This window comes from Streptomyces sp. NPDC001920 (assembly GCF_053594495.1).
The window spans coordinates 1-225,114 of the sequence record NZ_JBSFEP010000003.1 but is presented as its reverse complement, the minus strand read 5'-3'; the positions used below and the strand labels follow the sequence as shown (position 1 = coordinate 225,114).

General features: G+C 70.2%; 218 protein-coding genes, 4 tRNA genes, 1 rRNA gene, 5 pseudogenes and 1 riboswitch (1 of these 229 only partly in view). Of the genes and pseudogenes, 84 read left to right on the top strand and 144 right to left on the bottom strand.

The genetic code is table 11. The features are described 5' to 3' along the window. Positions 1-98, bottom strand: partial view of a glycosyltransferase gene (locus ACWCPI_RS06315; protein WP_451037000.1) — the 5' portion only. 1,051 nt of this gene lie to the left of the window's left edge; only the first 98 of its 1,149 coding nucleotides appear in the window; its start codon is at positions 96-98; its stop codon lies beyond the left edge, outside the window. Beyond that, positions 95-616, bottom strand: a complete 522-nt coding sequence (locus ACWCPI_RS06310; RefSeq protein ID WP_451036999.1) for a putative colanic acid biosynthesis acetyltransferase — start codon at positions 614-616, stop codon at positions 95-97. Before ACWCPI_RS06310 ends, ACWCPI_RS06315 begins: the two co-directional genes overlap by 4 nt. A gap of 109 nt (positions 617-725) precedes the next feature. On the opposite strand from ACWCPI_RS06310, the gene ACWCPI_RS06305 reads away from it, so the two are divergent. After that, positions 726-1,685 (top strand): GDP-L-fucose synthase family protein, encoded by a 960-nt coding sequence (locus tag ACWCPI_RS06305; protein ID WP_451036998.1) that lies wholly within the window; start codon positions 726-728, stop codon positions 1,683-1,685. Between the two features lie 3 nt (positions 1,686-1,688). Here ACWCPI_RS06305 and ACWCPI_RS06300 read toward each other — a convergent pair whose 3' ends face one another. Then, positions 1,689-3,164 carry a sugar transferase gene (locus ACWCPI_RS06300; protein WP_451036997.1) on the bottom strand — a complete coding sequence of 492 codons (1,476 nt, stop codon included), beginning with the start codon at positions 3,162-3,164 and terminating at the stop codon, positions 1,689-1,691. A 528-nt stretch (positions 3,165-3,692) separates the two neighbouring features. On the opposite strand from ACWCPI_RS06300, the gene ACWCPI_RS06295 reads away from it, so the two are divergent. Next, a complete protein-coding gene (locus ACWCPI_RS06295; protein WP_451036996.1) occupies positions 3,693-4,127 on the top strand; it encodes a hypothetical protein in 435 nt (144 codons plus the stop codon). A gap of 246 nt (positions 4,128-4,373) precedes the next feature. Here ACWCPI_RS06295 and tuf read toward each other — a convergent pair whose 3' ends face one another. From tuf to ACWCPI_RS06210, 17 genes are all read right to left on the bottom strand, one after another. Further along, on the bottom strand, positions 4,374-5,567 hold the full coding sequence (tuf, locus tag ACWCPI_RS06290) for an elongation factor Tu (RefSeq protein WP_388809663.1): 1,194 nt from the start codon (positions 5,565-5,567) through the stop codon (positions 4,374-4,376). 157 nt (positions 5,568-5,724) lie between these two features. Beyond that, positions 5,725-7,851: an elongation factor G gene (gene fusA, locus ACWCPI_RS06285; RefSeq protein ID WP_019754096.1), complete on the bottom strand. Its 2,127-nt coding sequence runs from the start codon at positions 7,849-7,851 to the stop codon at positions 5,725-5,727. A 39-nt stretch (positions 7,852-7,890) separates the two neighbouring features. Beyond that, a complete protein-coding gene (gene rpsG / locus ACWCPI_RS06280; protein ID WP_003998848.1) occupies positions 7,891-8,361 on the bottom strand; it encodes a 30S ribosomal protein S7 in 471 nt (156 codons plus the stop codon). 2 nt (positions 8,362-8,363) lie between these two features. Continuing rightward, positions 8,364-8,735 (bottom strand): 30S ribosomal protein S12, encoded by a 372-nt coding sequence (rpsL, locus tag ACWCPI_RS06275; RefSeq protein WP_003948652.1) that lies wholly within the window; start codon positions 8,733-8,735, stop codon positions 8,364-8,366. 456 nt (positions 8,736-9,191) lie between these two features. After that, on the bottom strand, positions 9,192-9,731 hold the full coding sequence (locus ACWCPI_RS06270) for a DUF1707 and DUF4190 domain-containing protein (RefSeq protein ID WP_451036995.1): 540 nt from the start codon (positions 9,729-9,731) through the stop codon (positions 9,192-9,194). A gap of 258 nt (positions 9,732-9,989) precedes the next feature. Next, the gene (locus ACWCPI_RS06265; RefSeq protein WP_451036994.1) at positions 9,990-13,889 is read right to left on the bottom strand and encodes a DNA-directed RNA polymerase subunit beta'; all 3,900 of its coding nucleotides are present in this window, start codon (positions 13,887-13,889) and stop codon (positions 9,990-9,992) included. Between the two features lie 98 nt (positions 13,890-13,987). Beyond that, complete coding sequence (rpoB, locus tag ACWCPI_RS06260) at positions 13,988-17,473, bottom strand: DNA-directed RNA polymerase subunit beta (protein ID WP_451036993.1); 3,486 nt, start codon at positions 17,471-17,473, stop codon at positions 13,988-13,990. Between the two features lie 243 nt (positions 17,474-17,716). Continuing rightward, positions 17,717-17,872: a hypothetical protein gene (locus ACWCPI_RS06255; RefSeq protein WP_388809679.1), complete on the bottom strand. Its 156-nt coding sequence runs from the start codon at positions 17,870-17,872 to the stop codon at positions 17,717-17,719. Positions 17,873-18,010: 138 nt separating this feature from the next. Continuing rightward, a complete protein-coding gene (gene rplL / locus ACWCPI_RS06250) occupies positions 18,011-18,400 on the bottom strand; it encodes a 50S ribosomal protein L7/L12 (protein ID WP_388810117.1) in 390 nt (129 codons plus the stop codon). Positions 18,401-18,507: 107 nt separating this feature from the next. Next, positions 18,508-19,038 carry a 50S ribosomal protein L10 gene (rplJ, locus tag ACWCPI_RS06245; protein WP_019753717.1) on the bottom strand — a complete coding sequence of 177 codons (531 nt, stop codon included), beginning with the start codon at positions 19,036-19,038 and terminating at the stop codon, positions 18,508-18,510. 300 nt (positions 19,039-19,338) lie between these two features. Next, positions 19,339-20,172, bottom strand: a complete 834-nt coding sequence (locus tag ACWCPI_RS06240; protein WP_451036992.1) for a hypothetical protein — start codon at positions 20,170-20,172, stop codon at positions 19,339-19,341. A 151-nt stretch (positions 20,173-20,323) separates the two neighbouring features. After that, positions 20,324-21,142 carry a hypothetical protein gene (locus ACWCPI_RS06235; RefSeq protein ID WP_451036991.1) on the bottom strand — a complete coding sequence of 273 codons (819 nt, stop codon included), beginning with the start codon at positions 21,140-21,142 and terminating at the stop codon, positions 20,324-20,326. A gap of 132 nt (positions 21,143-21,274) precedes the next feature. Then, positions 21,275-22,000, bottom strand: coding sequence for a 50S ribosomal protein L1 (gene rplA / locus ACWCPI_RS06230; protein ID WP_019756560.1), 726 nt, complete (start codon positions 21,998-22,000; stop codon positions 21,275-21,277). A gap of 77 nt (positions 22,001-22,077) precedes the next feature. Beyond that, positions 22,078-22,512, bottom strand: a complete 435-nt coding sequence (rplK, locus tag ACWCPI_RS06225) for a 50S ribosomal protein L11 (RefSeq protein WP_046419431.1) — start codon at positions 22,510-22,512, stop codon at positions 22,078-22,080. A 166-nt stretch (positions 22,513-22,678) separates the two neighbouring features. Beyond that, a complete protein-coding gene (gene nusG / locus ACWCPI_RS06220) occupies positions 22,679-23,536 on the bottom strand; it encodes a transcription termination/antitermination protein NusG (RefSeq protein WP_451036990.1) in 858 nt (285 codons plus the stop codon). Positions 23,537-23,616: 80 nt separating this feature from the next. Next, complete coding sequence (secE, locus tag ACWCPI_RS06215; protein WP_019756556.1) at positions 23,617-23,904, bottom strand: preprotein translocase subunit SecE; 288 nt, start codon at positions 23,902-23,904, stop codon at positions 23,617-23,619. 108 nt (positions 23,905-24,012) lie between these two features. After that, a tRNA-Trp gene (locus ACWCPI_RS06210) sits at positions 24,013-24,085 on the bottom strand. Positions 24,086-24,370: 285 nt separating this feature from the next. On the opposite strand from ACWCPI_RS06210, the gene ACWCPI_RS06205 reads away from it, so the two are divergent. The 3 genes and pseudogenes from ACWCPI_RS06205 to ACWCPI_RS06195 form a co-directional block, all read left to right on the top strand. Then, positions 24,371-25,597, top strand: a complete 1,227-nt coding sequence (locus tag ACWCPI_RS06205) for a pyridoxal phosphate-dependent aminotransferase (protein ID WP_451036989.1) — start codon at positions 24,371-24,373, stop codon at positions 25,595-25,597. Between the two features lie 122 nt (positions 25,598-25,719). Continuing rightward, positions 25,720-26,751 (top strand): adenosine deaminase, encoded by a 1,032-nt coding sequence (locus ACWCPI_RS06200; protein WP_451036988.1) that lies wholly within the window; start codon positions 25,720-25,722, stop codon positions 26,749-26,751. Positions 26,752-26,937: 186 nt separating this feature from the next. Continuing rightward, positions 26,938-27,350 (top strand): annotated as a pseudogene (locus ACWCPI_RS06195) (NAD(P)H-binding protein); the annotation flags it as partial. Between the two features lie 42 nt (positions 27,351-27,392). On the opposite strand, the gene ACWCPI_RS06190 reads toward ACWCPI_RS06195, so the two are convergent. The 9 genes from ACWCPI_RS06190 to ACWCPI_RS06150 form a co-directional block, all read right to left on the bottom strand. Further along, on the bottom strand, positions 27,393-28,448 hold the full coding sequence (locus tag ACWCPI_RS06190) for a UDP-N-acetylmuramate dehydrogenase (RefSeq protein ID WP_451036987.1): 1,056 nt from the start codon (positions 28,446-28,448) through the stop codon (positions 27,393-27,395). A gap of 84 nt (positions 28,449-28,532) precedes the next feature. Then, positions 28,533-28,913: a DUF3291 domain-containing protein gene (locus ACWCPI_RS06185; RefSeq protein ID WP_451036986.1), complete on the bottom strand. Its 381-nt coding sequence runs from the start codon at positions 28,911-28,913 to the stop codon at positions 28,533-28,535. A 30-nt stretch (positions 28,914-28,943) separates the two neighbouring features. Continuing rightward, complete coding sequence (locus tag ACWCPI_RS06180; protein ID WP_451036985.1) at positions 28,944-30,404, bottom strand: MFS transporter; 1,461 nt, start codon at positions 30,402-30,404, stop codon at positions 28,944-28,946. 112 nt (positions 30,405-30,516) lie between these two features. Then, the gene (locus ACWCPI_RS06175; RefSeq protein ID WP_451036984.1) at positions 30,517-31,080 is read right to left on the bottom strand and encodes a TetR/AcrR family transcriptional regulator; all 564 of its coding nucleotides are present in this window, start codon (positions 31,078-31,080) and stop codon (positions 30,517-30,519) included. A gap of 124 nt (positions 31,081-31,204) precedes the next feature. Continuing rightward, positions 31,205-31,633 (bottom strand): MaoC family dehydratase, encoded by a 429-nt coding sequence (locus ACWCPI_RS06170; protein WP_451036983.1) that lies wholly within the window; start codon positions 31,631-31,633, stop codon positions 31,205-31,207. A gap of 5 nt (positions 31,634-31,638) precedes the next feature. Further along, a complete protein-coding gene (locus tag ACWCPI_RS06165; RefSeq protein WP_451036982.1) occupies positions 31,639-32,103 on the bottom strand; it encodes an FAS1-like dehydratase domain-containing protein in 465 nt (154 codons plus the stop codon). Between the two features lie 190 nt (positions 32,104-32,293). Next, complete coding sequence (rpmG, locus tag ACWCPI_RS06160; protein ID WP_003948671.1) at positions 32,294-32,458, bottom strand: 50S ribosomal protein L33; 165 nt, start codon at positions 32,456-32,458, stop codon at positions 32,294-32,296. 89 nt (positions 32,459-32,547) lie between these two features. Continuing rightward, positions 32,548-32,620, bottom strand: a tRNA-Met gene (locus ACWCPI_RS06155). A gap of 46 nt (positions 32,621-32,666) precedes the next feature. After that, a tRNA-Thr gene (locus tag ACWCPI_RS06150) sits at positions 32,667-32,739 on the bottom strand. A 287-nt stretch (positions 32,740-33,026) separates the two neighbouring features. Here ACWCPI_RS06150 and ACWCPI_RS06145 point away from each other — a divergent pair. After that, entirely contained in the window at positions 33,027-34,292 is a 1,266-nt protein-coding gene (locus ACWCPI_RS06145) for an amidohydrolase family protein (protein ID WP_388809717.1), read from the top strand. A 96-nt stretch (positions 34,293-34,388) separates the two neighbouring features. Beyond that, positions 34,389-35,045: an SDR family oxidoreductase gene (locus ACWCPI_RS06140; RefSeq protein ID WP_451036981.1), complete on the top strand. Its 657-nt coding sequence runs from the start codon at positions 34,389-34,391 to the stop codon at positions 35,043-35,045. A 64-nt stretch (positions 35,046-35,109) separates the two neighbouring features. Here ACWCPI_RS06140 and ACWCPI_RS06135 read toward each other — a convergent pair whose 3' ends face one another. Both ACWCPI_RS06135 and ACWCPI_RS06130 read right to left on the bottom strand, forming a co-directional pair. Continuing rightward, positions 35,110-35,322, bottom strand: a complete 213-nt coding sequence (locus tag ACWCPI_RS06135; RefSeq protein ID WP_451036980.1) for a hypothetical protein — start codon at positions 35,320-35,322, stop codon at positions 35,110-35,112. A 90-nt stretch (positions 35,323-35,412) separates the two neighbouring features. Continuing rightward, a tRNA-Tyr gene (locus tag ACWCPI_RS06130) sits at positions 35,413-35,494 on the bottom strand. A 224-nt stretch (positions 35,495-35,718) separates the two neighbouring features. Here ACWCPI_RS06130 and ACWCPI_RS06125 point away from each other — a divergent pair. Continuing rightward, on the top strand, positions 35,719-36,207 hold the full coding sequence (locus ACWCPI_RS06125) for a YajQ family cyclic di-GMP-binding protein (protein WP_019756392.1): 489 nt from the start codon (positions 35,719-35,721) through the stop codon (positions 36,205-36,207). Between the two features lie 185 nt (positions 36,208-36,392). Here ACWCPI_RS06125 and ACWCPI_RS06120 read toward each other — a convergent pair whose 3' ends face one another. Continuing rightward, the gene (locus ACWCPI_RS06120) at positions 36,393-36,659 is read right to left on the bottom strand and encodes a GlsB/YeaQ/YmgE family stress response membrane protein (RefSeq protein WP_388809727.1); all 267 of its coding nucleotides are present in this window, start codon (positions 36,657-36,659) and stop codon (positions 36,393-36,395) included. Between the two features lie 137 nt (positions 36,660-36,796). Here ACWCPI_RS06120 and ACWCPI_RS06115 point away from each other — a divergent pair, with 137 nt between their 5' ends. Beyond that, positions 36,797-38,065, top strand: coding sequence for an APC family permease (locus ACWCPI_RS06115; RefSeq protein ID WP_451036979.1), 1,269 nt, complete (start codon positions 36,797-36,799; stop codon positions 38,063-38,065). 153 nt (positions 38,066-38,218) lie between these two features. Here ACWCPI_RS06115 and ACWCPI_RS06110 read toward each other — a convergent pair whose 3' ends face one another. From ACWCPI_RS06110 to ACWCPI_RS06050, 13 genes are all read right to left on the bottom strand, one after another. Then, complete coding sequence (locus ACWCPI_RS06110) at positions 38,219-38,785, bottom strand: SMI1/KNR4 family protein (RefSeq protein ID WP_451036978.1); 567 nt, start codon at positions 38,783-38,785, stop codon at positions 38,219-38,221. A 141-nt stretch (positions 38,786-38,926) separates the two neighbouring features. After that, entirely contained in the window at positions 38,927-39,322 is a 396-nt protein-coding gene (locus tag ACWCPI_RS06105) for a YccF domain-containing protein (protein WP_388809736.1), read from the bottom strand. Continuing rightward, positions 39,319-40,179, bottom strand: a complete 861-nt coding sequence (htpX, locus tag ACWCPI_RS06100; RefSeq protein ID WP_388809738.1) for a zinc metalloprotease HtpX — start codon at positions 40,177-40,179, stop codon at positions 39,319-39,321. Before htpX ends, ACWCPI_RS06105 begins: the two co-directional genes overlap by 4 nt. Before the next feature lie 239 nt (positions 40,180-40,418). Beyond that, positions 40,419-41,942, bottom strand: a complete 1,524-nt coding sequence (locus ACWCPI_RS06095; protein ID WP_451036977.1) for an NADH-quinone oxidoreductase subunit N — start codon at positions 41,940-41,942, stop codon at positions 40,419-40,421. Continuing rightward, positions 41,939-43,513: a complex I subunit 4 family protein gene (locus ACWCPI_RS06090; protein WP_451036976.1), complete on the bottom strand. Its 1,575-nt coding sequence runs from the start codon at positions 43,511-43,513 to the stop codon at positions 41,939-41,941. The genes ACWCPI_RS06095 and ACWCPI_RS06090 overlap by 4 nt, the downstream gene beginning before the upstream one ends. Positions 43,514-43,519: 6 nt before the next feature. After that, positions 43,520-45,514, bottom strand: coding sequence for an NADH-quinone oxidoreductase subunit 5 family protein (locus tag ACWCPI_RS06085; RefSeq protein WP_451036975.1), 1,995 nt, complete (start codon positions 45,512-45,514; stop codon positions 43,520-43,522). Further along, on the bottom strand, positions 45,511-45,900 hold the full coding sequence (nuoK, locus tag ACWCPI_RS06080) for an NADH-quinone oxidoreductase subunit NuoK (RefSeq protein ID WP_451036974.1): 390 nt from the start codon (positions 45,898-45,900) through the stop codon (positions 45,511-45,513). The genes ACWCPI_RS06085 and nuoK (ACWCPI_RS06080) overlap by 4 nt, the downstream gene beginning before the upstream one ends. Beyond that, positions 45,900-46,619 (bottom strand): NADH-quinone oxidoreductase subunit J family protein, encoded by a 720-nt coding sequence (locus tag ACWCPI_RS06075; protein WP_451036973.1) that lies wholly within the window; start codon positions 46,617-46,619, stop codon positions 45,900-45,902. The genes nuoK (ACWCPI_RS06080) and ACWCPI_RS06075 overlap by 1 nt, the downstream gene beginning before the upstream one ends. Next, entirely contained in the window at positions 46,616-47,284 is a 669-nt protein-coding gene (locus ACWCPI_RS06070) for a NuoI/complex I 23 kDa subunit family protein (RefSeq protein WP_388809752.1), read from the bottom strand. The genes ACWCPI_RS06075 and ACWCPI_RS06070 overlap by 4 nt, the downstream gene beginning before the upstream one ends. A gap of 2 nt (positions 47,285-47,286) precedes the next feature. Further along, complete coding sequence (locus ACWCPI_RS06065) at positions 47,287-48,255, bottom strand: complex I subunit 1/NuoH family protein (RefSeq protein WP_451036972.1); 969 nt, start codon at positions 48,253-48,255, stop codon at positions 47,287-47,289. After that, on the bottom strand, positions 48,252-49,880 hold the full coding sequence (locus ACWCPI_RS06060; protein ID WP_451036971.1) for an NADH-quinone oxidoreductase subunit C: 1,629 nt from the start codon (positions 49,878-49,880) through the stop codon (positions 48,252-48,254). The genes ACWCPI_RS06065 and ACWCPI_RS06060 overlap by 4 nt, the downstream gene beginning before the upstream one ends. Beyond that, complete coding sequence (locus tag ACWCPI_RS06055; RefSeq protein WP_451036970.1) at positions 49,877-50,530, bottom strand: NADH-quinone oxidoreductase subunit B; 654 nt, start codon at positions 50,528-50,530, stop codon at positions 49,877-49,879. The genes ACWCPI_RS06060 and ACWCPI_RS06055 overlap by 4 nt, the downstream gene beginning before the upstream one ends. Beyond that, positions 50,521-50,943 carry an NADH-quinone oxidoreductase subunit A gene (locus ACWCPI_RS06050; protein WP_388809763.1) on the bottom strand — a complete coding sequence of 141 codons (423 nt, stop codon included), beginning with the start codon at positions 50,941-50,943 and terminating at the stop codon, positions 50,521-50,523. Before ACWCPI_RS06050 ends, ACWCPI_RS06055 begins: the two co-directional genes overlap by 10 nt. 313 nt (positions 50,944-51,256) lie before the next feature. Between ACWCPI_RS06050 and ACWCPI_RS06045 the strand changes: the two genes are divergently transcribed. The 5 genes from ACWCPI_RS06045 (at position 51,257) to ACWCPI_RS06025 (ending at position 58,360) form a co-directional block, all read left to right on the top strand. After that, on the top strand, positions 51,257-52,465 hold the full coding sequence (locus tag ACWCPI_RS06045) for a sensor histidine kinase (RefSeq protein ID WP_451036969.1): 1,209 nt from the start codon (positions 51,257-51,259) through the stop codon (positions 52,463-52,465). A gap of 129 nt (positions 52,466-52,594) precedes the next feature. Further along, a complete protein-coding gene (locus ACWCPI_RS06040; RefSeq protein ID WP_451036968.1) occupies positions 52,595-53,962 on the top strand; it encodes a sensor histidine kinase in 1,368 nt (455 codons plus the stop codon). A 442-nt stretch (positions 53,963-54,404) separates the two neighbouring features. Then, the gene (locus ACWCPI_RS06035; protein ID WP_388809772.1) at positions 54,405-55,076 is read left to right on the top strand and encodes a LuxR C-terminal-related transcriptional regulator; all 672 of its coding nucleotides are present in this window, start codon (positions 54,405-54,407) and stop codon (positions 55,074-55,076) included. A gap of 283 nt (positions 55,077-55,359) precedes the next feature. Then, positions 55,360-57,288, top strand: a complete 1,929-nt coding sequence (locus ACWCPI_RS06030) for a 2-oxoacid:acceptor oxidoreductase subunit alpha (RefSeq protein ID WP_451036967.1) — start codon at positions 55,360-55,362, stop codon at positions 57,286-57,288. Continuing rightward, on the top strand, positions 57,281-58,360 hold the full coding sequence (locus ACWCPI_RS06025; RefSeq protein ID WP_451036966.1) for a 2-oxoacid:ferredoxin oxidoreductase subunit beta: 1,080 nt from the start codon (positions 57,281-57,283) through the stop codon (positions 58,358-58,360). Before ACWCPI_RS06030 ends, ACWCPI_RS06025 begins: the two co-directional genes overlap by 8 nt. A gap of 85 nt (positions 58,361-58,445) precedes the next feature. Here ACWCPI_RS06025 and ACWCPI_RS06020 read toward each other — a convergent pair whose 3' ends face one another. After that, positions 58,446-58,844 carry a winged helix-turn-helix transcriptional regulator gene (locus tag ACWCPI_RS06020; protein ID WP_451036965.1) on the bottom strand — a complete coding sequence of 133 codons (399 nt, stop codon included), beginning with the start codon at positions 58,842-58,844 and terminating at the stop codon, positions 58,446-58,448. Between the two features lie 89 nt (positions 58,845-58,933). Between ACWCPI_RS06020 and ACWCPI_RS06015 the strand changes: the two genes are divergently transcribed. The 4 genes from ACWCPI_RS06015 (at position 58,934) to ACWCPI_RS06000 (ending at position 62,588) form a co-directional block, all read left to right on the top strand. Beyond that, positions 58,934-59,788 carry an SDR family oxidoreductase gene (locus tag ACWCPI_RS06015; protein WP_451036964.1) on the top strand — a complete coding sequence of 285 codons (855 nt, stop codon included), beginning with the start codon at positions 58,934-58,936 and terminating at the stop codon, positions 59,786-59,788. 178 nt (positions 59,789-59,966) lie between these two features. After that, entirely contained in the window at positions 59,967-60,920 is a 954-nt protein-coding gene (gene rarD, locus ACWCPI_RS06010) for an EamA family transporter RarD (protein ID WP_451036963.1), read from the top strand. A 74-nt stretch (positions 60,921-60,994) separates the two neighbouring features. Beyond that, the gene (locus ACWCPI_RS06005; protein ID WP_451036962.1) at positions 60,995-61,471 is read left to right on the top strand and encodes a VOC family protein; all 477 of its coding nucleotides are present in this window, start codon (positions 60,995-60,997) and stop codon (positions 61,469-61,471) included. A gap of 172 nt (positions 61,472-61,643) precedes the next feature. Further along, positions 61,644-62,588 (top strand): M28 family metallopeptidase, encoded by a 945-nt coding sequence (locus ACWCPI_RS06000; RefSeq protein ID WP_451036961.1) that lies wholly within the window; start codon positions 61,644-61,646, stop codon positions 62,586-62,588. 130 nt (positions 62,589-62,718) lie between these two features. Here the strand turns inward: ACWCPI_RS06000 and ACWCPI_RS05995 are convergent, their stop codons facing one another. Next, on the bottom strand, positions 62,719-64,122 hold the full coding sequence (locus ACWCPI_RS05995; protein WP_451036960.1) for a tetratricopeptide repeat protein: 1,404 nt from the start codon (positions 64,120-64,122) through the stop codon (positions 62,719-62,721). A gap of 268 nt (positions 64,123-64,390) precedes the next feature. Between ACWCPI_RS05995 and ACWCPI_RS05990 the strand changes: the two genes are divergently transcribed. The 3 genes from ACWCPI_RS05990 (at position 64,391) to ACWCPI_RS05980 (ending at position 67,098) form a co-directional block, all read left to right on the top strand. Continuing rightward, positions 64,391-64,912 (top strand): DUF6668 family protein, encoded by a 522-nt coding sequence (locus tag ACWCPI_RS05990; protein ID WP_451036959.1) that lies wholly within the window; start codon positions 64,391-64,393, stop codon positions 64,910-64,912. Between the two features lie 236 nt (positions 64,913-65,148). Then, positions 65,149-66,444: an amidase gene (locus tag ACWCPI_RS05985; protein ID WP_451036958.1), complete on the top strand. Its 1,296-nt coding sequence runs from the start codon at positions 65,149-65,151 to the stop codon at positions 66,442-66,444. Positions 66,445-66,513: 69 nt separating this feature from the next. After that, a complete protein-coding gene (locus tag ACWCPI_RS05980) occupies positions 66,514-67,098 on the top strand; it encodes a flavodoxin family protein (protein ID WP_451036957.1) in 585 nt (194 codons plus the stop codon). Positions 67,099-67,215: 117 nt separating this feature from the next. Here ACWCPI_RS05980 and ACWCPI_RS05975 read toward each other — a convergent pair whose 3' ends face one another. The 4 genes from ACWCPI_RS05975 to ACWCPI_RS05960 form a co-directional block, all read right to left on the bottom strand. Continuing rightward, positions 67,216-68,112, bottom strand: coding sequence for an ABC transporter permease (locus tag ACWCPI_RS05975; protein ID WP_451036956.1), 897 nt, complete (start codon positions 68,110-68,112; stop codon positions 67,216-67,218). Beyond that, complete coding sequence (locus ACWCPI_RS05970) at positions 68,099-69,208, bottom strand: ATP-binding cassette domain-containing protein (protein ID WP_451036955.1); 1,110 nt, start codon at positions 69,206-69,208, stop codon at positions 68,099-68,101. The genes ACWCPI_RS05975 and ACWCPI_RS05970 overlap by 14 nt, the downstream gene beginning before the upstream one ends. 50 nt (positions 69,209-69,258) lie before the next feature. Beyond that, positions 69,259-70,524, bottom strand: coding sequence for a LolA family protein (locus tag ACWCPI_RS05965; protein ID WP_451036954.1), 1,266 nt, complete (start codon positions 70,522-70,524; stop codon positions 69,259-69,261). A 695-nt stretch (positions 70,525-71,219) separates the two neighbouring features. Further along, on the bottom strand, positions 71,220-72,230 hold the full coding sequence (locus ACWCPI_RS05960; protein WP_451036953.1) for a polyprenyl synthetase family protein: 1,011 nt from the start codon (positions 72,228-72,230) through the stop codon (positions 71,220-71,222). 924 nt (positions 72,231-73,154) lie between these two features. After that, positions 73,155-73,329, top strand: a riboswitch (cyclic di-AMP (ydaO/yuaA leader). A gap of 5 nt (positions 73,330-73,334) precedes the next feature. Between ACWCPI_RS05960 and ACWCPI_RS05955 the strand changes: the two genes are divergently transcribed. Continuing rightward, the gene (locus tag ACWCPI_RS05955) at positions 73,335-74,099 is read left to right on the top strand and encodes a transglycosylase SLT domain-containing protein (RefSeq protein ID WP_451036952.1); all 765 of its coding nucleotides are present in this window, start codon (positions 73,335-73,337) and stop codon (positions 74,097-74,099) included. 49 nt (positions 74,100-74,148) lie between these two features. Here ACWCPI_RS05955 and ACWCPI_RS05950 read toward each other — a convergent pair whose 3' ends face one another. Together ACWCPI_RS05950 and ACWCPI_RS05945 are read right to left on the bottom strand one after the other, a co-directional pair. Beyond that, entirely contained in the window at positions 74,149-74,979 is an 831-nt protein-coding gene (locus ACWCPI_RS05950; RefSeq protein ID WP_388809815.1) for an HAD family hydrolase, read from the bottom strand. Between the two features lie 236 nt (positions 74,980-75,215). Continuing rightward, entirely contained in the window at positions 75,216-75,479 is a 264-nt protein-coding gene (locus ACWCPI_RS05945; RefSeq protein ID WP_451036951.1) for a carboxymuconolactone decarboxylase family protein, read from the bottom strand. A gap of 235 nt (positions 75,480-75,714) precedes the next feature. On the opposite strand from ACWCPI_RS05945, the gene fahA reads away from it, so the two are divergent. Together fahA and ACWCPI_RS05935 are read left to right on the top strand one after the other, a co-directional pair. Further along, positions 75,715-76,935 (top strand): fumarylacetoacetase, encoded by a 1,221-nt coding sequence (fahA, locus tag ACWCPI_RS05940; protein WP_451036950.1) that lies wholly within the window; start codon positions 75,715-75,717, stop codon positions 76,933-76,935. A 407-nt stretch (positions 76,936-77,342) separates the two neighbouring features. Continuing rightward, positions 77,343-78,281, top strand: a complete 939-nt coding sequence (locus ACWCPI_RS05935) for a M56 family metallopeptidase (RefSeq protein ID WP_451036949.1) — start codon at positions 77,343-77,345, stop codon at positions 78,279-78,281. A gap of 258 nt (positions 78,282-78,539) precedes the next feature. Here ACWCPI_RS05935 and recQ read toward each other — a convergent pair whose 3' ends face one another. Then, on the bottom strand, positions 78,540-80,558 hold the full coding sequence (recQ, locus tag ACWCPI_RS05930) for a DNA helicase RecQ (protein ID WP_451036948.1): 2,019 nt from the start codon (positions 80,556-80,558) through the stop codon (positions 78,540-78,542). Between the two features lie 201 nt (positions 80,559-80,759). Here recQ and ACWCPI_RS05925 point away from each other — a divergent pair, with 201 nt between their 5' ends. Beyond that, positions 80,760-81,362, top strand: coding sequence for a Uma2 family endonuclease (locus tag ACWCPI_RS05925; RefSeq protein ID WP_451036947.1), 603 nt, complete (start codon positions 80,760-80,762; stop codon positions 81,360-81,362). Positions 81,363-81,437: 75 nt separating this feature from the next. On the opposite strand, the gene nuoN is transcribed toward ACWCPI_RS05925, so the two are convergent. The 14 genes from nuoN to ACWCPI_RS05855 are packed head-to-tail and all read right to left on the bottom strand — an operon-like array spanning position 81,438 to position 97,511. Continuing rightward, positions 81,438-83,087 carry an NADH-quinone oxidoreductase subunit NuoN gene (nuoN, locus tag ACWCPI_RS05920; protein WP_451036946.1) on the bottom strand — a complete coding sequence of 550 codons (1,650 nt, stop codon included), beginning with the start codon at positions 83,085-83,087 and terminating at the stop codon, positions 81,438-81,440. Further along, on the bottom strand, positions 83,084-84,655 hold the full coding sequence (locus ACWCPI_RS05915) for an NADH-quinone oxidoreductase subunit M (protein WP_451036945.1): 1,572 nt from the start codon (positions 84,653-84,655) through the stop codon (positions 83,084-83,086). The genes nuoN and ACWCPI_RS05915 overlap by 4 nt, the downstream gene beginning before the upstream one ends. A 5-nt stretch (positions 84,656-84,660) precedes the next feature. Continuing rightward, a complete protein-coding gene (gene nuoL, locus ACWCPI_RS05910) occupies positions 84,661-86,625 on the bottom strand; it encodes an NADH-quinone oxidoreductase subunit L (protein WP_451036944.1) in 1,965 nt (654 codons plus the stop codon). Between the two features lie 15 nt (positions 86,626-86,640). Further along, positions 86,641-86,940, bottom strand: coding sequence for an NADH-quinone oxidoreductase subunit NuoK (gene nuoK / locus ACWCPI_RS05905; protein WP_019756142.1), 300 nt, complete (start codon positions 86,938-86,940; stop codon positions 86,641-86,643). Next, positions 86,937-87,779 carry an NADH-quinone oxidoreductase subunit J gene (locus ACWCPI_RS05900; protein WP_451036943.1) on the bottom strand — a complete coding sequence of 281 codons (843 nt, stop codon included), beginning with the start codon at positions 87,777-87,779 and terminating at the stop codon, positions 86,937-86,939. The genes nuoK (ACWCPI_RS05905) and ACWCPI_RS05900 overlap by 4 nt, the downstream gene beginning before the upstream one ends. Continuing rightward, on the bottom strand, positions 87,776-88,417 hold the full coding sequence (nuoI, locus tag ACWCPI_RS05895; RefSeq protein ID WP_451036942.1) for an NADH-quinone oxidoreductase subunit NuoI: 642 nt from the start codon (positions 88,415-88,417) through the stop codon (positions 87,776-87,778). Before nuoI ends, ACWCPI_RS05900 begins: the two co-directional genes overlap by 4 nt. Next, on the bottom strand, positions 88,410-89,774 hold the full coding sequence (nuoH, locus tag ACWCPI_RS05890; protein WP_451036941.1) for an NADH-quinone oxidoreductase subunit NuoH: 1,365 nt from the start codon (positions 89,772-89,774) through the stop codon (positions 88,410-88,412). Before nuoH ends, nuoI begins: the two co-directional genes overlap by 8 nt. After that, complete coding sequence (locus ACWCPI_RS05885; RefSeq protein WP_451036940.1) at positions 89,771-92,275, bottom strand: NADH-quinone oxidoreductase subunit G; 2,505 nt, start codon at positions 92,273-92,275, stop codon at positions 89,771-89,773. The genes nuoH and ACWCPI_RS05885 overlap by 4 nt, the downstream gene beginning before the upstream one ends. Continuing rightward, a complete protein-coding gene (nuoF, locus tag ACWCPI_RS05880) occupies positions 92,272-93,621 on the bottom strand; it encodes an NADH-quinone oxidoreductase subunit NuoF (protein ID WP_388809849.1) in 1,350 nt (449 codons plus the stop codon). Before nuoF ends, ACWCPI_RS05885 begins: the two co-directional genes overlap by 4 nt. Beyond that, entirely contained in the window at positions 93,621-94,493 is an 873-nt protein-coding gene (nuoE, locus tag ACWCPI_RS05875) for an NADH-quinone oxidoreductase subunit NuoE (RefSeq protein WP_451036939.1), read from the bottom strand. Before nuoE ends, nuoF begins: the two co-directional genes overlap by 1 nt. After that, on the bottom strand, positions 94,490-95,827 hold the full coding sequence (locus ACWCPI_RS05870) for an NADH-quinone oxidoreductase subunit D (RefSeq protein WP_451036938.1): 1,338 nt from the start codon (positions 95,825-95,827) through the stop codon (positions 94,490-94,492). Before ACWCPI_RS05870 ends, nuoE begins: the two co-directional genes overlap by 4 nt. Beyond that, positions 95,824-96,585 carry an NADH-quinone oxidoreductase subunit C gene (locus ACWCPI_RS05865; RefSeq protein WP_451036937.1) on the bottom strand — a complete coding sequence of 254 codons (762 nt, stop codon included), beginning with the start codon at positions 96,583-96,585 and terminating at the stop codon, positions 95,824-95,826. The genes ACWCPI_RS05870 and ACWCPI_RS05865 overlap by 4 nt, the downstream gene beginning before the upstream one ends. Then, positions 96,582-97,136, bottom strand: a complete 555-nt coding sequence (locus ACWCPI_RS05860) for a NuoB/complex I 20 kDa subunit family protein (protein WP_007383964.1) — start codon at positions 97,134-97,136, stop codon at positions 96,582-96,584. The genes ACWCPI_RS05865 and ACWCPI_RS05860 overlap by 4 nt, the downstream gene beginning before the upstream one ends. Positions 97,137-97,151: 15 nt before the next feature. After that, positions 97,152-97,511, bottom strand: a complete 360-nt coding sequence (locus ACWCPI_RS05855) for an NADH-quinone oxidoreductase subunit A (protein ID WP_003974383.1) — start codon at positions 97,509-97,511, stop codon at positions 97,152-97,154. A gap of 712 nt (positions 97,512-98,223) precedes the next feature. On the opposite strand from ACWCPI_RS05855, the gene ACWCPI_RS05850 reads away from it, so the two are divergent. Further along, positions 98,224-99,051, top strand: a complete 828-nt coding sequence (locus ACWCPI_RS05850; RefSeq protein ID WP_451036936.1) for a C40 family peptidase — start codon at positions 98,224-98,226, stop codon at positions 99,049-99,051. A gap of 466 nt (positions 99,052-99,517) precedes the next feature. Further along, positions 99,518-100,144: a peptide deformylase gene (gene def, locus ACWCPI_RS05845; RefSeq protein ID WP_451036935.1), complete on the top strand. Its 627-nt coding sequence runs from the start codon at positions 99,518-99,520 to the stop codon at positions 100,142-100,144. Here def and ACWCPI_RS05840 read toward each other — a convergent pair whose 3' ends face one another. After that, a complete protein-coding gene (locus ACWCPI_RS05840) occupies positions 100,145-101,452 on the bottom strand; it encodes a geranylgeranyl reductase family protein (protein ID WP_451036934.1) in 1,308 nt (435 codons plus the stop codon). Positions 101,453-101,549: 97 nt separating this feature from the next. On the opposite strand from ACWCPI_RS05840, the gene ACWCPI_RS05835 reads away from it, so the two are divergent. Next, positions 101,550-102,056, top strand: coding sequence for a GNAT family N-acetyltransferase (locus ACWCPI_RS05835; RefSeq protein WP_451036933.1), 507 nt, complete (start codon positions 101,550-101,552; stop codon positions 102,054-102,056). Positions 102,057-102,219: 163 nt separating this feature from the next. Then, positions 102,220-102,531: a PASTA domain-containing protein gene (locus ACWCPI_RS05830; RefSeq protein WP_451037198.1), complete on the top strand. Its 312-nt coding sequence runs from the start codon at positions 102,220-102,222 to the stop codon at positions 102,529-102,531. Here the strand turns inward: ACWCPI_RS05830 and ACWCPI_RS05825 are convergent. The 4 genes from ACWCPI_RS05825 to ACWCPI_RS05810 form a co-directional block, all read right to left on the bottom strand. Continuing rightward, positions 102,518-103,213, bottom strand: a complete 696-nt coding sequence (locus tag ACWCPI_RS05825; protein ID WP_451036932.1) for a demethylmenaquinone methyltransferase — start codon at positions 103,211-103,213, stop codon at positions 102,518-102,520. The genes ACWCPI_RS05830 and ACWCPI_RS05825 overlap by 14 nt on opposite strands. 120 nt (positions 103,214-103,333) lie before the next feature. Next, complete coding sequence (locus tag ACWCPI_RS05820; protein ID WP_451036931.1) at positions 103,334-103,939, bottom strand: hypothetical protein; 606 nt, start codon at positions 103,937-103,939, stop codon at positions 103,334-103,336. Between the two features lie 7 nt (positions 103,940-103,946). Then, the gene (mqnC, locus tag ACWCPI_RS05815) at positions 103,947-105,161 is read right to left on the bottom strand and encodes a cyclic dehypoxanthinyl futalosine synthase (RefSeq protein ID WP_451036930.1); all 1,215 of its coding nucleotides are present in this window, start codon (positions 105,159-105,161) and stop codon (positions 103,947-103,949) included. A 71-nt stretch (positions 105,162-105,232) separates the two neighbouring features. Further along, positions 105,233-105,967, bottom strand: coding sequence for a prepilin peptidase (locus tag ACWCPI_RS05810; RefSeq protein WP_451036929.1), 735 nt, complete (start codon positions 105,965-105,967; stop codon positions 105,233-105,235). Between the two features lie 267 nt (positions 105,968-106,234). Between ACWCPI_RS05810 and ACWCPI_RS05805 the strand changes: the two genes are divergently transcribed. Continuing rightward, positions 106,235-107,767: a hypothetical protein gene (locus ACWCPI_RS05805; RefSeq protein WP_451036928.1), complete on the top strand. Its 1,533-nt coding sequence runs from the start codon at positions 106,235-106,237 to the stop codon at positions 107,765-107,767. 142 nt (positions 107,768-107,909) lie between these two features. Here the strand turns inward: ACWCPI_RS05805 and ACWCPI_RS05800 are convergent, their stop codons facing one another. Further along, positions 107,910-108,758 carry a menaquinone biosynthetic enzyme MqnA/MqnD family protein gene (locus ACWCPI_RS05800; protein WP_451036927.1) on the bottom strand — a complete coding sequence of 283 codons (849 nt, stop codon included), beginning with the start codon at positions 108,756-108,758 and terminating at the stop codon, positions 107,910-107,912. 323 nt (positions 108,759-109,081) lie between these two features. Between ACWCPI_RS05800 and ACWCPI_RS05795 the strand changes: the two genes are divergently transcribed. Beyond that, entirely contained in the window at positions 109,082-109,285 is a 204-nt protein-coding gene (locus tag ACWCPI_RS05795) for a cold-shock protein (protein WP_003992177.1), read from the top strand. 101 nt (positions 109,286-109,386) lie between these two features. Here ACWCPI_RS05795 and ACWCPI_RS05790 read toward each other — a convergent pair whose 3' ends face one another. Then, on the bottom strand, positions 109,387-109,935 hold the full coding sequence (locus ACWCPI_RS05790) for a helix-turn-helix domain-containing protein (RefSeq protein ID WP_451036926.1): 549 nt from the start codon (positions 109,933-109,935) through the stop codon (positions 109,387-109,389). An 81-nt stretch (positions 109,936-110,016) separates the two neighbouring features. Between ACWCPI_RS05790 and ACWCPI_RS05785 the strand changes: the two genes are divergently transcribed. From ACWCPI_RS05785 to ACWCPI_RS05770, 4 genes are read left to right on the top strand one after another with little or no spacing between them, the layout of a single operon-like run. Next, entirely contained in the window at positions 110,017-110,706 is a 690-nt protein-coding gene (locus tag ACWCPI_RS05785) for an AzlC family ABC transporter permease (protein WP_451036925.1), read from the top strand. Then, positions 110,703-111,017, top strand: coding sequence for an AzlD domain-containing protein (locus ACWCPI_RS05780; protein ID WP_451036924.1), 315 nt, complete (start codon positions 110,703-110,705; stop codon positions 111,015-111,017). Before ACWCPI_RS05785 ends, ACWCPI_RS05780 begins: the two co-directional genes overlap by 4 nt. A gap of 25 nt (positions 111,018-111,042) precedes the next feature. Next, complete coding sequence (locus ACWCPI_RS05775; RefSeq protein ID WP_451036923.1) at positions 111,043-111,288, top strand: hypothetical protein; 246 nt, start codon at positions 111,043-111,045, stop codon at positions 111,286-111,288. Between the two features lie 27 nt (positions 111,289-111,315). Further along, complete coding sequence (locus tag ACWCPI_RS05770) at positions 111,316-111,972, top strand: class I SAM-dependent methyltransferase (RefSeq protein WP_451036922.1); 657 nt, start codon at positions 111,316-111,318, stop codon at positions 111,970-111,972. 45 nt (positions 111,973-112,017) lie between these two features. On the opposite strand, the gene kstD is transcribed toward ACWCPI_RS05770, so the two are convergent. Continuing rightward, positions 112,018-113,784, bottom strand: coding sequence for a 3-oxosteroid 1-dehydrogenase (gene kstD, locus ACWCPI_RS05765; RefSeq protein ID WP_451036921.1), 1,767 nt, complete (start codon positions 113,782-113,784; stop codon positions 112,018-112,020). Positions 113,785-113,819: 35 nt separating this feature from the next. Beyond that, positions 113,820-114,392 carry a DUF6817 domain-containing protein gene (locus ACWCPI_RS05760; RefSeq protein ID WP_451036920.1) on the bottom strand — a complete coding sequence of 191 codons (573 nt, stop codon included), beginning with the start codon at positions 114,390-114,392 and terminating at the stop codon, positions 113,820-113,822. A 186-nt stretch (positions 114,393-114,578) separates the two neighbouring features. Here ACWCPI_RS05760 and ACWCPI_RS05755 point away from each other — a divergent pair, with 186 nt between their 5' ends. Continuing rightward, complete coding sequence (locus ACWCPI_RS05755) at positions 114,579-115,478, top strand: LysR family transcriptional regulator (RefSeq protein WP_451036919.1); 900 nt, start codon at positions 114,579-114,581, stop codon at positions 115,476-115,478. A gap of 29 nt (positions 115,479-115,507) precedes the next feature. On the opposite strand, the gene ACWCPI_RS05750 is transcribed toward ACWCPI_RS05755, so the two are convergent. The 5 genes and pseudogenes from ACWCPI_RS05750 to ACWCPI_RS05730 form a co-directional block, all read right to left on the bottom strand. After that, the gene (locus ACWCPI_RS05750) at positions 115,508-116,644 is read right to left on the bottom strand and encodes a sugar ABC transporter substrate-binding protein (RefSeq protein ID WP_451036918.1); all 1,137 of its coding nucleotides are present in this window, start codon (positions 116,642-116,644) and stop codon (positions 115,508-115,510) included. A gap of 256 nt (positions 116,645-116,900) precedes the next feature. Further along, entirely contained in the window at positions 116,901-117,851 is a 951-nt protein-coding gene (locus tag ACWCPI_RS05745) for a CU044_5270 family protein (RefSeq protein ID WP_451036917.1), read from the bottom strand. Between the two features lie 2 nt (positions 117,852-117,853). Beyond that, positions 117,854-118,478 (bottom strand): annotated as a pseudogene (locus ACWCPI_RS05740) (RNA polymerase sigma factor). A gap of 105 nt (positions 118,479-118,583) precedes the next feature. Beyond that, positions 118,584-120,524, bottom strand: coding sequence for an AMP-dependent synthetase/ligase (locus ACWCPI_RS05735; protein ID WP_451036916.1), 1,941 nt, complete (start codon positions 120,522-120,524; stop codon positions 118,584-118,586). A 212-nt stretch (positions 120,525-120,736) separates the two neighbouring features. Then, positions 120,737-122,044 carry an acetyl-CoA C-acetyltransferase gene (locus ACWCPI_RS05730; RefSeq protein ID WP_451036915.1) on the bottom strand — a complete coding sequence of 436 codons (1,308 nt, stop codon included), beginning with the start codon at positions 122,042-122,044 and terminating at the stop codon, positions 120,737-120,739. Between the two features lie 87 nt (positions 122,045-122,131). Between ACWCPI_RS05730 and ACWCPI_RS05725 the strand changes: the two genes are divergently transcribed. Both ACWCPI_RS05725 and ACWCPI_RS05720 read left to right on the top strand, forming a co-directional pair. Continuing rightward, on the top strand, positions 122,132-123,430 hold the full coding sequence (locus tag ACWCPI_RS05725; RefSeq protein WP_451036914.1) for a 3-oxoacyl-ACP reductase: 1,299 nt from the start codon (positions 122,132-122,134) through the stop codon (positions 123,428-123,430). Further along, positions 123,430-124,275 (top strand): MaoC family dehydratase, encoded by an 846-nt coding sequence (locus ACWCPI_RS05720; RefSeq protein WP_451036913.1) that lies wholly within the window; start codon positions 123,430-123,432, stop codon positions 124,273-124,275. The genes ACWCPI_RS05725 and ACWCPI_RS05720 overlap by 1 nt, the downstream gene beginning before the upstream one ends. On the opposite strand, the gene ACWCPI_RS05715 is transcribed toward ACWCPI_RS05720, so the two are convergent. From ACWCPI_RS05715 to ACWCPI_RS05660, 12 genes are all read right to left on the bottom strand, one after another. Then, positions 124,260-124,919 carry a TetR/AcrR family transcriptional regulator gene (locus tag ACWCPI_RS05715; RefSeq protein WP_451036912.1) on the bottom strand — a complete coding sequence of 220 codons (660 nt, stop codon included), beginning with the start codon at positions 124,917-124,919 and terminating at the stop codon, positions 124,260-124,262. The genes ACWCPI_RS05720 and ACWCPI_RS05715 overlap by 16 nt on opposite strands. Before the next feature lie 70 nt (positions 124,920-124,989). Then, on the bottom strand, positions 124,990-126,336 hold the full coding sequence (locus tag ACWCPI_RS05710; RefSeq protein WP_451036911.1) for an SPFH domain-containing protein: 1,347 nt from the start codon (positions 126,334-126,336) through the stop codon (positions 124,990-124,992). After that, on the bottom strand, positions 126,333-127,757 hold the full coding sequence (locus ACWCPI_RS05705) for an SPFH domain-containing protein (RefSeq protein WP_451037197.1): 1,425 nt from the start codon (positions 127,755-127,757) through the stop codon (positions 126,333-126,335). The genes ACWCPI_RS05710 and ACWCPI_RS05705 overlap by 4 nt, the downstream gene beginning before the upstream one ends. A gap of 570 nt (positions 127,758-128,327) precedes the next feature. Beyond that, complete coding sequence (locus tag ACWCPI_RS05700; RefSeq protein ID WP_451036910.1) at positions 128,328-128,621, bottom strand: DUF4229 domain-containing protein; 294 nt, start codon at positions 128,619-128,621, stop codon at positions 128,328-128,330. A gap of 75 nt (positions 128,622-128,696) precedes the next feature. Then, positions 128,697-129,221 carry an N-acetyltransferase family protein gene (locus ACWCPI_RS05695; RefSeq protein WP_451036909.1) on the bottom strand — a complete coding sequence of 175 codons (525 nt, stop codon included), beginning with the start codon at positions 129,219-129,221 and terminating at the stop codon, positions 128,697-128,699. Between the two features lie 41 nt (positions 129,222-129,262). Continuing rightward, a complete protein-coding gene (locus ACWCPI_RS05690) occupies positions 129,263-129,934 on the bottom strand; it encodes a UdgX family uracil-DNA binding protein (protein ID WP_451036908.1) in 672 nt (223 codons plus the stop codon). 50 nt (positions 129,935-129,984) lie between these two features. Then, the gene (mqnE, locus tag ACWCPI_RS05685; protein WP_451036907.1) at positions 129,985-131,148 is read right to left on the bottom strand and encodes an aminofutalosine synthase MqnE; all 1,164 of its coding nucleotides are present in this window, start codon (positions 131,146-131,148) and stop codon (positions 129,985-129,987) included. Positions 131,149-131,238: 90 nt separating this feature from the next. Continuing rightward, a complete protein-coding gene (locus tag ACWCPI_RS05680; protein ID WP_388809934.1) occupies positions 131,239-131,694 on the bottom strand; it encodes an Lrp/AsnC family transcriptional regulator in 456 nt (151 codons plus the stop codon). Between the two features lie 68 nt (positions 131,695-131,762). Then, positions 131,763-132,437 carry a UbiX family flavin prenyltransferase gene (locus ACWCPI_RS05675; RefSeq protein ID WP_451036906.1) on the bottom strand — a complete coding sequence of 225 codons (675 nt, stop codon included), beginning with the start codon at positions 132,435-132,437 and terminating at the stop codon, positions 131,763-131,765. A 31-nt stretch (positions 132,438-132,468) separates the two neighbouring features. Then, positions 132,469-133,032, bottom strand: coding sequence for a Uma2 family endonuclease (locus tag ACWCPI_RS05670; RefSeq protein ID WP_451036905.1), 564 nt, complete (start codon positions 133,030-133,032; stop codon positions 132,469-132,471). A gap of 44 nt (positions 133,033-133,076) precedes the next feature. After that, positions 133,077-133,979, bottom strand: a complete 903-nt coding sequence (gene mqnP / locus ACWCPI_RS05665; protein ID WP_451036904.1) for a menaquinone biosynthesis prenyltransferase MqnP — start codon at positions 133,977-133,979, stop codon at positions 133,077-133,079. Further along, positions 133,976-135,427: a menaquinone biosynthesis decarboxylase gene (locus tag ACWCPI_RS05660; RefSeq protein ID WP_451036903.1), complete on the bottom strand. Its 1,452-nt coding sequence runs from the start codon at positions 135,425-135,427 to the stop codon at positions 133,976-133,978. The genes mqnP and ACWCPI_RS05660 overlap by 4 nt, the downstream gene beginning before the upstream one ends. Before the next feature lie 88 nt (positions 135,428-135,515). Here ACWCPI_RS05660 and ACWCPI_RS05655 point away from each other — a divergent pair, with 88 nt between their 5' ends. Further along, entirely contained in the window at positions 135,516-135,839 is a 324-nt protein-coding gene (locus tag ACWCPI_RS05655; protein ID WP_451036902.1) for a PLD nuclease N-terminal domain-containing protein, read from the top strand. Between the two features lie 152 nt (positions 135,840-135,991). Here the strand turns inward: ACWCPI_RS05655 and ACWCPI_RS05650 are convergent, their stop codons facing one another. Beyond that, the gene (locus tag ACWCPI_RS05650) at positions 135,992-136,327 is read right to left on the bottom strand and encodes an ArsR/SmtB family transcription factor (protein ID WP_451036901.1); all 336 of its coding nucleotides are present in this window, start codon (positions 136,325-136,327) and stop codon (positions 135,992-135,994) included. Between the two features lie 133 nt (positions 136,328-136,460). Here ACWCPI_RS05650 and ACWCPI_RS05645 point away from each other — a divergent pair, with 133 nt between their 5' ends. Further along, positions 136,461-137,438, top strand: coding sequence for a quinone oxidoreductase family protein (locus tag ACWCPI_RS05645; protein WP_451036900.1), 978 nt, complete (start codon positions 136,461-136,463; stop codon positions 137,436-137,438). Between the two features lie 4 nt (positions 137,439-137,442). Here ACWCPI_RS05645 and ACWCPI_RS05640 read toward each other — a convergent pair whose 3' ends face one another. Beyond that, the gene (locus ACWCPI_RS05640) at positions 137,443-137,949 is read right to left on the bottom strand and encodes a hypothetical protein (RefSeq protein ID WP_451036899.1); all 507 of its coding nucleotides are present in this window, start codon (positions 137,947-137,949) and stop codon (positions 137,443-137,445) included. A 293-nt stretch (positions 137,950-138,242) separates the two neighbouring features. On the opposite strand from ACWCPI_RS05640, the gene ACWCPI_RS05635 reads away from it, so the two are divergent. Both ACWCPI_RS05635 and ACWCPI_RS05630 read left to right on the top strand, forming a co-directional pair. Continuing rightward, entirely contained in the window at positions 138,243-138,692 is a 450-nt protein-coding gene (locus ACWCPI_RS05635) for a nucleoside deaminase (RefSeq protein WP_451036898.1), read from the top strand. Beyond that, a complete protein-coding gene (locus ACWCPI_RS05630) occupies positions 138,685-139,662 on the top strand; it encodes an isopenicillin N synthase family dioxygenase (protein ID WP_451036897.1) in 978 nt (325 codons plus the stop codon). The genes ACWCPI_RS05635 and ACWCPI_RS05630 overlap by 8 nt, the downstream gene beginning before the upstream one ends. Positions 139,663-139,709: 47 nt before the next feature. Here ACWCPI_RS05630 and ACWCPI_RS05625 read toward each other — a convergent pair whose 3' ends face one another. The 8 genes from ACWCPI_RS05625 to hemL form a co-directional block, all read right to left on the bottom strand. Then, the gene (locus ACWCPI_RS05625; RefSeq protein WP_451036896.1) at positions 139,710-140,114 is read right to left on the bottom strand and encodes an SRPBCC domain-containing protein; all 405 of its coding nucleotides are present in this window, start codon (positions 140,112-140,114) and stop codon (positions 139,710-139,712) included. 88 nt (positions 140,115-140,202) lie between these two features. Next, a complete protein-coding gene (gene ccsB, locus ACWCPI_RS05620; protein WP_451036895.1) occupies positions 140,203-141,303 on the bottom strand; it encodes a c-type cytochrome biogenesis protein CcsB in 1,101 nt (366 codons plus the stop codon). Further along, positions 141,300-143,072: a cytochrome c biogenesis protein ResB gene (resB, locus tag ACWCPI_RS05615; RefSeq protein WP_451036894.1), complete on the bottom strand. Its 1,773-nt coding sequence runs from the start codon at positions 143,070-143,072 to the stop codon at positions 141,300-141,302. The genes ccsB and resB overlap by 4 nt, the downstream gene beginning before the upstream one ends. Positions 143,073-143,076: 4 nt before the next feature. Then, positions 143,077-143,844, bottom strand: coding sequence for a cytochrome c biogenesis CcdA family protein (locus ACWCPI_RS05610; protein ID WP_451036893.1), 768 nt, complete (start codon positions 143,842-143,844; stop codon positions 143,077-143,079). 1 nt (position 143,845) lies between these two features. Next, positions 143,846-144,451, bottom strand: a complete 606-nt coding sequence (locus ACWCPI_RS05605; RefSeq protein WP_451036892.1) for a TlpA family protein disulfide reductase — start codon at positions 144,449-144,451, stop codon at positions 143,846-143,848. A 66-nt stretch (positions 144,452-144,517) separates the two neighbouring features. Further along, positions 144,518-145,807, bottom strand: a complete 1,290-nt coding sequence (locus ACWCPI_RS05600; protein ID WP_451036891.1) for a hypothetical protein — start codon at positions 145,805-145,807, stop codon at positions 144,518-144,520. Positions 145,808-145,954: 147 nt separating this feature from the next. Then, positions 145,955-146,683: a histidine phosphatase family protein gene (locus tag ACWCPI_RS05595; protein WP_451036890.1), complete on the bottom strand. Its 729-nt coding sequence runs from the start codon at positions 146,681-146,683 to the stop codon at positions 145,955-145,957. Next, complete coding sequence (gene hemL / locus ACWCPI_RS05590) at positions 146,680-148,014, bottom strand: glutamate-1-semialdehyde 2,1-aminomutase (protein ID WP_451036889.1); 1,335 nt, start codon at positions 148,012-148,014, stop codon at positions 146,680-146,682. The genes ACWCPI_RS05595 and hemL overlap by 4 nt, the downstream gene beginning before the upstream one ends. A gap of 329 nt (positions 148,015-148,343) precedes the next feature. Between hemL and ACWCPI_RS05585 the strand changes: the two genes are divergently transcribed. After that, entirely contained in the window at positions 148,344-148,988 is a 645-nt protein-coding gene (locus tag ACWCPI_RS05585; protein WP_388809978.1) for a hypothetical protein, read from the top strand. Between the two features lie 76 nt (positions 148,989-149,064). Here the strand turns inward: ACWCPI_RS05585 and ACWCPI_RS05580 are convergent, their stop codons facing one another. Continuing rightward, a complete protein-coding gene (locus tag ACWCPI_RS05580; RefSeq protein ID WP_058081476.1) occupies positions 149,065-150,402 on the bottom strand; it encodes a tyrosine-type recombinase/integrase in 1,338 nt (445 codons plus the stop codon). A gap of 1 nt (position 150,403) precedes the next feature. Then, positions 150,404-150,700: a helix-turn-helix domain-containing protein gene (locus ACWCPI_RS05575; protein WP_390682967.1), complete on the bottom strand. Its 297-nt coding sequence runs from the start codon at positions 150,698-150,700 to the stop codon at positions 150,404-150,406. A 479-nt stretch (positions 150,701-151,179) separates the two neighbouring features. Here ACWCPI_RS05575 and ACWCPI_RS05570 point away from each other — a divergent pair, with 479 nt between their 5' ends. The 5 genes from ACWCPI_RS05570 (at position 151,180) to ACWCPI_RS05550 (ending at position 156,367) form a co-directional block, all read left to right on the top strand. Next, entirely contained in the window at positions 151,180-151,422 is a 243-nt protein-coding gene (locus tag ACWCPI_RS05570) for a helix-turn-helix transcriptional regulator (RefSeq protein ID WP_094056861.1), read from the top strand. A 137-nt stretch (positions 151,423-151,559) separates the two neighbouring features. After that, positions 151,560-152,810 (top strand): DUF3631 domain-containing protein, encoded by a 1,251-nt coding sequence (locus tag ACWCPI_RS05565; RefSeq protein WP_451036888.1) that lies wholly within the window; start codon positions 151,560-151,562, stop codon positions 152,808-152,810. 220 nt (positions 152,811-153,030) lie between these two features. Further along, positions 153,031-153,888 carry a DUF2637 domain-containing protein gene (locus ACWCPI_RS05560; RefSeq protein ID WP_058083974.1) on the top strand — a complete coding sequence of 286 codons (858 nt, stop codon included), beginning with the start codon at positions 153,031-153,033 and terminating at the stop codon, positions 153,886-153,888. Between the two features lie 119 nt (positions 153,889-154,007). Continuing rightward, positions 154,008-154,658: a MobC family plasmid mobilization relaxosome protein gene (locus tag ACWCPI_RS05555; protein ID WP_451036887.1), complete on the top strand. Its 651-nt coding sequence runs from the start codon at positions 154,008-154,010 to the stop codon at positions 154,656-154,658. Next, a complete protein-coding gene (locus ACWCPI_RS05550) occupies positions 154,655-156,367 on the top strand; it encodes a relaxase/mobilization nuclease domain-containing protein (RefSeq protein WP_451036886.1) in 1,713 nt (570 codons plus the stop codon). The genes ACWCPI_RS05555 and ACWCPI_RS05550 overlap by 4 nt, the downstream gene beginning before the upstream one ends. A gap of 92 nt (positions 156,368-156,459) precedes the next feature. Here ACWCPI_RS05550 and ACWCPI_RS05545 read toward each other — a convergent pair whose 3' ends face one another. Beyond that, the gene (locus tag ACWCPI_RS05545) at positions 156,460-157,014 is read right to left on the bottom strand and encodes a flavoprotein (protein ID WP_094056865.1); all 555 of its coding nucleotides are present in this window, start codon (positions 157,012-157,014) and stop codon (positions 156,460-156,462) included. Next, positions 157,011-158,282, bottom strand: coding sequence for a helix-turn-helix domain-containing protein (locus ACWCPI_RS05540; RefSeq protein ID WP_451036885.1), 1,272 nt, complete (start codon positions 158,280-158,282; stop codon positions 157,011-157,013). The genes ACWCPI_RS05545 and ACWCPI_RS05540 overlap by 4 nt, the downstream gene beginning before the upstream one ends. A 175-nt stretch (positions 158,283-158,457) precedes the next feature. Here ACWCPI_RS05540 and ACWCPI_RS05535 point away from each other — a divergent pair, with 175 nt between their 5' ends. The 11 genes from ACWCPI_RS05535 to ACWCPI_RS05485 all read left to right on the top strand — a co-directional run bounded on the left by ACWCPI_RS05535 (position 158,458) and on the right by ACWCPI_RS05485 (position 169,191). Continuing rightward, complete coding sequence (locus ACWCPI_RS05535) at positions 158,458-158,895, top strand: ATP-binding protein (RefSeq protein WP_094056867.1); 438 nt, start codon at positions 158,458-158,460, stop codon at positions 158,893-158,895. A 2-nt stretch (positions 158,896-158,897) separates the two neighbouring features. Beyond that, complete coding sequence (locus ACWCPI_RS05530) at positions 158,898-160,217, top strand: UDP-N-acetylglucosamine 1-carboxyvinyltransferase (protein ID WP_351222890.1); 1,320 nt, start codon at positions 158,898-158,900, stop codon at positions 160,215-160,217. After that, a complete protein-coding gene (locus ACWCPI_RS05525; RefSeq protein WP_451036884.1) occupies positions 160,214-161,449 on the top strand; it encodes a bifunctional metallophosphatase/5'-nucleotidase in 1,236 nt (411 codons plus the stop codon). Before ACWCPI_RS05530 ends, ACWCPI_RS05525 begins: the two co-directional genes overlap by 4 nt. After that, entirely contained in the window at positions 161,449-161,988 is a 540-nt protein-coding gene (dcd, locus tag ACWCPI_RS05520) for a dCTP deaminase (protein WP_381553419.1), read from the top strand. Before ACWCPI_RS05525 ends, dcd begins: the two co-directional genes overlap by 1 nt. Then, complete coding sequence (locus tag ACWCPI_RS05515) at positions 161,985-162,521, top strand: dCTP deaminase (RefSeq protein WP_451036883.1); 537 nt, start codon at positions 161,985-161,987, stop codon at positions 162,519-162,521. Before dcd ends, ACWCPI_RS05515 begins: the two co-directional genes overlap by 4 nt. 23 nt (positions 162,522-162,544) lie before the next feature. Then, entirely contained in the window at positions 162,545-163,633 is a 1,089-nt protein-coding gene (locus ACWCPI_RS05510) for a glycosyltransferase family 4 protein (protein WP_067057800.1), read from the top strand. Positions 163,634-163,727: 94 nt separating this feature from the next. After that, positions 163,728-164,771 carry a serine hydrolase domain-containing protein gene (locus ACWCPI_RS05505; protein ID WP_351222846.1) on the top strand — a complete coding sequence of 348 codons (1,044 nt, stop codon included), beginning with the start codon at positions 163,728-163,730 and terminating at the stop codon, positions 164,769-164,771. A 27-nt stretch (positions 164,772-164,798) separates the two neighbouring features. After that, a complete protein-coding gene (locus tag ACWCPI_RS05500) occupies positions 164,799-165,332 on the top strand; it encodes an NUDIX domain-containing protein (RefSeq protein ID WP_382075918.1) in 534 nt (177 codons plus the stop codon). A 790-nt stretch (positions 165,333-166,122) separates the two neighbouring features. Continuing rightward, the gene (locus ACWCPI_RS05495) at positions 166,123-167,097 is read left to right on the top strand and encodes an STAS domain-containing protein (RefSeq protein ID WP_451036882.1); all 975 of its coding nucleotides are present in this window, start codon (positions 166,123-166,125) and stop codon (positions 167,095-167,097) included. Positions 167,098-167,352: 255 nt separating this feature from the next. Next, complete coding sequence (locus ACWCPI_RS05490) at positions 167,353-167,865, top strand: DUF5994 family protein (protein ID WP_229865389.1); 513 nt, start codon at positions 167,353-167,355, stop codon at positions 167,863-167,865. Positions 167,866-167,997: 132 nt separating this feature from the next. Continuing rightward, complete coding sequence (locus ACWCPI_RS05485; RefSeq protein WP_387144423.1) at positions 167,998-169,191, top strand: PP2C family protein-serine/threonine phosphatase; 1,194 nt, start codon at positions 167,998-168,000, stop codon at positions 169,189-169,191. A 44-nt stretch (positions 169,192-169,235) separates the two neighbouring features. Here ACWCPI_RS05485 and ACWCPI_RS05480 read toward each other — a convergent pair whose 3' ends face one another. The 4 genes and pseudogenes from ACWCPI_RS05480 to ACWCPI_RS05465 all read right to left on the bottom strand — a co-directional run. Further along, positions 169,236-169,718 (bottom strand): DUF5994 family protein, encoded by a 483-nt coding sequence (locus tag ACWCPI_RS05480; RefSeq protein WP_369365184.1) that lies wholly within the window; start codon positions 169,716-169,718, stop codon positions 169,236-169,238. Positions 169,719-170,235: 517 nt separating this feature from the next. Continuing rightward, a pseudogene (locus ACWCPI_RS05475) lies at positions 170,236-170,515 on the bottom strand (ElyC/SanA/YdcF family protein); the annotation flags it as partial. Positions 170,516-170,751: 236 nt separating this feature from the next. Next, complete coding sequence (locus ACWCPI_RS05470) at positions 170,752-171,891, bottom strand: SGNH/GDSL hydrolase family protein (protein ID WP_451036881.1); 1,140 nt, start codon at positions 171,889-171,891, stop codon at positions 170,752-170,754. Positions 171,892-172,341: 450 nt separating this feature from the next. Beyond that, a pseudogene (locus ACWCPI_RS05465) lies at positions 172,342-172,693 on the bottom strand (sensor histidine kinase); the annotation flags it as partial. Positions 172,694-172,768: 75 nt separating this feature from the next. On the opposite strand from ACWCPI_RS05465, the gene ACWCPI_RS05460 reads away from it, so the two are divergent. Beyond that, positions 172,769-173,053 (top strand): hypothetical protein, encoded by a 285-nt coding sequence (locus ACWCPI_RS05460; RefSeq protein ID WP_451036880.1) that lies wholly within the window; start codon positions 172,769-172,771, stop codon positions 173,051-173,053. Between the two features lie 496 nt (positions 173,054-173,549). On the opposite strand, the gene ACWCPI_RS05455 is transcribed toward ACWCPI_RS05460, so the two are convergent. From ACWCPI_RS05455 to ACWCPI_RS05445, 3 genes are all read right to left on the bottom strand, one after another. Then, entirely contained in the window at positions 173,550-174,464 is a 915-nt protein-coding gene (locus tag ACWCPI_RS05455) for a prenyltransferase/squalene oxidase repeat-containing protein (protein ID WP_451036879.1), read from the bottom strand. 134 nt (positions 174,465-174,598) lie between these two features. Beyond that, a complete protein-coding gene (locus ACWCPI_RS05450) occupies positions 174,599-175,369 on the bottom strand; it encodes a hypothetical protein (RefSeq protein WP_451036878.1) in 771 nt (256 codons plus the stop codon). A 331-nt stretch (positions 175,370-175,700) separates the two neighbouring features. Continuing rightward, the gene (locus tag ACWCPI_RS05445) at positions 175,701-176,297 is read right to left on the bottom strand and encodes a hypothetical protein (protein WP_451036877.1); all 597 of its coding nucleotides are present in this window, start codon (positions 176,295-176,297) and stop codon (positions 175,701-175,703) included. 414 nt (positions 176,298-176,711) lie between these two features. On the opposite strand from ACWCPI_RS05445, the pseudogene ACWCPI_RS05440 reads away from it, so the two are divergent. The 5 genes and pseudogenes from ACWCPI_RS05440 to ACWCPI_RS05420 form a co-directional block, all read left to right on the top strand. Next, positions 176,712-177,303 (top strand): annotated as a pseudogene (locus tag ACWCPI_RS05440) (transposase); the annotation flags it as partial. A gap of 58 nt (positions 177,304-177,361) precedes the next feature. Further along, positions 177,362-177,700, top strand: a complete 339-nt coding sequence (locus ACWCPI_RS05435) for a recombinase family protein (protein WP_451036876.1) — start codon at positions 177,362-177,364, stop codon at positions 177,698-177,700. A gap of 336 nt (positions 177,701-178,036) precedes the next feature. Beyond that, positions 178,037-178,504, top strand: a complete 468-nt coding sequence (locus tag ACWCPI_RS05430; protein WP_451036875.1) for a polyprenyl synthetase family protein — start codon at positions 178,037-178,039, stop codon at positions 178,502-178,504. Between the two features lie 53 nt (positions 178,505-178,557). Then, entirely contained in the window at positions 178,558-179,145 is a 588-nt protein-coding gene (locus tag ACWCPI_RS05425; protein WP_451036874.1) for an ABATE domain-containing protein, read from the top strand. A gap of 69 nt (positions 179,146-179,214) precedes the next feature. Continuing rightward, positions 179,215-179,688, top strand: a complete 474-nt coding sequence (locus ACWCPI_RS05420; RefSeq protein ID WP_451036873.1) for a diadenosine tetraphosphate hydrolase — start codon at positions 179,215-179,217, stop codon at positions 179,686-179,688. Between the two features lie 309 nt (positions 179,689-179,997). On the opposite strand, the gene ACWCPI_RS05415 is transcribed toward ACWCPI_RS05420, so the two are convergent. The 5 genes from ACWCPI_RS05415 to ACWCPI_RS05395 all read right to left on the bottom strand — a co-directional run bounded on the left by ACWCPI_RS05415 (position 179,998) and on the right by ACWCPI_RS05395 (position 184,556). After that, positions 179,998-181,419: a HAMP domain-containing sensor histidine kinase gene (locus tag ACWCPI_RS05415; protein ID WP_451036872.1), complete on the bottom strand. Its 1,422-nt coding sequence runs from the start codon at positions 181,417-181,419 to the stop codon at positions 179,998-180,000. Then, complete coding sequence (locus tag ACWCPI_RS05410; protein WP_451036871.1) at positions 181,420-182,148, bottom strand: response regulator transcription factor; 729 nt, start codon at positions 182,146-182,148, stop codon at positions 181,420-181,422. A 74-nt stretch (positions 182,149-182,222) separates the two neighbouring features. Next, positions 182,223-182,807, bottom strand: coding sequence for an FMN reductase (locus tag ACWCPI_RS05405; RefSeq protein ID WP_451036870.1), 585 nt, complete (start codon positions 182,805-182,807; stop codon positions 182,223-182,225). Beyond that, positions 182,804-183,889, bottom strand: a complete 1,086-nt coding sequence (locus ACWCPI_RS05400; protein ID WP_451036869.1) for an LLM class flavin-dependent oxidoreductase — start codon at positions 183,887-183,889, stop codon at positions 182,804-182,806. Before ACWCPI_RS05400 ends, ACWCPI_RS05405 begins: the two co-directional genes overlap by 4 nt. A gap of 64 nt (positions 183,890-183,953) precedes the next feature. Further along, positions 183,954-184,556, bottom strand: coding sequence for a TIGR03086 family metal-binding protein (locus tag ACWCPI_RS05395; protein ID WP_451036868.1), 603 nt, complete (start codon positions 184,554-184,556; stop codon positions 183,954-183,956). Positions 184,557-184,635: 79 nt separating this feature from the next. On the opposite strand from ACWCPI_RS05395, the gene ACWCPI_RS05390 reads away from it, so the two are divergent. Continuing rightward, entirely contained in the window at positions 184,636-185,484 is an 849-nt protein-coding gene (locus tag ACWCPI_RS05390; protein ID WP_451036867.1) for an AraC family transcriptional regulator, read from the top strand. A gap of 102 nt (positions 185,485-185,586) precedes the next feature. Here ACWCPI_RS05390 and ACWCPI_RS05385 read toward each other — a convergent pair whose 3' ends face one another. Then, the gene (locus ACWCPI_RS05385; protein WP_451036866.1) at positions 185,587-186,477 is read right to left on the bottom strand and encodes an NADP-dependent oxidoreductase; all 891 of its coding nucleotides are present in this window, start codon (positions 186,475-186,477) and stop codon (positions 185,587-185,589) included. A gap of 132 nt (positions 186,478-186,609) precedes the next feature. Between ACWCPI_RS05385 and ACWCPI_RS05380 the strand changes: the two genes are divergently transcribed. After that, on the top strand, positions 186,610-187,017 hold the full coding sequence (locus ACWCPI_RS05380; protein WP_451036865.1) for a winged helix-turn-helix transcriptional regulator: 408 nt from the start codon (positions 186,610-186,612) through the stop codon (positions 187,015-187,017). Between the two features lie 26 nt (positions 187,018-187,043). On the opposite strand, the gene ACWCPI_RS05375 is transcribed toward ACWCPI_RS05380, so the two are convergent. Next, a complete protein-coding gene (locus tag ACWCPI_RS05375) occupies positions 187,044-187,505 on the bottom strand; it encodes a hypothetical protein (protein WP_451036864.1) in 462 nt (153 codons plus the stop codon). A 118-nt stretch (positions 187,506-187,623) separates the two neighbouring features. Between ACWCPI_RS05375 and ACWCPI_RS05370 the strand changes: the two genes are divergently transcribed. Next, positions 187,624-187,959, top strand: a complete 336-nt coding sequence (locus ACWCPI_RS05370; protein ID WP_451036863.1) for a YnfA family protein — start codon at positions 187,624-187,626, stop codon at positions 187,957-187,959. A gap of 16 nt (positions 187,960-187,975) precedes the next feature. Here ACWCPI_RS05370 and ACWCPI_RS05365 read toward each other — a convergent pair whose 3' ends face one another. Further along, on the bottom strand, positions 187,976-188,404 hold the full coding sequence (locus tag ACWCPI_RS05365; RefSeq protein ID WP_451036862.1) for an ester cyclase: 429 nt from the start codon (positions 188,402-188,404) through the stop codon (positions 187,976-187,978). Between the two features lie 104 nt (positions 188,405-188,508). On the opposite strand from ACWCPI_RS05365, the gene ACWCPI_RS05360 reads away from it, so the two are divergent. From ACWCPI_RS05360 to ACWCPI_RS05350, 3 genes are read left to right on the top strand one after another with little or no spacing between them, the layout of a single operon-like run. Then, positions 188,509-189,285: an SDR family NAD(P)-dependent oxidoreductase gene (locus ACWCPI_RS05360; RefSeq protein WP_451036861.1), complete on the top strand. Its 777-nt coding sequence runs from the start codon at positions 188,509-188,511 to the stop codon at positions 189,283-189,285. Beyond that, positions 189,285-189,410, top strand: a complete 126-nt coding sequence (locus tag ACWCPI_RS05355) for a hypothetical protein (protein ID WP_451036860.1) — start codon at positions 189,285-189,287, stop codon at positions 189,408-189,410. The genes ACWCPI_RS05360 and ACWCPI_RS05355 overlap by 1 nt, the downstream gene beginning before the upstream one ends. A gap of 11 nt (positions 189,411-189,421) precedes the next feature. After that, positions 189,422-189,721, top strand: coding sequence for a tyrosine-protein phosphatase (locus ACWCPI_RS05350; protein WP_451036859.1), 300 nt, complete (start codon positions 189,422-189,424; stop codon positions 189,719-189,721). Here the strand turns inward: ACWCPI_RS05350 and ACWCPI_RS05345 are convergent. Continuing rightward, positions 189,631-190,824, bottom strand: a complete 1,194-nt coding sequence (locus ACWCPI_RS05345) for an RtcB family protein (protein WP_451036858.1) — start codon at positions 190,822-190,824, stop codon at positions 189,631-189,633. The genes ACWCPI_RS05350 and ACWCPI_RS05345 overlap by 91 nt on opposite strands. A 216-nt stretch (positions 190,825-191,040) precedes the next feature. On the opposite strand from ACWCPI_RS05345, the gene ACWCPI_RS05340 reads away from it, so the two are divergent. From ACWCPI_RS05340 to ACWCPI_RS05330, 3 genes are all read left to right on the top strand, one after another. Continuing rightward, positions 191,041-191,886, top strand: a complete 846-nt coding sequence (locus ACWCPI_RS05340; RefSeq protein WP_451036857.1) for a DUF3558 domain-containing protein — start codon at positions 191,041-191,043, stop codon at positions 191,884-191,886. A 137-nt stretch (positions 191,887-192,023) separates the two neighbouring features. Beyond that, positions 192,024-192,905 (top strand): DUF3558 family protein, encoded by an 882-nt coding sequence (locus tag ACWCPI_RS05335; protein ID WP_451036856.1) that lies wholly within the window; start codon positions 192,024-192,026, stop codon positions 192,903-192,905. A gap of 191 nt (positions 192,906-193,096) precedes the next feature. Next, the gene (locus ACWCPI_RS05330; RefSeq protein WP_451036855.1) at positions 193,097-194,368 is read left to right on the top strand and encodes a DUF2637 domain-containing protein; all 1,272 of its coding nucleotides are present in this window, start codon (positions 193,097-193,099) and stop codon (positions 194,366-194,368) included. A 48-nt stretch (positions 194,369-194,416) separates the two neighbouring features. Here ACWCPI_RS05330 and lysS read toward each other — a convergent pair whose 3' ends face one another. After that, positions 194,417-196,159: a lysine--tRNA ligase gene (lysS, locus tag ACWCPI_RS05325; protein ID WP_451037196.1), complete on the bottom strand. Its 1,743-nt coding sequence runs from the start codon at positions 196,157-196,159 to the stop codon at positions 194,417-194,419. A gap of 205 nt (positions 196,160-196,364) precedes the next feature. Between lysS and argS the strand changes: the two genes are divergently transcribed. Continuing rightward, positions 196,365-198,122 (top strand): arginine--tRNA ligase, encoded by a 1,758-nt coding sequence (gene argS, locus ACWCPI_RS05320; protein WP_451036854.1) that lies wholly within the window; start codon positions 196,365-196,367, stop codon positions 198,120-198,122. Between the two features lie 87 nt (positions 198,123-198,209). Here argS and ACWCPI_RS05315 read toward each other — a convergent pair whose 3' ends face one another. Continuing rightward, on the bottom strand, positions 198,210-198,650 hold the full coding sequence (locus tag ACWCPI_RS05315) for a peptidoglycan-binding domain-containing protein (RefSeq protein WP_388810030.1): 441 nt from the start codon (positions 198,648-198,650) through the stop codon (positions 198,210-198,212). Between the two features lie 321 nt (positions 198,651-198,971). On the opposite strand from ACWCPI_RS05315, the gene ACWCPI_RS05310 reads away from it, so the two are divergent. The 3 genes from ACWCPI_RS05310 to ACWCPI_RS05300 are packed head-to-tail and all read left to right on the top strand — an operon-like array spanning position 198,972 to position 201,568. Beyond that, positions 198,972-199,766 carry a peptidoglycan-binding protein gene (locus ACWCPI_RS05310; RefSeq protein ID WP_451036853.1) on the top strand — a complete coding sequence of 265 codons (795 nt, stop codon included), beginning with the start codon at positions 198,972-198,974 and terminating at the stop codon, positions 199,764-199,766. Then, on the top strand, positions 199,763-200,734 hold the full coding sequence (locus ACWCPI_RS05305; RefSeq protein ID WP_451036852.1) for a helix-turn-helix domain-containing protein: 972 nt from the start codon (positions 199,763-199,765) through the stop codon (positions 200,732-200,734). The genes ACWCPI_RS05310 and ACWCPI_RS05305 overlap by 4 nt, the downstream gene beginning before the upstream one ends. A gap of 42 nt (positions 200,735-200,776) precedes the next feature. Continuing rightward, positions 200,777-201,568 carry a DUF4253 domain-containing protein gene (locus ACWCPI_RS05300; protein WP_451036851.1) on the top strand — a complete coding sequence of 264 codons (792 nt, stop codon included), beginning with the start codon at positions 200,777-200,779 and terminating at the stop codon, positions 201,566-201,568. 30 nt (positions 201,569-201,598) lie between these two features. Here the strand turns inward: ACWCPI_RS05300 and ACWCPI_RS05295 are convergent, their stop codons facing one another. Both ACWCPI_RS05295 and ACWCPI_RS05290 read right to left on the bottom strand, forming a co-directional pair. Next, complete coding sequence (locus ACWCPI_RS05295) at positions 201,599-202,432, bottom strand: arylamine N-acetyltransferase family protein (RefSeq protein ID WP_451036850.1); 834 nt, start codon at positions 202,430-202,432, stop codon at positions 201,599-201,601. 71 nt (positions 202,433-202,503) lie between these two features. Beyond that, positions 202,504-203,712 carry an aminotransferase-like domain-containing protein gene (locus ACWCPI_RS05290; protein ID WP_451036849.1) on the bottom strand — a complete coding sequence of 403 codons (1,209 nt, stop codon included), beginning with the start codon at positions 203,710-203,712 and terminating at the stop codon, positions 202,504-202,506. Between the two features lie 296 nt (positions 203,713-204,008). On the opposite strand from ACWCPI_RS05290, the gene ACWCPI_RS05285 reads away from it, so the two are divergent. Beyond that, entirely contained in the window at positions 204,009-204,194 is a 186-nt protein-coding gene (locus ACWCPI_RS05285) for a hypothetical protein (RefSeq protein ID WP_451036848.1), read from the top strand. 21 nt (positions 204,195-204,215) lie between these two features. On the opposite strand, the gene hemB is transcribed toward ACWCPI_RS05285, so the two are convergent. Next, positions 204,216-205,214, bottom strand: a complete 999-nt coding sequence (gene hemB / locus ACWCPI_RS05280) for a porphobilinogen synthase (protein ID WP_451036847.1) — start codon at positions 205,212-205,214, stop codon at positions 204,216-204,218. A gap of 212 nt (positions 205,215-205,426) precedes the next feature. Here hemB and ACWCPI_RS05275 point away from each other — a divergent pair, with 212 nt between their 5' ends. Beyond that, a complete protein-coding gene (locus tag ACWCPI_RS05275; RefSeq protein WP_451036846.1) occupies positions 205,427-206,818 on the top strand; it encodes an FAD-binding oxidoreductase in 1,392 nt (463 codons plus the stop codon). A 13-nt stretch (positions 206,819-206,831) separates the two neighbouring features. On the opposite strand, the gene ACWCPI_RS05270 is transcribed toward ACWCPI_RS05275, so the two are convergent. Continuing rightward, the gene (locus ACWCPI_RS05270) at positions 206,832-207,806 is read right to left on the bottom strand and encodes a LuxR C-terminal-related transcriptional regulator (RefSeq protein WP_451036845.1); all 975 of its coding nucleotides are present in this window, start codon (positions 207,804-207,806) and stop codon (positions 206,832-206,834) included. 176 nt (positions 207,807-207,982) lie between these two features. Between ACWCPI_RS05270 and ACWCPI_RS05265 the strand changes: the two genes are divergently transcribed. Further along, on the top strand, positions 207,983-208,174 hold the full coding sequence (locus tag ACWCPI_RS05265; protein ID WP_451036844.1) for a hypothetical protein: 192 nt from the start codon (positions 207,983-207,985) through the stop codon (positions 208,172-208,174). Positions 208,175-208,284: 110 nt separating this feature from the next. Here the strand turns inward: ACWCPI_RS05265 and ACWCPI_RS05260 are convergent, their stop codons facing one another. From ACWCPI_RS05260 to ACWCPI_RS05240, 5 genes are all read right to left on the bottom strand, one after another. Then, complete coding sequence (locus tag ACWCPI_RS05260) at positions 208,285-209,985, bottom strand: uroporphyrinogen-III synthase (protein ID WP_451036843.1); 1,701 nt, start codon at positions 209,983-209,985, stop codon at positions 208,285-208,287. Then, positions 209,982-210,977, bottom strand: coding sequence for a hydroxymethylbilane synthase (hemC, locus tag ACWCPI_RS05255; protein ID WP_451036842.1), 996 nt, complete (start codon positions 210,975-210,977; stop codon positions 209,982-209,984). The genes ACWCPI_RS05260 and hemC overlap by 4 nt, the downstream gene beginning before the upstream one ends. Continuing rightward, positions 210,974-212,719 (bottom strand): glutamyl-tRNA reductase, encoded by a 1,746-nt coding sequence (locus tag ACWCPI_RS05250; RefSeq protein WP_451036841.1) that lies wholly within the window; start codon positions 212,717-212,719, stop codon positions 210,974-210,976. Before ACWCPI_RS05250 ends, hemC begins: the two co-directional genes overlap by 4 nt. Further along, positions 212,716-213,477, bottom strand: a complete 762-nt coding sequence (locus ACWCPI_RS05245; RefSeq protein ID WP_019753576.1) for a redox-sensing transcriptional repressor Rex — start codon at positions 213,475-213,477, stop codon at positions 212,716-212,718. Before ACWCPI_RS05245 ends, ACWCPI_RS05250 begins: the two co-directional genes overlap by 4 nt. A 284-nt stretch (positions 213,478-213,761) precedes the next feature. Next, positions 213,762-214,049, bottom strand: coding sequence for a glutaredoxin family protein (locus ACWCPI_RS05240; RefSeq protein WP_451036840.1), 288 nt, complete (start codon positions 214,047-214,049; stop codon positions 213,762-213,764). A gap of 162 nt (positions 214,050-214,211) precedes the next feature. Between ACWCPI_RS05240 and ACWCPI_RS05235 the strand changes: the two genes are divergently transcribed. The 3 genes from ACWCPI_RS05235 (at position 214,212) to ACWCPI_RS05225 (ending at position 217,767) form a co-directional block, all read left to right on the top strand. Further along, positions 214,212-215,132, top strand: coding sequence for an HAD family hydrolase (locus ACWCPI_RS05235; protein WP_451036839.1), 921 nt, complete (start codon positions 214,212-214,214; stop codon positions 215,130-215,132). Between the two features lie 367 nt (positions 215,133-215,499). Beyond that, positions 215,500-216,273 carry an ECF subfamily RNA polymerase sigma factor, BldN family gene (locus tag ACWCPI_RS05230; RefSeq protein ID WP_388810066.1) on the top strand — a complete coding sequence of 258 codons (774 nt, stop codon included), beginning with the start codon at positions 215,500-215,502 and terminating at the stop codon, positions 216,271-216,273. Between the two features lie 249 nt (positions 216,274-216,522). Beyond that, positions 216,523-217,767 (top strand): DUF5667 domain-containing protein, encoded by a 1,245-nt coding sequence (locus ACWCPI_RS05225; protein ID WP_451036838.1) that lies wholly within the window; start codon positions 216,523-216,525, stop codon positions 217,765-217,767. A 138-nt stretch (positions 217,768-217,905) separates the two neighbouring features. Here ACWCPI_RS05225 and ACWCPI_RS05220 read toward each other — a convergent pair whose 3' ends face one another. The 9 genes from ACWCPI_RS05220 to rrf form a co-directional block, all read right to left on the bottom strand. Beyond that, complete coding sequence (locus ACWCPI_RS05220) at positions 217,906-218,967, bottom strand: lysophospholipid acyltransferase family protein (protein WP_451036837.1); 1,062 nt, start codon at positions 218,965-218,967, stop codon at positions 217,906-217,908. A 14-nt stretch (positions 218,968-218,981) separates the two neighbouring features. Further along, positions 218,982-220,043, bottom strand: a complete 1,062-nt coding sequence (locus tag ACWCPI_RS05215; protein WP_388810072.1) for an NAD-dependent epimerase/dehydratase family protein — start codon at positions 220,041-220,043, stop codon at positions 218,982-218,984. Positions 220,044-220,300: 257 nt separating this feature from the next. Next, complete coding sequence (locus tag ACWCPI_RS05210) at positions 220,301-220,399, bottom strand: 30S ribosomal protein bS22 (protein ID WP_003948845.1); 99 nt, start codon at positions 220,397-220,399, stop codon at positions 220,301-220,303. A 157-nt stretch (positions 220,400-220,556) separates the two neighbouring features. Continuing rightward, complete coding sequence (locus ACWCPI_RS05205) at positions 220,557-220,769, bottom strand: helix-turn-helix domain-containing protein (protein ID WP_004984898.1); 213 nt, start codon at positions 220,767-220,769, stop codon at positions 220,557-220,559. 129 nt (positions 220,770-220,898) lie between these two features. Then, positions 220,899-221,714, bottom strand: a complete 816-nt coding sequence (locus ACWCPI_RS05200; protein ID WP_451036836.1) for a phosphatase — start codon at positions 221,712-221,714, stop codon at positions 220,899-220,901. Positions 221,715-221,844: 130 nt separating this feature from the next. Next, positions 221,845-223,017 (bottom strand): acetoin utilization protein AcuC, encoded by a 1,173-nt coding sequence (locus ACWCPI_RS05195; RefSeq protein WP_451036835.1) that lies wholly within the window; start codon positions 223,015-223,017, stop codon positions 221,845-221,847. Further along, complete coding sequence (locus ACWCPI_RS05190; RefSeq protein ID WP_451036834.1) at positions 222,968-224,206, bottom strand: MFS transporter; 1,239 nt, start codon at positions 224,204-224,206, stop codon at positions 222,968-222,970. The genes ACWCPI_RS05195 and ACWCPI_RS05190 overlap by 50 nt, the downstream gene beginning before the upstream one ends. A gap of 60 nt (positions 224,207-224,266) precedes the next feature. Continuing rightward, positions 224,267-224,941, bottom strand: a complete 675-nt coding sequence (locus ACWCPI_RS05185; protein WP_451036833.1) for an HAD family hydrolase — start codon at positions 224,939-224,941, stop codon at positions 224,267-224,269. 78 nt (positions 224,942-225,019) lie between these two features. Beyond that, positions 225,020-225,114, bottom strand: a 5S ribosomal RNA gene (gene rrf, locus ACWCPI_RS05180); the annotation flags it as partial.

Sequence of the window (225,114 nt, the reverse complement as noted above, 5' to 3'; positions counted from 1 at the left end):
CGTGCGGCGCACTCTTCGAGCTGGCCGGTGGCCACACTCGTGGGGCCGCCGTAGGCACCGTCGTCGCTGAGCAGCGTCACCACGTGCAGGAGTCTCATGCCGCGACTCCCATGGTGACGACCGCCCCCGGTCCGACGTCATGACGGGCGACCGCCGAGGCACCCACAACCGCCCCGCGGCCGACGGTGACCCCGCGCAGCACCACCGCCCGGGCCGCGACCCACGCTCCCCGTTCCAGGCGGATGGGCGCGTTGTCGAACTCGAAGGCAGCGCTGCGACGTCGATGGCTGCCGGTGCACAACAACGCCTCCTGCGAGACGCACACGTCACTGTCGATCGTGATGCGTTCCAGGTTCAGCAGCCATGCGCCCTCGCCGATCCACACGTCGTCCCCGATCTCCAGCCGCCACGGCCAGTGCACACGCACCCGGTGACGGATCAGCACGCGCTCTCCGATCCGGGCACCGAACGCGCGCAGCAGGGCCGGTCGCCAGCGAGCGGGAAACCACCACCGGACGAAGAGCAGGTTGAGGACGGCGAACCAGGCCGCCTGAACGAGCAGGGGGCGTCCCTTGTCGTAGCCGGCTCCCGTGAAAGACCGGAGGGAACGGTCCATGGCGCTGGTCCTCCTGAGATCGCCGGCATGCGTTCCTGCCTGGTCGATTCTCCGCAGGGGACCCAAAGAGAGCGGGATATACGCCCTTATTTAGTGCAAACTACGCCACATGGAAGATCTCCTCCCCCCATCCGCCCGCGTATACGTCGCCGGCCACCGCGGCCTCGTCGGTTCGGCGATGGTCCGCCGCCTGACCGCCGACGGCCACGAGGTCCTCGCCCGGACCCGTTCCGAACTGGACCTCCGCGACTCGGCCGCCACCGCCGCCTTCCTGCGCGAGACCCGGCCGGACGCCGTGGTCCTCGCCGCGGCCAAGGTCGGCGGCATCATGGCCAACAGCACCTGTCCGGTGCAGTTCATCGAGGACAACCTGCGGATCCAGCTGAGCGTGATCTCCGCCGCGCACACCGCCGGGGTGCCGCGCCTGCTGTTCCTGGGATCGTCCTGCATCTACCCGAGGCTCGCGCCGCAGCCGATCCGGGAAGACGCCTTGCTCACAGGCCCGCTCGAACCGACCAACGAGCCGTACGCGCTCGCCAAGATCGCGGGCGTCGTCCAGGTGCGGTCCTACCGGCGGCAGTACGGAGCCTCGTACATCTGCGCGATGCCGAGCAATCTCTACGGCCCGGGCGACAACTTCGATCCGGAGTCCTCGCATGTCCTGCCTGCACTCATCCGCCGCTTCCACGAAGCCGAGCGGGACGGGCTGGACGAGGTGGTCCTGTGGGGAAGCGGCACTCCCCGCCGGGAGTTCCTGCACGTCGACGACCTCGCCGACGCCTGTGTGACGCTGCTGCGCCGCTACGACGACGACACCCCCGTCAACATCGGATGCGGGGACGATCTGACGATCCGTGAACTGGCCCACCTGGTCGCGGAGGTCGTCGGCTACCGGGGCCGGATCACCTTCGACACGACGAAGCCGGACGGTACGCCCCGCAAGGTACTCGACATCTCCCGTATGCGGGCGCTGGGTTGGGAGCCGAGGATCACGCTGCGAGACGGCATCGCCGCCACCTACGCGGCATGGGCGAGCACGCAGCGGCCCCACCCGGTGGTCGGCGTCTGAGCCTCAGTAGGCGCCACGTCCGTCCAGTACGGCGCGGACCGTGCGGGCCATGACCGCCATGTCCCAGGTCCACGACCAGTTGTCCACGTACCGCAGGTCGAGTGAGACGGTCTCGTGCCAGGACAGGTCCGACCGTCCGCTCACCTGCCACAGCCCCGTGAGACCGGGTTTGACGCTCAGCCGGCGCATCTCCACCCGGTCGTAGCGGGCGACCTCCTCGGGCAGCGGCGGGCGGGGCCCCACCAGCGACATGTGCCCGAGGAGCACGTTGACCAGCTGGGGGAGCTCGTCCAGCGAGTGGCGGCGCAGAAAGCGCCCGACAGAGGTGACCCGCGGGTCCTGGCGCAGTTTGAACATGGGCCCGTCGTTCTCGTTCGCCGGCGCCAGCTCCGTCTTCATCCGGTCCGCGTCCACGACCATGGTGCGGAACTTCCACATGGGGAAGTGCGTGTTGCCCCGTCCCACACGCGTCTGACGGTAGAGGACGGGTCCGGGCGAGTTCAGACGCACGGCGAGCGCCAGGACGAGAAACAGCGGAGCCAGCGCGATGAGCAGGACGAGGGCGCCCACCTGGTCCGTGACGGCTTTCACCAGCGTGGGAAGGCCACTGCGCGACGGCGGCGCGATGTGCAGGAGGGTGAGCCCGGCCGCCGAGCCGAGCCGGATCCTGTGCCGGGCGACCTCCACGACGCCCGGCAGCACCATCACCGGGCGACCCTGGTCGTGCATGGCCCACGACAACCGGCGCAGCCGGTCCCCGGACATGTGCCTGCCGGCCGCCACGAAGATCATGTCGGCGCCCAGCGCCTCGGCCGACTCCCCCACCGATACGGCGTCCTCGCCCAGCCCGGCCGGCTCGTCTGCCGGGAGCCGGGCACACACCCGCACACCTGACTGGGGATCACCTTCACCCACGACACACGCCCCGACCGTCACGTACCCGTGGTCGGTGCGCTCGGCGAGCTGCCCCACCACGGCGTCCACCGCGGTCGCCTCGCCGATGACGAGGACGCGCCGCAGTGCCCGGGCCCGTCGGCGTACGGCCAGCAGACGGAAGTGGATCGCCTTGCGGCAGGCCACGGTGGCCACCAGCGACGGGCACAGCGCGGCGAGAGCCGCCGGTGGTGCGCTGCCGAGACCGGACGCGGCGTGCAGAGCGGCCAGGACACCGAGCAGCACGAGCCAGTCCCGCACGACCGGGCCGACGGGAGCCCCCTCGTCCCAGCTCCAGGGCGTGTACCGCCGGCGGACGACACCCATGAGCACCCAGAGAGCGGTGATCACCAACGCCTGACGCACAGGACGGGCCTCGCCGATCGCGACGAACACCCCAGTCGCCGTCAGCGCCACCGCGACGGAGTCCGCGCAGATCGCGGCCTGTCCGTACCACCAGCCGGCCCTGGCCCCTGGGCGCCGGGTCGCCCCGGGCTGCGCGCGAGAGGCCGCGCACCCTGACGCCGCGCCGGTGAACTGCTGCATGGCTCTCCCTGTGACCCCGACGAGGAAGGACGCGGCCGCAACGGCGGTGCAGGGCCCACGCCTCACGAGATGCTTATATCAAGTTTCATGATGTTATGTCCTATTTTTTGAGACTCATCGCGGTGGCGCGGACGCGCGGTCGCCCTCGACGGCAGGCCCCTGACTTTGCACCTCTGGACCGGCAGACGGCGCGCCGAACCCCTCCCGCCCCGATGCCCCCCGGCCTCCTTTCATCCCACCTTCACATCATCTGATGGGTTTTCACCTGCCAGGTTCTCATTTGAGGACCGGATGGCCCACGAATGGAGAGGGGTGACGCGTGACGCCGGTCCGATCACGGAAGTGATGCTGCGCCCGGCGGTGGATGGATGTCACCACCCGAATTGCCACCGAGAAGGCAAGGGATTCAGCCAGGGCCAACTCAGGTGAAAACGAAGAGGAGGAGTACTCGTCATGCGAGTAACCACTCGAGCTAGTCGAACCAGGACCGGAACGAGACGGGCAGGGCTGGGAGCGAAGCTGATCGGCGTGGGTCTGACCACGGCGGTCGCCATCGGCATCTCCGCCGGCCCGGCAGCGGCGGCATCGGTCACCCCCGTCCTCGTGATGGGCAACCCGCCCCTGGCGTGTCCTGCCGGCTCGGTAGGTTTCCGGGTCGACCCGCCCGTGGACACCACCGTCCCGGTCACCGTCGACGGCGAAAGCGGCACGGTGATCGTCGACTTCAACGCCAACACCACCCAGGTGAGCTTCGACACCACAGGCGACATCGCCGTCCGCCAGGTCACCGTGAAGGGTGGACCGAACGCCAACCGGTACATCTACGACGCCAACTCCACCCCGACGAGCTTCCCCGACGGGATCGCGGCCGACACCGGGCTGACCGCGCCGCCCAACCCCGGGGGCAACATTCCCACGATCAGCCACGTCGACTTCTGCGTCATCAAGGGCAACGGCAGCTGAGCCCTGGGCCCAGGCCGTCGAGCCCGTCGGCGGGAGATGGATGACCGTACGACTTCGTGGACGCATGACGATCACCAGCGGACCGGCGTGGTCATGCTGGTGAACCCGTAGCACGAGTCCACCGCCCACCGCAGAACCGGCATCCGTCCGCCCCCGACACCGACAAAAAGAAGGGGCCCGTACGACCGAGGTCGTACGGGCCCCTTCCGGAGCTCTCGCTGGAGCTACCAGGTCAGATCAACAAGCTCACTTGTTGATCTTGGTGACCTGGCCGGCGCCCACGGTCCGGCCACCCTCACGGATGGCGAACTTCAGGCCCTCCTCCATGGCGACGGGCTGGATGAGCTCCACCTTCATCTCGGTGTTGTCACCCGGCATGACCATCTCGGTGCCCTCGGGGAGGGTCACGACGCCGGTCACGTCCGTCGTACGGAAGTAGAACTGCGGGCGGTAGTTGTTGAAGAACGGCGTGTGGCGGCCACCCTCGTCCTTGGACAGGATGTAGGCCTGCGCCTCGAACTCGGTGTGCGGGGTGACCGAGCCCGGCTTGATGATGACCTGGCCGCGCTCGACGTCCTCGCGCTTGATGCCGCGGAGCAGCAGACCGACGTTCTCACCGGCCTGGCCCTCGTCGAGCAGCTTGCGGAACATCTCGATACCGGTGACCGTGGTGGTGGTCTTCTCGGTCTTGATGCCGATGATGTCGACGGTCTCGTTGACCTTGAGGATACCGCGCTCGATACGACCGGTGACGACGGTGCCACGACCGGTGATCGTGAAGACGTCCTCGATCGGCATCAGGAACGGCTTGTCGACGTCGCGCTCGGGCTCCGGGATGGACTCGTCCACGGCCTTCATGAGCTCGAGGACGGAGTTGCCCCACTCCTTGTCGCCCTCGAGGGCCTTCAGGGCGGAGACCTTGACGACCGGAACGTCGTCGCCCGGGAACTCGTACTCGGAGAGCAGCTCACGAACCTCGAGCTCGACGAGCTCCAGGATCTCCTCGTCGTCCACCATGTCGGCCTTGTTCAGGGCGACGACGATGTACGGAACGCCGACCTGGCGGGCCAGGAGCACGTGCTCCTTGGTCTGCGGCATCGGGCCGTCGGTGGCGGCGACCACGAGGATGGCGCCGTCCATCTGGGCAGCACCGGTGATCATGTTCTTGATGTAGTCCGCGTGACCGGGGCAGTCGACGTGGGCGTAGTGACGGGTCTCCGTCTGGTACTCGACGTGCGCGATGGAGATGGTGATACCGCGCTGGCGCTCCTCGGGAGCCTTGTCGATCTGGTCGAACGCCGAGGCCTCGTTCAGGTCCGGGAACGCGTCGTGCAGCACCTTGGTAATGGCGGCCGTGAGGGTCGTCTTACCGTGGTCGATGTGACCGATGGTGCCGATGTTGACGTGCGGCTTAGTCCGCTCGAACTTCGCCTTCGCCACTGGGGTCCTCCTGTGGAGTGGTTCTGAACGCCTTGCTTCATCGGCGCCAGGTGATCTTTGCTGGAAAGCCCGGGCCCCGGGGCATTCCGACCGCTATTGCGGTGGAATGCCCCCTTGAGGCTCCGGAGTCAAGCCTAAAGCGTGTGAACGCGGAGCGTTACTCGCCCTTGGCCTTCGCGATGATCTCCTCGGCGACGTTCCGCGGAACCTCGGCGTAGGAGTCGAACTGCATGGAGTAGCTGGCGCGGCCGGACGTCTTGCTGCGCAGGTCGCCGACGTAGCCGAACATCTCCGAGAGGGGCACGAGGCCCTTCACGACGCGGGCACCGGCCCGCTCCTCCATGGCCTGGATCTGGCCACGGCGGGAGTTGATGTCGCCGATGACCTCACCCATGTAGTCCTCGGGCGTGGTGACCTCGACGGCCATCATCGGCTCAAGGAGAACGGGGCTGGCCTTGCGCGCGGCCTCCTTGAAGGCCTGCGAACCGGCGATCTTGAACGCGAGCTCGGAGGAGTCGACCTCGTGGTACGCACCGTCGAGCAGCGTGACGCGGACACCGGTCATCTCGTAACCGGCGAGGATGCCGAACTGCATGGCCTCCTGCGCACCGGCGTCGACCGAAGGGATGTACTCCTTCGGGATACGACCACCGGTCACCTTGTTCACGAACTCGTACGACGTGTCGCCGCTCTCGAGGGGCTCGATCGCGATCTGCACCTTGGCGAACTGGCCGGTACCACCAGTCTGCTTCTTGTGCGTGAAGTCGACACGCTCGACGGCCTTGCGGATCGTCTCACGGTAGGCGACCTGCGGCTTGCCGACGTTGGCCTCGACCTTGAACTCACGGCGCATACGGTCGACCAGCACCTCGAGGTGCAGCTCGCCCATACCACCGATGATGGTCTGGCCGGTCTCCTCGTCCGAGTGGACCTGGAAGGACGGGTCCTCCTCGGCCAGGCGCTGGATCGCGACGCCCAGCTTCTCCTGGTCGCCCTTCGACTTGGGCTCGATGGCGACCTGGATGACCGGCGCCGGGAAGTCCATGGACTCCAGGATCACCGGGTTCTTGTCGTCGGCCAGCGTCTCACCGGTCGTGGTCTGCTTCAGACCCATGACGGCGATGATGTCGCCGGCGCCCACCGACTGGATCTCCTCACGCTTGTTCGCGTGCATGCGGTAGATCTTGCCGATGCGCTCCTTCTTGCCCTTGACGGAGTTCAGCACCTGCGTGCCGGACTCCAGGCGGCCCGAGTAGACCCGGACGAAGGTGAGCTTGCCGAGGTGCGGGTCGCTCATGATCTTGAACGCCAGCGCCGACAGCGGCTCGTCGTCGGAGGGCTTGCGCTTCACGACCTCCTCGGGGTCGTTCACCGCGTGGCCCTCGATGGCCTCGATGTCGAGCGGGGAGGGCAGGTAGCGGACCACCGCGTCGAGCAGGGGCTGAACGCCCTTGTTCTTGAACGCGGTACCACAGAACACCGGGGTGACCGTGGTGTCGCTGGACTTGCCGGAGGCGATCGTGATGCGGCGGATGGCCGCGTACAGCTGCTCCTCGGAGGGCTCCTCGCCCTCCAGGTACAGCTCCATGATCTCCTCGTCGTTCTCCGCGACGGCCTCAAGGAGCTTGCCGCGCCACTCTTCAGCGGCCTCGGTGTGCGTGGCCGGGATGTCGACGACGTCGTACATCTCGCCCTTGGTGGCCTCGGCGGACCAGACGAGCGCCTTCATGCGGACCAGGTCCACGACGCCCTTGAAGTCGGCCTCGGCACCGATCGGGAGCTGCATGACGAGCGGCTGGGCACCCAGGCGGTCGCTGATCATGTCGACGCAGCGGTGGAACTCCGCGCCCGTGCGGTCCAGCTTGTTGACGAAGCAGATACGCGGAACGCGGTAACGGTCCGCCTGACGCCACACCGTCTCGGACTGCGGCTCAACGCCGGCGACGCCGTCGAACACCGTCACGGCACCGTCGAGCACGCGCAGGGAGCGCTCCACCTCGACGGTGAAGTCGACGTGGCCCGGGGTGTCGATGATGTTGATGGTGTGGTCGACGTCTTCCAGCGGCCAGTGACAGGTGGTGGCAGCAGAGGTGATCGTGATGCCACGCTCCTGCTCCTGCTCCATCCAGTCCATGGTGGCAGCGCCGTCGTGGACCTCACCGATCTTGTAAGACACACCGGTGTAGAACAGGATCCGCTCGGTGGTGGTCGTCTTGCCCGCGTCGATGTGGGCCATGATCCCGATGTTTCGGACCTTGGCCAGGTCAAGTGAAGTGGTAGCCATAAGGCTTCAGTCTTCTCTCGGTCTCGATGTGGGTAGCGACTACCAGCGGTAGTGCGCGAAGGCCTTGTTGGACTCGGCCATCTTGTGCGTGTCCTCGCGCTTCTTCACGGCCGCACCGAGGCCGTTGGAGGCGTCGAGGAGCTCGTTGAGGAGACGCTCGGTCATGGTCTTCTCGCGACGGGCGCGGGAGTAACCGACAAGCCAGCGCAGCGCCAGGGTGTTGGCACGGCCGGGCTTGACCTCGACCGGCACCTGGTAGGTCGCGCCACCGACACGGCGGGACTTGACCTCGAGGGTCGGCTTGATGTTCTCGAGAGCGCGCTTGAGGGTGATGACCGGGTCGTTGCCGGTCTTCTCGCGCAGGCCCTCCATGGCGCCGTAGACGATCCGCTCAGCGGTGGAGCGCTTGCCGTTCAGCAGCACCTTGTTGATGAGCGACGTGACCAGAGGAGAACCGTAGACCGGGTCGATGATGACCGGGCGCTTCGGGGCGGGGCCCTTACGAGGCATTCTTACTTCTCCTTCTTGGCGCCGTAGCGGGAACGGGCCTGCTTGCGGTTCTTGACACCCTGGGTGTCGAGGGAGCCACGGATGATCTTGTAGCGAACACCCGGCAGGTCCTTCACACGGCCGCCGCGCACGAGCACGATGGAGTGCTCCTGCAGGTTGTGTCCCTCACCCGGAATGTAAGCGGTGACCTCGATCCCGCTGGTCAGACGCACACGCGCGACCTTACGCAGGGCCGAGTTCGGCTTCTTCGGGGTGGTCGTGAACACACGCGTGCAGACGCCACGACGCTGAGGGGAACCCTCAAGTGCGGGCGTCTTGTTCTTCTCGACCTTGTCCTGCCGGCCCTTGCGGACCAGCTGCTGGATCGTAGGCACTACTTCTCCGGTTTCTGTGTGCCGATGGGTACAGCTAACCTGGAACTTTGCCGACCCACGCGGTCGGGTGTGTCGAATCCGGCGGACTCCCGCCGCGAGGCGAAAAGAGCACAGATTACGGTGGCCGCTCACAGCTCGTTATGCGGTTGAAGGCACGCACGAGAGCCAGGGCACACCCCAGGCACAAGGTCTGAGCGTACCTACCTCATTCGCTGCGGTCAAAACAAATGGGCCTCGCCCGCATCGCCATACGCCCGATGTCAAGACCGCACGACGATTTCGATCTTCAAATCCCCGATCAGAGCACGTCAGGCCGGGCTCGCCGCGAGCCGTCCCCCACCGGTCGGTGGCGATGCATGCGGAGCCGAGGACGAGGGCCGTGAGGAGGCGCTGCCGGGCCCCTGCGGGCGCGGCGGCCGGCACGCGCATGCGGTTCGGGGCGGGCGACGGCACGGCTCACGCGGACGCGGCGGCGGCCACGATCATCAGGGCGAACAGGACCGCCCAGCCCGCGGTCGACAGCCACCCCAGCACGAGGCCGGTCAGGGCGAGGGTGTCGCCGGCCTCTCCGGTACGGCGTATCTCGGAGCGCGCGGCATGGCCGAGAACCACCGCCGGAATGCCGGTCAGCCCGAAGGTCACCAGGCACAGCGCCCCGCAGAGCGCCGACCCGACGGCCTTGCCGTTCGTCCGCGGCCGGGGAGCCGCCAGGAACGTCCCCGGCACGGGGGTGACGGGCGCCTGCTGCGGTACGGGGCCCTGGGGCAGGTCGGCGACCAGCAGGGCCAGTTCGCCCACCGTACGGGCCGCGTAGGCCCGCGCGACCCGCTGCTCGAACTCCGGCTGCTCCAGCCGCCCTTCGCCGTACCCGGCCCTGAGCACGTCCACGGCACGCTCACGGTCGGCGTGTGAGGCGAGCATGGCGGGGGTGTACGGGCCGGACCACGGCTGCGGGGCACCGCTCCCGTGCCATGGCTGCCACGGCTGCTGCGTCATGGAGCACCTCCGTACCGGTCGGAGTCCCTCCATCATGCGCCGAACCGGCGTGCGTGGCATCGGGGTCCACCCCGAGAGAACCCGGAGATGTCCCCGGGTCACCGGGGAGCGGCAGGAAGGCGAAGGCGGCGCCCACCCGCACCGCGGCCTCCGTACCGCCGCTTCCGCACCGCGACGTCCGCACCGGTCGACCGAGCGGAACGCCGAAGGGCGGCCACCCCCACGGGTGGCCGCCCTTCGACTCAACCGGACGCTCGCTTACTGGTTGTACGGACCGTAGTCGTAGTCCTCCAGCGGAACGGCCTGGCCGGAGCCCGTGCCGAACGGCGAGTAGTCGATGTCGTCGTAGCCGACGGCCGAGTACATCGCGGCCTTGGCCTCCTCGGTCGGCTCGACCCGGATGTTGCGGTAGCGGGACAGACCCGTACCGGCCGGGATGAGCTTACCGATGATGACGTTCTCCTTGAGGCCGATCAGCGAGTCGGACTTGGCGTTGATCGCCGCGTCCGTGAGGACTCGCGTCGTCTCCTGGAAGGACGCCGCCGACAGCCAGGACTCCGTGGCCAGCGAGGCCTTGGTGATACCCATGAGCTGCGGACGACCGGAGGCCGGGTGACCGCCCTCCTGGACCACACGACGGTTCTCGGTCTCGAACTTCGAGCGCTCGACCAGCTCGCCGGGCAGCAGCTCGGCGTCGCCGGACTCGATGATCGTCACGCGGCGGAGCATCTGCCGGATGATGATCTCGATGTGCTTGTCGTGGATCGACACACCCTGCGAGTTGTACACCTTCTGGACCTCGCCGACCAGGTGGACCTGGACGGCACGCTGACCCAGGATGCGCAGCACGTCGTGCGGGTTGGTGGCACCCACGGTGAGCTTCTGGCCCACCTCGACGTGCTCGCCCTCGCTGACCAGGAGTCGGGCACGCTTCGAGATCGGGTACGCCGTCTCGTCGCTGCCGTCGTCCGGGGTGACGACGATCTTCTTGGTCTTCTCGGTCTCCTCGATCCGCACGCGGCCGGTGGCCTCGGAGATCGGGGCGACACCCTTCGGGGTACGGGCCTCGAAGAGCTCGACGACACGCGGCAGACCCTGGGTGATGTCGTCACCGGCCACACCACCGGTGTGGAAGGTACGCATCGTCAGCTGGGTACCGGGCTCACCGATGGACTGGGCGGCGATGATGCCGACCGCCTCACCGATGTCGACCAGCTTGCCGGTGGCCAGCGAACGGCCGTAGCACATCGCGCAGGTGCCGACGGCGGACTCGCAGGTCAGGACCGAGCGGGTCTTGACCGTCTCGACGCCCGCGGCGACCAGCTGGTCGATGAGGACGTCACCGAGGTCGACGCCCGCCGGGGCGAGCACCTTGCCGTCGACGACGATGTCCTCGGCGAGGCAGCGCGCGTACACGCTGGTCTCGGCGTTGTCCGCCTTGCGCAGGACGCCGTCGGCGCCGCGCTCGGCGATGGCCAGCTTGAGGCCGCGGTCGGTGCCGCAGTCCTCCTCGCGGATGATGACGTCCTGGGAGACGTCGACCAGACGACGGGTGAGGTAACCCGAGTCGGCGGTACGCAGGGCGGTGTCCGCCAGACCCTTACGGGCACCGTGCGTGGAGATGAAGTACTCCAGCACGGACAGGCCCTCACGGAACGACGCCTTGATCGGACGCGGGATCGTCTCGTTCTTCGCGTTCGACACCAGACCACGCATACCGGCGATCTGACGCATCTGCATCATGTTGCCTCGTGCACCCGAGTTCACCATCATGAAGATCGGGTTGGTCTTCGGGAAGTTGTCGTTCATCGCCTCGGCGACCTCGTTGGTCGCCTTGGTCCAGATCGCGATGAGCTCCTGCGTGCGCTCGTCCTTGGTGATCAGACCGCGCTCGTACTGCTTCTGGACCTTCTCGTCCTGCGCCTCGTAGCCGCGGACGATCTCCTTCTTCGCCTCGGGAACGACGACGTCGGAGATGGCGACGGTGACGCCGGAACGGGTGGCCCAGTAGAAGCCGGCCGCCTTCAGGTTGTCGAGCGTCGCCGCCACGATGACCTTCGGGTAGCGCTCGGCGAGGTCGTTGACGATCTCGGAGAGCTGCTTCTTGCCGACCTCGTAGTCGACGAACGGGTAGTCCTCGGGCAGCAGCTCGTTGAAGAGCGCACGGCCCAGCGTGGTCTTCAGACGGAAGCTGTCACCCTGCTGCCACTCCGGCTCGCCCTCCTCCTGCGCCGGCGGGGTCCAGCCGCGCGGCGGGATGGTGCCGACCGGGAAGCGGATGTCGATCTTCGACTGGAGCGAGAGCTCGCCCGCGTCGAAGGCCATGATCGCCTCGGCGACGGAGGAGAAGGAGCGGTCCTCACCCTTGATGTCCCGCATCTCACCGTCGGTGGTGAGGAAGAACAGACCGAGGACCATGTCCTGGGTCGGCATCGTCACCGGACGGCCGTCGGCGGGCTTGAGGATGTTGTTCGAGGACAGCATCAGGATGCGGGCCTCGGCCTGCGCCTCCGCGGACAGCGGCAGGTGCACGGCCATCTGGTCGCCGTCGAAGTCCGCGTTGAACGCGGTGCAGACGAGCGGGTGGATCTGGATGGCCTTGCCCTCGACCAGCTGCGGCTCGAAGGCCTGGATGCCGAGGCGGTGCAGGGTGGGAGCACGGTTCAGCAGAACCGGGTGCTCGGCGATGACCTCTTCGAGGACGTCGTACACGACCGTGCGGCCGCGCTCCACCATCCGCTTGGCGCTCTTGATGTTCTGCGCGTGGTTCAGGTCGACCAGGCGCTTCATCACGAACGGCTTGAAGAGCTCCAGCGCCATCGCCTTGGGCAGACCGCACTGGTGCAGCTTCAGCTGCGGACCGACGACGATCACGGAACGCGCGGAGTAGTCCACACGCTTACCGAGCAGGTTCTGACGGAATCGACCCTGCTTACCCTTCAGCATGTCGCTGAGGGACTTCAGCGGGCGGTTACCGGGACCGGTGACCGGGCGACCACGACGACCGTTGTCGAACAGCGCGTCGACGGCCTCCTGGAGCATGCGCTTCTCGTTGTTCACGATGATCTCGGGCGCACCGAGGTCGAGAAGGCGCTTCAGTCGGTTGTTCCGGTTGATCACACGGCGGTACAGGTCGTTCAGGTCGGAGGTCGCGAAGCGGCCACCGTCCAGCTGCACCATCGGACGCAGGTCCGGCGGGATGACCGGGACGCAGTCCAGAACCATGCCCTTGGGGCTGTTGCTGGTCTGCAGGAACGCGGAGACGACCTTCAGGCGCTTGAGCGCACGGGTCTTCTTCTGGCCCTTGCCGGTACGGATGATCTCGCGGAGCTTCTCGGCCTCCTCGTCGAGGTCGAAGGACTCCAGGCGCTTCTGCAGCGCCGCGGCACCCATCGAGCCGTCGAAGTACGTGCCGAAGCGGTCACGCAGCTCGCGGTAGAGGAGCTCGTCGCCCTCCAGGTCCTGGACCTTGAGGTTCTTGAACCGGGTCCACACCTCGTCCAGGCGGTCGATCTCGCGCTGCGCACGGTCACGCAGCTGCTTCATCTCACGCTCGGCACCCTCGCGCACCTTGCGGCGCACGTCGGCCTTGGCGCCCTCGGCCTCCAGCTCGGCCAGGTCGGTCTCGAGCTTCTTGGCGCGGGCCTCCAGGTCGGCGTCCCGGCGGTTCTCGATCTGCTGCCGCTCCACGGAGACGTGCGCCTCCAGGGAGGGCAGGTCGCGGGTACGGCGCTCCTCGTCGACGTACGTGATCATGTACGCCGCGAAGTAGATGACCTTCTCCAGGTCCTTCGGGGCGAGGTCGAGCAGGTAGCCCAGCCGCGACGGAACGCCCTTGAAGTACCAGATGTGCGTGACGGGCGCGGCCAGCTCGATGTGGCCCATCCGCTCACGGCGCACCTTGGCGCGCGTGACCTCGACGCCACAGCGCTCGCAGATGATGCCCTTGAAGCGGACGCGCTTGTACTTGCCGCAGTAGCACTCCCAGTCCCGGGTCGGACCGAAGATCTTCTCGCAGAAGAGTCCGTCCTTTTCGGGCTTGAGGGTGCGGTAGTTGATGGTCTCGGGCTTCTTGACCTCGCCGTGGCTCCACTGACGGATGTCGTCAGCGGTGGCCAGACCGATCCGGAGCTCATCGAAGAAGTTGACGTCGAGCACTATGCGTCAATCCCTCTCAGGGTTGTAAGTCTTGGGGTCTGAAACGGGGGCCTGGGGGTCGGCGGGGCCCTGTGGGTGAGGGCCCCGCCGGACTCCCGTCAGACCTCTTCGACGCTGCTCGGCTCGCGCCGGGACAGGTCGATGCCGAGCTCCTCCGCAGCGCGGAAGACGTCCTCGTCGGTGTCACGCATCTCGATGGACATACCGTCGCTGGACAGCACCTCCACGTTCAGGCAGAGCGACTGCATCTCCTTGATGAGCACCTTGAAGGACTCGGGGATGCCGGGCTCGGGGATGTTCTCGCCCTTGACGATGGCCTCGTAGACCTTCACGCGGCCGGTGACGTCGTCGGACTTGATGGTCAGCAGCTCCTGGAGGGCGTAAGCGGCGCCGTACGCCTCCAGCGCCCACACCTCCATCTCACCGAAGCGCTGGCCACCGAACTGGGCCTTACCACCCAGCGGCTGCTGGGTGATCATGCTGTACGGGCCGGTCGAACGCGCGTGCAGCTTGTCGTCGACCAGGTGGTGCAGCTTCAGGATGTACATGTAGCCGACCGAGATCGGGTCCGGGAACGGCTCACCGCTACGGCCGTCGAACAGCCGCGCCTTGCCGGACGGGAGCACCATGCGCTCGCCGTCGCGGTTCGGGATGGTGTGCTGCAGCAGACCCGCGAGCTCGTCCTCACGCGCACCGTCGAAGACCGGGGTGGCGACGTTGGTGCCGGGCTCGACACTGTCGGCGCCGATGGCCTGCAGGCGCTGGGCCCACTCGTCGGCGAGACCGGAGACGTCCCAGCCGCGGCTGGCGAGCCAGCCGAGGTGGATCTCCAGGACCTGTCCCGGGTTCATTCGGGACGGCACACCGAGCGGGTTGAGGATGATGTCGACCGGGGTGCCGTCCTCCAGGAACGGCATGTCCTCGATCGGCAGGATCTTGGAGATGACGCCCTTGTTGCCGTGACGGCCGGCGAGCTTGTCACCGTCGGTGATCTTGCGCTTCTGCGCGACGTACACGCGCACCAGCTGGTTCACACCGGGGGGAAGCTCGTCGCCCTCCTCGCGGTCGAAGACGCGGACGCCGATGACCTTGCCGGTCTCGCCGTGCGGCACCTTCAGCGAGGTGTCACGGACCTCACGGGCCTTCTCACCGAAGATCGCGCGCAGCAGGCGCTCCTCCGGCGTCAGCTCGGTCTCACCCTTCGGGGTCACCTTGCCGACGAGGATGTCGCCGGCGATGACCTCGGCACCGATGCGGATGATGCCGCGCTCGTCGAGGTCGGCGAGGACCTCCTCGGAGACGTTCGGGATGTCCCGGGTGATCTCCTCCGGGCCGAGCTTGGTGTCACGGGCGTCGACCTCGTGCTCCTCGATGTGGATCGAGGAGAGGACGTCGTCCTGCACGAGGCGCTGCGACAGGATGATCGCGTCCTCGTAGTTGTGACCCTCCCACGGCATGAACGCCACGAGCAGGTTCTTGCCCAGCGCCATCTCGCCGTTCTGGGTGGCCGGACCGTCGGCGAGGACCTGGCCCTCGATGATCCGGTCGCCCTCGTGGACGATGACCTTCTGGTTGACCGAGGTGCCCTGGTTGGAGCGGGCGAACTTGGCCAGGCGGTACGTGATGTACGTGCCGTCGTCGTTGGCGGTGGTGATGTAGTCCGCGGAGACCTCCTGGACCACACCGGCCTTCTCGGCCTTGACCACGTCACCGGCGTCGACGGCGGAGCGGTACTCCATGCCGGTGCCGACGAGCGGGGCCTCCGCCTTGATGAGCGGAACGGCCTGGCGCATCATGTTCGCGCCCATGAGGGCACGGTTGGCGTCGTCGTGCTCGAGGAACGGGATCATGGCGGTCGCGACCGACACCATCTGGCGCGGCGAGACGTCCATGTAGTCCACGTCCTCGCCGCCGACGTAGTCGACCTCGCCGCCACGACGGCGGACGAGCACGCGGGCCTCCTCGAAGCGGAGGTCGTCGGTCAGCGGGGCGTTGGCCTGCGCGATGACGAAGCGGTCCTCTTCGTCGGCGGTCAGGTAGTCGACCTCGTCGGTGACCTGGCCGTCGATGACCTTGCGGTACGGGGTCTCGACGAAACCGAACGCGTTGACCCGGCCGTACGAGGCGAGCGAACCGATCAGACCGATGTTCGGGCCTTCGGGCGTCTCGATCGGGCACATACGGCCGTAGTGCGACGGGTGCACGTCACGGACCTCGAAGCCGGCCCGCTCACGGGACAGACCACCCGGGCCGAGCGCGGACAGACGACGCTTGTGCGTCAGCCCGGACAGCGGGTTGTTCTGGTCCATGAACTGCGACAGCTGGCTGGTGCCGAAGAACTCCTTGATGGAGGCGACGACCGGCCGGATGTTGATCAGGGTCTGCGGCGTGATGGCCTCGACGTCCTGGGTCGTCATGCGCTCGCGGACGACGCGCTCCATACGAGCCAGACCGGTGCGGACCTGGTTCTGGATGAGCTCGCCGACGCTGCGCAGACGACGGTTGCCGAAGTGGTCGATGTCGTCGGTCTCGACGACGATGCTCTGACCGCTGTCGCCGACCGTCTCGGTCTCGCCCGCGTGCAGCTTCACCAGGTACTTGATCGTCGAGATGATGTCCTCGACGGTCAGGATGCCCGCGTCGAGCGGAGCGTCCGCGCCCAGCTTCTTGTTGACCTTGTAGCGACCGACCTTGGCGAGGTCGTAGCGCTTCGGGTTGAAGTAGAGGTTGTCGAGCAGCGTCTGCGCGGCCTCACGCGTGGGGGGCTCACCCGGACGCAGCTTGCGGTAGATGTCGAGCAGCGCGTCGTCCTGGCCCTGGGTGTGGTCCTTCTCCAGGGTGGCGCGCATCGACTCGTACTCGCCGAACTCCTCGAGGATCTGCTCGGTGGTCCAGCCGAGCGCCTTGAGCAGGACGGTGACGGACTGCTTGCGCTTGCGGTCGATACGGACACCGACCATGTCGCGCTTGTCGATCTCCATCTCCAGCCAGGCACCCCGGGACGGGATGATCTTGGCCGAGAAGATGTCCTTGTCGGACGTCTTGTCGATGGAGGAGTCGAAGTAGACACCGGGGGAACGGACCAGCTGCGACACCACGACACGCTCGGTGCCGTTGATGACGAAGGTGCCCTTGTTCGTCATGAGCGGGAAGTCGCCCATGAAGACCGTCTGGGACTTGATCTCACCGGTCTCGTTGTTGGTGAACTCCGCCGTCACGAAGAGCGGGGCGGCGTAGGTGAAGTCGCGCTCCTTGCACTCGTCGATCGAGTTCTTCGGCGGCTCGAAGCGGTGGTCGCGGAACGTCAGTGACATCGACCCGGAGAAGTCCTCGATCGGGGAGATCTCCTCGAAGATCTCCTCGAGGCCGGACTTGGTGGGGACGTCCTGACCGGACTCCAGAGCCTCCTCGACCCGACTCTGCCAGGCGGTGTTGCCGAGCAGCCAGTCAAAGCTCTCGGTCTGCAGCGCGAGCAGGTTCGGAACCTCGAGGGGCTCCTTGATCTTTGCAAAGGAGATGCGCAGCGGGGCGGTGCTGGCGCCGTTGTTCGTATTCGCGGTCGAGGCAGTGCGCGAGGCGGCCAAGAGGGGGTCCTTCCGAGGGCTCGGACTCACTACGCGCGTACCGGCCCCTCACCCACACAGAGACAGAAATCCCAGGTCAGGGATGCTCGATCATCGATGCTGAGGCGAGGGCAGACCCCTGGTGACGGGCAGGGGACAGCTAACAGGCAGCGCAAAGGGTCAGTGTAGCCACTTGGCACACTGATGTCCAGTCCCGGTTTTCAGAGACCCTCGTTGTTCTCAACGCCTGCGCCATGCCTGCCTTCAACGCACGTTGATACTGCCCTCTTCGTCGTCGATCCATGCCTCGGATTCGGATCCTTGTGACGACGCGTCCTGAGAATTGCGCGCTGCGTGCGGTTCGTCAAGGCCCCCATGCCCGAACCCCAGGCCGACCAGGGACACGACGAAGATCACCATACCCCCCGTCCCGGCGGGTGCAAGGCAACCGCGGCCGCGCCCCGGAAACGCCGAAGAGCGACCACCCGAATGGATGATCGCTCTTCGGTGCGTTCGCGTTACAGCCCTACGGGACTGTCACAGGCGTTCGCGAAGGTCTTACTTGACCTCGACGGAGGCACCGGCGCCCTCGAGGGCCTCCTTGGCCTTGTCCGCGGCCTCCTTGTTGACCTTCTCCAGGACCGGCTTCGGCGCACCGTCGACCAGGTCCTTGGCCTCCTTCAGGCCCAGGGAGGTGAGCTCACGCACGACCTTGATGACCTGGATCTTCTTGTCGCCGGCGCCGGCGAGGATGACGTCGAACTCGTCCTTCTCCTCAGCGGCCTCGGCACCACCGGCGGCACCGCCGGCAGCCGGGGCGGCGACGACGGCCGCGGCAGCGGCGGTGACGTCGAACTTCTCCTCGAACGCCTTCACGAACTCGGAAAGCTGGATGAGGGTCATGTTCTCGAACTCGGCGAGCAGTTCTTCCTGGGTGAGAGCCACGATGGCTTTCCTTCCACTAATTCGGCTGGTGCCGGATGTACATGAGTGGCGGGCGTACGTTGGCCCGCTACGACCGCTGCCTGGAGGCGGCGATCATGATGCGAGCCGAATTACTCGGCACCGCCCTGCTCGTCCTGCTTGGCACGGAGCGCGTCCACGGTGCGGACGAGCTTCGTCGGGAGCGCCTGGAGGAGCTGAGCAGTCTGCGTCTGCTTGCCCTTCAGAGCGCCCGCCAGCTTGGCGAGCAGAACCTCGCGGGACTCGAGGTCCGCAAGCTTCTTGATCTCGTCGGCGGACAGCGCCTTGCCGTCAAGGACACCGCCCTTGATGACGAGATTCGGGTTGTCCTTGGCGAAGTCACGGAGACCCTTCGCCGACTCCACCGGGTCACCGGTGACGAAGGCGACAGCCGTCGGACCGTTGAACAGGTCGTCCAGCGTCGAGATCCCGGCCTCGTTGGCCGCAATCTTGGTCAGCGTGTTCTTCACCACGGCGTACTGGGCGTTCTCACCGAGCGAACGACGCAGCGTCTTGAGCTGCGCCACGGTGAGACCGCGGTACTCGGTCAGCACGGCAGCGCTGGAGTTGCGGAACTGCTCCGTCAACTCCGCCACTGCGGCAGCCTTGTCGGGCCTCGCCATAGAGCCTCGGCCTCCTTCCGGGTGATTCTGACCGCGCGGACCCGAAGGAGGACTGGGGAAAACGAAACGCCCCGGCGCAGGCGCACGGGGCGGACTCGACCGGTCGGACGCACGGGATGTGCGCACTCCGGGAGCTCTTCCACTGTCACCTGCGCGGGTCGTCCGCATTTCAGCGGATCCTTCGGCCACCGCGCCCTCATGCGAGCGCACGGCAACGACCAGCGGTCTTTGGCTTCTGTAGGAGAGTACGGGACGCCGTCGCCGTCAGGCAAATCGGCCCTTACGGTGCCCAGCTCCTGCTCAGCTCCCGCTCTCCTGCAACGGCTTGCGCAGGTCGGCGGTGTCCGCGGCGCGGGGTGCCCGGACGGCCACCGGCCCGTCCTGGTCGAGGAAGGTGAAGGTGAGGTCGAGCGCACCCCGGCGGCCGGCGCCCTGGGTACGGAGCCGCTTGACGCGGTCGTCGCCGTCGACCCAGACGTCCAGGGTGAGCGCGTCCACGCCCAGCTTCTCGTACTGGTCGAGGCTGTTCTCGCGTCCCCTCCGGGCGGCCGCGTCCTCGACGCCGTCGAGGGAGGCCCGGAGCTCGTCGACGGCGGCCGTGCCCGCGTAGTGGGCGGTGTCGACGCCGTCGACCGTCTCGGTGCCGATCCGCTCCACGTCCTCCGCGGCGGCCAGGAAGGCGGCTTCCCGGGCCGGGTTCCGGCTCACCTGGTCACGCAGACCGGCGACGTCCATGCGCAGTCCGCCGGCCGTGGTGAACTCGGCGGCCGGCCCGTAGCTGATCCAGTGTCTGCCGCCCATCTCCTTCACCATGTCGTCGGTCGCGCTCGCGTACAGCACCCCGTCGACCAGGCGCAGTTCGGACTCGCCCCGGTCCTCGCCGCTCAGGTTGGCCGTTCTGAGGCGGGCGGCGGTCGGCTTCGTGCGTACGGACGCCTCGTCCGCGATCTTCCCGCGCTCCGGCATCCGGCCGGTCACCCGGTACCGCAGGAACGGGACGCGCTCGGTCCGCTCCGCGGCCCGCTCGACGGCCTGCGCGGCCGACGAGTCCCCGGACCGTCCGGCTTCGGCCCCCGCCCCGCAGCCGGCGAGGAGCAGCGCGGCCAGGACGGCCCCCGCCGTCCGACGCGGCACGGCCACAGGCAGGGCAACACATATGGAACGCCTCATCGATTCCCCCAAGGAAGCATGGCTGGTGCGTGGTCGGCGCACAGCAGGACCGGGAGCGTATCCGGCGGCGGCCGAGCCGTCCCGTGAATTGAGCGCTGCCCCGCGGCGGGCTGGCTCACCGGGTGCCGTCGAGCCCCCCGCGTATCTTCAGCAACTCCTTGAAGTCCGCGGTGTCCCCCGCCGGAGGCTTCTCGACCGGGGCCTTCACCCCGTAGTCGGCGTAGTAGGCGGTCTGGGTCAGTCCTCCGGTGGCCGTACGCCCCTTCTCGACCTTCTTGACCAGCAGGTTCCGGTCGTCGACCCATATCTCCACGGTCTGTGTCCCGGAGCCCTCCCCCTGCACGGTGCCGGAGTACCGCGTGGCGCGCACGCCCCGCACCGTCTCCTCACCGACCTTGCGTACGTCCGCGGAGGACAGCAGCAGCTTCACCGCCGTGTGGGGCGCGTTGCCGCGCATCTGGTTCGCCAGGTCCGCTCCGGCACCTCCCGCGAGATTCTTCAGGTCGTCGTAGACGTACCTGATCCAGTGCTTGCCGTCGGCCTTCTCGGCGAACGTCTCGCCCAGGCGCGCGTAGTAGGCGTCGGGGAGATAGCGGGCCTCCATCGACGTGGTGCCCAGCCGGCGCATCGTCTCGGCCGTCGTGCCGCCGGTGTATGTGATCTTCAAGGTGCCGGTGAGGCCGTCGCTCCAGGCGAGGGCGCCGTCGGCCTTCATGGACAGCGACGAGCCCATGGTGGTGGTGGACCTGACGCGGGCCGACTCGGCGCGGTCGGTGGAGCGCTCGACGGTGCGCAGGGCGGCTGTCACGGCGGCGTCGGGGGCGGAGCGGCTTTCCTCGGCAGGGCTGTCGGAGGACGTGCAGGCGGCGAGAGCCGTCAGCGCGGTGATCAGCGCGATCCAGAACGCCGACCGGCGCGCCCTCGTGCTCGTCATTCGTCCCCCCTGTGTGAATCCCGTGAATGCACGTTAACCCAGGGCACTGACAGACGGGCCGGAGAACGGCAACGGGCCCCGCACCCGGGAAAGGGGTGCGGGGCCCGTCTACGAGCCTGGTGAGCCGGTGGCTCAGACCGCGGCCGGGTCCTCCTCGACGAGGAGGTTGCGGGTGCGGTTCGGGTCGACCGGAATGCCGGGGCCCATCGTGGTGGTGATGGCGGCCTTCTTGATGTAGCGACCCTTGGCGGCGGACGGCTTCAGACGGAGGATCTCCTCCAGCGCGGCGCCGTAGTTCTCCACCAGCTTGCTGTCGTCGAACGACACCTTGCCGATGATGAAGTGCAGGTTCGAGTGCTTGTCGACGCGGAACTCGATCTTGCCGCCCTTGATGTCGGTGACGGCCTTGGCCACGTCGGGGGTGACGGTGCCGGTCTTCGGGTTCGGCATCAGACCACGCGGACCGAGCACACGGCCGAGGCGGCCGACCTTGCCCATGAGGTCCGGGGTGGCGACGACGGCGTCGAAGTCCAGGCGGCCCTTCGAGACCTCGTCGATCAGTTCGTCGGAGCCGACGATGTCGGCGCCCGCGGCCTCCGCGGCCGCAGCACGGTCACCGGTCGCGAAGACCAGGACCCGGGCGGTCTTACCGGTGCCGTGCGGAAGGTTCACGGTGCCACGGACCATCTGGTCGGCCTTACGCGGGTCGACACCCAGACGGAAGGCGACCTCGACGGTGCCGTCGAACTTGGTCGTGGACGTCTCCTTGGCGAGACGGACGGCCTCGAGCGGGGCGTAGAGCTTCTCCCGGTCGACCTTGGCGTCCGCAGCGCGGAGAGTCTTGCTGCGCTTGCTCACTACTGCTCCTGGGTTTTCTTAGGAGTTGTGGTCCGGGCCGAGCAGGCCCTGCCACCGACTGCTTGGGGAGGTTGGGGTCAGCCCTCGACCGTGACGCCCATGGAACGGGCGGTGCCGGCGATGATCTTCGCGGCGGCGTCCAGGTCGTTGGCGTTGAGGTCGGGCATCTTGGTGGTGGCGATCTCGCGGACCTGCGCCTCGGTGATCTTGGCGACCTTGGTCTTGTGCGGCTCGCCGGAGCCCTTCTCCACGCCCGCGGCCTTGAGGATCATCTTGGCGGCCGGCGGCGTCTTGGTCACGAAGGTGAAGGAGCGGTCCTCGTAGACCGTGATCTCCACCGGGATGACCCAACCGCGCTGCGACTCGGTCGCGGCGTTGTAGGCCTTGCAGAACTCCATGATGTTGACGCCGTGCTGACCCAGCGCGGGGCCGACCGGCGGGGCCGGGTTGGCGGCACCGGCCTGGATCTGGAGCTTGATGAGCCCCGTGACCTTCTTCTTCTTGGGAGGCATAGCTCTCCGGTTCCTCTCTTCGGGTCCTACCTGCGCCCAGATGGCTCTTCTGGATGCAGGCATACCGCACAACGATAACGGGTATAGATGCGCGGCCAAAAACCGAGCAGGTCAGACAAGCTGTGACAGCCGGTCTGACCTGTTCGGAGGCTCTTTCCTGAAGAAGCTAGTTCTTCTGGATCTGGTCGAAGCTCAGCTCGACCGGGGTCTCACGACCGAAGATCTCGACGAGACCCTTGACCTTCTTCGAGTCGGCGTTGATCTCGTTGATGGTCGCCTGCAGCGTCGCGAACGGGCCGTCGGTGACGGTGACCGAGTCGCCGACCTCGAAGTCCAGCACCTGGACCTCGACCTTGCGCTGCGGGGCGGGCTTGCCCTCGGCCTCGGCGGCCTCGCGGGCGGCCTTCTCCTCGGCCTCCGGGGCGAGCATCTTGACGATCTCGTCCAGGGTCAGCGGGTACGGGTCGTAGGCGTTGCCCACGAAGCCGGTGACGCCGGGGGTGTTGCGGACGACGCCCCAGGACTCGTTCGTCAGGTCCATGCGGACCAGGACGTAACCCGGCAGCTTGTTCTGCTTGATCGTCTTGCGGTCGCCGTTCTTGATCTGGACGACCTCTTCCTGCGGCACCTCGGCCTGGAAGATGTAGTCCTCGACGTTCAGCGAGACGGCGCGCTGCTCCAGGTTGGTCTTCACGCGGTTCTCGTAGCCGGCGTAGGTGTGGATGACGTACCACTCGCCGGGGAGGGTGCGCAGCTCCTCGCGGAGCGCCGCGACGGGGTCGACCGGCTCGGCCTCCTCCTCGGCGGCCTCGACGGCTTCGGCGTCGCCCTGCGAGGACTCGTCCTCGGGCTCGTCCTCCACGTGCAGCGCGGCTTCCTCGGCAGGCTCGCCCGCCTCGGCGTCGGCAGCCTCGACCTCGTCCAGGTCCTCGTCCGCGCCTTCGACGATGTCGAGCTCGTCTTCCACGGACTCGACACCCTGCCCGTGTGGCTCGATGGCGTCGTTCACGTTCTGGTCAGACACGGTGGCTGCTTCTTCCTGGATACATAGGGGTGGAACATGCGAAAGGGGCGCCGGTAACCACGGCGCCCTTCGCTCTTGGCTCAGCCAAAGACGTACTTGGCGGCGTTGTCGAGCCCATAGTCAATCACGGTCACCAGGCCGATCATGATGACGACGAAGATGATCACCACAGTGGTGTACGTCATCAGCTGGTTGCGCGTCGGCCAGACGACCTTGCGGAGTTCCGCGACGATCTGGCGGTAGAAGAGCGCGAGTCGCTTCAGCGGGCCCTTCTTGGCACGCTTGCCGCCCTTGCGGGTCTTCTTCTTGGACTCCGGCGCCTCGTCCTGGGCATCAGGCATGTCGATGGAGCCCACGGCGTCCGTCACTCGTCCTCACCTGATTCCGGGTCGTGGCCGTGCCGCGCCCGGTCTGAGCCGCACGGCGGTGCATTGCTGTACGTACATGCGCACACATCCTGGCGAAGGTGTGTGTAGCAGGGCCGGAGGGACTTGAACCCCCAACCGCCGGTTTTGGAGACCGGTGCTCTACCAATTGAGCTACGACCCTTTGGTGTGTCCCCCAACGTACCGCATCCAACCGGGTGCTCGCTGTGCACCGTGTGGCTGCGGGCTGCTGAAGGCCAACGAGGTGAGAGTGTACGTGGTCGCGAGCGCCTCGTCGAACAGATAGTGCCCGCTGAGGGCTTGGTCGGCGGAGGATCGCCCGGTGATCGGGCGAGCGGCGAGGCAAGATCGCGCAGGCCGCGGCCTGGATCCGGACGGATGTTCAGCTGATGTTCAGTCTGTGAAACCCCCGTGCCGGGCGCGTTTCCGGTCTGAAACCATGGACCCCATGAGCGCTGCAACCCCTCCCTCCGAGCGCCGGGTCTCCGCCCGAATCGGCGCGATCTCCGAGTCCGCCACCCTCGCCGTGGACGCCAAGGCGAAGGCCCTCAAGGCCGCCGGGCGTCCCGTGATCGGCTTCGGCGCCGGTGAGCCCGACTTCCCGACCCCGGACTACATCGTCGAGGCCGCCGTCGAGGCCTGCAAGAACCCGAAGTACCACCGCTACACCCCGGCCGGTGGTCTGCCCGAGCTGAAGTCCGCGATCGCCGCGAAGACGCTGCGTGACTCCGGCTACGAGCCCGACGTCTCGCAGATCCTGGTCACCAACGGCGGCAAGCAGGCCATCTACGAGGCCTTCGCCGCGATCCTCGACCCGGGCGACGAGGTCATCGTCCCGGCCCCCTACTGGACGACGTATCCGGAGTCGATCCGCCTCGCGGGCGGTGTCCCGGTCGAGGTCGTCGCCGACGAGACGACCGGCTACCGCGTCTCGGTGGAGCAGCTGGAGGCGGCCCGTACGGAGAAGACGAAGGTCGTCCTGTTCGTCTCCCCCTCGAACCCGACCGGCGCGGTCTACACCGAGGCCGAGACCGAGGCCATCGGCCGCTGGGCCGTCGAGCACGGCCTGTGGGTGCTGACCGACGAGATCTACGAGCACCTGGTCTACGGCGAGGCCGCCGCGGTCTCCCTGCCGGCCCTGTTCCCCGAGCTGCGGGACAAGTGCATCGTCGTCAACGGCGTGGCCAAGACGTACGCCATGACCGGCTGGCGGGTGGGCTGGGTCATCGGTCCGAAGGACGTGGTGAAGGCCGCGACCAACCTCCAGTCGCACGCGACGTCGAACGTCTCGAACGTGGCGCAGGTGGCCGCGATCGCCGCCGTGTCCGGTGATCTGGACGCGGTGGCGAAGATGCGGGAGGCCTTCGATCGCCGCCGCAAGACGATCGTCCGGATGCTCAACGAGATCGACGGCGTGGTCTGCCCGGAGCCCGAGGGCGCCTTCTACGCGTACCCGTCGGTGAAGGCCCTGCTGGGCAAGGAGATCCGCGGCAAGCGCCCGCAGAGCAGCGTCGAGCTGGCGGAGCTGATCCTGGAGGAGGCCGAGGTCGCGGTCGTCCCGGGTGAGGCGTTCGGCACGCCGGGCTACCTGCGGCTGTCGTACGCCCTCGGTGACGAGGACCTCGTCGAGGGTGTGAGCCGGATCCAGAAGCTGCTGGCCGAGGCGCGGGACTGACGGTTCCGTATCGGCCCGGGGCACATACCAGATCTGGTATGTGCCCCGTTTGTTTGTGCGAGCAAGACCACGAATGGGGAAACCGCTACCGGGACGGCGGACACGTGCGGCAGGATCCTGGAATGGAGCGCGTACGTGATGTCTCTGAGCTGCCGAAAGCCCATCTGCACCTGCATTTCACCGGCTCGATGCGGCCGACGACCCTGCTGGAACTGGCCGACAGGTACGGGGTGCGCCTGCCCGACGCGCTGACCGACGCCCTGACCGGTGGAGAGCCTCCGAAGCTGCGCGCGACGGACGAGCGGGGCTGGTTCCGCTTCCAGCGCCTGTACGACGCGGCGCGCTCGTGCATCAGACAGCCGGAGGACATCCAGCGGCTGGTCAGGGAGGCCGCGGAGGAGGACATCCGGGACGGCTCCGGCTGGCTGGAGATCCAGGTGGACCCGACGTCGTACGCGCCCCGCCTGGGCGGCCTGATCCCGGCGCTGGAGATCATTCTGGACGCGGTGGAGACGGCGTCGCGCGACACCGGCCTCGGGATGCGCGTCCTGGTCGCGGCGAACCGGATGAAGCACCCGCTGGACGCCCGCACGCTGGCACGGCTCGCGGTGCGCTACGCCGACCGGGGCGTGGTCGGCTTCGGGTTGTCGAACGACGAGCGCCGGGGCATGGCACGGGACTTCGACCGTGCCTTCCACATCGCCCGTGAGGGTGGACTGCTGTCGGCGCCGCACGGCGGCGAACTGACCGGCCCCTCCTCGGTGCGTGACTGCCTGGACGACCTGCACGCCGACCGGCTCGGCCACGGCGTGCGGGCGGCGGAGGACCCGCGACTGCTCAAGCGCCTCGCCGACAGGGGTGTGACCTGCGAGGTCTGTCCCGCCTCGAACGTCGCCCTCGGCGTCTACGACAAGCTTGAGGACGTCCCGCTGCGGACCCTGTACGACGCCGGCGTCCCGATGGCCCTCGGCGCCGACGACCCCCTGCTCTTCGGCTCCCGTCTCGCCGCCCAGTACGACATCGCCCGTCGGTATCACTCCTTCACGGACGCGGAGCTGGCGGAACTGGCCCGGCAGTCGGTGCGGGGCTCCGCGGCGCCGGAGGAGGTCCGAAGGAAGCTGTTGGCGGGGGTGGACGACTGGCTCGCCGCCTAGCGCGTCACGCGGCGAGCCCGGAGACCAGCGTCCGTGCCGGCCGGGCGGCGAACCCGGCCGCGTCGGGCCGCCCCTGCGCCGCTTCGTGGGCGACGGCGCGCTGGGCGCAGGCGCCGAGGAGCAGCGACGCGCCCGCGAAGGTGTCGGCGCTCCTCCAGGGAGTGCCGGCCCGGCTCGGCCGGGAGGCTGCTGAGCAGCGGGGCGAAGGCTCTGGACGCGGGGCACCAGGTCACGGCGGTGGTGCGGGATCCGGCGCGGTTCACCGTGGCCGACGAGCGGCTGGGGGTGTCCGTGCCCGCCTGAGCGACCCATTGGCCCTGCGCCCCGCGGTCGCGGGGAGGGACGCCGTGCTGTCCGGGCTCGGCGCCCGCGGCCGCCAGGACGCCGGGGTGGCGGCACGACTGACTCGTACGGTGCTGGGCGCTCTGGAGGCCGAGGAGGTGCGGCGCCCCGTCGTGGTGAGCGCGGCCCCGGTCGGTCGCCAGCCCGAGGGCGGCTTGGGCGGTTCCCCGCGCGGGGGCCGGTTCCTGGCGCGTGCCGATGTGGCGCACGCCATGCTGGGCGCGGTCGGCGACCCGGCCACCGTGAAGCAGGGGGTGGAGTGGCCTACTGAGGGGGAGTGCGCCGCGAGGTGGCGGCTCTCACAGGCTCACGCCGACCGTCACCGGCTCGTTGACCAGGGTGATTCCGAAGGCATCACGGACCCCCGCGACGACCTCGCGGGCGAGCGTGAGAAGGTCCTCGGTGGTCGCATCGCCACGGTTGGTGAGGGCCAGGGTGTGCTTGGTGGAGATGCGGGCGGGGCCGGTGCCGTACCCCTTGGTGAAGCCCGCCTTGTCGATGAGCCAGGCCGCGGAGGTCTTGGTGTGCCCCTCCCCCGCCGGGTACGCGGGCGCCTCCACGCCGTCGCCGAGACGCTCACGCACGCGCGCGCGGAACACCGCGAACTGCTCGTCGGTCAGGATCGGGTTGGTGAAGAACGATCCGGCCGACCAGGTGTCGTGGTCCTCGGGGTCCAGGACCATGCCCTTGCCGGTACGCAGCTTCAGCACGGTCTCGCGCGCGGCGGCCAGCGGCACGCGGTCGCCGGGCTCGACGCCGAGGGCGCGGGCGGTCTCGGCGTACTTGATCGGGGCGGAGAGGCCGGCGGCGTCCTCCAGCCGGAAGCGGACACGCAGGACGACGTAGCGCTCGGGATCGGCCTTGAAGCGGCTGTGGCGGTAGGAGAAGGCGCACTCGGCGTTCGGCAGGACGACGGTTTCGCCCGCCTCACGGTCGTACGCGATCACCTCGGTGATCGTCGAGGAGACCTCCTGGCCGTACGCCCCGACGTTCTGGATCGGCGTGGCACCCGCGGAGCCAGGGATTCCGGCGAGGCACTCGATACCGGCGAGCCCGGCCTCCACGGTCCGGGCGACGGCATCGGTCCACACCTCGCCGGCGGCCAGTTCGAGGCTGGTGCCGTCCAGCTCGAAGCCCTTGGTGGCGATCACCAGCGCGGTGCCGGCGAAGCCCTTGTCCCCGATGACCAGGTTGGATCCACCGCCGATCAGCAGCAGCGGGGTCCCACTGGCGTCCGCCTCGCGCACGACGTCGATCACCTCGGCGTCGGTGGTGGCGGTGACCAGGCGGGTGGCGGGGCCGCCCAGCCGGAAGGTGGTGAGGGGGGCGAGGGGGGCGTCGTGGAGTTCCTGCACGGGCTCAAGACTACGAGACGGCACTGACAGCCCCGGCACCCGTACAGGGCGCCGGGGCCGATGCGCACCACGCGCGCGTGCCCTTCACGCCAGGCGCCGGAACACCTGCGGCCAGTCGACCGGGAGGTCGTCGCTCGACGCCTGCCAGGTGGCGAACTTCGCGTCCCGCATCTGCGAGGACAGGCCCCGCGCCGCGGGGGCGTGGGCGCCCGAGCGGGCGAACTCCTTGAGCGCCGCGGGCGACTCCCAGGCCGACAGCGTCCAGAAGGTGCGCTTGAACGGCTCCGCCTTCAGGGATGCCCCGTACGCTCCGGGCGCCCGGCTCACCTGCCGCCACACGCCCGGCGTGCGGGCGAAGAAGAGCAGCGCTCCCCACAGCGTGCGCGTCTCGAAGCGGGAGGCGAAGACGTGCACCTCGGTGGCGGGCGGCGCGGGGTACGCAACGGTCCAGGGAAGTGTGGGCATGACTGCTCCTTGTGGTCCGAGGTGGGGTGGTCAGTGCGAGGCCGTCTCCAGCGCCGGACGCGGTGCCGCTTCGGCCGGGCCCGCAATTTCGTCGGCGCGCCGCCTGCCCGGGATCAGCAGGGCCGCGACTCCGGCGACGGCCACCACTGCGGCGCCGGTCACCAGGGCGGGCCGCAGACCGTCGACGAAGGTCTGTCGGGTCTCGTAGCCGCCCTGCGCGGAGAAGATGGACGCCATGACGGCGATACCGAGCGCCCCGCCGACTTCGCGCAGCGCGTTGTTGGCGCCGGAGGCGATGCCCTGCTCCGAGGCCCGGACGCTGGACATGACCAGGGCCGAGGCCGGAGCGAAGAACAGGGCCATGCCGACACCGCTGACGATCAGGGCGGGCAGCTGGGCGGCGTAGGAGGCGTCGACGGTCGCGACGGAGGCCATGTAGGCGAGCCCGGCCGCCTGGAGGAACAGGCCGGTCGCGACGACGGGACGGCCCCCTATGCGGTCGGAGAGGATGCCGGCGATCGGCGCGACGAGCATCGGCATACCGGTCCACGGCAGCATCCGCAGCCCCGCCTCGGTGGGCGTGTAGCCGAGTACGCCCTGCATGTACTGGCTGAGCAGGAAGATCGAGCCGAACATGCCGAGGAACATCAGCATGCTCGCCGCGTTGATCCCTGCGAACGCACGCGAGCGGAACAGGCGCATCGGCAGCATCGGGTTCTTGGCGCGGACGCTGTAGAGGACGAACCCGACGAGCAGCGCCCCTCCGGCGAACAGGCCGGTCAGGACCATGGGACCGGTCCAGCCGTCGGCGGGTCCACGCACCAGGCCGTACACGATCCCGAACAGGCCGCCGCTGGCGAGCAGGGTGCCGGGGACGTCGAGCGGGGCACCGGTGCCGTAGGACTCGGCGAGGCGCAGACGGGCGAGCGGCAGCAGGGCGAGGCCGAGCGGAACGTTCAGCCAGAAGATCCACTGCCAGGAGATGTGCTCGGTGAGGCTGCCGCCGATGAGCGGCCCCGACGCGATCGCGAGCCCGTTGACGGCACCCCAGATGCCGTACGCCATCCCGCGCTTGGCGGCGGGCACGGCCGCTGTCAGCAGGGTCAGCGTCAACGGCATCATGACGGCCGCGCCGGCGCCCTGGACCGCGCGGGCGGCGATCAGCGAGTCGATGCCCGGCGCGAGGGCCGCGGCGGCGGACGCGCCGGTGAAGACCGTGATGCCGGCGAGGAAGAGCCGTCGGCGGCCGAAGCGGTCGCCGAGCGCCGCGCCGAACATCAGCAGGACGGCGAAGGTGAGGGTGTAGGCGCTGACCGTCCACTCCAGGTCGTGCAGCCCTCCGCCCAGGTCCTCACGGATGGAGGGCAGCGCGGTGGTGACGACCAGGTTGTCGAGTGACGCCATGAACCCGGCGACGCTGGTGAGTGCGAGGGCCCAGCCGGCTCCGCCCAGGCGGGCGGTTGACGGATGGTGTTCGGTCTGGTGTGACATCGCTCCCCCAAGGGTGACGCGTTGCTGACTACTGAAGGTTCCGACTTGGATAGTTATCAGTCACTAACTTTCAGGGGCATGAAGAGACGTGGGCACCTCAGAACCCCCACCTCTAAGACCGCCCCTCGCGGCGCTCCGACGACTCCATCCCGGCCCAGACCCGGTGCCCGGAAGGAAACCCCATGGCCACCAGGCAGTTGATGAGCATGCCATAGGCCATGAACGTCGTCGTCTTGTCGACGTCGGCGCCCAGCGGCAGGTGAACGGTGTCCCACAGCCGCATCCAGCCGACTCGCACGGCCTCGCCGAACTCGTGGTCGCCCTCCTCGTCGGCGGCCGCCACGGCGAGGTACATCTGCATCTGCATCATCAGCCGCTCGGGCTGCTCCGAGACGACCTTCCGGTACGCGTCCCCCATGGCGTGCAGGGCCTCTTCGCCCTCCAGCCCCTCGGAGGCCTCGGCGAACATCCGGATGGTGTCCTCGACACAGCGCTCCGCCGCCGCGAGAAAGATCGCCTTCTTGCCCGGGAAGAGCCGGAAGAGGTACGGCTGCGAGACGCCGACACGCTTGGCGATCGCCTCGGTCGAGGTGCCGTGGTAACCCCCACGCGCGAACTCGGCCATCGCCGCACGAATGACGCTCTCACGCCTCTCTTCTGCGCTCATCCTGACCATGGGGACTAAGTTAGTACTCAATCACTAACTAAGTCAAGGTAGGGCCGGGCGCAAGCCGGCATCCACGCGTAAGGGGCGCCCCAATATGGAGAACGCCCCTTACCGCCCGGCACGCGCGCGTTGTTCACGCCAGTCGTACGACCGCCCGCGACATCCCGAGCACCTTCTGCCCGGCGCTCTTCACGGTCAGGTCCACACGGACCTTGTTGTCGTCGAGCAGGGCCGCGACCTTGCCGCTGACCTCGATCGTGGCGCCCTGCTCGTCGTTCGGGACGACGACGGGCTTGGTGAAGCGGACGCCGTACTCGACGACCGCGCCCGGGTCACCGGTCCAGTCGGTCACCACACGGATCGCCTCGGCCATGGTGAACATGCCGTGCGCGATGACGTCGGGCAGCCCGACCTCCTTGGCGAACTTCTCGTTCCAGTGGATCGGGTTGAAGTCACCGGAAGCCCCCGCGTACTGGACGAGCGTGGCGCGGGTCACGGGGAAGGTCCGGGTGGGCAGCTCGGTGCCCACCTCGACCTCGCCGTACGTGATCTTCGTCGTCATCGGTCTCAGGCCTCCCCTGCCGCGGAGTCGGCCGGACGAGCCACCAGCTTCGTCCAGGCGGTCACCACGTGCTCACCCGCCTCGTCGTGGACCTCGCCACGGATGTCCAGGATCTCGTTGCCCGCCATGGTCTTGATCGCCTCGATGGTCGAGGTGACGGTCAGCCGGTCACCGGCGCGCACCGGGCGTGTGTAGGCGAACTTCTGGTCGCCGTGCACCACGCGGCTGTAGTCCAGGCCGAGCTGCGGGTCCTGGACGACCTGTCCCGCGGCCTTGAAGGTGATCGCGAACACGAAGGTCGGCGGCGCGATCACATCCAAGTGGCCGAGCGCCTTGGCGGCCTCCGGGTCCGTGAACGCCGGGTTGGTGTCCCCCACCGCCTCCGCGAACTCACGGATCTTTTCCCGACCCACCTCATAGGGGTCGGTGGGCGGGTAGCTCCGCCCCACGAAGGACTGGTCGAGCGCCATGGCTCGGCACCTCCTGATGTCTGCTGTGGTTGACCTGCTGTGCGCACGGCCGATCCGCCCCGCCCATGCGTCGGGGCGATCACATCCTGCCGTCTTCATCCGCGACGGGCCGGAACCGACCGGTAACCAGGGCGGAAACGACGCGAGGCCGCCCCCAGACTGTGGGGACGGCCTCGCGTACGAGCCTGATTTATCGCGTCTCGCGGTGCGCGGTGTGCGCGTTGCAACGCGGGCAGTGCTTCTTCATCTCAAGACGGTCCGGGTTGTTACGCCGGTTCTTCTTGGTGATGTAGTTCCGCTCCTTGCACTCCACGCAGGCCAGCGTGATCTTCGGGCGGACGTCGGTGGCAGCCACGTGAGTGCTCCTTGACGAACGGATAGACTGAATTAACGCAAGAAAGAGTAGCCGATCGAAGGACCGACCCCGCAATCGGCTACTGTCAGTAGCGGTGACCGGACTTGAACCGGTGACACAGCGATTATGAGCCGCTTGCTCTACCGACTGAGCTACACCGCTGTGATGCGATCGGGCCCCGCCTCGCGGCGGGAACCTCTCACACCAGAGCCCCAAAACGGAATCGAACCGTTGACCTTCTCCTTACCATGGAGACGCTCTGCCGACTGAGCTATTGGGGCGAGCGATGAAGACATTACACGCTCGGCCGCCGTTCACCCAAATCCGTTTCGCAGCACCCTTCGGGGGTCCGATCGGATGACCGCACGGACGCCTCACAGGCCACAGCGGTGGCCGGGCAGCGGCTGCCGTTCGGCGGACCACACCGGTACGACTATTGCGCTCCTGCGCGCCGGCACCGTGTCCCCACCCTAGGCTCGTCTCACTCTGCGTGATCTTGCGTGCCCGGCGCAGTTCCCCGGCACCGTCCCCGCAGCCCCGCCGCGCCGCCCCGAGCCTCTGGAACGCGATGCCCGACAGCCAGCCCCAACCGCCCCACTCCTCGTCCTCGTCGGGCCCGTCCGGACCGGCCGACCCGGCCGGGCTGCTGCTGTGCGGGGCCCGCCTCACCGACGGCCGGACCGTGGACGTACGGCTGGGCGGCGGGCGCATCGAGGCGGTCGGCACGGCCGGGAGCCTGACGGGGGACGGCACGCGCGCGTGCGGCGCACGTGTGGACCTCGGCGGCTATCTGCTGCTGCCGGCCCCCGCCGAGGCGCACGCCCACGCCGACACCGCGCTCTCCGCCGATGTGGGCGGACCGGTCTCGTACGACGCCCAGGACGTCCAGCGCCGGGCCACCGAGGCGGCCCTGCTCCAGCTCGGGCACGGTGCGACCGCACTGCGGGCGCATGTACGCGTGGGCGACGTCCAGGGGCTGGGCGCGCTGACCGCCGTGCTTCAGGCCCGGCGTTCACTGCGCGGGCTCACCGAGCTGACGACGGTTGCGGTGCCCCGGCTGCTGACCGGCGTGGCCGGCGCCGAGGGGCTCGCGATGCTGCGGGACGCGGTGAAGATGGGTGCGTCGGTGGTCGGCGGCTGCCCGGACCTCGACCCGGATCCCACGGGGTACGTGGAAGCGGTCCTGGAAGTCGCCTCGGAGCACGGCTGCCCCGTCGACCTGCACACCGACGCCGCCGACCCGGCACGCCTCGCCCGCCTCGCCGCGATGGCCGGCGGGCTGCGCCCCGGCGTGACGCTCGGCCCGTGCGGCGGCCTGGGTCGCTTGCCGACCCAGGTGGCCTCCCGCACCGCGGACCAACTCGCGGCGGCCGGGGTGACGGTGGTCTGCCTGCCGCAGGGCGGCTGCGGGGGCGTGGAACGGCGCGGCACGGCACCCGTACGACTGCTGCGCTCCGCCGGGGTACGGGTCGCGGCCGGAAGCGGCGCTCTGAGGGACGTGTCCAACCCCGTGGGGCGCGGCGACCCGCTGGAGGCCGCCTACCTGCTGTCCTCCCGCCACGGGCTGCGCCCCGAGGACTCGTACGACGCCGTGAGCGCGTCGGCGCGTGCGGTGCTGGGCCTGCCCGAGGTCCGGGTGGAGGCGGGCTTCCCCGCGGAGTTGCTGGCGGTGCGCGGGGACCGGCTGGCAGGGGCGCTCTCGCTGGCGTACAGCCGCATCGTGGTGCACCGGGGGCGCGTGGTGGCGCGGACGAGCGCGGTGCGGGAGTACTGCAACTCGGCTGCGGCGGTGGAGTTGGGGTTGCCGCGGCAGGGGCGGGGAGAGTTGTCCTGAGGGTGGCGGCCGCCCCGTGGTCCACCGGCGTGGCGCGCATGGGGCCTGGCTGAACTCGTGCGGCGGACGCGGCCGTCCGGGCGTACGGTCGGAGACATGCGCATTGTCATCGCTGGTGGTCATGGTCAGATCGCGCTGCGGCTGGAGAGGCTGCTCGCCGGGCGCGGGGACGAGGTCGCGGGGATCATCCGCAAAGCCGAACAGGGCGACGACCTGCGGGAGGCCGGTGCCGAACCCGTCCTGCTGGACCTGGAGTCGGCCTCCGTCGAGGAGGTCGCGGAGTGTTTGCGGGGAGCGGACGCGGCGGTCTTCGCGGCCGGCGCGGGCCCGGGCAGCGGGTCGACCCGTAAGGACACGGTGGACCGAGGGGCTGCGGTCCTCTTCGCGGACGCGGCGGTCCGGGCGGGCGTACGCCGCTTCGTGGTGGTGTCGTCGATGGGTGCCGACCCGAAGCACGAGGGGGACGAGGTCTTCGACGTCTACCTGCGCGCCAAGGGTGAGGCCGATGCTTACGTTCGCGGCCTCGACGGCCTGGACTGGACGATCCTGCGCCCCGGCATGCTGACGAACGACGCCGGAACGGGCCTGGTGCGCCTGGAGGCCCACACCGGCCGCGGCCCGATCCCACGCGACGACGTGGCCGCCGTGCTGGCGGAGTTGCTCGACACCCCGGCGACGGCGGGCCTGACGCTCGAACTGGTCAGCGGCTCCGCTCCGGTCTCGGTGGCGGTGAAGTCGGTGGCGGGAAACTGACGTTGTACCCGCGGGGTTCCCCGCGGCGCAGGGGGCTCCGGCCGAACGAGGCTCGGTAGGCCCTTCAGAAGAGTGGGAGCTGGCCCGGGAAGTCCGGCACGGCGTATCCGTCCAACGCGGGCTGCGCGGCGCCCAGTTGCGCCTGGCGGCGGGATCCCGGACACGAGACGAGCTCGCCGGTCTCCCGAGCGCCGGGCGGGTCGTGCCTGGCGAACCGGCCGGCGACGACCGCGATCTCGCGACGGCACTCGGGACAGCTTCTGCGACGCATGGCCATGGGATCAGTGTGCCCCCGACCACTGACAGTGGAATGCGAAGACCCCCTCAGCTCTACGGATCCGTAGAGCTGAGGGGGTCTTCCTCAGCGTGGCGGCGCCAGGATTCGAACCTGGGAAGGCTGAGCCGGCAGATTTACAGTCTGCTCCCTTTGGCCGCTCGGGCACACCGCCGGGTTTGCTGCCCTTCGCACCATTTTTCGGTGGTGCTCCCTGGCAACGACGTAAACAATACCCGATGTGGAGGGGTGCTTCGCCACCCGATTGATCGCCTCCCGCGGGACGACGGGTGGCTAGGCTTGTCCGGATGCGGCCCGGGTCTGCCCCGGGCTCGGCGGCCACCCCCACGCCCGCCGATACGCACCTCACACGCACCCCGATACAAGGAGCCACAGGACATGGCCGACTCCAGTTTCGACATCGTCTCGAAGGTCGAGCGGCAGGAGGTCGACAACGCCCTCAACCAGGCCGCCAAGGAGATCTCGCAGCGCTACGACTTCAAGGGCGTGGGTGCCTCGATCTCGTGGTCCGGTGACAAGATCCTGATGGAGGCGAACTCCGAGGACCGGGTCAAGGCTGTCCTCGACGTCTTCCAGTCCAAGCTGATCAAGCGCGGGATCTCTCTGAAGGCCCTGGACGCGGGCGAGCCCCAGCTTTCGGGCAAGGAGTACAAGATCTTCGCGTCGATCGAGGAGGGCATCTCCCAGGAGAACGCGAAGAAGGTGGCGAAGATCATTCGCGACGAGGGCCCGAAGGGCGTGAAGGCCCAGGTGCAGGGCGATGAGCTGCGTGTCAGCTCCAAGAGCCGGGACGACCTACAGGCTGTGATCGCCCTGCTGAAGGGCAAGGACTTCGACTTCGCGCTGCAGTTCGTGAACTACCGGTGAACCGCTGAGCCGATGCCGGATCCGGCGCGCTGTTCAGTCGCGCCTCGCATGCGGCTGCGGCAGCGTACGAGGAAGGGTGGGCACCGTGCCGGTGCCCACCCTTCTCGTCTGTCGGCCGCGGGCCGTGCGCCGGGCCTCCGCGCCCGCCGGTGCTCCGGCCGCCGCCGAGGGCCTGTACGCCTCGCTCAGTCGCGTGAGTGGCCGAACAGGATGCGGTAGGCGATCAGGAGCACGAGGGAACCACCGATCGCGGCGGCCCAGGTGGCACCGTCGTAGAAGTCCTTCGAGACGGGGTGGTCCAGCCAGCGGGCCGAGATCCAGCCCCCGAGGAATGCGCCCGCGACGCCGATGACAGTGGTGCCGATGAGACCGCCGGGGTCACGACCCGGCAGCAGGAACTTGGCGATGGCCCCGGCCAGCAGTCCCAGGATGATCCAGCTGATGATCGTCATGCCGTGAACCTGCCCTTCCGCGCTGTGCCTGCACTTTCACGGCACTGTGATTGCGGGCGCGAGTTGTTCGTGCTCTGTTGATGAACAGGACGTCACGACGGAACACGGCGGTTGCGGCGATCAGTAGGGTTCGGGCCATGGTTCAGTCCCACTCCTCCTCTGAGCTGCGGCGCTCCCTGGGCCTGGGCGACGCCGTGGTCATCGGGCTCGGCTCGATGGTCGGGGCCGGTGTCTTCGCCGCCCTCGCCCCTGCCGCGCGTGCGGCCGGATCCGGTCTCCTGCTCGGGCTCGCCGTCGCGGCGGTGGTCGCGTACTGCAATGCCACGTCGTCGGCGCGGCTTGCCGCCCTGTACCCGGCCTCGGGCGGCACCTACGTCTACGGGCGCGAGCGGCTCGGGGAGTTCTGGGGGTATCTCGCGGGCTGGTCGTTCGTCGTCGGCAAGACGGCCTCGTGCGCGGCGATGGCACTCACCGTGGGCGCGTACCTGTGGCCGGAGCAGGCACACGCGGTGGCGGTCGCGGCCGTGGTGGCACTGACCGCGGTGAACTACGGCGGAGTCCAGAAGTCCGCCTGGCTGACGCGGGCGATCGTGGCCGTCGTCCTGGCTGTCCTCACCTGTGTCGTCGTCGTGTGTCTGGGGTCCGGGGAGTCCGACGCCGGACGCCTGGACATCGGGGCCTCGGGTGGTGTGGGCGGAGTGCTGCAGGCGGCAGGGCTGCTCTTCTTCGCCTTCGCCGGCTACGCCCGGATCGCGACCCTCGGCGAGGAGGTACGGGACCCCGCGCGGACCATCCCGCGGGCGATTCCGCTGGCCCTGGGCATCGCCCTGGTGGTGTACACGTGTGTCGCGGTGGCTGTCCTTTCGGTGCTGGGCGCGGAGGGCCTCGGGCACGCCGGCGCGCCGCTTGCCGACGCGGTGCGGGCGGCCGGGGTACCGGGGTTGTCGCCCGTGGTTCGGGTGGGCGCGGCCGTCGCGGCGCTGGGCTCCCTGCTCGCCCTGATCCTCGGCGTCTCGCGGACCACGCTGGCCATGTCACGCGACCGGCATCTGCCGCACGCCCTGGCAGCCGTGCATCCGCGCTTCCAGGTGCCGCACCGGGCTGAGCTTGCCGTGGGTGCGGTGGTCGCGGTCCTGGCCGCCACGGTGGACGTGCGCGGTGCGATCGGGTTCTCCTCCTTCGGGGTGCTGGCGTACTACGCGGTCGCCAACGCGTCGGCCTGGACCCTCGACGCTGCGCCCCGCGCACGGTTCGTGCCGACGCTGGGGCTTCTCGGCTGTCTGGTGCTGGCGTTCTCGCTGCCGGGGGCCGCCGTCGTGACCGGTGCGGCGGTGCTGGCTGCAGGTGTGGGCGTGTACGGCGTACGGCGGTGGGTGGCGAGGCGGCCGGGCGGCCGGGGGCGGTAGACCACCCGTCGGCGGTCGCGGGTCGGTGCGTGTCGGGATGCGGGGTGCGGGGTGCGGGGTGCGGGGTGCGGGGTCGCCAGGGGTGGTGTCCGCACTGCGCCCTCGGTGCAGTTCAGGTCCCGTCTGCCGGATGCGCTGTGGGTTCGCGGCTGGTCAGGAAGCCTGTACCGGTGCCGTCCGTATGCGGAGGTCGGCCCAGGGAGCCATCTCCATGCCCTCGCTCGTCTCCTCGTACCAGCCGGTGCCGTCGACCCAGGCACGCAGCCAGCCTTCCAGGCTCGGGGCGTCGACGTACCACGCCTGGTCGGCGTCATCGGCGTTCGGCTCGAAGAGCAGGACGGTGGTGTGAGGGCTTCGGCAGTCCACGCACGCGTACATCGCGCAGCCCCAGTGGGATATCGGCAGGACGCCCTCGGGCCAGGGCCAGTCGGGGTCCTTGCGGGCGCTCTCCCGGTTGGCGAGGTACTGGGTGACGGCGGCGGGCTCGCCGGCCGGAGGACTGTCGAGCAGCGGCAACAGGCCGTACTCCGGGCCGAACCCGCCGTCTCCTATGCGCAGGTAGAGGTCGGCGAGCAGCGGGGGCAGGCGGAAGCCGAGGGCGGCCTCGGCGCGGGCCACTGCGGCCGCGTCCACAGGCGCGGGAAGGGAAGTCCAGCCCCACGGGCGGGTGTTGCGGGCCTTGTCCGCCACCCTCGTCAGCAACTGCTCGATCTCGGTCATGCGTTCATGATGCAAGCCGCCACTGACAATCGGTCCTGCCTGTGGACAACCACCGGATTGTGGAAATCTCGTGGTCTTCGTCCCCGCCCCACCGGGGCCACCGCCTGGCTCCGCAGGGGCCACCGCCCTCGTACCGCGGCGCTACCAGCTCTGCGCGAACGGCCTGTCCGTGGACACGATTTCGCGGCCCAGCGGGAACAGCGACACCGGAATCAGCTTGAAGTTGGCGATGCCGAACGGGATGCCGATGATCGTGACGCAGAGGGCGAGGCCCGTGACGATATGGCCGATGGCCAGCCACCAGCCCGCGAGGACGAGCCACAGCACGTTGCCGACGCAGGACGGGGCTCCGGCGTCGCGGCGCTCGACCGTCGTGTATCCGAAGGGCCACAGGGCGTAGACGCCGATACGGAAGGCCGCGACGCCGAACGGGATACCGATGATGGTGATGCACAGGAGCACGCCCGCGAGCAGGTAGCCGAGGCACAGCCAGAAGCCGCTCAGGACGAGCCATATGACGTTCAGGATGGTCTTCACTGGGGGCCTGCCATCTTCTCCAGCCGGGCGATACGCTCCGCCATCGGCGGGTGGGTCGAGAACATCTTGGAAAACCCCTGACCCGGGCGGAAGGGGTTGGCGATCATCATGTGACTGGCTGTCTCGATGCGGGGTTCCGGGGGCAGCGGCAGCTGCTTGGTGCCTCGTTCGAGCTTGCGCAGGGCGCTGGCGAGGGCGAGGGGGTCCCCGGTGAGCTGGGCGCCGGACGCGTCGGCCTCGTACTCCCGCGAGCGGCTGATGGCCAGCTGGATGAGCGAGGCGGCGAGCGGGCCCAGGATCATGATCAACAGCATACCGAGGAGGCCGGGACCGTCGTCGTCATCGGACCGCCCGATCGGGATCAGCCAGGCGAAGTTGACCAGGAACATGATCACCGAGGCAAGGGCACCGGCGACCGACGAGATCAGGATGTCGCGGTTGTAGACGTGGCTCAACTCGTGGCCGATGACTCCGCGCAGTTCGCGTTCGTCGAGGAGGCGCAGGATCCCTTCGGTGCAGCACACGGCTGCGTTGCGCGGGTTGCGGCCCGTGGCGAAGGCGTTCGGCGCCTCCGTCGGAGAGATGTAGAGGCGGGGCATGGGCTGGCGGGCCTGGGTGGAGAGCTCGCGGACCATGCGATAGAGCCCTGGGGCCTCGAACTCGCTTACCGGGCGGGCGCGCATCGCGCGCAGCGCCAGTTTGTCGCTGTTCCAGTACGCGTACGCGTTCGTGGCCAGCGCGATCAGGACCGCGACGACGAGCCCCATACGGCCGAAGAAGCTGCCGATGACGATGATGAGGGCGGACAGTCCTCCGAGGAGTACTGCGGTCCTGAGCCCGTTGTGCCGGCGGTGCACGGTACGCCCTCCAAGTGGTGCGGCAGGGGAACCCTTTACTGGTCGATCTCCGACGCCACTGGTGCCGTGATGTCACGTCCAGTGGACCCTTCTGTACTGGTCAACGCCAGGCGAGGGCCCCGGGTTCCCTGGTGCGTACGGCTGCGGGCGTGAGCCGTACGGGTGAGGGCTCGGGCGCCGCCCTCCACGCGCGCGTGGAGGCCGGGTGCCCCACGCGCGCGCAGGGAATGCGCCAGAACTCAGAAGAGGCCGGTGTCGGCGAAACGCAGAATCAGCTGGGGGGCTCCGGACAGGGCGATGCCGACGGCGCCGGTGAGAGCCATCGTGGCCGTCACGGGCGCGGGGACGAGGTGCTTGACGGGCTCGCCCTCGGAGGCGCGGAACAGCAGGGCCGTCCACTGGAGGTAGTAGAACAGCGCGATCACGACGTTGACGGCCATGACCACGGCCAGCCAGCCGAGCCCCGCGTCTACGGCTGCGGAGAAGACGGTGACCTTGGCGAAGAGGCCGATGATGCCCGGCGGGAGTCCGGCGAGGCAGAGCAGGAAGAAGGCCAGGATGAGGGCGGACAGGGGGTTGCGGGCGTACAGGCCCCGGTAGTCGCTGATGCGGTTGAGGGTCTTCGTACGGCCCACGAGTGCGACCACCGCGAAGGCACCGAGGTTCACGGCGGCGTACATGAGGGCGTAGGCGACGGTGGAGCCGATCGAGCGCTCGGCGTCGTCGGAGTACGCGGCGGCGGCGATCGGCACCAGGAGGTAGCCGGCCTGGCCGACGGAGGACCAGGCGAGCAGCCGTACCGCGCTGTACGCGCGCGTGGCCTGCTGGCGCAGGGCGCCGACGTTGCCGACGGTCATGGTGAGGGCGGCCAGGGCCGCGAGGGCCGGCCCCCAGACGTCGGCGTACGACGGCAGCGCGATGACCGTGACGAGGATCAGGCCGGTGAAGCCGACCGCCTTGCCGACGACCGACAGGTAGGCGGCGACCGGCAGGGGCGCTCCCACGTATGTGTCCGGCACCCAGAAGTGGAAGGGCACGGCTGCCGTCTTGAAGGCGAAGCCGATCAGGGTGAGGACGACTCCGGTCTGGGCGAGGGTGTGGAGCTGTCCGTCGACGTTCTGGATCCGCTCGGCGATCTGGGTGAGGTAGAGGGTGCCCGTGGAGGCGTACACGAAGCTGATGCCCATGAGGCTGACCGCGGTCGCGGTGACCGAGGACAGGAAGAACTTCAGTGCCGCTTCGGAGGACTTACGGTCGCCGTGGCGCAGGCCGACGAGGGCGAAGGCGGGGAGCGAGGCGACTTCGAGGGCGACGATGAGGGTCGCCAGATCCCGTGAGGCCGGCAGGAGGGCGGCTCCGGCTGCGGAGGAGAGCAGCAGGAACCAGAACTCCCCTTCGGGAAGCTCCTTGTCGGCGTCCTTGAGGGCGGTGACCGACAGGAGGGCCGCGAGCAGGGCGCCACCGAGGACCAGGAACTGGATGACGAGAGTGAAGCGGTCGGCCGTGTAGCTGCAGACTCCGGGATCGCCGGTCAGGCAGAAGGTGGCGCGGTCGCCGTCCAGGAGGGGCAGCAGCAGGAGCGCGGAGGCGGCCAGGCCCACGACGGACATCCAGCCGAGCAGGGCCTTCTTGGCCTCCGCGACGAACAGGTCGGCGACGAGGACGACGAGTGCGACGACCGCCGCGACGGTGGGCGGCGCGATGGCGAGCCAGTCGACGGACTGGACCACGGACTCGGCGAGCGGCTGGGCCAGGACGCTCATCGGGGACCTCCTGCGAGGAGCTGCTGCACGGCCGGGTCGGTCAGGCCGAGGAGGGTCTTCGGCCACAGTCCGGCGACGACGGTGAGGGCGACGAGCGGCGTCCAGGCCGCGAACTCGTAGGTCTGCACGTCGGCGAGGTTCGGGCCGTCCTGCGGGACCGCGCCCATGCAGACGCGCCGGACCACGACGAGCATGTACGCGGCGGTCAGCAGGGTGCCGAAAGCGCCGATCGCCATGAAGGTCAGGAAGGCCGGACGGCTGAGGCCGTCGGCGGGCTCGAACGCCCCGAACAGCGCGAGCATCTCCCCCCAGAACCCGGCCAGACCCGGCAGCCCGAGCGAGGCGACCGCGGCGAAGGCGAGCAGGCCGCCGAGGCGAGGCGCCTTGCCGTACAGTGCGGCCCCGGTCTGTTCGGCGAGGGCGTCGAGGTCGGTCGTGCCCGTACGGTCCTTCAGCGCGCCGACCAGGAAGAAGAGCAGGCCGGTGATCAGGCCGTGGGCGATGTTGGCGAAGAGGGCGCCGTTCAGGCCGGTCGGGGTCATCGTGGCGATGCCGAGCAGCACGAAGCCCATGTGGCCGACGGACGAGTACGCGATGAGGCGCTTGAGGTCGCCCTTCGCGCCCTGCCGAGCGAGGGCGAGGCAGGCCAGGGATCCGTAGATGATCCCGACGACGGCGAAGGCGGCGAGGTAGGGGGCGAAATCGGCGAAGCCGTCGGGAGCGATCGGTAGGAGGATACGGACGAACCCGTACGTTCCCATCTTGAGCAGTACACCGGCCAGCAGTACCGACCCGACGGTCGGCGCGGCGGTGTGTGCATCCGGCAGCCAGCTGTGCAACGGCCACATCGGGGTCTTGACCGCGAGCCCCAGACCGATCGCCAGAACGGCGATGACCTGCACGGATGCGGCCAGCGAGCGGCCGTTGTCAGTGGCGAGTGCCACCATGTCGAACGTGCCCGCCTTGACGCCGATCAGGAGCAGGCCGAGCAGCATGACCACGGAGCCGAGCAGCGTGTAGAGGATGAATTTCCAGGCGGCCTCGGCCCGGCCCTCGCCGCCCCAGCGGGCGATGAGGAAGTACATCGGGATCAGGACCATCTCGAAGGCGAGGAAGAAGAGCAGCAGGTCGAGGACGGCGAAGGTGGCGAGGGTGCCGGACTCGAGGACGAGCAGCAGTGCGACGAAGGCCTTCGGGGTCGGGCCCGCGGGCATATTGAAGTAGGAGTAGAGCGCGCAGAGGAAGGTCAGCAGCGCGGTCAGGAGCAGGAGGGGGAGGGAGATGCCGTCGACGCCGAGGTGGAGGCGCACGTCGAGTGCGGGGATCCAGCTGATGTCCGTGCTGGCCTGCATCTTCGACGGCTGGTCGTGGTCGAAGCCGAGCGCGAGGACGATCGCCGCGGCGAGGACCGCGCCGGTGACGGTGACGCCGTGCCGGAGCACGGCCTGCTCGGGCGACTTCCCCTTCAGCCCTGGCGGGGCCGGCAGGAGGGCGGCGGCCGCGCCGAGGAGCGGGCCGACGACCACGAACGCCAGAAGGAACTGCATCACGGACTCGTTGATATCGATCACGCCTGCTCACGCTCCCGTGGCGACGAGGACGACGGCGACCGCCAGGACGACGGTGCCGGCGAGCAGCGCGCTCACATAGGTCTGCACATTGCCGGTCTGGGCCCGCCGTACGGCGATGCCGAGCCAGCGGGGTAGGGCGCCCGCGCCGCGTACGTAGGTGTCGACGACCTCGCGGTCGAGGAACCGGACGAGACTCGCGCCGCCCTGGACCGGGCGGACGAACAGCGCCCGGTACACGGCGTCGAGGTGGAAGCCGACAGCGGCGTGCCGGTGCAGCGGGCCGAGCAGCACGCGGCCCGGGTCCGCGGGGTCGGACGCGTAGGCCACTCCCCCGTACACGGGCGCGTGGCTGGCGATGGCCTCCGCCTCGACCTGGGCGGCGTCGCCCTCAGGATGGGCCGCGACCGCACCCAGCGGCACGCGGGCCGCGAGGGAGGTGGTGTGGCGCCAGGCCGCGTAGGTGGCGATGCCACCGATGAGGGCCACACCCGTACCGAGGACGGAGGTGGTGAGAGTCGGGGCGAGATCACGGCCGTCGAACCAGTCCGGCAGGACGCGGTAGGCGAGTGCGCCGATGGCGAGGGAGGGGACCGCGAGCACCCACAGCACCACGGTCATGGTCAGCGGCTGCCTGCCGTGGTCAGGGGCCTCGGCGCCCCGGCCGCGGAAGGCCAGCAGCCACAGGCGCGTCGCGTAGGCGGCGGTGAGCAGGGCGGTGACCACACCTGCGACCAGGACGGTCCAGCCCGCGGCACCCGGGACGTTCTCGGCGTGGCCGGTGGCGGCGTGCTCGGCGGCGCCCAGGACGGACTCCTTGGAGAAGAAGCCGCTGAACGGCGGGATCGCGGCCAGCGCGAGGAGGGCCACGGTCATCGTCCAGAAGGCGTCGGGGACGCGGTCACGCAGGTGGCTCATGCGGGACATGGCGGCCAGTGAGTTGGTGCCCGAGGCGTGGATGATCACGCCGGCCGCGAGGAACAGCAGGGCCTTGAAGGCACCGTGCGAGAGGAGGTGGAAGACGGCGGCACCGCGGTCGGCGACCGCGAGGGCGCCGGTCATGTAGCCGAGCTGACCGATCGTCGAGTAGGCGAGGACCCGCTTGATGTCGTCCTGGGCGAGTGCGGCGAGGCCGGAACCCGCCATCGTGACCGCGGCCATGACGGCGAGAACGATCATCGCGGCCTGGGATGCCTCGAAGACCGGAAGGAGACGAGCGATGAAGTAGACACCGGCGGCGACCATCGTCGCGGCGTGGATCAGCGCGGAGACGGGCGTCGGACCCGCCATGGCGTCGGGGAGCCAGGTGTGCAGTGGGAACTGCGCCGACTTGCCCGCGACACCCGCGAGGAGCAGCAGCGCGATCAGGGTCGGGTGGTCGAGTCCGCCGCTCGTGACGGCGCCGAGGATCTTCGTGATGCGGAAGGACCCGGCGTCGGTGGCCAGGGCGAAGAGTCCGATGAGGAAGGGGACGTCACCGAGTTTGGTCACCAGGAACGCCTTGATGGAGGCGGCCCGGGCCTCCGGGGTCTCCCAGTAGTGGCCGACCAGGAAGTACGAGCAGATGCCCATGATCTCCCAGCCGACGAGCAGCACCATGAGGTCGCCGGAGTAGACCACGAGCAGCATCGCGGAGGTGAACAAGGAGACGAGCGCGGCGTACGAGGAGTAGCGCGGGTCCTCGCGCAGGTAGCCCGTCGAGTAGATCTGCACGCAGGTGGCGACGACGCCGACGAGGACGGCGACGAGTGCGGCGAAGCCGTCGATGTGCAGGGCCAACTCGATCGGGACCGAGCCGGTGGGCGTGAGTTCGGTGGCGGCGTTGATCGCCTGGTCGCCGCCCTGGCGCACGGCGACCACCGCGGCGAGCATGAGGGCCGCGAGCGTCGGCAGGACGGCCAGCGGGCGCACGAAGCCGGGGGCAGTGCGGCCCATGAGCAGGCCGGCAGCGGCGCCCAGGAACGGCAGGAGGGGGACCAGTACGGCGAGGGTGGTCGTGGTCACGCGGTGGCCTCAGCCTTCTCGGCCTGCCCGGCTGTCAGGGCGTCGTGGTCGGCGCCGTCGGAGTCGTGGCCTTCGGCGGTGTCGCGGAGTTTGTCGATGTCCGAGGTACCGCGGTTGCGGTGAACGGCGAGGACGATCGCCAGGCCGATGCCGATCTCGGCGGCGGCGATGGTGATCGTGAAGAGGGTCAGCGCCTGGCCGGAGTGCAGGGTCTCCTCGGCGGCCTCGCTGAGCCAGACGTCGAAGGCGACCAGGTTGAGGTTGACGGCGTTGAGCATCAGCTCGACCGACATCAGGACCAGGATCGCGTTGCGGCGGGCGAGGACGCCGTACAGGCCGGTGCAGAACAGGAGGGCGGAGAGGACGGCGGGATAGGCGAGGTGCATCAGCGGGCGCCTTCCTGCTCGGCCGACCCAGTTCCCTCGGACGCTCCGTTTCGCCCGATCGAGTGATTCCGGGAATCCGGGACGGATGGGGAACTCCCGGTCACCGCCCGGGAGTTCACAGGGGGAGAGCTCGACTCCGCCTTCGCCTTGCGGGACAGGACGATCGCGCCGACCAGTGCGGCGAGGAGCAGGACGGAGAGGCCCTCGAAGGGGAGGACCCAGTTCTGGAAGAGGCTCTCGCCGGTGGCTTTCGTGGAGCCCGCGGCGGGACCGTCGAGGTCGATCCACGTTGTGCGGAAGGCGTCGACCACGACCCAGACGAGGGTGGCCGCGGACGCCAGGGCCACGGCGAGGGCGGCCCAGCGGTTGCCGGAGTCGGCGTCCGGCGAACGGCCGATCGGGGCCCTGGTGAGCATCAGACCGAACAGGAGGAGGACGACGACGGAACCGACGTAGATGAGGACCTGCACCCAGGCGATGAACTCGGCGGTGAGCAGGAGGTACTCCACGGCGAGGCCGCCGAGCGTGACCACCAGCCACAGGGCGGCGTGCACGAGCTGCCGGGTGGTGACGGTGACCAGCGCGGCGCCGAAGGTGACCAGGCCGACGAGAAGGAAGGCGATCTCCACCCCGGTCGGGGAGAGGAAGCCGTGGGTTTCGGTGGCGGCCCTGGTGGTCGGGCCCCCCGCGAGAAGGCCCGCGGTTGCGGCGAGGGTCATTCCCGGCCCTCCTGCCTCGGCTGGTCCGTCTGCTGCTGGGACTCCCCCGCCGGCCGGGTGGGCTGTTCGGCGGCGCGGGCCTGCTGCTCGGCGTGCGGCTCGGTCTCCGTGGGGGTGGCGGGTGCGGCGGCCGCATCCTGCCGCTGGGCCGCCAGCTTCTCGGCGGCCTTGCGGGCGGTGGCGATCTCCTTGGGCTCCTCCGCGCCGGGGTCGAGGGCGGGCGGGGCCGGGACGGTCCACATCCACTCGCGGAGCTTGTCGCGCTCGTGGGTGAGGTCGCGGATGTCGGTCTCGGCGTACTCGAACTCCGGAGACCAGAACAGGGCGTCGAAAGGACAGACCTCGATGCAGATACCGCAGTACATGCACAGGGAGAAGTCGATGGCGAAGCGGTCGAGGACGTTACGGCTGCGCTCCCGCCCTCCGGGGGTCGCCGCCGGGACCGTCTCCTTGTGGGAGTCGATGTAGATGCACCAGTCCGGGCACTCGCGGGCGCACAGCATGCAGACCGTGCAGTTCTCCTCGAACAGGCCGATCACTCCGCGGGTGCGGGGCGGCAGATCGGGCTGGGTGTCCGGGTACTGCGCGGTGACGGACTTCTTCGTCATCGTGCGGAGGGTGACGGCCAGGCCCTTGGCCAGGCCACTGCCGGGAATGGGGGCCATGGTTACTGGATCACCACCTTGACGACGCCGGTGAGAGCGATCTGGGCGAGGGAGAGAGGGACCAGGAGGGTCCAGGAGAGCTTTTGGAGCTGGTCCTCGCGCAGGCGGGGGTACGTGACGCGGAGCCAGATCACGAGGAAGGCGAGGACGGCGGTCTTCAGCAGGGTCCAGACCCAGCCGAGGCCGTCGGCTCCCCAGGGACCGTGCCAGCCGCCCAGGAAGAGGACGGTGGTCAGGCCGCACAGGACGACGATTCCGGCGTACTCGGCGAGGAGGAAGAGAGCGAAACGCAGGCCCGTGTACTCGGTGTACGCGCCGAAGATGATCTCCGAGTCGGCGACGGGCATGTCGAAGGGCGGCCGCTGGAGTTCGGCGAGGCCGGCGACGAAGAAGACGATCGCGCCGACGATCTGCCAGGGCAGCCACCACCACTCGAAGGCGTCGAGGATGCCGGGCAGCGACACGGTGCCGGCCGCCATCGCCACGGAGGCGGCGGTCAGCAACATCGGGAGTTCGTAGGCGAGCAGCTGGGCGGCGGTGCGCAGGCCGCCGAGGAGGGAGAACTTGTTGGCGGAGGCCCACCCGGCCATGAGCGAGCCGAGGACGCCCACGCCCATGACCGCCAGGACGAAGAAGATGCCGGCGTCGATGACTTCGCCGACCGCGCCCTCACCCGGGCCGATGGGGATGGCGAGCAGGACGAGCAGGTAGGGGAGGAGGGCCACGGCGGGCGCGAGCTGGAAGATACGGCGGTCCGCGCCGGCGGGGACGACGTCCTCCTTCTGCGCGAACTTAACGCCGTCGGCGACGAGCTGAGCCCAGCCGTGGAAGCCGCCGGCGTACATCGGGCCGAGCCGGCCCTGCATATGGGCCATCACCTTGTGTTCGGTCTGACCGATGAGCAGAGGGAAGGTGAGGAAGACGACAAAGACGATCAGGAGTCGCAGGGTGACGTCGAGCGCGTCGTTCACTGCGGGCCTCCTGTGGGGTCGGTGCGGTCGTCGGTCCGGCAGTCGCTCGGGCCGTCCGCGGGCGTTGCGGGGTCTTCGTCCTCGGGGGTTGCCTGGTCGGGCTCGGTCTCCGGCTCGGGCTGAGTCTCCGGCTCGGGCTGGGTCTCCGGCTCGGGCTGGGTCTCGGGCTCGGGGCCGGCTGCTCGCTGGGAGGCCGTCTCGTCGAAGGCCGGGCGGGCGTGGTGCCACGGGGCGTCCGGGCTGCGAGGGGCCTTGGGGGACTTCGCAGCGGAGGGGCGCGCGGGCGGTGCGGCTTCGCCGGTCGTACCAGCAGTCGCCACGTCGGTCGATGTCTCACCGCGAGCCGATGCCTCACCACCGTCCGACGCCTCACCGTTGGTCGGTGCCGCGCCGTCGGACGCCGCACTGTCGGACGCCGCCATGTCAGTCGCCGCCGATTGCGGGGCCACCGTGCCCGCCGATTCAGGAGCCACCGCGCCCGGCGACTCCGGCACCGTGCCCGCCGATTCCGGTACCGCGCCCAGCGATTCCGGCACCGTGCCCGGCGACTCCGGCACCGTCGAGTCGGACGCGGCCCGCTGGCTCGCCGAACCCTGCGAAGCGCTCCGGGATCGACGGGGACCGGCCGGGGCGGTGCCCGAGCCGGCGCGTTGTGAGGACGAGCCCTCGCTCGCACTCCTCGCACGCCGAGGCGTTGCCGGGGAGCCGGACGGCTCCGGCGGCGTGCCGGTGCCCTCAGCGGATGCTGACGCCTGCGTCGAGAGCGCCTGCGTCGAAGGCACCTGCGTCGAGGGCGCTGCTTCCGCCCCGGCGCCTTGGCTCGCCGAGCCCTCCGCCGCCGTACGCGCCCGCCGCACCGGACGCTCCCCCGCCGCCGAGGCTCCAGGCGCCCCACCCCCAGCCGAAGCACCCGACTGGGCCGAAGCACCCGACTGGCTCGCCGAGCCCTCCGCCGCCGTACGCGCCCGCCGCACCGGACGCTCCCCGGCCGCTCGGGCCGGGCGTTCGCCGGTTGCGCGAGCCGCGCCTCTGGCCGGGCGGGCCGGGGCAGGGGGCAGCTGGCCCTTCAGGGGGCCCCAGTCGTTGGGGTCGGGAACGCCGGGGGGCAGCATCTGGCGGCGCTTGGGGCCGCCGTGCTCCGACTCGCCCGGCTCCTTCGCGCCGGGCCACGCCTTGGCCACGCGGGCCGCGAGGACGAAGTCCTTGCGCAGGGGGTGGCCCTCGAAGTTGTCCGGGAGCAGCAGGTGGTCAAGAGCCGGATGGTCGGCGAAGTCGACGCCGAACATCTCGTGCGTCTCGCGTTCGTGCCAGGCCGCGCCGGCGTAGACGTCCACCGCGGAGGGCAGCGTCGGCGCCTCGTGCGGGACCGTCGTACGGACCAGCAGGCGCCGTACCGGGGACAGGGCCGCGACATGGGCGGCGACGCGGAAGCCGGTGCCCGGTTCGTCGACCGCGCTCAGCCAGTCGAAGTAGGTGCAGCCCAGTTCGTCGCGGGCCGTCTCGAGTGCCGCGATCCAGGAGGTCGGGGGTACGTCGACGGTCAGGACGTCGTACGACTCCTCGGCCGTGGCCTGCGGGCCGAAGAGTTCCTCCACGGGGGCGGGCAGCCAGCCGGTCGTCGTCATCGTCCGGCCTCCCCCGCACCGGTGCCGTGGGTGCCGCTGTCCGTGCCGGCGGCACCCGGTGTCCTCGGAGCCTGCACCAAGCCGCTCTGCAGCGCCGCCGTGGAGGGGCGGGCGGCGTCGTTCGCGTACCGCTCCCCGAGCGACTCCCGCGCGATCTTCTCCTGGAGCTTCAGGATTCCCTGGAGCAGGGCCTCGGGGCGCGGCGGGCAGCCGGGGACGTAGACGTCCACCGGGATGATCTGGTCGACGCCCTTGGTCACGGAGTAGGAGTCCCAGTACGGGCCGCCGCAGTTGGAGCAGGCGCCGAAGGAGATGACGTACTTCGGCTCGGGCATCTGCTCGTACAGGCGCTTCACCGCCGGGGCCATCTTGTCCGTCACGGTGCCCGAGACGACCATGAGGTCGGCCTGCCGGGGGCCGGGCGCGAAGGGGATCACGCCGAGGCGGATGAAGTCGTGACGGGCCATCGACGCGGCGATGAACTCGATCGCGCAGCAGGCGAGGCCGAAGTTGAAGACCCAGAGCGAGTAACGGCGGCCCCAGTTGAGGATCACCTTCATCGGCTCGGGGGCGAGGCGTGCGAGCGCGCCCAGCCGCTTCGGTTCCGGCAGCAGAACCGGCTGCTCGTTGGTGTCTGGCGTCACGTCCATGCCAGGACGCCCTTCTTGTATGCGTAGAGCAGGCCCACGGCCAGGAAGCCGAGGAAGACGAACATCTCGACGAGCGTGGTCGCGCCGTACCCGGGGTCGGCGAAGACGGTCGCCCAGGGGAAGAGGAAGATCGAGTCGATGGCGAAGATGACGTACAGGAAGGCGTAGACGTAGTAGCGGACCTGGGTGTGGGCCCAGCCCTCGCCGACGGGGTCGACGCCGCACTCGTACGTCAGGAGTTTCTCGGGCGTGGGGACCACGGGACGCAGCAGGCGGCCCGCCCCGAAGGCGACGGCGACGAACAGCACGCCGATGACGGCGAGCAGTCCGACGACCGAGTAGGACTGGAAGTAGTCCGCCGCGACGACGACGTCATGCGCAGCCGCCGTGACGACGACGGTCTGTTCCGACACGTCCGCCCCTCGCTCCCTGACTTCGTGGACCTCGTGACCGATGTCCCAGGACCGGTCCTGGGACCAGTGTCCTGCGACCTGTGATCTGGTGAACACCGCTGTTCGACGATCTGTACGCACGGGAGTCTAGGCCCTGCTAAAGACACCGTAAGCAGCCCGTCACGCCTTGAGATGCCGTCGAGATCCGACGGCCCGCCGCCAGGCCGGTCCCCCGGCCGACGGGGGCCTGCCGCGCGGGGTGGGGATTTCCCCCCTCGGACGTGGGCGGCCCTCCTCATGGCGCGGCGGCGCACCGCCCGGCACGCTAGCCCATATGACCGAACGCCCCAGCCCTTCCCGGGACGCCTCCGGGCGGCCCGACCGTGAGCAGCCCGCGCTGCCGCCCGTCCGTTTCGCCTATGACCGGCACACCTGGAGGGAGATCGCGCACCTCCTGGCGAATTTCCCGTCGTCGCTGGTCGGCTTCGTCTACGTCGTCACGGTGTTGTTCACCGGTGCCTTCCTGACCCTCACCGTGATCGGCTTCCCGCTGCTCGCGGCCGGGCTGATGGGCGCGCGGCGGCTGGGCAAGCTGGAGCGCGCACGCGCGCGTGCGCTGCTCGGGGTGCGGGTGGACGAGCCGAGCCCGCTGCCGTTGCGCGGCGGCAGGGGCGGCTTGTTCCCGCAGTTGTGGCTGGCGCTGAAGGACCCGGTGGGCTGGCGGACGATGCTGTACGACTTCATCCGGCTGCCTTGGGGCGTCCTGACCTTCACCATCACGCTGACGTCGCTGTTCGTGCTGTGGCCGGTGCTGCCGTTCATCGCACGGGGCCTGGCCAACGCGGATCGGGCGATGGTACGCGGCCTGCTGTCGCCCTCCGACGAGCTGGAGCGCCGTATCGCCGAGCTGGAGTCGGACCGGGGGGTCGTCGTCGATACGGCGGCGGCCGACCTGCGGCGCATCGAGCGCGACCTGCACGACGGCGCGCAGGCCCGCCTGGTCAACCTCGCCATGGGGCTGGGCCTGGCCAAGGAGAAGCTGCTGGAGGATCCCGACTCGGCGGCGGCCATGGTCGAGGAGGCTCACGGCGAGGTGAAGCTCGCGCTGCAGGAGCTGCGGGACCTGGCGCGCGGCATCCATCCGGCGGTCCTGACGGACCGGGGTCTGGACGCCGCCCTGTCGGCGGTCGCCTCGCGCTGCACGGTGCCGGTGAAGGTGACCGTGGACCTGCCGGCCAGGCCGGTCGCGGCGATCGAGGGCATCGCCTACTTCACCGTCTCCGAGCTGCTGCAGAACATCAGCAAGCACAGCGGGGCGAAGTCGGCCTCGGTGGACGTGTGGCGGTCGGACGACCGGGTGCTCATCCAGGTACGGGACGACGGCCGCGGCGGGGCGAGTCTCGACGGCGGTACGGGCATGCGCGGGCTCGCCGACCGGCTGGGCGCCGTGGACGGCCTGTTCGTCGTCGACTCCCCCCAGGGCGGCCCCACGACGGTGACGGCGGAACTGCCCTGGCGGGACCGCGCCACCGGGCGAGGGTAGGGAAAACCCCCCGTTCGAGACGCCGACGGCCTCCATGGTCCGCGGACCTGCGGTCGAAGAGGCTGGAGATACGACGGCACAGCCCCGGCAGCGGCGGGGCTGACGGGACGAGGAGACAGGACGACGCCGATGGCCACGGAGTACGGACAGGGCTACGGGCACGGGCTCGGCTTCCCCGAGCGCGGCCTCCCCGAGCACGGCGGCGAGCGGCGGCACCGGCTGCCGGCCGGACTGCGGGCGCCGTTCGAGGCCCGTAGCTGGCGGGAGTTCGGGTACGTGCTGCTGAGCCTGCCGATCAGCATCGTGCTGTTCGTGTACGGCGTCACGATGGTGTCGCTGGGCGCGGGCCTCCTCGTGACCTTCCTGGGCGTGCCGGTGCTGGCGGCGGGCCTTGCCGGGTGCCGCGGTCTGGGTGCGTTGGAGCGGGCACGCGCGCGTGCGCTGCTGCGCCTGGACGTGGCCGACCCGGAGCCGCTGCGGATGCGCCGGCGCGGCTTCATGGCGTGGATGGGCGCCGTACTGAAGAGCGGGACGTCCTGGCGGAGTCTGCTGTACGGGGTGCTGCACCTGCCGTGGGCGACGTTCTCCTTCGTGGTCGCGGTGAACATGTGGGCGTACGGATGGGCACTGCTGACGTATCCGCTGTGGTTCTGGGTGTTCCCGGTGTGGGCCGGTCAGGACGGCCTTCAGCTCTACGGCGACGAGACGCACCGCATATACCTCGACAACCCCTTCGAGATCACCGTCACCGCGCTGGTCGGACTCCTGTTCACGCTGGCCACACCGTGGATCGTGCGGGCGCTGACCATGGTCGACCGGGTGCTGGTGCACGGTCTGCTCGGCCCGTCGCGGCTGGCCACGCGCGTGGTGGAGCTGGAGTCCGACCGGGGTGTGGTGGTCGATACGGCGGCGGCCGACCTGCGGCGCATCGAGCGCGACCTGCACGACGGCGCGCAGGCCCGGCTGGTGGCCCTGGCCATGGATCTCGGCCTGGCGAAGGAGAAGCTGGCGGAGGATCCGCAGGCGGCGGCGCGCATGGTGGACGAGGCGCACGGCGAGGTGAAGACGGCGCTGCAGGAACTGCGGGACCTGGCCCGCGGCATCCACCCGGCCGTCCTGACCGACCGCGGCCTGGACGCCGCCCTGTCGGCGGTCGCCTCGCGCTGCACGGTGCCGGTGGAGGTACAGGTGGACCTGGAGAACGAGCGGCCGGTACCGGCGATCGAGGGCATCGCCTACTTCACCGTCTCCGAGCTGCTGCAGAACATCAGCAAGCACTCGCGGGCCACCTGGGCCGCGGTGGACGTGTGGCGGGTGGAGAACCGGCTGATGCTCCAGGTCGTGGACAACGGCATCGGCGGCGCCGACTCCGCGGACGGCTCGGGGCTGGCGGGACTGGCCGAGCGGCTGGACGCGGTGGACGGAATCCTCGTGGTGGATTCACCGGTCGGCGGGCCCACCCGGGTGACGGCGGAACTGCCCTGGCGGACGGTGTAGCCGGGGTCGCTGCCGCCTGCCATGCCTCGCTCCTGATCCGCTCGTCGCGGGCGGATGGGGAGCGAGGCATGGCATCGCGCTTCCTTCTCCCGTCCCCCTGCTTCTGTCCCCCGGCGCCTCTCCGTCCCCCCGCTTCCGTCCCCCGGCCTCTCTCTCCGTCCTGCGGCGCCGCCTCTCCCGTCCCTTGAGGTCCTCCCCGCCCCTCTCTCCCCTTCCCTCCGGTCCCTCCCACCCACCCCCGGCGCCCCCTCCCGCCCACGGAGGCCCCGTGCCTCCTCGGGCACGCGCCGCGAGGCGCCTCGCGGCCGTGGCATCGAACGCTGTTCGGCCGGTTTTCCACAGGCCCGGTGGCGACGAGTCGATCGCGGGATACTGAGGGCGCGAGGGACGACAGGGCCGGGAGACGCTCGGCCGAACACCAAGGCTCGGGGGGCCGAGGATCGTGGAAGACAGGGTGCGTGTGGTCATCGCCGAGGATTCGGTGCTTCTCAGGGAGGGGCTGACCCGGCTGCTGACCGACCGTGGGCACGAGGTCGTGGCGGGGGTGGGCGACGGCGACGCGCTGATCAAGACCATCACGGAGCTGGACGCACAGGGCGAGCTGCCGGACGTGGTGGTGGCGGACGTACGGATGCCGCCGACCCACACGGACGAAGGCGTGCGGGCGGCCGTACAGCTGCGCAAGGCACACCCCGGTCTCGGGGTACTCGTCCTGTCGCAGTACGTGGAGGAGCGGTACGCCACCGAACTGCTGGCCGGCTCAAGCCGGGGGGTCGGCTATCTGCTCAAGGACCGCGTGGCGGAGGTACGGGAGTTCGTGGACGCGGTCGTGCGGGTCGCCCGTGGCGGAACGGCCCTCGACCCGGAGGTCGTCGCCCAGCTCCTGGGCCGCAGCCGCAAGCAGGACGTGCTCGCGGGGCTCACGCCCAGAGAGCGGGAGGTGCTCGGGCTGATGGCCGAGGGGCGGACCAATTCCGCGATCGCCCGGCAGCTGGTGGTGAGCGACGGGGCCGTCGAGAAGCACGTGAGCAACATCTTCCTGAAGCTCGGGCTGTCCCCGAGTGACGGGGACCACCGGCGGGTACTTGCGGTTCTCACTTATCTGAACTCCTGAAGGTCTGACATCGTGTCAGTCGAATGGGTGAACGCTCCCGTGGCGGTCGCACCCCGTCCGCCGATCGCGGACGGGGACGGCAACCGAACCCCGCGCAGGGAGCGTCTCTCCAAGGAGCGCCGGGGGGCGTAGATCATGACAAGTCAGGTCGGGGGAACGTCTCGGATCCATGTCCGTCATGCGAATGGCCCGGGGAGGGCGACCTTTGCGGACGTAGGGTTGATCCTGGGAAGGCTTGCGGGAAGGCCATGCCCAGACACCGCCTCTAGGGAGGTCCAGTTCAGTGACCAGCCAGGTCAGTAGCCCAGCGGAGCAGGCCGACGAAGCCGTCGTGGGAGAGCAGCGCAAACCGGTGGGGACGAAGGACGTCCGCCGGCTGGACCGGGTGATCATTCGTTTCGCGGGGGACTCGGGCGACGGTATGCAGCTCACCGGCGACCGCTTCACCTCGGAAACGGCGTCCTTCGGCAACGATCTGTCCACCCTGCCGAACTTCCCGGCCGAGATCCGCGCCCCCGCCGGAACCCTGCCGGGCGTGTCCTCCTTCCAGCTGCACTTCGCCGACCACGACATCCTGACGCCCGGTGACGCGCCGAACGTGCTGGTCGCGATGAACCCGGCGGCCCTGAAGGCCAACATCGCCGACCTGCCGCGCGGCGCGGAGATCATCGTCAACACGGACGAGTTCACCAAGCGGGCGATGCAGAAGGTGGGCTACGACACCTCGCCTCTGGAGGACGGCTCACTCGACGGCTACAGCCTGCACCCCGTGCCGTTGACCACCCTGACGGTGGAGGCACTGAAGGAGTTCGACCTCACCCGCAAGGAGGCCGAGCGCAGCAAGAACATGTTCGCCCTGGGCCTGCTGAGCTGGATGTACCACCGGCCGACCGAGGGCACCGAGAAGTTCCTGAAGTCGAAGTTCGCCAAGAAGCCGGACATCGCGGCCGCCAACATCGCCGCCTTCCACGCGGGCTGGAACTTCGGCGAGACGACCGAGGACTTCGCCGTCTCGTACGAGATCGCCCCGGCGACCACGGCCTTCCCGGTCGGCACCTACCGGAACATCTCCGGGAACCTCGCCCTGTCCTACGGGCTGATCGCGGCGTCTCACCAGGCGGACCTGCCGCTGTTCCTGGGCTCGTACCCGATCACCCCGGCCTCGGACATCCTGCACGAGCTGAGCCGGCACAAGAACTTCGGCGTACGGACCTTCCAGGCCGAGGACGAGATCGCCGGCATCGGCGCGGCGCTGGGCGCGGCCTTCGGCGGCTCGCTCGCCGTGACCACGACGTCCGGCCCCGGCGTGGCCCTGAAGTCGGAGACCATCGGGCTCGCCGTCTCGCTTGAGCTGCCGCTGCTGATCGTGGACATCCAGCGCGGCGGACCCTCGACCGGCCTGCCGACCAAGACCGAGCAGGCGGACCTGCTCCAGGCGATGTACGGCCGCAACGGGGAGGCGCCGGTGCCGATCGTCGCCCCCCACACCCCGGCGGACTGCTTCGACGCCGCGCTGGAGGCGGCGCGGATCGCGCTGACGTACCGCACTCCGGTGATGCTGCTCTCCGACGGCTACCTGGCCAACGGCTCGGAACCCTGGCGGATCCCGGAGCTGGACGAGCTGCCGGACCTGACCGTGCAGTTCGCGCAGGGACCGAACCACACACTTGAGGACGGCAGCGAGGTCTTCTGGCCGTACAAGAGGGACCCGCAGACCCTCGCCCGGCCGTGGGCGGTGCCGGGCACGCCGGGTCTGGAGCACCGGATCGGGGGGATCGAGAAGGAGGACGGCACGGGCAACATCTCCTACGCCCCCGCCAACCACGACTTCATGGTCCGCACCCGCCAGGCCAAGATCGACGGTATCGACGTCCCGGACGTCGAGGTCGACGACCCGCACGGGGCGAAGACGCTCGTGCTGGGCTGGGGATCGACGTACGGCCCGATCACCGCCGCGGTCCGCCGCCTGCGCAACGCGGGCGAGTCGATCGCCCAGGCGCATCTGCGCCATCTGAACCCGTTCCCGCGCAACCTGGGCGTGGTACTCGGACGCTACGAGAAGGTGGTGATCCCCGAGATGAACCTCGGCCAGCTCGCCACTCTGGTCCGGGCGAAGTACCTGGTGGACGCCCACTCGTACAACCAGGTCAACGGCATGCCGTTCAAGGCGGAACAGCTCGCCAAGGCGCTCAAGGAGGCCATCGATGGCTGAGACGTCCACGGAAGGCACGGGCACGATCGAGGCGCTCTCGCTCGTCCCCAAGGCCGAGGCCCGCCAGTCCATGAAGGACTTCAAGTCCGATCAGGAAGTGCGCTGGTGCCCCGGCTGCGGTGACTACGCGATCCTCGCCGCGGTCCAGGGCTTCATGCCGGAGCTGGGCCTGGCCAGGGAGAACATCGTCTTCGTCTCGGGCATCGGCTGTTCGTCGCGCTTCCCGTACTACATGAACACGTACGGAATGCACTCCATCCACGGGCGCGCCCCGGCGATCGCGACCGGCCTCGCCGCGTCGCGGCGGGATCTGAGCGTGTGGGTGGTCACGGGCGACGGCGACGCGCTGTCGATCGGTGGCAATCATCTGATCCACGCCCTGCGGCGCAACGTCAACCTCAAGATCCTGCTGTTCAACAACCGGATCTACGGGCTGACGAAGGGGCAGTACTCCCCGACCTCCGAGGTCGGCAAGATCACCAAGTCGACGCCGATGGGTTCGCTGGACGCGCCCTTCAACCCGGTGTCCCTCGCGATCGGCGCGGAGGCGTCCTTCGTGGCCCGCACGGTGGACTCCGACCGCAAGCACCTCACCGAGGTCCTGCGCCAGGCGGCCGCCCACCGGGGCACGGCGCTGATCGAGATCTACCAGAACTGCAACATCTTCAACGACGGCGCCTTCGAGGTCCTCAAGGACAAGCAGCAGGCCGAGGAGGCGGTGATCCGCCTGGAGCACGGGCAGCAGATCCGCTTCGGCGCGGACGGCGCGCGGGGCGTGGTTCGTGATCCGCAGACCGGTGACCTGAAGATCGTCACGGTGACCCCGGAGAACGAGTCGCAGATCCTCGTCCACGACGCCCACTCCGCGTCCTCGACCACGGCCTTCGCCCTGTCCCGGCTCGCCGATCCGGACACCCTGCACCACACCCCGATCGGCGTGCTCAGAGCGGTGGACCGCCCGGTGTACGACACCCAGATGGCGGACCAGCTGGACTCGGCGATCGAGCAGAACGGCAAGGGGGACCTGGCCACGCTGCTGGCGGGCGGGGACACCTGGACGGTCGTCGGCTGACCGGCCCCTTCGACAGAGGTGGGAGCCCGGGTGCCGTTCGGCACCCGGGCTTGTGCGAGCTGCCTCGACTGCGGGCCCGCACCGTTCAGGAGCCGCTCCTGCGCGCGTCGTAGGCCTCCCGCGACCTCTGCACCTGCGCCATCCGCCGCTCGGTCCACAGCGCCAGCTCGCGTACCTGTTCCGCCGCCTCGCGGCCGAGCTCGGTCAGGGAGTAGTCGACGCGCGGCGGGATCACGGGCTTGGCGTCGCGGTCGACCAGGCCGTCCCGCTCCAACGTCTGCAGCGTCTGGGTCAGCATCTTCTCGGTCACCCGGCCGATCGCGCGGCGCAGTTCGCTGAACCGGTAGGGGCGCTCCAGGAGTTCGATCAGGACGAGGACGCCCCAGCGGCTGGTCACGTGCTCCAGGACCTGCCGGTGCGGGCACATTCCCTCGCCGAGGGCGTACTTGTCCGTAGTCCTGCCATCCACGCCACTTACCGTCATGCCAGTACCTTACTTCAAAGTGGGTACTTTCCAATAGTTAGCGCACCTTCTAGCGTTAGTGCTTCGTCCACCCGCTAGGAGTACTGACCATGAGCATCGTCGTCACCGGAGCCACCGGAAACCTGGGCCGCCATGTCGTGGAGCAGCTGCTGGAGAAGGTTCCGGCCGACCAGGTCACCGCCGTCGTACGCAGTCCCGAGAAGGCCACCGGGTTCGCCGAGCGCGGCGTGAGGATCGCCACCGCCGACTACAACACCCCCGCGAGCTTCGAGGGACTGTTCGCAGCCGGTGACAAGGTGCTGCTCATATCCGGCAACGAGTTCGACAAGGGCCGCGTCGGGCAGCACCAGGTCGTCATCGACGCCGCCAAGGCCGCCGGCGTCGCCCTGCTCGCCTACACCAGCGCCCCCGGCAGCCTGACCGCCGCCCTCGCCGACGACCACCGGGACACCGAGAAGGCCCTGAAGGAGTCGGGCCTGCCGTACGCGCTGCTGCGCAACAGCTGGTACCACGAGAACTACACCGAGAACCTCGCCCCGGTCCTGCAGTACGACGCGGTCACCCACGCCGCCGGCGAGGGCCGTGTCTCCTCCGCGTCCCGCGCCGACTACGCGGCCGCCGCCGTGGCCGTACTGACCGGTGAGGGCCATGAGAACAAGACGTACGAGCTGGGCGGTGACATCGCCTGGAGCTTCGCCGAGTACGCGGCCGAGCTGAGCCGGCAGACCGGTAGGAAGATCACCGACAACGCCGTCTCCGTCGAGGCCTTCTCCGGCATCCTGACCGGCGCGGGGGTGCCCGAGCCGCTCGCCGCGATCCTGGCCGGCGTGGACGCCTCCATCGCGAAGGGTGAGCTGGTCATCGACAGTGGTGACCTGTCCCGCCTGACCGGTCGTCCGACGACCCCGATGGCGGAGGCGATCGCGACCGCGCTCAAGAACTGAGACTCGGCGTTCCTGCAGCTAGCCCCGGGTCGGCGCCCGTCGCCGGCCCTCGGACGCCCCGCCCCCGACGTGTCATGACCGTATGCCGATACGGGCATGACACACGGGGGCTTTCGGCGTTACCGTCGAGCGTGCCGCCGTGCGAGCGCGGCGGGATCAGCGCGGAAAGGGAGGGGCCGTGGCCGGGAAGTCACAGGGCGAGCGGCGTGCGGGACTGCTGAACGGCATCGCGGCCTACGGGATGTGGGGGCTCGTCCCCCTCTTCTGGCCCCTGCTCAAGCCCGCCGGAGCCATCGAGATCCTCGCCCATCGGATGACCTGGTCGCTGGTCGTGGTGGCGGTCGCGCTGGCCGTCGTGCGGCGCTGGTCCTGGGCGGGCGAGTTGATACGCCAACCGCGGCGGCTGGCGCTCGTCGCCGTGGCCGCGGCCGTGATCACCGTCAACTGGGGCCTGTACATCTGGTCCGTGAACACGGGCCATGTGGTGGAGGCCTCACTCGGGTACTTCATCAATCCGCTCGTCACCATCGCCATGGGCGTCCTGCTCCTCAAGGAACGGCTGCGGCCCGCGCAGTGGGCGGCCGTCGGGGTCGGGCTCGCGGCGGTGATCGTGCTGACCGTCGGATACGGCCGGCCGCCGTGGATCTCCCTGGTGCTCGCCTTCTCCTTCGCCACGTACGGCCTGGTGAAGAAGAAGGTCAACCTCGGCGGCTTCGAATCGCTGGCCGCGGAGACCGCGATCCAGTTCCTGCCCGCCCTGGCGTACCTGGGGTGGCTGGCGACGCAGGGGGAGTCGACCTTCGCCTCGCAGGGCCCGGGGCATGCGGCGCTGCTCGCTGCCACCGGCGTCGTCACCGCCCTGCCGCTCGTGTGCTTCGGCGCGGCCGCGATACGGGTGCCGCTGTCGACCCTGGGACTGCTGCAGTACCTGGCGCCGGTCTTCCAGTTCCTGCTCGGCGTCCTGTACTTCCGCGAGGCGATGCCTGCCGAGAGGTGGGCCGGGTTCGCGCTGGTCTGGCTGGCGTTGACGCTCCTGACAGCGGACGCGTGGCGCGCCGCGCGGCGCAGCAGGGTGGCGGGTTTGAGCACTCCTCAGGTCGAGAAGCCGGTGTCCGCCGTGGTGGACGCCTGAGACCGGGGCGTCCTCGCTGACGGGACCGGCGATTCTCGTTGCGGCTCCCTCACGAACCCCATATGAGTGGTCGCATGACTCAGACACCCGACGCGACTTCGGCCCCCCTCCACTGGAAGCTCGTCATCGACTGCGCCAACCCCCAGTCGCAGGCGGACTTCTGGGCCGCGGCGCTGCACTACGCGGTCGAGGACAACAACGCCCTGATCGAGCGGCTGCTGGAACTCGGTGCGCTGCCGCGGGAGGCCGTCGTCGAGTTCCACGCCCGTCTCGCCTTCCGTGACCTGGTCGCGGTACGGCATCCGGACGACCCGTACGACAAGGACAGCGGCACCGGGCTGGGCCGTCGGCTGCTGTTCCAGCGGGTGCCGGAGGCGAAGAGCGTCAAGAACCGGCTCCATCTGGACCTGCACGCGGCGGCAGGGGAACGCGAGGCGGAGGTCGAGCGCTTGGAGGGGCTGGGAGCGAGCGTGCTGCGGCGGGTGAAGGAGCCGGGCGGGGAGTGGGTCGTGCTCGCGGATCCGGAGGGAAACGAATTCTGCGTGCAGTGAGATGCGCCGGGCCGGGCGCCCGACGTCCGCCACGCTCTTCCTCATGTGAATTCCTGGCCATTACACAACTCTTGACGAAGAGTCAGCAGTGGCTCCACCATCCAGGCACCCATTCACCGTGGATGCCCGCGGCCACCCCGCGGGGATCCCCCTGGAATTCGGAGCCCCCCACATGAAGCTCCCCTTCTCCGGGCGCGCGCTGGCGTCGGGTACCGTCGCCGCCGCTGTGCTGCTCACCGGCGGATCCATAGCCGGAGCGGCTCCCGCGCCCTCGGCGGCCGCCGCTCCCGACATATCCCTGGCGAGCGTCAAGGCCCACCTCACCCAGCTGCAGTCGATCGCCTCCGCCAACGGCGGCAACCGGGCGCACGGCCGTCCCGGCTACAAGGCCTCCCTCGACTATGTGAAGGCCAAGCTGGACGCGGCCGGATACACCACGACCGTCCAGCAGTTCACGTCCTCCGGCAGAACGGGCTACAACCTGATCGCCGACTGGCCCGGCGGCGACACCAACCAGGTCGTCATGGCCGGATCGCACCTCGACAGCGTCTCGTCCGGTCCCGGCATCAACGACAACGGCTCCGGCTCCGCGGCCGTCCTGGAGACCGCGCTCGCCGTGTCACGGGCCGGACACCATCCCACCAAGCATCTGCGGTTCGCCTGGTGGGGCGCGGAGGAGCTGGGGCTCGTCGGCTCCCGGTACTACGTCAACAACCTCTCCGCCGCCAACCGAGCCAAGATCAGCGGCTATCTGAACTTCGACATGATCGGCTCGCGCAACGCCGGTTACTTCGTCTACGACGACGACCCCGCGATCGAGAAGACCTTCAAGGACTACTTCGCCGGCCTCGGTGTCCCGACCGAGATCGAGACCGAGGGGGACGGCCGCTCCGACCACGCTCCGTTCAAGAGCGCGGGCGTGCCGGTGGGCGGGCTGTTCACGGGCGCGAGCCGGACCAAGACCGCGGCACAGGTGGCCAAGTGGGGCGGTACGGCCGGACAGGCGTTCGACCGCTGCTACCACTCGTCCTGCGACACGACGTCCAACATCAACGACACGGCGCTGGACCGGAACAGCGACGCCGTCGCGCACGCGGTGTGGAAACTGTCGGAATAGGACGCCGGTTCTAACGGTGATCTCGTACCCCGACCGGTGATCTCGTACCCCGACCGGTGAACCGCTGCCCCGTGCCGGCGACCGGGCGTTCCGACCGGTGACCAGGTGGTCCGACCGGTGACCGGGCGCGTCAACCGGCAGGCGGCCCGACCGGCCTGGCGGCACGGGCGGCGAGGCGGTCCATCCGGGCGCGGACCGACTCCAGCTCCTCGACGTCCTCGGCGGCCGGGCCGCCCCCGGCCGCCAGGTCGGTCCACAACCCGAGCAGGTCCCGGCCCAGGTCGAGCCCCAGGCCCGGGTCGCGTACGGCACGCCAGGCCGTTGCCGCGCCGTGGATGCTGCTGTACGCCGCCTCCGTGGCCCGGGCGCGGTGGTGGGTGCGGGCCACGTCGAGGGAGAGCCGGAAGGCGTACGCCGGCTCTCCCGCCAGGTAGGCGATGTACGCGGCCAGTTCACGCATCCGGAGCACCTCGGGGTGTTCCGGCCCCAGCACGGCGGACGCCTCCGCGACGGCTCGTTCCGCCCTTTCCGCCGCCTCCGCGGTACGGCCCTGCGCCACGGCCTCGTTGATCCCGACGATGTGCGCGGCGAAGGGGGAGGCGTCGGCGGCGCCGGGCGCGTCCCCGAGCACGGCCTCGGCCACGGCGTCGAAGCCTCGGGGTGGCGTGGGCTCGGGGTCGGGGTCGATGTCGGAGACGGGGGCGGGTTCGAAGGCCGGGATCGGGCCGGGTTCCGGGAAGGGCGCGGGGGCCGGGGACGGGCCGCGGGACGCAACCGACTCCGGGGCCGGGGACGGGCCGCGGGACGCAACCGGCTCCGCGGCCGGGAACGGGCCGGGGGCCCCAACCAGCCCTGCGGCCGCCACCGAGCCTGGGACCTCAATCGGCCCTGCGGCCGCCACCGGGTCCTGCGCCGCCACCGGATCGGCGGGCGGGACTTCGGCCGACTGCGGCCCTGCGTCCATCAGGGGCGGCGGGCCGAACTCGCCCAGCGGCGGTGCGGTCGAGCCGGGCATCGCGTCCCGCGCCGGCTGCCGTGTCGTACGCAGCCGGAAGGTGGGCGAGCCGTCCTCCTCCGGGCCCGGCAGGGGGCGCAGCCGATGTGTGGGCCTGTCGCGATACGGCGCCGAGGACGCCGCGGACGCCGCGGTGACTTCGGCGGACGCGGGCGATACGGGTGCGTCGCCTCCCGGCGGGACCGTCCCCTCGGGCGGTGCCGTCCGTACCGGGTCGGCGGTGTAGCGGCTGGAGCCGTCCGCGTCCACCCGGAGCGGGACCACATAGCCGATGCGCTCGTCGCGGATCGTGGCGTGCACGGGGTGGCCGCAGGCGACGGCGATGCGCTGGAGGTGGGTCAGTACGGCGTGCTGGATCTCCTCACCGGGAGCCGCGGTGACCGGGACGCCGCCGACGGACGCGCCGCCCGCGCCCGGGCCGGCGGCAGGCACACGCACGTCGATCGGCGCGGTCGCGGGGGCCGCCGGGGCCGCGGCGCGCTTGTGTTCCCGCTTCATCGCGCGGCTGAGTAGAGACATCGCTTCCCTCACTCGCATGCGTCGGGGTTCGCACGGACAGCGCGTCGGGGGTCCCATGGTGCCCCACCCGCCGTACAGCTCCGATCCCCGACGGCCGGATCCGGTGGCACCGGCCGGACACGTCGTACACCTGCTGTCGAGTCTCCCTGGTCGCGCGCGCCGCGGACGTCACCACGGCGTCACAGACTCGTTCCAGGAGCTTGTGCCACGTCACGGCGTTCTCATGCCTGACGCGAAGATCGGTGGCGTGAGAGTGAGGTGTGCGGGCATGCGCACGGACATGCGCGTACGACAGGGGCGGCCGGATCCTGGCCCGGAGATCTGGATCCGCGGGCCGGTGGCCTTGCCGGAGGAGCCGGCACCCTCCCGGGCCGCCGAAGCACCTCGACGCTTCTCCTGGGTCGGCGCCCACGGCGGGGCAGGTGTCACCACCCTCGCCTCGGTCTACGGCGGCCAGGACTGCGGACGGGACTGGCCGGGACCCGCCGATCCGCAGTCCGTGCTGCTGGTGGCCCGTACGCACGCGGCCGGACTGGATGCCGTCCTGGGCGCCCTGGAGGTCTTCCGGCGCGGGCAGGCGCCGCACGGGCTCGACCTCGATGCCGTGGTCCTGGTGGCGGACGCGCCGGGCCGGCTTCCGCGTCCGCTCGCCGAGCGCGTCAAGGTGATCGAGGCGGCCATCGATGTGTACCGGGTGCCGTGGGTGCCTGCGTGGCGGCTCGGTGATCTCGGTGGACAGCCGCCGCGGGAGGCGGACGTGCTGGCGCGGTTGACGGGGCGTTCTCGCTGAGGCCGGTGGTTCGGCGGTGGGGCCCGAGGCTCTTCCCCGGGGGGCCGGGAAGAGAACCTGAGCCACGCTCCCCGGAGCCGGGCAGTAGGGCCGAGCCGGGCGCCCCGGGGCCCGGGAAGTAGGGCCGATCCGAGCGCCCCGGAGCCCGGGCAGTAGGGCCGATCCGGGCGCCCCGGGGCCGGGATGAAGGCCCGAGCCGGCCGCCCCGGCGGGGGCCGTCGCGGAGAATCTTCCCCATGACGACCGAGCCGCCCCCCGACCCTGCCGCCCTGTCGGCCTGGGAGATCGCCGCTGCCGTGCGCTCGCGGACACTGGGCGCCGTCGACGTGGTCGCGGCGGCCCTGGAACGGATCCGGCGCACCGACCCCGTCCTGTGCGCCTTCGTCGAAGTGTGGGGCGAGGAGGCGATCGAGCGAGCCGGCGAGGTGGACGCCCGGGTCGCCGCGGGCGAGCGCCTGCCGCTGGCCGGTGTGCCGATCGGGGTCAAGGGGCGGCACGGGTCGCGTACGGCCGGTCCGCTGCTGGCGGCGGGGTGCGTGGCCGTGGGGGCGACCTCCGTTCCGGGGCCGGGAACCCCCTGGCAGACCTGGGGGCTCGGCCGACACGGCCGTACGGTCAACCCCTGGCGGCACGACCGTACGCCGGGCGGTTCCTCGGCGGGCTCCGCGGCGGCGGTGGCGGCGGGCCTGGTACCGCTCGCCACCGGGAGCGACGGGGCCGGGTCGGTGCGGATCCCGGCGGCGTGGTGCGGGGTCGTCGGACTGAAGGTGACGAACGGGCGGTTGCCGTCGACCGACCGTACGGGCCTCATGGCACCCGGGGTACTGGCGCGGCGCGTGCGGGATGCGGCGGCTTACTGGCAGGTGATGTCCGAGGCTCGCCCGGAAGGGGAGCCAGAGCCGGGAACGAGTCCCGGGGCCCGTCAGGGACACGCGCTGAGAGCCGGTCAGGACGGGGTGCCCGGAGGACACCGGCACGGGGCGGGTGCGCCCTCCGAGGCGCCCGGGGAGTACGCCGTCTCCACCGCCGTGTGGTCCCCCGACCTCGGCTTCGACTCCCCCGACCCGGCCGTCGTCGCAGTCGCACGTTTCGCCGCCGCCCGTCTCGCCGACGCGGGCACGTTGCGGCTCGTGCGCCCCGACGGCCCGCTCCGCCTCCACGACCCGGCCCCCGCCTGGCTGTCCCTGCGGACCCCGGGTGCCGACACCGCCCCCGCCCACCGCATCCGGGCCGCGAACGACAGCCGCCTCGCCGCCCTCTTCGCCGATGCCGACCTGCTGCTGACACCGACCGCCCCCACCGGGCCGCATGGCCACGCAGGTCCCGGCGACCGGTATTCCACCGCGCTCACCTGGGCGTTCAACCTGAGCGGGCATCCGGCGATCAGCATCCCGGCGGGACTGGGCCCGGACGGGTGTCCGGTCGGACTGCAGTTGGTGGCGCGGCACGGGGCCGAGTCGCTGCTGCTCAGGGTGGCGCAAGAGGCCGAGCGGCAGATCGGGCCCTGGACAACTACATGCGTACGCATATAATGCACGTGCGATTAATTGTCGTACGCCGACCGATGTGGCCCCATGCCGGGGCGACTGTTTGGGGGACCCATGACCCGCCGCTTCCTGTTCGTCCTCGGCAGCAGCCGCTCCGACGGCAACACCGAGTTGCTCGCCCGCAGGGCCGCCGAGCAGCTGCCCGAGAATGTCGAGCAGCAGTGGATCGACCTGGCCGCGCATCCGCTGCCGGACTTCGAGGACCTGCGGCACGACAGCGACCATGTGCGCCCGACGCAGGGCGAGGTGGCACTGCTGCTCGACGCCACGCTCGCCGCGACGGACGTCGTGATCGCCTCGCCGCTGTACTGGTACTCGGTGTCCGCCCACGTCAAGCGCTACCTGGACCACTGGTCGGGCTGGCTGCGCACGCCCGGCGTCGACTTCAAGGCGACCATGGCCGGGCGCACCCTGTGGGGCGTCACCGCGCTCGCGCACGAGGAGCAGGAGGTCGCCGACCCGCTGGTCGGCACGCTCAACAACTCCGCCGCGTACCTGGGGATGCGCTTCGGCGGAGTGCTGCTGGGCAACGGCAGCAAGCCCGGTGACGTACTGAACGACACCGAGGCCCTGGCCCGCGCGAAGACCTTCTTCGCCCAGGAGGCGCCGCTCGCCCGCTTCCCGTACGAGACCGACTGACGCCGGTCGGACGGCACACCCGGTCCGTCGTTCGGATCAGGTCGGCCGAGACGGACGGTGCCTTCCGGCCGGAGCGTGCCGCGCCCCGCGACGCCGGCGTGATCCGAACGCCAGGCCCTATGCCGTGATGTCCTTCGCCGTGAACCGCGCCCACGCCGCCGAACCGAACACCGCCGCGTAGAGGGCCTGCACACCGAGGTTCTTGACCAGGTCGTCCCAGTAGACGGGGTCGCGCATGAGGTCGGCGAAGGACAGCCAGTAGTGGGAGAAGAAGTACGGCTGGATCGCGTGCAGCTGCGGGATCTGGTCGAGGATCTGGACGGTGATCAACAGGCCCACGGTCGTCGCCATCGCCGCGATGCCGCTGTTGGTCATCGTCGAGACGAACAGGCCGAGCGCTGCCACGCCTATGAGTGACGTGGCGACGACCAGGGCGATGAGCAGGGCTCTGCCCAGCCCCTCCGCGAAGCTGATCCGGGTGCCGGAGATGGTCGTCAGGTCTCCGAGAGGGAAGAGCAGCGCCCCGACGGTGAGCGCCGAGACGGCGACCACGAGGGTCGCGACCAGGCAGAAGGCCATCGTGGTCGCGTACTTGGTGAGAAGCAGGCGGGTACGGCCGGCGGGGGCCACGAGGAGATAGCGCAGGGTGCCCGCGTTCGCCTCGCCCGCTATCGCGTCGCCCGCGACGACACCGATCGCCATCGGCAGGAAGAACGGAAGCGTCGCGGCCAGGGCGGTGAACACCAGGAACAGGCCGTTGTTCGTGATCTGCGAGATGAACGCCGGGCCACCGCCCTGCGGGCCACCGCCTCCCATCGACCCGCCGTCGCCCGTTTCGATCTTCACGGCGATCCCGACCAGGATCGGCACACCCGCCAGGACCGCGAGCAGCGCGAGAGTGCGCCAGCGCCGGAAGGTGGTGAGGAGCTCGCTGCGCAGTAGGCCGAAGGTCCACAACCGGCTGGGCCCGCGCGTCGGCGGACGAGGTTCGTCGGCCGTTTCAGCCCGCGACATCGAACCCCTCCCCCGTGAGTGCCACGAACGCGTCCTCCAGGGAGGCCCGTTCCACACCGAAGCCGCGGACGCGGACGCCCGCCGACACCAGTGCGGCGTTGAGCTCGGCCGGATCGCGGTCGGGCGGCTCCGCGGTCACCCGTTCCTCCTCGACGACGACGTCACCGGCGCCCTGCTCCTTCAGCACCCGGGCCGCGTCCGCGACGTCGGGCGTGGTCACGACGAGCCGGCCGCGCATCCCGGCCGCCAGCTCCGCCACCGCGCCCTGGGTGATCAGCCGGCCCTGCGCCATCACGGCCGCGTGCGTGCACACCTGCTCGATCTCGTCCAGGAGGTGGGAGGAGAGGAAGACGGTCGTGCCGTCGGAGGCCAACTCCCGCACCAGCGAGCGGATCTCCCGCATGCCCTGGGGATCGAGGCCGTTGGTCGGCTCGTCGAGGACGAGGAGCCGGCGCGGTTGGAGCAGCGCGGCCGCGAGCCCCAGCCGCTGTTTCATGCCGAGCGAGTACGCCCTGGCCTTCTTGCCCGCGGCGGCCGCCAGGCCCACCCGATCCAGCGCGGCCGCGACGCGGGTGCGCCGGGTGCGCGGATCGGCGGTCGGGTCGGCGGCGTCGTAACGCATGAGGTTGTCGCGGCCGGAGAGGAAGCCGTACAGGGCGGGCCCCTCGATGAGCGCGCCGACGTGCGGCAGTACGGTGCGCGCGGATTGCGGCATGGGCTGCCCCAGCACGCGCGCGGTACCGGAGGTCGGCTCGATGAGGCCCATGAGCATGCGGATGGTGGTGGTCTTGCCGGAGCCGTTCGGCCCGAGGAAGCCGAAGACGCTGCCCGCCGGGACGGTCAGATCGAGACCGTCCACGGCGAGCTGCCCGCCGCGGTAGCGCTTGGTGAGCGCGCGGGTGGCGATCACCGTGCCGGGGCCGTCCTCCTCGCCGCCCTGTCCGGCCTGAACGCCATGCCTGGCCCGCGCGGCCGGTCCGGCTTCCCCGGCCGGATCGGCTTCCCCGGCCGGGTCGGCTTCCCCGGCCGGGTCGGCTTCCCCAGCCGGGTCGGCCTCACCGGCCTCGCCGGTCTGCGCGGCGGGCAGTTCCTCCATGGGCTCCTCAGGCTCCTCGGTTCATGGCCGCGCGGGACGCCCGGCCCGGGTCACTCGGCCGAGTCGGCCGCCTTCACCAGGGCGTCCTTGTCGACCGCGCCGACGTAGACCTTGCCGTCGTCCGTGATGAGGGCGTTGATGAGGCGGGTCTTGAAGACCGTGCCCGAGCCGAAGTCGCCGGTGACCTTGTCGCCCAGGGAGTCGAGGAAGCCGCCCATGTCGCCACCGACCTCGGAACCGGAGGGAACGCCCTCGCCGCCGGTGTCGAAGACGGCCACGGAGTTCCAGCCCTCGCCGATGACCTCGGGACCGTCGGAGGCCTTGCCGTGCCCGCCCTCGGACTTCGGGCCGCCGAACTCCTTGTCGAGCTCCTTGCGGAACTGCTCCTCGGACTTCGGGCCGCCGTGCTCACCGGCCGCCCCCTTCAGCTCGCCCTCCTCGGTCACCTTCGCGCCCTTGGGCGGCGTGAAGTCGAAGGTGGAAGCGGCCGGCTTGGCGAAGCTGACCTGGGTGAAGCCCGCGTCGATCACGGCCGCGCCGCCGCCGGCCGGAGTCAGCGTGAACTTCAGCGGCATGCCCGTCCTGGCGTCCACGGCGACCGTGATCGCGCCGACCGTGGTCCCGGACTGCTTCGGCTTGATGAGCAGCCGGTACGCGTCCCGGCCCGCGACCTGGGCGGTGCCGTCGACGGTGACGGACGTGGTGTCGTCGACCGCCTTCAGCGCCTCCTCGGTGAGGTCCTTGGGTGTCGCCGGGACCTTCTCGGACCGCTCCTTGTGGGCCTGCGGCTCGTCGGCGGTGCCGTGGAAGACCTCGTTCGACCTGCTGTCGTAGCCCCAGACGTCCTTGCCGTTGTGGATGAGGCTGTACTCCGATGCCTTCTCCAGCAGGGAGAGCTTCTGCCGGTCCGGGCCGTCGGCGGCGACCCGCAGCGTGTGGGTGCCGGACACGAGTTCGGTGAGCTTGACCGAGGGATCGGCGGACGATCCGTCACCCGATTCCGAACCCATGGCGCCGGAGGCGAGGCTCGACTCCAGGCCACCGAGGTCCGGCAGGCCCAGATCGGTGCTGATCTTCACGGTGCCGGACAGCTGCTGCACGTCCGACTTCGCGATCTTCTCGACGAGTTGCTGCGCGGTGATCTTCGGCAGGTCCGGGTCGCCGGAGTCGGCGAGCGCCGGTACCAGCCCGATGGTCGCCGCCGCGACGCCCACCACCGTGACGGGAACGACGTACCGCGCGGCCCTGCGCCGCCCCACGCGCAGGTCGTCGGCCTCCCCGCCGGTCGTACTGTCGTCGGATGCGTACGGTGCCATGTGTGCCTTACCTCCGTCGTCGGCGGCGGCTGTCCGTCTCGTTTCCTCGCCCGGGAGTCTTGCGACCCCGCGCAGATCCACCCCTGAGCCGCCATTCTCACCCGAATCGGTGAGGAGTGGTGTTGTCCGTGGTTCCATCTGACCAAATCGGCCAGGGCGATTCGTCAGCCTGCGGAGCCAACTCCGCGTACACCTGCGGTATGACAGCCGGCGGCGGCGTCTCCCCCGACCCGTAGGGGTCGAGGGAGAAGACCCCGGCGTGTGTGCCGCCGATTGCCGCGGTTCGCCCGGCGTGCGGCACGCGGGACCGCGTCACCTTCAGGTCGCACTCGCCCGGGCAGGGCGTTCGACCGCCGCATCGGCGAGGCCGGCGTAGGGGAAGTCGGGTCGGCCCACGGGGTCTTGAGGGGAGCGGGAGCGTTCACCGTGGGCGGCGTCGGCGCCCTGGTGGACGCGTGACGATGCGCACGGGGGCGGTCGGCGGCGAGGGCGGCCACCACCGCGACGGCGGGACCACCGGTTTCTCGGGATGGTCTCCTGGATACGCACACCGGCGCGTGAGGCGAGTCACATACGGCGAGGGCTGCCGCGACCGGGGTCCGCGACCGTTGCCCGCGTCCGAGGTCCGCGACCGTTGCCCGCGTCCGAGGTCCGCGACCCGTGCGCGAGGGGTCGCGGCGAGGTCCGGCGGTCGGCTATCCGGCCCGATGCACCACGGCGTCGCACAACTCCGTCAGCGCGGCCTTGGCGTCCAGGTCGGGCAACGGAGCCAGCGCGGCCCTGGCCTCCTCCGCGTACCGCACCGTGTCCCGGCGCGCCTGCTCAAGCGCCGGATGCACCCGCAACGCGGACAGCGCTTCGGCATGCCGCACGTCGTCACTCAGGTCGGAGGCCAGCAGCTCGCACAGGGCGACGTCCTCGGCGAGCCCGAGGCGCTCGGCCCGCTCCCGCAGCCGCAGCACCGGCATGGTCGGGATCCCCTCCCGGAGATCCGTCCCTGGCGTCTTGCCCGACTCGTGGGAGTCGCTCGCGATGTCCAGCACGTCGTCCGCCAGCTGGAAGGCGACCCCGAGCCGCTCCCCGTACTGGGTGAGCACATCGACGACCGTATCGTCGGCGCCTGACATCATCGCCCCGAACCGGCACGACACCGCCACCAGCGAGCCGGTCTTGCCGCTCAGCACATCCAGGTAGTGCTCGACCGGATCCCGCCCGTCCTGCGGCCCCGCCGTCTCCAGGATCTGCCCGGTGACCAGCCGCTCGAACGCCTCGGCCTGCACCCGCACCGCCTCGGGCCCGAGGTCGGCCAGGATGTGCGAGGCCCGCGCGAACAGGAAGTCCCCGGTCAGGACGGCGACGGAGTTGCCCCAGCGCGTGTTCGCGCTGTCCACGCCGCGCCGCACAGCGGCCTCGTCCATGACGTCGTCGTGGTACAGCGTCGCCAGGTGCGTCAGCTCCACGACCACGGCCGACGGCACGATCCCCGGCGCATCGGGGTCCCCGAACTGGGCGGCGAGCATCACGAGCAGCGGCCGGAACCGCTTTCCGCCCGCCCGTACCAGGTGCTGGGCGGCCTCGGTGATGAAGGGGACCTCACTCTTGGTGGCTTCGAGCAATCCCTCCTCGACAGCCGCCAATCCGGCCTGGACATCGGCTTCCAGAGCCTGGTCCCGCACGCTCAGCCCGAACGGCCCGACGACGGTCACGAGGGGTCTCCTGTCTGCTGGTGTCTGCTGGCGGTTACACGGTTTGTCGATAGGTCGCTGCCATCACTCAAGTCAGCGTATCCGGTCACGTTTCGATCACCGATGCCGCCCACCCGTCCACCATGGGCGGTATCGGATCACGACCGGTATGTTTTTGATCACCCGATAAGGCCGGATACCTATCCCCTTATAGGTAAATAGCATCCACAATCCTGACGCGGCCGCGACACGGGAACCCCTCGACCGGCGCGAGCGCCACGCACGCGAAGCCTTCCATGCCGTCATGGACATGCCGAATCGAAGCGCCGTCCGTCACCCCGGCGAGATTCACCCTCGCGCACATCCGCACATCCCTCCCCCTTCGAGACGCCCCTCCGGGCGGGCCCGCGCCGACACCCGTCGAGTACCCACAGCAGGACAGGAACCACGGACGATCACCATGACAACGACACGCACCGCGTCCGAGGTTCCGTCCCACACCCGACACGGCCGCGAGTTCGATGCGAGCCAGCCCTTGCGCGTGAAGTGAGCCGGACCTTCCACGTGTTGACACGGGGTCGGCCCATCCGGGTGCGTAACACAAGACGGCACGAAGGCTCCCTTTTCCGCCGCACACGGGAAAAACGGACTCCAGATACGGTCATTTGAGGGCGAGTTGGATCCATTGCCCGATTTGCCGCTCTTGTGGAGACCAGTGAGTTGAGTCACGCGCCACCCTCATCCCGGTCGATCACCCCCACCCCGCGTCCCCTTGCAACACACGCAAGTTGAGGCTTGGCAACCGCAAAGGATCAAGCGCCCCATAGGTGTCCGATCATGGTCAACCCGCCCAACAAGTGACCACGGCACTTGTTCCCGACATGTGCTCTCGCATACGTTCCCGCTCAGTCGGGCGGACGCCGAATCCTGCCGCCGCCCGAGTCAGCCACCTACGCACTCATTCACGCACGGCAGGAGCGGGGGACCCAGGTAAGTCGCCGGACCCGACGCCTCGATGGCACGGGCCCGGCTGGGGTGAAGTCGTGCCGTCCCAGGGCGGCACGCCGGGCATCTCCCGCCCGAACCCGACAGCTCACCTCGCAGGCACCGGAGAGGAACAGCGCCATGCCCCGAGGCAAGCACCGCCGCCCCCGTACCAACCCGCTCACCCGACGCGTCGTCGCCGCCGGAACCGGAACCGCCGCCCTCGCCCTCCCGCTGCTGAGCGCGACCAACGCCACCGCCGCCGAGCCGGCCAAGGTCCCCAGCACCCTGCAGACGGCACCTCAGTCCGCGCCGTCCGCCGTGAAGGCCAAGACCCTCACGTACACCACGAAGAAGGGCGACTCGCTCTACGGCATCGCGGAGCGGTACGACGCGCAGGGCGGCTGGCGCCAGCTCTACAAGGACAACCGCGAGGCCATCGGCGACAACCCCCGGCTGATCCACCCGGGCCTCGACCTGAAGGTCCGGGCCACCAAGGTGCCGGGCAAGACGGCGGACAAGGCGTCCGCGCCGGCCAAGAAGTCCAGCGTGGCCCGCGCCACCCAGGCCGCCGCCAAGACGTACCCCGACAACCTGGACGGCTGGATCCGCGAAGCGCTGGACATCATGGCGCAAAAGGGAATTCCGGGTTCCTACGAGGGCATTCACCGCAACATCCTGCGTGAGTCGTCCGGCAACCCGGCCGCCATCAACAACTGGGACTCCAACGCCGTGGCGGGCACCCCGTCCAAGGGCCTCCTGCAGGTCATCGACCCGACCTTCGCGGCGTACCACGTGCCGGGCACGGCGTACGACCCCTTCGACCCGGTCGCGAACATCACCGCCGCGTGCAACTACGCGGCCGCGCGGTACGGCTCGATCGACAACGTGAACGGGCCCTACTAGACCGCGGACGGCCCGGCCCCCGCCCGGGGCCGGGCCTACTGCCTACTGCCTACTGGGCGAAGTCGGCCAGGCTCCCCACGAACAGCCGCTCAAGGACGACGGCGATGCCGTCGTCCTCGTTCGAGAGGGTGATCTCGTCGGCCACCGCCTTGAGTTCGGGGTGGGCGTTGGCCATCGCGACACCGTGGGCGGCCCAGTCGAACATGGGGATGTCATTGGGCATGTCACCGAAGGCGATGGTCTCGTGCGCGCCCAGGCCGAGATGGTCGGCGGCGAGCGCGAGACCGGTCGCCTTGGTGACGCCGCATGGCTGGAGTTCGACGGTCCCCGGCCCCGACATGGTGACGGTGGCGAGAGAACCGACCACCGCCCGCGCCGTGGCCGCCAACTCGTCGTCCGACAAGGTCGGATGACGCAGCAGCACCTTGCTGATCGGCTCGCACCACAGGTCCTCGCGACGCCCGACCCGCACCGCGGGCAAAGTCGGGTGGGGCATCAGATAGCCGGGCTCGATGAGCGTGAGCCCGTCTACCCCGTCCTGGTCGACGGCCGCGTACACCTGCCCCACCTCCGCCTCGATCTTGCCGAGCGCGGTCTCCGCCAACTCCCGGTCCAGGGTGATGGACCACAGCAGCCGGTCCGATCCGGCGTCGTACAACTGCGCACCCTGCCCGCACACCGCGAGCCCCGTACTGCCCAGGGCGTCGAGGAGCGGCCGCACCCTTGGCGCCGGCCGCCCGGTCACGACGAGGTGCTGGGCACCGGCCGCCGCCGCCAGCGCAAGCGCGTCGACGGACCGGTCCGAGTGCGTGTCGTCGCCTCGGAGCAGGGTCCCGTCGAGGTCAGTGGCGATGAGTGAATATGCGATAGGTGCGGCCATGATCAGAGAATACGGACAGGACGCCCCGTCGACTCGACGTGAACCGGACGGCTGCTGTGTTCACATGTGTTGACACCTGTTCCGGTTTCCCAGCCACTCCCCCTTCTTTTTCCGTTTCTGTTCCCGTGCGACAACTTCCTTCCCCTTGCTGCGATTTCACCCCCACGTGGTGCCCGCCGGCTCGTTGATCGTGGTGTTGATGCGGTTGAACATGTTGGAGACGGAGATGGTGAGGATCAGCGCTGACAACTCCTTCTCTTCGAAGTGGTCGGCTCCTTCTCGTCGCAGTGGTAGGCCACTTCGATCCACAGCTCCTGCGGAAGCGACTCGTGCGAACGGTCCGCGAGCCTCGTCATCGCCTCGGTCAGCCGCAGTGCGGCCCGCTCGGCGTCGGTGAACCCGGGCGCCTCCCGCCACGCCGAGACGGCATCGGTCCGCTCGTCGCTCGTCCCCGCCTTGCGCAGGTCGGCCGTGTGGCCGTGCGCGCACAGGCGCCGCACCCGTCGATCTGGCCGGCATTCAGCCCTGCGGCAGACCGGACCGCTCTCGCCGGTCATGACGAACCGGCGGCACATCGGCCGCCGCGGATCCCCCGAAGCCCGGCGCCGTGTGCGGCGACCTGGTGATTCACGACCGGCGACGCGAAAATCGGCACTGCCCAAGAGGGGTGCCTCACACGTAACGTGTGGCCCGACCACATGGCACACGGAGCGGATGAGAGTGAGGCACGACCCCATGCCCCCCTTCGATCTCCCCGAGGGCGACCCCTTCGGTACGCACAACCTTCCGTACGGCGTCTTCTCCCTCCCCGGCTCGGACGCCGCACGCCGGGTCGGCGTCCGGCTCGGCGACCACGTCCTCGACGCGGGCGGGGCGGCCCACGCACTCGGCTCGCCGTACGCCCCACTGCTGGCACAGGACTCGCTGAACCCTCTGCTCGCCGCGGGCCCCACCACCTGGTCGGACGTCCGGCGCGCGCTGACAGCCTGGGTGACGGTGCCGGCGCACCAGGAGGCCATCACGGAGTTCTTCCATCCGCTGTCGTCGGTCTCGTTGCACCTCCCCTTCGAGGTCGCGGACTACGTCGACTTCTACGCCTCCGAGAACCACGCCCGGAACGTCGGCCAGATCTTCCGCCCCGACGCGGCGGACTCCCTGACCCCCAACTGGAAGCACCTGCCGATCGGTTATCACGGCCGTGCGGGCACGGTCGTCGTGTCCGGCACGGATGTCGTACGGCCGTCCGGCCAGCGCAAGGCGCCCACTGACGCGGCTCCGGTCTTCGGCCCGTCGGTCCGCCTGGACATCGAGGCCGAGGTCGGCTTCGTGGTCGGCACACCGTCTCCGATGGGCAGGCCGGTGGCACTGGGCGACTTCCGGGAGCACGTCTTCGGTCTGTGCCTGCTCAACGACTGGTCGGCTCGTGACATCCAGGCGTGGGAGTACGTCCCCCTTGGCCCGTTCCTCGGCAAGTCCTTCGCCACGTCGGTGTCGGCGTGGATCACCCCCCTCGACGCCCTGGAGGATGCGCGCGTGGCACCGCCCGAGCGCACCCACCCGCTGCTGCCGTACCTGGACGACTCGGGTTCCGAGACAGAACCCGGTGGCTACGACCTGCGTATCTCGGTGGCCGTCAACGGCCATGTGATCTCGGAACCTCCCTTCTCCTCCATGTACTGGACGGCCGCCCAGCAACTGGCCCACATGACCGTGAACGGGGCTTCCCTGCGCACGGGCGACCTGTTTGGCTCGGGCACGGTGAGCGGCCCGACCGAACGCGAGCGCGGGTCTCTGCTGGAGCTGACGTGGAACGGCCGGGATCCCCTGGAGCTGCCGGACGGCAAGCGGACGTTCCTGGAGGACGGCGACGTGGTGACGATGTCCGCCTGGGCTCCGGGGCCGGGCGGGGTCCGGGTGGGGCTGGGCGAGGTCACGGGGCGGATCGTGGCGGGGTGATGCCGGGGGCTCCCCGCGGCGGCCGGGGCGCCCATGCGCACGTTGCGGCCCCCCGCCCGGAATCCGGGGCTCCGGCCCACTCGGAAGCCGGGCGGCCCGTCCGTTCCCACGCCGGGGGCCCGTCCGTTCGCACGCCGAGGACCCCGCTCTCCCGGACTCCGGGCGCCCTGGCCCGTGACCTGGTCAACACACAGCCTCCGCCTGCTGTTTCGCGGCAGCGGTGAGCTGCCGGACGGACCGCTGAACGCCTGCGCAGGCTGCATTCGGGGCGTCTTTCTGGCTGACTCCCGCGAGGGTCACCGTCATACTGGCTGGCGGTGGGAAACGCGCCGCAGCCGTCCCTCGCGGCCCACCACCCCGCACAGCCGACCCCGCACCTTCCCTGACCAGGATCCGGAGCCCCCGGCATGACCGTCTGCCTGCTCCTGCTGAGCATCCTCGCCCTGACGGCCGCCGTACCCGTCCCCCGAGCGCTGACCCGGGCCACCTGGCCCGAACGGGAACCCGTGGTCGCCCTCTGGACCTGGCAGTGCCTGGTCGCCACCGTCCTGCTGTGCTGCCTCACGGCCCTGGCCCTGGCCACCGCCGCCGTCTTCGGCACGGTGCGCGCCCAACTGTTCGCGCCGGCGCCCCCGTCGGTGACCGAGGCGTACGGCCTCTCGGCCACCCCGCCCTGGACGGCCGGCCTCGGTCTGCTGCTCGCCTGCGGTGCCGCCTGGACGACGGCGATGCTGGTCCGCGAGCTCGTCGAGGCGCGCCGGCACCATGACCAGACCAGGGCCCACCTGCGGGAACGCGCCCCCGAGCTGCCCGCCGGGCTGGGCTCGGGGCGCGGTCCGCTGCTGGTCCTGGAGGACGAGTACCCGGACGCCTGGTGGATGCCGGGCAGTCCGTCCCAGCTGGTCGTCACCACAGGCGCCCTGCGCCGCCTCACCGACCACCAGCTCGACGCCGTCCTCACCCACGAGCGTGGCCACGCCCGAGCCCGCCACGACTGGCTGCTGCACCTTTCCACCGCGCTTGCCACCGGCTTCCCCCGCGTCCCCTTGTTCGCGCACTTCTGCGACCAGACCCACCGCCTGGTCGAACTGGCCGCAGACGACACCGCGTCCCGGCGCTGCGGTCACCTGACGACGGCCCTGGCGTTGATCGAGCTCAACCAGCACCGTGGCGTTCTGTCCTGCGACTCCACCCACCGCCTCCTGGGCGAACGCGTCAACCGCCTGCTCCAGCCCCCGCCGCGCCTGGGCCGCCGCGACCGGGCACTGACGACGACCCTGGCCGCGCTGGTGCCGCTGCTCCCCGTGCTGATCACGTTCGCGCCGGGACTGACGGCGTTGGCCTGACGGTCGTGCGCGGGCCACCGCCGCATGGCCCACTCGGGCCCTGAACGGCATCGCCGCAGGCGCGGCACGCCGGACCGCGCTCCCGCCTGCCCCGCGGCGCCCGCACGCCCTCTCGCCGCACCGGGCGAAGCCCCGAGCACGTCCGGGTACGCGGGCCTCCGCCCGGCACTCCCCCGGCCTTTCGGCCGGGCCCCCGGAGCACGCACCGGACGCCGCGTGGCCCGCCCCCGGGCGGACGACGGGACTGTGCGGACCCGGCTAAGCCCAGTCCTCCGGTTCCTCCGGCTCCGCCTCCAGCTCGGGCCAGTCGTCCGCGCCCGGATCCGCGTCCCGGTCCGCGGCGGCACCGGCCCCGGCCGCGGGCTCGCCTCGCACCGAGCCCAGGACCTCCAGCACTCCCTCTCCGTAGGTCGCCAGCTTCTTCTCCCCCACTCCGCCGACGCCGCCGAGCTCACGCACCGACTGGGGCCACACCGTCACGATCTCCCGCAACGTCGCGTCATGGAAGATCACATAGGCCGGGACCCCCTGCTCCCGAGCCTGCTCGGCACGCCAGGCCCGGAGCGCCTGGAAGGCCGGGACCAGCTCCTGCGGCAACTCGGCCACCGCGGCCTTCGCCTTGCGCTCCCCCCGCCCGGAGCCCGAACCCGTCGCCCGCGCGGCGGCGGGCTGCTTCGGCTCCTTGCGCAGCGGCACCTCGCGCTCCCGCCGCAGCACCGATCCGCTCGCCTCCGTCAGCACGAGCGTTCCGTACTCCCCCTCGACCGCGAGCAGTCCCTGCGCGAGCAACTGCCGGATCACGCCCCGCCATTCGCCCTCGTTCAGCTCCTCGCCGATGCCGAACACGGACAGCTGGTCGTGGTCGAACTGGATCACCTTGGCGGTGCGCCGCCCCAGCAGGATGTCGACGATCTGCACCGCCCCGAACTTCTGTCCGCGTTCCCGCTGCAGCCGCACCACCGTCGACAGCACCTTCTGTGCCGCGACCGTGCCGTCCCAGGTCTCCGGCGGGGTCAGGCAGGTGTCGCAGTTGCCGCAGCCCGCGGGGTCGGGGTCCTGGCCGAAGTAGGCGAGCAGTTGGCCCCGCCGGCACTGGGTCGTCTCGCACAGCGCGAGCATCGCGTCCAGATGCGATGCGGCCCGGCGCCGGAACGCCTCGTCGCCCTCGCCCGACTGGATCAGTTTGCGCTGCTGAATGACGTCGTTGAGGCCGTAGGCCATCCAGGCGGTGGAGGGCAGCCCGTCACGACCGGCACGGCCGGTCTCCTGGTAATAGCCCTCGACGGACTTGGGCAGGTCGAGGTGGGCGACGAACCGCACGTCCGGCTTGTCGATGCCCATCCCGAAGGCGATGGTCGCGACCACGACCAGGCCCTCCTCACGCAGGAAGCGGGACTGGTGCGCCGCGCGCGTCCCCGCGTCCAGGCCCGCGTGGTACGGCACCGCCTCGATGCCGTTGCGGGTCAGGAACTCGGCCGTCGCCTCCACGGACTTGCGCGACAGGCAGTAGACGATGCCCGCGTCGCCCGGGTGTTCCCCCCGCAGGAAGCTCAGCAGCTGCTTCTTCGGGTCCGCCTTGGACACGATCCGGTACTGGATGTTGGGCCGGTCGAAGCTCGCCACGAAGTGCCGGGCGCCCGGCATGTTCAGCCGCTGGGTGATCTCCTGGTGCGTCGCGTGCGTGGCCGTCGCGGTGAGCGCGATCCGCGGGACGTCCGGCCAGCGCTCACCGAGCAGCGAGAGGGCCAGGTAGTCGGGGCGGAAGTCGTGGCCCCACTGGGACACGCAGTGCGCCTCGTCGATGGCGAAGACGGCGATCTTGCCGCGCGAGAGCAGGTCGAGGGTCGAGTCCAGGCGCAGTCGCTCCGGTGCGAGGTACAGCAGGTCCAGCTCGCCGGCCAGAAATTCCGCCTCCACCACGCGCCGCTCGTCGAAGTCCTGCGTGGAGTTCATGAACCCGGCGCGCACGCCGAGCGCCCGCAGCGCGTCCACCTGGTCCTGCATGAGCGCGATGAGCGGCGAGACGACCACTCCCGTACCCGGTCTGACCAGGGACGGAATCTGATAGCACAGGGACTTCCCGCCGCCGGTCGGCATGAGCACGACGGCGTCGCCGCCGGCCACCACATGATCGATGACGGCTTCCTGTTCACCGCGGAAGGCCTCGTACCCGAAGACGCGGCGCAGTGCGGCCACCGCCTCACTCCCGGCCGCCCCGGTTGTGCCGGCCGTCTCGGTCACCCTTGGCATCACGCTGATCCCGCCCGTCGCACCCATTGCCATGTCCCCCGTACGTCGTCTCTCGACCACTGCGTCCACGATAGGGGCCACGACCGACAGTCCCGGAGTTATCCACAGGCCGCTCCGCGAGCCCTGCGTCAAGGACGCGACCATCGTTCATACGTTCGTGGCAGACCTGCCCGGTTTCCGGCGGATAGTCTGGGTGGACCGGCGAGCCTCCGTCCCATGGGAGCACTGATGAGCGTCGCACCGAAGGCGTCCACGCCCACTTGGCCGACCCCGCCGGAAGGCGGCTGGACCGCCGACGACCTGGACCGCCTCCCGAATCTTCCTCCGCACACGGAACTGATCGACGGGAGCCTGGTCTTCGGGAGTCCGCAGACCCTTTTTCACTCGCGCGCTGTGAGCTTCTTCGAGTGGCAGCTCCAGTCCCTGGCACCTGCGCAGTTCGAGGTCATCCGCGAGTTCACCATCGACATCGACCGGCAGAACCGGCCCGAGCCGGACGTGATCGTCGTGAGCGGGGACGTGGTGGAGGACTCGGAGCAGACGCGGTTCCCGGCGGAGGCGGTCCTCCTGGCCATCGAAGTCGTCTCGGCCGACTCCGTGTCCCGGGACCGCGAGACCAAGCCGCTGAAGTACGCCCGCGCGAAGATCCCCCACTACTGGCGGGTGGAGAACGAGAAGGGCCGCGCAGCCGTGCACGCCTTCGAGCTGGAGCCGACCACCCGCGCGTACGCCAGCGTGGGGATCTTCCGTGAGCGGATGAAGGTGGCTGTTCCGTTCCCTGTCGACCTGGACCTGACCCGGATCAAGACGCGTCGCGACAAGGAACAGTAGGCCCGCACACATCACAGCGGCCCGGCACCCTGAGGGAGCCGGGCCGCTGCGGTACGGGCGACAGCGAGCGCCTCGTCAGCGCACGAACACCCCCGCCGTACTCGCCAGATCCAGGAAGTACTGCGGCGCCACGCCCAGCACCAGCGTGACCGCCACACCGACCCCGATCGCCGTCATGGTCAGCGGCGACGGCACCGCGACCGTCGGCCCCTCCGGCTTCGGCTCGCTGAAGAACATCAGGACGATGACCCGGATGTAGAAGAACGCCGCGATCGCCGACGAGATCACACCGACCACGACCAGCGGGCCCGCCCCGCCTTCCGCCGCCGCCTTGAACACGGCGAACTTCCCGGCGAAGCCGGAGGTCAGCGGGATACCGGCGAAGGCCAGCAGGAACACCGCGAACACGGCCGCCACCAGGGGCGAACGTCGGCCCAGACCGGCCCACTTGGACAGGTGCGTCGCCTCGCCGCCCGCATCCCGTACGAGCGTGACGACCGCGAACGCCCCGATCGTCACGAACGAGTACGCCGCCAGGTAGAACAGGACCGACGACACTCCGGACGGCGTGGCCGCGATGACACCCGCGAGGATGAAACCGGCGTGCGCGATCGACGAGTAGGCCAGCAGCCGCTTGATGTCGGTCTGCGTGATCGCGACGATCGCACCGCCCAGCATGGTGACGATGGCGACGCCCCACATGACCGGCCGCCAGTCCCAGCGCAGGCCGGGCAGCACGACGTAAAGGATCCGCAGCAGCGCGCCGAAGGCGGCCACCTTCGTCGCCGCCGCCATGAACCCGGTCACCGGCGTCGGCGCACCCTGGTAGACGTCCGGCGTCCACATGTGGAACGGCACCGCGCCCACCTTGAACAGCAGGCCCATGACGATCATCGCGGCACCGATCAGCAGCAGCGCGTCGTTGCCCATGGTGTCCGCGAGCGCCGGGCTGACGTCCGGGACCGTGCCGTCGACGACCTGCGCGATCGTCGCGTACGACACCGAGCCCGCGTAGCCGTACAGCAGCGCGATGCCGAACAGGGTGAACGCGGAGGCGAAGGCACCCAGCAGGAAGTACTTGACCGCGGCCTCCTGCGACATCAGCCGCTTGCGTCGGGCCAGCGCGCACATGAGGTAGAGCGGGAGTGAGAACACTTCCAGGGCGATGAACAGCGTCAGCAGGTCGTTGGCCGCCGGGAAGACCAGCATGCCGGCGACCGCGAACATCAGCAGCGGGAACACCTCGGTGGTGGTGAACCCGGCCTTGACGGCGGCCTTCTCACTGTCGCTGCCCGGCACGGACGCGGCCTGCGCGGCGAATGAGTCCACCCGGCTGCCGTGCGCCGCCGGGTCGAGTCGCCGTTCGGCGAAGGTGAACAGGCCGACCAGGGCCGCCAGCAGGATCGTCCCCTGCAGGAACAGGGCCGGACCGTCGACGGCGATCGCGCCCATCGCGGCGATACCCGACTTGGTCGTGGCGTAGCCCCCGGCCGCCAGCGCCACCACCGCGGCGAAGGCGGCGACGAGCGCCACGACGGAGACGAACACCTGTACGTGGTAACGGGCCTTGCGCGGGACGACGGCCTCGATCAGCACCCCGATGATCGCCGCACCGACGACGATCAGGGTGGGCGACAGCTGTCCGTACTCGATCTTCGGCGCGTCGATCTTCGAGATCGGGTCGGCCGCGGTTGTCCACAGGCTGTGGACGGCTGATGCGCTCACTTGGCCGCCTCCACCTCGGGCTGGGGGTCCTTCTTCTGTACGTCGGACATGGTCTGCTTGACCGCCGGGTTGACGATGTCCGTGACGGGCTTCGGGTAGACGCCCAGGAAGATCAGCAGTGCGACCAGCGGGGCGACGACGACGAGCTCGCGCACCCTGAGGTCGGGCATCGCGGAGACCTCCTCCTTCACCGGCCCCGTCATCGTCCGCTGGTAGAGGACCAGGGTGTAGAGCGCGGCGAGCACGATGCCGAAGGTGGCGATGATGCCGATCACCGGGTAGCGCGTGAACGTGCCGACGAGTACCAGGAACTCACTGACGAAGGGCGCCAGCCCCGGCAGCGACAGGGTCGCGAGGCCGCCGATCAGGAAGGTGCCGGCCAGCACCGGCGCCACCTTCTGCACACCGCCGTAGTCGGCGATGAGCCGCGAGCCGCGCCGGGAGATCAGGAAACCCGCGACCAGCATCAACGCGGCCGTGGAGATGCCGTGGTTGACCATGTACAGCGTCGCGCCGGACTGCCCCTGGCTGGTCATGGCGAAGATGCCCATGATGATGAAGCCGAAGTGCGAGATCGACGCGTATGCGATCAGGCGCTTCATGTCCCGCTGGCCGACCGCGAGCAGCGCCCCGTAGATGATGCTGATCACCGCCAGGACGAGGATCGCGGGCGTGGCCCACTTGCTCGCCTCCGGGAACAGCTGGAGGCAGAAGCGGAGCATCGCGAAGGTGCCCACCTTGTCGACGACCGCGGTGATGAGGACGGCGACCGGTGCGGTGGCCTCCCCCATGGCGTTGGGCAGCCAGGTGTGCAGCGGCCACAGCGGCGCCTTCACCGCGAAGGCGAAGAAGAAGCCGAGGAACAGCCAACGTTCGGTGTTCGTCGCCATGTCGAGCGAGCCGTTGGCCCGGGCCTCGGCGATCTCCTGGAGGCTGAAGTTCCCGGCGACCACGTAGAGGCCGATCACCGCGGCCAGCATGATCAGACCGCCGACCAGGTTGTAGAGCAGGAACTTCACGGCGGCGTACGACCGTTGCGTCGACGCCACCTTCTCGCCGTGCTCGTGGGCACGGTCCCCGAAGCCGCCGATGAGGAAGTACATCGGGATGAGCATGGCTTCGAAGAAGATGTAGAACAGGAAGACGTCGGTGGCCTCGAAGGAGAGGATCACCATCGCCTCGACGGCCAGGATCAGGGCGAAGAAGCCCTGCGTCGGCCGCCAGCGGCTGCTGCCGGTCTCCAGCGGGTCGGCGTCGTGCCAGCCCGCGAGGACGATGAACGGGATCAGCAGCGCCGTCAGCGCGATGAGCGCCACCGCGATGCCGTCCACGCCGAGTTCGTAGCGGACGCCGAAGTCCGCGATCCAGGCGTGGGATTCAGTGAGCTGGTAGCGGTCCCCGTCGGGGTCGAAGCGGACCAGGACGGTGATCGCGAGGGCGAGTGTGGCCAGCGAGAAGAGCAGCGCCAGCCACTTGGCGACGGTGCGCCGCGCGGCCGGTACGGCGGCCGTGGCGATCGCCCCGATCGCCGGGAGCACCGCCGTGGCTGTCAGCAGGGGAAAGGACATCGGTATCAGACCGCCCTCATCAGCAGGGTCGCGGCGATGATGATCGCCGCACCGCCGAACATCGAGACCGCGTACGACCGCGCGAAGCCGTTCTGCAGCCTGCGCATCCGTCCGGACAGGCCGCCCATGGAGGCCGCCGTGCCGTTGACGACGCCGTCGACCAGGGTGTGGTCGACGTACACCAGGGAGCGGGTGAGGTGCTCGCCGCCACGCACCAGGACGACATGGTTGAAGTCGTCCTGCAGCAGATCGCGGCGGGCGGCCCGGGTGAGCAGCGATCCGCGCGGGGCGACGACCGGGACCGGGCGGCGGCCGTACTGGGCGTAGGCGACGGCGACGCCGATGACCATGCACGCCACGGTCGCGCTGGTGACCACTGCCGCGCTGATCGGCGGGTGTCCGTGGGAGTGCCCGGTGATGGGCTCCAGCCAGTGCACGAAGCGGTCGCCGATGCTGAAGAACGCACCGCCCGCCACCGACCCGACGGCCAGCACGATCATCGGGATCGTCATGACCCTGGGCGACTCGTGCGGGTGCGGCTCGGCGTGCTCGCCGCGCGTCTCGGCGGCCGGCTCCGCGCTGGGCTGGGCCGGGGAAGCGGTCGAGGCGTGGCGCCAGCGCTCCTCTCCGAAGAACGTCATCAGCATCACGCGGGTCATGTAGTACGCCGTGATGGCGGCGCCCAGCAGCGCGCATCCGCCGAGGATCCAGCCCTCGGTGCCGCCCTTGGCGAACGCCGCCTCGATGATCTTGTCCTTGGAGAAGAAGCCGGACAGCCCGGGGAAGCCGATGATGGCGAGGTAGCCGAGGCCGAAGGTGACGAAGGTGACCGGCATGTACTTGCGCAGGCCGCCGTACTTGCGCATGTCGACCTCGTCGTTCATGCCGTGCATGACCGAACCGGCACCGAGGAACAGCCCGGCCTTGAAGAAGCCGTGCGTCACCAGGTGCATGATCGCGAAGACGTAGCCGATGGGGCCGAGGCCGGCGGCCAGCACCATGTAGCCGATCTGCGACATGGTCGAGCCGGCCAGCGCCTTCTTGATGTCGTCCTTCGCGCAACCGACGATCGCACCGAAGAGGAGCGTGACGGCACCCACGATGGTGACGACCAGCTGCGCGTCCGGGGCGGCGTTGAAGATGTTGGCGGAGCGGACGATCAGGTAGACGCCCGCGGTCACCATCGTCGCGGCGTGGATGAGGGCCGAGACGGGGGTCGGGCCCTCCATCGCGTCCCCGAGCCAGGACTGCAGCGGTACCTGGGCCGACTTGCCGCAGGCGGCGAGCAGCAGCATCAGGCCGATGGCGGTGAGCTTGCCCTCGTTCGCGTCGCCGACCAGGCCGGCCTCTCCGGGGGCGCCGAGCACCGGCCCGAAGGCGAAGGTGCCGAACCACAGGAACATCAGCATGATCGCGATCGACAGGCCCATGTCGCCGACGCGGTTGACCAGGAAGGCCTTCTTCGCGGCGGTGGCGGCGCTGGGCTTGTGCTGCCAGAAGCCGATGAGGAGGTAGGAGGCGAGGCCCACGCCCTCCCAGCCGACGTACAGCAGCAGGTAGTTGTCGGCGAGGACGAGCAGCAGCATCGCCGCGAGGAACAGGTTCAGGTAGCCGAAGAAGCGGCGGCGCCGCTCGTCGTGCTCCATGTACCCGACCGAGTACAGGTGGATCAGCGAGCCGACGCCCGTGATCAGCAGCACGAACGTCATCGACAGCTGGTCGAGGCGGAAGGCGATGTCCGCCTGGAAGCCCTCGACCGGGATCCAGCTGAACAGATGGCTCGTCAGGGTCCGGTCCTCTGCGTCCTTGCCGAGCAGGTCGGCGAAGAGGACCACACCGAAGGCGAAGGAGACGAACGACAGGAGCGTGCCGATCCAGTGGCCGACGGCGTCGAGACGCCGGCCGCCGCACAGCAGTACGGCCGCTCCGAGCAATGGCGCCGCGACCAGCAGCGCAATCAGGTTCTCCACGTTTCTTCCGACCCCTCAGAGCTTCATCAGGCTGGCGTCGTCGACCGAGGCCGAGTGGCGGGAACGGAACAGCGACACGATGATCGCGAGCCCGACGACGACCTCCGCGGCGGCGACGACCATCGTGAAGAAGGCGATGATCTGGCCGTCGAGATTGCCGTGCATCCGGGAGAAGGCGACGAGCGCGAGGTTGCAGGCGTTGAGCATCAGCTCGATGCACATGAAGACGACGATGGCATTGCGCCTGATCAGCACGCCGGTCGCGCCGATCGTGAACAACAGGGCGGCGAGGTAGAGGTAGTTGACGGGGTTCACTTGGACGCCTCCTCCGGCCGCTTGAAGGTCGACGGCTCGATCGCGGTCCGCTCCAGACGTTCCTCCGCGCGCTGCTCCAGCGCCCGCAGGTCGTTGAGTGCCTCGGTGGACACGTCCCGGATCTGGCCGCGCTCGCGCAGCGTCTTGCTGACCGTGAGGTCCGAGGCGGTGCCGTCGGGCAGCAGACCCGCGATGTCCACCGCGTTGTGCCGGGCGTACACGCCGGGCGCGGGCAGCGGTGGTACGTGCTTGCCCTCGCGGACGCGCTGCTCGGACAGCTCGCGCTGCGTCTTGGCGCGCTCGGTGCGCTCGCGGTGGGTGAGCACCATGGCGCCGACGGCGGCCGTGATCAGCAGGGCACCGGTGATCTCGAACGCGAAGACGTACTTGGTGAACAGGAGGGTCGCGAGGCCCTCGACGTTGCCGTTCGCGTTCGCCTGGGCGAGGCCGTTGAACTCGGCCAGGGAGGCGTTCCCGATGCCTCCGACGAGCAGGACGCCGAAGCCGAGCCCGCACAGAAGGGCCAGCCAGCGCTGGCCCTTGATGGTCTCCTTCAGGGAGTCCGCCGCCGTGACGCCGACGAGCATCACCACGAACAGGAACAGCATCATGATCGCGCCGGTGTAGACGATGATCTGCACGACGCCCAGGAAGTAGGCGCCGTTGGCGAGGTAGAACACCGCCAGGATGATCATGGTCCCGGCGAGGCAGAGCGCGCTGTGCACGGCCCTCTTCATGAAGACGGTGCACAGGGCGCCGATCACGGCGACGGTGCCGAGGATCCAGAACTGGACGGCCTCGCCGGTCGAGGTGGAGTAGGCGGCGAGTTGCTCGGTCATCGGCCGATCACCTTCTCCGACGCCGGTTCTTCCTCGCCGAAGGTCGACTCGGCCTCCTGCGGGACCTCGCCCTTGGACGACGCGACCTGCCGGGTCGTGCCCGGCGCGGCCTCCGTCACCAGACCCCGGTAGTAGTCCTGTTCGTCGGTGCCGGGGTAGATGGCGTGGGGCGTGTCGACCATGCCGTCCTCCAGCCCGGCGAGCAGCTGCTCCTTGGTGTAGATGAGGTTGGCTCGGCTGGAGTCCGCGAGCTCGAACTCGTTGGTCATCGTCAACGCGCGCGTGGGGCATGCCTCGATGCACAGACCGCACAGGATGCAGCGGGCGTAGTTGATCTGGTACACGCGGCCGTACCGCTCGCCCGGCGAGTAGCGCTCCTCGTCGGTGTTGTCGGCGCCCTCCACGTAGATGGCGTCGGCGGGGCAGGCCCAGGCGCACAGCTCACAGCCGACGCACTTCTCCAGGCCGTCCGGATGGCGGTTGAGCTGGTGCCGTCCGTGGAAGCGCGGGGCGGTGGTCTTCTGCTGCTCCGGGTACTGCTCGGTCAGCCGCTTCTTGAACATGGCCTTGAAGGTCACGCCGAAGCCGGCCACGGGGTTCAGGAAACCGGGCTTGGTCTCCTTGGGCTCCTCAGCCATCGGACGCCTCCTTTCCATCCAGAGATCCGTCACTGGGAGTATCGGGCCCACCACTGACAATCAGTTCCCGCTCACGACGCGAGCGGCGCCGGGGCACCGGCGGAAGTTCCTGGCCGGGCAGAGGCGGTACGGGGAACCCGCCCGCCATCGCGTCGAAGGCGGCGGGTTCCTCGGCAAACTCCGCGGCCGTCTTCGTCCGCTCGCGGAACATGTCCGCGATGAAGGAGAGGATCAGCAGCGCGAGGACGCCGCCACCGACGTAGAGGGCGATGTCGGCGAACTCGTAGTTCTCGTTGCGCAGCGTCCGCACGGTCGCGACGAGCATCAGCCACACCACCGAGACCGGGATGAGGACCTTCCAGCCGAGTTTCATCAACTGGTCGTAGCGCACCCGCGGGAGCGTGCCGCGCAGCCAGATGAAGAAGAACAGCAGCAGCTGCACCTTGATCACGAACCAGAGCAGCGGCCACCAGCCGTGGTTGGCGCCCTCCCAGAAGGCGCTGATCGGGTACGGGGCCCGCCAGCCGCCCAGGAAGAGCGTCACCGACACGGCCGAGACCGTCACCATGTTCACGTACTCGGCGAGCATGAACATCGCGAACTTGATCGACGAGTACTCGGTGTTGAAACCGCCGACCAGGTCGCCCTCCGACTCCGGCATGTCGAACGGGGCGCGGTTGGTCTCACCGACCATCGTCACGATGTAGATCAGGAAGGACACCGGCAGCAGGACGATGTACCAGCGGTCCTGCTGCGCCTCGACGATCGCGGAGGTCGACATCGACCCGGAGTAGAGGAACACCGAGGCGAAGGCGGCGCCCATGGCGATCTCGTACGAGATCATCTGCGCGCAGGAACGCAGGCCGCCGAGCAGCGGATAGGTGGATCCGGAACTCCAACCCGCCAGCACGATGCCGTAGATGCCGACCGAGGCGACCGCGAGGATGTAGAGCATCGCGATCGGCAGGTCGGTGAGCTGCATCGTGGTGCGCTGGCCGAAGATCGAGATCTCGTTCCCGGCCGGGCCGAAGGGGATCACCGCGATCGCCATGAAGGCCGGGATGGCCGCCACGATCGGTGCGAGGACGTAGACGACCTTGTCCGCGCGCTTGACGATGACGTCTTCCTTGAGCATCAGCTTGATGCCGTCGGCGAGCGACTGGAGCATGCCCCAGGGGCCGTGCCGGTTGGGGCCGATGCGCAGCTGCATCCAGGCGACGACCTTGCGCTCCCAGACGATGGAGAACAGCACGGTCACCATCAGGAAGGCGAAGCAGAACACCGCCTTGACGACGACCAGCCACCACGGGTCGCGGCCGAACATCGAGAGGTCTTCAGCGGCGAGAAAAGGGCTCATGCCTCCACCTCCTCGGGGGCCTCGGTCGCGAGGGTCGCCGGGCCGATGCGGACGAGTGAGCCGGGCAGCGCACCGGTGTCGGAGGCGACGCCCCGGCCCACGGAGTTCAGCGGGAGCCAGACCACACGGTCGGGCATCTCCGTGATCTGGAGCGGCAGTTCGACGACTCCCGCGGGGCCGGTCACAGCCAGGACGTCGCCGTCCTTGACGCCGGCTTCGGCGGCCGTGGCGGCCGACAAGCGCGCGTGGGCGGCGTGCCGGGTACCGGCGAGCGCCTCGTCGCCCTCCTGGAGGAGACCTCGGTCGAGCAGCAGACGGTGTCCGGCCAGTACGGCCTCACCGGCGGCCGGCCGCGGCAGCTGGGCGGCGCTCTCCAGCGGGCCGGTCGCCCGCGGTCCGTCCCAGGAGCCGAGCCGGTCGATCTCCGCGCGCGTGGTGCGCAGATCCGGCAGGCCCAGGTGGACGTCCATGGCGTCCGCCAGCATCTGCAACACGCGCGCGTCGGTCGGGGCGAGGCGGCGGGTCATCTGGTCGGGCTTGAGTGCGGCCTCGAAGAAGCGGACCCTGCCCTCCCAGTTGAGGAAGGTGCCGGCCTTCTCAGCGACCGCGGCGACAGGCAGGACGACATCGGCGAGTTCGGTCACCTCGCTCGGCCGCAGTTCCAGCGACACCACGAAGCCGACCTCGGCGAGCGCCTCACGCGCGCGTGCCGGGTCCGGCAGGTCGGCGACCTCGACGCCCGCGACCAGCAGCGCCTGGAGTTCCCCGGACACGGCCGACTCGATGATCTGGCCGGTGTCCCGGCCGTACCGGTGCGGCAGTTCGGCCACGCCCCAGACGGCGGCGACCTCCTCACGCGCGCGCGGGTCGGTCGCCGGGCGTCCGCCGGGCAGCAGCGACGGCAGGGCGCCCATCTCGACCGCGGCGCGCTCGCCGGCCCGGCGCGGAATCCACACCAGCTGGGCGCCGGTCGCGGACGTGGCCCGTACGGCGGCGGTCAGTCCGCCCACCATGGCGGCCAGCCGCTCACCGACGACGATCACCGCGCCCTCGGCGCGCAGCGCCTCGGCGGCCCTCTGACCGGCTTCGTCCAGGCCGACCCCGCTCGCGAGCGCGTCCAGCCACTCGGTCTCGGTTCCGGGGGCGGCCGGCAGCAGCGTGCCGCCCGCCTTCTGCAGACCGCGCGTGGCGTGCGTGGCGAGCGAGAAGACCCGCTGCCCGTGCTTGCGCCATGCCTTGCGCAGCCGCAGGAAGACGCCGGGCGCCTCCTCCTCCGCCTCGAACCCGATCAACAGAACGGCCGGGGCCTTCTCCAAGGCGGTGTACGTCACGCCCGTACCGTCGAGGTCGCGGCCGTGACCGGCGACCCGAGCGGCGAGGAAGTCGGCTTCCTCACCGCTGTGCACGCGCGCGCGGAAGTCGATGTCGTTGGTGTCGAGCGCCACGCGCGCGAACTTGCTGTACGCGTAGGCGTCCTCGACGGTCAGCCGGCCGCCGGTCAGGACACCCGTGCGGCCGCGGGAGGCGAGCAGCCCCTGGGCCGCGATCTGCAGCGCCTCCGGCCACGAGGCCGGTTCGAGGTCGCCCTCGGCGTTGCGCACGAGCGGTGTCTGGAGCCGGTCGCGCTGCTGGGCGTACCGGAACGCGAACCGCCCCTTGTCGCAGATCCACTCCTCGTTGACCTCGGGGTCGTCGGCCGCGAGCCGCCGCATGACCTTGCCCCGCCGGTGGTCCGTGCGCGTCGCGCAGCCGCCGGAGCAGTGTTCGCACACCGACGGCGAGGAGACCAGGTCGAAGGGGCGCGAACGGAACCGGTACGCCGCCGAGGTGAGCGCGCCGACCGGGCAGATCTGAATGGTGTTGCCGGAGAAGTACGACTCGAAGGGGTCGCCCTCGCCGGTGCCGACCTGCTGCAGCGCGCCGCGCTCGACCAGCTCGATCATCGGGTCGCCCGCGACCTGGTTGGAGAACCGGGTGCAGCGGGCGCACAGCACACACCGCTCGCGGTCGAGCAGAACCTGTGTGGAGATGGGGACCGGCTTCTCGTACGTCCGCTTCCTGCCCTCGAAGCGGGACTCGGCGTGCCCGTGCGACATGGCCTGGTTCTGCAGCGGGCACTCGCCGCCCTTGTCGCAGACCGGGCAGTCCAGCGGGTGGTTGATGAGCAGGAGCTCCATCACACCCTTCTGGGCCTTCTCGGCGACCGGCGAGGTGAGGTGGGTCTTCACGACCATGCCGTCGGTGCAGGTGATCGTGCAGGACGCCATCGGCTTGCGCTGGCCCTCGACCTCGACGATGCACTGGCGGCAGGCGCCGGCCGGGTCGAGGAGCGGGTGGTCGCAGAAGCGGGGGATCTCGATGCCGAGCTGCTCGGCGGCCCGGATGACCAGGGTGCCCTTGGGCACGCTGATCTCGGCGCCGTCGATGGTCAGCGAGACGAGATCTTCCGGCGGGACCGCCGCCTCCCCGCCCCCGGAGGGAGCGCTCGTGGTCACGGTCATGCGTTCACCTCCGTGCGGTGGTCGGCCCAGGCCGTCGACTTGGCCGGGTCGAAGGGGCAGCCGCGGCCCGTGATGTGCTGCTCGTACTCCTCGCGGAAGTACTTCAGAGAGGAGAAGATCGGCGAGGCGGCACCGTCGCCGAGGGCACAGAAGGACTTGCCGTTGATGTTGTCGGCGATGTCGTTCAACTTGTCGAGGTCGCTCATGACGCCCTTGCCGGCCTCGATGTCGCGCAGCAACTGCACGAGCCAGTACGTGCCTTCGCGGCAGGGCGTGCACTTGCCGCAGGATTCATGGGCGTAGAACTCGGTCCAGCGGGTGACCGCGCGTACGACGCACGTCGTCTCGTCGAAGCACTGCAGGGCCTTGGTGCCGAGCATGGAACCCGCGGCGCCCACTCCTTCGTAGTCGAGAGGGACGTCGAGGTGCTCGTCGGTGAACATCGGCGTCGAGGAGCCGCCCGGCGTCCAGAACTTCAGGCGGTGACCGGGGCGCATCCCGCCGCTCATGTCCAGGAGCTGGCGCAGGGTGATGCCGAGCGGGGCCTCGTACTGGCCGGGGCTCGCGACATGGCCACTGAGCGAGTAGAGCGTGAAGCCCGGGGACTTCTCGCTGCCCATCGACCGGAACCAGTCCTTGCCCCGATGCAGGATCGCGGGAACCGACGCGATCGACTCGACGTTGTTCACAACAGTCGGGCAGGCGTAGAGACCTGCCACCGCAGGGAAGGGGGGACGCAGCCGCGGTTGACCACGGCGGCCTTCGAGCGAGTCGAGCAGCGCGGTCTCCTCACCGCAGATGTACGCGCCGGCGCCGGCGTGCACGGTGAGTTCGAGGTCGAGTCCGCTGCCCAGGATGTTCTCGCCGAGGTAGCCCGCCGCGTAGGCCTCGCGCACGGCCTCGTGCAACCGCCGCAACACGGGGACGACTTCACCACGCAGATAGATGAAGGCATGCGAAGACCTGATGGCGTAACACGCGATGACGATGCCCTCGATGAGGCTGTGCGGGTTCGCGAAGAGGAGCGGGATGTCCTTGCAGGTCCCGGGCTCCGATTCGTCGGCGTTGACAACTAGATAGTGCGGTTTTCCATCACCCTGGGGAATGAACTGCCATTTCATTCCCGTCGGGAACCCCGCGCCACCACGCCCGCGCAGACCGGAGTCCTTGACGTACGCGATCAGGTCGTCCGGCGACATGGCGAGCGCCTTGCGGAGCCCCTCGTATCCTTCGTGCCTTCGGTAGACGTCCAGCGACCAGGACCTGTCCTCGTCCCAGAAGGCCGACAGCACGGGTGCGAGCAGTTTCTCGGGGCTGTTTTCCTTCAGCTCGGGTGCCAACGTCATCACTCCCCCTCCTCGGCGACAGGCCCTGCCGGGTGGGCCGGGTCGGACGCGGACGATTCCTGCGGCGCGTCGTGCGAGCTGAGGTGGTCAGCCGGCGACGGTTGGTGCACTGTCCTGTCCTGCGGCTCGCCGTGCGGGCCGCCCTCCCGCGGATGGACCACGCGCGCGGGTGCGGCCTCTCCCCTGGCCAGGCGGAGGCCCACCAGCGACGCCGGTCCCGCACTGCCGCTCTCCTCGACGGCCCCGGGCCGCTCGTCGGGGAACCCGGCCAGAATCCGCGCGGTCTCCTTGAAGGTGCACAGCCGAGCGCCACGTGTCGGCTCGACGTCCCGCCCCGCGCGCAGGTCGTCGACGAGGCGCTTGGCGCTCGCCGGGGTCTGGTTGTCGAAGAACTCCCAGTTGACCATCACGACCGGCGCGAAGTCGCAGGCCGCGTTGCACTCGATGTGCTCCAGGGTGACCTTGCCGTCGTCGGTGGTCTCGCCGTTGCCGACGCCGAGGTGCTCCTGAAGTTCCTCGAAGATCGCGTCACCGCCCATCACCGCGCACAGGGTGTTGGTGCAGACGCCCACCTGGTAGTCACCGCTCGGCTTGCGCCGGTACATGGTGTAGAAGGTGGCGACCGCGGTGACCTCGGCCGTGGTCAGGCCGAGCACGTCCGCGCAGAAGCGCATCCCGGTGCGCGTGACGTGGCCCTCCTCCGACTGCACCAGGTGCAGCAACGGCAGGAGGGCGGACCGGGAGTCCGGGTAGCGGGCGATGATCTCGCGCGCGTCCCTTTCGAGTCGCTCTCGAACGTCGTCCGGGTAGCCGGGCGCGGGCAGTTCGGGCATGCCCAGGCTGACGCCCCGCTCGGAAGAAGAGGTGGTCACCGGTCGACGCCTCCCATCACGGGGTCGATGGACGCCACGGCCACGATGACGTCGGCGACCTGGCCGCCCTCGCACATCGCCGCCATGGCCTGCAGGTTGGTGAAGGACGGGTCACGGAAGTGGACCCGGAAGGGGCGGGTGCCGCCGTCGGACACGGCGTGCACGCCGAGCTCGCCCTTGGGCGACTCGACCGCCGCGTACGCCTGTCCCGGCGGGACGCGGAAGCCCTCGGTCACCAGCTTGAAGTGGTGGATCAGGGCCTCCATGGAGGTACCCATGATCTTCTTGATGTGGTCGAGGGAGTTGCCGAGCCCGTCGGGGCCCAGGGCGAGCTGGGCGGGCCAGGCGATCTTCTTGTCGGCGACCATGACCGGTCCGGGCTGGAGCCGGTCCAGGCACTGCTCGACGATTCCCAGCGACTGGCGCATCTCCTCCAGGCGGATCAGGAAGCGCCCGTAGGAGTCACACGTGTCGGCGGTCGGGATCTCGAAGTCGTACGTCTCGTAGTCGCAGTACGGCTGGGCCTTGCGCAGGTCGTGCGGCAGACCGGTGGAGCGCAGGATCGGGCCGGTGGCGCCGAGGGCCATGCAGCCGGCCAGGTCGAGATAGCCGATGTCCTGCATACGGGCCTTGAAGATGGGGTTCCCGGTGGCGAGCTTGTCGTACTCCGGGAGGTTCTTCTTCATCTTCTTCACGAACTCGCGGATCTGGTCCACCGCGCCGGGCGGCAGGTCCTGGGCGAGTCCGCCGGGCCGGATGTACGCGTGGTTCATGCGCAGGCCCGTGATGAGCTCGTAGATGTCGAGAATCATTTCACGATCACGGAATCCGTAGATCATGATCGTGGTGGCGCCGAGCTCCATGCCGCCGGTGGCGATGCACACCAGGTGGGAGGAGAGCCGGTTCAGCTCCATCAGGAGCACCCGGATGATCTTGGCGCGCTCGGTGATCTGGTCCTCGATGCCGAGGAGCTTCTCGACGGCGAGACAGTAGGCGGTCTCGTTGAAGAAGGACGTCAGGTAGTCCATGCGCGTCACGAACGTGGTGCCCTGCGTCCAGGTCCGGTACTCGAGGTTCTTCTCGATGCCGGTGTGGAGATAGCCGATGCCGCAGCGGGCCTCGGTGACGGTCTCGCCCTCGATCTCCAGGATCAGGCGCAGCACCCCGTGGGTGGAGGGGTGCTGGGGGCCCATGTTGACGACGATGCGCTCGTCGTCGGCGCGGGCCGCGGACTCGACGACCTCGTCCCAGTCGCCACCGGTGACCGTGTAGACGGTGCCCTCGGTGGTCTCGCGCGCCGAAGCGGCTGCGGCTGCTGACTGCGTGTTGCTCACGAGTACGACCTCCGCTGGTCCGGAGCCGGGATCTGGGCGCCCTTGTACTCGACGGGGATGCCGCCGAGGGGGTAGTCCTTGCGCTGCGGGTGGCCCTGCCAGTCGTCCGGCATCATGATCCGCGTCAGGGCGGGGTGACCGTCGAAGACGATGCCGAAGAAGTCGTACGTCTCGCGCTCGTGCCAGTCGTTCGTCGGGTACACGGAGACGAGCGACGGGATGTGCGGGTCGGCGTCGGGGGCGCTGACTTCGAGGCGGATCAGCCGGTTGTGGGTGATCGAGCGCAGGTGGTAGACGGCGTGCAGCTCGCGGCCCTTGTCGTGCGGGTAGTGGACGCCGCTGACGCCGGTGCACAGTTCGAAGCGCAGGGCCGGATCGTCGCGCAGGGTGCGGGCGACGCGGACCAGGTGTTCGCGTTCGATGTGGAACGTGATCTCGCCGCGGTCGAGGACCGTCTTCTCGATGGCGTTCTCGGGCAGCAGGCCCTGCTCCTCCAGCGCGCCCTCGAGTTCGTCGGCGACTTCGTCGAACCAGCCTCCGTAGGGGCGGCTCGCCGGTCCAGGGAGCCGGACCGAGCGGACCAGGCCGCCGTAGCCGGAGGTGTCGCCGCCGTTGTCGGGGCCGAACATGCCGCGTTGGACGCGGATCTCCTCGCCGCCCTGACCGCGCTGGCCGGGGAGGTTGGAGGCGGAGAGGTCCTTCTCCGGGTTGACCCCGTTCGACCCGTTCGCCCCGTTGGTTCCGTTCACGTCGCTCACCGCAGCAGCCCCTTCATCTCGATCGTGGGCAGGGCCTTGAGCGCCGCCTCCTCCGCCTCGCGGGCCGCTTCCTCGGCGTTCACGCCGAGCTTGGAGGACTGGATCTTCTGGTGGAGCTTGAGAATGGCGTCCATCAGCATCTCCGGCCGTGGCGGGCAGCCGGGGAGGTAGATGTCGACCGGGACGATGTGGTCGACGCCCTGCACGATCGCGTAGTTGTTGAACATGCCGCCCGAGGAGGCGCAGACCCCCATGGAGATCACCCACTTGGGGTTCGGCATCTGGTCGTAGACCTGCCTGAGCACCGGCGCCATCTTCTGGCTGACCCGGCCGGCGACGATCATCAGGTCGGCCTGGCGCGGCGAGCCGCGGAAGACCTCCATGCCGAAGCGCGCCAGGTCGTAGCGGCCCGCACCGGTGGTCATCATCTCGATGGCGCAGCAGGCGAGGCCGAAGGTGGCCGGAAAGACGGACGCCTTGCGCACCCAGCCCGCGGCCTGCTCGACGGTGGTCAGCAGGAATCCGCTCGGCAGCTTTTCTTCGAGTCCCATGTCGTTAAAGGCCCCTCAGTCCCATTCCAGGCCGCCGCGCCGCCATACGTACGCGTACGCGACGAAGACGGTGAGCACGAAGAGCAGCATCTCCACGAGCCCGAAGATCCCCAGGGCGTCGAAGGTGACGGCCCAGGGGTAGAGGAAGACGATCTCGATATCGAAGATGATGAAGAGCATCGCCGTCAGGTAGTACTTGATCGGGAAGCGCCCGCCGCCGGCCGGCGTGGGGGTCGGCTCGATACCGCACTCATAGGCTTCGAGCTTGGCCCGGTTGTATCGCTTCGGACCGATCAGCGTGGCCATGACCACGGAGAAGATCGCAAAGCCTGCCCCGAGGGCTCCCAGTACGAGGATGGGCGCATACGCGTTCACCGCTCCTCGCTCCTCTCAGTCGGCACTGACTGCTGGCGGTTGCACTGGGCTCACAGCCGCCTCACCAGTCCCACGAGCCCCGCTCGGCCCGGCGAAGATCGAGAACATGTGAAGCAGGTCACAAGCCCAACTGCCTCGCATCTTATGCCTGCCGGTCTGTGATCTGCGACACGGGGTATTGCACAAGCTTTGTGATCTCCACCACCTGACGAAGGATCATGAAGCCGGATGAGCGGTGATCTTCACACGAGAAGCGTTCAGGTGATCACCAGAGGTGACATTTTCGCTCGTCACCGCAGCTCGGAGGGCGCGTCTCAATATCAAGAGAGTTCTCTTGCATGCAAATTGGCGCTGGACCGGACAGCTTGATAGTGCGACGCGTTCACACCTCGGAGGGCGCGGCGAGGCGAGATGTGGACGCGTGCACGCGTTCACGAGCGTCGGGCATGAAATCCGGGCACGAGACGCGCACGGCGCCGTAACCGTTGCGTGACCTCTGCCACATCCGCGGGGGGCCCAGAGAAGCGGGCTTGGCCACCGGCCTCAACAAGTGGTAGGCGGAGGGCAATTCGGACTTAATGATGAAAGCCCGTGATCACGGGCCGAATGGGGGGCGCCCGAAAGGTCCGTTACGGCGTCAATAAGGTGCGGCTTGCCGGGCAATTGGGGCAGCGATTGAACAACTGTGGCGCAGCCCACGTTTCTTGAAGGTATGGAGGAGCCCCTGATACCGGTTGTTCTCATGTCCCACACCGCTCACATACGTAGCCACCGGAAGCCCCGCCGCACCGCGTCGACGACCATCGCGATGCGCGCCGGAGTTGCCGGTGGCGTCCTCAGCATGGCAGCGGCGGGTGCGTCGGCCACGGCGAACGCCGCCGAGCCGGTGACGCAGACCATCGAACTGCCCACCCTCACGGGTGACCTGGCGGACCAGCTCGCCCAGTCCGCGGACGCCACTCAGCTGGCGGCGGCGAACTACGAGCTCGACGCCGAGCGTGACGCGGCCGCCGCCGCCGCGGCCAAGGAGGCCAAGAAGGACCTCGCCGACGCCAAGAAGAAGGCCGAGGCCAAGAAGAAGGCCGAGGAGGCCCGCAGGGCCGCCGCCGAGGCCGCCGCCTCGCGCTCCACCGAGCGGGCCACCCTCTCCGCCTCCGCGAGCACGAGCGTGTCCGCGCCCGCCAGCGGCAGCGTGGGAACGGTGATCTCCTTCCTCAAGGCGCAGCTGGGCGACGCGTACGTCATGGGTGCCACCGGCCCCAACGCGTGGGACTGCTCCAGCCTGGTCCAGGCCGCGTTCAAGCAGGTCGGCGTCGACCTGCCGCGGGTCTCGCAGGACCAGTCGATGGCCGGCACCGACATCCCGCTCTCCCAGATCCAGGTGGGCGACATCCTGTACTGGGGCGGCAAGGGCTCCGCGTACCACGTGGGCGTCTACATCGGGAACGGCCAGTACCTGGACGCGGCCAACCCGTCCAAGGGCGTCGTCATCCAGGACCTCTCCGGCTACCCGGCGTCGGGTGCCGTGCGGGTGCTCTGATCCGCACCAGTCCGTGAAGGGCCGCAGCCGCTCGGGGGCAGCGGCCCTTCTGGCTCTTCCCGGGTCGAAGGCGTGGGCGGGCCGAGCCCGTGGCGCCCCTCGTCGACCCGTTCTTCGGCGGCCCCGGATCCCGGGGCCGGCGCATCTCCCGGGTCCGGCAGCACCCGGCGTCCGAATTGTCCCTGCCGAGGACGGCATTGACGGCCGTGCGGCCGACCGCGCCGACGCCCCGCATCGCGGCCCGTATGCTCGTCGCCGCCGTCACGGCCGAGACATCGGCGCCGGTCACCAGGCTGCCGGCGGGGAAGCCGCCGCGGCGCGGCTCGTTTCGGACGACCTGCCCTCTCCTGGGGCTGCAGGGCGTGTGCTGTTGTCATGATTCCCGAAGGACGGGGAGGGGCTCCGAGGCCGGAAGCCCGATCACCCCGGTCCCACGGCAACCTCATGACCACAGGGAGAAACAGCCATGCCAAGCGTGTTCGTCCAGGGCAGGCCCGTCGACTCGTATCCGCCGCTCGCGCCCGAGGCCCGGCGCGGGTCGGTGCGCAGGATCACCGAGGTGGGCGAGGAGGTCCTGCACAAGCCGTGCCGGGACGTGACCGAGTTCGGGCCGGATCTCGCCGCGCTCATCGACGACATGTTCCTGACGATGTACATCGCCGACGGGGCGGGCCTCGCGGCCAACCAAGTCGGTGTCGATCTGCGCGTGTTCGTGTACGACTGCCCGGACGATGACGGGGTCCGGCACGTCGGGCACATCGTCAACCCGGTGCTGGAGCCGCTCGACGCCACGCGCAGGAGGCTCCTCGACGACGGCGAGGGGTGCCTGTCCGTGCCCGGCGCGGTGATGGACGTGCCACGCCCCGACCGGGCCGTGGTACGCGGGTACGACAAGACCGGCGAGCCGCTCGTGATCGAGGGCACCGGGTACTTCGCGCGGTGCCTCGCGCACGAGGCCGACCACTGCGACGGGCGGGTCTACCTGGACCGGCTCTCCAAGAGGGAGCGCAAGGACGCCCTCGGGCAGATGGCGGACCGGCGCGAGGCGGTGTTCGCGCGCCGGTCCGCCAATGTCGCGGCGTTGAACGCCTGATCAGGCCTTCGGTGCCACCTTGCTCAGCCCGTTGATGATCCGGTCCATCGCGTCGCCGCCGGTCGGGTCCGTGAGGTTCGCGAGCAGCTTCAGCGTGAACTTCATCAGCAGCGGGTGGGTGAGACCGCGCTGGGCCGCGATCTTCATGACCTTCGGGTTGCCGATGAGCTTCACGAAGGCGCGGCCCAGCGTGTAGTAGCCGCCGTAGGTGTCCTTCAGGATGCGCGGATAGCGCTGGAGGGCCAGTTCGCGCCCCGCGGGGGTGGAGCGGGCGTGGGCCTGGACGATGACGTCGGCGGCGATCTGGCCGGACTCCATGGCGTAGGCGATGCCCTCGCCGTTGAAGGGGTTCACCAGGCCGCCGGCGTCGCCGACCAGCAGCAGGCCCTTGGTGTAGTGGGGCTGGCGGTTGAAGGCCATGGGGAGCGCGGCGCCCCGGATGGGGCCGGTCATGTTCTCCGGGGTGTAGCCCCAGTCCTCCGGCATCGAGGCGCACCATGCCTTGAGGACCTCGCGCCAGTCGAGCTCCTTGAAGGAGTCGGAGGTGTTGAGCACACCCAGGCCGACGTTCGAGGTGCCGTCGCCCATGCCGAAGATCCAGCCGTAGCCGGGCAGGAGACGGTCCTCGCCGGGGCCGCGGCGGTCCCACAGCTCCAGCCAGGACTCCAGATAGTCGTCGTCGTGGCGGGGCGAGGTGAAGTAGGTGCGGACCGCGACGCCCATCGGGCGGTCCTCGCGGCGGTGCAGGCCCATCGCCAGGGACAGCCGGGTGGAGTTGCCGTCGGCGGCGACGACCAGCGGGGCGTGGAAGGAGACCTCGCGCTTGTCCTCGCCGAGCTTGGCGCGGACCCCGGTGATGCGGCCGGTGCGGTCGTCGACGATCGGGGCGCCGACGTTGCAGCGCTCGTAGAGGCGGGCGCCGGCCTTCTGGGCCTGGCGGGCGAGCTGCTCGTCGAAGTCGTCGCGCTTGCGGACGAGGCCGTAGTCGGGGAAGGAGGCGAGATCCGGCCAGTCCAGCTGGAGGCGCACCCCGCCGCCGATGATCCTCAGGCCCTTGTTGCGCAGCCAGCCGGCCTCTTCGGAGATGTCGATGCCCATCGCCACCAGCTGCTTGACGGCGCGCGGGGTCAGGCCGTCACCGCAGACCTTCTCCCTGGGGAACTCGGTCTTCTCCAGCAGGAGTACGTCGAGGCCGGACTTGGCCAGGTGGTACGCCGTCGTGGAGCCGGCCGGCCCCGCGCCGACGACGATCACATCGGCGGTGTTCTCGGAGAGGGGCGAGGAGTGGGGCTCGGTCACGACGGTCACGGCTGGATCTCCCCGGGTTCGAAATCTGCGTGCCGACCGGCACTGGACATGGGCAGTCTATTCAGCAGAATTGATCACCCGGCTGAAGGGCTGCCCTGTGAACCGAACCCTCCCCGTAGTACGGCTGCGTGTGCCCACCGACGAGGACGCGGTCGCATGGCACCGGGTCTTCGCCCACCCCGAGGTCATGGAGTTCCACGGCGGCAGGGCCGCGGAGCTGTCGGTCTACGAGGAGCTCACCGCCCGCCAGCGGCGGCACGACGCCGAGCGCGGGTACTGCCTGTGGACCATGCTCGACGAGAACGGCCAGGTCATCGGCTTCACCGGCGCCCAGCCGTGGGAGCGGGACTGGGGTCCCACGGGCGAGATCGAGATCGGTTGGCGGCTCGGACGCGACCACTGGGGCAGGGGGTACGTCACGGCGGCCGCCCGGCAGACGCTGGAGCGGGTGCAGGCGGCCGGGGTGCCGGGTGTGGTGGCGATGGTCGACGCCCGCAACGAGCGGTCGATCGCGGTGACGCGGCGACTGGGGATGCGGCTCGCGGAGGTCTTCACGACCCCGGACGCCCAGCAGAGGGGGCACTGCTACCGGCTGGAGCTGTGACACCGGCCCTCTGCACCGGAGGAGCGCCCTCCGGATGCATCGCCCTCGGTAATCGATTGTCACAGACAGATACTTGAAGCTTCCGGACGCCACCTCCCGGCAATTACCCTGCCCGTACCGCTGGGGGGTGACATCTGTGCGCCTTACACCCAAAACGCCCGAGGTGCGGGTGCCGAGACTCGTCGGACTGATGGCCATGGACGCGCGCGAGGCGGCGAGGTCGCACGGCCTGTCCCTCACCGCACCGGACCGGCCGGACTTCCCCCGTGTCGTCGTCGACTACGTCGTACGCCAGTACCCCCGGCCCGGCGCCGAGGTGCCCCGGGATTCCCTGGTGTACGTCTGGTTCGACCTCGGTGAGGGCGAGGGCGGCGGAGGCGTGCGTGAGCCACGCGCCCCGTGGCCGCCCTCGGGCGGGCTGCAGCGCGAGCTCGACGAGCCCGGGGACCCGTACGCCGTCGTCAGCTCTGCTTGAACCCGCGGTGCAGGGCGACGACCCCGCCCGTCAGGTTGCGCCAGGCCACCTTCGACCAGCCGGCCTTGCGCAGATGCTCGGCGAGGGCCGGCTGGTCGGGCCAGGCGCGGATGGACTCGGCGAGGTAGACGTACGCGTCGGGGTTCGAGGACACCGCGCGGGCCACCGGCGGCAGGGCGCGCATCAGGTACTCGGTGTAGACGGTGCGGAAGGGCGCCCAGGTCGGGTGGGAGAACTCGCAGATCACGACCCGGCCGCCGGGCCGCGTCACCCGGTACATCTCGCGCAGCGCGGTGTCGAAGTCCTGGACGTTGCGCAGCCCGAAGGAGATCGTGACGGCGTCGAAGGTGTCGTCCTGGAACGGCAGCCTCGTCGCGTCGCCCGCCGTGAACGGCAGCCAGGTGTGCTTGCGCTTGCCGACCTGGAGCATGCCGAGGGAGAAGTCGCAGGGGACGACGTACGCGCCCGTCTGCGCGAAGGGCAGCGAGGAGGTGGCCGTACCGGCGGCCAGGTCGAGGACCTTCTGCGCGGGCCGGGCGTCCACGGCCCTGGCGACTTCCTTGCGCCATCTGCGGTCCTGGCCGAGCGACAGTACGTCGTTGGTCAGGTCGTACCGTTCCGCCACGTTGTCGAACATCGAGGCGACTTCGTGCGGCTGCTTGTCCAGGGATGCGCGGGTCACGGGCCCATTGTGGCAGGACGGCCTCCCGAGGGCGCAGGACGCCTCCCGGGAGAAGCCTGGCTTCCTCCGAAGGACGTCGGCGACGAGACGTTCACGCTCGACGACGCGGGCAGGGGCCTCTCAGCGCCGTCGGTACACCAGTCGCCCGGCGACGACCGTCGCCACGCACGTCCCCGCGCCTCGCTCCGCGAGTTCCGCCTCGTCCTGTACGTCGAACACGGCGAACCGCGCGGCGGATCCCTGCTCCCTGGGAGTCGCGAACTCCGCGGGCATCCCGCAGGCGTACGGATCCAGGGACGCTGCCCCGCCGGGCCGTCCGAGGCGGCCCACGACCCCCAGCCCGGAACGGTGCACGGCGTCACGCACCGCGCGGTTGCGCACCGACTCGCAGGCCACCGCGACCGTGCCGTGCGCCAGCATCCGCTGCACCCCGCGCCGGGCGCTCGCGCCCCAGCGGGCGTCGTCCATGGCGAGCGCCGCCAGCGCGTCCCCCGTGAGCGGCTCGGTGCCCAGTTCGTCGGCCTCGCGCGGATCGGGGTGGTAGGTCTCCTCCAGCAGCTCCGTGCCGTACAGGTTGACCAATCCGGCCGTCAGGATGCCGGGCCACTGACGTACCCGTGCCCGCGGATGCGCGGCGACGAGTTCGGCCAGCGGCCCTGCGTCGGCGATCCACGCGCCCCTGACGGCGAGGGCGCTGCCCCGGGAGTCGGCGTGGATCGTCAGCACGGTCAGCTCAGTTGGAGGCGAGGATCTTCAGCTCGGGATGCGCCGTGCCGCCCTCGATCGCCGTCGAGGAGATGTGGGACATGACGCGCTCGTCGACGGGGTCGTTCGCCGGGTCGTCGTGCACGACGAGGTGTTCGTACGTCGTCGACCGCTGGGCCGGCACCCGTCCGGCCTTGCGGATCAGGTCGATGATCTCCATCCGGTTGGAGCGGTGCTTGGCACCGGCCGAGGAGACCACGTTCTCCTCCAGCATGATCGAGCCCAGGTCGTCGGCGCCGTAGTGCAGCGACAGCTGGCCGATCTCCTTGCCGGTGGTCAGCCAGGAGCCCTGGATATGGGCGATGTTGTCCATGAACAGCCGCCCGATGGCGATCATCCGCAGGTACTCGAAGATCGTGGCCTGCGTACGGCCCTTCAGGTGGTTGTTCTCGGGCTGGTAGGTGTACGGGATGAAGGCGCGGAAGCCGCCCGTGCGGTCCTGGACGTCCCGGATCATCCGCAGGTGCTCGATGCGCTCGGCGTTGGTCTCGCCGGTGCCCATGAGCATCGTCGACGTCGACTCGACACCGAGGCCGTGCGCGATCTCCATGATCTCCAGCCAGCGCTCACCGCTCTCCTTCAGCGGCGCGATGGCCTTGCGCGGCCGGGCGGGCAGCAGTTCGGCGCCGGCGCCCGCGAAGGAGTCGAGTCCGGCCTCGTGGATCCGGGTGATGGCCTCCTCGACCGACACACCGGAGATCCGGGCCATGTGCTCGACCTCGCTCGCCCCCAGGCTGTGGATGACGAGCTGCGGGAACTCCTTCTTGATGGCGGCGAAGTGCTTCTCGTAGTACTCCACGCCGTAGTCGGGGTGGTGCCCGCCCTGGAACATGATCTGGGTACCGCCGAGTTCGACGGTCTCGGCGCAGCGCCGCAGGATGTCGTCCAGGTCGCGGGTCCAGCCCTTGGCCTTGTCCTTGGGCGCGGCGTAGAAGGCGCAGAACTTGCACGCCGTCACGCAGACGTTCGTGTAGTTGATGTTGCGCTCGATGATGTACGTCGCGATGTGCTCGGTGCCCTGGTACCTGCGACGGCGTACGGCGTCGGCGGCGGCGCCCAGCGCGTGCAGCGGCGCGTCGCGGTAGAGGACGAGCGCTTCCTCGGGGGTGATGCGTCCGCCCGCGGCGGCACGGTCGAGGACGGCTGTGACATCAAACGACGTGAGGTCGGCCTTCTCGGTCACCGGGGCGTCCCTTTCGTCAAGGGGTTGGACAGACCGAACCAGCCTACGCCAGGCGTTTCGGGTGATCGACGTCAGGCCGCGTACGCCCCGATCAGCAGCCCCGCGAACGCCCCGCCGATCAGGAACGGCCCGAACGGGATCGCCGAGCTGCGCCCGGCCCGGCGCAGCAGGACCAGGGTCCAGCCGTACAGCGCCCCGGACAGGAACCCGGCGAAGGTCCCGAGCATGACGGTGGGCCAGCCGTACCAGCCCAGCACCGCCCCCGCCCCGAGCGCCAACTTCACGTCGCCGAAGCCCATGCCGCCGGGGTTGACGCGGTACAGCACGTAGTAGCCGGCGCCGAGGGCGAGGGCGGCCCACAGGGCGGTCGGCCAGTCACCGGCGTGCTCGGGCAGCAGGGCGACCAGGCCGAGCAGGGCGAGGGCGGCGCCCGCGAGCGGGAGGGTCAGCGCGTCGGGCAGCCGGTGCACCCGGAAGTCGACGACCGCGAGCAGCACGCCGACGGGGGCCAGCAGCAGCCAGACGCCGACCTCGGGCCGGGTGCCGGTGGCGGCGGCGAGGGCGGCGCAGACGAGGGCGGTGGCGGCGCCGAGCGCCGGGGCGCCGGGGCCGTACGGCGGCGTGCCGCTCCCGCAGTTGCCGCACCGGGCCCGCCCGAGCCAGCCGCGGACCGGATGTCCGCCCGGACACCGGTCCCGCCACTCCTCCTCCACCGGGACGGAGAACCGGTAGGCGGCCCGGGGCAGGGACATGCCCGCCGCCCAGCCCCACAGCGCGGCGACGAGGACCAGCGGGGCGGTGCTCATTGCGCCGCGCTCACTGCGATGCGCTCACGATGATGGCCCGCCTCCGTACGCTCTCGGATTCTCACGCGATCACTGCCGAAGCCTCCGCACGGTATCAGCGGCACAAAACCCCCTCAAGGCGTAACTCCGGGCGCCCGCCGCCCAGTTGTCCGCGCGGACGGACGGGACGGTTCGCCCCGAAAGCGCCCCGGTGATCCGTTTCACACCAGCGAACTGATCAGTAAAGTGCGGGAGACAACAGTCGGCGTGACACGGGGGACAGCAGCGGTGCGCACAGTCAGGGCATACGGCATACGCAGGACCCCGCACTCCCCGCCCACCCGCATCGAGGGCGTGCTTCTCCTCCTGTGCACCCTGGTGGCGCTGTTCGCAACCGCCACCACCCCGGCCAGGGCGGCCACCGACACCGCCACCGCCGCCCAGGCCGCCCACCTCGCCGACCGCCTGCGCGCGAACCCGGTCCACATCTCCGACCAACTCCCCCGCGAGGTACCGCAGTCCACGGCTCCCGCCTTCGCCGAGGCGGCCCGGCGCACCGGCGTACCGACGTACGTGCTCCTCCTCCCCGGCCTGAGCGCCGGCGATCCGGGCCTGCTCACCGCGGTCCATGACCGGCTCGGCCGGGACGGGCTGTATGTGCTGCTCGACGAGTCGCACGTGGTGGATGCCGTGGCGCACGGCGTCGACGTCCCGGCCGACGACGCCTGGACGGTGGCCCTCTACGAAGTCCCCTTCGACGCGGGTCCGTTGCACCGCTTCGAGCGGTTCGCCGAGGTCGTCGCGCAGGGCGACGAGAAGGCCGCGGCACGGGCGGAGGCGGCGCGGGCGAGGTACGACGCCGGTGAGGAGCCCGCGGCCCTGTACATCGGGCCGACCGACCGCGACGACCAGTCGACGCTCACCGGTGTCCTGGTCACCGGTGTGCCCCTGCTGATCGTGGTGCTGGTCCCCTATGTACGACGCTGGTGGCACCGCCTTCGCAAGGGCCGCGCGACGACCGGGGCCGACTGGCGCAAGGAGGTCAGGGCGAGCCGCGCCCTGCGCTGGACCGTCCCGGCCCTGGCCCTCGTCTGCGCCGCCGCGATCGCCGTGACCGCTCCTCACGTCTTCGACGAGACCAGGTCGAGCTGGTCCCCGAGGCCCAGGGCGATCGACCTCAACGCCCGCCTCGACCGGGTGGCCGAAGGACTGGCACGGGACGCGGTGTACCAGGACCCGGAGAGCCCTCGGGTCCTCGACTCCCGCCAGGTGGACCGACTCCACGACCGCATCGGGCGGTTCGCGCGCTCGGAGGGCGGCGGCCCGGTCTTCGTCTCGCTGGTCCCGCAGCTGACGGAGGACGAGTCCGAGGGCGACGAGGAGGTGTTCGCCGCGGCGGTCCGCGACAAGCTGGGCGAGGACGGGGTGTACGTGGTCGCCGACCCGCTGCACGGGTCCATCGACGTCTTCAACCACGGTCTGCGCCTGGACAGCACGGCCCTCCTCCTCGACCTGCCGGAGTCCGTCGCGGACGGCGGCCAGGAGGCCGACGACCACCGCATGGGCGCACGTCTCGACGCCCTGATGACCGTCCTCGACGAGGCCCCGCGGACGGACGAGCCGGACACCTCCGGGGACCCCTACCCGGTGACGGACCCCGTCACCGAGGACGACCTGCCCCCGCTCTTCGGCGGCGGCTTCGGGTCGGGCTTGGTCATCGGGGTGCTGGCGGCCGGGCTGGGCTTCGGGCTGGTGGCGGGGACGCTGGGGATCGTCCGCAGGGTCCTGGCCGGGCGGGCCGGGACGGCCGGCAAGACGTAGCCCGCGCGGCCGCCGTCACCGTCAGGCGGTGTCTCGGCGTGCCGCTCGCCGGGGGTGGAGGTCCAGCGCGGCCGGCCGGCCCCGGCCGAGGGACGGCCCGCGGCGCCGCCGGTGCCCGCCGCGGCCCGGCGATCCGGCCGGCCTACGGCCGCAGCAGATCCACCTTCACGTCCGCCGGGAATCCCGTCGTCGGCCCGACCCGCCGGGCGAACTCCGCGACCGCCGCGAGCTGCGGGCCGCCGAAGCGGAAGTCGAGGGTGGTGAAGTACCGCTCCAGGATCCGCTCGTCGAAGGCCTCCCAGCGGGCGGCCTGCTCGGCGACCTTGCCGACCTCCTCCAGGGAGAGGTTGCGGGAGGCGAGGAACGCCTCGTGGACCTTGCGGGTGATCTTCGGCTCGCGCTCCAGGTAGTCCCGGCGCGCCGCCCAGACCGCGAAGACGAAGGGCAGACCCGTCCACTCCTTCCAGAGCGAGCCGAGGTCGTGCACCTGAAGTCCGTAGCGCGGCCCGTCCAGGAGGTTGGCCCGCAGCGCCGCGTCCCCGATGAGGACGGCCGCCTCCGCCTCCTGCATCATCAGGCTGAGGTCGGGCGGACAGGTGTAGTAGTGGGGCCGCACGCCGTAGCGCTCGGCGAGCAGCAGCTGGGCCAGGCGGACCGAGGTGCGCGAGGTCGAGCCGAGGGCGACCCGGGCGCCGTCCAGCTCCTCCAGCGGGACCTGCGAGACGATCACGCAGGACATCACGGGGCCGTCGCAGCCGACCGCGATGTCGGGGAAGGCGACCAGGTCGTCGGCGTTGCGCAGGAACTCGACCAGGGTGATCGGGCCGATGTCGAGGTCGCCCCGCACCAGCTGCTCGCTGAGCTTCTCCGGGGTGTCCTTGGTGAGCTCGAAGTCGAGGAGCGTGCCCGTTCTCGCGAGCCCCCAGTACAGGGGCAGGCAGTTGAGGAACTGGATGTGGCCCACGCGGGGCCGGGTGCGAGAATTGTCCACATCGCGAGACTAGACCCCATGGGGTACCGTGCAGCCCTCAGGGTCGTGACACCCTCGTCACAACCTCCCGCCACCCGTACTTCGTCAATATGACACCTGATCTTCAAACGTTCGGGTGACGTGATCTTGGCCTCTATTGCTTTCGGCTGCCCGCGTGCTAGGCTCGCCGCAAGTTGCAGTTTGGTTTCCCTTGCAGTACAGAGCCTGCGGAGCATGTGACCGCGGGCTCTCGTCGTTTTCAGACGTATGCAGTTGTGCGGCATTTTGTTTTCACACTTGCAGGGTTCTGGAGCAGGGCAACCCTTTGGGCCCAAGGAGGGCTTATGGCTACCGGAACCGTGAAGTGGTTCAACGCCGAAAAGGGCTTTGGCTTCATCGCCCAGGAAGGCGGCGGCCCCGACGTCTTCGTCCACTACTCCGCGATCAACGCGAGCGGCTTCCGCTCGCTGGAGGAGAACCAGCAGGTCTCCTTCGACGTGACGCAGGGCCCGAAGGGTCCTCAGGCGGAGAACGTCACCCCGGTCTGAGTCTTCGGTCTCGGAGCCTGGTGCTTTGATCCGGAACAGATAGCAGTACCCAAGGAGCCCCGCGCCGCAAGGCAGCGGGGCTCCTGCCTTTCCCGAACCCTTCAGACGTGCTGCATGACCAGTACGAACGACGTCCCGGGCACGAGCGCCTCGTACGAGTGCGGCACATCCCCGCGATACGACATGTAGTCGCCCGGCCCCAGTTCGGCCTCCTCCCCCCGCGGCCCCGCCTTCACCCGACCGGTACTGACGATCAGATGCTCCACGGAGCCGGGGATGTGCGGCTCCGAGACACGGGCCGCGCCCGGCTCCGCGCGCAGGTGATAGAGGTCCCGTCGGGCGCCGGGCGGACTGGCGGAGAGCAGGGTCGCCACATAGTCGGCCCGCTCGGAGGCGACCGTGGGCCCCTCGCCCGCCCGAATGACCTGGACGGCCGGCGTCGGCGGCTCCACCAGGGCGCTGAACGGCACACCGAGCGCCACCCCGAGCGCCCACAGCGTCTCCACGCTCGGGTTCCCGCCGCCCGCCTCCAGCTGGGACAGCGTGGACTTCGCGATCCCCGCCCGCTTCGCCAGCTCGGACAGCGACAGCCCGGCCCGGGTGCGCTCGCGCCGCAGCGAGGCGGCGATCCAAGTGAGGGGCTCGCTCATGCGGTTCACTCCCTGTCGTTCGGCACACAGGACCGATCGTTCGCCTTGACGAACGGCCGCTGGGTGTTCATTCTGGAAAACATGCGTTCGCTACTCCGAACACCGATGATGGCACCTCTGGTGCGCGACAGTGCCCTCGTCTGGGTCGCCAGCGGCGTCGTGGGCGTCTCCTTCGGGGCGATCTCGGTGGCGGGCGGGCTACCGGTCTGGGTGCCGGTGGCGATGTCCCTGGTGGTCTACGCCGGCTCGGCGCAGTTCAGCGCGGTCGGTGTGCTGCTGGCCGGGGGCGGGCCGCTGGCCGCGGCGGCCACCGGGCTGCTCCTGAACACCCGCACGGCCGCCTTCAGCCTGGCCGTGGCCGACGTCATCGGCCGCGGCCGTGCCGCCCGGCTGCTCGGCGCCCACCTCGTCACCGACGAGACGGTGGCCTTCGCCCTCGCCCAGCCCGACCCGGCCCGGCGTCGGGCGGCCTTCTGGATCTCCGGACTCGGGCTGTTCGCCGTGTGGAACCTCGGCGTCCTGGCCGGAGCCCTGGCCGGCGGTGCGATGGGCGACACCGGCACCTACGGTCTGGACGCGGCGTTCCCCGCCGTCCTCGTCGCCCTGGTCCTGCCCGCACTGCGCGAGGGCCCGGCCGTACGGCGCTCGGCGCTGCTCGGCGCCGGCCTGGCACTGGCGGTGACGCCGGCCGTCCCGGCGGGTGTGCCGGTCCTGGTGGCGCTGGCGGGGCTCGCCGGATACGGACGGGGCGACGCGAGGCGTACGGCATGAGCGCGACGGTGGCCATGATCCTGGCGCTGGCGGTCGGCACGTACGCCTTCCGGCTGGTCGGGCCGGTCCTGCACGGACGTGTCGAGCTCAAGCCCCGCGTGCAGGAACTGCTGGCGGCGGGCGCGACCGTGCTGCTGGTGGCCCTGCTGGCCACGGGTGCGCTCACCGAGGACGGCGGTTTCGCGGGGTGGGCCCGGCCGGCCGGGGTGCTGGTCGCGGGCGTCCTGGCGTGGCGGCGGGCGCCGTTCGCGGTGGTGGTGCTGGGGGCGGCGGGAGCCACGGCGGTGCTGCGGGCGATCGGGGTGGCCTGAGCGCGCGCCGTGGGAGGATCGGCGGATGACCAGTGGTGAAGAGCACGGCCGGGGGGACAGCGGCGGGACTCCCGCCGACAGCAGACTCACGGTCGGCATATCGGTCGGCCTGTGCCTCGGTACGAGCATCGGCGTCGCACTCGGGCTGACCGTCTTCGACACCGTGGGGACCGGGCTCGCCCTGGGCATGCCGTTGGGTGTCTGCCTGGGCGTCGCGATCGGCGGCGCCGGCCGGAAGCGAACGCCCGAAGGGCCGGAGAAGGACGGGTAGCCCACGCCTTCGGTAGGGTCCCCGGCCGTGACCGAAGCCGACTTCCTCGCCACCACACGCACCTTCTACGACGCCGTCGCCGAGGACTACGCGACCCTCTTCCGGGACGCGCTCGCGAGGATGCCGCTGGAACGGGCGATGCTGGGCCTGTTCGCCGAACTCGTCGACGGTGACGGCCCCGTGGCGGACCTGGGATGCGGTCCCGGCCAGGCGACCGCCGTCCTCGCCTCGCTGGGGCTGCCCGTGTTCGGGGTCGATCTGTCGGAGTCGATGCTCGCGATCGCCCGCCGCGAGCATCCGGGGCTGCGCTTCGAGCAGGGCTCGATGCTGGAGCTGGACCTTCCGGACGGCGCCCTGTCGGGGGCGATGTCCTTCTACTCCTCCATCCACACCCCCGTGGAGCGACTTCCCGACCTCTTCGCGGAGTTCCACCGGGTGCTGGAGCCCGGCGCGCCCCTGCTCGTCGCGTTCCAGGCGGGCGAGGAGCACCGGCACCACGACCGGCCCTGGGGCCGTCCGGTCGCCCTGACCTTTCTGCGGCGCCGGCCGCGGGACATGGCCGACCTGCTGACGGCGGCCGGCTTCGTCCTCGTCTCCCGCACGGTCCGCGAACCGGACCCGGCGCTCGACGAGACCTCCCCGCAGGCGTTCCTGTTCGCCCGCAAGCCCGTCGACGGCGTCTGAGGCCCGTCGGTTCGGATCATGCCGGCCTGATACGGACGACAGACCCTAGAGAACCCCGGCGACGTCCCGCGCCGCGATGTACCCGAACGTCATCGCCGGACCGATCGTCGAGCCCGCTCCGGCGTAGCTGCGGCCCATGACCGCCGCGCTCGCGTTGCCGGCCGCGTACAGGCCCCGGATCACCGAGCCGTCCTCCCGCAGGACGCGGGCGCGGGCGTCCGTGAGGAGGCCGCCCTTGGTACCCAGGTCGCCCGGGACGATCCGGAAGGCGTGGTACGGGGGGAGCCAGAGCGGGGCGAGGCAGGAGTTAGGGCGGACGGACGGGTCGGTGTAGTAGTGGTCGTAGGCGCTGTCCCCCCGGTGGAAGTCGGGATCCTCGCCCTGCCTGGCCTGGCCGTTGAAGCGGTCCACCGTGGTGCGCAGGGCCGCTGCCGGGACACCGATCGAGCGGGCGAGCGCGTCCAGGGTCCAGGCCTTGTGCGCGGCGCCCGAGTCGTACCAGCCGGCGGGAAGCGGCAGCGTCGGCAGGACGTCCTTGAAGAGGTACCGGTTGCGGTAGTTCTGGTCGACGATCAGCCAGGACGGGATGGCGGGGCTGGTGTCGTGGACGTCGTACATGGTGTGCACGACGTCGCTGTAGGGCGCCGCCTCGTTGACGAAGCGGGCACCGGCCGCGTCGACCAGCAGCCCGCCGGGCAGGGTGCGTTCCGCGAGGCAGAAGTACGGCTGGCCGGGCAGCGGGATCGCCGGGCCCCACCAGGCGTCGTCCATGAGGCCGAGGGCGGCGCCGATCCGGTGGCCGGCCCGGATGCCGTCGCCGGTGTTCTCCTTCGCGCCCACCGTCCAGTCCGTGCCGATCGGCTGACGCTGGTAGCGCTCGCGCATCGCCGCGTTGTGCTCGAAGCCGCCCGAGCCGACGATCACGCCCCGGCGGGCGCGCACCAGTGCCGGTGCGCCGTCCCGGGTGACGACCGCGCCGCTCACGGCACCGCCCTCGACGTACAGGTCGGTGAGCGGGGTGCCGAGCCACACGGGTACTCCCGCGGACCGCAGCCCCGCGCGCAGTCCCGCCGCCAGCGACTGCCCCATGGTCAGCGGCTTCTCCCCGCGCAGGGCGGCGGCCGTGCCCCGCGCGAGGCACTCCGCGGCCACGGCGGCCCCCTTGGCGCTCACCGCTGCCAGGGCCAGCCATTTGTAGTCGGCGCTGAAGACGACCATGCCGGGGGGCAGGGCCATGTACGGCGGGTTCAGCCGGGCCAGTTCGGCGCCGAGGACGTTGCCGTCGAGTTGGTCGGGCTCGACGGAGCGGCCGTTCGGCAGCCCACCGGGCAACTCCGGGTAGTAGTCGCTGTAGCCCTCCATCCAGCGGAACCGCAGAGGGCTGTGGGCCATGACGAAGGAGAGCATCGCCGGGCCGTGGTCGAGGAAGGCCCGCTGACGCTCGACGGGGACGTCCGGGCCGACCACGGCGGCGAGGTAGGCGGCGGCCTTGGCGGGTGTGTCCGGCACGCCCGCCGCGAGGATCACCGTGTTGTGGGGGATCCAGATCCCGGCCCCGGACCGGGCGGTGGAACCACCGAAGGTGGCCGCCTTCTCCAGTACGACGCAGCTCAGGCCCTGCGCGGCGGCGGTGAGGGCGGCGGTCATGCCGGCGGCTCCGGAGCCGACGACCACGACGTCGTAGGTGCCGAGCAGGGGCAGGTCGGCGGCTCGGGCGGTCTGCCGGGCCGTGCCCACGGCAAGGGTTGCGGCCGTGCCCGCGGCTCCCGCGGCCAGTACGTGTCTTCGTGAGGGGTGCGTGTGCGTGGTCATGTCGCCGCTCCCGCCTGAGCCGCCCGTCGGCCTGACTATGTGTCAGACATGCGAATGTCGCGCGGTGTTCCCGTGAAGTCAAGGGTCAGGCAGTCCTTCCAGGCCAGCTGGCTCAGCAACGGCCGGAAGCTGCGGAACAGGGCGAGCAGGTCGGCGCCGTGCCGCCGGCGGAACGCGGGATCGTGGTCGGCGAGGTCGAGTTCGTTGGCGGCGGTGAGCTCGGCCAGGTCGTGACGGAGACGGCTGTCCGGGGTGTGGGAGCGGCCCGTGAAGCGGTCGCGGAAGCCGCCGCCCGGGTCCGCGAGCGCCGGGTACGTGGCCGCGCGGTCGCAGGCGGCGTAGAAGTACACGATCGACTCCGCCTCCGCTCCGACGATCCCCGCCAGCTCGCCCCGGCGGTCCAGGGGCAGCAGGACCGCTGGAAAACCGTCGGTGCCGTAGAACGCATGGCAGAGACCGGCGAGTCGCAGGGCGGGGCGGGCGTTCCAGCCGGCGAGGCGGGACCGCACCCGGCACAGGTGGGCGAGGAGGGTGCCGCCCGGGTGCGGGACGCTCGCGGCGCCGAGGTCCTCCAGCAGCGACCTCGCCCGAGCGGTGGGAGTCGACACGTGCCGTCCTTTCGGCGCTCGCGTTCGTTGTGGGTCGGCACCCGCTCCCTCCCCCGCACCGGTCCGGACTCCGGCGAGGGTGTGGAGCGGGTTGCCGCCCGGGCCCGTCCAGGATCGTCGTCCATCGGGCAAAGTCCAGTCAATCCTTGGGATTTGTGACGATCTCCAAGCATTAACTTGGGGGTCATGACCCTCGATGACCTGCGTGTGTTCGTGGCCGTGTGCCGGGCCGGAAGTCTCAGCTCGGTGGCGAGGGAGCTGGGATGCACGCAGTCGGCGGTGAGTCAGCATGTGAGGCGGCTGGAGCGGGAGACGGGGGTCGCGCTGCTGGAGCGGCAGCCCCGTGGGGTCGTACCGACCCAGGCGGGGCGGGTGCTGGAGGCCGCCGCCGCCGAGGGGATCTGCGGGCTCGACCTGGCGGTACGTCGGCTGCGCGACCTCGTCGACGGCGAGAGCGGGTTCGTACGGGTGGCGACGGGGGCGACGACCGTACGGCACTTCATGTCGGAGGCGGTCGTGGCGTTCCGGCACCGGCACCGCCGGGTCAACCTGGAGTTCCGCACGGTGAGTTCGGGCCGGGGCAGCTTCGACGCACTGGCCGACGGCACGCTCGACCTGGCCTGGATCACCCTCGGCCCGCCGGTGCGGGGCATCGAGCAGCGGCCGGTGGTGGAACTGCCGTGGGTGCTGGCGGTACGGGCCGACGACCCGCTCGCGCGACGGCCGTACGTCGATGCGGGGGCCGACCTGGCTGACGTACGGCTGATCCGGCTGCCGCCGAACTCCGCCTCGGCCGCCCAGCTGGACGCCGCCTGCGACGAGTCGGGCGTCCGGTTGGCGTACGACACGAGCGTCGCCGACTGGGACACGGCGTTGCTCCTGGCCGAGCTGGGCGTGGGGCGGGCGGTGGTGCCGGCGCTGCCGGGGCTGCCCGTCCCCGGCGACGGCGAGCTGCGGCTGATACCGCTGCCCGCCCTGCGGCCGCTCCCGGTCGGGTGGGCCGTCCGCCGCTGGGACGCGCTCAGCCCGCCGGCGCGGGCGTTCGCGGCCCTGGTGGAAGAGTGCCGCAGGGGCGCCCGCGGCTGACGGCTGCGGCCGTGGCGGCCCGGCCCCCGCTAACGCAGGCCGATGGCCGCGCAGTCCGCCTTGTACTCGGCGGTGCAGATCTGCTCGACCGTGTAGACGCCGTCCCGGACCACGGTCTTGGCGATGTTGTCCTTCGTGACCGCGACCACCGGGACCAGGTTCGACGGGATGCCCTTTTCGGAGGCGCTGTCGACCGAGTCCTGGGTCAGCGCGTCGAACTCGATGTCGCGCCCCTGGACCTTGTACACGGCCATCTTGGCGGCGTTGGTCGCCTCGGCCAGGAAGGGCTTGTACACCGTCATGAACTGCTCGCCGGCGACGATGCGCTGCACCGCGTCCAGGTTCGCGTCCTGCCCGGTCACCGGTGGCATCCTGGTGGCGCCCGCGTCCTTGAGCGCCTTGATGACCGCGCCCGCCATGCCGTCGTTCGCCGAGTAGACGGCGGCGATGTCGGCCAGGCCGACCGCGGCGATGGCCTTGCGCATGTTCGCCTCGGCGACCTCGGGCGACCACTTGTCGGTGTCGTACTTCTTGACGACGTCGACCTCGCCCTCGAGTTCGCCGAGGGCGCCTTCCTTGAACCGGGCGGTGTTGGGGTCGGCCGGGTCGCCGTTCATCATGACGACCTTGCTGGAGGCCCGCGCGGAGCCGAGTTCCTCCACGAGCGAGCGTCCCTGCACCTCGCCGACGAGTTCGTTGTCGTGCGAGACGTACGCGTCGACCGGGCCCTCCGCGAGCCGGTCGTAGGCGATGACCGGAATGCCCGCCTCCTTGGCCTTGCGCACATCCGGCGCGATGCCCTTGGCATCCAGCGCGTCCACCAGGATCACGTCCACCCGGTCGTCGATCATCTGCTGGAACTGCCGGCTCTGCTTGTCCGGGCTGGATTCGGCGTTGGCGTACACGACCTTGCCCTTGCCGCGGGTGAGGGCCGCGACCTCCTTCTCGATCAGGGGATGGTCGAACTTCTCGAAGCGGGCCGTCTCCTTGTCGGGCAGGAGGAGGCCCACGGTGATGTCGTCGCGCTTCTGCGGTGAGGCGGAGCTGTCACCGCCCCCGATACCGTCGATGACACCGCACGCGGTGAGCGAGAGGGCCGAGACGCAGGTCACCAGGGCTATGCCGGTCCGGCGTACAGCTGACGTGCGGGGGATACGAGCGTTCACTTACGGTGCCTTCCGAGCGGACGAAGCGGCCTGGGGTCTGTCGTTCGGATCAGGTCGGCTGAGAGAACTGCGCCTCTCAGCCCGCCCGAGCCGCGGCCCTAGCTTCCCGGTGGCCGTAGCCAACGCGCCCGGGGCATGTCACGTCAAGCAGTTGTCGTAACGAGAGGGCAACCGTTTCCCGTACCTCCACAACGCCTGGCCCTTCGACACGACTTCCGCCCCCTCGCTCCTGCCCACGTCCCGCGCGCCAAACCTCTCACCGCCGCTGCCCGATCCGGTCGACCACCCGGATGTCCTGGAGACGTCGGGTCTCGTAGTACCGGCCGGTCTGCACCCACTCCCCGTTCACCTTCTTCGGGACGCTGCCCTTGACCCGCAGACCCAGGTAGTCGTACGTCTCGCGGTCGAAGAGGAACGTGAAGTCCATCCCGGGGTACGAGACTCCTACGGCGTTCCGGCCGGCGACGGCCCGGTCGTCCAGGCGGATCCGGGGAAGCTTCGACAGCGCCTCGAACGCGGCGGCCTGGAGGCCGGGCGGCATCACCCGCTGCCCCTTCATCAGCAGGCACCCCTGGGAGAAGGCCATCCGGTCGCTCTTCGGTGCGGGCTTCTGATGGAGCCTCAGCGCGGACAGGAGCTTGTCCGGGTCCGTCGGCATCCGCGACAGGGCCGCGTAGGTGGTGGGAGGCCACAGCACCTCGTGCTCGCCGAGCGGCGGGTCGTCGTGGACCTTGCCGTACTCCTCCCGCCGGGCGGGCCTGGAGCCGTCCACCGAGATCCATGCCTCGTCGGTCCACGTCCTGGTCCTCCCGCCGTTCACCGGCGTCCGCGTGGTGCGCGTCCTCGTGTAGAAGTACTGGTCGTCGCGCGGCACGGGCAGGTCGCTCGCCGCACGCGACCGGTCGGCGGCCCTGCGCAACACCTCCGTGGCGCTGACCGTGCTCAGGCGGGGCGTGTTCTTCTCCTCGCCGCGGTCCGCGACGACCACGGTGACGCCCACCGCGGTCGCGGTCGCGCCGACGAGCGCGGTACGCAGGACCAGCCGCCGGCTCGGCGTGCCGCCCCGGAACCCCGCTCGCCGGGGCGCGACCGCGCGGGCCTCCTCGGCCATGGCGGTCTCCAGCCGCGCCCGCGCGGCGGCGCGGGCCCGGCCGGAGGGTCCGGCCTGGTCGGCGCCCCAGTCGCGCACCAGCGTCAGTTCATCCATGATCAGTCCCCCTTGTGAGTCGCGGTCGTGGTCGTGCCGTCCGGTCCGCCCAGTGCCTTCCGCAGTCTGGTGCGGGCTCGGTGCAGGCGGGAGCGGACCGTGCCGACGGGCACGCCCAGGGCCTGCGCGGCCTGCGTGTAGTCGAGTTCCCCCCAGGCGACGACCAGCAGGACGTCCCGGTGCCGGGCGGGCAGGGCGGCGAGCGCGCCGGCCAGGGCGCCGTGGGTCGCATCGGCGCCGAGCCGCTCGGCGACCGCGTCCTCGGGGCCGTCGTCCTGCCGGGCGGGGGGGCAGGGCCGCCATACGTGACAGCGCCCGCAGCCGGCGTGCCTCCTCCCGGCGGTGACGGCCGATCAGGTTGGTGGCGATGCCGTACAGCCAGGGCCGGGCGTGCGTGTGCGACAGGTCGTAGCGCCGGCGTCGCTGGAACGCGATCACGAAGGTCTCGGCCATCAGGTCGTCGGCGGTGTCGGCGCCCAGGCGCCGGGCGATGTAGCGGTGGATGTCCGCGGCGTAGCGGTCGAAGATCACGGCGAACGCCTCGGGCGTCCGCAAGGAGCGTTCGATGACCGAGCCGTCGGATCCCGCCGCGGCCGGTGCCTCGGCGGAGTCCGGCAGCAGCGTCACCTCTCACCTCTGTGGTTCATTCGGTTATCCCTCGAAAGCCGTGTCGTGGTCTCCCACTGTTCGCCGACACGGGCCGCCGAGTTCCACCCGGTCAAGTGACCTGAGTCACATGTGCTGCTCCTTCGTGTACAACCCGTCCACCTCCGCCGCGAAGTCCCGCATGACCGCCTCCCGACGCAGCTTCATCGACGGCGTCAGGTGGCCGGACTCCTCCGTGAAGTCCGTGGAAAGGATCGCGAAGCGGCGGATGGACTCGGGCCGGGACACCAGCTTGTTGGCCTCGTCCACCGCGCGTTGCAGAACCGCCCTCAGTTCCGCGTCCGCGACGAGGAGTTCGGCCGGGACCGGGTGCTTGCCGTTCATCCGGCGCCAGTGGCTCACCCCCGCCATGTCCAGGGTGATCAGGGCGGAGACATAGGGGCGGCGGTCGCCCAGGACGAGGCACTGCGAGATCAGCGGGTGCGCGCGCAGCCAGTTCTCCAGGGGCGCGGGTGCCACGCTCTTGCCACCCGCCGTGATCAGCATCTCCTTCTTGCGGCCGGTGATCGTGAGGTAGCCCTCGTCGTCGAGTTCGCCGATGTCGCCGGTCGGCAGCCAGCCGTCCGCGGCGGCCGGGACGACGCCGCCCGCCGCGGGATCCCAGTAGCCGCGCAGCACCTGCTCACCGCCGATCAGGATCTCGCCGTCGGCGGCGATGCGCACCCGGGTGCCGGGCAGGGGCCAGCCCACCGTGCCCAGACGGGGTTTGAGGGGCGGGGTCACGGTCGCCGCGCCCGTCGTCTCCGTGAGGCCGTAGCCCTCGTAGACCTCGATGCCCACCCCGGCGTAGAAGGCGGCCAGGCGGCGGCCGAGCGGGGAGCCGCCGCAGATCGCGTACCTCACCCTGCCGCCCATCGCGTTGCGGATACGGCGGTAGACGAGCGGGTCGTAGAAGGCGCGGGCGGTTCTCAGGGTCGCGTTCGGGCCGCTGCCGGTGCCCGAGTGACGGGCCTCCATCGCCTCGCCGTAGCGCTCGGCCACCGAGGCGGCGCGGTCGAAGGAGGACACCCGGCCGCTCGCCTCGGCCTTGGCGCGGGCGGAGTTGAAGACCTTCTCCAGCATGTACGGGATGGTCAGCAGACACGTCGGGCGGAACGCCGCCAGGTCGGGGAGCAGGTCCTCCGCCTTCAGGCTGGGTGCGTGGCCCAGGCGGACCCGGGCCCGGACGCAGGCCACCGCCACCATGCGGCCGAAGACGTGCGACATCGGCAGGAAGAGCAGCACCGACGCCTCTTCGCTCGTCCTCGACTTGAAGACCGGGTAGAGGAGCTCGATGGCGTTGTCGACCTCGGCGAAGAAGTTGCCGTGCGTCAGCGCGCAGCCCTTGGGGCGGCCCGTCGTGCCCGAGGTGTAGATCAGCGTCGCCAGTGTGTCCGGCACGAGCATGCCCCGCCGTACCCCGACCTCCCCGTCCGGCTGCTCGGCGCCCAGCTCCGCCAGGCGCTCCACATGACCCTTCTCCATCACCCACAGGTGGCGCAGGTCGGGCAACCGGTCCAGCTCGGGGCCGAGGGCGGCCGCCTGGGCGCCGGTCTCCGTGACCAGGGCCACCGCACCGGAGTCCTGGAGGATCCAGCGGGTCTGGAAGACCGAGGAGGTGGGGTAGACGGGCACCGTGACCAGGCCGGCCGCCCACGCGGCGAAGTCGAGGAGCGTCCACTCGTAGCGGGTGGGCGCCATGACGGCGATCCGGTCTCCCGGCGTCAGGCCCTCGGCGATCAGCCCCTTGGCCACCGCCTGCACCTGGTCGGCGAACTGTGCCGCCGTCACGTCCGTCCACCGCCCGTCCTCGCCCTTACGGCTGAGGACCACCGCGTCGGGGGCCGCGCTCGCGTTGTCGAAGGGCAGGTCCCCGAGCGACCCGTGGGTCACCGCGGGCGCGAACGGCGGTACGTACGCCTCCCGCACCGCCCCGTCCAGCCGCCGCGTCTCGGGCTGCACCAGCGTCGGCCCGGGAGCGTCGTCGAACGCGGCCGAGGGTGCGAAGGAGGGAAGCGGAGTGGACACGGGCGGCTCCTGCGGCGGGCGTGCAGCGAAGAAACTGCTTGCTGCATGACGTACGTGCCTCGCGCACCGTGGCGTTCACCTGCGGAGGCCTGCGGAAAGGGTTACCGCTGGTTAGGCAGGCGATCGTACGGCGCTCGCGTGTGGGCGCTGTGCGGGTTCGGCGGTGTTCCGGGGCCGGGTATGTGCAACACCGGGGGTCGTGTGAGGGGTGCTCAACTTCCCCTCACCTGTTCCTGCCCGCGCTCCAGGACGGCCGTCACACCCTGTCCGCCCGCCGCGCAGACCGAGATCAGCCCGCGCCCGGGACCGCCCCTCTCCGCCAGCAGCGCGGCCAGCGTGGCGACGATCCGCGCCCCGGTCGCCGCGAAGGGATGGCCGGTGGCCAGGGACGAGCCCGCGACGTTCAGCCGAGCCCGGTCCACGGGCGCCAGCCCCCGCTTCTCCCACGCCGCGAGCGTGGCCAGCACCTGTGAGGCGAAGGCCTCGTGGATCTCGACGAACTCGAAGTCGCCGAGGGCGAGTCCGGCGCGTTCCAGCATGCGGGGGACGGCGTACGCCGGCGCCATCAGCAGCCCGTCCTCGCCGCCCGCGACATCGCCCCGTACGAAGTCGACGGCCGCCGTCTCGCAGGCGGTGAGGTAGGCCAGGGGTTCCAGGCCCCGCGCCTCGGCCCACTCCTCGCTCGCCAGCAGCACGACCGCCGCCCCGTCGGTCAACGGCGTCGAATTGCCCGCCGTCATCGTCGGTTCGGGCTGATCGAGGCCGAACACCGGCTTCAGCGCGGCCAGTTTCTCCGGCGTCGAGCCGGGGCGCAGGTTCTGGTCACGGGTCAGGCCCCGGAAGGGCACCACCAGGTCCTGGAAGAACCCCCGTTCGTACGCCGCCGCCAGCCGTCGGTGGCTGGTCGCCGCCAGTTCGTCCTGCGCCTCGCGGGTGATGCCCCAGGCGCGGGCGGTGACGGCGGCGTGCTCGCCCATGGAGCGGTGGGTGCGGGGTTCGGCGTTGCGCGGGATGTCGGGGACCAGGTGGGACGGCCGTACGCCGGTGAGCGCCTTGAGCCGGTCGCCGAGCGACTTGGCCCGCCGGGCCTGGAGCAGGAGGCGGCGCAGTTCGTCGTTGACGCCGAGGGGGGCGTCGCTGGCCGTGTCCGCGCCGCCCGCGATCGCCGACTCGGTCTGGCCGAGCGCGATCTTGTTGGCGGCGGCGATGACGGCCTGCAGGCCGGTGCCGCAGGCCTGCTGGATGTCGTACGCGGGTGTGCGTACGTCCAGCCGGGAGCCGAGGACGGTCTCGCGGGCGAGGTTGAAGTCCCGGCTGTGCTTGAGGACGGCCCCGGCGACGAACTCGCCGACCGCGCCCGGCCCGGTGAGTCCGTACCGCTCGACCAGGCCGTCGAGCGCGGCGGTGAGCATGTCCTGGTTGGAGGCGGTGGCGTACGGGCCGTCGGCACGGGCGAAGGGGATACGGGTCCCGCCGATGATCGCGACGCGCCGGACACTCGGCCGTTCCATGGGGCTCATCTCCACCCACTCCTCACGTCACCATGGGCTTACCTCGGGTAACCTTACTCTCGAGTCAGTACTTGAGCGCACTGGGGAGCTGAACACATGGCCGACCGCTATCTGACCTTCACCGGCACCGCGCCCGGTCGCTTCCTCAGCCGCCGCCTCGGGTTGCCGCGGCCCTCGCCACTGAAACGCCGGTCGCCGGGGCAGCCGGCCCCTCAGGGAGACACGCTCCTGCGTACCGCAGGCAAGTCGGACCTGGACCTGGCCGATGCCGCACTGGGGCTCGACCCGGTGGCCACCGCCGAGAAACCGGCCGCCGTGCTCCTGGACGCCACCGGGGTCCGGGACGTCGAGACGCTCGCCGAGGTGCACGCCGCCCTCCACCCCGTCGTACGGTCGGTCGCCGACAGCGGCCGGGTCGTCGTCCTCGGCGCCCCCCTCGACCCCGCCGACCACCACCAGGCGGCCGTCCAGCAGGCCCTTGAGGGCTTCACCCGCTCCCTCGGCAAGGAGATCGGGCGCGGCAGGACCGTGAACCTCGTCCGGCTGACCGAAGCGCGGGCCGCCGCATCGACCCTGCGTTTCCTGCTCTCCCCCAGGTCGGCGTACGTCAGCGGCCAGGTCATCGAGGTCGGCACCGGGCAGGTCACGGCACCCGACGTCCCCGACCGCCCGCCGGCCGGCCGCACCGCCCTGGTCACCGGCGCCGCACGCGGCATCGGCGAGGCCGTCGCCGAGACCCTCGCCGCGGACGGCGCCCATGTCGTCGTACTCGACGTGCCGCAGGCCGAACCGGAAGCCCGGCGCCTCGCGGAGCGGCTCGGCGGCACCGCCCTCGCGCTCGACATCACCGCGCACGACGCGGGCGAGCGCATCGCCGCCGCGCTGCCCGGCGGGCTGGACGTCCTGGTCCACAACGCCGGGATCACCCGGGACCGACGGCTGGTCAACATGACTGCCGAGCGCTGGAGTTCGGTACTGGAGGTCAACCTGGCGAGCGTGCTGCGCACGACCGACACGCTGCTGACGAACGGGGTTCTGCGCCGAGGCGGGCGGATCGTGGCCACCGCGTCCATCGCCGGACTGGCCGGGAACGCCGGACAGACCAACTACGCCGCGAGCAAGGCGGGCGTCGTCGGCCTGGTCCGCTCCCTCGCGCCGCGCGCGCTCGCCGAGCACGGCGTGACGGTGAACGCGGTCGCGCCGGGCTTCATCGAGACGAAGATGACCGCCGCGGTCCCGCTGCTCATCCGGGAGGCGGGTCGCCGGATGAACTCCCTCGCCCAGGGCGGACTCCCCGTCGACGTCGCCGAGACGACCGCCTGGCTGGCCGACCCCGGATCCGGGGCCGTCAACGGCCAGGTCGTACGCTGCGGCCAGAGCCTGCTGGGGGCCTGATGTCCCTCGTCCTCACCGCGCCTCCCTCCCTGCCGCCCCTGCTCGCCCGGGGCGCCCTGCTGTCCCCCTTCAAACGGCCCGGCCCCGACGCCGAGTTCCCGCGCACCCGGCTCGTGCTGCCGGAGCTGCGCGTGGACCTCTCCCGGCTGGCCGCGTACGAACGGGTCTGCGGGTTCCCCACCGGCGAGGACGCCCTGCCGGTGACGTACCCGCACGTGCTCGGATTCCCGCTGGCGATGCGGCTGATGAGCGGCCGGGACTTCCCGCTTCCGCTGCTCGGCCTCGTCCACACGTCGATCGCCGTCTCGCGGTACCGGGCACTCACGGCCACCGGGCAGTACGAACTGGCCGTGCACATCGACGGACTGGCCCCGCACCGGCGCGGCACGGAGGCCGGCGTGGTCACCGTGCTGCGGGCCGGCGAGGAGGTCGTGTGGGAGTCGCGGAGCATCTACCTGGCCCGGCACCGCACCACCCGGCAGCCGGCCCCCGAGGCGGCCGAGGAGGAGCGCGAGCCGCTGCCCGAGGTCGCCGAGTGGCGTCTCGCCGACGACATCGGCCGCCGCTACGGCGCCGCCTCCGGTGACCGCAACCCCATCCACCTGCACCCCCTCACCGCCCGCCTGTTCGGCTTCCCGCGCGCCATCGCGCACGGCATGTGGACGGTGGCCCGCTGCCTCGCCGCGCACGGCACGCCGGAAGCGGTCCTGGTGGAGGCCGCGTTCAGGGCGCCGGTGCTGCTGCCGGGGACGGTGACGTACGCGGCGCGGGGCGGGCTGTTCGAGCTGCGGGGCGGGTCGGCGGGGCGGCTGCACCTGGCCGGCCGGGTTCAGCCGCTCGCCTGAGCGGCGGCCTGCGGCGGGGTCCAGGGCCGGCCGGCCATCATGTTGCCCAGCCCCGACCACGCGAAGTTCATCAGGGTGGCCGCCGCCTCCCGCGCCGTGACGCCCGTGGCGTTCGCCCAGTCGGCGAGCGCCTCGGCGGCACCCACCAGGGCCTCGGCGAGCCCGGCCACCTCATGCTCGGGAAGGTCGGGGTCGCGATGGGCCTCCCGTGCCGCCGCCAGGATGAGCTGCGTGACGAACGCGACGATCTCCGCCCGCATCGTGGCGACCTCGCCCGCGAAGGGCTCACCGTGGGTGCGGGCCTGCAGATGCAGCACCGACCAGCCGTCCGGGTTGCGGGCGGTGTGCGTGAAGAACGCCTGCAGCCCCTCCCAGAGTTGGCGGTCGGCGGGCAGATCGCGCCGCACACCCGCGCGGACGGCCTCGGTGAGCGCGGCCGCCTCGCGCCGTATGCAGGCGGTGAAGAGGTCTTCCTTCGAGTTGAGGTACAGGTACACCAACGGCTTGGAGACGCCCGCGAGTTCGGCGATCTCGTCCATCGACGCGGCCATGTACCCCCGTTGGCCGAAGGTTCGCACGGCGGCGTCCAGCATCTGCTGTTCACGGACGGCGCGCGGCATCCGCTTGGTCTTCACGGCACCCATACCGATCAGCCTACGGGCCGGGAGGGGCGATCCCACCCGGCCCGTACGCACTCGGCGCCTTCGCGAGCGGCTACTCCTCGCCGCCGGCGTCGTCCGCGAACCGGGCCACGCGGTCCGTCCACGGCTGTACGTCGCCGGCCGCGGACGGCAGGGCCGTCAGCCGGGGCAGCAACTGGGCGGTGAGCAACGTGGACAGGGCCGAGGTGTCGGCGCCCGTACCGTCGGTGCGCACGACCACCGGCTGCGGTGCCTTCCCGGCGAGCTTCGCCCCCACCTCCAGGCGACGCCGGGCCAGTTCGTACTGGAGCACGGCCCGGTTGTCCCGGTAGGCCTTGGCGAGGGCGCGCTGCGCGCGGGCCTCGTTCTCGGCGGCGATCAGACCGCTGCGGCCCCGCGTCTCGATCTCGAAACGCACCCGCTGGGCGTTGGTCTCCTGCTGCTCCAGAAGCTGGGCCACCTCCTCACGGGCCCGGTTCAGCGCGGCCTTCACCTCGACGATCCGGGCGTCGCGCACCTTCTTCGCGCGCTCGATGTCCATGCCCAGCTGGTCGATCCGGCGCTTGCGGATCAGGCCCCACTCCTGGTCGTACGCGGTGCGCTCCTTGGCGACCCGCTCCCGGGTGGCCAGGTGCTGCTGGTACTGCGCCGGCAGCTGCACGTCCGGGATGTTGGAGCCGGTGATGCGCACGCCGTAGCCGGACAGCTGACGGTTGAGCAGTTCCTGCATGTCGGCCACGTCCGAGCCGCGCAGGTCGTACGCCCGCTCGGTGCGCATCTTGCGCGCGCGCTGGCGGATCGCGTCCTGTACGGCGCTGGAGAGCACCAGGTCGAAGTTGCCCGCGCCGATGGTGCGGACGAACAGCACCGCGTCGGTGATGCGGAACTTCAGGAAGAACTCGATCGAGCGCAGCGGCACGTTCTCCTGGGTCGGGCAGGCCATCACCGGCGCCGAGTAGGGGATCTCGGTGGCCACGTCGACGACGAAGTCGACCCGGGACCACGGGTGCCAGAGGTAGTGGCGGCCGGCGTCCAGGGTGCGGGTGACGGCGCCGTAGCGGGTCAGCACGCCGTTGGTGCCCTGCTCGATCTCGACGATCGACGAGCGCCACCACCACAGCGCGCCGATCAGCAGCAGGACGGCGCCGCCGACGTAGGACAGGGTGGCGAGGGCGCCGTAGGCGAGGTCCCCGGCGGCCGACGCTGCGTCCGCCTCCTGGAGGGACAGCATCACGCCCATGAGCAGGGCGTACACACCGAGCCACAGCGGCAGCATCCACCACAGGCGGCGTCGGTGGCGGGGGATGATGACCGGGATCAGGGTGTCGGCCTCGCCGCCGCGCAGCAGTCGCGCGATGTCGCTCCAGGGGGCGACGGTCTCGGCGATGACCGACCGACGGTGGGAACGGGCGGTGCTCACTGGGCGGCCTCCTCGGACGCGTCGGAGCGGACGGGGTCGTCGGTCGGCGCGGGCTGGTCGGGCACCTGCGGCACGGTGGGCCGCTCGGCCGCCAGCAGCGCGCCGATCTCCGCCTCACGCGCGGCGATCCGCTCGGACACCTCGGACAGACGCGCCCGTACGGCGGCCATGTCCTCGTCGCTGAACAGCTCGGTGCCGCGCTCGCCCACCAGCTCGCGGGCCAGCTCCAGGAAGTCGATCCCGGCGACGCCGCCGTCCGCGGCACCGCCGATGCGCACCAGCCGCGGCAGATGGTCCGCGACCTGCTCCAGCGTGTCCAGCACCTGCTGCTGGTAGCGGTACTCCAGGATCTCCGGCGCCTCCGCGGCGGTCACCGCGCGGATGTCGAGGGCCTGCGCCTCCAGGAGGGCCGCGTTGGCCTTCGCCTCGGACTCGGCCTGGACATAGCGCTGCCGGGCGAGGGCCTCGGCGCGGTTGGTCTCGCGTTCCACGGCCGTGTCCATCTGCGCCTGGTACTGGGCGATGTCGGCCTGGATCGCGGAGAGCGTCTCCAGGCTGGAGGCGAGTTCCCGGGTGAGGTCGCCCTCGTCCTGCTCCTTGCGCAGCTGGAGCGCGTACTCGTGCGTGTACGCCTCCTTGGCCACCCGCACCATCTCGGGTGCCGCCAGGTCCATGCGGTAGCGCTGGTCGGACGGTTCGGCGTGGGTGATGTTGGCGTTGGTCAGCTCGACGGCCGGGCGGAACTGCTGGTTGAGCTGCTCCAGCAGCCGGCCGGTGTCCTCGCCGACCATGTCGTAGATGCCGGCCGCCTCCTGCTCGTAGACGAGCGTGCGGATCGTCTCGCTGACGGCGTTGCTCAGCTTCTCCTCGAAGCCGCGCACCGCTCCCAGCGTGTACACGAACTCGGTCGGGTCGCTGATCCGGAACTGGATGAACAGGTCGATGGACGCCTTCACGCCACCCTTGGTCGGCGCCTCGCGCACCGGTGCGTTGAACGGGTACTCACGCGTGGTGTTGACGATGTACGACACCCGCTTCCACGGGCTCAGCAGCACGACCCGGCCAGGGCCGACGATCTTCTCCAGCTTGCCGAACCGGGTGATCAGCGCCTGGCAGCCGTCCGGGACCATGACCATGCCCTGCCGCCACCACACGAAGGCGACGGCGAGCACCGCGATGACCCAGTAGTGCACGCCGAACAGCGGGTTGGTGACCACGTCGGCGCCGGACGCCCCCACGACGGACGCGCCGACCGCACCGATCACGAGCAGCATCAGCACCGGCAGCATGGAGACGATGGAGCGGCCCTTGGGCATCACCATCGGGCAGATGGCGTGCACCACCTCGCCGCCCTCGCGTACCTGCTCGCTGCGGCCGAGCGCCTCCCCGGCCTCGTCCAGCGGCACCGTCTTCTGCCGCATGACGGTGGCGGTGGAGCCGCCTTGCTCCCGGGCGGCCGGGAAGTCGGCCGGGTCGATGCCCTGTCCTTGTGCGTCGTAGTCGTCGGCGCCTGATTCCTGTGCCCCGCGTCCGCCGGCCTGCCGCCGCAGTTCCTGCTGCGCGGCCGTCCGCGGGTCGGTACCGGAGGCGACGGCCTCGGCGACACGCCGTGCGCCCTGCTGCGCGCGCGCTCGCGCTTTTGCCACTGTTCCCCCTCTTGGTGCGAGTACCGGACCGGATGTCCCCGTCCGGCGTGGTGTCGGGCGTGACCTGTGTGGTCCGGTGTGATCCCGGCCATCCCACACCCTCGATCCGGACAAGGTTAAGGGGGGCACCCCGGACAGTTACCTAGCGGTAATGCTGCCGGAGTCCGGAAAGGACCGGGGGACGAGGGCCCTGGAGGCTGTCGCAGAGCGCACGGGAAGATCGCGCAGCACCTTGCGCGCGAGAGCGACAGGCGCCGGCAGTCACCGGGGAACCGGACGGACCGAGGCTCCTGGCAGGTCCGATCGCGGCGGGAGGCCGGCGCTGATCCCGTTGTGCACCGGCCGTCAGCCCTGCGTGCGGGCCGCTTCGTCGACCGCCGCGTCCTCCTGGCTGCGGCTGGCCTCCAGGTTCGACTTCATGCGGTCGACCCGCTGCACGATCTGCTCGGAGGCCCGGTCGCGTTCCTTGCGCAGGACGACGAAGCTGATCGGGGCCGAGAGCACCAGGGCGAGCAGGACGATCCAGATGCCGTTGGAGTCGCCGAGGCCGCGGGGGACGAGGCCGGAGTAGACGAGGCCCCAGACGACCACGAAGCAGCCCACGAAGATCCCGAGGCGCATCAGTGTGTAGCGGAGCATCTCAACCCACTCTTCCGGTTCCAAAAAGGGCCACTGTCCAGTGAAGCACGCCGATCCGCCGATCTTGCAGGGGGGTCATTCGAGCGGCAGCAGCATGATCACGTCGTCACGGTCGTCGCCCGGCGCGACCCGGATGGCGTTCGGGATCCGGCCGACCTCCTTGTAGCCGCAGGAGCCGTAGAAGTGCTCCAGGCCGAGGCCGCCCCGGCAGCACAGGCGGATCGCCTCGATCCCGTCGAAGGTGCGGGCCGCCTCCTCGGCGGCCGTCAGGAGATCGCGGCCGTGGCCCCTGCCCTGGTGGCGGGGGTGCACCATCACCGTGTACAGCCACACCCAGTGGGTCATCAGGTGGTGGGTGTTGAAGGTGAAGAAGGCCGTCGCGGACACCTCGCCCGCCTCGTCGTGTCCGACCAGCAGCCGGCTGCGCCCCTCCGCCATCCCCGCGAAGTGCCGCACCAGCTCGGGCCGCACCGCCTCCCTCGTCACCGGCGGCACGAAGCCGACGGCTCCGCCCGCGTTGGAGACGTCGGTCCACAGGTCGAGGATGCCGTCGCGCAGGTCGGGGGTGACGGCGGGATCGAGCGTGAAGGTAAGGGCCACCGGACAATCGTAGCCATTACACAGGTGCTTGTGCGGGAGTGTTACGACAACGCCCGGGCCGCCACTTTCAGATCCGAGACGAGGCCCTCGTAGGCCGCCTTCCGGTCGGCGTCGTCCTGCGCCCGCAGCACCGACGACGGGTGCACCGTGGCCACCAGTTTCTCCGGCCGGCCGTGGATCTCGCGCTCCAGCAGCGCCCCGCGCACCTCGCCGACCCGGAACGACGAACCGAGCAGCGCCTTGCCCGCGCTCGCGCCCAGCAGCACGATCAGCTCCGGCTCCACGACGGCCAGTTCGGCGGCCAGCCAGGGCCCGCACGCGGTCATCTCGCGCAGCGAGGGCGCCTTGTGGATACGGCGCTTACGGGGTTCCGCCCGGGTGAACTTGAAGTGCTTGACCGCGTTGGTGACGTAGGCCTCGCCGGGGTCGATGCCCGCCTCGGCGAGAGCCCGGTCGAGCAACCTGCCCGCCGGGCCCACGAAGGGCCTGCCCTGGCGGTCCTCCTGGTCACCGGGCTGTTCACCGACGAGCATGACGCGAGCGTCCCTGGTCCCGGCGCCGAACACCGTCTGCGTGGCGTCCCGGTGCAGGGGGCAGCCCCGGCACTCGGCGGCGGCGCGACGCAGGGCGGGCAGGCCACCGCGGTCGGGCACGAAGGGTTCGGCGGTGTACGCGTCCTCAGGGGTGCGCGAGGTCGCCTTCGTACTGGCCATGCCGCACGGGTACCCCTCGATCGGGCGCCGTCACGGCACGGGCGGGTGGATCACACCCGCATGGGCTGCGGCGACTCCCGGCGCAGCGGGTCCGGGCCGTCGTACTCCCGGATGATCTCGTACCGCGTGTTGCGCTCCACCGGCCGGAAACCGGCGTCCCTGATCAGGTCCAGCAGGTCCTCGCGGGTCAGCTTGTTCGGCGTGCCGAAGTTGTCCGCGTCGTGCGTGATCTTGTACTCGACGACCGAGCCGTCCATGTCGTCGGCGCCGTGCTGGAGAGCCAGCTGCGCGGTCTGGACGCCGTGCATGACCCAGAAGACCTTGACGTGCGGGACGTTGTCGAAGAGCAGACGGGAGACCGCGAAGGTCTTCAGCGCCTCGGCGCCGGTGGCCATCTGGGTGCGGGCCTGGAGGCGGTTGCGGACCTTGCCGTCCTGCACGTCGACGAAGTCGTGCTGGTAGCGCAGCGGGATGAAGACCTGGAAGCCGTTCGTCTCGTCCTGGAGCTCCCGCAGGCGCAGGACGTGGTCGACGCGGTGACGAGGCTCCTCGATGTGGCCGTAGAGCATGGTGCACGGGGTCTTGAGCCCCTTCTCGTGCGCCAGCCGGTGGATCCGCGACCAGTCCTCCCAGTGGGTGCGGTGGTCCACGATGTGCCGGCGGACCTCCCAGTCGAAGATCTCCGCGCCGCCGCCCGTGAGGGACTCCAGGCCCGCGTCGATGAGCTCGTCGAGGATCTCGCTCGCGCTGAGCCCGCTGATCGTCTCGAAGTGGTGGATCTCCGTGGCCGTGAACGCCTTCAGCGACACGTTCGGCAGGGCGGCCTTCAGCTCCCGCAGCGAGCGCGGGTAGTAGCGCCACGGGAGGTTCGGGTGCAGGCCGTTGACGATGTGCAGCTCGGTGAGGTTCTCGCTCTCCATCGCCTTGGCGAGCTTGACCGCCTCCTCGATGCGCATCGTGTACGCGTCCTTCTCGCCCGGCTTGCGCTGGAAGGAGCAGTAGGCGCAGGAGGCCGTGCACACGTTCGTCATGTTGAGGTGCCGGTTGACGTTGAAGTGCACGACGTCGCCGTTCTTGCGCGTGCGCACCTCGTGGGCGAGCCCGCCGAGCCAGGCCAGGTCGTCCGACTCGTACAGCGCGATGCCGTCCTCGCGGGACAGCCGCTCACCGGAGCGGACCTTCTCCTCCAGCTCGCGCTTGAGCCCGACGTCCATTCCCACACCTTTCTACGAAACCCGACCCCACCGTACTCCCCCGCCCTTCGGGCGCGAGGTGCCCCCGTCCGGCGCAGCGCTCCCCCGCGCTCAGACCTCTTCGGGCAGCTCTCCGACCCGGTTCTCCCACTTGGTGGAGAGCACGATGGTGGTACGGGTCCGGGAGACGCCCTTGGTGCCGCTGAGCCGCCGGATGATCTTCTCCAGGCCGTCCACGTCGCTGGCCCGCACCTTGAGCATGTAGGAGTCGTCGCCGGCGATGAACCAGCAGTCCTCGATCTCGCTGAGGTCCTTCATCCGGGCGGCCACGTCCTCGTGGTCGGTGGCGTCGGACAGCGAGATGCCGATCAGCGCGGTCACGCCGAGGCCGAGCGAGGCGGCGTCGACGGTGGCGCGGTAGCCGGTGATGACGCCGGCCGCCTCCAGCCGGTTGATGCGGTCGGTGACGCTGGGTCCCGACAGGCCGACGAGGCGTCCCAGCTCCGCGTAGGAGGCCCGGCCGTTCTCCCTCAGGGCCTGGATGAGCTGCCTGTCCACCGCGTCCATGCGATTCGAAGCCTTCCGGTGAAATTTCCTGAAGTGATGAGAGGTACTGCGACGTGCTCAGACGGCGTTCATGTGGTGCGGGTTCCGCCGCCGAGTTCGCCCTTCCAGCGGCGGTACAGCCGGTGCTCGACGCCCGCCGCGTCGAGCACGCGTCCGGCGACGAAGTCGACGAGGTCCTGGATGTGGGTGGCCCCCGCGTAGAAGGCCGGCGACGCCGGTACGACGACCGCGCCCGCGTCGTCCAGGGTGACGAGATGGCGCAGCATCTGGCCGTTCAGCGGGGTCTCCCGTACGGCCACGACCAGCTTGCGCCCCTCCTTCAGGGTGACGCTCGCCGCCCGCTGCAGCAGGTCCTTCGACAGGCCGAGCGCGACACCGGCGACGCAGGCGGTAGAGGCGGGCACGATCAGCATCCCCTTCACCGGATACGAGCCCGAGGACGGCCCGGCGGCGAAGTCCCCCGCGCTCCAGTGCCGTACGCCGTCGACATCGACGTCGAAGGTCCCCGGCTTGCCGTCGGCGCCACGGGACAGCCATGCGCGCAGGTCGTCCTGCCAGTGGGCGTCACGGAAGGAGATCCCGGTCTCGTCGAGCAGGGTGAGCCGCGAGGCCCGGGACACCACGAGGTCGACGCTTTCACCCGCCGCCAGCAGCGCACGCAGCACTGCGGCCGCGTACGGGGTTCCGGACGCCCCGGAGACCCCCACGATCCAAGGCACGCGCTGCTTTTCTCCTGCGTTCACACCCTGAGCCTACCGGCGGTGCGAACCGGGTTCAGGACGGGCCGGAATCCACCGGGAGGCGACCGGTGTCGACCGTGAGACGACCGACCTTGGTCTCTACGGCGACCTCGCCCCCGTACGAAAGCGTGTCCCGCCCGAGGTACCCGTCGGGGCCGGGGTTCCAGTGCGTGACCAGGTGGCCCTGCTGCGGATCGAAGATCAGGTAGTTCGGGATGCCCCGAGCCGCGTACTGGCCGTTCTTGACCTCGTAGTCGTTGCGGACGCTGCCCGGGGAGACCACTTCGATGGCTAGTTCGATGAGGTCGGGTGCGTAGGACGTCAGGTTCCGGTTCTTCTCGGCCGCGGGAATGAGCGCGAGATCGGGACAGAACTCGAAGTCGTCGCTGAACGGGATCGCCACATCACTGATGAAACCCCACTCCGGGCCCACTTGATCTTCCAACTGCGACCAGAGCCGCATGATGGTTTCGTTGTGGAACGGCCTTAGCGGACTCATCACGATGTTGCCCTCGACAATCTCCATCCGGTACCCGCGGAACATGTCCTCGTACCGGGCGAGCTGCGAGTGCAGGCGGTCGCTGTCCGAGATGGTCACGTCGGCCTCCCTCTCTCTGCACTCGATGGTAGGCCGCACCGTACTTACACGGTCAGACCCCGAACCAGGAGATCGAGCAGCGCGCACACGAACAGGGCAATCCCGATGAACCCGTTGACGCTGAAGAACGCCCGGTTCACGCGGGACAGGTCGTGCGGGCGGACGATCGAGTGCTCGTACACGAACGCCCCGGCCACGATCAGCAGGCCCAGCCAGAGGAACGCACCCGCGTCGGTGGCGAGCGCGTACCAGACGAACAGCGCCGTGGTGATCGCGTGACAGACCCGCGCGCCCCAGACCGCCGCCGGGACGCCGAAGCGGGCCGGGACCGACCTGACGCCGATCTCGCGGTCGGCCTCCACGTCCTGGCAGGCGTAGATCAGGTCGAAGCCGCCGATCCAGACGCCCACGGCGAGGCCGAGGATCACCGCGTCCCAGGACCAGGCACCGGTGATCGCGAGCCAGCCGCCGACCGGGCCCATCGCCTGCGCCAGGCCCAGGAGGGCCTGCGGGAAGTTCGTGAACCGCTTGCCGTAGGGGTAGACCACCATCGGGATCACCGCGACGGGGGCGAGGGCCAGGCACAGCGGGTTCAGCAGCGCCGCCGCGCCCAGGAAGACCACCAGGGCGATCAGCGCGCCCGTCCAGGCGTGCCGGACCGACATCGCGCCCGTCACCAGCTCGCGCTGCGCGGTACGCGGGTTACGGGCGTCGATCTCGCGGTCGATGATCCGGTTGACGGCCATCGCGAAGGTGCGCAGGCCCACCATGCAGACGGTGACCAGCAGCAGCCGGCCCCAGTGGATGTTCCGGTCCCACTGGAACATCGCGGTGAGCGCGGCGATGTACGCGAAGGGCAGCGCGAACACCGAGTGCTCGATCATGACCAGGCGCAGGAACGCCTTCGTCCGTCCTGGCTGCGGGATCGCGGCGGAGGCGCTGCTCACAGGCCGTACTCCTTCCAGCGGCGGTCGACCTTCGCCGCCGTCTCGGGGTCGGACTCCACCATGTCGGGCCAGCCGCCGTCGCGCGTGTAACCCTCCTCGGGCCACTTCTTCGTCGCGTCGATCCCCGCCTTGCCGCCCCAGAACTGCTGGTACGAGGCGTGGTCGAGATGGTCGACGGGGCCTTCGGCGACCGTGAGGTCACGGGCGTAGTCGGTGTTGCCGAGCGCCCGCCAGGCGACCTCGTGCAGGTCATGGACGTCGCAGTCGGAGTCGACGACCACGATCAGCTTGGTCAGGGACATCATGTGGGCACCCCAGATCGCGTGCATGACCTTCTGCGCGTGCTTGGGGTACTTCTTGTCGATCGAGACGATCGCGCAGTTGTGGAAGCCGCCGGCCTCCGGCAGGTGGTAGTCCACGATGTCCGGGACGATGATCTTCAGCAGGGGGAGGAAGAAGCGTTCCGTCGCCCGGCCCAGGGGCCCGTCCTCCGTCGGCGGCCTGCCGACGACGATCGACTGCAGCAGGGGGCGGCGCCGCATCGTCACGCAGTCGATGGTCAGGGCCGGGAAGGGCTCCTGCGGGGTGTAGAAGCCGGTGTGGTCCCCGAAGGGGCCCTCCGGAAGCATCTCGCCGGGCTCCAGCCACCCCTCCAGCACGACCTCCGCCTGCGCCGGGACCTGGAGCGGCACCGTCTTGCAGTCCACCATCTCGATCCGCTTGCCGGCGAGGAACCCGGCGAACAGGTACTCGTCGATGTCGCCGGGCAGCGGGGCGGTGGAGGCGTACGTCACCGCGGGCGGGCAGCCGAAGGCGATGGCGACCGGCAGCCGCTCCCCCCTCCTCGCGGCCACCTGGTAGTGGTTGCGGCTGTCCTTGTGGATCTGCCAGTGCATGCCGATGGTGCGCTTGTCGTGGCGCTGGAGCCGGTACAGGCCCAGGTTCCGTACGCCGCTCTCCGGGTCCTTGGTGTGCGTGAGCCCCAGGTTGAAGAAGGAGCCGCCGTCCTTGGGCCAGGTGAACAGCGCGGGCAGCCGGTCGAGGTCGACGTCGTCGCCGGTGAGCACGACCTCCTGGACGGGGCCGTCCTTGACCTTCCTGGGCGGCACGTGCGTCATCGCGCCGAGCTTCCCGAACGCCTCGCGCACGCCGACGAAGCCGTGCGGCAGCTCGGGCTTGAGCAGGCCGCCGATCTTGCCGGAGATCTCGCCGTACGACTTCAGGCCCAGGGCCTTCAGCAGTCGCCGGTCCGTCCCGAAGACGTTCATCGCGAGGGGCATCGACGACCCCTTCACGTTCTCGAAGAGCAGCGCGGGACCGCCGGACTTCTGCACCCGGTCGACGATCTCCCCGACCTCCAGATACGGATCGACCTCAGCCTTGACGCGCTTGAGGTCACCTTCGCGCTCCAGTGCCCTGAGCAGGGAACGAAGATCGTCGTAAGCCATGGGGTCAAGTATCCCCGAGCGGCTACCCTGGGCCTGAACCCGGGGGCCGCGCCCCCGGCCCCGACGACCGTTTCGCTGGAGAGGGCCCATGCTCCGGGTGCTGATGTTCCTCGTGCCACTGGCGCTGAGCGTGTACGCGTTCATCGACTGCATCAGCACGAAGGAGGACGACATCCGCCACATGCCCAAGCCGCTGTGGGCGATCCTCGTCCTGGTGTTCCCGCTCGTCGGCTCCATCTCCTGGCTGATCGCGGGCAAGAAGCGCAGCCCGGCGGCCGACGGCTGGTCCGGGGTACGGGACCGCCGGCGCCGGCAGTGGGTCGCGCCCGACGACAACCCCGAGTTCCTGAAGTCCCTGGACGAGGACGACGACAGGAAGAAGGGCGACGGGAACAAGCGGGACGAGCCCTGACGGGAGCTTCGACTCCCGGGGCCTGTCGTTCGGATGATGCCGGCGTCGCAGCCGGGCGCGCCTGGCCCGGCTGCACGTGCCCGGGGCCGGCCGGCGTGTGACGGCGGACCGGCGGGGCGTCCTCGCCGAGGGGCCGCCGGCGTCCTCGATCCCTATCCGTCCGCGCGCAGGACCAGGTCCAGCAGCCCGGGGAACCGCGCGTCGAACTCTTCCTTCCGCAGCCGGTTGACCCGCCTGGGCCCCTCGTCGCGCTGCTCCACGAGGCCGGCTCCGCGCAGTACGGCGAAGTGATGGCTGAGGGCCGCCTTGCCGACGGGAACGTCGAAGCTGCCGCAGCTGCGGGACCAGTCGGCCGAGGACGCCAACTCCTTGACCAGCGCTATGCGTACGGGGTCGGCGAGCGCGGCGAGGGCTGCCTGGACGGGGACGTCGTCCGGGTGGGTGTGCTCGGGGGCGGCCCGATGCCCGCTGCCGGTGCGCTGGACCATGCCGTACCCCCTGACCTGTCACCGGCGGGATCCGTCGGATCACCGGTTGCCGAGTGTTGCCTTGTGTTCGATGAAAACCATACACTCCCGAGTGTTCGATCCCTGTTGAACACTCTGGAGAGGTGTTGTCGCCATGCGCGCGGTCGAGGTGCAGGAGTACGGCGGTCCCGAGGTCCTCACGGTCGTGGACACGGAGGTTCCCGAGCCGGGCCCCGGCCAGGTGAGCATCGACGTGGCCTACGCCGGGGTGAACTTCGCCGACCTCAAGGCACGCGCGGAGGGCTACCGGGTGCCGGAGCTGCCGTTCGTCCCCGGCCTGGAGGTCTCGGGACGGGTCCGGGCGGTCGGCGCGGGCGTGACGGACCTGGCCGTCGGGCAGGAGGTGGCCGCGCTGACCGGCGGCGGGGCGTACGCGGACGTGGCCGTCGCCGACGCCTCGACGGTGTTCGCGGTGCCGTCCGGCCTCGACCTGCGCACCGCCGCCACACTGCCCACGGTGGTGCCGACCGCCTACGCCCTGGTGCACTCGGTCGGGCGGTTCCAGCCCGGCGAGAAGGTGCTCGTACAGGGTGCGGCGGGCGGGATCGGCACGGTGGTCGGCCAGTTGGCGCAGGCCGCCGGCGCCGGTGCGGTGTACGGCGTGGTGTCGAGCGAGGCCAAGGCGACGTACGCCCGTGAACACGGGTACGACGAGGTGTTCGTCGGGGAGTTCGAGAAGGCGGTGCGGGCCGCGACGGGCGACCTCGGGGTCGACCTGGTCCTGGACCCGGTGGGCGGCGACACCTTCCGGGCGTCCCTGGCCTCACTGGCGGTCTTCGGCCGGCTGGTCTCCTTCGGGAACGCGAGCTCGGCCGAGCCGTGGCAGGTGGGTCAGGGCGAGCTGTATCCGCGCGGTGTGACGGTGAGCGGCTTCTCGATCCTCTCGCTGGCCGCGACGGCCCCCGCCGCGCTGCGGGCGCTCGCCGGACGCGCTTTCGCCACCGTCGCGGACGGCACGGTGAAGCTGCCGGTCACGGCGGAGTTCGAACTGGGCGAGGCCGCTCAGGCGCATCGCCTCATGGGCGCCCGGACGAGCACCGGGAAGCTGCTGCTGCGGGTGTCCGGCGGCTGAGCGCCTACGCGGCGTAGGTGTCCCGTAGCTCCCGCAGCCGCCGCACCTCACGCTCCGCTGCCTCGCGGCGGCCGGAGTCGAGGGCCATCGTGCCGCGTCCGTAGATGTAGAAGACGTCCTCGCGGATCCGCGGGTCCAGTCCGCGTACCCGCCGCAGTTGGAAGAAGCAGACGTCCAGGGAGAGCTTGGTCCGCGACATCCAGTTGCGTGCCTCGACGGTGAGGCGGTCGCGCAGGACGTCCTTGACGTGGTCGCGGACCAGGCGGTCGGCCTCGTCGGGCCGGGGCTCTCCGGGGTGGTGCGGGTGGTCGGCGAGGTCGTCGGCCCAGTCGGTCAGCGTCCGGACGATGTCCTCGGCCTCGTCGAGTTCGGACGGCCCGCAGCTCATCAGCCGGACCGCCGACGTGCTCGCCCGCTCAGCCCGTTCGCGGCTCTCGGCACACGCCGCCACGAAGGCGGCCAGCGCGCCTCCCCGCTGCCGCAGCTCGGCGAACCGCCATGCCCGCTCCATGCCCGCCAACCGATCTCCTCCGTTCCCGCGGCCCTCGTGACCGCCACGGCGCACCACGCAAGCGCATGTACCGGCGAACGGCCACCGATTTATCGCGCCCGGGACGCCCGAGCGACCGCCGCGCGGGCGGCGAACTCCGTGCCGCGCGGGCCGAGTCGTGGGCCGACGCCACGCTGCGGCGAGGAGCCGTCGTGGCGGTCGGCGACGAAAGCCGATCGTCGCGCCTTCGCGCCCCGGGCGCCCCGCACAGGTCCGCCGTTGCCCTCCCGCTCCCGGCACAGGAGAGTGTGGGCATGGATCAGGCAGAGGCACGCCGATGGCTGGCCACGGCAGTCGCGGAGGCCCGGGCCGGGCTCGCGGAGGGCGGCATTCCGATCGGGGCCGCGCTGTACGGGGCCGACGGCACGCTGCTGGGCCGCGGCCGCAACCGGCGCGTCCAGGACGGGGACCCGTCCATGCACGCCGAGACGGCCGCCTTCCGGGCGGCGGGGCGGCAGCGGTCGTACCGCGGAACGACCATGGTGACGACGCTCTCGCCCTGCTGGTACTGCTCCGGTCTGGTCCGGCAGTTCGGCATCGCGCGGGTGGTGATCGGCGAGGCGGTCACCTTCCACGGCGGGCACGACTGGCTCGCCGAGCACGGCGTGGAGATCGTGCTGCTGGACGATCCGGAGTGCGTCGACATGATGCGCGACTTCATCCAGAACCATCCGGCACTGTGGAACGAGGACATCGGTGAGTGAGCCACGCATTCCGACCATCGATCTCAGGCCCTGGCTCGAAGGTGACGCCGAGGCACGCGCGAGGATCGCCCGCACCGTCGACGAGGCCCTGCGTACCGCCGGGTTCCTCCTGGTCACCGGGCACGGGGTGGACCCGGCGCTGCGGGCCCGCGTCCGCACGGCCGCCCGCGCCTTCTTCAGACTCCCGACCGAGGTCAAGCAGCGCTACGCGGCGAAGGTCGGCGGACGCGGCTGGCTCGGGCCGGGGGCCGAGGCCAACGGGTACTCGGAGGGCACCGAGACCCCGCCGGATCTGAAGGAGTCCCTGACCTTCGCGACGCACGAGCCCTTCGAGGACCCGGTCGTCAACGCCGAGTGGTACGCGCCGAACGTCTATCCCGCTCAGGTGCCGGAACTGCGGGCGCTGTGCGAGGAGTACCTGGCGCGGATGGGCGAGCTGGAGAACCGGTTGCTCTCCCTGCTCGGCGAAGCCCTGGGCCTCGAACCGGACTTCTTCACCCGGCACATGGACCATCCGACGTACGGCTTCAACATCAACTGGTACCCGGGCACCGAGGTCGTCGGGCAGCCGGCGCCCGGCCAGTTCCGCATCGGACCGCACACCGACTTCGGCACCGTCACGATCCTCGACCGGCAGGCGGGCAAGGGCGGGCTGCAGGTCTACACCGACCCCGCGGACGGTGGCGCCGGGTGGGAGGACGCGCCGTACGACCCGGAGGCCTTCACCATCAACATCGGTGATCTCATGGCCCGTTGGACCGGCGACCGCTGGCGGTCCGGGCGGCACCGCGTGCTGCCGCCGCCCGCCGACGCGCCCGCCGAGGAGCTGATGTCCCTCGTCTACTTCGGGGAGTGCACGCCCGGGACGCTCGTCGAGTCCGTACCCGCCCCGGTGGGCCGGGTGGCGTACGAGCCCGTCGACTCCCACGTGTACCTGCGGCAGAAGCTGGACTCGATCACCGTGGGCTGATCACGGCGACCGTTTCCGGGAAAGCCTGCCTCCTTGCCGCACACGGGTCAGGGGCCCGCCGCGAGTACGCCGATCAGCCGCTCGAAGCGCTCCCGCCAGCGTGGCTCCGGTTCCTCCTCGTCCTGGAACTCATGGGTGAAACGCAGGACGGAACCCTCGTCCCCGTCCCGCTCCAGATGGAACCTGATCCGGCCGCCGCCCTCCACCGTGTACTCGGCGACCCGCTCCACGTCCCACGCGGTGATCCGGCCCTCCCCCACGTCCCGCAGCGTGATCGCGCCGCCGAGGTGGGGTTCGAGGACGTCGGCCGGGGTGAACCAGGACGCGAGGCCGTCCGGGGTGGCCAGCGAGGGCCAGACCGCCTCCATGGGGCGGGGGAGCCGTACGAGGAGGTGCAGGATGTGGGTGTTCCCGTGGGTCTGGCTGATGCCCTGTTCGATCGAACCGGTCATGACACCAGCCTGACCCCGCCGGGCGCGAAACGCACCCCTTACGTTCGCTGACCTGCTCTGTCGACGAAAGCGGTCCCCGGGGCCGCGGTCACACTCCGGCGTACGAGTGCTTGCCGGAGACGAAGATGTTGACGCCGTAGTAGTTGAACAGCCAGCAGCCGAAGGCGATCAGGGCCAGATAGGCGGCCTTGCGGCCCTTCCAGCCGGCCGTGGCACGGGCGTGCAGGTAGCCGGCGTAGGCGACCCAGGTGATGAAGGACCAGGTCTCCTTGGGGTCCCAGCCCCAGTAGCGGCCCCACGCGTCGCCCGCCCAGATGGCGCCCGCGATGATCGTGAACGTCCACAGCGGGAAGACGGCGGCGTTGACGCGGTAGGAGAACTTGTCCAGCGACGCCGCGGCGGGCAGCCGGTCGAGCACCGAGTTGGCGAAGCGGCCCGGGGTACCGCCGCTCGCCAGCTTGTTCTCGTACGAGTCCTTGAAGAGGTACAGCAGCGTGGAGACCGCGCCGAGGTAGAAGACCGCGCCGCAGAAGATCGCCGTGGAGACGTGGATGTACAGCCAGTACGAGTGAAGGGCGGGAACCAACTGGTCGCTCGCGGTGTACAAGACGGTGACGGCGAGACCGAGATCGAGGAGGACCGTGGTGATCAGGAACAGCCCGAGCCAGCGCACGTTCTTCTTCAGGGCGAGCAGCGCGAGGTACACGCCGACGGCCACCGTCGAGAAGGTGATGTTGAACTCGTACATGTTGCCCCAGGGCGCCCGCTGCACCGACAGTGCCCGGGTGAGCACACCACCGAACTCGATCAGGAACGCGAGGACGGTGAGGGAGATGGCGATACGCCCGTAGAGGTCCCCCTGCTCGTCCCCACCGTGGGCACCGGGACCGTCCGGCACGTCCCGCTGCCCGCCCGTGGCCCGCACGACGACCTTCGGCCGCTCCAGTACGGCGGTCGCGCCACCCTTGGTCACGGTGACGGCCGGCGCCTCGGCCTTCTTCGGCTTCGCCGGGGTGAGCGCGGCGGCCGTGCGGCCGACCTTGCTGCGGCTGCCGAAGAGCCATTCGGCGATGTACGCGAAGAAGGCCAGGGTGTACACGGCCATCGACGAGTAGATCAGCGTGTTGCTGATGCTCGCGAGGTTTTCGTTGGTGGCGGCGGCCAGCTCGGTCGCGGCGGCGAGAGTCACTTGGTCTCAGCCCCTTCGGCGTGTGCGACTTGGGGGTCGGGGGTGGGGGTGGGGGTGTCGTCGTCGGAGCCGTCGGCCGGTGAGCCGTCGTCCCGCGAGTGGTCGTCGGCGTCGGGTGCGCCGGGGACCTGCTCGTAGAGGACTCCGGCGAGGTCACCGAGTTCCTCGGGCACCTTGGCGGACTCGCTGCGGCCGAGCCCGGCCATCTCGACGACGGTGACACCGTCGGCGCCGGTGGTGGCCCGCACCCACACGCGGCGGCGCTGGATGAACAGGGAGGCGGCGAGGCCGAGGATCGCGGCGATCGAACCGGCGAGCGCCCAGCCGCTGCCGGGCTGGCGGGCGACCTGGAAGCCGGCCCACTCCTTGATGTCCTTCTCGAAGGTGATCGAGCCGGCGCCGTTCGGAAGCTTCATGGTCTCGCCGGGGCGCAGGTTCTCCCGGAGCTGTGCGCCCTTGGCGTCCTTGAAGCCCTTCAGCTTCTTCTTGTTCAGCTGGTACACGCTCTGCGGCAGGCCCGAGTTCACACCGAGCTCACCGTGGTAGGCCTCCAGGTTCATGATCGGGCTGAGCAGTGCGGGGAACTGCGAGGCGACTTCGTTGCCCTTGACGTAGGTGGGGAGGAAGAAGGCCTGGAAGCCGAGCTGGTCCCACTTGCCCTTGGCGTCGCGGTAGCCGTCCATGACCTTGATCGCGCCGGTGGAGGTGACGTTGCCGTCCAGTGGAAGGAGGGGCACGGCGTCGTGGAAGACCACCTCGCCCCTGCCGTCGCGGACCGTGATCACGGGGGCGTAGCCGTGGCTGACCAGGTAGACCTTGGAGCCGCCGATCTCCAGCGGCTCGTTGACCTTGACGGTGGTCTTCCTGTCCTTGCCGAAGGCGCCCACGCTGTAGGTGAGGTCGGCCTCGTAGGTGCGCGGGGTACCGCGGTTGGGGCCGCTCGCCTCGTAGGTGCCCTTGAAGTTCTTCAGGGTGAAGCTGAACGGGTCGAGGTCGTCCTGCCTGAAGAGGCTGCCGGACTTGAAGTCGTCGTACTGGGTGAGCGTGTTGGAGAAGCCGTCGCCCTCGACGATCAGCTTGTTCCCCTCGGACTTGTACAGCTGGCCCCAGGCGAAGGCGGTCAGCATCACGATCAGCGCGATGTGGAAGGCGAGGTTGCCGACCTCGCGCAGATAGCCCTTCTCGGCGGCGACGGCGTCACCGGTGAGATGGGCGCGGAAGCGGCGCTTCTTCAGCAGGGCGAGCGCGGCCTCGCGGACCTGCTCGGGCTCGGCCTCGGTGCGCCAGGTGGTGTGGGCGGGCAGCCGGGTCAGGCGCCTCGGGGCGGCCGGCGGGCGGCCGCGCAGCTGGCCGACGAACTGCCAGGTACGCGGGACGATGCAGCCGATGAGGGAGACGAACAGCAGGATGTAGACCGCGGAGAACCACACCGAGCTGTAGACGTCGAAGAGGCCGAGCTTGTCGTAGATCGGCGAGAGCGTCTCGTGGGCCTTGCGGAACTCGGCGACCTTGGTCTCGTCGATACCGGACTGCGGGATGAGCGAGCCGGGGATCGCGCCGAGCGACAGCAGCAGGAGCAGCAGCAGCGCGACCCGCATCGAGGTGAGCTGTCGCCAGAACCAGCGGATCCAGCCGATCACGCCGAGGGAGGGCAGGTTCGCGATCTCCTCGGCCGGGGCGGTGGAGAGCTGGGAGCCGGCGGCGCCCAGGTCCTGGTCCACGGACCGGCCCGGGGTGTTGTCGGGCACGCCGGTCTTGGTGTCGCTCATCGAGTCAGATCCCCACAGTGAAGCCGTCGGACCAGACCTGCATCTCCTGCACGATGCGGTCCCACGCGCCGGTCAGCAGCAGCACACCGGTCACGATCATCATCGTGCCGCCGATGCGGAGCACCCAGACATAGTGGCGCTTGACCCAGGCGAAGGCGCCGAGGGCCTTGCGGAAGGCTACGGCAGTGAGGACGAACGGGATGCCGAGGCCGAGGCAGTAGGCGACGGTCAGTATGGCGCCGCGTCCGGCGCTGGCCTCGGTGAAGGCGAGCGTCTGCACGGAGGACAGGGTCGGTCCGATGCAGGGCGCCCAGCCGATGCCGAACAGCGCGCCGAGCAGGGGTGCCCCGGCCAGCCCGGTGGCCGGCCTGGTGTGGAAGCGGAACTCCCGCTGGCTGAGCCAGGGCATCAGTCCCATGAAGAAGACGCCCATGAGCACCATGAGGACGCCGAGGACCTTCGTCAGGACGTCCTTGTTCTCCTGGAGGGTCGAGCCCCAGTAGCCGAACAGGGCCCCGCCGGAGACGAAGACCGCGGTGAAGCCGAGCACGAACAGGGAGGCACCGGCGACCATCCGGCCGCGCCGGGCCTCGGCCAGGTCGGTGCCGCTGACTCCGGTGACGTAGGAGAGATATCCGGGCACCAGTGGCAGGACGCACGGGGAGAAGAAGGAGACGAGGCCGCCGAGCACGGCGATCGGGAGGGCGAGCAGCAGGGCGCCGTGCATCACGGTGCCGTTGTACTCCGCGGCGAGCGTGGTGACTGCGCTCACGTCACTTCTCCGCGAGGACGGGCTTGATCATGCTGCGCAGTGTGTCCTCGCTGAGGGCCTGCAACGCCCGCGCCGCGATCCGCCCCTTCCGGTCGATGACGAGCGTGGAGGGGATCAGCTGCGGGTTGAGCGTGCCCTTCTCGAAGCGGAGCATCTGCTTGCCCGTCGGGTCGTACAGGCTCGGGTAGGTGACCCCGAACTCCTTCTCGAAGGCCTTCGCGGGGGTGGTACTGGTGTCACGGGTGTTGATGCCGACGAACTCGACACCCTGGCCCTTGAGGTCCTCGTAGACGGTCTGGAGGTTCTTCGCCTCGGCCCGGCAGGGCGGGCACCACGCTCCCCACACGTTGAGCACGAGGATCTTGCCCTTGTAGTCGGCCGTGCTCAGCTGCTTGCCGTAGATGGTCTTGCCGGACAGTTCGGGCGCGTCGGCGCGCTCGCCCTGAGGGACCGTGGCGATGCCGTTGTTGCCGGTGACGAAGTTGGTGTCGCCACCGCCCCCGGACGTACCGCCCGAACTGCACGCGGACAGGGTCAGCGCGGCGACGGCGGCGCTGGTGGTGGCGAGCAGGGCGACACGGCTCGGGGCGCGACGGGCGGCACTCATGTGAAAAGTTTCGCATGCCCGTTCTGGGGATCTTGCGCACCCCCCTTGCGGGCGGAAACCCGCATTTCAGGCGGCGTTCTCGGACCCCGTGGAGGAGCCGGTGGAGCCGCCCTTCATGAACGCGTTCCAGCCGCCCGCGGGCTCCTGTCCGACCTCCAGGGTGCGCAGCCTGGCGAGCACGTCCGGCTTCTGTACGTCCATCCAGTCCACGAACTGCCGGAACGACACGAGCCGGATGTCGGCGCCCTTCTCCTTCTCCCGCGCGATGTGCTTGAGGGCCTCCTCGACGGCGTCCATGTAGATGCCGCCGTTCCACTGCTCGAAGTGGTTGCCGATGAAGAAGGGGGCGCGGTTGCTCTCGTACGCCCGCTTGAAGCCCTGGATGTAGGCCTGCGCCGACTGCTCCCGCCAGCCCGGGTAGTTGTGGCTGGGCGCCTTCGTCGAGTTGATCGACTGGTTGGCGAGCATGTTGTAGTCCATGGAAAGGACTTCGAACGAACGTCCGGGGAAAGGTATCTGCTGCAACGGAAGGTCCCACAGCCCCTGCTTCTTCGCCGGCCACACCTGGCGCCCGCCGGGCGAGGAGGCGTCGTAGCGCCAGCCCAGTTCACGGGCGGTGGGCAGCAGGTTGTCCTGGCCGAGCAGGCAGGGGGTACGGCCGCCGACGAGTTCCTTGTCGTAGTCGAAGGGCAGGGACGGCAGATCGGTCCATCCGGAGTTGGTCCGCCACTCCTTCACGAAGGACTTGGCCTGCTCGATCTCGCTGCGCCACTGCTTCGGGGTCCAGTTGCCGACGGTGCCGGTGCCGCCGCAGAAGTGGCCGTTGAAGTGGGTGCCTATCTCATGGCCGTCCAGCCAGGCGCGGCGGACGTTCTTCAGGGTCGCCTTGATGTGCTCGTCGGTGAGGTAGCCGATGTCGGAGGCGCCGCGCGGGTTGTTCGGGGGCTCGTAGAGGCGCTTCTTCGACTCGGGGAGCAGGTAGATCCCCGAGAGGAAGAACGTCATGTGCGCCTCGTGCTCCTTGGCGAGGTCGAGGAAGCGCGGGAAGAGGCCGTTGCCGACCTCGCCGGCGCCGTCCCAGGAGAAGACCACGAACTGAGGCGGTTCCTGGCCCGGCTCCAGCGGCTCGGGCCTGGCCGGCTGGTTCGGCTGCTTGCCGGTGTACGAGGTGGAGCCGTCGCCGATGGGGCGTGCCGGGTCGGAGTGGGCGCCGGGCCGGTTGTCCTTCCGGCCGGCGGAACCTTTGTCGCCCTTCGATCCGTCTGACGACGTGAGGGTGCCGCAGCCGGCGAGACCGGCGGCCGCCGCGGCACCCGCACCGAGCCCGAGCATTCCCCTTCGGGTGAGCCTGCGCATTGCATCCCCATTCGTACACATCCGCTGGTGGTCACCCAGTCAGAGGACATGAGGAACGGGGAGGTTCCGCCAACTAGTACATAGTTCGTCACCAATGTCACGAACGTGTCTTCGGGGCGGTGGAGCCCGTAGGGCTGTCGGCGGGTGCTACGCGCCGAAGGCCTTGCCCTTCCCCTTCGCCGGCTTCGCACCGGCGCGAAGATGGGCCGGGACCAGATCGATGGCGGGCTCGGTGTAGCCGACGGAGACGATCCTGTCGCCCTGGTAGGTGAAGGTCGTCAGGGACGCGAGCGTGCACTGCCGCTTGCGCGGGTCGTGCCACAGCCGCCGCTTCTCGACATGGCTGCGCACGATCCAGATCGGCAGCTGATGGCTGACCAGCACGGCCTCGTGCCCACGCGCGGCGTCCTTGGCGGAGCCCAGCGCGCCCATCATCCGGATGACCTGGTCGACGTAGGGCTCGCCCCAGGACGGCTTGAAGGGGTTGAACAGGTGCTTCCAGTTCTCGGGCCGCCGCAGTGCGCCGTCCCCCACGCCGAAGGTCTTGCCCTGGAAGACGTTGTCGGCCTCGATGAGCCGGGCGTCGGTGGCGAGGTCGAGCCCGTGCGCCTTGGCGATCGGCGTCGCCGTCTCCTGCGCCCGCTCCAGCGGGGAGGCGCAGACGTACGTGATGTCACGGGAGGCCAGGTGCTCGGCGACCCGGTCGGCCATCTGCCGCCCCAGCTCCGACAGGTGGTATCCGGAGAGCCGGCCGTAGAGGAGCCCGTCCGGGTTGTCGACCTCGCCGTGCCGCATGAGGTGGACGACGGTGATGTCGCCGTCGTTCTTCTCGACGCCGTTGTCGCTGCCGGCGTTCTTGTCGATGTCGTTGCTCATGCCGCCGTGGCCTCCGCCGCCGCTCGGGCCGCCGCCGGGAGGGCGTCGGCGATCCGCTGGACGGCCCGGTCGTCGTGGGCCGTGGAGACGAACCAGGACTCGAAGGACGACGGCGGCAGGTAGACGCCCTGGGCCAGCATCGCGTGGAAGAAGGCGGTGAAGCGGAAGGACTCCTGCCGCTTGGCGTCCTCGTAGTTCCGTACCGCCCGGTCCGTGAAGAAGACGGAGAACATGTTGGAGGCGTTCTGCAGCCGGTGGGCCACGCCTTCCTTCGTCAGCGCCTCGGTGACGAGGGACTGGATGGTCTCCGACACGGCGTCGACCTTGGCGTACGCGGCCTCATCGAGGAGCCGCAGCTGGGCGAGGCCCGCGGCGGTGGCGACCGGGTTCCCGGAGAGGGTGCCGGCCTGGTAGACGGGCCCGGCGGGCGCGAGGTGGGCCATGACATCGGCGCGACCGCCGAACGCGGCGGCCGGGAAGCCGCCTCCCATCACCTTGCCGAAGGTCATGAGGTCGGGCCGCACCCCGTCGACGCCGTACCACCCGGCTCGGCTGGTACGGAAGCCGGTCATGACCTCGTCGGAGATGTAGAGCGCGCCGTTCTCCCGGCAGGCGTCCTTCAGTCCCTGGTTGAAGCCGGGGAGCGGCGGGACGACGCCCATGTTGCCGGGCGAGGCCTCGGTGATGACGCAGGCGATCTCACCGGGGTGGCGGTGGAAGGCCTCCTGCACGGCTTCGAGGTCGTTGTACGGCAGGACGATGGTGTCGCCGGCCTGGGCACCGGTGACGCCGGGGGTGTCCGGAAGCGCGAAGGTGGCGACCCCCGACCCGGCCGCGGCGAGCAGCGAGTCGACGTGCCCGTGGTAGCAGCCGGCGAACTTGATCACCTTGGTCCGCCGGGTGAACCCGCGGGCGAGCCGGATGGCCGACATGGTGGCCTCGGTCCCGCTGGAGACCAGCCGCACCTGCTCCAACGGCTCGATCCGGTCCACCATCTCCTCGGCGAGCGCGACCTCGCCCTCACCGGGAGTACCGAAGGAGGTGCCGCGGGAGACGGCGTCCTGCACGGCGGCGACGACCTCGGGGTGGGAGTGCCCGAGGATCATGGGGCCCCAGGAACAGACGAGGTCGACGTACTCACGCCCGTCGGCGTCGGTCAGGTAGGGACCGGCGCCGGACACCATGAACCGGGGCGTACCGCCCACGGCACGGAAGGCGCGCACCGGGCTGTTCACGCCGCCCGGCGTGACGGCTGCCGCACGGTCGAACAGGGCCTGCGAGGCAGGCGCATCGTATGGATAGGGCGTTCCTGAAGAGGGCGCTTCGCTCATGACCTGCGACTACTCCGACCTTCTCTGACCTTCTGCGACGTTTGACGGACTCCGGTTGCCAGTGACCTCCTCAGGGTAGGCCAGCACAAGGTGACGACAGCGGGCCACCGCCCGGCGACCGGTCTCACAGCGGCCCGCCCCCGCGATCTGCGAGACTGGGGGGCGATACACACAGCTCATGCGGGGTGTGGTGGTCAGGGACTGAAAAGATCCTGCGGACAGGTGTTTCAGCGCACGTTTCGGCGGGCGGCCGTGGGGGAGGTCACTGACACGATGATCGGGTTGCGCGGCGGGGGCCACGGGTCCTAGAAAAGCAGTCGGGTGGAGATATGCATCGCGGTGGCGGACTGGGCGAGGGGACTGATGACCTGGGTCCTCGACGTGCCCGGCGGGGAAGGCACCGGCGCGACGCGGAGGATTCGAACGAACCACGTCAGGGACACGTAGTACCGGATATGCCGGGTGTACCGAACGAGTCAGAGCGGGCCGACCACCGTCACGTTGATCGGCTGAGGGCGAGCAGGAATGGTGGTCGGGTGGGGGTGACGTACAAGTACTTCGGCGCGCCGGACGGGGCGACCGCGGCCCGCGTCCCCATCTCGATGCGCCCCGAGGAACTCGGCGGCGACGAACTCGGCATGAACGGCATGTTCACCAAGATCAAGCCGGAGACGATGGCCGCGATGGTCCTGACCGGCATCGAGGGTGTCCCCCTGCACAAGGTGCCGCCGCTGGAACTCGTCGTCCTGCACCCCGACTACGCCGTGGTCAAGCTCCCGATGACGGTCGTGGACCCGCTGCGCGGCATAGGAGAGGAAGCGGTCGGCGCGGCCGCGTTCATCTGGTCGACGGTGCCGGACCGGGGCGGGCCCCGGGACGCGTTCAACGTGTACCAACTGCTGCACGAGTGGCAGGACTTCAGCCATCGACTGCATGAGGCGGGACATCAGCCGTACTGCCTGGTGTGGCCCTGATCGGCTCTGAGCTGGGGTTTCTTGCGGGTTGGGCGGGGTCTTCGGACCTCGCCCTTTTGGGTGCCGGGGAGGGCCGTCAGGCGGCCAGGGCACATTGAGGGCACATTGGTTTTGCTGGGGGTGCTGATGTGCCCTGGGCTGCGGGTGGGTCGCCGTCGTTTTCCGCCTCGGCTTCCGTTTCCGTGAAGGCGTCGTCGATCGCCTTGCGGGTGCGGGTCTCGCTGGACGGCAGCAAGTGCGTGTACGTCCGGAGCGTGAAGCCCGGGTCCGAGTGGCCGAGGTACTCGGAGAGCGCCTTTATGCTCTCACCCGCGTCCAGGAGCACGGAGGCGTAGGCGTGCCGGAGGGCGTGCATCCCGTCTTCGGGGGCCGCCTGGAGGTACCTCGCACCGCGCTCGCGGGGAGGGATCACGCCAGCGGCAGCCAGAGCGCGCTTCCAGTCGCCCATGTTGAAGACGCTGCGGTTGTAGGCCCGCCCCTTCTGGTCGACGAAGAGGAGACGGAAGGTCTTCGGCTCGCCGTCCGGCTTGGCCCACGGCAGGGTGACCTCGACCGGCGGGAACTCCTTCGTGTGGGCCTTGAGGGCGGCAGCAAGCTGGGCCGGTAGAGGCACAGATCGGATCTTGTTCCCCTTGGGCAGGGCGAAGACGGGCTTCGTGCCGACGAGCCGTACCTGGCGGTTGACGTGGATCCAGCCGGTCTTGAAGTCGATGTCCTCGACGGCAAAGCCGAAGACCTCGCCCTGACGCAGGCCGCAGCCAAAGGCGAGCTTGCCGCCGGCCTGGAAGCGCTTGGGCAGGCCGGCGAGGACTGCCCGGACGCGCTCCAGCGGCCAAGGGATGATCTTCTTCTTGGTCGCGGTCGGCAGCTTGACCGACTTCGCCTTGCAGGGGTTCTTCGGCAGGAGCCCATCCTCCACGGCCGCGCCGAGGATGCTGGAGAGGATGTCGAAGATGCCCTCGATCGTCGACACCTCCAGGCGGGCGTCCTGGAGGGTGCGGATCCAGCCCTGGATGACCGAGGGCTGGTTGAGGGAACGAAGCTCGCGTCGCCCGAGGTGCTCGACGATGTGGTTGCGGACCGTTGCCTCGTAGCGGAGGGCTGTCGTCGGACCGACGGAGTTCGCGTCCAACCACTTCTGTGCGTAGGCGCCGAGCGTCTGCTTCGTCTCGGCTGGCACGACGTAGGAACCGCGCCGGATCTCGACGTCGACCTCAGCGGCCCGGTTGTCCGCCTCAGCCTTGGTGTCGAAGTTTTCCTTGCGCTGGCGGCCGTCCAGATCGCGGTAGCGGACCTGCCACCGCTTGCCGACGCCATGATCGGCGGTGGGGACCATCTGCCGCGTACGGCTCTTGTGTTCACCGCACTCGGCCTCGGTGGGCTTGGGGTGGGACTTGTGCCAGCGGTCGTACACGTCAGCCAAGAAGGACCCCCTGAATGCGCTCCCAGGTCCGGAGCGGAGAGGTCTCCAGAGGCAGCAGGACTGCGTGCGAGACGCCGAGGGCGGCGGCGATCGCGACGAGGTCGTCGACGTCACAGCGGCGGTGGGCGCGCTCGGTGCGGCTGAGGGCTGTGTTACACATCGGGCGGCCCAGCGCGGTGCATCGGGCAGCCAGCTGGTGCTGGGTCAGGCCGCGCGCGATGCGTATTCGCTCTATGGCGCGGGCGGCGTGGAGGCCGGCGGGGCCTATTTCAACGGGTCGAGTTGCCATGACAGGTAGCTGTAACTTGCAGCCGACCTTTATGGCAAGAGTTGGCTCTAAAACTCTACAGAAGTCGTTGCAGGGTGACCGTGGGGCGGCGTGGCGTTTATCTCGCCCATTCACGAGGCACGGACGAGTAATTCCGGGAGTCGCCGTGCTAACTTGCCGTCACGCGTGAACTTTGGGCGTTTTGAGCCGGTAACCGATGATGTGCTCACCGCTTGCTTCAGCTCACCTGATCACCTGCCCAGACAGGCTCCGGCCTGCACCAACCGACGAGACGGGCCCGGTCGGTGCCCCCCGGGCGATCAGGGATGAGGAGGTAGTCGCCAACTTTTTGGTCAACGGCCGATCCACCTCTACGGTTATTACCCCTCCCAGCCACGCCGAGGGAATTAGTGGAGAGTTTTAGAACCAACGCTGGACTTCTTCGCTGGCGGTGTGGCTGTGTTGTCCAGGCACGCTGTCCAAGACCGAAAAGGAGCCCTGTGCCGAATACCTCTCTCCGCAGCGCGAACGCCCCTTCCTCCGCCGACGCTGCCCGGCGCGGCCCGTTGGCCACCCCGGCGGAAGTCGCTGCCTATCTCGGGGTGCCGGTGAAAACGCTCTACCAGTGGAAGTACCGGGGCCTCGGCCCCAACGTGCACAAGGTCGGCCGCCACCTCCGCTACCGCTGGTCCGAGGTGGACGCCTGGGTGAACGCCCAGTCCGCGTACGACCTCACGGCCTGAAGCCGCCCTGCCGGGACAGCGAAGCGGCTCTCCGCGAGCCACCGCCGAGAGCCACAGAGTCCCCGCCCCCATCGCCCTTGAACGATCGAATCGGTGGGCCGGGCCTTGCCCGTCCGGCCCACCGGGAAGGAACGCCTATGGACGAATCTACGTCCCCCGACTCCTCCGCCGCATCCTCGATACCCACCTGGCCGCCCGTCGCCGCCCTGGGCCAGGACGCCACCGCGAAAGCCTCGACCTCGGAGGACGACGAGCCACGGCAGCCCGGAGAAGGCGCACAGCTACTGGACGAGCTGCAGGAAGCCATCGCGCGGTACGTGATCCTGCCCAGCAGTGAGGCGCTGACCGCCGTCACGCTGTGGGTGGCGGCCACGCACATCCAGCCCGCCCTCCAGCACGCACCTCGCCTCGCCGTGGTCGGGCCTGCGAAGCGGTGCGGTAAGTCCCGCCTGCTGGACGTGCTCACCGAGACTGTGCGCGAGCCGCTGATCACGGTCAACACCAGCCCGGCGGTGGTCTTCCGCGCCATCGGTGCGGACCCGCCCACCCTGCTGGTGGACGAGGCCGACACCATCTTCGGCAGCATCAAGGCCGCCGAAAAGAACGAGGAGCTGCGTGGCCTCCTCAACGCCGGCCACCAGCGCAACCGGCCCGCCCTGCGGATCTCCGGGCCGGAGCACAAGCCGCAGGCGTTCCCCACCTTCGCCATGGCCGCGCTCGCCGGCATCGGGGACCTGCCGGACACGGTCATGGACCGGGCCATGGTGATCCGAATGCAGCGGCGCAAGCCAGGTGAGCGGGTGGAACAGTTCCGCTCCCGCCGCGACATACCCGCCCTGCACGCCCTACGTGACCGGCTGACTGCCTGGCTGCGCCCGCTGATGGACACCGCAGCCGACCTGGTGCCGCCGATGCCGGTGCAGGACCGTGCGGCCGACACCTGGGAACCGCTGGTGGTCGTCGCCGAACTGGCAGGCGACTCCTGGCCGGAGCGAGCACGCGAAGCGTGCGTGGCCATGTGTGCCGCCGAGGTCGGCCAGGACGACGAGTCCAACGTGAAGACACGCCTGCTGAAGGACATCCGCCGCGTCTTCGCGTGCTACGGCGATCCTGACACCGTGCGCACGCGGGACCTGCTGGAAGAGCTACTCAAGGACCAGGAGGCGCCGTGGGCGGAGTACCGCAACACCGGTCTGACCCCGCGCTACCTGGGGATCCTGCTGAAGGACTTCGGTATCCAGGCAGCCGTCCTCCGCTTCGAAGGCGGACGGCAGGCCCGGGGATTCACCCACGCACAGTTCACCGATGCCTGGGCCCGCTACTGCCCCGAGGAGCAGCCACCCGACGGCGGTGAGACCACACGTCACGGGTCGGCCGTACACCCGTAAACACCCGTCGCACACGTCGCACCGCAGGTCATCCCCGTGACGGGTCCGGCAACTGTGACGGGTCCTCCCGTATCACGCCAGGCTCCCGTACCTGCCCTGACCAGGCATGCGACGGGTGCGACGAGTCCGCCGCCCTCCCCACTGGCAACCCCGCACCGCGCCTAGGCACCCGTCTCCCCCTGGAGTACCACGCTTGCCCTCACGCACCGCCCAAGCCCCCGTGCCGCCAGTGACCGTAGCGATCCGCCTCGGGGTCGCCCTGGTCGGCACGATCGGCTTCGCCCTCTCCTACGACGCCCTGCGGCAGATGGCCGTCGCCATCCACATCCGCGGAGTCCTCACCTACGCCTTCCCCCTCGTGATCGACGGGTTCATCGCCATCGGCGTCGCCGCCCTGCTCATCCTCCGTACCGCGCCCTGGCGTTCTCGCCTGTACGTCTGGGCACTGGTCGGTCTCGCCACCGTCACGAGCATCTGGGCGAACGCTCTGCACGCCGTCCGCCTCAACCAGCAGGCACACACCGCCGGGCTCCATCTGGACGATGTCACCGTCGGCGCCCTGTCCGCGATAGCTCCGCTCGCCCTGGCCGGCGCGGTCCACCTCGACCTCGTCATCCGCCGCCACCCCACGAGTCTGCGCGAAGAGGCCGCCGCCACACCGGGCCACAACTCCTCTGGCCACAGCCACAACGGCACGCACAGCGCCATGCGGCCTGCCCGTTCGCAAGACGATGACTTCCTGCCGAAGGAGGCACAGAGCTCGCGTGACGTGGCCGAGCGCCCAGACCTGGCGGAGGCAGCCGCCAACGTGCCGCGGGCCCCGAAGCCGCTCTCCAAAGACGAGGGCCACGAACGGGATGTCACCTTCGACGAACTCCTCGCCATCGCCCGCACCGCACCGCTGGGACGCGGGGACCGTGCCTCACGCCGCAACATCGAGGCGGCCATCCGAGCCGCTGAGTACCGCATCGGCAAGGACCGTCTCACTCAGCTCAAGGACCGAGTACAGGCCGAACTCGACCGGGCTGCCCGCCAGCGACAGGCCGAGCCCGACACGGCCCCCGTCGGCACGCGCTGAGGGCCGCCGCCCCACCCCGATCGACCCCCTCCGCTCGTTCCCGCACAGCCCGGAGCGGGGACGAGCGGCCCACTAGGCGACACGGCCTCGCCCCCCAACACCGCACGGAGAACCCCTCAATGCACGACCAGCACCCCGAACTCGCCACCGACCGGACGCAGATGATGACCATCGCCACCAGCGCAGCAAGGTATGGCGTTGGACCGTCCAAGGGCCGGTCCAACGCAGGCACCTCCGCCCCGGGGGTGGCGGAGGACCTCGGGCACCAGGGGGTGCCCGAGGAGGTAACGCCCGGCGACGCAGCCGAACAGTCGCCCGCCGCCCCCGCCGACGAAGTCACCCTGCGTCGCATCGCTCGCCGCCGTACCCGCGAGAGCGTCCAGCGCAAGCAACGTGTCGATGTCCGCTACAGCAGCGATGAGAAGGCCCGGATCCTTACCCGTGCCCGCAAGATGGGCATCGCCGGCGCCCACCTCGTCGGCGCAGTGATCACGGCCTACCTCGACGGTGATCTCGCCGTGGGCCTGGCCGGGCAGCGCACCCAGCTCGATGACTGCCTCGACAAGCTCGACGCCCTACGGGCCGAAGTCGCGCGCATCGGCAACAACGTCAACCAGATCGCGCACCGCCTCAACGCCGGAGGCGATCCACACCCTGTGGACGCCATCGTCCTCGCCCAGACCGAACGCACCCTGGTCGCCGTCCGCGGCGCCATCAGCGACATCGCGCAGACCATGAACCACGCCGTCTCCGTGAAGGCGGCCTGGTGATCGCCAAGATCGGCAGCGGCAAGAGCACCGCCGGTCTGATCCGATATCTGTTCGACACGAGGAAGGCCAAGGACCACACCGACCCGCACCTGGTCGCCTCCTGGGACGGCTTCGCGCCCGACCCCGGCCGGGCCGACGACTTCGACGCCACAAAGAAGCGCCTCGTGGCTGACCTCGACGTGCGGGTCAAGCAGGCCCGCCGACTGGGCCGGGCGCCCGAGCGGCACGTGTGGCACTGCTCGGTACGTGCCGCGCCCGGCGACCGGCACCTCACCGACGCCGAGTGGGCCGACATCGCCCACCGGATTGTGGCGGCCACCGGCATCGCGCCACAAGGCGATCCAGATGGGTGCCGGTGGGTCGCCGTCCGCCACGCCGACGACCACATCCACATCGCCGCCACCAAGGTCCGTGGCGACCTGCGCACCGCCCGCCACTGGAACGACTACCTGACCGCGGACAAGGAACTCGCGGCCATCGAGAAGGAATACGGCCTCAAGCAAGTCGTGCGCGGCGACCGCACCGCCGCCAAGCGCCCCACCCGCGCCGAGACGGAGAAGGCCCGCCGCGTCGGCAAGACCCAGACCTCCCGCGAACGCCTGCGCACCACCGTCCGCCAGCTAGTGTCCATCGCCACCAGCCCGGAGGAGTTCCTCCTTCTGCTCGACGGCGTCGAGGGCGTCCTTGTGGACGTGCAGCACTTTCCCTCCGGTGACGTGCGCGGGTACAAGGTCGCCGTGGAGGGCGATACCAACGCCACTGGTGAACCCGTCTGGTTCTCCGGCGCCAAACTCGCCCCCGACCTGCCCTACCCCAAGATTCGCGAACGCCTCACCGCCATCGACGTCGCGCCCGTCACCGAGCCGGGCAGCCGACGCAAGCCCAATCCCTGGCACCAGGCCACCGCCGCGGCCGAGCGCATCCCCCACCACCTCGACCACGGCGACGACGCAACCGCCCAGGCCCACATCGCGGCCTTTGGCGAAGCCATCGACATCCTGCCGCTGCTCGCGCCCAACCACCTGCGGCCACAGCTGCAGCAGGCAGCCACCGCGTTCGAACGTGCCACCCGCTCGCGCATCCGCGCCCAGCAGGACCAGGCCCGCGCTCTCCGGGGCGCCGTCCGCGCCCTGCGCACCACGCCAGTCACCCGCGATGGCGCCGGACTGGCGATGTTCCTCGACATCGCCGTCCTCGTCGTCATCGCCGCAGCGCGCTGGCACCAGGTCCGCCGGCACGACCAGCAGGTCGCCGCCGCGCACCAAGCCCTGGTCCACCTGCATGCCGCCTACCGACAGGCTGCTGCCGAGCCGCTGGCCGCTCTGGCCCAGCGCCAACCACCGGCCCGCACCATCGAACGGCACGCCCAGCGCGTCCTCGTGATGCTGCCCGATCACGCCCAGCAGATCCTCGACGACCCCGCCTGGCCCGCACTGGCCGCCGCCCTGACCGAAGCCGAGACCGCCGGCCACGACCCCGAACAGCTTCTCCAGCACGCCGCACGGCAGCGCACCCTGGACGACGCCCGCTCCACCGCCAGCACGCTCACCTGGCGCATCCAACGCCTCGCCGCCCGGCAGGCCCGCAGCGATCGAGCACGAACCGCGCGAACCGGCACGTATGTGACACCACAACCGGCACAGCCTGGCCAGACACCGCCGAGCCCGTCACAGCCTGGGCCTGCGGAGGCCCCCGCGCGACACCGGTAATTCCGGCACTGGCGGCCTCGCGCCCGCGAGGCCACCAGTGGGTGGAAAGACACCTCTCTCGTCCGCTTCCAGCTTTCGAGTGACGGAGGGCGTCACCGCGCCGTGCTGACCAGAGGCTCCAGCAACTCCAGCGCTTCGTCCCAGCGGAAGCGTTCCGTCGCGCCGCCAGCCCTCGGCCGGTGCGGTTCGCATGAGCCGATCAGAACACCCATGCCCCGCAGCCGATCCAAGCTCTGCTGGTAGGCGGGATGGGCGGCCTGGGCGGAGTTCAGGTAAGGCAGCACCACAGTCGGGATGTCCATGCCGTACGCCTCGCACAGGATGCCCAGGGCGAGGGTGTCGGAGATCCCGGCGGCCCACTTGTTGATCGTGTTGAAGGTGGCGGGAGCGACGGCGATCGCGTCCGCCGGGGGCAGTGGGCGCGGGTCTCCCGGTGAACGCCAGGCGGAGCGGATGGGGTAGCCGGTCTGGGCCTCGATCGCCTTGGTGTCGATGAAGCCGAGTCCCTGCGGTGTGGCGACGACGCCGACGTCCCAGTTGGCCTCCTGGGCGGCGGTGATGAGCTTGCCGACATCTCGGGCAACGCCCGCAGCGCACACGACGACGTACAGGAAGGGCTTCTTGTCCGGGGCGGTCGGTTCGGTCACGCGGGGACTCCCAGTTGGCGGCTGAAGTGGTGCAGTTCCGGCAGGGTACGTCGGCGGTCGCGGGCGGCCATATCGGCGACCAGGTGGCGGACATCGGGGCGGCGGATGTCCTGGGCGGCACAGGTCTCGGCGATGCGCAGGGCCTGGTAGCCGTCGGCGAGGCGGCCCTGCTGGCTGTAGGCGCGGGCCGCCTCGACCCATAGTGCGGCGCGGCGCTCGGGGACCGGGATGTGCCGACGCATGAGGGGCCGGGCCGCCTGAAGGGCGAGGCCGGCGTCGCCGAAAGCCACCAGAGCGCTCAGCTCGTGCAGGGCGACATTGGTCGGGCTGAAGGTGGCCCAGGCGTCGGGCCGGTCGAGAGTGACGTAACGCGAGACTTCCTTCGCCTCACTGAGGAATTCCTTCGTGGCCGCGCGGTCACCGCGACTGCTGGCCGCGGTCACACCGCGCAGGAGCAGCAGTCCCACAGCGGCGAGGTACTTCGGTGAACGCCGGTCGTAGGAGCCGGTGAGCTGGTCAGCGGTGTGCCGAACCAGGGTGACGGCCTCTGTGGCGTGCTTCTCGCGGACCAGAACGTGGGCCTGGACACGGACGCTGGAGGCGAGGACCACCGGATCCCCCGAGCGTTCGGCCTCGGCCATCGCCCGGCCGACGGCGAGCCATGCGTTGCCTTGGTCGTGCTGCTTGAGCAGCAGGCTCGTCGTCGTCTGGTACGCCGTGGCCAGGAGCCGGGACACCGTGTCCCCGTCCGTCGCATCACCGACCGCCAGTCGCAGGTCGGCAATCAGGCTCGGGAGGGTGCGCTCCAACTCCGTGTATTGGCAGGTGTGGAAGAGCCTCAGTGCTGATCCGACGCGTTCGTACAGGACGGCCGTGTCCTGGGGGCCACCGGTGCCCGCAGGGCCGGGACCGGGCAGGAGGGCCTGGACGAGGGCGGTGTGCGAGGCCGAAGAGCCGGCCGGGGCCGCGAGCGCTGCGATGCTCGCGGCGAGGAAGGTGCGGCGGTGCATGTCGTCAGCTTCTCGATCGGCGGCGGAGACGTCCTGAGACGGGGCGAGGCCCAGCTCATGAGGCGGGATGTTCAGTTCCTGCGCGATGGCGCGTAGTACGCGGATGTCCTCCGTGCCGCGACCGCTCTCCAGACGGCTCACCTTGGACTGGTGATACCCCAGCGCTGCGGCCACGCCGTGCTGTGAACGCCGCTGTAACACCCGCGCCCGACGGATCCGGTCTCCGATCCGTCTCGCTTCCCCATGCGCGTCGGCCATCTGCCACGGCTCCTTCCGCCGTCGCTGATCCTGCCTGCTCAATCGAGCATAGATCAGCCGTAGTTGGCCGTGATGCAGCCCCTGCATAAGTCATGCATCGCCCGCGTCAGGTCTCACCACTCACGGCGACGGACTGGTTGCTTGGTGTGGCCCCACCTACACCGGGAGGCCGCTCATGGAAGCGCACCAGCTCGCTCTTTCCCTACCCGCGACGCCCGCCGCAGCAAGCCAGGCCCGGCACCAGGCCGTGGACGCGATAGCGGGCTGGGGCTCGGGACTGGGCGCCGAGGTGGTGCACACAGCCGAACTGCTGGTCAGCGAGCTCGTCACCAACGCGGTCCAGTACGCCGGCACCGGATCCGTCTCGCTCGCGGTCTGTCTCGACGAGGCCGTCCTGCGGATCGAGGTCTGCGACACGAGCCCGGTCCTGCCCCAGCCGGCTCTGCCCGACGCGGACAGCGAGGGCGGCCGGGGTCTGTTCCTCGTCGCCGCTCTCGCCGACCGGTACCACGCCGAACCGACGAAGAACGGCAAGTTCTGCTGGGCCGAGATCGATCTGACCAGCAAACCCAGCCAGGAAGTCGCCTGTTTCCTGCCCCTCCAGAGGAGTTGATGATGACGACCACCCACGCCCCCGGCGTGGCCGCCGAGGTGATCGCCGTACGCCCCGGGCCGCCGCTCGCCGGCACCGTGAGCGTCGACGGCTCCAAGAACGCCGCTCTGCCGCTCCTGGCCGCCGCGGCGGCCCTCGGTCGCCCGGGCCGATTGAGCAACGTCCCGGACAGCACGGACGTCCAGATCATGCTCACTCTGCTGCACCAGGCGGGTTGGCATGTCACGCAGCCCGTCGGCGAACCAGCCACTTACGTGATCCTGCCGACGGAGGCATCTCAACGACTGCCCGATCTGGCGCAGGCAGCCCACATCCGCGCCTCGTACTACCTCGTCCCCGCCCTGCTCGCGCGTTACGGCCAGGCGCGGCTGCCTTGGCCGGGTGGCTGCCGGATCGGTGCGCGCGGGATGGAGCTGCACTTCAAGGTGTACGAGGCGTTCGGCGACCGGAGCCGGCAGAACAGCTCCGGTTACGGCATCGAAGCCCTCAGCTCTCACACGGGCACCGTCTCCATCGCACTGCCCTTCCGCTCTCGCGGTGCGACCGTGGCCGCGATACTGCGCGCCCTCACAACCGGCCGCCCCTTACGGCTGGGCCAACCCAACCTCTCACCCGAAGTCCTGAGCGTGCTCGACGCCCTGAGTTCGGTGGGCTGGGAGACGCGCGCCAACGAGCATGTACTGACTCTCTCGCCGCCCTCCTCGCCGCCGACTGCCCCCGCTGCCTGGACCGTGCCCGGAGACAAGATCGAGGCAGCCACGCTGGCCTGCGCGATCGCCGCGACGCGCGGTACTGCCCGTATCGACGGCGTGCAGGGCAAGGACGTAGGCCCGTTCGTGGCTGCCCTTCATCAGCTCGGCATCCCCGCAGACGCGGAGCCGGGTGGCCTTACTGTCCGCGCGCATGAGACAGCCCCCACTGGTCGTCCCCTGCGGGCCGTCGCCTCTCTGAGCCCTGCGGGCCTCGACGCCGACTTCGAACCACCGCTCATGGCACTCGCCCTCGGACTGCCCGGCACGCATCTGTTCGCCGACGCCATCAATCCCGGCCGCCACGGCAACCTGCTGCCGCAGCTGACCCGCCTGGGCGCCCGGATCGAGGAGATCTCCCCCACCGAATGCCGCCTGACCGGGCCCCAGCAGCTGACGGGCGCGGGCGTCGAAGCCACCGACATCCGCACCGGGTCCGCCCTCATGGTCGTCGGCATCACGGCCCGGGGCGTCACCACCATCGGCGGCCTCGACCAGCTGCGCCGCGGCCACGCCGACCTGTCCGGCAAGCTGCGCATCCTGGGCGCCGACATCTGCGAGGTCACCCCATGACCACCGACGGCCGGAACCTGCGCCAGATCGTCGCCACGACCGACGTCCATTCCGCTTTCGACAACGCCGCGCCCTTCCTGACCCACCTCCACGCGCTGCGCCCGACCTCGCTCATCGTGGACTGCGGCGACTTCTTCGAAGGCAGTGGGTACTACCGCCTCGGTCGCGGCACGATCGAGCGCGAGATCCTGCTCGGGCTGTACGACATGCTGGCCCCTGGCAACCACGGCTGGCCCCACCACTTCGAACCCGACCTCCACCTGCACACTGTCTGTGCCAACGCCGTCGATGCCAACACCGGCGACGCACTCTTCCGCCGCTTGTACATCGCGGACATCACTGGACGTCGCATCGGCGTAACCGCTGTGATCGGCCGACAAGCCTTCCACTCGATCCCGGTCGCCCAGCGAGCCGGCCACTGCGTCACTGATCCCGTCCAGGCCCTACGCGAGCTGATGCTCGCTCACCACCACGAGGTGGACAGCTGGGTCCTGCTCAGCCACTCCGGCTTCGACGAGGACCGGAAACTCGCGGCAGCCTGTCCGTTCCTCGATGTGGTCTTCGCCGGGCACTGCCACAGCGATCAGTACGGGCCGGTCCGGGTCGACGACACCCTGGTCGTCAAGGGTCGGGAACTCGCCGGCGGCTATACCATCGCCACGCCCGTGGGCACGGGATGGGGTGCGGGCACCACGTCCTTCCCGGATCGGGCCCCGAGCGTCGTTCCCACGGAGCTTGCGGGCCTGCACTCACGCATCGAGGACGTCAAGCAGCAGCTGGCCGGCGTCCTCGGCCCGATCAGACCGGCCTACCGCCACCAGTCCCTCGACCGGCGCAGCCTGCTCGTGGACCTCACCGCCCGCCTGCGTACGGCACTCGGGGCAGACACGGTCATCCTCAACGAGACGGCACTACGCGCCGTACCACTCGGCGACACCCTCACCCAGGGCCACCTGCTCTCCATCGAACCGTTCGCCAACCAACTGGTGCACGCCCACGTACCTGAGCAGGCACGCAGCGACCTCCCCGGCTGGCTGTCACATCTGACCACCCAGACCGGCCCGCTCGTCACCGCCCCCGATCCCTTGCCGGATGCCGTCACCACCGTGCTGACCACCGACTACCTCGCCGACAACTACCTCGGCGAGCGTACGCACGAGGCCGGCCTGCGTCTGGACCAGGCTGTCCAGCACGTCCTCACCGCCCCCGACACCGCGGAAGGAGGCAGTTAATGATCCTCACTGGCCCGGAGATCACCGCAGCCGCTCACGACGGCCGCCTCCGCATCACCCCCTTCGCCGCCGACCAGGTCAACCCCAACAGCTACAACGTGCGTCTGGGCCCCACCTTGATCACGTACACGAGCACGGTCCTGGACGCCCACCGGCCCAACCCCACCCGCGAAACCACCATCGGCCCGGACGGGCACGTCCTCCAGCCAGGCGAGCTCTACCTCGGCCACACCCTCGAAGAGGTCGGCTCCGACACCTTCGTCCCGCTGCTGTTCGGCCGCTCCTCCGTCGGCCGCCTCGGCCTGTTCGTCGAGATCACCGCCCCCATCGGCGACATCGGCTTCCACGGCCAGTGGACACTCATGCTCACCCCGATCCGACCGCTGCGCGTGTACGCCAGCATGAAAATCGGGCAGATCATGTTCTTCCTCTCCACCGGCGCCATCGACCTCTACCGCGGCAAGTACCAGGCCGCCACAGGCCCGCAGCCCTCCGCCTACTGGCGAGACCTCACCCGACTCCGGGCGGTGGCCTCGTGATCCTCACCGGCCCCGCCATCGCCGCCGCCGTCCAGGCCGGCGAGATCACCATCGACCCGTACGAGCCCAGCCGCGTCTCCCCCAACGCCTACGACTGGCGCCTCGGCAACACCATCCGCGTCTGCGACGGCGACCTCGACGCCGCAATGCCCACCACCTTCACCGAGCAGTCCATCCCCGACGCCGGCCTGGTGCTGCGCCCTGGCCTGCTCTACCTCGGCATCACCCTGGAACGGACCGGTTCGGAGACGTACGCGCAGCTGCTGAACGGCGACCGCACCATCGGCTCCCTGGGCATCTGGGTCCACGTGTCGGCTCCGCTCGGACACCAGGGCCATGCGATCCGCTGGACGCTGGAGATCCGCGCCACCCGACCGGTGCGCGTGTATCCGGGCATGACCTTCGGCAAGCTCGTCTTCCTCACCACCTTCGGCGCCCCGGCCAGCTACCAGCAGCAGCCGGCCAAGTACGCGTCCACGGAAGGCATCGACATCTCGCGCCTCTACGAGGAGATCGACGGAGAAATGCGGTGAACGCCAGCTCGGCCACCGGCCCGATGGCCGCCACCTTCCTGGATCTCCCCGCCGGAAGCCCCGGCGGCAGCGTCGAACTCTTCCTCGACCTCTACACCGGCGAGCAACCCCTCATCCCGGCCCACGCCTTCATGCTCGCACCACCTGGTCACGCTCCCCGTCCACCCGCCGGCCTCAACCTGCTCCCCGCAGCAGGCAAATGCCTGGAAGGAGCAGCCTTCAGCCGCTACGTCACCACCCTGCGCAGGGCGCTTACAGCCACGCTCGATCCCACACAGATCGGCGTCCTCCACTTGCAGCACCTCGCATTCGGCGCCACTCCTGCCCTCATCCGGGCTCTGCCCTCGCATCCCCGGATCGCCCTCGTCCACGGCACGGACCTGCTCTTCGCCGAGACCCACCGAGACCAGCTCCAGGTGCTACGCGAAACAGCCAGGGCCGCCGACGCCATCGTGGTCCCGACCACCGCAATGGCCGACCGCCTCCTCAAGCTCGCCCCGCAGATCGAACGCCGCAAGATCACCCACATCCCCTGGGGCATCCCCGACCACCTGCTTACCGCCCCGCCCGCCCGGCCGGCACGCACCTCCGCCAGCCACCTGCGGCTCCTGTACGCAGGACGCCTGACCAACGAAAAGGGTGCCGAGGCCCTGATCAAGAGCCTGGCTCCCGTGCCCGGTATCGAGCTGAGCGTCGCAGCGCCCAAAGCCCAGTTCCACGTACTGGCCCCACTGCTGCAGCGAGCCGGCGTACGGGTCCGCTACCTCGGCTGGCTCCGCCGCCCACAGCTATGGAAAGCCTTCACCGAACACGACGTATTAGTCGTGCCGTCCACCACCCTGGAAGCCATGGGACTCGTCGCATTGGAAGCCCAAGCGTGCGGGCTCCCCGTCCTCTACCAGCCCGTCCCCGGCCTCAATCAAGCCCTCGCCGCTTCCGGCATGGCCACCGACTTCACCCACTCCGCCGCACTCGCGCGCGACCTCGACCGGCTGAGAAGGACACCCGGGCTGATGACTGCCCTCCGGCAGGCGGGCTATGCCAACGCGGCACGCTATCCCCTCTCGGCGACCGCACGATCCCTGACCGACCTCGGCCGACAGCTCACCTGAACCGACCGCCAGACGACCCGACACGTCACTACCCGAACCGCTCCACGAACGTCACTACGCTGACCGGCGGGACACCCCGGCGAAGAGGGAGACCATGACGTACGACCGCGACCGCATCGAAGCCCTGCTCGACGAGGGAGTCCGCGACAAGGTGTACCCGGGCGCCGTGTGGGCCCTCGGCGACGCCACCGGCACCCTCGCCCGGGGCACCACCGGGGTCCTCGACCCCGACGAGCCGGAGGTGCCGATGCGCACCGACACCGTCTTCGACGCCGCCAGCCTCACCAAGATCCTGGCCGTCTGGTCCTCCATCGGAGCCCTGTGGGAGGACGGCACCCTCGACCTCGACCAGCCGCTCGGCAGCTTCTGGCAGGAGGTCACCGGGCACCCGCTCGGATCCGTCACCGCCCGGCAGCTGCTGACGCACACCGCCGGCGTCCCACTGCGGGCGCAGCTGAAGAACCTCTACGGCACCGACCCCTACGAGATTCGCCGAGGCGTCCTCCAAGAACAACTTCATCGGACACCCGGAGAAGCCGTCGAGTACACCGACCGGGCCGCCCTCATCCTGGGCTATCTCGCCGAACACCTCTCCGGCCAGCCCTTGGACCAACTGGCCACCACCCGCACCTGGCTCCCACTGGGCATGACCTCCACCCGCTTCGGCCCCTTGCCCGCCAGCCTCGCGGCGCGCTGCGCGCCCACCGAACTAGACCAGGACACCGACACCCACCTCAAGGGAGTCGCCCACGACTTCTCGGCCCGCCTCTTGTGCGGCGTCTGCGGCATCGCCGGCGCCTTCACCGTCCTCGACGACCTCGCCGTCTTCCTCCAGTACATGCTCGCCCCCGCAGCGTCACAGCTCCGGGCTGGTTTCGGCATCGAGTGGATCAACGGGTCCCTGGCCATCGAGACGGGGCAGCTCCAGCCCGCTCGCGGCCTGTTCTGGCACCCCGCTCCCGGCACCACCATCGAGGAGGACGTCTGGGTCCACTACGGCTTCACCGGCACGGGCATGTGGATCTCACCCACCAAGGACCGCTGGGCGGTGCTCCTGACCAACAAGCTCTACTACACCCGCGACCGCGCACCGCTGACCGATGTCCGCAACAACTTCCGAGAGCTCGCCTTCAAGTAGAGGAGCCGATCGAGAGGTACGGCCGAGATGCCCACCGATCCGGTCGGGGAAGGGACCCCCGTGGCTCAGCCGACAGCCGATGACCAGCCAAAAGCGCTCATGCCCACCCTGGAATCCATGACCCTGCTGGTCGCCGCCGTCATCGTCCATGACAAGGCCACCAGCCGCGTGGTCCTCCTCCAGCGCAGCGACCAGGCCAAATTCGGCAGGGGCAAGTGGGATCTCCCGGTCGGCAAGAGCGAGCCCGGCGAGCCGATCACCGCGACGGCCGTCCGCGAGCTGTACGAGGAGACCGGTATGACCGTCAAGCCGGAAGCGCTCAAGGTCGCCCACGTCATCCACGGCGCCTGGGGCGTGGAAGCCCCCAACGGCTTCCTCACGGTCGTCTTCGTCGCCCATGAATGGTCCGGCGAGCCGGAGAACCGCGAACCGCGCAAGCACGCCCAAGTCCGCTGGGTCGACACCGGTGCCATCCCCGAAGAGTTCGTGGAGACCACCGCCAGCGCCCTTCATCGCTACCTGGCCGGCGGGCCTCAGGTGTCGCTGGACGGTTGGAACTGACCGAGCGCCTCTTCTGGGATAGCGTCTCGCCCCCACGGTGAGATGAGTGACCGCGTTCAGCGTTCGCCGACCTCGCCGCTTTCCTCCGCTACATGCTCGCCCCTGCCACGTCCCCCTTCGCGGGACGGTTTCGGTAACAGGTGGGTCATCTGCTCCATGAGCGCTGGCTTTCACGTAGGGACCGATCCTCCTGGCGTGCGACGTTTCGCTCGAATGGGTTCGGAGACCCGGTGAGTGGAGGTCGTGTCGCGTGTGGGTTCGGAAGTGAGCTGGCATTCAATTCGTCCGCCCGCTCTGCCGCCCGGCTTCGATCGCGGGCGGCAGTGTTGTGCTGTGTCCAGGGGAACTGCGCGGCGGCCAGTGTTGTGTCCAGAGCGGCGCGCATCCGGGCACCTGTCGCGACAGGGCAGGGGCGAGGTGGTGCCCCCTTACCCTGCCGGCCCTCGGCTGTGAGGTGCACACGTACCAGCAGCCGCAGCATCACCACCGTTCTGACGTGGGAGAACGGCCTTTCAAGTGACGCGGCCCCTACCGTGCCGCGCCCTTCGACCCAGCCGCTTCCGGTTGCGGCAGACGTACGGTTGAAGTACCGAGGGCATCACGCACTCCGGGCCACCACGCCGGGTCGTCCTCGGCGAGAGACGAGTGAATCCGGGCCGCCCCAGCGGTCGGCGCGGAGACGGGTCGGGGCCATGTACGCCGCGGTCGAAGCAACTCAGCGCAAGCTCATCACGGCAAGGATCGCGCTGAGCGCCCGTGCAGGTCCGCAACCTCGCCGAGGGGAGACGTGATGACCTTTTCCCGGCTGGACATCCATCGGCGGAACCGAGGAGAGCGGACGCTCGTCACGCTTGCCGGCGACATCGGGCCGGCCACGACGCCGCCGCTGCGGGCCGCAGTGGAGCAGTGTCTGCTGGACGGTGTCACCGTGATCGACATCGACCTGACCACAGTCGGCTCCTGCGACGCCAGGGGCTTGGACGTCCTCCTGTCGGCAGCACAGCGCGCCGGCCGGGTCCACGCTCGCCTGCGGCTGCACCATCCGTGCGCTCAGATTACCCGGGTCCTCGATGCCACGGGATCGACTTCGCTGCTCCCTACGGCCCCCGCGAGTCCCCTGCCGCCCGCCGCATCCGACGGCTTCATGAGTGCGGCGACGGGGGCGCCCGAGGACTCCGCTCGCCGACCGGACCAGCCGGTCCTCAAGGACGGGATCCGCCTTCGTCGGCTGACCCGCTGGCAGGCAGAAGACATGGGCGCGGACATCGCGGACCTGGCTGCGGAGTCCGTCGCAGGCACCACGGGCGAGCGGTACCACAACCGCGGGGACTTCCTGCACCGCTTGTCGATCACCGCCCGCCGCCCCGGCTTCGCCCTGCTGGTCGCCGAGACGACGGTGCTGGTCGGTTGCGCCTTCGGTTTTCCGATGGGCTCTGAAGGCCCCGGCAGCCGGGGGTCCGACGGAACGCTCCAGGAGATCATCCAGCGGCTCACCTCCCGCGCACGGTTCGTCGTCCTCACCCAGGTCGTGGCCCACCCGCACGTTCAGCACCGCGACATCGCCCGCCGGCTGCAACAGCGTCTGCTCACAGAGCTGCACTCCTCCCTCGGGATCACCCTGCTGCATCCTGCCGACCGGGCAGGACAAGCCGCCTTCTCGTCCTGGGGCTGGCAGAACATGGGTGAGGTCGTCGGGCTGCCCGGCTCCGTAGCCCCCTGCGTGTTGACCCTGTCCGCCGAAGGGCAGCCCTCGGCACGCCGATGACGTGGCAGAGGAGCGATGAGCCGGCGGTCGTACCGGCCGGGGCGGTCACGTGACCCGTCGTCCGCCGTACCGAGGTGCCTCCACGCGATGGCTGCCTGCCTCTCGGCGCGATGGCTGCGCACCACGCCGCCCGCCACGGCTGGGAGTAGCGTGGGAGGTACCGAGAACTTCCGGGCGTACGACCACGGCGGCGCCGTTCCCGGCGAGTGACTGACACGGGCAGCCGGAAAGCAGCGCCCGGAACGGGATCGCACGATGAACGCCATCACAAAGCCCGCCGAAGTTACCGCGCCAGGTTACGGACACTCCTACCGGATGCCCATGCCCCGGCTGCGCCTCACGCCGGACGTCAGCCATGGCCCGCTGGACGGCGCATGGTGGCCGCGCTGCGACGCACTCGAACTCGAATTGCCCGCGCTGGTCGGCTCCCTGGATCCGAGCAGCGGCACCGTCACCCGCGTTACCGTGGGGTCCGCCGCCTGGCCCGATGCTCCGCAGGAGGTGATGGCGCCCGGCCACGTGATCGAGGTGGTCCTGACCGATTCGGCCGCCGAGGCGCATGCCATCACCGTGGACTGCGGCACCGTGGGACGCTGGGAACTGCTGGTGATCCCCCCGGACGAGCCGGTCGGAGTAGCCACCAGGCTGCTGACCGCCGCCGCCGACGCCGGGAACCCACTGTCGGCTCCGCGCCTGCTGGCACTCGCCGAGAGCGGCCTCGACGGACAGAACGCTTGGGAGTCGGAAGGCGGAGCCGGACCGAGATGAGCAGCCCGACCCGGCCGACTCCGTGGCCGGCAGGCCGGGCGTCCACGACCCCGTGATGGAGCCATGGCACCGACAGACCCTTCGTCATCCTGGCCCGCCCCCACACGAAGCGTGACCGCGGCAGGTGAGGGGATGACGGCAGTACAGCGTACGGACCGGTCCGAAAGCTTCGGGGAAGCTCTCCTGGGAAAGATCCTCGACAGCGCGCACGAACTCCCGCCCCACCTCATCGGGCCCCTGGTCGCCGACGTCGTGGAGCGGCTCGGTGGCCGCCGTCCACAGGTGCTGTTGCAGGACTACGGCCAGCTGCTGCTCGTACCGCTGCCCGGTGAGTGCCTCGCCGGCGGGGAACCGCAGGTTATCGACGACTCCGAGGCGGGCCGCTGCTTTCTCGACGCGGTCCCCGTGGAGGTGCCCCAGGAAGACGGCGTCCGGATCCATCTGCCTCTGCTGGACGGCGGTGACCAGGTAGGGGTCATGGCGGTGACGCTGGACAGCATCGACGCCCACGACCGCCGCCTGCTGCTCAGGATCTCCGGCCTGGTGGCCGACCTTCTGGTGACCAAGCACGGCTACTCCGACCTGTTCTTCGACGTCCGACGCGGTGAGGCGATGAGCGTCGCCGCGGAGATCCAGTGGTCACTGCTGCCACCGCTTGCGATGATCATGCCCCGGGTCGCTGTGGCCGGGATCCTGGAACCCGCCTACGACGTGGGCGGCGACAGCTTCGACTACGCGCTCAACCACGACGTCCTCCACGTGGCCATGATCGACGCGATGGGCCACGGACTGGACGCAGCCACCATGGCCACGGTGGCCATCGGCGCCTACCGCCACGCCCGCCGCGCCGGCATCGGACTGCCGGAGATCTACGCGTTCATGGACCGCGCCGTGGCCAGGCAATTCGGTCCCGAGCATTTCGTCACCGCGCAGATGATGCAGCTGGACACGACGACGGGACGGGTGCAGTGGGTCAACGCCGGACACCCGCCGCCGATCCTCGTCCGCGACCACCGCGTCGCGCGGCGTCTGGCCGCCCCGACGACCCTCCCCGTCGGCCTCGGTGGTTCGGAGCCCCGGATCAGCGAGCTGGGGCTGGTGCCCGGGGACCGAGTCCTCTGCTTCACCGACGGAGTGGTCGAGGAGCACAGGAGCGGCGGGGAGGAGTTCGGGGAGGACCAGCTGATCGACTGCGTGAACCATCTGGAGAGGACCGGCCGCGGCATCCGGGCGGTGACGCGCTCCCTGTCCCACACGCTCAAGCAGGCGCGGGGCGGACAGACCAGCGATGACGCAACGCTGCTCATGGTGGAGTGGCGCGGCTGAACCCCCCGACACCGTTTTGCTGGTCGCGCCCGGCGGCGGGCCCGTCAGCCCGGCGAACCGTGCCCGCTCCCGGTGTCGATGAGAATCTGTTCCGCCTGGCTGATGTTGTCTGCCCGGACCGCCTGGGCCATCGCGGCGCGGGCGGCGTCCGGTGCCGCGTCCGGCGGGACCACGAGCAGAGAGAAAATGTCCGTGTCGCCCCGGGTAATCAGGACCGTGTCGTCACCGACCGGGAAGGCATCAATGTGCACCACCCGGTCGTCCACGGCGATACGCGTCGGGAGACCTTCCCAGGCCGCGGTGTCCAGTCCCACACGGGTCACGGGGCCGAGGTGGGCAATGAGGGCGCTCAGGAGCGCGGGCAGCTCAGCACCGATGTCGCGCGAGCGCGGCCACCACGCGCCGTCGAGGACGCCTTCGCGTGATTCGGTCGTTTCCAGCCGGAGAAGCGCACACCCTGGCCGCACCGCCTCGTGGACGCCGCTGGGCAGACGCCGGGGAACAGGTGGTGTATCCGAGCTGGTCATGATGACCACCCGTCTGAGGGCTGGTGCGACGACGGGACTCCGCCTCGCACCTGCCACGTTACTCCTGGTGTCACGCGCGACGGGCATCTCCGAAGCTCCCCCTCGTCCGGCCCCGGAGGGAACGGATGCAGCACACAGGACGTCCGTCGCATGTCGAGAGCTCCCTAGGCGCGAAAACTGGGCATGAACGCCTCCCCAGCCAGGTCCCCGGAGGGCACATCCAGGGCACATGAGTCCGGGAAACGGCGTTGACCCGTGAGAACTACCGAGGAGTGTTTCCGCAGGTCAACGCACGCTTCACAGAGAAACCCCAGGCCAGCGCCCCGCCTCTCCCAATCGCTGCACGAGTGGCAGGACTTCAGCCACCGCCTGCATGAGGCGGGGCATCAGCCTTACTGCCTGGTGTGGCCCTGACCTGGGGTTTCATAGGCAGCGGGCGGGGTCTTCGGGCCTCGCCCTTTGCGGCGGGCGGGTCACCGCCGTCTCCCGGCGCCCCGACGCGGCGCCGATCAGGTGCGACCGCGATGCCGGCCTCGGCCAGCAGCTCGCGGGAGAAGGTGATGTTCTGGCCGGTGTCGGCCGCCTTGGGTTCCGATTGCCTTGTCCGGCACGCCCGGGCTCAGGGCGTGCTCGCGGTAGTGGACGGCCTCACCGCGCGGGAAGCGGGCCTGGGTGGTGGGGCTGTTGCCGCCGCTGATCACCACGACCGGGAAGAGGTCGGCGGCCGTGGTGGCGACTCCGAGGTCGTGGCTGCCCAGGCCGATCGCCGCCGAGCAGGGCCGCTGCTCATGGTCCATCTGGTGGTGGTTCCAGATCAGCGGCGCGTCGCGGAACTGCTCGTCGACCGCGAAGCCACCGTCTCCTGGCGCGACCCGGCACCCCAGACCCAACAGCAGATTCCGGGATGAAACACTGAGAGAAAACGACCTCTCAAGGCTGTCCCGTAACTGTCGATGCTGCGGTAAGGATTGCCGGTACGGCCCGTCGAGTCGACTTGCTGTGTCATGAAGTCGTGACGCTGCGGCGCGGTGATTCAGAGCGTGTTGAGGTCGGCGGCAGCGGCGATGGCGTGGAATCCGGCTTCATTAGGGTGTAGACCGTCCTGGAAAACGTAGCCGGGGCGCGGCAGGGCGGGATCGGCGGGCTTCGCGAAAGCACGGTCGACGTCGATGACAGCGTCGTATGCGCCACCGGTGCGAACCCAGTGGTTGACAGCGGTCCGGACCTTTTCCCCTTGCTCGCTGTAAATGGGGAAGAGAGCGCCCTTCATGGGCAGGATGGTTGCGCCGATGGCCTTGACGCCGCGGGCGTGGGCGGCGCGGATCAGCTCTTTGTGGGCTTGAATGATCTGGTGTGCGGTCACGTGGGGTGCGGGGTCCATGCAGGGGTCGCCCATCTCGGGGGCGCCGATGTCGTTGGCGCCCAGGTGGACGATCACCGTGCGCACGCCGGGTCGGTCGAGTACGTCGCGCCGGAAGCGGTCGGTCGCCCTGTCCCCGTAGCAGGGAGAGTCGTTGAGGATCCGGTTTCCGGCGATGCCGGCATTGACGATGTTCAGCGGACGGCGGGCGGCAACCAGGCGTTCGGCGAGCTTGTCCGTGAAGCGGTTGTCGGCGCCGGGCGTGGCCCCTGTGCCGTCGATGAGCGAGTCTCCGAAGGTGACCACTGTGCCGCGCGGGGAAGCGGGTCCGGCAACCTCCACACCGCTTAGGAAGTACCAGGCGTTCGTCGACTCCTTGAAGGCGGCGCCGTCGGAGTCGGTCAGATGGCGTCCGTTGGCGCGGTACGAGGTGGCGGTGGTGAACCGGTGGAAGGTGGCCGGGCCAGTGCGGTCGGCAAGGTACAGGGTGACGGTCAGTTTCTCCAGCGGGGAGGTACTCAGTGCTTCGGCATCACTCACGACGTCCCGCCCGGGAGCGATGGTGGCGCCCTGGCTACCGCCGAATGTCAGGGGGCGGGTTGTGCCGGGCCAGACCTGCGCGTCGCCGCCGGACCGGCCGACGGTCGCAGCAGTGATCCGCAGCGGCGTGGTGCCGTAGGAGTTGGACAGCCGGATCCTTAACGCGGAACCGCCGGTTGCGATACGGACCACTTGGCGTACGGACTGGTCGGCGAATCCCTGACGTGACCAGTTGGGGCCCCAGTCCTCGCTGCCCTCGACGGGCTTCTGCATGGCTGTACCCCACGCGCCGGTCCACACCCTCCCTTCGGCGGCGCGCGGCTGCTGCCGCGCGTCCTCGTGTGCCACGGCTGCCGCCGAGACGACGAGCGCCGAGAGTACCGCCGTGGTGGCGGCGAACGAGCCTCGCCGTCCCGTCTTGTTCCATGGTTGAGGCTTTGCTGAATGCATCGGGGCTCTCCTCGGAAAAGAGTGGTGAGGAGATCTCAGCGTCCTTCGAGCCCGAGATCATCAGGGCTGTCCCCCGAATCCGTCTTCGGGTTGGCCCTACCGGAGCCGGACCCGCATGCTCCGCCAGACCGGACGGCCGGGCGTGTCCGCGTACTGCTCGGCGTCCAGGGAAGGCCCCCGCTCCACGCTCGGGCAGTAACGGCTCAGTCACCCCGGGCTCAGGCGAGTGCGCTCCTCGTGGGCAGTGAGTCGGTCCGCCAGCGCCCCGGCCCGATCCTGCCCGGGCCACCGCGAGGCCGAGGCCGACACCGTTGCCGCGCGGGACGTCGCCGTAGCGCTGAAAGGGTTCGAAGATGCGGTCCTTGGCCTCGTCGGGGACGCCTGGGCCGCGGTCCACGACCCGGACTTCCACGCGGTCGGCCATGGCGCTCGCCGACACCAGGACCCTCTCGCCCGGCGGGCTGTACTTGACGGCGTTCTCCGCCACGTTGGCCACCGACCTCTCCAGCAGGCCCTTGTTCACGGCGACCACGGGCACCGTCTCGGGGACGTGCGGGTCCACGCTGTCGTCGGGAACGCCGCCGAGCGCCATCGGGATCACCTCGTCGAGGTCCGTTACCCGGACGTCACATGAACGGGCAGTGATCCTCGTCGTGGACACCTCGTTCGCCGTGCCGCCGTGCCGAGCACTCTGCCGACGATGAAGCACTGGTTTGTCCTGGCTGCAACGGAGGCCCGGGGGCATGCGTACGAATGGCAGCACGGGGAGGGATCGTTCACCGGGGTACCTGCCCGCCTGCCGAGCAACGGAATCTCGTCCAGCCCGTATCCCCCGATGACGGTGACGGATCTGGCGCGGGAAGCACGGAAGGTCGTCCTTCGGGAGCTCGGCGGTGGCGGCCGCCAGATCGTCAACTGGAGCGGCACGGCGAGCGTGGAAGAACTCGCCTTTGCCTATAACCAGCCGCCCCGAGACGCCCGGTGAACCAGTCATCCGAACGTCTGGGCCAGTCAGCGCAGCTGCGCGAGCTTGGGCCACCCATCTGGAGGTCTCGCACGAATGCCCGCATCGTCGGGCTGTGGGCGAGCACGAAGCGGCCCGCTCACCCAGAGCGGGGCCCCGATCGTGCCGGCGTCCATGCCAAGGAGCTGCTCCACCTCGCGTACGTCCGCTTCCCTAGTAACCCACTGGTAGCGGCCGGGCAGCGAGGCGGGCGAGTCGTATACGGCCTGGAAGCGAGTGCTGCTCACCCTGTGGGTTTCACGCTCAGGGATCATGGGGGGACTGTCTCCAGGGCGTAGGCTGATTTCGGCTCCGCGCGACACCGGTCCTGGTGCGGTGCCGTGCGCATCGCCTGATATCTGCGTGGCCGGATCGCGCAGGTACCTGGTGTCCGAAGACAACCATGAGGAGGCGCGAGGCATTCACTAGCCGGAAGGCTGTGCGCGGCACGGTCGGAAGCCGATGCACAGTCACTGAGTCACTGAGCGGTCAATTCGCGGTACCGAGCTAGGGCGTTCACGACTGTCGCCGTACCGAAGACTTGGTTGAAGTCGCTTACGAGAACGCCAGTGCCCAGGGCATCCGTGAGCCACTGGCCTTGCTTGTCGGGGGTCATCACATTCGCCGATGGAATCCGGAGGATGGGCTCTGCCGGCCATGAACCGTCATCGAGTTGCACGTCGAGCAGATGCCGCACGGCCCACACCAAAACTTCGCATTGCGTAGATCCCCCAAAGAGCAGAGTGCGCAGTGCGAGAGCCGTGGCGAAAGCGGAGGGGCCGACCTCCGGACAGCCGCTCCACGCTCCCTCGGCTTCCGCTCGCTCGCAAAGGGCATCGCGAGTGTTGCGCATGAGTCCAGCGTCCACTCTGCGGGCAGAAGCGAGAGCTTTGAGGGCGATGTAGGTGGGATACGTGATGCCCGGCCACCAATAGCTGCGCCACAAGCCGTCATCGTCACGGGTGTCCCTTACGTACGAGGCGCCTCGGCTCACGACGTTGTCGTCCGGGCCACGAAGCGCGGCAAGAGCGGTAACCGTGCTCGCAGTGACGCATAGGTGAGGCTGCGTCCAACCCGTGACCATCTCGGGCTCAGCGCCGATAAAGCGCTCGATGCCGTCGGCGCTGTCGTATGTGCTGATTCCTCCGGTTTGAGGATCTTGATGCCGAGTCAGGTAAGTCGCTGCTCGCAGGAGGGCCGATGGGCGCCAGCGCGGCACGGTGGTCAGGGCGGTCACAGCCCACGCGGTACTGTCCGCGTCACTGGGCACGGCCGTGTTGTACGCCCAACCACCGTCGGGACGCTGCCGGGCGATGAGTCGTCGAGTGGCCAGGCTGGCGTGTGGTGACACGTCGTGCAATTCGGAAAGGGCGCAGCAGACGTAACCGGTCACCCAATCGGAACTCGTTCCAGCCAACGTTCGGAAGTCCCGCCACACACCGTCTGCATCAAGCTTGCCACAGAGATGACCGATCGCCCTGGCGATAGAGCTAGACAAGGCTCGCTGTGAAATAGCAGAGATGGTACTCATTCAATCCACGCTCGGATGCTGTGGTGGAGGAATTCAGCAAGTCCGCATTCACTTGCCTGAGGGAATGATGCGAGCTCACGCAGAATTGATGCTGCCTCAGCCGCAGCCCTTTGGATGCCGCCCGAGTCGAGCAGTCCTTCGATAATGTCCCGATCCGTACAGCGCTCCGTTGAGGCGGCTGAAAGTAGCAAGCTGTTGAGCGCACCGTCCTGTATGTCAACGACCAGGTCGCTAAGGTCGTCGACGATTGCGAACAGCGCGCCGAGCCGATCGCAGATGTCACGGATGAGCTTGGCATCAGCGTCGTCCAAGTCCAGCGCAGCTAGGCACCCAAGCACCCGGAATGGAGCTTTTGATGATTCCACCGAGAGGGACTTGGCCGCCGAGGAGGAGGCTGGGCAACGAGCCGACTCGAGTTCGACACTGTGCGCGGTAACGACTGCTTCGACCAGCTCACTGCGCCGGTTCTTCCTGGCTTCGAGCAAAGACACTCTGCGGAAGAAGTCTGTGACGATAGCCAGGAGGAGTGTCACCTCCGGCGATTCCTCGGCTCGCCGTGACTCAGCCAGGCTGACGTCGGCGGCACCCGCCGCAGCCCCAGCCACACTCTCGGGCGTCAAGAGCTCGCCAAGGCGAGTCGCCAGATCAGGGAAGCCGTCGTGGGTAAGGTCGAAGAGTGAGACACCGAGGTTGAAAAGAGCGCTTGCCTTACCGGCCTCCTCGGACAAGCGGTCGCCCCGCACAACACGGCGGACGGTCGTGGTCACGCCATGGCCGAATGCCAAAACATAAGGCAGCCTGCGACGCACCGAGCGGTTGGCGGGACCCCATACGGTATCGCCGTGGAGCAGTTCACGATAATTCGGCCCCACGCACGGCTCTACTACCTCACTGCAAAGACTTCGGCCCAGGTCTCGTTGTTGAGAGCGATAGGCCTGTTGCTGTTCTCGGCTGGGCCACATGCCCTCGCGTTCGAGCGTCCGGACCAGGGCACGACGACCGCGGAGCCAAAGTTCATCCAGCAACATGGCGACCGGCCACTCGCTGACGTCTTCCTCAATTTTCAACGGCTGTGCCGACCCCTGCACGACTACTCCATTACGCTTCGTGCGGGCGGATCAGGGGGCGATTTTGCATGAGGTATGCGATCTTCCGTTCCAGGTCACCCTGGGACGTGATGGGAAACATGTCGTCTGTGACAGCGCTCACCGCATCCGCTACGCGGTGATAGCGCCCCATCACTCGAAAGACTTTGTTCGGACCGATCTTTTGCGCGAGTGCGCTCCGGTTCTGCACTGGGTACTGGATCTGAGGAAGCTCCGTGCGCAGCTGCTTGAGTTCTTTGACGGCGTCCACCTGTTTCCGGTTCTCGCGCATGACTTCTGCCAGCTTCTCCACGAGGCTCTCCATGGATTGAACGGGAAAGAAGGACGCCGGGAGATACTTGATCATGCGCGCCGGCGAGACCTGGACACCGAGCACATCGAATGTTGCTGTCGGCCCGCCGAGTTGGTTCAGCATCTGACCTGCGCTATTGATGGGGAATTGCAGGTGGTCAAGGATTGGCTTGATCTTGACGAGCTCTCGCAGATCGGCCTCGGCGACGAGAGGAGGGTTGGCCATCTGAGGCAGTTCGTTGAGCAGGTCCTGATAGCCGCGACTGGTTCGCGGGTCGAGTTCCTCGTACTCCGGCATGCTGCTCACCATCCGCTCGACTGTGCGTTGTGGTCGACTACATTGATGAGGTAACCGCCATCGTCCCAATTGGTGCACGCGTAGTCCGAGTCCCGGCACCACTGAGCGCTCCAATTGTCCCAAGCGGCGTAGGTGCACTCGTACCGACGGTCACCTTGGCATTGCCCGCTGATCCATGACACAGCATGTCTCCCTTTCTCACGCTGGCGCCCGCTTGCCGCGGAGTTCCGGTGCGAATTCTTTGTACCTCGCCTGCATGAAGGTGAAAACGTAAAGTTGACCAGTTGGGTCAGGAACATCACTCGTACGGCTCCGTCAGGAGGCGGGCGGCATTGCGGGTGGCACGACGACGGCCAGTCGGCGGGGCGAGTGCCGAGATTCTCCTTCAGCGTGAGATCTCCACTTGGAGACACCATCGACAGGGAGGTCAAGCGTTTGCATGGCGCGCTGCGCGCTTCTCAAATGCGCCATCGTCCCCTTGTCGAGGAGGCCATGGGACGCCAGGCGCTCGCGCTGCTCCGGCAGCTGGAGGCCGCGTGCGCGAGCGCCGACGATCTCGCCGAAGCCGCAGTGCAGGCGTTCGAAGCCCACGCCGACGCTGAGATCATCACCAGCTTTCCCGGGCTGGGCCCGCTCAGCGGGGCCCGAGTTCTGGCCGAGATCGGCGACGACAGGACCCGGTTCGCCGACGTGAGAGGCCTGAAGGCGTACGCAGGATCCACTCCCGTCACAAGGGCTTCCGGCAAGAGCGGCCCGCAGGGTGAAGAACCAGCGGCTGGCCGGCGTCGGCTACATGTGGGCCTTCTCAGCGATGGCCCACTCGGAGGGAGCTCGGGCCCACTACGGCCATCGACGTGAGGCTGGAGATCGACACACGGCCGCCCAGAGAAACCTCTTCAACCGGATGATCGGCTGCCTTCACCACTGCCTTCTCCACCGCGTCCCGTTCAACGAGGCCGTGGCCTTCCCAACCAACCGAGAACCCCACCCCACCCTGGCCGCTTGACTCCCACTTCGCATCGGATGTCTTCTTGCCCGCATCCGTGCCCTGACTGGTAGCGGGGATGCTGGTGGAGGTTTTGACGCGACTCGGCCGCGACGCCGCCGAACTCACCGCGCTCGCCGGCCACCTCACCGCCCACAGCCTGGTCCTGGAAAATGCTCGCTGGACCCTCCAGGGCATCCACGACCCCACCGGAACCGGCAAGTTGCTGTTCGCGTTCTTCGCCGCCACGGCGGCGAGCGAGCGCGAGAACGTCCGCGAGTCCACGCTGGAGGGGCTCGACACCGCGGTCCGCAAGGGCAAGCACGGCGGCCGGCCACCAGTTATTACCGACGACATGCTCCGCACCGTGCTCCGCCGCGGGCGAACGGCGAGATCGAGCAGATCCAGCCCGACCTGATCATCCCCACAGGCAAGTGCAAGGGACGCAACCCTCTGTTGCGAGCATCTAGGGGGCGCTCGCCGATCAGGCCGCGCGAGGAATACCCCGAAGCCGTCGAAGCCGCGCACGCCGACTTCGCTGCCCCGAAGACCGGTGAACTCCCCGGCCCGCGCACGGCGGACCAGCCGGAGCCCGTTTCCTCACCCATATGAAGAGCAAGATCCCTTACCGTTTGCATCCCGTAAGTCGCACGCCGTTAGCGATCGGCTGGACCGCGCCGCGGGAGGAGACAGTGACCGAAGGTGGGCGGTTCCTTGCGAGCCGCGTTCGCACGATGGTCGGAGGTGAAGGCCAATGGCCAGTTCGGTGACGTCGCAGGACCTGGATGTAGCGGCGGTGAGGGGAATAGTCGACGACATTCTGGCGGACTTTCTGGCCGAGCAGGGGCATTCCGCCGCTGCCCGGCGGCTTCCTTCTGAAGTCGCACAGGTGCTCCAGGACTTCGTTTCCAGTGGAGGTAAGCGGATCCGCCCTGTGCTTTGTGCGGTGGGCTGGCATGCTAGCGGCGGCGTGGGGCTGCCGCCGATGGTCGCGCGAGTCGGGGCGGCGCTGGAGATGTTTCACGCCTTCGCGCTGATCCATGACGATGTCATGGACAGATCGGATAGCCGCCGGGGGCGACCGACTGTGCACCGCGGCGACGACGTCGTAGAGGTAGACGCTCAGCCGCCCCTCGACGTGCTGGCTGGCGTGGATGACCGGCATGCCGAGGTTGTCCAGGTGATCCTTGCCCCGCCGACCGGACGGGCCCTGGTTCGGTAGCCTCTTCTCACGGATGGCAGCGATCCGTGCCATGACGAGAGCTGTAGGAGACCATGTCCGCCGACCCGGCCGTGTCACCCGCCCCCGGTGAGGAGCAGTACCCCGCCCTCGCCCTGGCCAACACCGCGATCGCCCTTCCCGGCGGGCACTTCGTCGACCTCCTCGGCACCCCGGCCGAGGCGAACCGGTGGCTCACCGACCGCGGTCTCGCCCCGGTCGACGCCGGAATGCGCGAGATGTGCGCGGCCCAGCTGCGCTCGCTGCGGGAGCAGGTCCGGTCCCTGTTCGACGCGCGGATCGCCGGGGTCGCGGCCCTGCCGGCCGCCCTGGCCGCCGTGAACGACGCGCTGACCAGGGTCCCGACGGCACCGCTTCTGCGGTGGGACGAGAAGAACGGCCCGCACCGAGTGGCCCCGCACCCCACCACCGAGATCGTCGACCACGCCCTGGCGACCCTCGCCGCCGACGCCGCCGACCTGCTCACCTCCCCCGACGCCGAACGCCTCACGGCCTGCGGCTCCCCGCCCTGCAACCGCTACCTGCTCCGGCACGGCCGCCGTCACTGGTGCTCCACCCGCTGCGGCGACCGCGCCCGCGCCGCCCGCGCCTACGCCCGCCGCACCCGGTCCGCGACGGACTGACCCGGGACCGGCCGCCCGTACCGGTGACGGCCCGGACCTCCAGCGGCGAGGTGGGTAAAGTCGCCGATCATGACCGACGACTGGCGCAACGACCGCATCGGCAGCGCGCTCCGGGGAGCGAACCCCACGGTGCTGCGCAGACTGGCGGCCGGGTTCGCCGTCATCGGGGACGTGCAGTTCCTGCCCGGGTATTCGGTCCTCCTCGTGGACGACCCCGGCGTGCGGCGGCTGTCGGACCTGCCGAGGAGCAGGCGGCTGGCGTTCCTGTCGGACATGGACCGGCTGGGCGAGGCCGTCGAACGCGCCTGCACACGGCTGGATCCGGCCTTCCGGCGGGTCAATCTGGAGATCCTCGGCAACACCGACCCGTTCCTGCACGCCCATGTGTGGCCTCGGTTCGACTGGGAACCGGCCGGTCTGGTGGGCCTGCCCGTGTGGCTCTACCCGCGCGAGCACTTCAGCGACGAGCGGCACGCACTCGGTGCGCGGCACGACGCGCTGCGCGAGGCGATCGGCGAGGAACTGGACCGGACGGCGTCCTGACTCGCACGGGCCCCGGACCCACCTCGTGCCCACGCCGTGCGCCGCACCTTCACCGCCGCCGTGAGGGCCACCCCGCTCGGGGCCCGGCGGCCTCACGGTGTCTCCGCAGGTGGTACGGCACCACCTCGGCGTCCGGTCCCCGCTCCCGGGCGCTGCGCGACCGCAAGGACGGACCCCCGCGGAGCCGGAGGTCGAAGCCTCACGGCGGCCCCTGGCTCCGGCGACCCGCCGCCGGTACCCGTCCCGCCCGCGAGCGGGCCCCGAACCGTCGATCGCCCGCTCCGGTACAGGGCCGAACGGAGCAGTCGGTCAGGCGGACCCGCCCACCGAGAAGCCGATCACCGTACCGCCCCCGTCCCGCCGGAAGGCGAACGTCGCCCCGCCGTGCGACAGCGCCACCTCCCGGACGATCGACAGCCCCAGCCCCGACCCGGGCAGGGACCGCGCGTCGGCGGCGCGGTAGAAGCGGTCGAAGACCCGGAGCAGGTCGTCCTCGGCGATGCCCGGCCCCCGGTCCAGGACCTCGACGCGGATCGTGCCGGGGCGGGCGGGGCCCGCGACGTTGATCTCGATCGGTGCGCTGCCGTCGCGGTCGAACTTCGCCGCGTTCTCCACGAGGTTGGTCACCGCGCGCTGGAGCATCGCGGGCCGCCCCTCGGTCGCGGTCTCCCCACTCGCGCGGACCTGGATCCGCCGCCCCGTACGGCGCCGGGTGAGCCCCGCCACCTCCTCGGCGATGTCGGCGAGGTCCACCCGCTGGACCGGCTCGGCGTCGGACTGACCGGCCGCCAGATCGACCAACTCGTTGACCAGGTCCGTCAGTTCGCGTGCCTCCTGGCCCAGGTCCGCCACCAGTTCGGCACGGGTGGCGGGCGGCAGTTCGTCGATGCGGCGCAGCAGGGAGATGTTCGTGCGCAGTGAGGTCAGCGGGGTGCGCAGCTCGTGGCCCGCGTCCTGCACGAGGCGTCGCTGGTCCTCCTCCGACTGGGCCAGCCGGCCCAGCATGCGGTCGAAGGCGCGGCCCAGCCGGCCCACCTCGTCGTATCCGGTGACCGGTACCTGGATGCCGAGGCGGCGGGTGCGGGCGACGTCCTCGGCGGCGGCGGTGAGGACGACCAGGCGGCGGGTGATGCGCCGGGCGAGCCACCAGCCGAAGAGCCCGGCGAGCGTCACCACGGCCGCCATCAGCAGCAGGGTCCGCTGCTGCAGGGCCCGCAGCAGGTCCTCGGTGTCGCTGAACTCCTGGGCCACCTGCACCGCGCCCCGCCCACCGCCGAGCGCGACCGTCGCGACACGGTAGACGTCGCTGCCGACGTCGACGTCCTTGTGCTGGACCAGCCGTCCGGCCGTCGCGTCGGTCGCGATCCGCCGGTCGGCGGCCGTGACCGGCAGTCCCGGCCGCCCGGGGTCGACGACGGCGCCGTCCGGGCCGAGCACCTGCACGTCGGTACGGGCGGGCCGTACGAGATCGTGCCCGGGCGCGGAGGAGGAGAAGTCCTGCGTCGTCATCGGCCGCCGGCGCACCTCGCCCCGCAGGTCCTGCACGATCTCGGAGAACGCGGACTCCTGGTCGACCCGCAGCAGCCGGGCGGCGGCGGTGTACGACAGCAGGCCGACCAGGACGGTGACCGCGGCGGTCACGGCCGCGAAGGAGAGGGCGAAGGTGGTGCCGAGCCCGCTCCTGCGCCGCCCCCGCAACAGCTCCCCGAGCCTTCGGCGGGCCGGGCCCACTCAGTCCTCCCGCAGCACGTAACCCACCCCGCGGACCGTGTGGATCAGCTGCGGGGCGCCGGGTTCGTCGAGCTTGCGGCGCAGGTAGCCGACGTAGACGGCGAGGTTCTTGGAGCCGGGGCCGAAGTCGTACCCCCAGATCCGGTCGTAGATCGTGGAGTGGTCCAGGACGATGCCGGCGTTGCGCACCAGCAGCTCCAGCAGCTCGAACTCGGTGCGCGTCAGCTCCAGCTCCCGCGCCCCCCGCCACGCCCGCCGTGCCTGCGGGTCCATCCGCAGGCCGGCCGCCTCGATCAGCCGGTCCGTCGCGGCGGGGGCCTCGGGCGCCTGCCTGGGTACGTCGACGGGGGCGCCGTTCGCCTCACTGGTGCGGCGCAGCAGGGCGCGCAGCCGGGCGAAGACCTCCTCCACGTCGAAGGGCTTGACCACGTAGTCGTCGGCGCCCGCGTCCAGGCCGGCGATGCGGTCCTGGGTCTCCACGAGCGCCGTCAGCATCAGGATCGGGGTGCGGTCGCCCTCGGCGCGCAGCACCCGGCAGACCTGGAGACCGTCGATGCCCGGCATCATCACGTCCAGCACGAGCACGTCCGGAGGCGTGCGGTGGGCCTGCGCCAGCGCCTCGACGCCGTCGGCGACCGCGGTGACCTGGTAGCCCTCCAGGGTCAGCGCACGCTCCAGCGCGTTGCGGATGGCGCGGTCGTCTTCGGCGAGGAGAACAGTCTGGGGCACCCGTTCATACTGCCAAGCCGGCGCGGTCCCACGACGTGACGAGCGGCTCACCCGGCCCTGTTCTTACTGGGCTCTCACCCAGCCGGTCGCAGTGCCGCGAGCCGTTCCTCGAAGGGCACGACCTCCGGCTGCGCCGCCTTCTTCGCAGGCCGGCCGGCCATCAGCCCCGCCAGCTCCTGCGCGGCCCGTTCGATCCGCCCGTCCAGCCCTGGTGCGCCCCAGTCCTCCGAGGCGGCGTACACGCCGGTCGGGACGACCACGGCCCGCAGGTGGGCGAAGAGCGGGCGCAGGGCGTGGTCCAGGACCAGGGAGTGCCGGGCCGTGCCGCCGGTCGCCGCGATCAGGACCGGCATGCCCGTCAGCACGTCCTTGTCGAGCACGTCGAAGAACGACTTGAACAGGCCGCTGTAGGACGCCGAGAACACCGGGGTGACGACGACCAGGCCGTCCGCCGAGGTCACCGCGTCGATCGCGGCGGCCAGCCCGCGGCCCGGGAAGCCGTTGGTGAGGTGGTGCGCGATCTCCACGGCGAGTTCGCGCAGCTCCACGACCTGCACCTCCACCGGGGTCCGGCTGCCGACCGCTGCCGCGAGCCGGTCGCCGAGCAGCCGGGTGGAGGACGGGACGCTCAGTCCCGCGGAGACGACGACGAGCTTCATGCGACGGTCACCTCCTGGGCGGCCTTGCGGGTGGCGTGGGTGGGGGCGTCGGGGACGCCGGCCGGACGGCCCTTGGCGAACTCCTCGCGCAGCACCGGCACGACCTCCTCCCCGAGCATGTCGAGTTGCTCCAGCACGGTCTTCAGCGGCAGCCCGGCGTGGTCCATGAGGAACAGCTGGCGCTGGTAGTCACCGGCGTACTCGCGGAAGGACAGCGTCTTCTCGATGACCTGCTGCGGGGAGCCGACGGTCAGCGGTGTCTGGTCCGTGAAGTCCTCCAGCGACGGCCCGTGCCCGTACACCGGCGCGACGTCGAAGTACGGCCGGAACTCACGGATCGCGTCCTGGGAGTTGCGCCGCATGAACACCTGCCCGCCGAGCCCGACGATCGCCTGCTCGGGCGTGCCGTGCCCGTAGTGGGCGTACCGCGTCCGGTACAGCTCGACCATGCGCTTGGTGTGGTCGGCCGGCCAGAAGATGTTGTTGTGGAAGAAGCCGTCGCCGTAGTACGCGGCCTGCTCGGCGATCTCCGGCGAGCGGATCGACCCGTGCCAGACGAACGGCGGTACGCCGTCCAGCGGGCGGGGCGTGGCGGTGAAGCCCTGCAGCGGGGTGCGGAACTTCCCCTCCCAGTCCACGACGTCCTCGCGCCACAGCCGGTGCAGCAGGGCGTAGTTCTCGATGGCGAGGTTGATGCCCTGCCGGATGTCCTGGCCGAACCAGGGGTAGACCGGGCCGGTGTTGCCGCGGCCCATCATCAGGTCGACCCGGCCGTCGGCCAGGTGCTGGAGCATCGCGAAGTCCTCGGCGATCTTCACCGGGTCGTTCGTGGTGATCAGCGTGGTGGAGGTGGACAGCACCAGCCTCTCGGTCCGCGCGGCGATGTAGCCGAGCATCGTCGTCGGGGACGACGGCACGAAGGGCGGGTTGTGGTGCTCGCCGGTCGCGAAGACGTCGAGGCCGACCTCCTCGGCCTTCAGCGCGATGGCGACCATGGCCTTGATGCGCTCGCGCTCGGTCGGCGTACGGCCCGTGGTGGGGTCCGGCGTCACGTCGCCGACGCTGAAGATCCCGAACTGCATGGTCGCTCACCCTCCAGGTTGTTGACCGTTAAACTATACCTGGAGAACGAGGACCGGCCGAAGGCTATTCCCGGGCGCCCGCCCAGTGCGGGTCCCTGCCGGTCCGCGCGAGCAACCGCTCGAACGCCGAGGCGCCCGCGGGCTCCGGCACCGGCTCACCGAACACCCCCATCCTCCGGGCCGTCGGCGCCAGCTCGTCCACCGCGCCGGTCAGCTCCGCCACGACCGCCTCGTCGGCACCCGGCTCGTCCTGGCCGGTCGCCCGCGCCAGATCCCACACGTGCACCGTCAGATCGAGCAGCGCCATCGAACCGACCAGTCGAGCCGGCATGTTCATCCCACCGGTCGTGCCCTCCTCGGCACCCGGCGCGGACCAGGCCGCCACCAGCCGGTCCGCCTCCCGCGCGAGCCGCTCCCGCCAGCGCGGACCCTCGGCGACCAGATCGGGTGTCTCACCGAAGTCCGACGCCTCCTTCGCGGCCAGCCTCTGGAACTGCACGATCACCTGGAAGAGGTGATTGACCAGGTCCTTCACGTCGTACTCGGCGCACGGCGTGGGGGCGCCGAGCGCCGATCCGGGAATCCCCCGCACCACCGGGACCGCCCGGTCCCGGGCCATGGCGAGCAGCTCACCGATGCCGTGCGTACGCACGCTGTTCGTGTCCATGCCTCGACCGTAGGAAAGCCGCCCCCGCTCCTTCTTGAAGAAACGCGACGCGCGCCGCGGCGGGACGTACGATCCCGGCATGGAGGCACCCCGCCAGGACACCCGCGGGATCGTCGACCCGTCCGGGCTGCTGAACCGCGTGCGGTTCCGCCGCCACGAGCCCGCCGAGCCGCTGCGCCGCTACGTCGAGTGGTACTGGCTCATCGACTGGGACCTGCCCGCGCCCTACGCCTCCCACATCGTCCCGCACCCCGCCGTCAACCTCACCTTCCAGTGGGACGGGGCCGACGAGGCGGGAGCCCCGCCCTACGGCGAGGTCACCGGCGTCGCCCTCGGCCTCTACACCAGGAAGCTGACCGGACGGGGCCGGGTCTGCGGGGTGAAGTTCCGGCCCGGCGGCTTCCGGCCCTACGCCCCCGAGGCGCCGGTGTCGCGGTGGACGGGCCGCGTGCTGCCCGCCCAGGAGGTGTTCCCGCGGATCACGGCCGACACCGCCCGCGCGATCGTCACCCCCGCCGACGACCGCGCCCGGGTCGCCGCCCTCGACGCCTTCCTGCTCTCCCTGCCGTGCGCCCCGGACCCGCAGGCCGACCTCGCGATCGACCTCGTCCGGTCCATCCGCGCCGACCGCACCGTGCGCCGCGTCGGTGACTTCGCCGAGGCGCGGGGCCTGTCGGTGCGGGCGCTGCAGCGGCTCTTCTCGGCCTACGTCGGCGTCAGCCCCAAGTGGGTGCTGCTGCGCTACCGCATCCACGAGGCCCTGGAGCAGGCCGGCACCCGCGACGACGTCGACTGGGCCGGTCTCGCCGCCGACCTCGGCTATGCCGACCAGGCCCATCTGGTACGGGACTTCACGGCGACGGTGGGGGTGCCGCCCACGGCGTACGCCGCGGAGGCACAGGCCGAGCGCGCGGGCACGGGCCGATGAGCAGCGGGGGCGTCGAGCACCGGGCGCCCGCTCGCGACGACACCGACCGGGCCGCGCCTCACCGCAGGCACGCGCCGGCACCGGAGGTCAGGAGACCGGGCGTCAGGGCACCAGCACCAGCCGCCCCCGCAGGCCGCCCTCCGCGAGCCGGGCGTGCGCCTTGGCGGCGTCGTCCAGGGCGAACGTCTCGGCCACCCGCGTCGACAGCACCCCCTCGTCCAGGAGCCGCACCAGTTCGGTCAGCCGTGCCCCGTCGGCGCTGACCTCGACCGCCCCGGTCCGCACGCCCCGCACGGAGGCGGGCTCGGCGTGCGGGATGACACCGAGGTAACGGCCCCCGTCCCGGACCCGGTCCAGGGCCGGCTCGCCGAGGACGGCGGCGTCCAGCACCGCGTCGAAGCCACGGTCCGCGGCGGCGCCGCTGAGGAACCGCGCGGCCCCCAGCGACCGTACGAACTCCTCGTCGTCCTCCCGGGCCAACCCGGTCACCGACAGCCCCCGGTGCGCGGCCAGTTGGACCGCGTACCCGCCGACCGCCCCCGCCGCTCCGGTCACCAGCAGCGACTGGTCCGGCGTCAACTCCAGCAGGTCGAGGGCCTGTACGGCGGTCAGCGCGTTCAGCGGCAGCGTCGCCGCGTGCACGGCGTCGACGGTGGTGGGCGCCCCGGCCGCCGCGTCCGCCGCCACGACGACGTGCTCGGCATGGGTGCCCAGCGGCTTGAGCGGGCCGTAGACGAGCGCCACCACCTGGTCCCCGACGCTCCAGGAGCTTCCCGTGCCGACCGCGTCGACCGTCCCGGCGACGTCCCAGCCGAGCCCGATCCGCTGTCCCGAACCACCGAAGACACCGGCCCGCACACCCGCGTCGACGGGGTTCAGCCCGGCCGCCGCGACCTTGATCCGTATCTCCCCCGCACCGGGCTCGGGCACCTCGGTCTCCACGACCTGCACCGCTTCCGGCCCGCCGAACGAGTTCACCACAACAGCACGCACAGCAACTCCCCTTGATCCTGGGTCTGTTCAGATCCGGGATGTCCTCCCGATCACTGCGCACAACCCTAGGAAGAGTTACTATCCATAGGTAAGTAGTTACCTGAGAGTGCGTACATACCCCAGAGGTGAGCCATGGCGACCATGACGGCGGCCCAGCGGCGTGAGCAGGCCCGCGCCGAGTACGACGCGTTCATCAAGAGCTGCCCCACCAACCAGCTCCTGGACCGCATCAGCGACAAGTGGGTCAGCCTCGTCGTCTCCGCCCTCGCCTCGGGCCCCCTGCGCTACAGCGACCTCGGCCGCAAGATCGCCGGCGTCAGCCCCAAGATGCTGACCCAGACCCTGCGCTCCCTGGAACGCGACGGCCTCCTCTCCCGTACCGTCACCCCGTCGGTCCCGGTCCGGGTCGACTACGAGCTCACGCCCCTCGGACACAACCTGGCCCTGCTCCTGACGGCCGTGAAGGACTGGGCGGAGACCCACTTCGACGAGGTCCGCCTCTCCCGCGAACGCTACGACGCCGGGAACCCCGACGCGTAGACCCGACCCCACCCTCACCGCGACGGTCAGAACGCGTACGTGTCCCCCGTGTCCAGCACGAGCACCCGCTGCCGGTCACCGTCCACGGCCGCGCCGCTCCCCGCGGTCTCGAACTCCAGGGACACCTCCGTCGGCGCACCGCGCAGCCGCACCCGCATCGCGATCCGCTCCCCCGCGCGGTACCCGCCCAGCGCGCCGACGCGGCACGTCAGCAGACGCTCCCCGGCCCGCGCGCACGCCTCGGGCAGCTCCTGCCGGCCGGCCAGGGGTTCCGACCAGCGCAGCCGTACGACTGATTCCGCAGCGGTGGTCGGGCCGTCGTTGCGCGGCGTGAAACGCAGGTCGACCCGGCCGGCGGAGAGGCCGGCCCAGCCGTGGTAGGCGAGGCCCGCCCGGGGACCGTCCGCCGCACCGGCGCCCGGGGCCGCGCCGCCGACCGCCGCGACCACGGCCGCCGCGCACACCCCGGCACCTCTCATCCGCCGCATACCGACCGCTCCTCACTCCGCCGTGGTCGTAACGGATGTATCCCACGCCCGGCGGGCGGCAGGCGCCGTCCAACAGGTGACGCGCGGACCCGGGCGAGGACGTGCGAGGCTGACCTGCATGCTCGTCCTGCGCTCCGCCGCCCTGTTCGTCGTCGCCGCCCTGTTCGAGATCGGCGGCGCCTGGCTGGTCTGGCAGGGCGTGCGGGAACACCGCGGGTGGCTGTGGATCGGCGCCGGCGTCATGGCGCTCGGCGCCTACGGCTTCGTCGCCACACTCCAGCCCGACGCCGAGTTCGGCCGTGTGCTCGCCGCGTACGGCGGCGTCTTCGTCGCCGGCTCCCTGGCCTGGGGCATGGCCGCGGACGGCTACCGCCCGGACCGCTGGGACGTCACGGGCGCGCTCATCTGCCTCGCGGGCATGGCGGTCATCATGTACGCGCCGCGCGGCGAGTGACCGGGGGCGTCCGCCCTCACGTGGGCGGCAGCATCCCCAACTGCCCCAGGAACTCCATCTCGTCGAAGTAGAGCCGGTAGTCCACGATCCGGCCGTCCTTCACGGTGGCGATGTCCACGCCGCGGATCCTGACCTCCTTCTGCGTGCCGGGCACGGTCTCTCCGGTGGGCAGGTGCAGCGGCCCCGTGTTCCGTCCGGTGAAGACGCCCTCGTCGATGGCCGTGTCCCCGACCTCGTACGCGTGCAGCGACTCGTACGTGGCCTCCGGAACCGCCTCCGTCATCTCCCGCCAGTACGCGACGATGCCGTCCCGCCCGCGGATCTCCCCCTCGTCGGGGGTGAGCGCGACCGCGTCCTCGGCATACAGGTCGGCGACGACATCCATGTCGCGATGCGCGGTCAACGCGTCCGTGAGCCGGTCCATGACCTCACGTGCCTGTCCCATGATCCACCTCCGCTCGCGGGGATCACCCATCCCATTGTCCCACCGCACCGCCCGCCTATCCTGGCCGGACAGTCCCTGGACTCGACCACGCCCGAGGAGCAGCCATGCCCACCGCAGCCCCGTCCGCCTCCTCCCGTATCGCCGTCGTCACCGGCGCGAGCGGCGGAATCGGCGCCGCCACGGCACGACAGCTCGCCGCGGCCGGCTACCGGGTCGTCCTGACCGCCCGCCGCAAGGACCGCATCGAGGCCCTGGCCGAGGAGATCGAGGCGGCCGGCCACTCGGCGACCGCGTACCAGCTGGACGTCACCGACCGCGCCGCGGTCGACGAGTTCGCCACGGCCTTCAGGACGATCGGCGTCCTGGTCAACAACGCGGGCGGTGCCCTCGGCGCCGACCCGGTGGCCACCGGCGACCCGGCCGACTGGCGCACGATGTACGAGACGAACGTCATCGGCACCCTGAACCTCACGCAGGCCCTGCTGCCCAAGCTGGAGGCGAGCGGCGACGGCACGATCGTGGTCGTGTCCTCCACGGCGGGCCACGGCACCTACGAGGGCGGCGCGGGCTACGTCGCCGCCAAGCACGGCGCCCACGTCCTCGCCGAGACCCTGCGCCTGGAGATCGTCGGCCGACCGGTCCGCGTCATCGAGATCGCCCCCGGCATGGTCAAGACCGACGAGTTCGCCCTGAACCGCTTCGCCGGGGACAGGGAGAAGGCGGAGAAGGTCTACCAGGGCGTCGCCGAGCCCCTCACCGCGGAGGACGTCGCCGACACCATCGCCTGGACGGTGACCCGCCCCAGTCACGTCAACATCGACCTCCTGGTCGTCCGCCCGCGCGCCCAGGCGTCCAACACGAAGGTCCACAGGGAGCTGTGATGGCGGCCGACGGGAAGGACCCGCACGACGAACGCCAGATGTGGTGGTGGCTCGGCTACTTCCTGTTCGGCATCCACATCGTGGCGTTCGTGATGATCTACGCGGTGACGCACGCACCCGAGTAGGGTCCCGCAGCTTGGACGGGCACTTACCTTTTGAAGCGCTGCACAACTTCCCCGACTTGGGCGGCTGCACGACGACGGACGGCCACCGGGTGCGTGCCGGCCGCCTGTACCGCCGATCCGCGGCCGCTGAGCAGGACGCTGCGGGCCGCACTGCCGCAGACATGACGGCTCGGCGGCCGACACGTCGTGAGGCCCCCGCCGTCGGCGGGGGCCTCACGCGTCATCCCTTGACGCAGACGACCTGCTTCAGCTTGGCCACGACCTCCACCAGGTCCCGCTGCTGGTCGATGACCTGCTCGATCGGCTTGTAGGCGCCCGGGATCTCGTCCACGACGCCGGAGTCCTTACGGCACTCCACGCCCCGCGTCTGCTCCTCCAGGTCCTTCGTGGAGAACCGCCGCTTGGCCGCGTTGCGGCTCATGCGCCGGCCCGCGCCGTGCGAGGCCGAGTTGAAGGACATCGGGTTCCCGAGGCCCTTCACGATGTACGAACCCGTGCCCATCGAGCCCGGGATGATGCCGTACTCGCCGGAGCCGGCCCGGATCGCGCCCTTGCGGGTCACGAGCAGGTCCATGCCGTCGTAGCGCTCCTCGGCCACGTAGTTGTGGTGCGCGCTGATCTCGGACTCGAAGGTCGGCTTCGCCTTCTTGAACTCCTTGCGGACCACGTCCTTCAGGAGCGCCATCATGATCGTGCGGTTGTACCTGGCGTACTCCTGCGCCCAGAACAGGTCGTTGCGGTACGCCGCCATCTGCGGCGTGTCCGCCACGAAGACGGCGAGGTCACGGTCGACCAGGCCCTGGTTGTGCGGGAGCTTCTGCGCCACGCCGATGTGATGCTCGGCCAGTTCCTTGCCGATGTTGCGGGAACCGGAGTGCAGCATCAGCCAGACAGAACCGGTCGTATCCGTACACACCTCGACAAAGTGGTTGCCGCCGCCGAGTGTTCCCATCTGCTTCCCGGCACGGTCCTGACGGAACTTGACCGCGTCCGCGACCCCGTCGAACCGCCCCCAGAAGTCGTCCCACCCGGCCGTGCCGAAGCCGTGCAGCCGCCCCGGCTCCACGGGACTGTCATGCATCCCCCGCCCGACCGGAATCGCCTGCTCGATCTTCGAGCGCAGCCGCGACAGGTCACCCGGCAGGTCGTTCGCGGTGAGCGAGGTCTTCACCGCCGACATACCGCAGCCGATGTCCACGCCCACCGCCGCGGGACACACGGCCCCCTGCATCGCGATGACGGACCCGACCGTCGCGCCCTTGCCGTAGTGGACGTCCGGCATGACCGCCAGCCCCTTGATCCACGGCAGCGTCGCGACGTTCCGCAGCTGCTGGAGAGCCCCCTCCTCGACCGTCGCCGGGTCGGTCCACATACGGATCGGCACCTTCGCGCCCGGCATCTCCACGTACGACATATCGCCCTCTATCCCCCGGAAACACAACACAAGTCTGAAATCGCAATACCGGCGCCAGGGTCGATGAAAAAGGACAACGGACCGGCGTCCACGGCAGTGCGTGCGATACACATTGTCTCCAGGGGACGCCCCCGCACAGCAAGCGAATAACCAGCGGGGACACCGGACCGCCGGCAACGGACCGACCACACAGCCACCGTCGAAAGGAGCCTGACCGTGCAGCGGAAGGCGTACGTAACCGGCGTCGCCGCGCTCCTCGCGGCGCTGCTGGCCGGCTGCACCGGCGGCTCCGACGGCGGCGGCACCACCGACGAGTCCAACCCCGACGACTCCGGTACGGCGACCGCGGCGGCCGAGCCCGGCCGGTACCGCACACTGCCCGAACCCTGCGGCGTGGTCGGTGAGGAGACACTCGACTCGCTGCTGCCCGGCATCAGGCAGCTGCCGGACGACGAGCAGCGCGAGAAGGCGTACGAGGGCACCCCGACGCCCACCTTCGACACCGACCGCAAGGCCGGCTGCCGTTGGAAGGTGGAGTCGGCGCAGGCCACGGACCACCTCATGGTCGACTTCGAGCGGGTGGTGGCGTACGACAGCTCGGTCAGCGACGACAGCGAGGCGGAGCGGCTCTTCGCGACGAAGCTGGAGGCGGCCGACCTGCCGGAGCCGGTGCGTACCGACAGCGGCGACACCGCCGAGGGCACCGCGTCCGCCGCCCCGAGCGCCTCCCCCTCCTCCTCGGCCCCGGCGCCCGAGAAGTCCGCCTCGTCCACCGCGTCCCCCTCGGCCTCGACCTCCACCGACGCCTCACCGCCCGCCGAACTGCAGCCCCGGGTCCTCGACGACCTGGGCGACGAGGCGTTCCTCGACGACGTGCTCGGCGGCTCCGGTTCGACGGCCCAGCAGCGCACCGTGACTGTGGTGTTCCGCACGTCCAACGTGATCGTGAGGATCGAGTACGAGGAGCAGCCGGCGACCGTCGCCGCCGTGCCGGACAGCGAGGAAATGCAGGACAGGGCCCTAAATCTCGCCGCGCAACTGGCCGAAGCGCTGTCGGAGTAGCGCCCCCCGGCCACCTCGGTGCGCCCGAGTGCGACGTAACCGAAACGAGACCACACGGCTTCTTCACCGCGTACCGTGGCCCCTCGGACCCGATCCGACCGCAGGAACCACGAGTGTCACTCATGAGTGAAGGAACCATGCAGCGAGCAGCCAAGCGAGAACAGCAGGACCGTGAGCAGCGGGTGAAGGGCCTTCACCGCGTCCTTGTCGGCGCGGCCGCCGTCCCCGTGATGCTGATCGCCGCGGGCTGTTCGTCGGACTCCGGCACGGACGACGCGGCCGGCGCGAAGGCCTCGGCGTCCTCCTCGGCGTCGGCGTCCGCGAGCCCGTCGCCGACCGTGCAGGCGGCCGCGTACAAGTCGCTGCCCCAGTCGTGCAAGGTGCTGTCGAAGAAGACGCTGGAGGACCTGGTCCCGAAGGCCAAGTCCGGCAAGGCGGGCTCGTCGGACGACACCTCCTCGCGCGCCTCCTGCTCCTGGAGCAGCCTCGACAACAACGGCGTGAAGGGCTCGCAGTTCCGCTGGCTCAACGTCTCCCTGGTGCGCTTCGACTCGGACGTCACGAGCGGTTCGGCCGACAAGCTGGCGCGGGAGTACTACGCGTCGCAGCTGACGGACGCCCGGTCGGTGAGCGGCGCGAAGAACGCGAAGTCTCAGCCGGTCACCGGGGTCGGCGACGAGGCGACGGTGGTGCGCTACGACCTGAAGAAGAAGGAGGGCTCCTTCAAGCAGGAGACGGTCGTGGCCCGGGTGGAGAACGTGGTCGTCACGCTCGACTACAACGGCGCCGGCTTCGCCGGTGACAAGACCCCGAGCGCGGACACGCTGGACAAGCTGGCGCGGAAGGCCGTCAAGGAGGCGGTCGCCTCGGTGCAGAAGGCGAACGGCGACGGCAGCGCGGGCACGCCGAGCAGCACGCCTTCGAAGTCGGCTTCGAAGTCTCCCTCGAAGTCCCCTTCCGGCAGCCCCTCCAAGGCGGCGGCGAGCTCCCCGTCCAAGTCAGCGTCGCAGAAGAGCTGACCGTCACACCTGCCCGCCGCTGAGGCGGAACTACCAGCTCAGAGGCGCTTTTTCCACGAGCCCGGTCCCTGTCGGGGGCCGGGCTCGAACCGTACCGGAATTCGTACGCCGCACAGATGTGCCACCCTGTTGCGCGCAACAACACGCAAGGGGAGGGAGTACGAGTGGCCGGGCCACCGCAGCTGACCCGAATGCACCGCGTTCTCATCGGCGTGGTCGTGTTCGGCGCCGTGATCATCGCCGGCATCGGCTTCGCCGGTTCGTACGCGGCCGTCCGCGAGCTGGCCATCCAGAAGGGGTTCGGGAACTTCAGCTACGTGTTCCCGATCGGCATCGACGCGGGCATCTGCGTCCTGCTCGCCCTCGACCTCCTGTTGACGTGGATCCGCATCCCGTTCCCGCTGCTGCGCCAGACGGCCTGGCTGCTGACGGCCGCGACGATCGCGTTCAACGGCGCGGCGGCCTGGCCGGACCCGCTGGGCGTGGGCATGCACGCGGTCATCCCGGTCCTGTTCGTGGTGTCCGTGGAGGCGGCCCGCCATGCGATCGGGCGTATCGCGGACATCACGGCCGACAAGCACATGGAGGGCGTCCGGCTGACGCGCTGGCTGCTCTCGCCGGTGCCGACGTTCCTGCTGTGGCGCCGTATGAAGCTGTGGGAGCTGCGCTCCTACGAGCAGGTCATCAAGCTGGAGCAGGAGCGCCTGGTCTACCAGGCCCGCCTGCGCTCCCGCTTCGGCCGCTCGTGGCGCCGCAAGGCACCGGTGGAGTCGCTGATGCCGCTGCGCCTGGCCCGCTACGGCGTCCCGCTGGCGGAGACGGCCCCGGCGGGGCTGGCCGCGGCGGGCATCGAGCCCGCGCTGCTGCCGCCGGCCCCCCGGCCGGCCGTGGACACGGCCCCGGAGCCGCAGCCACCGGCGCTCGGCCGTCCCGCGGCGGCGGCCCCCGTCCCGCGGCGGACGGCACCGGCCGGCGAGCAGCGCCCGGAGCCGGCCGGTACGCCCAGTCCCGAGCAGCCGGAGTACGTGCAGGACTGGTTCAACACCCCCCGCCAGGTCGAGTACCACGGCGGCTACAACCCCTCGTACGACCCTCAGGAGCACTACGAGGACTGGTACCAGGAGCAGCTCCAGGCGGAGCAGTACCAGGACCAGTACCAGGAGGAACCGCCCGCCCAGGAGCCCGCTCCTGAGGAGACCGGCACCTTTCCGATCCCGGTGAGCCCCGGCCGGACCCGTGAGCTCGGGGCGGGCGGCGGCGCTCCGGAGCCGACCGAGGAGGACTACTACCTGGTCTTCCGTGAGTCGATCAAGAGCGGAAACGGTGCGCCCACCCCGCGCGGACTGATCGCCGACGTCGAGGCGACGTACGGCGTCACGCTCGACGAGTCCGAGGCCAAGCGCATGGTGAACCGCTTCTCCAACCGCCTCAACGCGGAACTGACGGACGAGCACATCGCCTGACCCGGCACATGGGAAAGGGCCCTCCGAAGAGGGCCCTTCGCCGACCGGTCACTCCCCGAGCAGGGCCCGCACCCGGTCCTGTCCGACCGCGAGCAGCAGGGTGGGCAGCCGCGGCCCCGTGTCCCGCCCCACCAGCAGGTGGTACAGCAGCGCGAAGAACGACCGCTGGGCGGTCTTGATCTCCGGCGGCAGCTCCTTGGGCGTGGCGTCCGCGGAGAACCCGGCCTGCACCTTGGGCACGCCGTACACGAGGTGCGTGAGCCCGTCGAGCGACCAGTGCGACTCCAGCCCGTCGAGCAGCAGCCGCAGCGACTGCTGGGACGCCTCGTCGAGGGACTTCAGCAGCTCGGCGTCGGGCTCGTCCCGGACGATGGTGCGCTGGTCGGCCGGCACGTGCGTGTTGATCCACGCCTCGGCCTTGTCGTACCGGGGCCGTGCCTCGTCCAGCGTGGCCAGCGGGTTCTCCGGGTCCAGCTCGGAGAGGATGCGCAGCGCCTGGTCCTGGTGTCCGGCGGTGATGTCGGCGACGGACGCGAGCGTCCGGTACGGCAGCGGACGCGCGGTGCGCGGCAGTTCGGCGCCGGCCGTGCGCACCGCGCGGGAGTGCGCGGCGACGTCGGCCGGAAGGGCCGAGCCGTCGGCGACCTTGGCGTCCAGCTTGTCCCACTCGTCGTACAGCCGCTGGATCTCCTGGTCGAAGGCGATCTTGAAGGACTGGTTGGGCCTGCGCCGGGCGTACAGCCAGCGCAGGATCTGCGGCTCCATGATCTTCAACGCGTCGCCCGGGGTGGGCACCCCGCCGCGCGAGGACGACATCTTGGCCATGCCGCTGATGCCGACGAAGGCGTACATGGGCCCGATGGGCTGCTTGCCGCCGAAGATCCCGACGATCTGCCCGCCCACCTGGAAGCTCGACCCCGGCGACGAGTGGTCGACACCGCTCGGCTCGAAGACGACGCCCTCGTACGCCCAGCGCATGGGCCAGTCGACCTTCCAGACCAGCTTTCCGCGGTTGAACTCGTTCAGCCGGACGGTCTCGGCGAAGCCGCAGGCATTGCACGTGTACGACAGCTCGGTGGTGTCGTCGACATAGGAGGTGACGGTGGTGAGGTCCTTCTCGCAGTTGCCGCAGTACGGCTTGTACGGGAAGTACCCGGCGGAGCCGGAGCTGCCGTCGTCCTCGCTCGCCGCGCCGGAGCCCTCGGCGGCCTCCAGCTCGGCCTCGTCGAGAGGCTTCTGCGACTTCTTGGCACCGGTCTTGGGCTTGGTGCGGTACTGCGCGAGAACGGCGTCGATGTCACCGCGGTGCTTCATGGCGTGCAGGATCTGCTCGCGGTACACCCCGGAGGTGTACTGCGCGGTCTGGCTGATCCCGTCGAACTCCACGCCCAGCTGGGCGAGCGACTCGACCATGGCCGCCTTGAAGTGCTCGGCCCAGTTCGGGTACGCCGAGCCCGCGGGCGCCGGAACGGAGGTCAGCGGCTTGCCGATGTGCTCCGCCCAGGACTCGTCGACACCGGCGATCCCGGCCGGCACCTTGCGGTAGCGGTCGTAGTCGTCCCAGGAGATCAGGTGGCGGACCTGGTGACCGCGCCGCCTGATCTCGTCGGCGACGAGGTGCGGTGTCATGACCTCGCGCAGGTTGCCCAGGTGGATGGGGCCGGAAGGGGAGAGTCCGGACGCGACGACGACCGGTTTGCCCGGGGCCCGACGCTCCGACTCCTCGATGACCTCATCCGCGAAACGGGAGACCCAGTCGGTGGTCTCGGTGCTCTGAGCCACGATCGGCACGTCCTTCTTTCTCCAGGGCAGCCGTACGGTCAACGGCTGGCGCCTCCATTCTCCCAGGCGACCTCGCTTCCGCGAAAACCACTTCTCACTTCGGGCCCGGCGACGCACGGCGCACCCCGGGCTCCCGGCCGCGAAAACCGCTTTACCCCCCATGGGATACTGGCCGTGTCTATCCATCCCCCCGAGGAGAACGGCACCCATTCCTATGGCCCCGGTCACGTCCCTCAGCGCTCGCGTCAACCAGCACCTCGCCGATGCCCTCGCTTCCGCCCGCCCGGAAGCCGCCGGAGGCGACCCGCTGCTGCGACGTAGCGACCGGGCCGACTTCCAGGCCAACGGGATCCTGGCCCTCGCCAAGAAGGCCAAGGCGAACCCGAGGGAGCTGGCGACGCAGGTCGTCGCCGCCATCGTCTCCGGTGACGTGATCAAGGACGTCGAGGTCTCCGGCCCCGGCTTTTTGAACATCACGATCGCGGACAGGGCGATCACCGAGAACCTCGCCGCGCGGCACGCGGACGGCGAGCGCCTCGGCGTGCCGCTGAAGGAGCACCCCGGCGTCACGGTCGTCGACTACGCCCAGCCGAACGTGGCGAAGGAGATGCACGTCGGTCACCTGCGGTCGGCGGTCATCGGCGACGCCCTGCGCGGCATGCTCGACTTCACCGGCGAGAAGACGATCGGCCGGCACCACATCGGCGACTGGGGCACCCAGTTCGGCATGCTCATCCAGTACCTGTTCGAGCACCCCGGCGAGCTGGCCCCGGCGGCCGACGTCGACGGCGAGCAGGCCATGAGCAACCTGAACCGGGTGTACAAGGCGTCGCGGGCGCTCTTCGACTCGGACGAGGAGTTCAAGGAGCGGGCTCGCAAGCGGGTCGTCGCCCTGCAGTCCGGTGACAAGGAGACGCTCGAACTGTGGCAGCAGTTCGTGGACGAGTCGAAGGTCTACTTCTACTCCGTCTTCGAGAAGCTGGACATGGAGATCCGCGACGAGGAGATCGTCGGCGAGTCGGCGTACAACGAGGGCATGCCCGAGACCGCCCGCCTCCTGGAGGAGATGGGCGTCGCGGTCCGCTCCGAGGGCGCGCTCGTCGTCTTCTTCGACGAGATCCGCGGCAAGGACGACCAGCCGGTCCCGCTGATCGTGCAGAAGGCCGACGGCGGCTTCGGCTACGCGGCCTCCGACCTGACCGCGATCCGCAACCGTGTCGTCGACCTGCACGCGACGACGCTGCTGTACGTCGTCGACGTACGCCAGTCGCTGCACTTCAAGATGGTCTTCGAGACGGCCCGCCGGGCCGGCTGGCTGAACGACGAGGTCACCGCGCACAACATGGGCTACGGCACGGTCCTCGGCGCGGACGGCAAGCCGTTCAAGACGCGTGAGGGCGAGACCGTACGTCTTGAGGACCTGCTGGACGAGGCGGTGCAGCGGGCCGCGGAGGTCGTACGGGAGAAGGCGCGGGACCTCACCGAGGACGAGATCCAGGAGCGGGCCGCGCAGGTCGGCATCGGCGCCGTGAAGTACGCGGACCTGTCGACGTCGCCGAACCGGGACTACAAGTTCGACCTGGACCAGATGGTGTCGCTGAACGGCGACACGAGCGTGTACCTGCAGTACGCGTACGCCCGGATCCAGTCGATCCTGCGCAAGGCGGGCGGGGCGTTGCCGGCCGCGCACCCGGAGCTCGAACTCGCCCCGGCGGAGCGGGCCCTGGGCCTGCACCTGGACGCGTTCGGGGACACGGTCTTCGAGGCGGCCGCGGAGTACGCCCCGCACAAGCTGGCCGCGTACCTGTACCAACTGGCGTCGCTGTACACGTCGTTCTACGACAAGTGCCCGGTGCTGAAGGCGGAGACGACCGAGCAGGTGGAGAACCGGCTGTTCCTGTGCGACGTGACGGCCAGGACCCTCCACCAGGGCATGGCCCTGCTGGGCATCCGGACGCCCGAGCGGCTCTGAGGACCCGCGCCACGCCGACGGCCCGTCCGCTCCGGGAGGGAGCGGACGGGCCGTACGCGGTGGTACGCGAAAGCGCGGCCAGGGCCGTCAGATGCCGTTGGCGAAGTTCTTGAACGCGGCCTTGGTGCCCGCTCCGGCGATCCCGTCGATCGCGCCGTTGTAGCCCCAGTGCTGCAGCAGACGCTGCAGTGCCTTGATGGTGCCCGACCCGACGATGCCGTCGATGGCGCCGGTGTAGCCCCAGTACTCCTTCAGGCAGCGCTGGAAGGCCTTCCAGCTGTTGGTGCCCAGCTGACCGTCGATGGCGCCGGTGTAGCCCCAGTACTCCTTCAGCCAGCCCTGCACCTTCTTCGCCTCGGCGGCGGTCAGGCCGAGGTTGTTCACCGCGAGCACGGAGACCTCGGAGCTCACGGCCGGCTTCGTGTCCGACGCCGCGAAGCTGGCGCCCGCGGTCGCGAGGCTGCCTGCGGCAAGGCCGAGCACGGCGCTGACGCTGACGAGGGTCCTCGTCCAGACATTGGGTCGCATGCGTGTACCTCTCGCTCTGGTTCGGGTGTGGCGGCCCTTGCCGCCGGGCCGGCAGGTCGAGAGTGCGGGGCGGGCGGCGCGGGTCGCCACAGTTGCCGCGGAACCGACGTCACCGCGGGACGTCCCCTCCTGTGACCTGGGCGGACGCCACCCGCGCTGACGTCGTCGCGGGACGGCGCGAGCACGCGGTGGCCGATTCCGTACGGGTGCGCGGACCCGCTTGCGCCATGGGGCGCCTGATGCTGGGGCAGAATGCGGACGGGCGCGGGGGACGCCGACCACGGACCGCTGTGCCCGACCGTGAACGCGAGTGGGGGGAACATGTCGCGTTGGGCAGCGCTGCCCGCGGAACTGGACCCGCGGGTACGGCAGTTGGTGGTGCGGTTACGCCGGTTGAAGGACCACAGCGGGCTTAGCCTGCGGCAGCTGGCGGCCCGGACGGCGTACAGCCCGAAGTCCTGGGAGCGGTACCTGGGCGGCAGATCGCTGCCGCCCAGGGAGGCCGTCGAGGCGCTGGCCCGGGTCGCGGGTGAGGATCCGACCAGGTTGCTGGCGTTGCGCGAGGTCGCCGCGCAGGCATGGGGGAAGAGACACGCGAACGGGACCGCCCCGGACGGGTCCGGGCGCGAACCGGCGGCAACGGCACCGGAGATCGTGTCGCCGGGGGTGAACGCGGCCGGATCGGCCGGGGGCTGGGTGAGGGCCGCGCTCGTGGCGGGGACGGTGGCGCTGGTGCTGTCCCTCAGTACGGCGGTGATGCTGCTGGTACGGCTGGGCGGGAACGCGGGCGGGCATGCCACGGCTCCCATCGCCGCGTCGGCACCGGCGTCTGCCGCGCCCGCGGCACCCGGATACACCTGTCGCGCCGAGCGCGTCGACGGCCGCTGGTACGCGGGCAACAGCCGCACCCGGGACGCGATCGTGGCGGACGGCCGCGCCGGGCCGGAAGTGGCCGAGGTGCAGTGTCTGCTGCGCAGGGCGGGCATCGCGCCGGGCGCCGTCGACGGGATCTTCGGGCCGGCGACGCAGGACGCGGTCAGGCGGTTCCAGGAGCGGGCGGGACTGGTGGTGGACGGCATCGTCGGACCACACACGTGGAAGGCCCTGCGGCGATGACGGGGCCCTCGGCTGAGCGGGCCCGACTGGCCGCCGAGCTCCGGGAGTTGAAGGGCCGCACCGGCTTGAGCCTGGTCGGCCTCGCGGCGAAGACGGCGTTCAGCAAGTCCTCCTGGGACCGCTACCTCAACGCCCGGACCCTGCCTCCGCGCGACGCCGTGCAGGAACTGTGCCGCCTCGCCGGCGAGCCGGAGGGGCGGTGTGTGGCCCTGTGGGAGATCGCGGAGTCGGAGGGGAGCGGGCGGGCGGCGGAGAGAAGCGGATACGCGGCGGAGGGAAGGCTCCCTCGCCCTCCGGGCTCGCCCACGTCTGCGTTCTCGCCGTCGTCGTCGGGCCCGCCCACGTCTCCGGGCCGGCCCGCGCCCTCGTCTCTCGCGTCGCCGCCGCCCCTGCCGTCCCCCGCGTCTCCGTCTCCGCCTCCGCCACGGACGGCACCGGGCGATGGCGCCGCCACGTCCCGGCATGTGGCGGTCCTGGCGGTGCTTACGTCGGTGTGCGCCGTCGTGGTCGGCGCTCTGGCGGCGGCGGTGCTGATGCTGGTGCCCCGGGACGGCGAACCCCGGTCGTCCCTGTCGCCGCCGCCCGCCGCGAACGGACCGCGCTGCCGGGGAGCGGGCTGTGAGGCCGAGAGTCCGACGCGTATGAAGTGCGCCTCCGCACCGGCGACCCTGGCCGTGCGCCGCACCGCGACCGGGGCCTCGGTGGACCTGCGCTACAGCGCGCAGTGCGGGACGAGTTGGGCCCGGATGTGGGGGACACGCGTCGGGGACCGGATCGAGATGTCGGCGGCCGGCCCCGCCGGGCCCCGGCGTGGCGTCCGCAGCGCCGAGGTCCGGGACGCCCTGGACGCCGACGCCTACGTCCACACCCCCATGACGGCCGTACGGCCCGGCACCGTCGTCCGGGTCTGCTTCCGGCCGGTGGCGGGCGGTGAAGGTGAGTGCGTGGACGGCCGGGTGGCCGAGTGAGGGCGGCGCTCGTTGTCAGTGCCGCCGCCTACAGTCACCGACATGGCGACTCTTCCGAACTCCTTGCCGAAGCTGGCCACCGACCCCACGGGGGGCGTCGTCGGCCTCCGACTCCCGCCCGGCAGGCTGCTGGACACGACGGACGACGGACCGTGGCACGAGCCGCTGCTGTGGCTGGCGGACGGTCGCGCCGCCAGCGGCGGCTGGGCCGCGCTGCGGCGGACGGCACCGGGCGCCGGCCTGCTCCCGGTCCTCCTCGACGTCGCCCGCCACGGCGGGCCGGAGCTGTGGGAGTTGATGCCGGGCGAGATGTCGTACCCGGGGGATCACGACGCCGAGGAGGTGCTGGCGGAGTTCTGGGACGAGTGCGCTGCGGAGGACGAGGACTGGCCCGGTCTGGCCGGCGCCGCGGCCGCCGGCGGAGCCCCTGACCCCGATGCCGTCGCCTCCGACGTCGTGGGCTTGCTCCTCGACGGCGGCGACGCCCTGGAAGAGCCGCGTCTCGCGCTCGTCCCGGCCCGCCGCAGCGCCGACATCCCGGCGGTGATCGGCTGGATGGGCCCGGCGAACCACGAGAACGACATGGGCCGGCTGTCCGCGGTGCTCCGCTCCTGGGAGGACCGGTTCGGCATACGGGTCGTGGCCCTCGGCTTCGACACCCTGCTGGTGTCCGTGGCCGCCCCGCCCACCACGCTCGCCGAGGCGGAGGCCCTGGCCGCCGAACACTTCGCGTTCTGCCCCGACACCATCTGGCAGGGCAGCGACACGGATCTGCGCGGCTACGCCGAGCACCGGCTCCTCGGCCGGTCGGCCTGGCACTTCTGGTGGGACTAGGCCGCGCGGACACGACCCGGCAACCCGCCTCTAGCGCGGCAGCAGCCGCATCCCTTCCGGCACGTCGATCCCGAACTCCTCGTCCAGCAGCCGCCGCGCCTCCGCCTCCTCGGTCACATCGCGTTCGACGACGGTCCCGTCCGCGCGCGTCTCCGTCAGGAGCCGGCCGTCGAGGAGGAGGTGGCGTTCGGCGGTGATGTTCTGGACGTAGAGGCGCTGGGTGAAGGGCGAGCGCGGGTTGGTGCCGATGTGCCAGTTGATGACCTCGAAGTCGGGCTTCTCGAACGGCTCCAGGGTGAAGGCGTACTGGTCGACCCAGTCGCCCTTCGCCTGGTCCCGGGCCTGGAGCAGCCACATCTCCAGCGGTCCCGCGTGCGGCGCGTGGACCAGCCGGTGCCGGCGTTCCGCGTCCTGGAACTCGACGCCGGTCGTCAGCGGCACCGGCTCCAGCAGCGCGCCGATCGCGCCGAAGCCGACGTCCGCCAGATACGGCTGCGGATCGCCGGGGACCTCCACGAGGAGTGCCATGTGGGTGCGCGGGCGGCTCTCGATGCGGTCCGCTCCCACGACGACCCGTGCGGTCAGCAGGGTCACCCCGAAGCCCAGCGCCTGAAGTACGCCCGCGAACAGGGTGTTGTGCTCGTAGCAGTAGCCGCCGCGGCGGCTGTGCAGCAACTTGGCCACCAGGTCGGCGGGTTGGAGGGAGGGGGCGGTGCCCCGCAGAGCGTCCAGGTTCTCGAACGGGATGCTCCGCATGTGTGCCAGGTGCAGGCGCCGCAGCGTCGCCAGGTCCGCCCGCAGCTCCCCCTCCTCACCGATTCGCCGCAGATACTCATCCAGATCCAAGCGCAAGGTGTCGGACATGGCATCACCATATGAAGATCGGCGCAGGCCCGACCGCCGTCCACGGAACGATCCGTCCTGCGTCGTCGGTCCTAGGACCGCAGCCCCTCCCCGAGCCGCCGCAGCCCCTCCCCGATCTCCTCGGGCGTCTGCGTCACGAAGCACAGCCGCAGCGTCGACGGGTCGGGTTCACCGGCGTAGAAGGGTGCGCCGGGGACGTACGCCACGTCCTGCCGCACCACCTTCGGGAGCAGGGCCGTCGTGTCGTACGACGCGGGCAGGCGGACCCAGAGGAACATGCCGCCTTCGGGCCGCTGCCACGCGGAGCCGTCCGGGAGCGCGGCGGGCAGCCCCGCCAGCATGGCGTCGCGGCGTTCGCGGTAGACGTCCCTGACCCGGGCCAGGTGGGCGTCCAGGGTGGTGAGGCAGCGGGCGGCGACGAGCTGGTTGACGGTCGGGGTGTGCAGGTCGGCCGCCTGCTTGGCGACGGCGCAGGCGCGGCGCAGGGCGGCCGGGGCGCGCAGCCAGCCCAGCCGCACTCCGGGCGCCATCACCTTGGAGAAGGAGCTCAGCAGCACCGCGCGGTCCTCGGCACCCGGGTACGAGGCGATCCAGGGCACACGCTCGCCCTCGTACCGCAGTTCGCCGTACGGGTCGTCCTCGACGATCCACACCCCGGCCCGCGCGGCGACCTGTGCGACGGCCGCCCTGCGCGCGGCGGGCAGGGTCCTGCCGGTCGGGTTCTGGAAGGTGGGCACGGTGTAGAAGAGCTTCGGCCGTTCCCGGGCGACCAGTTCCTCCAGCGCCCGCGGGTCCACGCCGTCCGCGTCACCCGGCACCGCCACGATCCGTGCTCCCGCGAGACCGAAGACCTGAAGGGCCGCGAGATAGCAGGGGTCTTCGACGAGGACGGTGTCCCCGGGATCCAGCAGCGCGGTGGCCAGCAGTGACAGGCCCTGCTGGGAGCCGGTGGTGACGAGCAGGTCGTCGGCCCCGGTCACCAGGCCCCGCTGCGACAGCCGTGCGGCGAGCCCGGCGCGCAGGCTCGGTTCGCCCTCGGTCGTGGAGTACTGCAACGCCTGCGCCGGCGTCTCGGCGAGCACGTCGCGGAAGGCGGAGGCGATGCCGTCCCGGTCGAACAGCTCCGGTGCGGGCAGACCTCCCGCGAAGTTGATGACCTCCGGGCGGGCGGTGACGGCGAGTATGTCCCGCACGGGCGAGCCGCCGACCTTTGCGGTCCGCGCCGCGAGCGGTGGCACGGCGGCTGCGGCGGGGTGGGGCGTGGACGCGATGACGGTCATGACACGGCTCCTTCGGCTGCGGCGACGCGGGGGACGGCTCGTGCCGGGCAGCCTAGAGAACTACGTGTCGTCTACATGCAGCTTTCCGGGATGCGGACCTTGCCGCCCCGGGCACCTCGACGGCCACATCCGTCCCGCGTCCCGCACCGGGCACACGGGACATGGCGTTTCCGCAGGTCAGACGGATGCCCTCGACCGGGGCGTCCCGAATTCCCGGCAGAGGGTGGCGGGCGGGGCGGATGATCGCTCAGGCTGAGGGCCGATCCCAGCCCCCACCTGAGGAGAGGGCCGCCACGATGTCCGCGTCCGCACACCCCGTTCGCGTCCGCGCCCGGCTGCTCGCCGCCACGCTGGTGGCCGTCGCCGTACTCACGCTCACCGCGTGCGAGGACGGCGAGGGCCTGCGCGACGAGGGCCCGTCCACCCCGACCAGTCCCACGGCCACGGCTCCCGCCGCGCCCCCGGCGTCCGGGCGGCCATGAGCGGCAGCCCGCGGGGAACCGCTACCCGCGGCCCAGCTTCTGCGCGGCCTCGACGGCCCAGTAGGTGAGGATGTTGCGCGCGCCCGCCCGCTTGATGCCGGTCAGCGTCTCGAAGATCGCCCGGTCCCGGTCGATCCAGCCCTTCTCGGCGGCGGCCTCGACCATCGAGTACTCACCGGAGATCTGGTAGGCGGCGACCGGCACGTCCACCGTCTCGGCCACCCGTGCCAGGATGTCGAGGTAGGGTCCGGCCGGCTTGACCATCACCATGTCGGCGCCCTCCTCCAGGTCGAGGGCCAACTCACGCAAAGACTCACGGGCGTTCGCGGGATCCTGCTGGTACGTCTTGCGGTCCCCCTTCAGCGAGGAGGCGACGGCCTCCCGGAAGGGGCCGTAGAAGGCGGAGGCGTACTTGGCGGTGTAGGCGAGGACGGCCACGTCCTCCCGCCCGATCTGATCGAGCGCATCGCGAATGACGCCGATCTGCCCGTCCATCATCCCGCTGGGGCCCACGACATGGGCGCCGGCGTCGGCCTGCACCTGGGCCATCTCGGCGTACCGCTCCAGGGTGGCGTCGTTGTCGACCCGCCCTTGCGCGTCCAGCACCCCGCAGTGCCCGTGGTCGACGGTCTCGTCCAGGCACAGGTCGGACATGACGAGCAGGTCGTCCCCCACCTCGGCCCGCACGTCGCGGATGGCGACCTGGAGGATCCCGTCCGGGTCGGTCCCGGGGGTCCCGAGGGCGTCCTTCTTCTCCTCCTCGGGCACCCCGAAGAGCATGATCCCGGAGATGCCCGCCTCGACCGCCTCCACGGCCGCCTTCTTCAGACTGTCCCGCGTGTGCTGGACGACGCCCGGCATCGCGGCGATCGGCACCGGCTCGCTGACGCCCTCGCGCACGAAGGCCGGGAGGATGAAGTCGGCGGGGTGCAGTCTGGTCTCGGCGACCATGCGCCGCATGGCGGGGGTGGTCCGCAGACGCCGCGGACGCGTGCCGGGGAAGGAACCGTACGTCGTCATGCCACCTACGCTACGCCCGCCCCGGCGGTCCCTTTGCCGACGTGGCGTCGGCCGGATCGCCCCCCGGCGGCCCGCATGCGGCCCTGACACCCGGGGTCCATCCTGAGAGGGGAGGCCCCGAACAGCCCCCGCCCGCAAGGACTCCGACGGCCCGCCCCACCTCGTCCCGCCGCCGCCGTCCCTCCGTACGTACGCACACCGCGGAGGACGCGATGACAGCCACCCCTCACCACACCCCCGACCTGTTCGCCCTCTCCGAGATCCACGGCCCGGTCCTGCGCCCCGGCGACGACGGCTACGCCGAGGAGGTCGCCGGTTTCAACCTGGCCGCACTGCACACCCCCGACGTGGTGGTCGGCGCGACGGGCGTCGACGACGTGGTGAGGGCCCTGCGCTGGGCGTCGGCCACCGGCACGCCGGTCGCGGTGCAGGCCACGGGCCACGGGGCGAACTTCCCCATCGACCACGGGCTGCTGATCAGCACGGCCCGCATGACCGACGTACGGATCGACCCGCGAGAGCGCCTGGCGACCGTCGCGGCCGGCGCGAAGTGGCGGCACGTCCTGGACGCGGCGGCACCGCACGGCCTCGCCGCGTTGACGGGCACCTCCACCGACGCGGGCGCGGTCGGCTACACGCTCGGCGGCGGCCTGCCCGTCATGGGCCGGGCCTACGGCTACGCGACCGACCTGGTCCGGTCCTTCCAGGTCGTCACACCCGACGGCACACTCCGCGAGGCCGACCCCGACCACGAGGCGGAGCTGTTCTGGGCGTTGCGCGGCGGCAAGGGCAACGTGGGCGTGGTGACCTCCATGGTCTTCGAGCTGCTGCCGTTGGCCGGCGTCCTCGGCGGCGCCGTCCACAGCCCCGGCGAGCACGCCGAGGCCGTGCTGCGGAACTGGACCGAATGGACACGGACGGTTCCGGACGAGATGTGCAGCGCCTTCGCCCTGCTGCGCCTGCCGCCCATCCCGGAGATCCCCGAACCGCTGCGCGGCGGCTTCTGGGCCCGCGTCGCGATCGCCTGGCCCGGGGACCCCGCGGAGGGCGAGCGCCTGCTGGCCCCGATCCGCGCCGCGGCGCCGGTCGAGGTCGACACCGTGGAGGAGATGCCGTACGCCGCCCTGGACCGCATCCACCTGGAGCCGCAGGACCCGCTCCCGGCCCGCGAGTCGTGCGCTCTGCTGCGCGACCTCACCCCCGACGCGATCCGCGCCTTCCTGGACCAGGTGGGCCCCGACGTCACCGACTGCCCCCTGCTCATGGCGGAGCTCCGCCACATGGGCGGCGCCCTGTCCCGGCCCGCCCGCCAGGACGACGCGATCTGCGCGAGGGACGCCCTGTACATCCTGGAGACGGTGGGCGTGCTGGCCGCCCCACCGGCGGCCGCGGCCATAGAGCGGGCCACCGCTTCCCTGCACGAGGCGATGGCCCCCTACGGCACGGGCCGCACGATGATCAACATCCATGGCACGCCCGGCGACGAGTCCGACCGCGCCCGGGCCTGGACCCCGGAGGTGTACGACCGCCTGCGCAAGGACAAGTCGGTCTACGACCCGGCCAACCTGCTCCGCTTCGGCCACACGGTGCCCATGGCGTCCTGACGGCCCGAAACCCTCAGCACCAGCCCCGCTCCCGGGCCAGCAGCGCCGCCTGGAAGCGGTTGGCGGCGTGCAGGCGGGTCATCAGCGAAGCGATGTGCTTGCGGTACGTTCGCACGGAGATGCCCAGCTCCCGCGCCCCGCTCTCGTCCTTCTCCGCGGTGTACAGGGTGCGCAGGATCCGCCGCTCGATCTCGGTGGGCGCCTCGTCGTCCCGGGTGGGCAGCTCCTGCGCCGTCGCCCACATCCGGTCGAAGAGGGTGACCAGGGTGGCGACGAGGCCGGGTTCGCGGGTGAGCAGCGCGCCCTTGGCCGTGTCGGCCGGATCGATGGGCGTGAGGGCCGCCGCGCGGTCACAGATGATCATGCGTTCCAGGGGCAGGTGCGAGATCCGGATCTCCGCCCCCTTCGCCGCGAGCTCCCGCAGGTACGACAGCGTGGGCGGGTCGTCCAGCGCGGGTGCCGCCATGAGCGTGCGCATCCGCACCCCACGGCGCAGCACCCGCAGGTCGACGGGCCGGGTGTGGCCCGCGGACTCGGGCGTGATGATGCCCCTGGGGTTGGTGGTGAGGCTCTCGGTGCGCGCGAAGAAGGTCAGTTCGTCGATGACGGCCCGTACGGCCGCCATGCCCTCGATCCGCCGCACGGTCGGCGCCTGGGACGGCACGGACGGCGCTGCGGTCGCCGCCTCCCGCTCCGCGCGCAGTGAGTCCACGATGCCCTCGGCCTCGGCTGCGTCCTCCAACTCGCCCCGCAGCCGGTCGAGCCGGCGCTCGATGAGCCGCTCCACCGCCCGCGCGGGCGGCACGGGCCGCAGTGCCCCGGTGTGGGTGCGGGTGGCGATCCCGAGCTCGACGAGCTGATCGGCGGTCTCCCCGCGGACATCGGCGACGGCCCGGTCGGGAGCCGTCACGCCGTCCCGCAGGAGCCGGCGGTAGGCGGCCTCCTCGCGGGCGCTCACCCCGAGGAACCGAAGTGTCGGCTGTGTCATGGGCCCCCCTGCGCACCACGTGGTCTCGATCCCGCCGCCGTGGGACGGCGCACGGGCGTGCCGGAAGCGGCCGGAGCGGGCTGCAGCAAGCTGCACGTTCTCCGTCTCGCCGACGGGTGGGCGGGACGGCAGAGTTTCTTGCTCAAGGAGCCGTCCGCACCACCGGGGAGAACGCCATGAGCAACCACTCCAGCCGCCCGAACTCCGTCGTCCCGCTCGCCGCTCTCCTGGCCGTCCTGGTGGGCGCCGAAGTCGCCGTGATCGCCGGCGACCTGGGCGACGGCGTCCGCTACCCGCTCGGCGGCGTCATCCTGGCCGGCCTGATCCTCGGCGCCTACCGGCTGGGGCACGCCCGCACGTCCCGCTGACCCGCTCGCCCCGGCGAGAGCACGCAGACGGGCGGAAGGGCCCGCCCCCGGATCACCGGGTGCGGGCCCCCTCCCGTCGGACCGCGCTCAGCGGACGACCGGCTCCCGGCTCAGGTGGCCCGGCGCCGCCGGGCCCCCGGCCTGCGCTCGCTGGGCCGGGTCACCGCGTCACCGGCCGCGAGGGCGGCGGCCCGCCGCTTCATGCCGAAGTCGGCCAGCGCCTCCGCGAGCTTGTGCACGCTCGGTTCGGGAGCCATGACATCGACCCGCAGCCCGTGCTCCTCGGCGGTCTTCGCCGTGGCCGGGCCGATACAGGCGATCACCGTCACGTTGTGCGGCTTGCCGGCGATACCCACGAGGTTGCGCACGGTGGACGACGACGTGAAGAGAACGGCGTCGAAGCCACCGCCCTTGATCGCCTCCCGCGTCTCCGCCGGCGGCGGCGAGGCCCGCACGGTCCGGTAGGCGGTGACGTCGTCGACCTCCCACCCGAGCTCGATCAGCCCGGCGACCAGCGTCTCCGTGGCGATGTCGGCGCGCGGCAGGAACACCCGGTCGATCGGGTCGAACACCGGGTCGTACGGCGGCCAGTCCTCCAGCAGACCGGCGGCCGACTGCTCACCGCTCGGCACCAGGTCCGGCTTCACACCGAACGCGATCAGCGCCTTGGCCGTCTGCTCGCCCACCGCGGCGACCTTGATCCCCGCGAAGGCCCGGGCGTCGAGCCCGTACTCCTCGAACTTCTCCCGGACCGCCTTGACGGCGTTCACCGAGGTGAAGGCGATCCACTCGTAGCGGCCCGTCACCAGGCCCTTGACCGCCCGCTCCATCTGCTGGGGCGTGCGCGGCGGCTCGACGGCGATCGTCGGCACCTCGTGCGGCACGGCACCGTAGGACCGCAACTGGTCGGAGAGCGAAGCGGCCTGCTCCTTCGTCCGCGGCACGAGCACCTTCCAGCCGAACAGCGGCTTGGACTCGAACCACGCCAGCTGGTCGCGCTGGGCGGGGGCGGAACGCTCACCGACCACGGCTATCACCGGCCGGCCGCCCTCCGGCGACGGCAGCACCTTGGCCTGCTTCAGGGTCTGGGCGATGGTCCCCAGGGTCGCGGTCCACGTCCGCTGCCGGGTCGTGGTACCGGCGACCGTCACGGTCAGCGGTGTGTCGGGCTTGCGGCCCGCCGACACCAGCTCCCCGGCGGCCGCGGCGACGGCGTCCAGCGTCGTCGACACGACCACGGTCCCGTCCGACGCCCCGACCTCGGTCCAGCAGCGGTCCGAGGCCGTCCGCGCGTCCACGAACCGCACGTCGGCGCCCTGTGCGTCGCGCAGCGGCACCCCGGCGTACGCGGGCACGCCGACAGCCGTGGCCACGCCGGGCACGACCTCGAACGGCACGCCCGCCGCGGCGCAGGCCAGCATCTCCTCGGCGGCGTACGCGTCGAGGCCGGGGTCCCCGGACACCGCACGCACGACCCGCCTGCCGCCCCGTGCGGCCTCCATGACAAGATGTGCCGCATCCCGCACCGCGGGTACCTCAACGCTTTTTGACGTGCCGTCAACGAGCGTTGGGCCAGGAGGCGTGCCCGGTAGCCGGTCCGGCGACGCACCGGTCTCCGTGTGCACGACCGCGACGGATGACCGAGCGTGCGTCCGCACCACGTCGAGCACGTCGTGCTCGGCGACGAGTACGTCCGCGTTCGCCAGCGCCTCGACGGCGCGCAGGGTCAGCAGTCCCGGATCCCCGGGTCCGGCACCGAGGAAGGTGACGTGCCCGTGTTCGAGGCCGGCGGGAAGAGTGGTGGGGCTCACTGTGCTCGCTCCCCCATCAGACCGGCCGCACCCTGCGCAAGCATCTCGGTGGCGAGTTCGCGACCGAGCGCCAGCGCTTGGTCGTGCGTCTCGGGCACGGGACCGGTGGTGGACAGCTGCACCATGCGGGTGCCGTCGGTCGTGCCGACGACGCCGCGCAGGCGCATTTCCTTGACAATCTGCCCGTCGGCCTGGGAGACCCCCCGCTCGAACGGAGCCGAGAAGAGGGGAAGGTCGGCCAAAGCGCCCACGGGGGCGCTGCAACCGGCTTCCAGGGCGGCGAGCAGGGACCGCTCGGCGGTCACGGCGACCCGGGTGAACGGGTCGTCGAGTTCGCCGAGCGCGGCGATCAGGTCCGCGTCGTCCGCGGTGCACTCGATCGCCAGGGCCCCCTGGCCGGGGGCGGGCAAAACGGTGTCGACCGACAGGAAGTCGGTCACTTCCTCGATGCGCCCGATGCGGTTCAGGCCGGCCGCGGCCAGCACCACCGCATCCAGCTCACCGTCGTGCACGTACCGGATCCGCGTGTCGACGTTCCCGCGGATGGGCACGGTCTCGATGTCCAGCCCGTGGCCGCGCGCGTACGCGTTCAGCTGCGCCATGCGGCGCGGCGAACCCGTACCGATGCGCGCCCCGCGCGGCAGGTCGGTGAACTTCAGCGCGTCCCGGGCGACGATGACGTCCCGGGGATCCTCCCGGACCGGCACGGCGGCCAGCGCCAGCTCCTCGGGCTGCGTGGTGGGCAGGTCCTTCAAGGAGTGCACCGCGAAGTCGACCTCGCCCCTGAGGAGCGCGTCGCGCAGGGCGGTCACGAACACGCCCGTGCCACCGATCTGCGCGAGGGCCTCACGCGAGACGTCACCGTACGTGGTGATCTCGACGAGCTCGACGGGCCGTCCGGTCACCTGGCGCACGGCCTGCGCGACCTGCCCGGACTGGGCCATGGCGAGCCTGCTGCGCCTGGTGCCGAGCCGTAGTGCCTGCTGAGTCATCGTGGGCCTCGGTTCTTGTCGGTGCTGTCCTCGGCGCGCGAGACGGAGGCCACCGTCTCCTGGTCGAGGTCGAACAGGGTCCGCAGCGCGTCCGCGTATCCGGCGCCGCCGGGCTCGGCCGCGAGCTGCTTGACCCGGACGGTCGGCGCGTGCAGCAGCTTGTCGACCACCCGGCGCACGGTCTGCGTGATCTCGCTGCGGTGCTTGTCGTCCAGGCCGGGCAGCCGCCCTTCGAGGCGGGCGATCTCGCTCGCCACGACATCGGCGGCCATGGTGCGCAGCGCGACGACGGTCGGCGTGATGTGCGCGGCCCGCTGCGCCGCCCCGAAGGCGGCGACCTCGTCGGCGACGATCCGGCGGACCTGATCCACGTCGGCCGCCATCGGAGCGTCGGCGGAGGCTTCCGCCAGCGACTCGATGTCGACCAGCCGCACCCCGGCCAGCCGGTGCACGGCCGCGTCGATGTCCCGCGGCATGGCGAGGTCGAGCAGGGAGAGCACCGGCGCGGGGCGGGGCGCCTCGACGACGGGCTCGGGCTTGCGGCGCTCGGGGATCCGGCCGACCGTGGCCACGGTCGCGGCGAGCGCGGTGATCAGCTCGGCGTCGGCCTCGGGGCTGCGCCGGGCGGCCTCACGGCGGTCGACCGCGCCGCCCGCCGCCCAGGCCGCGTGCTGCTCCAGGGTGGCCGCGTCCATGCCGGCGACGGCGGCCTCCCCGTGCACGGAGAATCCTCCCTGCACGGCGGTCAGATCCAGCGGACAGTTCTCGTCGGAGCCGACGCTGGTGGGCGGCAGCGGCGTCTGGGGTACGTCGGTGACGTCGGCGTGCGCCCTGGCAGCCGGCGCCCTGCCCGTCGTACGAGCGCCGCCGTCGGCCGCGTCGAAGGCGACCGGCCGACCGGTACGGCCCTCCACCGCCGAGGCGACGGAGGCGGCCGTGAGGACCAGCCCGGTCGCTCCGGTGCAGGAGACGACGACATCGGCACGTGTCAGCTCGACCGGCACCGACTCCATCGGTACCGCGCGGGCGGACACGTCCGTGTCACCGGCCTCGCCGAGGATCTGCGCGAGACGCTCGGCACGGTCGAAGGTGCGGTTGGCGACGACGACCTCGGCGACACCGGCGCGCGCGAGGGTGGCGGCGGCCAGGGAGGACATCGACCCGGCGCCGATGACCAGCGCCTTCTTTCCGCCGGCCCACGCCGCGACGTCGGTCCCGACGGCCAGCTGCTCCAGGCCGAAGGTGACCAGGGACTGTCCGGCGCGGTCGATGCCGGTCTCGGAGTGGGCGCGCTTGCCGACCCGCAGGGCCTGCTGGAACAGGTCGTTCAGCAGCCGGCCCGCGCTGTGCAGCTCCTGCGCCTTGGCGAGCGAGTCCTTGATCTGCCCGAGGATCTGCCCCTCGCCGACGACCATGGAGTCGAGCCCGCAGGCCACGGAGAACAGATGGTGGACGGCCCGGTCCTCGTAGTGCACGTACAGATACGGCGTGAGCTCGTCGAGCCCCACCCCGCTGTGCTGGGCGAGCAGCGTGGACAGCTCGGCGACACCGGCGTGGAACTTGTCCACGTCGGCGTACAGCTCGATCCGGTTGCAGGTGGCCAGCACGGCGGCCTCGGTGGCCGGCTCGGCGGCGACCGTGTCCTGCAGCAGCTTGCTCTGGGCGTCCGCGCTCAGCGCCGCCCGCTCCAGGACACTGACCGGGGCGCTGCGGTGGCTCAGGCCCACGACGAGGAGACTCATGCCGGCATCACGGCGGGTACGTCCCCGTCGGGCCCCTGGTCGGCGGAGTCACTGCGGGCGGCGGCGGTCTGGACGCCACCGTCGGAGGCGGCTTCCTCACCGGCCTTGCGCTGCTCGTGGAAGGCGAGGATCTGCAGCTCGATCGAGAGGTCGACCTTGCGCACGTCGACGCCGTCCGGAACGGACAGCACGGTCGGCGCGAAGTTGAGGATGGAGGTGACGCCGGCGGCCACGAGCCGGTCGCAGACGGCCTGGGCGGCACCGGCGGGAGTGGCGATGACACCGATGGACACGCCGTTGTCCTGGATGATCTTCTCCAGGTCGTCGGAGTGCTGCACGGGGATCCCCGCGACGGGCTTGCCGGCCATGGCGGGGTCGGCGTCGATGAGCGCGGCCACCCGGAAGCCTCGGGAGGCGAACCCGCCGTAGTTGGCGAGGGCGGCGCCGAGATTGCCGATACCGACGATCACAACCGGCCAGTCCTGGGTGAGCCCCAGTTCACGGGAGATCTGGTAGACGAGATACTCGACGTCGTAGCCGACGCCCCTGGTCCCGTACGAGCCGAGGTACGAGAAGTCCTTGCGCAGCTTCGCGGAGTTGACCCCCGCCGCGGCCGCGAGCTCCTCGGAGGAGACCGTGGGGACCGAGCGCTCCGACAGTGCGGTCAGGGCGCGCAGGTACAGCGGAAGCCTGGCGACGGTGGCCTCGGGAATCCCTCGGCTGCGGGTCGCCGGTCGGTGAGTTCGGCCAGTTGCCACGGTGCTCCTGCGGGTAGAGCGGGGCTGTAGGCGGTCACACGTCCCTACATGACCGCCCCGTCGAATGCAGGCTATGTCTTTGTGAACGCGTGCACAAAGATGGTGTCCGATTTGCCCGCCCAACGTGACCGGGCTCACGCAAGCCCGGCGCACTGATCTGGAACCGGCGCATTCGCACCACCGATCCTCAACTCTTGGGGGCAAAACCGCACACTCTCCTCAACGATCCCCGCCCCCGAGACCAAGTCGCCGTCGATCCTAAGCCAGTTTCCGAAGCAGTTGGACTAGTCGGTCAGTGCTTTGCGGAGGCGATCTTCGTTCACACGCCAGAAGGTGTGCTGGGCTCCGTCGACCAGGACGACGGGGATCTGCTCCCAGTACTGGTCGTGGAGTTGAGGGTCCTGGGAGATGTCCTTCCACTCCCACGGAACCCCCAGATCACCGCACACCTTCTCGATGACGATCTGTGCGTCATCACACAGATGACAGCCGGGCTTGCGGATGAGAGTGACCAGCCGGTCCTGGGGCGCCTTGGCCGCGCCGCGACGGAAGAAGGGGCTCATGTCAGCCATTCTCCCGCGGCACGCCCGACACCGAGGACCCACGAAGCCACCGGCGAACCCGGCGCTCCCGCCCGGTGGCGTCCGTCCTTCGGCGACACGGTCGCCGAGAGTTCACATGCTTCGAACCTCCGCAGTCCAGAAGCTCCGAACAAACTGGCTATGCTCACGGTCATGGCCGCTCTCGGATGGCTCACTCCCCGTAGGCGTTCCGCCACGGCGCGGAGTGTGTTGGCAGGCGAGGCCTCTGCGGAGGCAGCGCGCAAGTCGTCGCAGGAGACGACGGAGGTCACCGACCGGGAACCGGAGTTCCCGGTACTCGGCGACACGAAGGCCGCCGCCTTCTTCGACCTCGACAACACCGTGATGCAGGGCGCCGCCCTCTTCCACTTCGGGCGGGGCCTGTACAAGCGGAAGTTCTTCGAGACGCGCGACCTCGCCAGGTTCGCCTGGCAGCAGGCGTGGTTCCGGCTCGCCGGGGTCGAGGACCCCGAGCACATGCAGGACGCGCGGGACTCCGCCCTCTCGATCGTCAAGGGCCACCGGGTCTGCGAACTGATGTCGATCGGCGAGGAGATCTACGACGAGTACATGGCCGAGCGCATCTGGCCCGGGACACGTGCCCTCGCACAGGCGCACCTGGACGCCGGCCAGAAGGTGTGGCTGGTGACGGCGGCCCCGGTGGAGATCGCCCAGGTGATCGCCCGCCGCCTTGGACTGACCGGTGCGCTCGGCACGGTGGCGGAGTCGGTGGACGGCGTCTACACGGGCAAGCTGGTCGGCGAACCGCTGCACGGCCCGGCCAAGGCCGAGGCGGTCCGCGCCCTGGCCGCCGCCGAGGGCCTGGACCTCGCCCGCTGCGCGGCGTACAGCGACTCCCACAACGACATCCCGATGCTGTCGCTGGTCGGCCACCCCTACGCCATCAACCCCGACACCAAACTGCGCAAGCACGCCCGCCGCCTGGACTGGCGCCTGCGTGACTACCGCACGGGCCGCAAGGCGGCGAAGGTCGGCATCCCGGCGGCCGCCGGAGTGGGCGCGGTGGCGGGCGGCACGGCGGCGGCCATCGCCCTGCACCGCCGACGGCGATGACAGTCGGACCCTCAGCCGTCCGGGGGCGTGGCCTGGACGGCGAGTTGACCACGCCCGGCCGAACGGCCGATCCGCATCCCCTACCCCGGTGAGCCCGTGTCCAGTCCCCTTGGCTGCACACGGCCACAACACGCCCCGGAGTCAGCCCGAACCCGGACGCGTTCGATCAACAACCGATCACTCTCCGGCACTTGATCGACCGTCAATCGGTTACAGAAGAGACGCAATCGGTGATTTGAGCAACTGGGCGTAGCAGTGCCTGCACGAAGCGTTATTCTCCTCAGACGCAAACCGGTACCCCTCCGTCGCTACGACGGGTGAACGGTCCCGCACTGCACGTGATGGAAGCTCTGCCTCTGGGAGTCCCGTGTACCCACACGTCGGGGTTGACGCCTCGGGCCTGGCTACGCTGCGCGCATCGGTCCAAGACCTGTTGCGCGGCTTCGTCCCCACCGCGTACGCCGTCCCCGCCCTCGCCGTAACCACCGCGCCCGTAGGCCCGTGCTACGCGCTCGCCGACGGCGGCGCCGCCGTGAGCAGACGGGGGCGCTCAGCCGGCGCTGCCACCGCCCGGCGGCCTGCCGCGGACAGCGACAGCGCCCGCATGATGGATCTCGTCGAACGCGCACAGGCCGGCGAGGCCGATGCCTTCGGCCGCCTCTACGACCAGTACAGCGACACCGTCTACCGCTACATCTACTACCGGGTCGGAGGGAAGGCCACCGCCGAGGACCTCACGAGCGAGACCTTTCTGCGGGCCCTGCGACGCATCGGCACCTTCACCTGGCAGGGCCGGGACTTCGGCGCCTGGCTCGTCACCATCGCCCGCAACCTCGTCGCCGACCACTTCAAGTCCAGCCGCTTCCGGCTGGAGGTGACCACCGGCGAGATGCTCGACGCCAACGAGGTCGAGCGCTCACCCGAGGACTCCGTCCTCGAATCACTCTCCAACGCCGCCCTCCTCGACGCCGTACGCCGGCTCAACCCTCAGCAGCAGGAGTGCGTCACGCTCCGCTTCCTCCAGGGCCTCTCCGTCGCCGAGACCGCCCGCGTCATGGGCAAGAACGAGGGCGCCATCAAGACCCTCCAGTACCGGGCCGTCCGCACACTCGCCCGGCTGCTGCCCGACGACGCGCGCTGAGCGCGTCACCCCACCGTTCCCCTACTCTGTGCAACTTCAACTCACGGTCGGTGAAAGTCCGTTGACTTCGCGGTCCGTTCATCCTCCGTCCGTAACCGAAGTGCCGCGCCGCTCGTTGTGCGGGATGCAGGCTCCCTGTGGTCACTCCCTGGCCGACTTCGATCACTCGATCGTGTTCATGTGGTCAGGGCGTGCAACCCTCAGGACCCCCTGGGGAGTCGACCGTCATCACGAGAGGAGGTGCCGCCAGTGATCGCGAACGTATCGGCACACCGGCGGGCGAACGCCTTCGCCCAGGCCCTGGAGGAGCTGACCGACCGGGGCCCGGCGGCCGAGCAGGCCGGGCAGCCCGATGGATCGGCACCGGCACCGGCTGCTGCGGAACAGTCCGAGCAGAGGCGTCTGTTGGCCCTCACCGAAGGCCTCGGCGAGTTGCCGAAGCCCGTGCTCGACCCCGAGGTCAAGGTCGTCCAGCGGGCCCAGCTCGTGGCCGCGATGGAGGCCATGCTGCAGGAGGGCACCGCGGCGGGCGAAGCGGGCCCGGCGCTGCCCGGGCAACGTTCCGACCGGGCGCGAGGAGCTCACCGGGCTTCCCCGCTGGGGAAGTTGAAGCCACGCTCGCGGCTCGCCAAGGGCCTCACCGCGGGCGGGCTGAGCGTCGGAGTCGCGGCGGGAGCCTTCGGCGGGGTCGCAGCGGCGAGTTCCGACGCGCTGCCCGGCGACTCCCTCTACGGCCTCAAGCGCGGCATCGAGGACTTCAAGCTCAACGTCCTGGCCGACGGCGACGACGAGCGCGGGCGAAGCTACCTCGACCAGGCCTCCACCCGGCTGAGCGAAGCCCGGCGGCTCATGGAGCGCGGCCGCGGCGGAGAGCTCGACCACGAGTCGCTCACCGCGATCCGCCGAGCCCTGTCCGGCATGCAGCACGACGCCTCGGAAGGGCATCGCCTGCTGCGCGAGGCGTACCAGCGCGACCCGAAGTCCCTGGGCCCCATCCAGGCCCTCTCCGCCTTCTCGCGCTCGCACCGCGCGGCATGGGGCAGTCTCCGTGAGCGGCTTCCCCTTCAGCTCGGAGACGTCAGCGACAGGGTGTCGTCGGTGTTCGACGCCATAGACGAAGAGGTCGCCCCGCTCCAGTCCCTGCTCCCGCAGCCTCCGGCACGGGACGGCGACGGCAAGCGGCGCGGTGGTTCCGGATCGGCGTCGACCGGCACGTCCGGCTCCGACCGCTCGGCCCGCCCCAGCACCGGCAGCGGCTCCACCGGCGGCAGCCACTCCAGCAGCCCGAGCAAGTCGGCCGAAGGCTCCGGCAGCGAGAGCGAGGGCCTGCTCGGCGGCAGCACCGGCGGTCTGCTCGACCCGCCGAAGGACACCAGCAGCACCGGCACCTCACCGTCCACGGCCACCCCGAGCAGCGAACCCGCGGTCACCCTGCCGCCCCTGCTCCCCGGCCTCCTGCCGGGCCTGGGCATCGAGGGCGAGGACGCGAACTAGCCCTGGCGGAACAGCCGGCCGTACGGCGATGGGGGCGCCCCTTCTCACGGGGGGCGCCCCCATCGCCGTACCAGGATCCAGTCGTCCCGACCGGGCAGCAGCCGTCCAGCCGTCCGGACCGTCCAGCCGTCTTGACCGTCAGAAGAAGACCGACCGCCGCTGTACCAGCAACTTGTACAGCGTGTGCTGGATCTGCTCCCTGACCTGGTCCGTCAGGTTGAACATCAGCATCGGGTCCTCGGCCGCCTCCGGCGGGTAGCCGTCCGTGGGGATCGGTTCGCCGAACTGGATCGTCCACTTCGTCGGCAGCGGGATCGCGCCGAGCGGGCCCAGCCACGGGAAGGTCGGGGTCAGCGGGAAGTACGGAAAGCCCAGCAGCCGGGCCAGCGTCTTGGCGTTGCCGATCATCGGGTAGATCTCCTCGGCCCCGACGATCGAGCAGGGAATGATCGGCGTGCGCTGCCGCAGCGCCGTCGAGACGAAGCCACCCCGGCCGAAGCGCTGAAGCTTGTACCGCTCGCTGAAGGGCTTGCCGATGCCCTTGAATCCCTCCGGCATCACGCCGACCAACTCGCCCTGCCCCAACAGCCGCTCGGCGTCCTCGCCGCAGGCCAGGGTGTGGCCCAGCTTGCGGGCGAGTTCGTTGACCACCGGCAGCATGAAGACCAGGTCGGCGGCGAGCAGACGCAGATGCCGGCCCGCGGGATGGTGATCGTGCACCGCGACCTGCATCATCAGGCCGTCCAGCGGCAGTGTCCCGGAGTGGTTGGCGACGATCAGCGCGCCACCCTCGCTCGGGATGTTCTCGACACCCTTCACCTCGACCCGGAAGTACTTCTCGTACACCGGGCGCAGCAGGGACATCAGGACCTGGTCGGTGAGCTCCTCGTCGTATCCGAAGTCGTCGACCTCGTAGTCCCCGGTGAGGCGGCGGCGCAGGAAGGCCAGGCCGCTCGCGACACGCCGCTCCAGGCCGCCGCCCTCGTCGTCCTGGGGCGTCGCAGGGACCGACTGCTCCTCACGTGTCACAGGAACATCATCCTGCGCGAAGGGCCGTCCCGGGAGGGGCTGGACCTCCCGCACCAGCGCGGATTCACCACTCTTGCGCCGGTTCCCCACGCTCCGGCGCCGCTGCGGCCGCTGCGCGGCGCTCCCGCGGGACCGGTCGTCGTCGAACGGAATGACCTTGGCGTCCGCCATCGTTGATGCGCTCCTCAGTTGGCGCTCTGCGTCGGGGGGTGGCCGCCGCCCAGCACGGGCAGCGCGGCGATCCGGTCGACGGCCCCCGCAAGGGCCTCCGGCGGCAGCAGACCCGCTCCGCGGCTGCGTGCGAACTCCGCGAAGGTCTCCGCCGTCGTGAACTTCGGCTTGAATCCGAGCGTCTCTCGCATCTGGTCCGTCGCCACGACCCGGCCATGGGTGAGCAGCCGGATCTGCTCAGGTGAGAAGTCCGACATACCCAGCGTACGCACCAGGGACCCTGCCCAGGTGACCGCGGGAAGCAGCAGCGGCACGGTGGGCCGGCCCAGCCGCCGGGAGCACTGCGAGAGCAGCAGGACGCCGTCGCCGGCGATGTTGAAGGTGCCGCTGTTGAGCGTGCCCCGCACCGGCTCGTGGGAGCCGATGCGCAGCACCTCGATCACGTCGTCCTCGTGCACGAACTGCAGCCGTGGGTCGTAGCCGAACACGGTCGGCAGGACCGGCAGTGAGAAGTACGACGCCAGGGGGGTGTCCGCGGACGGTCCGAGGATGTTGGCGAACCGCAGCACGCACACGGCGACGTCCGGCCGCCGCCGCGCGAAGCCGCGCACATATCCCTCGACCTCCACGGCGTCCTTGGCGAAGCCGCCGCTCGGCAGGGACTTGGGCGGGGTGGTCTCGGTGAAGACGGCCGGGTCGCGGGGCGCGGACCCGTACACGTTCGTACTGGACTTGACCACGAGCCGCTTGACGGTGGGGGACTTCTGGCAGGCGCCGAGCAGCTGCATCGTCCCGATGACGTTGGTCTCCTTGACCGTGGTCCGGCTGCCGCTGCCGAGCGCCATCCCGGTCACGTCCATGTGGACGACCGTGTCCGCGCCGCTTTCGGCGAGCACCCGCGCGATGGTGGGCTGCCGGATGTCGGCCTGGATGAAGTCGGCACCGCCCAGGTGGTGCTCGGGCGGCACGGCGTCCACGGCGACCACCCGGTCCACCTGGGGGTCACGCTGGATCCGTCGTACGAACCGGCCCCCCAGTTGACGGGCCACTCCGGTCACGAGCACGACCTTGCCCAAGATCAGCGCCTTCCTTCCAGCACTCGTACCCCTGCCGAGTTCCCCGTGTGCGGCCAACTTAGCGGTTCGGCGTCGCGCTGTGATGACCGCCCACTGCGTGAAGTGACGAGATTTCCCTGCGTACGACCGGACAGCCCAAGCCGTCGTCCAGGCCTACGCACACGGTCCGGCCGAACGCACACGAGCTCGATACGAGTGTGGCCCCCCACCGTGCGGTGGGGGGCCACAGAAGACGCCGCCGCTTCTCGCGGCGTCGCTTACTTCTTGTTGCGACGCTGAACGCGCGTGCGCTTGAGCAGCTTGCGGTGCTTCTTCTTGGCCATCCGCTTGCGCCGCTTCTTGATAACAGAGCCCACGACTACCCTCGCTCACTTCTCATCACTCGGTGTTTGGGCGCCATGGGCCCACACGACCTACGAGGGGCTAGCCTACCCGCCCGAGCGCTGAGGTCGTAATCGAGGTGGCTCGGGGGAATCCTGAACAGCCCTGAGGATCCCCCCGCGCCCACTGCCGTCAGGCGGTTTCCACCCCCACATAACTCTCGCGGAGGTATTCGTGAACCGCTTGCTCGGGGACACGGAAGGACCGCCCCACCCGGATCGCGGGCAGATGACCGCTGTGCACCAACCGGTACACGGTCATCTTCGACACTCGCATCACCGAGGCGACTTCCGCCACGGTAAGGAACTGAACCTCGTTCAGAGGCCTCTCGCCAGCTGCAGCCATGACACACCTGAACCTTCCGCACTCGACGGCCACCGGCTTCCCCTTCCGGTGACTCTTCGTCGCTGCGTGCTCACTCCCCAATGTAGGGGCCAGTGATGCGAGTGGGGAAGAGGTGCACCCATCGGCGGCCTACTGGGACAGACACGCTCGATTGAGTACGTAGCGGGTAAGCGGCCGGTAGTAATCAGACCGCACAGCGTCATCAAGTGGAACGACGACGGACACCACCCCCTCGGCCTGACCCACGAAGAGCGCGGGGTCATTCGTATCGGCCAGACCAATGGCCTCAAACCCCAGCTGACCTGCTCCGCAGACCCAGCCGTGGTCTCCGATCACCAGCTCCGGCAGCGGCCCGCCGGCCTCCGCCGCAGCGGCCAGCGCGGTACGAACCGGCAGCGGTGAATGGGTGTGTGCGCCGGGCTCACAACCGGGGCGTAAGGCACCGGGTTCCCGCACCAGCGCGACTCCTCGTACGTAATCAAGGTTGTACGTACGTAGGCCGAACCGGGTCGTTATGTCGACACGGCGACCCTGCGCAGGGGTGAGGACGGCACATCCCGCCGCCGACAGAGCGTCCGCCAAGGCGGCGTAGAACCCGAGCAGCTGATGCGGGTGCCCGGTACCGATCAGCACTGGCGCCCCGCGCCGGCCGACAGCACCGACCCGTTCGGCAAAGGCATCGAGACCGGTCAAAGTCCGCCCCGGATCAATCACATCCTGACCGGAAACACACGTCAGATCGGCTGAAACCCCACACTTCTCCGCCATCAACGCCACGAGATCACGCTGACCCCAGCCTCCCTCAGGATCTAGCCCGATGAGCACCCGCGGATCCCGAGCGGCGAAAAGACGATAGCTCCGAAGGCTCTCCTCCCGGGTGGTGGTCACGCTCCCGGCAAGCCGAGCGGCCAGGAGATGGGCACGGAGAGCTCCGCTACTCAACACGTGAGCGATGGTGACGGATGGGGCGATCAGAACGGGCGGGAACGAGAAAACACCGCACGGTCGGACTAGCGACCGCTACCGACGGCCCCCGCCGGCGGGCGGCCCGCCCATCCCCCTCCCAGGGCCCCGCCTAGGCCAGCAGCCCGCGCAACGGGAACACGGCCTTCCGTGTTGCCAGGACCGCCTGATCCAACCGATCGGCGGGGTCGTACCCCGCCTCCCAGCCTGCCCATGACACAGGCCATCGCCCATCGGTCATCCGCGCCGGACCCAACTGCCTGGTCCGGGCGAAGACCTCCTGGCGCCAGCCCTCCGGGATCATCGTCTCCGGCTCGATCGCCCGCCCCGCCGCGATCGCCACCAGATGCGTCCACGACCGCGGCACGACCTCCACCACCGCGTAGCCACCCCCACCCAGGGCGACCCACCTGCCTCCCGCGTACTCGTGCGCCAGATCATGGCAGGCCATCTGCACCGCCCGCTGTGCGTCCAGTGACACGGCGAGATGCGCGAGCGGATCCTCGAAGTGCGTGTCGGCCCCGTGCTGTGTCACCAGCACCTGCGGCCGGAAGTCCGCGATCAGCTCCGGCACCACCGCGTGGAACGCCCGCAGCCACCCTGCGTCACCGGTGCCGGCCGGCAACGCCACGTTCACAGCCGTCCCCTCCGCGGACTCGCCGCCGGTCTCCTCCGGCCACCCGGTCTGCGGGAACAACGTCCGGGGATGCTCGTGCAACGAGATCGTCAGCACCCGCGGGTCCTCCCAGAACGCCGCCTGCACCCCGTCCCCGTGGTGTACGTCCACGTCGATGTACACGATCCGCTCGGCCCCCAGCTCCAACAGCCGGGCAATGGCCAGCGAGGCGTCGTTGTAGATGCAGAATCCGGAGGCGCCCCCCGGCATCGCGTGGTGCAACCCACCCGCGAAGTTCACCGCGTGCAGCGCCTCACCGCGCCAGACGGCCTCCGCCGCCCCCACCGACTGCCCGGCGATCAGCGCGGACACCTCGTGCATCCCGGCGAAGGCGGGATCGTCCAGGGTCCCGAGCCCGTACGACTGGTCGGCCGCCCGCGGATCCGCCGAAGCCGCCTTCACGGCCTCGATGTAGTCCTCCCGGTGGACCAGCCGCAACGTCGAATCCCCGGCCGGCTGCGCCGCCACGACGTCCAGGTCCTTGTCCAGCCCGAAGGCGTCGACGAGTCTCCTGGTCAGGGCGAGCCGGACCGGGTCCATCGGATGGTCCCGGCCGAAGTCATAGCCCGTTACTGCCTCGTCCCACATCAGCTGTGCGCGGCCGCTCATGCAGGTCACCGTATCGGTCCGGTTGAGCGGCGAACGAGCGGGCGTACACAAGCGTCACCAGCACCAACACCATCGGCACCAGCATGGCCGCGCGATAGTTCCAGGCATCGCCCAGCGCACCCACCAAGGGCGAACCGATCAAAAAGCCGACGTAGTTGAACACATTGATCCGGGCAATGGCCGCATCCGAAGCACCCGGGCCGTACTTCGCGGCAGCGAGCCGCCCCGCCGCCGCGAACGTCTGCGGCACCAGCACACACAGCCCGAGCCCGAGCAGCGTGAAGCCCAGCATCCCCACCCAAGCCCCCGGCGCACCCGCCACGACCGCGAACCCCACGGCCGCCACCAGCGCCCCGACCCGCACCACCACGACAGCCCCGAGCCGCCGCACCCCGAAGTCCCCGATGGCCCGCCCCAGCAAGGTGGTGACCATGTAGACGTTGTACGGCACGGTGGCCAACTGCTCCGAGCTTCCCAGCACGTCCTGCAGGTACTTCGCGCTCCAGTTGGAGACGGTCGAGTCCCCGATGTACGCGAAGGTCATCACCAGACACAGCGGCAACAACACCCCGAAGCCGACGAGCCCTTTTCCCTCGGCACCCTCCGCCGCACCACTGCCCGCTCCCCCACCAGCCCCGTCGACGTACCACCGACTCCCCACCAGCGCGGCCGGCAACAACACGACGACGACCGGCAGATACGACACGACCAGCGCCAGATCCCAGTGCGCACCCGCCCACGCCAGCGAGGCCCCGACGATCCCGCCCAGGCTGTACACCGCATGGAAACCGAGCATGATGCTGCGCCCGTACGATCTCTGCAGGCTCACCCCGAGCATGTTCATCGAGGCGTCGAGCACCCCCACGGCCAGCCCGAACACGGCGAGCGCGATCCCCAGCTCGACCATCCGCTCACCGGCCCCGACCCCGAGCAGCGCCAGGAGCACGACGGGCTGGGACCACCGCAACAACCGGCTCGGCGGTATTCGCTTCACCAGCCGCTCGGTCGCCACACTCCCGACACCGGCGACGATCGGTACAGCGGCCAGAAAGGCCGGCAGCAGCGCGTCGGAGACCCCGTACCGGTCCTGGATGGCCGGAATCCGCGTCACGAGCAGGGCAAAGGCGACTCCCTGAGCAAAGAACCCGAACGCCAACGAGGCCCTACCGCGCCGCAGCACATCAGTCATGGCGGCGAGCGTAGGGCCCCGCGGTACCGGTGGGTAGATCCAGCCAAAGATGAATTCTTCTCAACTTCGGCGACTACCGTGGTCCCCGGCGGATGCCAGCAGACCGGCCAACTCCCCCATGCTTGCGAAGAGCCGAGTGACCCCCGCCAACTTCGCGGCAGGCGTCATGGCTGCGAACCCATACACGTCCATCCCGGCCGCCATCGCCGCCTGCACCCCGAGCGGACTGTCCTCGACGACGACACACCGCTCCGGCGCGACCCCCATCCTCTCGGCCGCGTACAGGAACAGATCCGGCGCCGGCTTCCCTCGCCCCACGTCCTGTGAGCTGAAGATCCGCCCGTCGTCGAAGAACCGCGAGAGCCCCGTCGTCCGATGCCCCACCCGGATCCGCTCATGACTCCCGGACGAGGCCACGCAGTACGGCACCCCGTCCCCCGCCAGCTTCTCCAGTACGTCCACGACCCCGGCCACCGGCTTCAGCTCCCGCTCGAACGCCGCGAACACCCGCGCATGGAAGACATCGTCGAAGTCCCCGGGCAACGCCCGCCCCGTCCGCTCCCGAACCAGATCATGCACCCGGTGCATCGCCGAGCCCATGTAGTCCCGAATGGAGTCCTCGTACGACGTCGGGTGCCCGACTTCGGTGAGATAAGCGGCGAGAAGCCGGTTGGAAATCGGCTCACTGTCGACGAGCACACCGTCGTTGTCGAAAATGACGAGGTCATAGCGCATGCCTACGAGCCTAAGCGGTACGCAAAACGCAGAAAGCCCCCGTGCCGGTATCCCCGGCCGGGGGCTTTCTTAAAATTTGTTCGGCGGTGTCCTACTCTCCCACAGGGTCCCCCCTGCAGTACCATCGGCGCTGTAAGGCTTAGCTTCCGGGTTCGGAATGTAACCGGGCGTTT

Coding starts and splice junctions, on each gene's coding strand:
- ACWCPI_RS06070 (WP_388809752.1), bottom strand. CDS start 47,284: ATGGCCCCCATTCCCGGCAGTGGCCTGGCCAAGGGCCTGGCCGTCACC.
- ACWCPI_RS05810 (WP_451036929.1), bottom strand. CDS start 105,967: ATGAGCACCGCCCCGCTGGTCCTCGTCGCCGCGCTGTGGGGCTGGGCG.
- ACWCPI_RS05600 (WP_451036891.1), bottom strand. CDS start 145,807: ATGCGCAGGCTCACCCGAAGGGGAATGCTCGGGCTCGGTGCGGGTGCC.
- ACWCPI_RS05310 (WP_451036853.1), top strand. CDS start 198,972: ATGTCGCGTTGGGCAGCGCTGCCCGCGGAACTGGACCCGCGGGTACGG.
- ACWCPI_RS05715 (WP_451036912.1), bottom strand. CDS start 124,919: ATGGGTGCCGTGAAGACCAAGCGGATGCCGCGCGCCGTCCGTGAACAG.
- ACWCPI_RS06185 (WP_451036986.1), bottom strand. CDS start 28,913: ATGCCCACACTTCCCTGGACCGTTGCGTACCCCGCGCCGCCCGCCACC.
- ACWCPI_RS05305 (WP_451036852.1), top strand. CDS start 199,763: ATGACGGGGCCCTCGGCTGAGCGGGCCCGACTGGCCGCCGAGCTCCGG.
- ACWCPI_RS06055 (WP_451036970.1), bottom strand. CDS start 50,530: ATGGACGTGACGCCAGACACCAACGAGCAGCCGGTTCTGCTGCCGGAA.
- ACWCPI_RS05430 (WP_451036875.1), top strand. CDS start 178,037: ATGGCCAGTTCGGTGACGTCGCAGGACCTGGATGTAGCGGCGGTGAGG.
- ACWCPI_RS05785 (WP_451036925.1), top strand. CDS start 110,017: ATGCGTTCGCTACTCCGAACACCGATGATGGCACCTCTGGTGCGCGAC.
- ACWCPI_RS05935 (WP_451036949.1), top strand. CDS start 77,343: ATGACCGTCTGCCTGCTCCTGCTGAGCATCCTCGCCCTGACGGCCGCC.
- ACWCPI_RS06045 (WP_451036969.1), top strand. CDS start 51,257: ATGACCGAACGCCCCAGCCCTTCCCGGGACGCCTCCGGGCGGCCCGAC.
- ACWCPI_RS05335 (WP_451036856.1), top strand. CDS start 192,024: ATGCAGCGAGCAGCCAAGCGAGAACAGCAGGACCGTGAGCAGCGGGTG.
- nuoI (WP_451036942.1), bottom strand. CDS start 88,417: ATGGCTGAGGAGCCCAAGGAGACCAAGCCCGGTTTCCTGAACCCCGTG.
- hemC (WP_451036842.1), bottom strand. CDS start 210,977: ATGACTCAGCAGGCACTACGGCTCGGCACCAGGCGCAGCAGGCTCGCC.
- ACWCPI_RS06305 (WP_451036998.1), top strand. CDS start 726: ATGGAAGATCTCCTCCCCCCATCCGCCCGCGTATACGTCGCCGGCCAC.
- nuoK (WP_451036974.1), bottom strand. CDS start 45,900: ATGCACCTCGCCTATCCCGCCGTCCTCTCCGCCCTCCTGTTCTGCACC.
- ACWCPI_RS05900 (WP_451036943.1), bottom strand. CDS start 87,779: ATGACCGAGCAACTCGCCGCCTACTCCACCTCGACCGGCGAGGCCGTC.
- ACWCPI_RS05495 (WP_451036882.1), top strand. CDS start 166,123: ATGACCTTTTCCCGGCTGGACATCCATCGGCGGAACCGAGGAGAGCGG.
- ACWCPI_RS05555 (WP_451036887.1), top strand. CDS start 154,008: ATGCACGACCAGCACCCCGAACTCGCCACCGACCGGACGCAGATGATG.
- ACWCPI_RS05235 (WP_451036839.1), top strand. CDS start 214,212: ATGGCCGCTCTCGGATGGCTCACTCCCCGTAGGCGTTCCGCCACGGCG.
- ACWCPI_RS05860 (WP_007383964.1), bottom strand. CDS start 97,136: ATGGGACTCGAAGAAAAGCTGCCGAGCGGATTCCTGCTGACCACCGTC.
- ACWCPI_RS05540 (WP_451036885.1), bottom strand. CDS start 158,282: ATGGCCGACGCGCATGGGGAAGCGAGACGGATCGGAGACCGGATCCGT.
- mqnE (WP_451036907.1), bottom strand. CDS start 131,148: ATGGACGTCGGGCTCAAGCGCGAGCTGGAGGAGAAGGTCCGCTCCGGT.
- ACWCPI_RS06120 (WP_388809727.1), bottom strand. CDS start 36,659: ATGACGATCATCAGCTGGATCATCCTGGGACTGCTGGCCGGGGCCATC.
- ACWCPI_RS06015 (WP_451036964.1), top strand. CDS start 58,934: ATGAGCATCGTCGTCACCGGAGCCACCGGAAACCTGGGCCGCCATGTC.
- ACWCPI_RS05625 (WP_451036896.1), bottom strand. CDS start 140,114: ATGACCGGTTCGATCGAACAGGGCATCAGCCAGACCCACGGGAACACC.
- ACWCPI_RS05690 (WP_451036908.1), bottom strand. CDS start 129,934: ATGGCCAGTACGAAGGCGACCTCGCGCACCCCTGAGGACGCGTACACC.
- ACWCPI_RS05885 (WP_451036940.1), bottom strand. CDS start 92,275: ATGACCGTGACCACGAGCGCTCCCTCCGGGGGCGGGGAGGCGGCGGTC.
- ACWCPI_RS05795 (WP_003992177.1), top strand. CDS start 109,082: ATGGCTACCGGAACCGTGAAGTGGTTCAACGCCGAAAAGGGCTTTGGC.
- ACWCPI_RS05925 (WP_451036947.1), top strand. CDS start 80,760: ATGAGCGTCGCACCGAAGGCGTCCACGCCCACTTGGCCGACCCCGCCG.
- nuoF (WP_388809849.1), bottom strand. CDS start 93,621: ATGACGTTGGCACCCGAGCTGAAGGAAAACAGCCCCGAGAAACTGCTC.
- ACWCPI_RS05205 (WP_004984898.1), bottom strand. CDS start 220,769: ATGGCTGCAGCTGGCGAGAGGCCTCTGAACGAGGTTCAGTTCCTTACC.
- ACWCPI_RS05420 (WP_451036873.1), top strand. CDS start 179,215: ATGACCGACGACTGGCGCAACGACCGCATCGGCAGCGCGCTCCGGGGA.
- ACWCPI_RS05635 (WP_451036898.1), top strand. CDS start 138,243: ATGGATCAGGCAGAGGCACGCCGATGGCTGGCCACGGCAGTCGCGGAG.
- ACWCPI_RS05745 (WP_451036917.1), bottom strand. CDS start 117,851: ATGGATGAACTGACGCTGGTGCGCGACTGGGGCGCCGACCAGGCCGGA.
- ACWCPI_RS05365 (WP_451036862.1), bottom strand. CDS start 188,404: ATGGGACAGGCACGTGAGGTCATGGACCGGCTCACGGACGCGTTGACC.
- ACWCPI_RS06235 (WP_451036991.1), bottom strand. CDS start 21,142: ATGACGAGCACGAGGGCGCGCCGGTCGGCGTTCTGGATCGCGCTGATC.
- ACWCPI_RS06005 (WP_451036962.1), top strand. CDS start 60,995: ATGACTCAGACACCCGACGCGACTTCGGCCCCCCTCCACTGGAAGCTC.
- ACWCPI_RS05955 (WP_451036952.1), top strand. CDS start 73,335: ATGCCCCGAGGCAAGCACCGCCGCCCCCGTACCAACCCGCTCACCCGA.
- dcd (WP_381553419.1), top strand. CDS start 161,449: ATGATCCTCACTGGCCCGGAGATCACCGCAGCCGCTCACGACGGCCGC.
- ACWCPI_RS06310 (WP_451036999.1), bottom strand. CDS start 616: ATGGACCGTTCCCTCCGGTCTTTCACGGGAGCCGGCTACGACAAGGGA.
- rplJ (WP_019753717.1), bottom strand. CDS start 19,038: ATGGCGAGGCCCGACAAGGCTGCCGCAGTGGCGGAGTTGACGGAGCAG.
- ACWCPI_RS05985 (WP_451036958.1), top strand. CDS start 65,149: ATGACGACCGAGCCGCCCCCCGACCCTGCCGCCCTGTCGGCCTGGGAG.
- ACWCPI_RS05980 (WP_451036957.1), top strand. CDS start 66,514: ATGACCCGCCGCTTCCTGTTCGTCCTCGGCAGCAGCCGCTCCGACGGC.
- ACWCPI_RS05220 (WP_451036837.1), bottom strand. CDS start 218,967: ATGGCGGACGCCAAGGTCATTCCGTTCGACGACGACCGGTCCCGCGGG.
- ACWCPI_RS05790 (WP_451036926.1), bottom strand. CDS start 109,935: ATGAGCGAGCCCCTCACTTGGATCGCCGCCTCGCTGCGGCGCGAGCGC.
- ACWCPI_RS05640 (WP_451036899.1), bottom strand. CDS start 137,949: ATGGAGCGGGCATGGCGGTTCGCCGAGCTGCGGCAGCGGGGAGGCGCG.
- rpsG (WP_003998848.1), bottom strand. CDS start 8,361: ATGCCTCGTAAGGGCCCCGCCCCGAAGCGCCCGGTCATCATCGACCCG.
- ACWCPI_RS05285 (WP_451036848.1), top strand. CDS start 204,009: ATGTCCGCGTCCGCACACCCCGTTCGCGTCCGCGCCCGGCTGCTCGCC.
- ACWCPI_RS06165 (WP_451036982.1), bottom strand. CDS start 32,103: ATGGCGCTCGACCAGTCCTTCGTGGGGCGGAGCTACCCGCCCACCGAC.
- ACWCPI_RS05850 (WP_451036936.1), top strand. CDS start 98,224: ATGGAGGAGCCCCTGATACCGGTTGTTCTCATGTCCCACACCGCTCAC.
- hemB (WP_451036847.1), bottom strand. CDS start 205,214: ATGACGACGTACGGTTCCTTCCCCGGCACGCGTCCGCGGCGTCTGCGG.
- ACWCPI_RS06025 (WP_451036966.1), top strand. CDS start 57,281: ATGGCTGAGACGTCCACGGAAGGCACGGGCACGATCGAGGCGCTCTCG.
- ACWCPI_RS05585 (WP_388809978.1), top strand. CDS start 148,344: ATGCATCGCGGTGGCGGACTGGGCGAGGGGACTGATGACCTGGGTCCT.
- ACWCPI_RS05595 (WP_451036890.1), bottom strand. CDS start 146,683: ATGAGCAACGACATCGACAAGAACGCCGGCAGCGACAACGGCGTCGAG.
- ACWCPI_RS05300 (WP_451036851.1), top strand. CDS start 200,777: ATGGCGACTCTTCCGAACTCCTTGCCGAAGCTGGCCACCGACCCCACG.
- ACWCPI_RS05565 (WP_451036888.1), top strand. CDS start 151,560: ATGGACGAATCTACGTCCCCCGACTCCTCCGCCGCATCCTCGATACCC.
- ACWCPI_RS05360 (WP_451036861.1), top strand. CDS start 188,509: ATGCCCACCGCAGCCCCGTCCGCCTCCTCCCGTATCGCCGTCGTCACC.
- ACWCPI_RS06270 (WP_451036995.1), bottom strand. CDS start 9,731: ATGACGCAGCAGCCGTGGCAGCCATGGCACGGGAGCGGTGCCCCGCAG.
- ACWCPI_RS05700 (WP_451036910.1), bottom strand. CDS start 128,621: ATGCTCCGCTACACACTGATGCGCCTCGGGATCTTCGTGGGCTGCTTC.
- ACWCPI_RS05975 (WP_451036956.1), bottom strand. CDS start 68,112: ATGTCGCGGGCTGAAACGGCCGACGAACCTCGTCCGCCGACGCGCGGG.
- ACWCPI_RS05500 (WP_382075918.1), top strand. CDS start 164,799: ATGCCCACCGATCCGGTCGGGGAAGGGACCCCCGTGGCTCAGCCGACA.
- ACWCPI_RS06110 (WP_451036978.1), bottom strand. CDS start 38,785: ATGACCGAGATCGAGCAGTTGCTGACGAGGGTGGCGGACAAGGCCCGC.
- ACWCPI_RS06300 (WP_451036997.1), bottom strand. CDS start 3,164: ATGCAGCAGTTCACCGGCGCGGCGTCAGGGTGCGCGGCCTCTCGCGCG.
- fusA (WP_019754096.1), bottom strand. CDS start 7,851: ATGGCTACCACTTCACTTGACCTGGCCAAGGTCCGAAACATCGGGATC.
- ACWCPI_RS06205 (WP_451036989.1), top strand. CDS start 24,371: ATGAGCGCTGCAACCCCTCCCTCCGAGCGCCGGGTCTCCGCCCGAATC.
- ACWCPI_RS05270 (WP_451036845.1), bottom strand. CDS start 207,806: ATGACACAGCCGACACTTCGGTTCCTCGGGGTGAGCGCCCGCGAGGAG.
- ACWCPI_RS05575 (WP_390682967.1), bottom strand. CDS start 150,700: ATGGCAACTCGACCCGTTGAAATAGGCCCCGCCGGCCTCCACGCCGCC.
- ACWCPI_RS06075 (WP_451036973.1), bottom strand. CDS start 46,619: ATGACCCTCGCCGCAACCGCGGGCCTTCTCGCGGGGGGCCCGACCACC.
- kstD (WP_451036921.1), bottom strand. CDS start 113,784: ATGACCACGCACACGCACCCCTCACGAAGACACGTACTGGCCGCGGGA.
- ACWCPI_RS05525 (WP_451036884.1), top strand. CDS start 160,214: ATGACCACCGACGGCCGGAACCTGCGCCAGATCGTCGCCACGACCGAC.
- ACWCPI_RS05605 (WP_451036892.1), bottom strand. CDS start 144,451: ATGAGTGCCGCCCGTCGCGCCCCGAGCCGTGTCGCCCTGCTCGCCACC.
- ACWCPI_RS05380 (WP_451036865.1), top strand. CDS start 186,610: ATGGCGACCATGACGGCGGCCCAGCGGCGTGAGCAGGCCCGCGCCGAG.
- ACWCPI_RS05485 (WP_387144423.1), top strand. CDS start 167,998: ATGACGGCAGTACAGCGTACGGACCGGTCCGAAAGCTTCGGGGAAGCT.
- ACWCPI_RS06140 (WP_451036981.1), top strand. CDS start 34,389: ATGCGCATTGTCATCGCTGGTGGTCATGGTCAGATCGCGCTGCGGCTG.
- ACWCPI_RS05995 (WP_451036960.1), bottom strand. CDS start 64,122: ATGTCTCTACTCAGCCGCGCGATGAAGCGGGAACACAAGCGCGCCGCG.
- ACWCPI_RS05655 (WP_451036902.1), top strand. CDS start 135,516: ATGCTCCGGGTGCTGATGTTCCTCGTGCCACTGGCGCTGAGCGTGTAC.
- ACWCPI_RS05370 (WP_451036863.1), top strand. CDS start 187,624: ATGCTCGTCCTGCGCTCCGCCGCCCTGTTCGTCGTCGCCGCCCTGTTC.
- ACWCPI_RS05755 (WP_451036919.1), top strand. CDS start 114,579: ATGACCCTCGATGACCTGCGTGTGTTCGTGGCCGTGTGCCGGGCCGGA.
- fahA (WP_451036950.1), top strand. CDS start 75,715: ATGCCCCCCTTCGATCTCCCCGAGGGCGACCCCTTCGGTACGCACAAC.
- recQ (WP_451036948.1), bottom strand. CDS start 80,558: ATGGGTGCGACGGGCGGGATCAGCGTGATGCCAAGGGTGACCGAGACG.
- ACWCPI_RS05990 (WP_451036959.1), top strand. CDS start 64,391: ATGCGCACGGACATGCGCGTACGACAGGGGCGGCCGGATCCTGGCCCG.
- ACWCPI_RS06000 (WP_451036961.1), top strand. CDS start 61,644: ATGAAGCTCCCCTTCTCCGGGCGCGCGCTGGCGTCGGGTACCGTCGCC.
- ACWCPI_RS05720 (WP_451036913.1), top strand. CDS start 123,430: ATGTCCCTCGTCCTCACCGCGCCTCCCTCCCTGCCGCCCCTGCTCGCC.
- ACWCPI_RS05250 (WP_451036841.1), bottom strand. CDS start 212,719: ATGAGTCTCCTCGTCGTGGGCCTGAGCCACCGCAGCGCCCCGGTCAGT.
- ACWCPI_RS05275 (WP_451036846.1), top strand. CDS start 205,427: ATGACAGCCACCCCTCACCACACCCCCGACCTGTTCGCCCTCTCCGAG.
- ACWCPI_RS05240 (WP_451036840.1), bottom strand. CDS start 214,049: ATGGCTGACATGAGCCCCTTCTTCCGTCGCGGCGCGGCCAAGGCGCCC.
- ACWCPI_RS06040 (WP_451036968.1), top strand. CDS start 52,595: ATGGCCACGGAGTACGGACAGGGCTACGGGCACGGGCTCGGCTTCCCC.
- ACWCPI_RS05395 (WP_451036868.1), bottom strand. CDS start 184,556: ATGGACACGAACAGCGTGCGTACGCACGGCATCGGTGAGCTGCTCGCC.
- ACWCPI_RS05290 (WP_451036849.1), bottom strand. CDS start 203,712: ATGACCGTCATCGCGTCCACGCCCCACCCCGCCGCAGCCGCCGTGCCA.
- ACWCPI_RS05950 (WP_388809815.1), bottom strand. CDS start 74,979: ATGGCCGCACCTATCGCATATTCACTCATCGCCACTGACCTCGACGGG.
- ACWCPI_RS06060 (WP_451036971.1), bottom strand. CDS start 49,880: ATGACGACGACCGGCTGGCTGCCCGCCCCCGTGGAGGAACTCTTCGGC.
- ACWCPI_RS05650 (WP_451036901.1), bottom strand. CDS start 136,327: ATGGTCCAGCGCACCGGCAGCGGGCATCGGGCCGCCCCCGAGCACACC.
- ACWCPI_RS05445 (WP_451036877.1), bottom strand. CDS start 176,297: ATGCCGGAGTACGAGGAACTCGACCCGCGAACCAGTCGCGGCTATCAG.
- ACWCPI_RS05915 (WP_451036945.1), bottom strand. CDS start 84,655: ATGTCCTTTCCCCTGCTGACAGCCACGGCGGTGCTCCCGGCGATCGGG.
- def (WP_451036935.1), top strand. CDS start 99,518: ATGCCAAGCGTGTTCGTCCAGGGCAGGCCCGTCGACTCGTATCCGCCG.
- ACWCPI_RS05535 (WP_094056867.1), top strand. CDS start 158,458: ATGGAAGCGCACCAGCTCGCTCTTTCCCTACCCGCGACGCCCGCCGCA.
- ACWCPI_RS05510 (WP_067057800.1), top strand. CDS start 162,545: ATGGCCGCCACCTTCCTGGATCTCCCCGCCGGAAGCCCCGGCGGCAGC.
- ACWCPI_RS05530 (WP_351222890.1), top strand. CDS start 158,898: ATGACGACCACCCACGCCCCCGGCGTGGCCGCCGAGGTGATCGCCGTA.
- ACWCPI_RS06200 (WP_451036988.1), top strand. CDS start 25,720: ATGGAGCGCGTACGTGATGTCTCTGAGCTGCCGAAAGCCCATCTGCAC.
- ACWCPI_RS05190 (WP_451036834.1), bottom strand. CDS start 224,206: ATGACTGATGTGCTGCGGCGCGGTAGGGCCTCGTTGGCGTTCGGGTTC.
- ACWCPI_RS05775 (WP_451036923.1), top strand. CDS start 111,043: ATGACCAGTGGTGAAGAGCACGGCCGGGGGGACAGCGGCGGGACTCCC.
- ACWCPI_RS05460 (WP_451036880.1), top strand. CDS start 172,769: ATGAAGCACTGGTTTGTCCTGGCTGCAACGGAGGCCCGGGGGCATGCG.
- ACWCPI_RS05680 (WP_388809934.1), bottom strand. CDS start 131,694: ATGGACGCGGTGGACAGGCAGCTCATCCAGGCCCTGAGGGAGAACGGC.
- ACWCPI_RS06170 (WP_451036983.1), bottom strand. CDS start 31,633: ATGACGACGAAGATCACGTACGGCGAGGTCGAGGTGGGCACCGAGCTG.
- ACWCPI_RS05730 (WP_451036915.1), bottom strand. CDS start 122,044: ATGAGCCCCATGGAACGGCCGAGTGTCCGGCGCGTCGCGATCATCGGC.
- ACWCPI_RS05780 (WP_451036924.1), top strand. CDS start 110,703: ATGAGCGCGACGGTGGCCATGATCCTGGCGCTGGCGGTCGGCACGTAC.
- ACWCPI_RS05330 (WP_451036855.1), top strand. CDS start 193,097: ATGCACCGCGTTCTCATCGGCGTGGTCGTGTTCGGCGCCGTGATCATC.
- ACWCPI_RS05660 (WP_451036903.1), bottom strand. CDS start 135,427: ATGGCTTACGACGATCTTCGTTCCCTGCTCAGGGCACTGGAGCGCGAA.
- ACWCPI_RS05375 (WP_451036864.1), bottom strand. CDS start 187,505: ATGCGGCGGATGAGAGGTGCCGGGGTGTGCGCGGCGGCCGTGGTCGCG.
- ACWCPI_RS05405 (WP_451036870.1), bottom strand. CDS start 182,807: ATGAAGCTCGTCGTCGTCTCCGCGGGACTGAGCGTCCCGTCCTCCACC.
- ACWCPI_RS06115 (WP_451036979.1), top strand. CDS start 36,797: ATGGTTCAGTCCCACTCCTCCTCTGAGCTGCGGCGCTCCCTGGGCCTG.
- ACWCPI_RS06020 (WP_451036965.1), bottom strand. CDS start 58,844: ATGACGGTAAGTGGCGTGGATGGCAGGACTACGGACAAGTACGCCCTC.
- ACWCPI_RS05185 (WP_451036833.1), bottom strand. CDS start 224,941: ATGCGCTATGACCTCGTCATTTTCGACAACGACGGTGTGCTCGTCGAC.
- ACWCPI_RS05490 (WP_229865389.1), top strand. CDS start 167,353: ATGAACGCCATCACAAAGCCCGCCGAAGTTACCGCGCCAGGTTACGGA.
- ACWCPI_RS05345 (WP_451036858.1), bottom strand. CDS start 190,824: ATGTCGTACGTGGAGATGCCGGGCGCGAAGGTGCCGATCCGTATGTGG.
- ACWCPI_RS06125 (WP_019756392.1), top strand. CDS start 35,719: ATGGCCGACTCCAGTTTCGACATCGTCTCGAAGGTCGAGCGGCAGGAG.
- ACWCPI_RS05195 (WP_451036835.1), bottom strand. CDS start 223,017: ATGAGCGGCCGCGCACAGCTGATGTGGGACGAGGCAGTAACGGGCTAT.
- ACWCPI_RS05355 (WP_451036860.1), top strand. CDS start 189,285: ATGGCGGCCGACGGGAAGGACCCGCACGACGAACGCCAGATGTGGTGG.
- ACWCPI_RS06255 (WP_388809679.1), bottom strand. CDS start 17,872: ATGGTGATCTTCGTCGTGTCCCTGGTCGGCCTGGGGTTCGGGCATGGG.
- ACWCPI_RS06180 (WP_451036985.1), bottom strand. CDS start 30,404: ATGTCACACCAGACCGAACACCATCCGTCAACCGCCCGCCTGGGCGGA.
- ACWCPI_RS05725 (WP_451036914.1), top strand. CDS start 122,132: ATGGCCGACCGCTATCTGACCTTCACCGGCACCGCGCCCGGTCGCTTC.
- ACWCPI_RS05505 (WP_351222846.1), top strand. CDS start 163,728: ATGACGTACGACCGCGACCGCATCGAAGCCCTGCTCGACGAGGGAGTC.
- ACWCPI_RS05265 (WP_451036844.1), top strand. CDS start 207,983: ATGAGCAACCACTCCAGCCGCCCGAACTCCGTCGTCCCGCTCGCCGCT.
- ACWCPI_RS06095 (WP_451036977.1), bottom strand. CDS start 41,942: ATGAGCGTCCTGGCCCAGCCGCTCGCCGAGTCCGTGGTCCAGTCCGTC.
- ACWCPI_RS05425 (WP_451036874.1), top strand. CDS start 178,558: ATGTCCGCCGACCCGGCCGTGTCACCCGCCCCCGGTGAGGAGCAGTAC.
- ACWCPI_RS06145 (WP_388809717.1), top strand. CDS start 33,027: ATGCCCGACAGCCAGCCCCAACCGCCCCACTCCTCGTCCTCGTCGGGC.
- ACWCPI_RS06135 (WP_451036980.1), bottom strand. CDS start 35,322: ATGGCCATGCGTCGCAGAAGCTGTCCCGAGTGCCGTCGCGAGATCGCG.
- argS (WP_451036854.1), top strand. CDS start 196,365: ATGGCCCCGGTCACGTCCCTCAGCGCTCGCGTCAACCAGCACCTCGCC.
- ACWCPI_RS05400 (WP_451036869.1), bottom strand. CDS start 183,889: ATGCAGTTCGGGATCTTCAGCGTCGGCGACGTGACGCCGGACCCCACC.
- ACWCPI_RS05470 (WP_451036881.1), bottom strand. CDS start 171,891: ATGCAGAAGCCCGTCGAGGGCAGCGAGGACTGGGGCCCCAACTGGTCA.
- ACWCPI_RS05435 (WP_451036876.1), top strand. CDS start 177,362: ATGCTGGTGGAGGTTTTGACGCGACTCGGCCGCGACGCCGCCGAACTC.
- ACWCPI_RS05645 (WP_451036900.1), top strand. CDS start 136,461: ATGCGCGCGGTCGAGGTGCAGGAGTACGGCGGTCCCGAGGTCCTCACG.
- ACWCPI_RS05295 (WP_451036850.1), bottom strand. CDS start 202,432: ATGTCCGACACCTTGCGCTTGGATCTGGATGAGTATCTGCGGCGAATC.
- ACWCPI_RS05965 (WP_451036954.1), bottom strand. CDS start 70,524: ATGGCACCGTACGCATCCGACGACAGTACGACCGGCGGGGAGGCCGAC.
- ACWCPI_RS05390 (WP_451036867.1), top strand. CDS start 184,636: ATGGAGGCACCCCGCCAGGACACCCGCGGGATCGTCGACCCGTCCGGG.
- ACWCPI_RS05970 (WP_451036955.1), bottom strand. CDS start 69,208: ATGGAGGAACTGCCCGCCGCGCAGACCGGCGAGGCCGGTGAGGCCGAC.
- nuoH (WP_451036941.1), bottom strand. CDS start 89,774: ATGAGCCCTTTTCTCGCCGCTGAAGACCTCTCGATGTTCGGCCGCGAC.
- hemL (WP_451036889.1), bottom strand. CDS start 148,014: ATGAGCGAAGCGCCCTCTTCAGGAACGCCCTATCCATACGATGCGCCT.
- ACWCPI_RS05480 (WP_369365184.1), bottom strand. CDS start 169,718: ATGACCAGCTCGGATACACCACCTGTTCCCCGGCGTCTGCCCAGCGGC.
- resB (WP_451036894.1), bottom strand. CDS start 143,072: ATGAGCGACACCAAGACCGGCGTGCCCGACAACACCCCGGGCCGGTCC.
- ACWCPI_RS06175 (WP_451036984.1), bottom strand. CDS start 31,080: ATGGTCAGGATGAGCGCAGAAGAGAGGCGTGAGAGCGTCATTCGTGCG.
- ACWCPI_RS05315 (WP_388810030.1), bottom strand. CDS start 198,650: ATGCGACCCAATGTCTGGACGAGGACCCTCGTCAGCGTCAGCGCCGTG.
- ACWCPI_RS05705 (WP_451037197.1), bottom strand. CDS start 127,757: ATGCGGCAGAAGACGGTGCCGCTGGACGAGGCCGGGGAGGCGCTCGGC.
- rplK (WP_046419431.1), bottom strand. CDS start 22,512: ATGCCTCCCAAGAAGAAGAAGGTCACGGGGCTCATCAAGCTCCAGATC.